Source organism: Mucilaginibacter segetis, from assembly GCF_016522075.1.
Lineage (GTDB): Bacteria > Bacteroidota > Bacteroidia > Sphingobacteriales > Sphingobacteriaceae > Mucilaginibacter > Mucilaginibacter segetis.
In genome coordinates, this window is the sequence record NZ_JAEHFW010000001.1 from 227,754 (window position 1) to 458,439 (window position 230,686).

At 39.3% G+C, this 230,686-nt stretch carries 215 protein-coding genes, 2 tRNA genes and 1 riboswitch (1 of these 218 running past the window's edge); of the genes, 98 read left to right on the top strand and 119 right to left on the bottom strand.

The genetic code is table 11. The features are described from left to right. Positions 1-70 precede the first annotated feature (70 nt). Positions 71-2,608, bottom strand: coding sequence for an ATP-dependent Clp protease ATP-binding subunit (locus I5M19_RS01100; RefSeq protein ID WP_200063179.1), 2,538 nt, complete (start codon positions 2,606-2,608; stop codon positions 71-73). A gap of 440 nt (positions 2,609-3,048) precedes the next feature. Between I5M19_RS01100 and ettA the strand changes: the two genes are divergently transcribed. Continuing rightward, the gene (ettA, locus tag I5M19_RS01105; protein ID WP_200063181.1) at positions 3,049-4,731 is read left to right on the top strand and encodes an energy-dependent translational throttle protein EttA; all 1,683 of its coding nucleotides are present in this window, start codon (positions 3,049-3,051) and stop codon (positions 4,729-4,731) included. Between the two features lie 38 nt (positions 4,732-4,769). Here the strand turns inward: ettA and I5M19_RS01110 are convergent, their stop codons facing one another. The 5 genes from I5M19_RS01110 to I5M19_RS01130 form a co-directional block, all read right to left on the bottom strand. Beyond that, on the bottom strand, positions 4,770-5,630 hold the full coding sequence (locus tag I5M19_RS01110; RefSeq protein WP_200063183.1) for a DUF4349 domain-containing protein: 861 nt from the start codon (positions 5,628-5,630) through the stop codon (positions 4,770-4,772). A gap of 103 nt (positions 5,631-5,733) precedes the next feature. Further along, positions 5,734-6,189 (bottom strand): nuclear transport factor 2 family protein, encoded by a 456-nt coding sequence (locus tag I5M19_RS01115; protein WP_200063184.1) that lies wholly within the window; start codon positions 6,187-6,189, stop codon positions 5,734-5,736. A gap of 123 nt (positions 6,190-6,312) precedes the next feature. Beyond that, a complete protein-coding gene (gene dnaA / locus I5M19_RS01120; RefSeq protein ID WP_200063187.1) occupies positions 6,313-7,737 on the bottom strand; it encodes a chromosomal replication initiator protein DnaA in 1,425 nt (474 codons plus the stop codon). Between the two features lie 318 nt (positions 7,738-8,055). Next, positions 8,056-9,603, bottom strand: coding sequence for an acyl-CoA mutase large subunit family protein (locus tag I5M19_RS01125; RefSeq protein ID WP_200063189.1), 1,548 nt, complete (start codon positions 9,601-9,603; stop codon positions 8,056-8,058). Positions 9,604-9,608: 5 nt separating this feature from the next. Next, positions 9,609-10,139: a DUF7935 family protein gene (locus I5M19_RS01130; protein ID WP_200063191.1), complete on the bottom strand. Its 531-nt coding sequence runs from the start codon at positions 10,137-10,139 to the stop codon at positions 9,609-9,611. A gap of 90 nt (positions 10,140-10,229) precedes the next feature. On the opposite strand from I5M19_RS01130, the gene I5M19_RS01135 reads away from it, so the two are divergent. Further along, complete coding sequence (locus tag I5M19_RS01135; protein WP_200063193.1) at positions 10,230-10,583, top strand: HesB/IscA family protein; 354 nt, start codon at positions 10,230-10,232, stop codon at positions 10,581-10,583. A gap of 46 nt (positions 10,584-10,629) precedes the next feature. On the opposite strand, the gene I5M19_RS01140 is transcribed toward I5M19_RS01135, so the two are convergent. Then, on the bottom strand, positions 10,630-11,361 hold the full coding sequence (locus tag I5M19_RS01140) for a TlpA family protein disulfide reductase (RefSeq protein WP_200063195.1): 732 nt from the start codon (positions 11,359-11,361) through the stop codon (positions 10,630-10,632). Between the two features lie 143 nt (positions 11,362-11,504). On the opposite strand from I5M19_RS01140, the gene I5M19_RS01145 reads away from it, so the two are divergent. Further along, entirely contained in the window at positions 11,505-12,746 is a 1,242-nt protein-coding gene (locus I5M19_RS01145; RefSeq protein ID WP_200063197.1) for an ABC transporter permease, read from the top strand. Between the two features lie 8 nt (positions 12,747-12,754). Here I5M19_RS01145 and I5M19_RS01150 read toward each other — a convergent pair whose 3' ends face one another. The 6 genes from I5M19_RS01150 to I5M19_RS01175 all read right to left on the bottom strand — a co-directional run bounded on the left by I5M19_RS01150 (position 12,755) and on the right by I5M19_RS01175 (position 19,088). After that, on the bottom strand, positions 12,755-13,495 hold the full coding sequence (locus I5M19_RS01150) for a tyrosine-protein phosphatase (RefSeq protein WP_200063199.1): 741 nt from the start codon (positions 13,493-13,495) through the stop codon (positions 12,755-12,757). Position 13,496: 1 nt separating this feature from the next. Continuing rightward, positions 13,497-14,549, bottom strand: a complete 1,053-nt coding sequence (gene rfbB, locus I5M19_RS01155) for a dTDP-glucose 4,6-dehydratase (RefSeq protein WP_200063201.1) — start codon at positions 14,547-14,549, stop codon at positions 13,497-13,499. Beyond that, positions 14,546-15,574, bottom strand: coding sequence for a UDP-glucose 4-epimerase GalE (gene galE, locus I5M19_RS01160; RefSeq protein WP_200063203.1), 1,029 nt, complete (start codon positions 15,572-15,574; stop codon positions 14,546-14,548). Before galE ends, rfbB begins: the two co-directional genes overlap by 4 nt. A 6-nt stretch (positions 15,575-15,580) precedes the next feature. Beyond that, positions 15,581-16,570 carry a UDP-glucuronic acid decarboxylase family protein gene (locus I5M19_RS01165; protein WP_200063206.1) on the bottom strand — a complete coding sequence of 330 codons (990 nt, stop codon included), beginning with the start codon at positions 16,568-16,570 and terminating at the stop codon, positions 15,581-15,583. Between the two features lie 127 nt (positions 16,571-16,697). Next, a complete protein-coding gene (locus I5M19_RS01170) occupies positions 16,698-17,723 on the bottom strand; it encodes a YdcF family protein (RefSeq protein ID WP_200063207.1) in 1,026 nt (341 codons plus the stop codon). A gap of 51 nt (positions 17,724-17,774) precedes the next feature. After that, a complete protein-coding gene (locus I5M19_RS01175; protein ID WP_200063209.1) occupies positions 17,775-19,088 on the bottom strand; it encodes a UDP-glucose dehydrogenase family protein in 1,314 nt (437 codons plus the stop codon). Positions 19,089-19,151: 63 nt separating this feature from the next. Here I5M19_RS01175 and I5M19_RS01180 point away from each other — a divergent pair, with 63 nt between their 5' ends. From I5M19_RS01180 to hemH, 9 genes are all read left to right on the top strand, one after another. Next, positions 19,152-20,378, top strand: a complete 1,227-nt coding sequence (locus I5M19_RS01180; protein WP_200063211.1) for a 3-deoxy-D-manno-octulosonic acid transferase — start codon at positions 19,152-19,154, stop codon at positions 20,376-20,378. Between the two features lie 62 nt (positions 20,379-20,440). Beyond that, complete coding sequence (locus tag I5M19_RS01185) at positions 20,441-21,259, top strand: alpha/beta fold hydrolase (protein ID WP_200063213.1); 819 nt, start codon at positions 20,441-20,443, stop codon at positions 21,257-21,259. Next, a complete protein-coding gene (locus tag I5M19_RS01190; protein WP_200063215.1) occupies positions 21,256-21,879 on the top strand; it encodes a lysophospholipid acyltransferase family protein in 624 nt (207 codons plus the stop codon). The genes I5M19_RS01185 and I5M19_RS01190 overlap by 4 nt, the downstream gene beginning before the upstream one ends. Positions 21,880-21,910: 31 nt before the next feature. Continuing rightward, positions 21,911-22,540: a 1-acyl-sn-glycerol-3-phosphate acyltransferase gene (locus tag I5M19_RS01195; RefSeq protein WP_200063217.1), complete on the top strand. Its 630-nt coding sequence runs from the start codon at positions 21,911-21,913 to the stop codon at positions 22,538-22,540. Between the two features lies 1 nt (position 22,541). Then, positions 22,542-23,636 (top strand): glycosyltransferase, encoded by a 1,095-nt coding sequence (locus tag I5M19_RS01200; protein WP_200063219.1) that lies wholly within the window; start codon positions 22,542-22,544, stop codon positions 23,634-23,636. Further along, positions 23,609-24,259 carry a carotenoid biosynthesis protein gene (locus I5M19_RS01205; protein ID WP_200063221.1) on the top strand — a complete coding sequence of 217 codons (651 nt, stop codon included), beginning with the start codon at positions 23,609-23,611 and terminating at the stop codon, positions 24,257-24,259. The genes I5M19_RS01200 and I5M19_RS01205 overlap by 28 nt, the downstream gene beginning before the upstream one ends. A gap of 40 nt (positions 24,260-24,299) precedes the next feature. Next, entirely contained in the window at positions 24,300-25,151 is an 852-nt protein-coding gene (locus I5M19_RS01210; protein ID WP_200063223.1) for a 4-hydroxy-3-methylbut-2-enyl diphosphate reductase, read from the top strand. Positions 25,152-25,178: 27 nt separating this feature from the next. Next, positions 25,179-25,880, top strand: a complete 702-nt coding sequence (locus I5M19_RS01215) for a fatty acid desaturase (RefSeq protein WP_200063225.1) — start codon at positions 25,179-25,181, stop codon at positions 25,878-25,880. A 76-nt stretch (positions 25,881-25,956) separates the two neighbouring features. Beyond that, a complete protein-coding gene (gene hemH, locus I5M19_RS01220) occupies positions 25,957-26,976 on the top strand; it encodes a ferrochelatase (RefSeq protein ID WP_200063228.1) in 1,020 nt (339 codons plus the stop codon). Here the strand turns inward: hemH and crtD are convergent. The 7 genes from crtD to I5M19_RS01255 all read right to left on the bottom strand — a co-directional run bounded on the left by crtD (position 26,973) and on the right by I5M19_RS01255 (position 32,369). Next, entirely contained in the window at positions 26,973-28,451 is a 1,479-nt protein-coding gene (crtD, locus tag I5M19_RS01225) for a 1-hydroxycarotenoid 3,4-desaturase CrtD (protein WP_200063230.1), read from the bottom strand. The genes hemH and crtD overlap by 4 nt on opposite strands. Positions 28,452-28,536: 85 nt before the next feature. Continuing rightward, positions 28,537-29,091 (bottom strand): type 1 glutamine amidotransferase domain-containing protein, encoded by a 555-nt coding sequence (locus I5M19_RS01230; protein WP_214653008.1) that lies wholly within the window; start codon positions 29,089-29,091, stop codon positions 28,537-28,539. A 108-nt stretch (positions 29,092-29,199) separates the two neighbouring features. Then, positions 29,200-30,078, bottom strand: a complete 879-nt coding sequence (locus tag I5M19_RS01235; protein WP_235985736.1) for a LysR family transcriptional regulator — start codon at positions 30,076-30,078, stop codon at positions 29,200-29,202. Between the two features lie 26 nt (positions 30,079-30,104). Then, entirely contained in the window at positions 30,105-30,344 is a 240-nt protein-coding gene (locus tag I5M19_RS01240; protein WP_214653009.1) for a type II toxin-antitoxin system HicA family toxin, read from the bottom strand. 142 nt (positions 30,345-30,486) lie between these two features. Next, on the bottom strand, positions 30,487-30,693 hold the full coding sequence (locus tag I5M19_RS01245) for a 2-oxoisovalerate dehydrogenase (protein ID WP_200063234.1): 207 nt from the start codon (positions 30,691-30,693) through the stop codon (positions 30,487-30,489). A gap of 80 nt (positions 30,694-30,773) precedes the next feature. Continuing rightward, on the bottom strand, positions 30,774-31,781 hold the full coding sequence (locus I5M19_RS01250; protein ID WP_200063236.1) for an aspartate-semialdehyde dehydrogenase: 1,008 nt from the start codon (positions 31,779-31,781) through the stop codon (positions 30,774-30,776). Between the two features lie 156 nt (positions 31,782-31,937). Beyond that, positions 31,938-32,369: a DUF1801 domain-containing protein gene (locus tag I5M19_RS01255; RefSeq protein WP_200063238.1), complete on the bottom strand. Its 432-nt coding sequence runs from the start codon at positions 32,367-32,369 to the stop codon at positions 31,938-31,940. Positions 32,370-32,575: 206 nt separating this feature from the next. Here I5M19_RS01255 and I5M19_RS01260 point away from each other — a divergent pair, with 206 nt between their 5' ends. The 6 genes from I5M19_RS01260 to I5M19_RS01285 all read left to right on the top strand — a co-directional run bounded on the left by I5M19_RS01260 (position 32,576) and on the right by I5M19_RS01285 (position 36,224). Then, the gene (locus I5M19_RS01260; protein ID WP_200063240.1) at positions 32,576-33,526 is read left to right on the top strand and encodes an NAD-dependent epimerase/dehydratase family protein; all 951 of its coding nucleotides are present in this window, start codon (positions 32,576-32,578) and stop codon (positions 33,524-33,526) included. A gap of 90 nt (positions 33,527-33,616) precedes the next feature. Further along, positions 33,617-34,342, top strand: a complete 726-nt coding sequence (locus tag I5M19_RS01265) for a YebC/PmpR family DNA-binding transcriptional regulator (protein WP_200063242.1) — start codon at positions 33,617-33,619, stop codon at positions 34,340-34,342. Between the two features lie 36 nt (positions 34,343-34,378). Then, positions 34,379-34,597: a DUF2442 domain-containing protein gene (locus I5M19_RS01270; RefSeq protein ID WP_200063244.1), complete on the top strand. Its 219-nt coding sequence runs from the start codon at positions 34,379-34,381 to the stop codon at positions 34,595-34,597. 17 nt (positions 34,598-34,614) lie between these two features. Further along, positions 34,615-35,220: a hypothetical protein gene (locus tag I5M19_RS01275; protein WP_200063246.1), complete on the top strand. Its 606-nt coding sequence runs from the start codon at positions 34,615-34,617 to the stop codon at positions 35,218-35,220. A gap of 37 nt (positions 35,221-35,257) precedes the next feature. Beyond that, the gene (locus I5M19_RS01280) at positions 35,258-35,662 is read left to right on the top strand and encodes a hypothetical protein (protein WP_200063248.1); all 405 of its coding nucleotides are present in this window, start codon (positions 35,258-35,260) and stop codon (positions 35,660-35,662) included. Between the two features lie 52 nt (positions 35,663-35,714). After that, on the top strand, positions 35,715-36,224 hold the full coding sequence (locus tag I5M19_RS01285; protein WP_200063250.1) for a phosphoribosyltransferase family protein: 510 nt from the start codon (positions 35,715-35,717) through the stop codon (positions 36,222-36,224). Between the two features lie 3 nt (positions 36,225-36,227). On the opposite strand, the gene I5M19_RS01290 is transcribed toward I5M19_RS01285, so the two are convergent. The 3 genes from I5M19_RS01290 to I5M19_RS01300 are packed head-to-tail and all read right to left on the bottom strand — an operon-like array spanning position 36,228 to position 38,358. Beyond that, positions 36,228-36,731 carry a shikimate kinase gene (locus tag I5M19_RS01290; protein ID WP_200063252.1) on the bottom strand — a complete coding sequence of 168 codons (504 nt, stop codon included), beginning with the start codon at positions 36,729-36,731 and terminating at the stop codon, positions 36,228-36,230. Further along, positions 36,728-37,879, bottom strand: coding sequence for a BT_3928 family protein (locus I5M19_RS01295; RefSeq protein WP_200063254.1), 1,152 nt, complete (start codon positions 37,877-37,879; stop codon positions 36,728-36,730). The genes I5M19_RS01290 and I5M19_RS01295 overlap by 4 nt, the downstream gene beginning before the upstream one ends. Next, positions 37,876-38,358 (bottom strand): DUF1599 domain-containing protein, encoded by a 483-nt coding sequence (locus I5M19_RS01300; protein WP_214653038.1) that lies wholly within the window; start codon positions 38,356-38,358, stop codon positions 37,876-37,878. Before I5M19_RS01300 ends, I5M19_RS01295 begins: the two co-directional genes overlap by 4 nt. Before the next feature lie 174 nt (positions 38,359-38,532). Between I5M19_RS01300 and folP the strand changes: the two genes are divergently transcribed. Continuing rightward, entirely contained in the window at positions 38,533-39,399 is an 867-nt protein-coding gene (gene folP, locus I5M19_RS01305; protein WP_235985737.1) for a dihydropteroate synthase, read from the top strand. A 10-nt stretch (positions 39,400-39,409) separates the two neighbouring features. Here folP and I5M19_RS01310 read toward each other — a convergent pair whose 3' ends face one another. The 13 genes from I5M19_RS01310 to I5M19_RS01370 form a co-directional block, all read right to left on the bottom strand. Beyond that, a complete protein-coding gene (locus I5M19_RS01310) occupies positions 39,410-39,796 on the bottom strand; it encodes a hypothetical protein (RefSeq protein ID WP_200063258.1) in 387 nt (128 codons plus the stop codon). 70 nt (positions 39,797-39,866) lie between these two features. After that, positions 39,867-40,799: a hypothetical protein gene (locus I5M19_RS01315; RefSeq protein ID WP_200063260.1), complete on the bottom strand. Its 933-nt coding sequence runs from the start codon at positions 40,797-40,799 to the stop codon at positions 39,867-39,869. A gap of 6 nt (positions 40,800-40,805) precedes the next feature. After that, positions 40,806-42,326, bottom strand: a complete 1,521-nt coding sequence (locus I5M19_RS01320; protein WP_200063262.1) for a GH3 auxin-responsive promoter family protein — start codon at positions 42,324-42,326, stop codon at positions 40,806-40,808. A 9-nt stretch (positions 42,327-42,335) separates the two neighbouring features. After that, positions 42,336-43,076, bottom strand: a complete 741-nt coding sequence (gene lptB / locus I5M19_RS01325; RefSeq protein ID WP_200063265.1) for an LPS export ABC transporter ATP-binding protein — start codon at positions 43,074-43,076, stop codon at positions 42,336-42,338. Positions 43,077-43,123: 47 nt separating this feature from the next. After that, a complete protein-coding gene (gene recJ / locus I5M19_RS01330) occupies positions 43,124-44,830 on the bottom strand; it encodes a single-stranded-DNA-specific exonuclease RecJ (protein WP_200063267.1) in 1,707 nt (568 codons plus the stop codon). Positions 44,831-44,906: 76 nt separating this feature from the next. Next, on the bottom strand, positions 44,907-45,803 hold the full coding sequence (porD, locus tag I5M19_RS01335; RefSeq protein WP_200063269.1) for a type IX secretion system protein PorD: 897 nt from the start codon (positions 45,801-45,803) through the stop codon (positions 44,907-44,909). Further along, a complete protein-coding gene (gene coaBC / locus I5M19_RS01340) occupies positions 45,800-47,002 on the bottom strand; it encodes a bifunctional phosphopantothenoylcysteine decarboxylase/phosphopantothenate--cysteine ligase CoaBC (RefSeq protein WP_200063271.1) in 1,203 nt (400 codons plus the stop codon). Before coaBC ends, porD begins: the two co-directional genes overlap by 4 nt. A 95-nt stretch (positions 47,003-47,097) precedes the next feature. Beyond that, positions 47,098-47,436: a DNA-directed RNA polymerase subunit omega gene (locus I5M19_RS01345; protein WP_200063273.1), complete on the bottom strand. Its 339-nt coding sequence runs from the start codon at positions 47,434-47,436 to the stop codon at positions 47,098-47,100. A 19-nt stretch (positions 47,437-47,455) separates the two neighbouring features. Continuing rightward, positions 47,456-48,385: an outer membrane protein assembly factor BamD gene (locus tag I5M19_RS01350; protein ID WP_200063275.1), complete on the bottom strand. Its 930-nt coding sequence runs from the start codon at positions 48,383-48,385 to the stop codon at positions 47,456-47,458. Positions 48,386-48,648: 263 nt separating this feature from the next. Continuing rightward, positions 48,649-49,656 (bottom strand): recombinase RecA, encoded by a 1,008-nt coding sequence (gene recA, locus I5M19_RS01355; RefSeq protein WP_200063277.1) that lies wholly within the window; start codon positions 49,654-49,656, stop codon positions 48,649-48,651. A 117-nt stretch (positions 49,657-49,773) separates the two neighbouring features. Continuing rightward, positions 49,774-50,535 (bottom strand): endonuclease III, encoded by a 762-nt coding sequence (gene nth, locus I5M19_RS01360; RefSeq protein WP_200063279.1) that lies wholly within the window; start codon positions 50,533-50,535, stop codon positions 49,774-49,776. 175 nt (positions 50,536-50,710) lie between these two features. Continuing rightward, complete coding sequence (locus tag I5M19_RS01365) at positions 50,711-50,908, bottom strand: hypothetical protein (protein ID WP_200063281.1); 198 nt, start codon at positions 50,906-50,908, stop codon at positions 50,711-50,713. 156 nt (positions 50,909-51,064) lie between these two features. Then, positions 51,065-51,649, bottom strand: coding sequence for an RNA polymerase sigma factor (locus I5M19_RS01370; RefSeq protein ID WP_200063283.1), 585 nt, complete (start codon positions 51,647-51,649; stop codon positions 51,065-51,067). Between the two features lie 353 nt (positions 51,650-52,002). Between I5M19_RS01370 and uvrA the strand changes: the two genes are divergently transcribed. After that, positions 52,003-54,903 (top strand): excinuclease ABC subunit UvrA, encoded by a 2,901-nt coding sequence (gene uvrA, locus I5M19_RS01375; protein WP_200063285.1) that lies wholly within the window; start codon positions 52,003-52,005, stop codon positions 54,901-54,903. A gap of 574 nt (positions 54,904-55,477) precedes the next feature. Here uvrA and I5M19_RS01380 read toward each other — a convergent pair. The 10 genes from I5M19_RS01380 to miaB all read right to left on the bottom strand — a co-directional run bounded on the left by I5M19_RS01380 (position 55,478) and on the right by miaB (position 66,072). Beyond that, positions 55,478-56,908 carry an L-serine ammonia-lyase gene (locus I5M19_RS01380; protein WP_200063287.1) on the bottom strand — a complete coding sequence of 477 codons (1,431 nt, stop codon included), beginning with the start codon at positions 56,906-56,908 and terminating at the stop codon, positions 55,478-55,480. Between the two features lie 125 nt (positions 56,909-57,033). Beyond that, positions 57,034-57,819, bottom strand: coding sequence for a mechanosensitive ion channel family protein (locus tag I5M19_RS01385; protein ID WP_200063289.1), 786 nt, complete (start codon positions 57,817-57,819; stop codon positions 57,034-57,036). A gap of 340 nt (positions 57,820-58,159) precedes the next feature. Further along, positions 58,160-59,797, bottom strand: coding sequence for a chaperonin GroEL (gene groL / locus I5M19_RS01390; RefSeq protein WP_200063291.1), 1,638 nt, complete (start codon positions 59,795-59,797; stop codon positions 58,160-58,162). Between the two features lie 66 nt (positions 59,798-59,863). Next, positions 59,864-60,157: a co-chaperone GroES gene (locus tag I5M19_RS01395; protein ID WP_200063293.1), complete on the bottom strand. Its 294-nt coding sequence runs from the start codon at positions 60,155-60,157 to the stop codon at positions 59,864-59,866. Positions 60,158-60,396: 239 nt separating this feature from the next. Next, a complete protein-coding gene (gene secG / locus I5M19_RS01400) occupies positions 60,397-60,744 on the bottom strand; it encodes a preprotein translocase subunit SecG (protein ID WP_200063295.1) in 348 nt (115 codons plus the stop codon). 12 nt (positions 60,745-60,756) lie between these two features. Then, positions 60,757-62,388, bottom strand: coding sequence for a hypothetical protein (locus I5M19_RS01405; protein ID WP_200063297.1), 1,632 nt, complete (start codon positions 62,386-62,388; stop codon positions 60,757-60,759). 21 nt (positions 62,389-62,409) lie between these two features. Continuing rightward, positions 62,410-62,952, bottom strand: coding sequence for an LPS assembly lipoprotein LptE (gene lptE / locus I5M19_RS01410; protein ID WP_200063299.1), 543 nt, complete (start codon positions 62,950-62,952; stop codon positions 62,410-62,412). A 5-nt stretch (positions 62,953-62,957) separates the two neighbouring features. Further along, positions 62,958-64,193: a sigma-54 interaction domain-containing protein gene (locus I5M19_RS01415; protein ID WP_200063301.1), complete on the bottom strand. Its 1,236-nt coding sequence runs from the start codon at positions 64,191-64,193 to the stop codon at positions 62,958-62,960. Between the two features lie 118 nt (positions 64,194-64,311). After that, a complete protein-coding gene (locus I5M19_RS18830; RefSeq protein ID WP_394370709.1) occupies positions 64,312-64,569 on the bottom strand; it encodes a four helix bundle protein in 258 nt (85 codons plus the stop codon). Positions 64,570-64,665: 96 nt separating this feature from the next. Further along, positions 64,666-66,072, bottom strand: a complete 1,407-nt coding sequence (gene miaB, locus I5M19_RS01425) for a tRNA (N6-isopentenyl adenosine(37)-C2)-methylthiotransferase MiaB (RefSeq protein ID WP_200063305.1) — start codon at positions 66,070-66,072, stop codon at positions 64,666-64,668. A gap of 116 nt (positions 66,073-66,188) precedes the next feature. Between miaB and I5M19_RS01430 the strand changes: the two genes are divergently transcribed. From I5M19_RS01430 to I5M19_RS01440, 3 genes are all read left to right on the top strand, one after another. Next, a complete protein-coding gene (locus I5M19_RS01430) occupies positions 66,189-68,000 on the top strand; it encodes a hypothetical protein (RefSeq protein WP_200063307.1) in 1,812 nt (603 codons plus the stop codon). Positions 68,001-68,023: 23 nt separating this feature from the next. After that, complete coding sequence (locus I5M19_RS01435; RefSeq protein ID WP_200063309.1) at positions 68,024-69,805, top strand: hypothetical protein; 1,782 nt, start codon at positions 68,024-68,026, stop codon at positions 69,803-69,805. A 107-nt stretch (positions 69,806-69,912) separates the two neighbouring features. After that, a complete protein-coding gene (locus I5M19_RS01440) occupies positions 69,913-73,320 on the top strand; it encodes a methylmalonyl-CoA mutase family protein (protein ID WP_200063311.1) in 3,408 nt (1,135 codons plus the stop codon). A 2-nt stretch (positions 73,321-73,322) separates the two neighbouring features. Here I5M19_RS01440 and I5M19_RS01445 read toward each other — a convergent pair whose 3' ends face one another. Genes I5M19_RS01445 through I5M19_RS01455 form a run of 3 tightly spaced genes read right to left on the bottom strand, consistent with a single transcriptional unit; the run spans position 73,323 to position 75,397 of the window. Further along, positions 73,323-74,024 (bottom strand): SGNH/GDSL hydrolase family protein, encoded by a 702-nt coding sequence (locus I5M19_RS01445; RefSeq protein WP_200063313.1) that lies wholly within the window; start codon positions 74,022-74,024, stop codon positions 73,323-73,325. Beyond that, entirely contained in the window at positions 74,021-74,752 is a 732-nt protein-coding gene (lipB, locus tag I5M19_RS01450) for a lipoyl(octanoyl) transferase LipB (protein WP_200063315.1), read from the bottom strand. Before lipB ends, I5M19_RS01445 begins: the two co-directional genes overlap by 4 nt. Positions 74,753-74,758: 6 nt before the next feature. After that, entirely contained in the window at positions 74,759-75,397 is a 639-nt protein-coding gene (locus tag I5M19_RS01455) for a 4'-phosphopantetheinyl transferase family protein (RefSeq protein WP_200063317.1), read from the bottom strand. 335 nt (positions 75,398-75,732) lie between these two features. Between I5M19_RS01455 and dcd the strand changes: the two genes are divergently transcribed. The 7 genes from dcd (at position 75,733) to I5M19_RS01490 (ending at position 85,020) form a co-directional block, all read left to right on the top strand. Continuing rightward, positions 75,733-76,269, top strand: a complete 537-nt coding sequence (gene dcd / locus I5M19_RS01460) for a dCTP deaminase (protein WP_200063320.1) — start codon at positions 75,733-75,735, stop codon at positions 76,267-76,269. A 59-nt stretch (positions 76,270-76,328) separates the two neighbouring features. Next, positions 76,329-76,610, top strand: a complete 282-nt coding sequence (locus I5M19_RS01465; RefSeq protein ID WP_200063322.1) for an ATP-dependent Clp protease adaptor ClpS — start codon at positions 76,329-76,331, stop codon at positions 76,608-76,610. Between the two features lie 187 nt (positions 76,611-76,797). Then, positions 76,798-77,376 carry an RNA polymerase sigma-70 factor gene (locus I5M19_RS01470; RefSeq protein WP_200063324.1) on the top strand — a complete coding sequence of 193 codons (579 nt, stop codon included), beginning with the start codon at positions 76,798-76,800 and terminating at the stop codon, positions 77,374-77,376. An 82-nt stretch (positions 77,377-77,458) separates the two neighbouring features. Then, positions 77,459-78,502 (top strand): FecR family protein, encoded by a 1,044-nt coding sequence (locus I5M19_RS01475; RefSeq protein WP_200063327.1) that lies wholly within the window; start codon positions 77,459-77,461, stop codon positions 78,500-78,502. 234 nt (positions 78,503-78,736) lie between these two features. After that, the gene (locus I5M19_RS01480) at positions 78,737-82,159 is read left to right on the top strand and encodes a TonB-dependent receptor (protein WP_200063329.1); all 3,423 of its coding nucleotides are present in this window, start codon (positions 78,737-78,739) and stop codon (positions 82,157-82,159) included. A 17-nt stretch (positions 82,160-82,176) separates the two neighbouring features. Then, positions 82,177-83,691 carry a RagB/SusD family nutrient uptake outer membrane protein gene (locus I5M19_RS01485; protein ID WP_200063331.1) on the top strand — a complete coding sequence of 505 codons (1,515 nt, stop codon included), beginning with the start codon at positions 82,177-82,179 and terminating at the stop codon, positions 83,689-83,691. A 90-nt stretch (positions 83,692-83,781) separates the two neighbouring features. Then, positions 83,782-85,020, top strand: coding sequence for a multiheme c-type cytochrome (locus I5M19_RS01490; protein WP_200063333.1), 1,239 nt, complete (start codon positions 83,782-83,784; stop codon positions 85,018-85,020). An 88-nt stretch (positions 85,021-85,108) separates the two neighbouring features. Here the strand turns inward: I5M19_RS01490 and I5M19_RS01495 are convergent. Both I5M19_RS01495 and I5M19_RS01500 read right to left on the bottom strand, forming a co-directional pair. Continuing rightward, positions 85,109-85,183: transfer RNA gene (locus tag I5M19_RS01495), tRNA-Val, on the bottom strand. 161 nt (positions 85,184-85,344) lie between these two features. Continuing rightward, positions 85,345-85,656 (bottom strand): hypothetical protein, encoded by a 312-nt coding sequence (locus I5M19_RS01500; protein ID WP_200063335.1) that lies wholly within the window; start codon positions 85,654-85,656, stop codon positions 85,345-85,347. 415 nt (positions 85,657-86,071) lie between these two features. Here I5M19_RS01500 and I5M19_RS01505 point away from each other — a divergent pair, with 415 nt between their 5' ends. Both I5M19_RS01505 and I5M19_RS01510 read left to right on the top strand, forming a co-directional pair. After that, positions 86,072-86,761: a ferritin-like domain-containing protein gene (locus tag I5M19_RS01505; RefSeq protein ID WP_200063337.1), complete on the top strand. Its 690-nt coding sequence runs from the start codon at positions 86,072-86,074 to the stop codon at positions 86,759-86,761. An 11-nt stretch (positions 86,762-86,772) separates the two neighbouring features. Continuing rightward, entirely contained in the window at positions 86,773-87,618 is an 846-nt protein-coding gene (locus I5M19_RS01510) for a ferritin-like domain-containing protein (RefSeq protein ID WP_200063339.1), read from the top strand. Between the two features lie 79 nt (positions 87,619-87,697). Here I5M19_RS01510 and I5M19_RS01515 read toward each other — a convergent pair whose 3' ends face one another. Further along, positions 87,698-89,107: a DUF6600 domain-containing protein gene (locus I5M19_RS01515; protein WP_200063341.1), complete on the bottom strand. Its 1,410-nt coding sequence runs from the start codon at positions 89,105-89,107 to the stop codon at positions 87,698-87,700. A 186-nt stretch (positions 89,108-89,293) separates the two neighbouring features. Between I5M19_RS01515 and I5M19_RS01520 the strand changes: the two genes are divergently transcribed. Then, a complete protein-coding gene (locus I5M19_RS01520; protein ID WP_200063343.1) occupies positions 89,294-90,256 on the top strand; it encodes an isopenicillin N synthase family dioxygenase in 963 nt (320 codons plus the stop codon). A 40-nt stretch (positions 90,257-90,296) separates the two neighbouring features. On the opposite strand, the gene I5M19_RS01525 is transcribed toward I5M19_RS01520, so the two are convergent. Next, positions 90,297-91,700, bottom strand: coding sequence for an MBL fold metallo-hydrolase (locus I5M19_RS01525; protein WP_200063345.1), 1,404 nt, complete (start codon positions 91,698-91,700; stop codon positions 90,297-90,299). Between the two features lie 130 nt (positions 91,701-91,830). Between I5M19_RS01525 and I5M19_RS01530 the strand changes: the two genes are divergently transcribed. The 3 genes from I5M19_RS01530 to I5M19_RS01540 are packed head-to-tail and all read left to right on the top strand — an operon-like array spanning position 91,831 to position 94,619. Continuing rightward, on the top strand, positions 91,831-92,202 hold the full coding sequence (locus I5M19_RS01530; protein WP_200063347.1) for a BlaI/MecI/CopY family transcriptional regulator: 372 nt from the start codon (positions 91,831-91,833) through the stop codon (positions 92,200-92,202). A 2-nt stretch (positions 92,203-92,204) separates the two neighbouring features. Further along, a complete protein-coding gene (locus tag I5M19_RS01535; protein WP_200063349.1) occupies positions 92,205-94,175 on the top strand; it encodes a M56 family metallopeptidase in 1,971 nt (656 codons plus the stop codon). A 45-nt stretch (positions 94,176-94,220) separates the two neighbouring features. Next, the gene (locus tag I5M19_RS01540) at positions 94,221-94,619 is read left to right on the top strand and encodes a hypothetical protein (RefSeq protein WP_200063351.1); all 399 of its coding nucleotides are present in this window, start codon (positions 94,221-94,223) and stop codon (positions 94,617-94,619) included. Positions 94,620-94,624: 5 nt separating this feature from the next. On the opposite strand, the gene I5M19_RS01545 is transcribed toward I5M19_RS01540, so the two are convergent. The 3 genes from I5M19_RS01545 to I5M19_RS01555 all read right to left on the bottom strand — a co-directional run bounded on the left by I5M19_RS01545 (position 94,625) and on the right by I5M19_RS01555 (position 97,433). Then, positions 94,625-95,302 (bottom strand): PAS domain-containing protein, encoded by a 678-nt coding sequence (locus tag I5M19_RS01545; protein WP_200063353.1) that lies wholly within the window; start codon positions 95,300-95,302, stop codon positions 94,625-94,627. A gap of 39 nt (positions 95,303-95,341) precedes the next feature. Further along, the gene (locus I5M19_RS01550) at positions 95,342-95,497 is read right to left on the bottom strand and encodes a lmo0937 family membrane protein (RefSeq protein WP_200063355.1); all 156 of its coding nucleotides are present in this window, start codon (positions 95,495-95,497) and stop codon (positions 95,342-95,344) included. Between the two features lie 133 nt (positions 95,498-95,630). Then, on the bottom strand, positions 95,631-97,433 hold the full coding sequence (locus tag I5M19_RS01555) for a M61 family metallopeptidase (protein WP_235985738.1): 1,803 nt from the start codon (positions 97,431-97,433) through the stop codon (positions 95,631-95,633). Between the two features lie 305 nt (positions 97,434-97,738). On the opposite strand from I5M19_RS01555, the gene I5M19_RS01560 reads away from it, so the two are divergent. The 5 genes from I5M19_RS01560 to I5M19_RS01580 are packed head-to-tail and all read left to right on the top strand — an operon-like array spanning position 97,739 to position 104,537. Next, positions 97,739-98,818, top strand: coding sequence for an efflux RND transporter periplasmic adaptor subunit (locus tag I5M19_RS01560; protein WP_200063357.1), 1,080 nt, complete (start codon positions 97,739-97,741; stop codon positions 98,816-98,818). A gap of 5 nt (positions 98,819-98,823) precedes the next feature. After that, on the top strand, positions 98,824-101,943 hold the full coding sequence (locus tag I5M19_RS01565; protein ID WP_200063359.1) for an efflux RND transporter permease subunit: 3,120 nt from the start codon (positions 98,824-98,826) through the stop codon (positions 101,941-101,943). A 5-nt stretch (positions 101,944-101,948) separates the two neighbouring features. Further along, a complete protein-coding gene (locus I5M19_RS01570; RefSeq protein ID WP_200063361.1) occupies positions 101,949-103,268 on the top strand; it encodes a TolC family protein in 1,320 nt (439 codons plus the stop codon). A gap of 37 nt (positions 103,269-103,305) precedes the next feature. Next, positions 103,306-103,689, top strand: a complete 384-nt coding sequence (locus I5M19_RS01575; RefSeq protein ID WP_200063363.1) for a response regulator — start codon at positions 103,306-103,308, stop codon at positions 103,687-103,689. After that, positions 103,686-104,537, top strand: coding sequence for an N-acetylglucosamine kinase (locus I5M19_RS01580; RefSeq protein ID WP_200063365.1), 852 nt, complete (start codon positions 103,686-103,688; stop codon positions 104,535-104,537). Before I5M19_RS01575 ends, I5M19_RS01580 begins: the two co-directional genes overlap by 4 nt. Here the strand turns inward: I5M19_RS01580 and lnt are convergent. Together lnt and rsmI are read right to left on the bottom strand one after the other, a co-directional pair. Next, positions 104,534-106,144 carry an apolipoprotein N-acyltransferase gene (lnt, locus tag I5M19_RS01585; protein WP_200063367.1) on the bottom strand — a complete coding sequence of 537 codons (1,611 nt, stop codon included), beginning with the start codon at positions 106,142-106,144 and terminating at the stop codon, positions 104,534-104,536. The two genes, I5M19_RS01580 and lnt, sit on opposite strands and share 4 nt — an antisense overlap. Positions 106,145-106,187: 43 nt before the next feature. Further along, positions 106,188-106,868, bottom strand: a complete 681-nt coding sequence (rsmI, locus tag I5M19_RS01590; RefSeq protein WP_200063369.1) for a 16S rRNA (cytidine(1402)-2'-O)-methyltransferase — start codon at positions 106,866-106,868, stop codon at positions 106,188-106,190. Positions 106,869-106,978: 110 nt separating this feature from the next. Here rsmI and serS point away from each other — a divergent pair, with 110 nt between their 5' ends. Next, positions 106,979-108,250: a serine--tRNA ligase gene (gene serS, locus I5M19_RS01595; RefSeq protein ID WP_200063371.1), complete on the top strand. Its 1,272-nt coding sequence runs from the start codon at positions 106,979-106,981 to the stop codon at positions 108,248-108,250. 11 nt (positions 108,251-108,261) lie between these two features. Here serS and I5M19_RS01600 read toward each other — a convergent pair whose 3' ends face one another. Together I5M19_RS01600 and I5M19_RS01605 are read right to left on the bottom strand one after the other, a co-directional pair. Beyond that, a complete protein-coding gene (locus I5M19_RS01600) occupies positions 108,262-110,079 on the bottom strand; it encodes a serine hydrolase domain-containing protein (RefSeq protein ID WP_200063373.1) in 1,818 nt (605 codons plus the stop codon). Beyond that, positions 110,066-111,697, bottom strand: a complete 1,632-nt coding sequence (locus I5M19_RS01605; RefSeq protein ID WP_200063375.1) for an amidohydrolase — start codon at positions 111,695-111,697, stop codon at positions 110,066-110,068. The genes I5M19_RS01600 and I5M19_RS01605 overlap by 14 nt, the downstream gene beginning before the upstream one ends. 124 nt (positions 111,698-111,821) lie before the next feature. On the opposite strand from I5M19_RS01605, the gene mutL reads away from it, so the two are divergent. The 6 genes from mutL (at position 111,822) to I5M19_RS01635 (ending at position 118,915) form a co-directional block, all read left to right on the top strand. After that, complete coding sequence (gene mutL, locus I5M19_RS01610) at positions 111,822-113,678, top strand: DNA mismatch repair endonuclease MutL (RefSeq protein ID WP_200063377.1); 1,857 nt, start codon at positions 111,822-111,824, stop codon at positions 113,676-113,678. Positions 113,679-113,703: 25 nt separating this feature from the next. Continuing rightward, positions 113,704-114,405 carry a rhomboid family intramembrane serine protease gene (locus tag I5M19_RS01615; protein ID WP_200063379.1) on the top strand — a complete coding sequence of 234 codons (702 nt, stop codon included), beginning with the start codon at positions 113,704-113,706 and terminating at the stop codon, positions 114,403-114,405. A gap of 30 nt (positions 114,406-114,435) precedes the next feature. Next, the gene (locus tag I5M19_RS01620) at positions 114,436-115,317 is read left to right on the top strand and encodes a rhomboid family protein (RefSeq protein WP_200063381.1); all 882 of its coding nucleotides are present in this window, start codon (positions 114,436-114,438) and stop codon (positions 115,315-115,317) included. Further along, a complete protein-coding gene (locus I5M19_RS01625; RefSeq protein ID WP_200063383.1) occupies positions 115,307-116,416 on the top strand; it encodes an endonuclease/exonuclease/phosphatase family protein in 1,110 nt (369 codons plus the stop codon). The genes I5M19_RS01620 and I5M19_RS01625 overlap by 11 nt, the downstream gene beginning before the upstream one ends. Positions 116,417-116,471: 55 nt before the next feature. Continuing rightward, positions 116,472-117,962, top strand: coding sequence for a cysteine--tRNA ligase (gene cysS / locus I5M19_RS01630; protein WP_200063385.1), 1,491 nt, complete (start codon positions 116,472-116,474; stop codon positions 117,960-117,962). Positions 117,963-118,051: 89 nt separating this feature from the next. Then, positions 118,052-118,915 (top strand): hypothetical protein, encoded by an 864-nt coding sequence (locus I5M19_RS01635; protein ID WP_200063387.1) that lies wholly within the window; start codon positions 118,052-118,054, stop codon positions 118,913-118,915. A 6-nt stretch (positions 118,916-118,921) separates the two neighbouring features. On the opposite strand, the gene I5M19_RS01640 is transcribed toward I5M19_RS01635, so the two are convergent. Continuing rightward, positions 118,922-119,887: an AAA family ATPase gene (locus I5M19_RS01640; RefSeq protein ID WP_200063389.1), complete on the bottom strand. Its 966-nt coding sequence runs from the start codon at positions 119,885-119,887 to the stop codon at positions 118,922-118,924. 2 nt (positions 119,888-119,889) lie between these two features. Further along, positions 119,890-121,269 carry a peptidylprolyl isomerase gene (locus I5M19_RS01645; RefSeq protein WP_200063391.1) on the bottom strand — a complete coding sequence of 460 codons (1,380 nt, stop codon included), beginning with the start codon at positions 121,267-121,269 and terminating at the stop codon, positions 119,890-119,892. 156 nt (positions 121,270-121,425) lie between these two features. Here I5M19_RS01645 and I5M19_RS01650 point away from each other — a divergent pair, with 156 nt between their 5' ends. Together I5M19_RS01650 and I5M19_RS01655 are read left to right on the top strand one after the other, a co-directional pair. Further along, entirely contained in the window at positions 121,426-121,929 is a 504-nt protein-coding gene (locus I5M19_RS01650) for a hypothetical protein (RefSeq protein WP_200063393.1), read from the top strand. Position 121,930: 1 nt separating this feature from the next. Continuing rightward, positions 121,931-122,512 carry a non-canonical purine NTP diphosphatase gene (locus I5M19_RS01655; RefSeq protein ID WP_200063395.1) on the top strand — a complete coding sequence of 194 codons (582 nt, stop codon included), beginning with the start codon at positions 121,931-121,933 and terminating at the stop codon, positions 122,510-122,512. 7 nt (positions 122,513-122,519) lie between these two features. On the opposite strand, the gene I5M19_RS01660 is transcribed toward I5M19_RS01655, so the two are convergent. Further along, positions 122,520-124,742: an OstA-like protein gene (locus tag I5M19_RS01660; RefSeq protein WP_200063397.1), complete on the bottom strand. Its 2,223-nt coding sequence runs from the start codon at positions 124,740-124,742 to the stop codon at positions 122,520-122,522. Positions 124,743-124,793: 51 nt separating this feature from the next. On the opposite strand from I5M19_RS01660, the gene tilS reads away from it, so the two are divergent. Beyond that, positions 124,794-126,128, top strand: coding sequence for a tRNA lysidine(34) synthetase TilS (tilS, locus tag I5M19_RS01665; RefSeq protein ID WP_200063399.1), 1,335 nt, complete (start codon positions 124,794-124,796; stop codon positions 126,126-126,128). Continuing rightward, the gene (locus tag I5M19_RS01670; protein WP_200063401.1) at positions 126,125-126,610 is read left to right on the top strand and encodes a hypothetical protein; all 486 of its coding nucleotides are present in this window, start codon (positions 126,125-126,127) and stop codon (positions 126,608-126,610) included. The genes tilS and I5M19_RS01670 overlap by 4 nt, the downstream gene beginning before the upstream one ends. Before the next feature lie 15 nt (positions 126,611-126,625). On the opposite strand, the gene I5M19_RS01675 is transcribed toward I5M19_RS01670, so the two are convergent. From I5M19_RS01675 to upp, 16 genes are all read right to left on the bottom strand, one after another. Then, the gene (locus tag I5M19_RS01675) at positions 126,626-128,239 is read right to left on the bottom strand and encodes a gliding motility protein RemB (RefSeq protein WP_200063403.1); all 1,614 of its coding nucleotides are present in this window, start codon (positions 128,237-128,239) and stop codon (positions 126,626-126,628) included. A 30-nt stretch (positions 128,240-128,269) separates the two neighbouring features. Then, entirely contained in the window at positions 128,270-129,406 is a 1,137-nt protein-coding gene (gene gmd, locus I5M19_RS01680) for a GDP-mannose 4,6-dehydratase (RefSeq protein WP_200063405.1), read from the bottom strand. Positions 129,407-129,495: 89 nt separating this feature from the next. Continuing rightward, positions 129,496-130,059 (bottom strand): DUF3109 family protein, encoded by a 564-nt coding sequence (locus tag I5M19_RS01685; protein ID WP_200063407.1) that lies wholly within the window; start codon positions 130,057-130,059, stop codon positions 129,496-129,498. A gap of 3 nt (positions 130,060-130,062) precedes the next feature. Continuing rightward, entirely contained in the window at positions 130,063-130,839 is a 777-nt protein-coding gene (locus I5M19_RS01690) for a DUF3108 domain-containing protein (RefSeq protein ID WP_200063409.1), read from the bottom strand. 23 nt (positions 130,840-130,862) lie between these two features. After that, positions 130,863-131,378: a DUF2480 family protein gene (locus I5M19_RS01695; protein WP_200063411.1), complete on the bottom strand. Its 516-nt coding sequence runs from the start codon at positions 131,376-131,378 to the stop codon at positions 130,863-130,865. Between the two features lie 70 nt (positions 131,379-131,448). Next, positions 131,449-133,557 carry a peptidylprolyl isomerase gene (locus tag I5M19_RS01700; RefSeq protein ID WP_200063413.1) on the bottom strand — a complete coding sequence of 703 codons (2,109 nt, stop codon included), beginning with the start codon at positions 133,555-133,557 and terminating at the stop codon, positions 131,449-131,451. Positions 133,558-133,652: 95 nt separating this feature from the next. Then, positions 133,653-134,231, bottom strand: a complete 579-nt coding sequence (gene lptC, locus I5M19_RS01705) for an LPS export ABC transporter periplasmic protein LptC (RefSeq protein WP_200063415.1) — start codon at positions 134,229-134,231, stop codon at positions 133,653-133,655. 11 nt (positions 134,232-134,242) lie between these two features. Beyond that, positions 134,243-135,562, bottom strand: a complete 1,320-nt coding sequence (locus tag I5M19_RS01710) for a porin family protein (protein WP_200063417.1) — start codon at positions 135,560-135,562, stop codon at positions 134,243-134,245. Beyond that, complete coding sequence (locus I5M19_RS01715) at positions 135,555-136,298, bottom strand: type III pantothenate kinase (protein WP_200063419.1); 744 nt, start codon at positions 136,296-136,298, stop codon at positions 135,555-135,557. The genes I5M19_RS01710 and I5M19_RS01715 overlap by 8 nt, the downstream gene beginning before the upstream one ends. Continuing rightward, complete coding sequence (gene purQ / locus I5M19_RS01720; protein ID WP_200063421.1) at positions 136,298-136,990, bottom strand: phosphoribosylformylglycinamidine synthase subunit PurQ; 693 nt, start codon at positions 136,988-136,990, stop codon at positions 136,298-136,300. Before purQ ends, I5M19_RS01715 begins: the two co-directional genes overlap by 1 nt. Before the next feature lie 45 nt (positions 136,991-137,035). Beyond that, positions 137,036-138,022: a DUF6427 family protein gene (locus I5M19_RS01725; protein ID WP_200063423.1), complete on the bottom strand. Its 987-nt coding sequence runs from the start codon at positions 138,020-138,022 to the stop codon at positions 137,036-137,038. Between the two features lie 57 nt (positions 138,023-138,079). Further along, on the bottom strand, positions 138,080-139,069 hold the full coding sequence (locus I5M19_RS01730) for a glycosyltransferase family protein (protein WP_200063425.1): 990 nt from the start codon (positions 139,067-139,069) through the stop codon (positions 138,080-138,082). A 186-nt stretch (positions 139,070-139,255) separates the two neighbouring features. Further along, positions 139,256-140,110 (bottom strand): UDP-2,3-diacylglucosamine diphosphatase, encoded by an 855-nt coding sequence (locus tag I5M19_RS01735; RefSeq protein ID WP_200063427.1) that lies wholly within the window; start codon positions 140,108-140,110, stop codon positions 139,256-139,258. Between the two features lie 324 nt (positions 140,111-140,434). Beyond that, positions 140,435-141,130 carry a YjjG family noncanonical pyrimidine nucleotidase gene (locus I5M19_RS01740; RefSeq protein WP_200063429.1) on the bottom strand — a complete coding sequence of 232 codons (696 nt, stop codon included), beginning with the start codon at positions 141,128-141,130 and terminating at the stop codon, positions 140,435-140,437. Positions 141,131-141,175: 45 nt separating this feature from the next. Next, positions 141,176-142,105: a toxin-antitoxin system YwqK family antitoxin gene (locus I5M19_RS01745; RefSeq protein ID WP_200063431.1), complete on the bottom strand. Its 930-nt coding sequence runs from the start codon at positions 142,103-142,105 to the stop codon at positions 141,176-141,178. A gap of 40 nt (positions 142,106-142,145) precedes the next feature. Next, positions 142,146-142,796: a uracil phosphoribosyltransferase gene (gene upp / locus I5M19_RS01750; RefSeq protein ID WP_200063433.1), complete on the bottom strand. Its 651-nt coding sequence runs from the start codon at positions 142,794-142,796 to the stop codon at positions 142,146-142,148. A gap of 236 nt (positions 142,797-143,032) precedes the next feature. Between upp and uvrB the strand changes: the two genes are divergently transcribed. The 3 genes from uvrB to I5M19_RS01765 all read left to right on the top strand — a co-directional run bounded on the left by uvrB (position 143,033) and on the right by I5M19_RS01765 (position 148,333). After that, on the top strand, positions 143,033-145,060 hold the full coding sequence (gene uvrB / locus I5M19_RS01755; protein WP_200063435.1) for an excinuclease ABC subunit UvrB: 2,028 nt from the start codon (positions 143,033-143,035) through the stop codon (positions 145,058-145,060). Between the two features lie 156 nt (positions 145,061-145,216). After that, positions 145,217-145,465 (top strand): DUF4834 family protein, encoded by a 249-nt coding sequence (locus I5M19_RS01760; RefSeq protein ID WP_200063437.1) that lies wholly within the window; start codon positions 145,217-145,219, stop codon positions 145,463-145,465. A gap of 381 nt (positions 145,466-145,846) precedes the next feature. After that, positions 145,847-148,333, top strand: a complete 2,487-nt coding sequence (locus I5M19_RS01765; RefSeq protein ID WP_200063439.1) for a YfhO family protein — start codon at positions 145,847-145,849, stop codon at positions 148,331-148,333. Positions 148,334-148,418: 85 nt separating this feature from the next. Here the strand turns inward: I5M19_RS01765 and I5M19_RS01770 are convergent, their stop codons facing one another. After that, positions 148,419-149,171 (bottom strand): glycosyltransferase family 2 protein, encoded by a 753-nt coding sequence (locus I5M19_RS01770; RefSeq protein WP_200063441.1) that lies wholly within the window; start codon positions 149,169-149,171, stop codon positions 148,419-148,421. After that, positions 149,168-150,445 (bottom strand): glycosyltransferase family 4 protein, encoded by a 1,278-nt coding sequence (locus tag I5M19_RS01775; protein WP_200063443.1) that lies wholly within the window; start codon positions 150,443-150,445, stop codon positions 149,168-149,170. Before I5M19_RS01775 ends, I5M19_RS01770 begins: the two co-directional genes overlap by 4 nt. Positions 150,446-150,560: 115 nt before the next feature. On the opposite strand from I5M19_RS01775, the gene I5M19_RS01780 reads away from it, so the two are divergent. Continuing rightward, positions 150,561-151,091: a serine acetyltransferase gene (locus I5M19_RS01780; protein WP_200063445.1), complete on the top strand. Its 531-nt coding sequence runs from the start codon at positions 150,561-150,563 to the stop codon at positions 151,089-151,091. Continuing rightward, positions 151,091-151,837 carry a class I SAM-dependent methyltransferase gene (locus tag I5M19_RS01785; RefSeq protein WP_200063447.1) on the top strand — a complete coding sequence of 249 codons (747 nt, stop codon included), beginning with the start codon at positions 151,091-151,093 and terminating at the stop codon, positions 151,835-151,837. The genes I5M19_RS01780 and I5M19_RS01785 overlap by 1 nt, the downstream gene beginning before the upstream one ends. Before the next feature lie 53 nt (positions 151,838-151,890). Here I5M19_RS01785 and I5M19_RS01790 read toward each other — a convergent pair whose 3' ends face one another. Next, the gene (locus I5M19_RS01790; RefSeq protein ID WP_200066067.1) at positions 151,891-152,955 is read right to left on the bottom strand and encodes a branched-chain amino acid aminotransferase; all 1,065 of its coding nucleotides are present in this window, start codon (positions 152,953-152,955) and stop codon (positions 151,891-151,893) included. A 132-nt stretch (positions 152,956-153,087) separates the two neighbouring features. After that, positions 153,088-154,041, bottom strand: a complete 954-nt coding sequence (locus I5M19_RS01795; RefSeq protein WP_200063449.1) for a tryptophan 2,3-dioxygenase family protein — start codon at positions 154,039-154,041, stop codon at positions 153,088-153,090. A 111-nt stretch (positions 154,042-154,152) separates the two neighbouring features. Then, positions 154,153-154,217, top strand: a riboswitch (Fluoride riboswitch). Between the two features lie 42 nt (positions 154,218-154,259). Between I5M19_RS01795 and I5M19_RS01800 the strand changes: the two genes are divergently transcribed. Next, the gene (locus I5M19_RS01800) at positions 154,260-155,585 is read left to right on the top strand and encodes a voltage-gated chloride channel family protein (RefSeq protein WP_317193205.1); all 1,326 of its coding nucleotides are present in this window, start codon (positions 154,260-154,262) and stop codon (positions 155,583-155,585) included. A gap of 70 nt (positions 155,586-155,655) precedes the next feature. Continuing rightward, complete coding sequence (locus I5M19_RS01805; RefSeq protein ID WP_200063453.1) at positions 155,656-156,129, top strand: universal stress protein; 474 nt, start codon at positions 155,656-155,658, stop codon at positions 156,127-156,129. Here I5M19_RS01805 and I5M19_RS01810 read toward each other — a convergent pair. From I5M19_RS01810 to I5M19_RS01825, 4 genes are all read right to left on the bottom strand, one after another. Next, positions 156,126-157,418, bottom strand: a complete 1,293-nt coding sequence (locus I5M19_RS01810; protein WP_200063455.1) for an HAD-IB family phosphatase — start codon at positions 157,416-157,418, stop codon at positions 156,126-156,128. The genes I5M19_RS01805 and I5M19_RS01810 overlap by 4 nt on opposite strands. Positions 157,419-157,548: 130 nt before the next feature. Continuing rightward, positions 157,549-158,801 (bottom strand): IS3 family transposase gene (locus I5M19_RS01815; protein ID WP_200063457.1). Its coding sequence is split into 2 segments (ribosomal slippage): positions 157,549-158,459 and positions 158,459-158,801, totalling 1,254 coding nucleotides; the frame shifts between segments, so codons are not numbered across the junction. A gap of 99 nt (positions 158,802-158,900) precedes the next feature. Then, positions 158,901-159,446: a YciE/YciF ferroxidase family protein gene (locus I5M19_RS01820; protein ID WP_200063459.1), complete on the bottom strand. Its 546-nt coding sequence runs from the start codon at positions 159,444-159,446 to the stop codon at positions 158,901-158,903. 151 nt (positions 159,447-159,597) lie between these two features. After that, on the bottom strand, positions 159,598-160,929 hold the full coding sequence (locus I5M19_RS01825; protein ID WP_200063461.1) for an APC family permease: 1,332 nt from the start codon (positions 160,927-160,929) through the stop codon (positions 159,598-159,600). Between the two features lie 229 nt (positions 160,930-161,158). On the opposite strand from I5M19_RS01825, the gene I5M19_RS01830 reads away from it, so the two are divergent. The 5 genes from I5M19_RS01830 to I5M19_RS01850 all read left to right on the top strand — a co-directional run bounded on the left by I5M19_RS01830 (position 161,159) and on the right by I5M19_RS01850 (position 165,721). Further along, positions 161,159-161,824, top strand: a complete 666-nt coding sequence (locus I5M19_RS01830; protein ID WP_200063463.1) for a hypothetical protein — start codon at positions 161,159-161,161, stop codon at positions 161,822-161,824. Positions 161,825-161,969: 145 nt separating this feature from the next. Next, entirely contained in the window at positions 161,970-162,971 is a 1,002-nt protein-coding gene (locus I5M19_RS01835) for an LLM class flavin-dependent oxidoreductase (protein WP_235985740.1), read from the top strand. A 45-nt stretch (positions 162,972-163,016) separates the two neighbouring features. Then, positions 163,017-163,475, top strand: coding sequence for a ferritin-like domain-containing protein (locus tag I5M19_RS01840; protein WP_200063467.1), 459 nt, complete (start codon positions 163,017-163,019; stop codon positions 163,473-163,475). A gap of 144 nt (positions 163,476-163,619) precedes the next feature. Continuing rightward, positions 163,620-164,354: an acyl-CoA desaturase gene (locus I5M19_RS01845; protein ID WP_200063469.1), complete on the top strand. Its 735-nt coding sequence runs from the start codon at positions 163,620-163,622 to the stop codon at positions 164,352-164,354. 110 nt (positions 164,355-164,464) lie between these two features. Further along, on the top strand, positions 164,465-165,721 hold the full coding sequence (locus tag I5M19_RS01850; RefSeq protein WP_200063471.1) for a pyridoxal phosphate-dependent aminotransferase: 1,257 nt from the start codon (positions 164,465-164,467) through the stop codon (positions 165,719-165,721). A gap of 4 nt (positions 165,722-165,725) precedes the next feature. Here the strand turns inward: I5M19_RS01850 and I5M19_RS01855 are convergent, their stop codons facing one another. Further along, complete coding sequence (locus tag I5M19_RS01855) at positions 165,726-166,442, bottom strand: hypothetical protein (RefSeq protein ID WP_200063473.1); 717 nt, start codon at positions 166,440-166,442, stop codon at positions 165,726-165,728. A 54-nt stretch (positions 166,443-166,496) separates the two neighbouring features. Between I5M19_RS01855 and I5M19_RS01860 the strand changes: the two genes are divergently transcribed. Both I5M19_RS01860 and I5M19_RS01865 read left to right on the top strand, forming a co-directional pair. Next, the gene (locus I5M19_RS01860) at positions 166,497-167,210 is read left to right on the top strand and encodes an SAM-dependent methyltransferase (protein ID WP_200063474.1); all 714 of its coding nucleotides are present in this window, start codon (positions 166,497-166,499) and stop codon (positions 167,208-167,210) included. Between the two features lie 6 nt (positions 167,211-167,216). Then, complete coding sequence (locus tag I5M19_RS01865; protein WP_200063476.1) at positions 167,217-168,809, top strand: FAD-dependent monooxygenase; 1,593 nt, start codon at positions 167,217-167,219, stop codon at positions 168,807-168,809. Here the strand turns inward: I5M19_RS01865 and miaE are convergent, their stop codons facing one another. The 4 genes from miaE to I5M19_RS01885 form a co-directional block, all read right to left on the bottom strand. Next, positions 168,810-169,409, bottom strand: a complete 600-nt coding sequence (gene miaE / locus I5M19_RS01870; RefSeq protein ID WP_317193206.1) for a tRNA-(ms[2]io[6]A)-hydroxylase — start codon at positions 169,407-169,409, stop codon at positions 168,810-168,812. Positions 169,410-169,474: 65 nt separating this feature from the next. Then, complete coding sequence (nadD, locus tag I5M19_RS01875) at positions 169,475-170,047, bottom strand: nicotinate (nicotinamide) nucleotide adenylyltransferase (protein ID WP_200063478.1); 573 nt, start codon at positions 170,045-170,047, stop codon at positions 169,475-169,477. Positions 170,048-170,156: 109 nt separating this feature from the next. Beyond that, positions 170,157-170,729, bottom strand: coding sequence for a guanylate kinase (gene gmk / locus I5M19_RS01880; protein WP_200063480.1), 573 nt, complete (start codon positions 170,727-170,729; stop codon positions 170,157-170,159). A gap of 75 nt (positions 170,730-170,804) precedes the next feature. Continuing rightward, on the bottom strand, positions 170,805-171,668 hold the full coding sequence (locus I5M19_RS01885) for a YicC/YloC family endoribonuclease (protein WP_200066069.1): 864 nt from the start codon (positions 171,666-171,668) through the stop codon (positions 170,805-170,807). Between the two features lie 152 nt (positions 171,669-171,820). On the opposite strand from I5M19_RS01885, the gene I5M19_RS01890 reads away from it, so the two are divergent. Further along, entirely contained in the window at positions 171,821-172,540 is a 720-nt protein-coding gene (locus I5M19_RS01890; RefSeq protein WP_200063482.1) for a hypothetical protein, read from the top strand. A 1-nt stretch (position 172,541) separates the two neighbouring features. On the opposite strand, the gene rnc is transcribed toward I5M19_RS01890, so the two are convergent. From rnc to I5M19_RS01905, 3 genes are read right to left on the bottom strand one after another with little or no spacing between them, the layout of a single operon-like run. Further along, positions 172,542-173,267 carry a ribonuclease III gene (gene rnc, locus I5M19_RS01895; RefSeq protein WP_200063484.1) on the bottom strand — a complete coding sequence of 242 codons (726 nt, stop codon included), beginning with the start codon at positions 173,265-173,267 and terminating at the stop codon, positions 172,542-172,544. Positions 173,268-173,276: 9 nt separating this feature from the next. Continuing rightward, positions 173,277-174,530: a beta-ketoacyl-ACP synthase II gene (gene fabF / locus I5M19_RS01900; RefSeq protein ID WP_200063486.1), complete on the bottom strand. Its 1,254-nt coding sequence runs from the start codon at positions 174,528-174,530 to the stop codon at positions 173,277-173,279. An 18-nt stretch (positions 174,531-174,548) separates the two neighbouring features. Next, positions 174,549-174,785, bottom strand: coding sequence for an acyl carrier protein (locus I5M19_RS01905; RefSeq protein ID WP_031266521.1), 237 nt, complete (start codon positions 174,783-174,785; stop codon positions 174,549-174,551). A gap of 146 nt (positions 174,786-174,931) precedes the next feature. On the opposite strand from I5M19_RS01905, the gene I5M19_RS01910 reads away from it, so the two are divergent. Continuing rightward, entirely contained in the window at positions 174,932-175,357 is a 426-nt protein-coding gene (locus I5M19_RS01910; protein WP_235985741.1) for an IPExxxVDY family protein, read from the top strand. Between the two features lie 64 nt (positions 175,358-175,421). Beyond that, positions 175,422-176,858 (top strand): pyruvate kinase, encoded by a 1,437-nt coding sequence (gene pyk / locus I5M19_RS01915; protein WP_200063490.1) that lies wholly within the window; start codon positions 175,422-175,424, stop codon positions 176,856-176,858. Positions 176,859-176,941: 83 nt separating this feature from the next. Here pyk and I5M19_RS01920 read toward each other — a convergent pair whose 3' ends face one another. Beyond that, positions 176,942-177,436: a thioredoxin family protein gene (locus I5M19_RS01920; RefSeq protein WP_200063492.1), complete on the bottom strand. Its 495-nt coding sequence runs from the start codon at positions 177,434-177,436 to the stop codon at positions 176,942-176,944. A gap of 281 nt (positions 177,437-177,717) precedes the next feature. Here I5M19_RS01920 and I5M19_RS01925 point away from each other — a divergent pair, with 281 nt between their 5' ends. Beyond that, positions 177,718-181,032 (top strand): vitamin B12-dependent ribonucleotide reductase, encoded by a 3,315-nt coding sequence (locus I5M19_RS01925; protein WP_200063494.1) that lies wholly within the window; start codon positions 177,718-177,720, stop codon positions 181,030-181,032. Between the two features lie 27 nt (positions 181,033-181,059). On the opposite strand, the gene I5M19_RS01930 is transcribed toward I5M19_RS01925, so the two are convergent. From I5M19_RS01930 to ileS, 3 genes are read right to left on the bottom strand one after another with little or no spacing between them, the layout of a single operon-like run. Further along, complete coding sequence (locus I5M19_RS01930; protein WP_200063496.1) at positions 181,060-181,665, bottom strand: lipoprotein signal peptidase; 606 nt, start codon at positions 181,663-181,665, stop codon at positions 181,060-181,062. After that, on the bottom strand, positions 181,665-182,051 hold the full coding sequence (locus tag I5M19_RS01935; RefSeq protein ID WP_200063498.1) for a TraR/DksA family transcriptional regulator: 387 nt from the start codon (positions 182,049-182,051) through the stop codon (positions 181,665-181,667). The genes I5M19_RS01930 and I5M19_RS01935 overlap by 1 nt, the downstream gene beginning before the upstream one ends. Continuing rightward, positions 182,052-185,435: an isoleucine--tRNA ligase gene (gene ileS / locus I5M19_RS01940; RefSeq protein ID WP_200063500.1), complete on the bottom strand. Its 3,384-nt coding sequence runs from the start codon at positions 185,433-185,435 to the stop codon at positions 182,052-182,054. It abuts the gene before it with no gap. Between the two features lie 73 nt (positions 185,436-185,508). On the opposite strand from ileS, the gene I5M19_RS01945 reads away from it, so the two are divergent. Genes I5M19_RS01945 through recO form a run of 3 tightly spaced genes read left to right on the top strand, consistent with a single transcriptional unit; the run spans position 185,509 to position 186,806 of the window. Further along, positions 185,509-185,709, top strand: coding sequence for a hypothetical protein (locus tag I5M19_RS01945; protein WP_200063502.1), 201 nt, complete (start codon positions 185,509-185,511; stop codon positions 185,707-185,709). Positions 185,710-185,719: 10 nt separating this feature from the next. After that, a complete protein-coding gene (locus I5M19_RS01950; RefSeq protein WP_200063503.1) occupies positions 185,720-186,091 on the top strand; it encodes a diacylglycerol kinase family protein in 372 nt (123 codons plus the stop codon). Further along, positions 186,081-186,806 (top strand): DNA repair protein RecO, encoded by a 726-nt coding sequence (gene recO, locus I5M19_RS01955; RefSeq protein WP_200063505.1) that lies wholly within the window; start codon positions 186,081-186,083, stop codon positions 186,804-186,806. The genes I5M19_RS01950 and recO overlap by 11 nt, the downstream gene beginning before the upstream one ends. Before the next feature lie 38 nt (positions 186,807-186,844). Here the strand turns inward: recO and I5M19_RS01960 are convergent, their stop codons facing one another. From I5M19_RS01960 to I5M19_RS02000, 9 genes are all read right to left on the bottom strand, one after another. Then, positions 186,845-187,087, bottom strand: a complete 243-nt coding sequence (locus tag I5M19_RS01960; RefSeq protein ID WP_200063507.1) for a hypothetical protein — start codon at positions 187,085-187,087, stop codon at positions 186,845-186,847. A 244-nt stretch (positions 187,088-187,331) separates the two neighbouring features. Further along, positions 187,332-188,249 carry a glycosyltransferase gene (locus tag I5M19_RS01965; RefSeq protein WP_200063509.1) on the bottom strand — a complete coding sequence of 306 codons (918 nt, stop codon included), beginning with the start codon at positions 188,247-188,249 and terminating at the stop codon, positions 187,332-187,334. 64 nt (positions 188,250-188,313) lie between these two features. Further along, positions 188,314-189,084: a class I SAM-dependent methyltransferase gene (locus I5M19_RS01970; RefSeq protein ID WP_235985742.1), complete on the bottom strand. Its 771-nt coding sequence runs from the start codon at positions 189,082-189,084 to the stop codon at positions 188,314-188,316. 2 nt (positions 189,085-189,086) lie between these two features. Continuing rightward, the gene (locus I5M19_RS01975; RefSeq protein WP_200063511.1) at positions 189,087-189,734 is read right to left on the bottom strand and encodes a class I SAM-dependent methyltransferase; all 648 of its coding nucleotides are present in this window, start codon (positions 189,732-189,734) and stop codon (positions 189,087-189,089) included. Next, on the bottom strand, positions 189,731-191,062 hold the full coding sequence (locus tag I5M19_RS01980) for a flippase (protein WP_200063513.1): 1,332 nt from the start codon (positions 191,060-191,062) through the stop codon (positions 189,731-189,733). The genes I5M19_RS01975 and I5M19_RS01980 overlap by 4 nt, the downstream gene beginning before the upstream one ends. A 264-nt stretch (positions 191,063-191,326) precedes the next feature. Beyond that, a complete protein-coding gene (typA, locus tag I5M19_RS01985; RefSeq protein ID WP_200063515.1) occupies positions 191,327-193,138 on the bottom strand; it encodes a translational GTPase TypA in 1,812 nt (603 codons plus the stop codon). A gap of 512 nt (positions 193,139-193,650) precedes the next feature. After that, positions 193,651-194,211 (bottom strand): hypothetical protein, encoded by a 561-nt coding sequence (locus I5M19_RS01990; protein WP_200063517.1) that lies wholly within the window; start codon positions 194,209-194,211, stop codon positions 193,651-193,653. Between the two features lie 151 nt (positions 194,212-194,362). After that, the gene (locus I5M19_RS01995) at positions 194,363-194,515 is read right to left on the bottom strand and encodes a hypothetical protein (RefSeq protein WP_200063519.1); all 153 of its coding nucleotides are present in this window, start codon (positions 194,513-194,515) and stop codon (positions 194,363-194,365) included. A 73-nt stretch (positions 194,516-194,588) separates the two neighbouring features. After that, positions 194,589-195,374 (bottom strand): alpha/beta hydrolase, encoded by a 786-nt coding sequence (locus tag I5M19_RS02000; protein WP_235985743.1) that lies wholly within the window; start codon positions 195,372-195,374, stop codon positions 194,589-194,591. 147 nt (positions 195,375-195,521) lie between these two features. Here I5M19_RS02000 and I5M19_RS02005 point away from each other — a divergent pair, with 147 nt between their 5' ends. The 7 genes from I5M19_RS02005 to I5M19_RS02035 all read left to right on the top strand — a co-directional run bounded on the left by I5M19_RS02005 (position 195,522) and on the right by I5M19_RS02035 (position 204,280). Further along, positions 195,522-196,229 (top strand): alpha/beta fold hydrolase, encoded by a 708-nt coding sequence (locus I5M19_RS02005; protein ID WP_200063521.1) that lies wholly within the window; start codon positions 195,522-195,524, stop codon positions 196,227-196,229. A gap of 138 nt (positions 196,230-196,367) precedes the next feature. After that, entirely contained in the window at positions 196,368-197,447 is a 1,080-nt protein-coding gene (locus I5M19_RS02010) for an ATP-grasp domain-containing protein (protein WP_235985744.1), read from the top strand. A 25-nt stretch (positions 197,448-197,472) separates the two neighbouring features. Continuing rightward, the gene (locus tag I5M19_RS02015; RefSeq protein WP_200063523.1) at positions 197,473-198,570 is read left to right on the top strand and encodes a carboxylate-amine ligase; all 1,098 of its coding nucleotides are present in this window, start codon (positions 197,473-197,475) and stop codon (positions 198,568-198,570) included. A gap of 9 nt (positions 198,571-198,579) precedes the next feature. Further along, positions 198,580-199,416 carry a type 1 glutamine amidotransferase gene (locus I5M19_RS02020; RefSeq protein WP_200063525.1) on the top strand — a complete coding sequence of 279 codons (837 nt, stop codon included), beginning with the start codon at positions 198,580-198,582 and terminating at the stop codon, positions 199,414-199,416. A 27-nt stretch (positions 199,417-199,443) separates the two neighbouring features. After that, a complete protein-coding gene (locus I5M19_RS02025; RefSeq protein ID WP_200063527.1) occupies positions 199,444-200,637 on the top strand; it encodes a hypothetical protein in 1,194 nt (397 codons plus the stop codon). A 57-nt stretch (positions 200,638-200,694) separates the two neighbouring features. Next, on the top strand, positions 200,695-200,856 hold the full coding sequence (locus tag I5M19_RS02030) for a FeoB-associated Cys-rich membrane protein (protein ID WP_200063529.1): 162 nt from the start codon (positions 200,695-200,697) through the stop codon (positions 200,854-200,856). A 55-nt stretch (positions 200,857-200,911) separates the two neighbouring features. Further along, complete coding sequence (locus tag I5M19_RS02035; RefSeq protein ID WP_200063531.1) at positions 200,912-204,280, top strand: glycosyltransferase; 3,369 nt, start codon at positions 200,912-200,914, stop codon at positions 204,278-204,280. A gap of 22 nt (positions 204,281-204,302) precedes the next feature. Here I5M19_RS02035 and ispF read toward each other — a convergent pair whose 3' ends face one another. Further along, entirely contained in the window at positions 204,303-204,785 is a 483-nt protein-coding gene (gene ispF / locus I5M19_RS02040; protein ID WP_200063533.1) for a 2-C-methyl-D-erythritol 2,4-cyclodiphosphate synthase, read from the bottom strand. A 2-nt stretch (positions 204,786-204,787) separates the two neighbouring features. Beyond that, complete coding sequence (gene porV / locus I5M19_RS02045) at positions 204,788-205,948, bottom strand: type IX secretion system outer membrane channel protein PorV (RefSeq protein WP_200063535.1); 1,161 nt, start codon at positions 205,946-205,948, stop codon at positions 204,788-204,790. A 217-nt stretch (positions 205,949-206,165) separates the two neighbouring features. On the opposite strand from porV, the gene I5M19_RS02050 reads away from it, so the two are divergent. From I5M19_RS02050 to I5M19_RS02060, 3 genes are all read left to right on the top strand, one after another. Continuing rightward, positions 206,166-207,755, top strand: coding sequence for an SUMF1/EgtB/PvdO family nonheme iron enzyme (locus I5M19_RS02050; RefSeq protein WP_200063537.1), 1,590 nt, complete (start codon positions 206,166-206,168; stop codon positions 207,753-207,755). Between the two features lie 212 nt (positions 207,756-207,967). Then, the gene (locus I5M19_RS02055) at positions 207,968-208,441 is read left to right on the top strand and encodes a ribonuclease H-like YkuK family protein (RefSeq protein ID WP_200063539.1); all 474 of its coding nucleotides are present in this window, start codon (positions 207,968-207,970) and stop codon (positions 208,439-208,441) included. 34 nt (positions 208,442-208,475) lie between these two features. Continuing rightward, positions 208,476-208,943 carry an SRPBCC family protein gene (locus I5M19_RS02060; RefSeq protein WP_200063541.1) on the top strand — a complete coding sequence of 156 codons (468 nt, stop codon included), beginning with the start codon at positions 208,476-208,478 and terminating at the stop codon, positions 208,941-208,943. A 26-nt stretch (positions 208,944-208,969) separates the two neighbouring features. Here the strand turns inward: I5M19_RS02060 and I5M19_RS02065 are convergent, their stop codons facing one another. From I5M19_RS02065 to I5M19_RS02085, 5 genes are all read right to left on the bottom strand, one after another. Then, positions 208,970-211,096 carry a tetratricopeptide repeat protein gene (locus I5M19_RS02065; RefSeq protein ID WP_200063543.1) on the bottom strand — a complete coding sequence of 709 codons (2,127 nt, stop codon included), beginning with the start codon at positions 211,094-211,096 and terminating at the stop codon, positions 208,970-208,972. A 6-nt stretch (positions 211,097-211,102) separates the two neighbouring features. Next, positions 211,103-211,948 carry a hypothetical protein gene (locus I5M19_RS02070; RefSeq protein WP_200063545.1) on the bottom strand — a complete coding sequence of 282 codons (846 nt, stop codon included), beginning with the start codon at positions 211,946-211,948 and terminating at the stop codon, positions 211,103-211,105. A gap of 9 nt (positions 211,949-211,957) precedes the next feature. After that, positions 211,958-213,277, bottom strand: a complete 1,320-nt coding sequence (locus tag I5M19_RS02075) for an acetylxylan esterase (RefSeq protein ID WP_200063547.1) — start codon at positions 213,275-213,277, stop codon at positions 211,958-211,960. A gap of 16 nt (positions 213,278-213,293) precedes the next feature. Further along, entirely contained in the window at positions 213,294-214,496 is a 1,203-nt protein-coding gene (locus I5M19_RS02080; RefSeq protein ID WP_200063549.1) for an acyltransferase family protein, read from the bottom strand. Between the two features lie 123 nt (positions 214,497-214,619). Next, positions 214,620-215,573, bottom strand: coding sequence for a TIGR01212 family radical SAM protein (locus I5M19_RS02085; RefSeq protein ID WP_200063551.1), 954 nt, complete (start codon positions 215,571-215,573; stop codon positions 214,620-214,622). A 95-nt stretch (positions 215,574-215,668) separates the two neighbouring features. On the opposite strand from I5M19_RS02085, the gene I5M19_RS02090 reads away from it, so the two are divergent. From I5M19_RS02090 to I5M19_RS02125, 8 genes are all read left to right on the top strand, one after another. Next, entirely contained in the window at positions 215,669-216,241 is a 573-nt protein-coding gene (locus I5M19_RS02090; protein WP_200063552.1) for a pentapeptide repeat-containing protein, read from the top strand. 192 nt (positions 216,242-216,433) lie between these two features. Further along, a complete protein-coding gene (locus tag I5M19_RS02095; RefSeq protein WP_200063553.1) occupies positions 216,434-216,667 on the top strand; it encodes a hypothetical protein in 234 nt (77 codons plus the stop codon). Positions 216,668-216,772: 105 nt separating this feature from the next. Continuing rightward, positions 216,773-217,456, top strand: a complete 684-nt coding sequence (locus tag I5M19_RS02100) for an SIMPL domain-containing protein (RefSeq protein ID WP_200063554.1) — start codon at positions 216,773-216,775, stop codon at positions 217,454-217,456. Positions 217,457-217,630: 174 nt separating this feature from the next. After that, positions 217,631-218,041, top strand: coding sequence for a hypothetical protein (locus I5M19_RS02105; RefSeq protein WP_200063555.1), 411 nt, complete (start codon positions 217,631-217,633; stop codon positions 218,039-218,041). 42 nt (positions 218,042-218,083) lie between these two features. Continuing rightward, complete coding sequence (locus I5M19_RS02110; protein ID WP_200063556.1) at positions 218,084-218,467, top strand: VOC family protein; 384 nt, start codon at positions 218,084-218,086, stop codon at positions 218,465-218,467. Positions 218,468-218,594: 127 nt separating this feature from the next. Next, positions 218,595-219,725, top strand: coding sequence for an N-acetyl-alpha-D-glucosaminyl L-malate synthase BshA (gene bshA / locus I5M19_RS02115; RefSeq protein ID WP_200063558.1), 1,131 nt, complete (start codon positions 218,595-218,597; stop codon positions 219,723-219,725). A 62-nt stretch (positions 219,726-219,787) separates the two neighbouring features. Further along, a complete protein-coding gene (locus tag I5M19_RS02120) occupies positions 219,788-220,282 on the top strand; it encodes a lipocalin family protein (RefSeq protein ID WP_200063560.1) in 495 nt (164 codons plus the stop codon). Positions 220,283-220,359: 77 nt separating this feature from the next. Further along, on the top strand, positions 220,360-221,358 hold the full coding sequence (locus tag I5M19_RS02125; RefSeq protein ID WP_200063562.1) for an ABC transporter ATP-binding protein: 999 nt from the start codon (positions 220,360-220,362) through the stop codon (positions 221,356-221,358). A 47-nt stretch (positions 221,359-221,405) separates the two neighbouring features. On the opposite strand, the gene I5M19_RS02130 is transcribed toward I5M19_RS02125, so the two are convergent. Then, positions 221,406-222,320, bottom strand: coding sequence for a PfkB family carbohydrate kinase (locus I5M19_RS02130; protein ID WP_200063565.1), 915 nt, complete (start codon positions 222,318-222,320; stop codon positions 221,406-221,408). A gap of 87 nt (positions 222,321-222,407) precedes the next feature. On the opposite strand from I5M19_RS02130, the gene I5M19_RS02135 reads away from it, so the two are divergent. Both I5M19_RS02135 and I5M19_RS18550 read left to right on the top strand, forming a co-directional pair. Beyond that, positions 222,408-222,481, top strand: a tRNA-Asn gene (locus I5M19_RS02135). A gap of 266 nt (positions 222,482-222,747) precedes the next feature. Then, positions 222,748-222,963 (top strand): hypothetical protein, encoded by a 216-nt coding sequence (locus I5M19_RS18550; RefSeq protein WP_214653011.1) that lies wholly within the window; start codon positions 222,748-222,750, stop codon positions 222,961-222,963. Between the two features lie 231 nt (positions 222,964-223,194). Here I5M19_RS18550 and I5M19_RS02145 read toward each other — a convergent pair whose 3' ends face one another. Beyond that, positions 223,195-224,397 (bottom strand): TlpA family protein disulfide reductase, encoded by a 1,203-nt coding sequence (locus I5M19_RS02145; protein WP_200063569.1) that lies wholly within the window; start codon positions 224,395-224,397, stop codon positions 223,195-223,197. 328 nt (positions 224,398-224,725) lie between these two features. Here I5M19_RS02145 and I5M19_RS02150 point away from each other — a divergent pair, with 328 nt between their 5' ends. The 5 genes from I5M19_RS02150 (at position 224,726) to I5M19_RS02170 (ending at position 228,112) form a co-directional block, all read left to right on the top strand. Continuing rightward, entirely contained in the window at positions 224,726-225,211 is a 486-nt protein-coding gene (locus tag I5M19_RS02150) for a hypothetical protein (protein WP_200063572.1), read from the top strand. 222 nt (positions 225,212-225,433) lie between these two features. After that, positions 225,434-225,793 carry a SpoIIAA family protein gene (locus I5M19_RS02155; protein WP_200063574.1) on the top strand — a complete coding sequence of 120 codons (360 nt, stop codon included), beginning with the start codon at positions 225,434-225,436 and terminating at the stop codon, positions 225,791-225,793. 109 nt (positions 225,794-225,902) lie between these two features. Beyond that, positions 225,903-226,799, top strand: a complete 897-nt coding sequence (locus tag I5M19_RS02160; RefSeq protein WP_200063576.1) for a cation diffusion facilitator family transporter — start codon at positions 225,903-225,905, stop codon at positions 226,797-226,799. A 125-nt stretch (positions 226,800-226,924) separates the two neighbouring features. After that, positions 226,925-227,314: a hypothetical protein gene (locus I5M19_RS02165; protein ID WP_200063578.1), complete on the top strand. Its 390-nt coding sequence runs from the start codon at positions 226,925-226,927 to the stop codon at positions 227,312-227,314. A 213-nt stretch (positions 227,315-227,527) separates the two neighbouring features. Beyond that, on the top strand, positions 227,528-228,112 hold the full coding sequence (locus tag I5M19_RS02170) for a TlpA family protein disulfide reductase (RefSeq protein ID WP_200063580.1): 585 nt from the start codon (positions 227,528-227,530) through the stop codon (positions 228,110-228,112). Between the two features lie 4 nt (positions 228,113-228,116). Here the strand turns inward: I5M19_RS02170 and I5M19_RS02175 are convergent, their stop codons facing one another. Together I5M19_RS02175 and I5M19_RS02180 are read right to left on the bottom strand one after the other, a co-directional pair. Then, a complete protein-coding gene (locus tag I5M19_RS02175; protein ID WP_235985745.1) occupies positions 228,117-229,031 on the bottom strand; it encodes a mechanosensitive ion channel family protein in 915 nt (304 codons plus the stop codon). A gap of 42 nt (positions 229,032-229,073) precedes the next feature. Next, positions 229,074-230,686, bottom strand: partial view of an APC family permease gene (locus tag I5M19_RS02180; protein ID WP_200063582.1) — the 3' portion only. The gene runs 124 nt beyond the window's last position; only the last 1,613 of its 1,737 coding nucleotides appear in the window; its start codon lies off the right edge, out of view; its stop codon occupies positions 229,074-229,076.

A 230,686-nucleotide genomic window follows, 5' to 3' on the forward strand; every position in this document is an offset into this window, starting at 1 on the left:
AACCGTTATTAGCACAAAAAAACCCGTTCGCAAAGCAAACGGGTTTTAAATTTATCAATAAAGCTAATGCTTATTTTTGTTCTTCTTCTTCAGGCTTTTTGTTTTCGCCTTTGTTTTTATCCAGGATCTTAATAGCGTCGGCTTCTTTATCGTAATCCACTTCCATGGTATCACCTTCGCTTAATTCGCCTTTCAATATTTCTTCGGCGATCGGGTCTTCCAGATATTTTTGGATGGCACGTTTTAACGGACGGGCACCAAATTGTGAGTCGTAGCCTTTTTCGGCAATAAACTCTTTGGCGGCTAATGTTAATTCAATTTTATAGCCTAAGGTGTTCACCCTGCCAAACAGGAAGCCAAGCTCGATATCAATGATCTTGAATATTTCGTCCTTACCTAAGGAGTTAAATACGATAACATCATCAATACGGTTCAGGAACTCCGGTGCAAAGGCACGTTTTAAAGCGTTCTCTATTACACCACGGGAGTGCGCGTCTGCCTGAGTAGTTTTCGCGGTAGTGCTGAAACCAACTCCCTGCCCGAAATCCTTTAACTGACGTGCACCAATATTGGATGTCATGATGATGATGGTATTCCTGAAATCAACCTTACGGCCCAGTGAATCGGTAAGTTGTCCTTCATCTAACACCTGTAACAGAATGTTGAATACATCAGGGTGTGCTTTTTCTATCTCATCAAGCAATACTACAGCGTAAGGTTTACGGCGAACCTTTTCGGTAAGTTGTCCGCCTTCTTCGTAGCCCACATATCCCGGAGGCGCACCTACCAAACGTGATACCGCGAATTTTTCCATGTATTCGCTCATATCTATCTGTATAAGGGCATCCTCGGTATCAAACATGAAACGGGCAAGCTCTTTTGCCAGCTCTGTTTTACCCACACCGGTAGGCCCCAGGAAAATAAATGAACCTATAGGCTTTTTAGGATCCTTTAAACCCGCACGTGTGCGTTGTATAGCACGGGTAAGTTTTTTAATGGCGTCATCCTGACCTATAATTTTGCTGGCAATGCTTTCATTCATGTTCAGCAACTTCACGCTATCAGCCTGGCCAACACGCTGTACCGGTATACCGGTCATCATGGAAACCACCTCGGCTACGTTATCTTCTGATACGGTGTAGCGTTTTGATTTTGTTTCGGCTTCCCAAACGGTTTTAGCCTGGTCAAGTTCTTCCAGCAGGTGTTTTTCAGTGTCGCGCAATTTGGCAGCTTCCTCATATTTTTGACTGCGTACCACTTTGTTCTTTTCTATTTTTATCTGCTCAATTTTTTGCTCAATATCCAATATTTCCTGCGGAACGTGAATATTGGTTAAATGCACCCTTGATCCTGATTCATCCAGCGCGTCAATTGCCTTATCCGGTAAAAAGCGGTCGGTAATGTACCGGGTAGTTAAAGATACGCAGGCGTTAATAGCCTCCGGGGTATAAGTTACACCGTGGTGCTCTTCGTATTTTTCTTTAATACGGTTAAGTATCTCTACCGTTTCATCAGGTGTTGCAGGTTCAACCATCACCTTCTGGAAACGGCGATCTAAAGCACCATCTTTCTCAATATACTGGCGGTATTCATCCAATGTGGTTGCGCCAATGCATTGTATCTCTCCGCGGGCCAGGGCCGGCTTAAACATATTTGATGCATCAAGCGAGCCCGAAGCGCCGCCTGCACCTACTATAGTATGTATCTCATCAATAAATAAAATTACATCAGGTGATTTTTCCAGTTCGTTCATTACGGCTTTCATGCGCTCTTCAAACTGTCCGCGGTATTTAGTGCCGGCCACTAATGATGCCAGGTCTAAAGTTACAACTCGCTTGTTAAACAGCACACGCGATACCTTACGCTGTACAATACGCAGTGCAAGCCCTTCGGCAATGGCCGATTTACCTACACCCGGTTCACCAATCAAAATAGGGTTGTTCTTTTTACGGCGCGATAATATTTGGGATACCCGCTCAATTTCTTTTTCGCGGCCAACTATCGGATCCAGCCGTCCTTCTTCGGCAGCCTTGGTCAAATCGCGGCCAAAGTTGTCCAGTACCGGAGTTTTCGATTTAATATCTGATACTTTTTTAGGCTGTGTAAAAGAATCTTCTTCCTTAAAGTCGTCATCACCACCTGTAGGTGAGCCCGGCATTTCGTCGGTCACATCATTTTTATGTGATTCTACTTCGCTTTTAAAAATCTCGTAATTCACATTAAACTGCATCAGTATCTGCGATGCTATATTGTCCTCATCGCGGAGTATAGATAACAGCAAATGTTCAGTACCTATTACATCACTCTTGAAAATTTTAGCTTCAAGGTAAGTGATCTTCAGTACTTTCTCTGCCTGTTTGGTTAACGGGATACTGCCTATATGTACATTTGTGCCAATTGTTCCTTTTACAGCATCCTCAACAGCACGGCGTAATTTAGCGGTATCAACGGTTAGCCCTCTTAATAATTTAATTGCCACACCGTCACCATCACGGATGAGGCCCAGCAAAAGATGCTCTGTTCCAATATAATCATGGCCAAGGCGCAACGCCTCTTCCCTGCTGTACTGTATCACATCCTTAACACGTGGCGAAAATTTAGCTTCCATATATACCTTTCTGATTATGATCGTCCTAATCTATAAATTTGTTTTTATCCATCAAGACGAATGTTATTACAATTATCAACAATATTGCCAACTTTTACAGTTTGTTGTAAACAGACATTTTTATGATACTTAATAGCTGAAACCACATATATGTTAGTTTTAGCAAAGCAATAAAAGCTTTATATTATGATAGCGTCTTGTTAAAATAGTTTAATTAAGTACGAATTATAGTATCTTAATATAACAAGCAGGGCAAATAGTCATTACTTATGACAATACGGCATATGCAGCGGCCTGCTCTACTGTATCTATATATACGTGATAACAAACCAAACGATTTGCATTGTAATATACAAGTTATTGTATGAATTTTACATGAAAATTTATTAACCATCAATTCAAGCCCTATATTTGTCGCTCTTATTATAAACTAAGTAAACATGGCTGACGAAAAGATCATATTTTCAATGGCGGGCGTAAGTAAAATTTACCCTCCGCAAAAGCAGGTGCTCAAAAATATTTACCTCTCTTTTTTTTACGGGGCCAAGATCGGTGTTATCGGTTTAAATGGTTCGGGTAAGTCATCCCTGTTGAAAATTATTGCCGGGATAGATAAGACCAATATTGGCGAAGTTGTTTTCTCGCCGGGATATACCGTAGGTTACCTTAGCCAGGAACCGGAACTTGACCCTGAAAAAACCGTAAAGGAAATAGTGGAAGAAGGCGCGGCAGAAACTATTGGCCTTTTAAAGGAATATGAGGAAATAAACGAAAAGTTCGGATTGGAAGAATATTACAGTGATGCCGATAAAATGGATAAGCTGATGGCCCGGCAAGGAGAACTGCAGGATAAGATTGATGCCGTGAATGCATGGGAAATTGATACCAAGCTGGAACGTGCCATGGATGCCCTGCGCTGCCCTGAACCCGAGACCAAAATTTCGGTACTATCCGGAGGGGAGCGCCGCCGTGTGGCCTTGTGCCGCCTGCTTTTACAGGAACCGGATGTATTGCTGCTGGATGAGCCTACCAATCACCTGGATGCCGAATCGATTGACTGGCTGGAACAGCATTTAAAACAGTATAAAGGAACTGTTATAGCGGTAACTCACGACAGGTATTTCCTGGATAATGTTGCCGGCTGGATACTGGAACTTGACCGTGGCGAAGGTATCCCGTGGAAGGGAAATTACTCCTCATGGTTAGATCAAAAGGCTAAACGCCTTGCCCAGGAAGAAAAAACTGAAAGCAAACGCCAGAAAACGCTGGAGCGTGAGCTGGAATGGGTACGTATGGGCGCAAAAGGCAGGCATGCTAAATCAAAGGCACGTTTAAGTAATTATGATAAGCTGGCATCCGAAGAAACACTGGAACGCGAAGCAAAGCTGGAATTGTTTATTCCGCCTGGCCCGCGTTTAGGAAATATTGTGATCGAAGCAAATGGGGTAACCAAATCGTACGGAGATAAGGTGTTATTCGAGGATCTGAACTTCTCGCTGCCACCTGCGGGTATTGTAGGCATCATAGGGCCGAACGGTGCGGGTAAAACCACCTTGTTCCGTTTAATTACCGGGCAGGAAAAAGCAGATGCCGGTACATTCCGTGTTGGAGAAACAGTGGCATTGGGTTATGTTGATCAGATGCACGACGATCTTGATCCCAATAAATCTGTTTGGGAAAATATAACCGACGGGCTGGATAATGTTATGGTAGGTAATCGTCCGCTTAACTCACGCGCGTATGTGTCTAAATTCAACTTTAACGGTGCCGATCAGCAAAAAAAAGTAGGTGTACTTTCGGGCGGGGAGCGTAACCGGGTGCATTTGGCCATTACGTTGAAAAAGGGATCGAACGTATTGCTGCTGGATGAGCCAACCAATGATATTGATGTAAACACGCTGCGCTCACTGGAAGAAGCCTTAGATGATTTTGGCGGCTGCGCGGTGATCATCAGTCACGACCGCTGGTTCCTGGATAGGGTATGTACACACATCCTCGCTTTTGAAGGTAACTCGCAGGTTTACTTTTTTGAAGGCAACTACAGCGATTACGAAGAGAATTATAAAAAGCGTGTGGGCGATACCACACCAAAACGCATCAGGTATAAAAAACTAACTGTGTAAAATAAGATCCCCGGCGTATAGCCGGGGATCTTATTTTATCAGGCCAAATTATTTTTATATTTAATTTTATAGGTTTTGTATAAAAGCCATATCCCGACACCTGCCAAAATAACCACCCATAAATTAATCAGTGTTAAAATAATTTCTGTAAAAATTACCCAGCCATTGCTTATAGCCGTAGTTAAGCGCTGAAAAAACGGTAAGTGATATGCTGATGGATCGTCGTTGGCTATCCGCTCCTTTACAATGGTATTGCTTTGAAAAAAATCAAGGCTGATAATGCTGTATTTAACAGCATAGTTTATTTTTTGATTGTTTATTTGTTCATCTACCATATCGTCCTTTAGCCATAACACCCCTGCCGGGTCTTTAATAGTTATTTTTCCGCTTTTTTGTTGAGCAACCAATTCCTTGCGGTTGTCAAATTTTAGTCTTGCCGAAAGATAATCCAACGTCTTATCTTCAATATCCATCGTTCTGCTGGCTACATACATGCCCATGTGGCTGATTTTGTTCATAAAATCTTCCATTTTTTGAGAGGGTATTTTTATGGTCATATTGGCGGTGGTGTTAAATGCGTATATACGCATAACCGAATCTTCACTTAACTTTATATCATGGGTGTTTAATATATCATTATTCATTTGGTGATGCATCACCATGCCGTTGTAGGCTGCTGTAAGAGCAGCAATGGAATCTCCTGTTTGCTGTACATTATTAACTTTAATATGAATATCTGCTGTTTTAACTAATTTTTCTGTAACATCTGCGATGCTGTCGGCAGTAATAGATGTTTTATTAAAACTATCACTGTTGTTTACTACTTCGTAACCATTTTTTCCTTTGCAGGCCGCAAGTACAACTATGCACGCCATCACAATAAAAGTTTTTGTTTTCATGATTTAAATTGGTTTACTATTTATACCGTGTATCTATAAATAGTAACCTTCATTCGACTTTGATAATCAAAATGTTACAAACGGACAATTATGGGAGGTAGTACTACTCCGGGCAATTGTTAGTTCGGCGGGTATCTACTATGTAAATTATCTTCCAGCCTTCAGTAGTCTTCATCAGTTGAAAAAAGTCTACGCCGCAATGGCTGAATTTGTTATCCAGGTAAAACTTATAGGGTGTCCAAACACTGGCCAGGGGTCCGTCTATCTTAATACTGCCCCAGGTAATGCGTTCGTCCCAAACATCTTTGTGCGGTGTGCCTACCGCATTTATGAAACTATCGGGCTTCTCGTTCTCTAAAAAAGTAGAGCCATCTTTTTTGGTGCCAACGCTCTGAAATACCAATCCGTCTGCAAATGCCGATTTAAGCAATGTGCTGTCACCCTTACGCATGGCATCAAACATGGTATTAATGGTTTGCTTAATGGCGTCGGTATCTGTTTGGCAGAAAGCCGGGAAGGTTAACGCGATAAGAAGGATGGAGAGTAAGGTCTTTCTCATTGTTTAAAAGGCTTGATTTGATGCAATTTAAATAAAAACACCAGTCAATAAAACTGGTCTAATGAAAACTTTATAACAAAAAAACCCCGCATTTATGCGGGGCTTCAATATAGTTTAAGTCGGTTAGGACATTTTTAGCTTCTTTTGGATATCGGCAACATAGCCTTTGAATTTTTTGTCGGTATCAATCAAATCTTCAACGGTTTGGCAGGCGTAAATAACGGTGGAATGATCGCGCCCCCCGAAAAAGTGCCCTATTGATTTTAAGGAACTTTTGGTGTGTGCCTTGGCCAGATACATGGATATTTGGCGGGCCTGTACTATCTCGCGTTTGCGGGTAGGCGATTTTACCATTTCAATAGGTACCTCAAAGTATTCGCAAACCAGGCTTTGGATGTATTCCATTGAAATTTCTTTGGCTGAATTTTTTACAAAATTCTTCAGCATTTGCTTAGCCAGGTTCAGGTCTATCTCTTTACGGTTAAGAGTTGACTGCGCTAGCAGGGATACCATCGCGCCTTCCAGCTCACGTACGTTATTATCAATGTTATGGGCAACGTATTCTACCACATCGTTTGATAGCTCGATACCATCCTGATAGATCTTGTTTTTAAGGATAGCCATTCGCGTTTCCAGGTCAGGTATCTGCAGATCGGCAGATAATCCCCATTTAAAACGTGATAACAAACGCTCTTCTAATCCTGCCAGATCCTTTGGTGCTTTATCCGAAGTGATGATAAGCTGTTTACCCGACTGATGCAGGTGATTAAAGATATGGAAGAAGAAATCCTGTGTTTTTTCTTTACCGGCAAAATTGTGCACATCATCCATTATCAGCACATCAATAGCCTGATAAAAATTCACAAAATCGTTAATATTATTATGCTTTAAGGCATCAACAAATTGTTGGGTGAATTTTTCGCAGGATACATACAGCACCAGTTTATCGGGCAGTGTGCGTTTAATTTCGTTGCCGATGGCTTGTGCCAGGTGGGTTTTACCTAAACCAACGCCACCATATATCATTAAAGGATTGAATGAAGTACCACCCGGTTTGGCAGCAACAGCATAACCTGCCGAACGGGCCAAACGATTACAATCGCCTTCAACAAAGCTTTCGAAGGTGTAATTGCGGTTAAGCTGCGGATCAACATTCAGTTTCTTCAATCCCGGTATAACAAAAGGGTTTTTTATGTCCTTATTTATAGAGATAGGCACAGGCATTGACTGGTGCTTTGATTCTGCACCATTCCCGTTAGAGGGCATGTTGGTAGTATACGGCTTGCTCGAGGATTGTTCCACTACAATGTTATATTCCAACCGGCCTTCGTCGCCTAATTGTTTCTTTATGGTTTTACGTAGCAGGCCTACATAATGTTCTTCCAGCCACTCGTAAAAAAATAAGCTTGGTACTTGTATCGTCAAAACACTACCCTCCATCCTCAATGCTTTTATCGGCTCAAACCAGGTTTTAAAACTTTGGGCCGGTATGTTATCTTTTATGATCTGAAGGCAATTATTCCAAACGTTAGTACAAGTTTTTTCCATATAAGTATAAGTAATATATTGATTTTCAGCCCTCGCGTAAGCAATAATTTAAGCCGAAACGGAACATCGAATATTCTAAAAAAAAGCGGATAAAAAAATAATATTTCAACTTTTTCGGTAAATATTTTTATAAAAATTTAACCTCAATTTTGCTTTAAATTGATGCGAAAAAGTTATATTTCGCATGAGAAACCGCATTTTCTTCATTTAAAGCGTACTACGGCATTTTTAAAAGTTTAAACAACAGTTGCACTATTTTTATCAATTGCGGATATTAAAAAATATGCACTAAATCATTGCATTTTTGATAATAACGCTTTAATATTCCCCGAAAACTTCCCGCAACACATCCGCTATTTCGCCCAGGGTAGCGTAACATTCAACCGCTGTTAAAATGTATGGCATCAGGTTATCATTTCCACGGGCGGCGTTTTCCAGGTTTTCAAGAGCCAGGCTAACCGCCGTGTTATTTCTTTCGTCTCTTAAACGGGAAAGCTTGTCAATTTGTTTCTGCCGAATGGCATCATTAACACGAAAAACATTTGGATTTGTTTCTTCATGCTGGGTAAAGCGGTTAACGCCAACTAATATCCGTTCGCCACTTTCTATCTCGTTTTGGTATTGATATGCCGATGCAGCGATCTCCTGTTGCATGTAGTCCTGCTCTATAGCGGTCACCGATCCGCCCATGGCATCAATCTTATCTATATATAACTGTGCCGCTTTTTCCAGCTCATTGGTAAGAGCCTCTACAAAATAGGAACCCGCCAATGGGTCTACTGTATCGGCCGCGCCGCTTTCAAAGGCTATTATCTGTTGGGTACGTAAAGCAATTTTAGCCGCCGCCTCCGTTGGTAATGATAACGCTTCATCGTAACCATTGGTGTGTAACGATTGCGTACCACCCAAAACCGCCGCCAAGGCCTGATTACTTACCCTCACAATATTGTTCATGGGCTGTTGCGCGGTTAGGGTAGAACCACCTGTTTGTGTGTGGAAGCGTAGTTTTTGTGCACCCGCTTCGGTTGCGCCCAAACTTTTGGTAATGTGTGCCCACATGCGCCTTGCCGCCCTAAACTTAGCTATCTCCTCGAAAAAGTTATTGTGGCAATTAAAGAAGAAAGAGAGTCGTTTGGCGAAAACGTTGATGTGAAGGCCTTTAGCTAATGCTGCCTGCAAATAGGTTTTGCCGTTAGCCAGCGTAAAGGCGAGTTCCTGCACGGCGGTCGACCCTGCTTCGCGAATATGATAGCCGGATATTGATATGGTATTCCATTTCGGCACCTCCTTGCTGCAATATTCAAATATATCTGTTATCAGCCGCATGGAAGGTTTGGGCGGGTATATATAGGTACCCCTTGCGGCATACTCCTTTAATATATCGTTTTGTATGGTGCCCGATATCTGCCTGATGTCCGCACCCTGTTTTTTTGCCAGGGCTATATACATAGCTAACAAGGTGGCGGCGGTGGCGTTAATAGTCATGGAGGTGGTAATATCCTGTAATTGTATCCCGTCAAAAAGTACCTCCATATCCTTTAAAGAATCAATAGCTACACCCACTTTGCCAACTTCGCCTTCGGCCAGGTCATGGTCGGAGTCGTATCCTATTTGCGTGGGCAGGTCAAAAGCAACCGATAAACCTGTTGTACCTTGTTTTAAAAGATAGTGGTAACGCTGATTCGATTCCTCAGCGGTAGAGAAACCGGCATATTGCCGCATGGTCCAGGGTTTGCCCCTGTACATGTTTTTTTGAATGCCTCGCGTAAAAGGGTATTCACCGGGTAGCTCATTCATACCCGAAGATTGCGTATAAACCTCTTTTATCTCGATGCCCGAACTTGTAGTTATCTTTTTTTCGCTCATAGCCCTTAAAATAATTCTTCCAGATCTTTTTTTATCGTAGCTGTTGCCATTTCATACGGATCATCTTCAAGCTTACTTAAATGGTTCAGGATAACCTTCCCCAGATCCAGTCCGTTAGCATCTGCAGGTAAGGTATTCACAGCGCTGTTAACCACGGCAAGGGTGTCGTTTTTTATACGTTTAACGGTTACCCAGGCACGGTCGCTAACATAAATTTGCTGGGTTACATTGTGCTGAAATTCAGTACGAATCTCTGTAATTATTAAGCCATGCAGTTCGGCAGCACTTAATGTATTGCCATTAAGGCGCAATAATAAGTTAGACGGATTTACCCTTTCAATAAATAGAACCAATCTTTCATAGGCCTGAAGGCGCAGAGGAAGGGTTTGGGTTGAAGTTGCTTTTTTTAACTCCAGCAATTGCAGGGTCTGATTCTTATCAAGGTAGGGTTTAGCTAAATAAAACGCGATGTACACAATGCCTATACCGGCAATGGTGATTTTTATTATATCGAAAAGATAGTTGTAAAGTATCATAAATTTAATGTTAGGCAGAGGTCATAAATAAACCGGAAACAACAAAACTCCACATTTTAGCTTATATTTGTATAGTTAAATAAAAATAAGATGAGTGCTATAGTTGAAACTTCGGCTGCTCCTGTAACATTTACTCCGGGGGCCGTAAAAGAAATTTTTAAATTAAAAGACCAGCAGGAGATAGGTGACGATTTTGGTTTGCGTATTGGTGTTGAAGGTGGTGGATGTTCAGGCATGAGTTATGTTTTGGGTTTTGATCAAAAAAAAGACGGCGACCAGGAGTACATCATAGATGGAGTTAAGGTTTTTATGCATAAGGCTCATGGTTTATATCTTGCAGGTATGCAGATAGATTTTCAGGATGGCCTTAACGCACGCGGGTTTACTTTTAATAACCCTAACGCTGCCAGCACTTGCGGTTGTGGTACCTCTTTCTCAGTTTAAATTAATTAAATAATTAATATCGAAAGGCTCCGTTCAGGGGCCTTTTTTATTGTTTGTCCGCAATACATTCGTCAATTGTTTTTTTGATCCAGAACGGTGTATTCATAGCAAAGCCGGATGCATTAAAACGCACAATGCCGGTTTTATCTATTACCACATTAGTAGGATACAGGTGTAATCCGTATATGGCGGCGTACTCCCGTCCATTGGCAACCTGCCGGTAATTGTATGGAATATTTCTAATAAATTCTCTGATTTCTGAACGGCTATCTAAGCCTACCGCTACAAAAACTACATTGGGATTATTAGCATATTCATCAACTAATTTGTTTAATTCAGGAATTTCGCGCCGGCACGGAGGGCAATTTATGAACCAGAAATTGAGGACGATAACTTTACCCAGCATATCCTTTAGTTCAACTCTTTTACTATTCATATCGTAAGCACGAAACGATTCTATTTTTTCGCCATTGGTGAAAAAGCCGCTTTCGTTAGGTGGCGGCATTTTGGTCATTAACCTTTCTTTTTGTTCGGGTGTAAGTGTATAAAGAATATAAGTTGTACTATCGGCCGGATTTTCACGCTTTAGTGAATATTTCCCTGTAGCAACCAAGCTTTGCCAGTCTTTATAACTCAGCCTCGCTCCGCTTGTATCCTTCACAATGGTTTGTTCATTTAAAACAAAACGACGCGTTATCTGGCCGCTCACTCTTTTAATCTGAGCGTAACTACAGGTACAATAAACCAGGATAAATAAGCCCAGCAAATATTTTTTCATGGAGGTGAATTGATAACGTTATTAAAAATGAAGATAGCAGTTATGCGGTATTTTTGCAATAAGCTTTAAAATTTATAATCCACAATATGTAACAAACTATCATATAGTATAGTCATAGTAACAAGTTTTTTTATATTTATAGCATGCCGGTAAAAACTACCTACAAAGAAAATATCTCTATCGCGCTGCAGTCTATTGCAGGTAACAGATTGCGAACTTCGCTTACCGCATTAATTATTGCCATTGGTATAATGGCTCTTGTAGGGATATTAACTGCTATTGAGGGGATACGGCAATATACTAATGATGCTTTTGCAGGCCTGGGCGCTAATTCATTTACTATTCAAAATCGTGGTTCGGGTATAAGTTTCGGCAGGGGCGGTCACCGTAAAATTTATCCGTCAATAAGTTATGCAGAAGCTGAGCGCTTTAAAAAGTTATATAAATTACCAGCGTTAGTGCGTATTGAATTAAGTGTTACCGGTACAGCAGTAGCAAAAAACGGAAGTATAAAAACCAATCCCAATATATACGTTACCGGCTCGGATGAGAACTATCTTTTAACCACCGGCCATAAACTGGCCTATGGACGTAATTTTTCATTATCCGAGGTGGAACATGGCTCAAATGTGGTTATTATAGGTGATGAAATAAAAACCAAACTATTTAAAAATGAAGATCCTATAAATAAATCCATGCTGCTTGGCGGGTATAAGTTTAGAATTATTGGCGTGTTTGCCGCAAAGGGAAATTCCGGATTTGGCGGGGGTGACAGGTTTTGTGTTATACCTGTACAAAAGGCAAGGCAAATGGTATCTTCATCAACCCCATCGTTTGCAACCACTATAATGGTGAGTAACCCGCAGGTGCTGGACGCCAGTATTGGCGAAGCTACATCGCTTTTCAGGAATATACGCGGCCTGCGCTTTGGTCAGCAGGACAATTTTGAGATATCCCGCAGCGATTCCATTCAGCAGGAGCTGTCAGGTCAGCTGGCAGGAATAACCGTAGCGGGTTTTGCTATAGGTATTATTACGCTAATAGGAGCTGCGATCGGCTTAATGAATATTATGCTGGTTTCGGTAACGGAGCGTACGCGCGAAATTGGTTTGCGGAAATCTATAGGAGCAACGCCTGCTGTAATACGTAAGCAATTTTTAATTGAAGCTATTGTTATTTGTCTTATAGGTGGTGTTGCCGGGATAATATTGGGTATGGCTGTTGGTAATTTAATAGCCGTACAAATAAGCGGCACTTTTGTAGTGCCTTGGTTTTGGCTTTCCGCAGCTGTAGCTTTGTGCACACTTATCGGGTTAGGATCGGGATTTTATCCGGCAAAGAAAGCTTCCAGACTTGATCCGGTGGAAGCCTTACGATACGAATAATAAATACGTTAAAGCGATTTGTTTTTAAGCGGATAATTATCTGAAAGTAATTTTTCCAGATGTGGCAGGGCTAAAGCATCTTCAAAGGCAGCCGCATGGCGCGGGTGGTGCATATCACTGGAGATGAAATCTATTAAACCCGCATCAACTAACTCTTCGGCCAGTTTTTTGGTTTGCTTACCATAATATCCCGTTAACGAAATCGTGTTTAATTGTAAATTGCATCCCCAGCCTCGTATCATCCGTAATTTATCAACATCCATATAACCATATCGTTCCGGATGCGCTAAAATAGGTTTGTATCCTGCTTCACGCATTTTTTGTACCATAGGTATTACATTGGGCGGCTGATTAACAAAGGAGAGCTCAAACAGTACAAAATTGTCGCCCATGGTCATCAGGCTCCGCTCTTCAATACGGGTCTCAAAGGTTTCATCAAAATAATGTTCGGCGGCCGCCTCAACGGTAATGGCTATGTTTTGGTTTTTTAATTCCTGTTTAAGGAGAGCAAGAGCATTGCCTATACTCTCCTTGTCGTTACGATAATAATCTACCATAACGTGCGGAGTTGCTATAATTTTGCTGATTCCCAGTTCCATCATTTTTTTTATGAGTACAATGGAGTCTTCGGGCGTTTGGGCCCCGTCATCTATTCCGGGCAGAACATGCGAGTGCATATCTGTACCTATGGGTTCATAGTTCAGGGTTATTATTTTTTTTACTTCTTTTTTCTTAAATAGTCCAAACATTTTAACGGTTATTATACTGCTCGCTGTAATATTCCTGATAATGGCCGGAAGTTACGTCGTTAAGCCAATCCTGGTTTTCCAGATACCAGTCAACTGTTTTTTCAAGGCCTTCTTCAAATGTGATAGAAGGTTCCCATCCTAATTCATTTTTCAGTTTAGTGGCATCAATGGCGTATCGCAGATCATGACCGGCACGATCAGTTACGTAAGTTATCAGCTTTGCAGATTCACCTTCTGCCCGGCCCAGTTTTTTATCTAATATACTACAAAGTAACTTTATCAGGTCTATGTTTTTCCATTCGTTATGTCCGCCAATATTGTAGGTAGAGCCGGGCGCTGCTTTATGGAAAATTACATCGATAGCTCTTGCGTGGTCTTCCACCCAAAGCCAGTCGCGTATGTTTTCGCCTTTACCATATACAGGTACCGGCTTATTTTGTTTAATATTATGGATGGCCAGCGGTATCAGTTTTTCCGGAAAGTGGAACGAGCCGTAATTATTGGAACAATTAGATATTACGGTGTCTAAACCATAGGTGTCATGATAGGCCCTTACAAAATGATCAGACCCGGCTTTTGATGCAGAGTACGGCGAATGAGGGTCATAAGCTGTTTTTTCGGTAAACATATCTGTATCGCCTAAAGTACCGTATACCTCATCGGTTGATACATGATAAAATCTTTTTTCATTATAATTACCTTTCCACAAATTGCGGGCGGCGTTCAGCAAATTTACCGTGCCTACTACATTGGTCATTACAAATTCAACCGGATTGGAGATAGACCTGTCGACATGTGATTCTGCAGCCAAATGAATAATGGCATCGGGCTGTTCAACCTCAAACAGATTAGTAATATAAGGCTGATCAACAATATCGCCTTTTATAAACTGATAATTGGGGTAGTTTTCAATGTCTTTTAAATTAGCCAGATTGCCGGCGTAAGTTAGTTTATCAAGGTTGATGATATGATAATCAGGATAATTTTTAACAAAGCGGCGCACTACGTGAGACCCGATAAAGCCGGCCCCACCTGTAATTATTATTTTTTTCATAAAGGATTTTCTTTAACGGATAGTTCCCAGTTCCATGCAGACTGCATCATTTCTGTGAGTGAACACTCGGTTCTCCAATTTAGTTCTTCATTAGCTTTTTTTGTGTCTGCATATACAGCAGCCACGTCTCCTTCTCTGCGCGGAGCAAGTTTATAATCAATTTTAATTCCGGTAGCTTTTGTAAAAGCATCTACTATATTAAGCACGGAGTATCCTTCGCCGGTACCAATATTATAAACCTGATACCAGCCTTGTGCATCGTTTTGTGTAAGCAGCTTTTCTACAGCTTTTATATGTGCACGTGCCACATCGCATACATGAATATAATCGCGTACGCAGGTACCATCAGGTGTTGGATAATCGCTCCCGAAAATATTAAGAAATTCCCTTTTTCCGAAGGCTGTTTCAGTAATATACGGAATAAGGTGATGTGGCACACCGTGCTGCACCTCGCCAATCAGCGCGCTTTTATGTGCACCAACAGGGTTAAAATAACGTAAAGAAATAGCATTAATGTGCCCTGCCGCAGCCGTATGTTCTAAAATTTCCTCCCCCATTTGTTTAGTGTTGCCATATGGCGAAGCGGCTTTTTGCGTAGGTGTTTTTTCGGTTACAGGCAAATTTTCAGGATTGCCATATACTGTGCATGAGGAAGAAAATACGATGGGTTTTATCTCATATTTTCGCATGCATTTTAACAAGTTAATCTGCGAATAAAGGTTATTCTCGAAATACATTAAAGGCTGCTGAACTGATTCATTAACCTGCAAAAATGCCGCAAAATGTATTACTGCGTCTATACCCGGGTTGGTAGCAAATATGTTCTCTAACTCATCATAATTACACATTTCGGTTTCGAAGAAAGCCGGGCGTTTCCCTGTTATTTTTTCTATCCGGTTTAATACTTCTGATGATGAATTAGATAAATTATCAATAATGATAACTTCATAACCTGCGTTTAATAGCTCTACTACGGTATGTGAACCAATATATCCCATGCCGCCGGTTACTAAAATTTTGCTCATTGGCTATTATTTATTAAAAGATGCAAAATCTTTATGTTCAACTTTTTCAATAACATCTTTTGGTAACGATTTAAAGTACTCGTACGTTATTTTTAAACCTTCCGCACGCGAAACCTTAGGTTCCCAGTTTAGTATTTCCCTTGCTTTTGTAATATCCGGTCTTCTTTGCTTAGGATCATCAACAGGCAGGTCTTTATAAACCATTTTTTGTGAGGTTCCGGTTAATTTAATTATCTCTTCGCCAAACTCTTTAATAGTTATTTCGCTCGGGTTACCAATATTTACCGGGTAAGCATAGTCGCTGAATAATAAACGGTAAATACCTTCAATAAGGTCATCAACATAACAAAAAGACCGTGTTTGTGAACCATCGCCAAAAACGGTCAGATCTTCACCCCTGATAGCCTGACCTATAAATGCGGGTAATACGCGTCCATCGTTAAGACGCATGCGTGGGCCATAAGTATTAAATATACGTACTATACGGGTTTCTAAACCATGAAAAGTATGGTAGGCCATGGTTATGGATTCCTGAAAGCGTTTAGCTTCGTCATATACCCCTCGGGGGCCAACAGTATTTACATTGCCCCAGTATTCTTCGGGCTGTGGATTCACTGACGGATCGCCATAGATCTCTGAAGTTGATGCAATAAGCATGCGTGCATTTTTATGGCGTGCAAGCCCAAGCAGATTATGGGTACCTAATGAGCCTACCTTCAATGTTTGAATCGGGATCTTTAAATAATCTATAGGGCTGGCCGGAGATGCGAAATGTAAAATATAATGTAATTCGCCCGGTATATAAACATATTTAGAAACATCGTGGTGGTAAAACTCAAAGTTTTCCAGTTTAAATAAGTGTTCTATATTTCTCAGATCACCCGTGATCAGGTTATCCATGGCTATTACATGGAAATCTTCGGCAATAAAACGATCGCACAGGTGTGAACCTAAAAAACCTGCTGCTCCGGTGATTAAAATACGTTTTCGGGCCATATTTATTAAAGTGTTGCTATATTTTGGCTAAAGATAATGGATTTTGATTAAAGGGCGTTTTTTTATGAGATAAGTACCGTATACGTTTACAGATATTGTTTATCATGTTGTTTTATTATACGTAATACTAAAGTTTATGTTTGTCAACTTTTTTAAACATAAACAGCATGTACATAATAAATGATATAGCAGACAGCACAAGGCCAGCCTCGCTTATTAGCATTATGCACATTAGCACATACACGCATTCCAGCATTCTTTTAAAAGTAAAGAACCTGTCTTTTAAATGTCCTGACGAATAGTAAAGCGAAAATCCGAATTGTGAATAACAGCGTTCAATATTTCTGAGTGTACGTCTGGCCGATCGTGCTGTAGCTGCGGCTCTTTTGTATAACTCCCAAAATAAAGTCAGCAATAAAATCAGCGGAACTATATAAAACAACTTGTCGAAGATCGTTTTATCATAGAAAAGGTTAAGGTTGAAAATTTTTTGAAAAAAGGGCACCGAATGCCATTGATGTACAGCAGACTGACTAAAAGTTTCCCTTATAAATTTAAACCCCAAAGCAAATGCAGTAAACTGCCCGGTGATCATGGCAATTGAAACCGTGTCATAATGTTTTTGCTCTGCTGATGCGTTGGTGTAAGCCTCCGTCGGAAAATCCATGATCTCTGCCATCCTTGATTTTTCATGGTCAACTAAAGCCTTTTTTTCTGCTGCGCTTACCGGCGCTGTAGTACTAATTATATTAAACTCTTTTAAGTAGGGGAATATCTCTTCCTTATCAAATAAAATAAGGTCACAGTAAAATTTTACCCGCCCGTAATGGAAGTCGGAAGTAATTATATCAATTAATGCTGGGCGGTGCTGTCTTATAATATCTCTTAAGCCTGCTATATCCTGAAACGTATTGGACGAATTAACCGAAATACGCGTGTTTTTTACGGGAATGCCATTATCATTCAGGTATTTTTTTAAATGCTCCGAATGTTTGGTTAATGTAGAATTAAAATGCCCGCCAAATGTTCCGGTGGTTACAATCTCTCTGGTTTTATCAATATTCCATAAAGCTATGGCTGTATCGCAACGGCTTTTAGCAATAAGTGACAGTAAGCCCTTATCATCATTTGTGTTGCCTAATATTACGATCATCTTTAATAAAAGTCAGGTTAAGCACAAATAATAAAAGTTATTCTGATTACATTAATTGCTAATGATCTTTCTGCCTATGCTGTTATAATAAAAGCCCAGATCGATCATTTTTTGCAGATCGTACAGATTGCGGCCATCAAATATTACCTTACTTTTAAGTGCACCACTTAGTCGTTCAAAATCAGGAGTCCTGAACACCGACCACTCTGTAACTATCAGTAGAGCATCAGCATCGGTCACTACATCGTAAGCGTTTTGGCCATAAGTTATTTTATCACCAAGTAAGGCTTTTACATTCTGCATACCTTCCGGGTCAAAAACACTTACGGTTGCTCCTTCTTTAAGTAACTCATCAATAATATATAAAGCAGGTGCTTCGCGTATATCATCGGTTTCCGGTTTAAAGGCCAGACCCCACATGCCGAATTTTTTGCCTTTCAGATCACCGTTATAGTATTTTTTAAGTTTTTGAACCAGTACTTTTTTCTGTATTTCATTAACCTCCATTACAGAGTTTAAGATCTTGAAATCATACTTGTTTTCCTCAGCTGATTTGGCCAGCGCCTGAACATCTTTCGGGAAGCAACTGCCACCATAACCAATACCCGAAAACAGGAAACGATTACCGATGCGGTTATCAGCGCCTATGCCACGGCGTACCATATCAACATCAGCCCCCACCAGCTCACATAAGTTTGCCACCTCGTTCATAAAAGAGATTTTTGTAGCCAGAAAAGAGTTAGCGGCATATTTTGTAAGCTCTGATGAGCGCTCATCCATAAAAATAACCGGGTTACCCTGCCTTACATAAGGCGCATAAAGTTCGCCCATTAACTTGCGTGCTCTTTCATCCGTAGTGCCCACAACCACCCTGTCGGGTTTCATAAAGTCTTCAACAGCCACACCTTCACGTAAAAACTCAGGATTTGATACTACGGCGCACTCTACGGTGGTGTTTTCTTTTATCACAGCAGTAAACTTATCAGCGGTACCTACCGGCACGGTCGATTTTGTTACGATAACTTTATAATCAGTAATTATTTTGGCTATATCCTTTGCAGCACCCAATACATAACTCAGATCTGCTGAACCATCACCTCCCGGAGGGGTTGGTAGTGCTAAGAAAATGATCTGGGCATCAGTAATAGCATCAGCCAGTACATTTGTAAATAATAGTCTTTTTTGATCAATATTACGATGGAAGAGTAGTTCAAGGCCAGGCTCGTATATAGGTAATTTGCCTTCCTGCATCATTTTTACTTTGTTTTCGTTAATGTCAACACAAGTAACCTGATTTCCGGTTTCAGCTAAACAAGTTCCGGTTACTAACCCTACGTATCCTGTTCCAACTACAGCTATCTTCATAAATGTTTTTGTTATTAATGTTATTACTTTTACCCCGACGAAGATAATAATTACAATTTTAAAATGCTGTTATTATATAATATTGGAATTGTTTTATACCGCGTGCTTGTGTTTATGGTTTCCTTTTTTAATAATAAAGCGAAGTTGTGGGTACGGGGAAGGCAAAAACAAACTATAATATATTATGAATCAAGTATATGGTTCCATTTTGCATCATTGGGCGAATTTGAGCAGGGTAGGCCGGTTCTTGAAAAAGTAAAAGCACTTTATCCGGCACAAAAAATTGTGATCACTTTTTTTTCTCCGTCGGGATACGAGGTAAGAAAAAACACCCCCCTTGCTGATGCGGTATATTATTTGCCGGCGGATACCGCCCGTAACGCAAATGATTTTATTAAAAACATAAATCCAGTAATGGCAGTTTTTACCAAATACGAATATTGGTATCATTATTTTAATGAGCTGCATCATCAGCATGTGCCTTTGTATGTTATTTCATCCATATTCAGGCCGGGGCAGATCTTTTTTAAATGGTATGGCGGCCTGAACCGTAAAATGCTGAAGCTGGTAACCTGGTTTTTTGTACAGGATGCAGATTCCAAACATTTATTGCAGGGGCTGGGTATAAGCAACATCAGCCTTAGCGGCGATACCCGGTTTGATCGTGTTTGGGCCAATGCAGCTAACCCTAAAGCTATACCTGTTGTTGAAGAATTTATTGGAAAAAGTAAGCTGTTTATAGCCGGCAGCACCTGGCCGGAGGATGAAAAATTATTGGCCGCGTTAATAGAAAAGCATCCCGACTGGAAATTTATAATTGCGCCGCATGAAACAAGCGAAGAAAAGATAAAGGGTTTGTTGAGCCTTTTACCAACCAACGATACAATAAAATATTCACAACTCACCGAAAAATACCTTCTACAACATCGCGTACTTATCATTGACAATATCGGCCTGCTTTCATCCCTTTATCAATTTGCTGCAATAGCTTATATAGGCGGTGGTTTTGGGGCGGGTATACACAATACATTGGAGGCGGCAGCTTTTGGTATGCCGGTAATATTCGGGCCAAAATATAATAAATTTAAAGAAGCCCGCGATCTGGTTGAACTTAATGCCGGATTCAGTATTAACAATGAAGCAGAATTGTTGAATATCGCCGGTAGATTAATGACTGATGAAGCATTCTGCACGGCTACAGCACATATTGCCAAAAGGTATGTTAATGAGCATATTGGAGCAACGGATGTAATTCTTAAATATATTGCAGATAAACATCCTGCTTTATAAACAGCATAATTATATCTGCTTCTTAAAACATTTTAGGCAGCTATTCCTTAATATTGCCTGCTATGGGTTTTTTAGATCTTCCCGGTTTAGGTAAAGCACATTATCATGAATATGGCAGCGGCAGTAAGCCGATGTTAGCTTTTCATGGCTATGGCATGACGGGCAAACAGTTTCATGTACTGGAAAAATCAGTTTTAACAAAATATCATGTTTACGGATTCGATCACTTTTTCCACGGTGAAAGTAAATTATCCGGCTGGGCCGAAAATAAGATCACAGCAGGCATGCCCAAAACAATGGTAAAAGCCTACGTGGAGGAATGGTTTAAAAAGCATGGCCGACAGCGCTTTTCGGTAATGGGTTATTCTATAGGCGCCAATATCGCATTGTTATTAGTAGAAGAATACGCCGACCTGATAGACGATATTATCCTGATGGCACCCGATGGGCTATCGACATATAAGGGGTTTCACTTTTTACTGCATCAGCCAATAGGGCGTTTTTTCTTCAGGCAGGTAACTAAGAGTAAATGGCTGGCGCCTTCATTGTTAAATAATCTGAAAAAAACAGGGTTTATTGATGCCAGTCTGCATCAGATAGCTTATAACGAAATAGATACTCCCCAAAAACGCCAGGATGTTTATTATACCCTGAACCTCATCCGCTTGTTAAAGCCGGATGCCGTAAAAATAGCCGGTCTTATTAATCAGCACCATATAAATTGTACGTTAATTTTTGGAAAGGATGATAATTTATTCCCCAAAACGGCAGCTGAACCATTTATAAATATGCTCGATGATGCAGACGTACATGAAGTGCCGCTGGGGCATTGGCTGGTAGTAAAACAATTGGATGAGTATTTAGTAAATTTACCCGCATGATACCTGCCCGCAGAGTAAAACTTTTCAGCAACTGGTTTGCCATATACATGCGCTACCGCATGCGCCGGGCGTTTAACCGGCTGGAAGTAATGCCCTTTACCCCTAAACCCGGCCATTCTGTATTGTTGTTGTGCAATCATTTTAGCTGGTGGGATGGTTTATGGGGTAATTATTTAGCCTATTGGCACCTGCACCGCAATTTATATATCATGATGCAGGAAGATCACCTGCAAAAACGTATGTTGCTGAATCTGTTTGGTGGCTTCTCCATTAACCGTAGCTCGCGCGAAATGATAAAATCATTGCAGTATGCAGCCGGCCTGCTTAACAACCCGGAAAATTTGGTGGTAGTTTTTCCACAGGGAGAATTGATATCAAACCATACTACGGAAATAAAAGTAGAAAAGGGCATTGAGCGACTGATAAAGAATATTAAAGGTCCCTGCCAGATCGTTTATAACTGCGCGCTTATCGACTATTTCGAGAGCCTTAAACCATCGGTTTATTTCCATTTGTTTGACTGTGGCGTAGCGGGTGAACTTAGCTTTGATGAGTTGACCGAAAAGATAAATGCTTATCATAAGCAGGCGTTAAATGATCAGGTACATGTGGCCCATTAAATATTAATGATTAACCTGTATATTGCTGGGTATGCTGTATCCTAAAAGGAATTTTTTAATCGTCTGGATATTTAAAACCTATGTAAAATGGTTGGTAAGCAGGCAATTTCATGAGTTTATATTTAACAATGTGCAGGTTGATCCTGACAGATCTGTTTTACTGATAGCCAACCACTTTAGTTTTTGGGACGGACTTATACTGTTTTGCCTTAATCAAAAACTGTTCAAGAAAAAGTTTCATGTTATGGTGCTTCAGGAAACTGCCTATCATATGGGAATATTACGGTACGGAGGAGCTTATTCTGTAACCAAAAACTCGCGTGATATGCTCACCTCCCTTGATTATACCGCGAAACTTTTAAACGATCCGCAAAACCTGGTGTTGATGTTTCCGCAGGGGAAGTTGTACTCAAACTTTGTGAGCCGTATTAATTTTGAAAAGGGTATACTTAAGCCAATGAATAAAGCCGAAGGTAAATTTCAGTTAGTTTTCGCTGCAACCTTTATTCAATATTTTAAACATAAAAAGCCGTCGGTAACCGTTTATTTAAAAAATGAGGATAAAAGCTATGTGAATGAAAATATCGGTGAATTAGAGCGATCCTATCAACAACATTATACCGAATCAAAAGATCTGCAAACCGAAATCGAAATAAAGTAAATTGATCATAGCCCTTTACATAGCATTTTTCTTTTTGATACTGCGTTTTTCGGTAACGGTATTTAATTTTTTATCTAATCCTAAACTGCGTAGGGTAAGCCGGAACTATCAGGATAAGGTATCTGTACTTATTCCGGCACGTAATGAGAGCGACAATATTCTCAGCCTGTTAAATTCTATTATCAGGCAGGATTACACCAATTATGAGGTGATTATTTTAGATGACAACTCTGAAGATAACACTTATGAAATTTGTGCCGCCTTTGCAGCAGATCACCGTCAATTCAAGGTAATCAAGGGCAAATCCTTAGCCGGGGGATGGTTGGGTAAAAATTATGCATGTCATCAGCTGGCTCAACACGCAACGGGCAACTATTATTTGTTTTTAGATGCTGATGAAACCGTGAAGAACGGGCTTATTAACAGCGCGGTGCATCGTATGTATTTGAACAAACTTTGTTTGCTCAGTTTGTTTACTAATCAGCAAATGCACAGCTTTGGCGAAAAACTAACCGTGCCTTTAATGCATTATATTTTACTGAACCTGCTGCCATTACGTTTAGTATTTTTATCTAAAAATGCTGCCTTTGCTGCAGCCAGCGGGCAATTTATGATGTTTGAAGCCAACTGTTACAGGGAGTATCAATGGCACCAATTGGCCAGGGCTAAAGTGGTGGAGGATGTGGAGATCATGAAACTGGTAAAAGCCGCCCGTTTAAATGGTGAGGCCCTGCTTGCTAACGGTATGATCAGCTGCCGTATGTATAAAAGTTACAGCGAAGCGGTTGCAGGATTCGGCAAGAATTTTTTAGCAGCTTTTAATTATAACATTACCGGCTTTTTAATTTATTTAACCTTGCTCGTTGGCGGCCCCATGGTAATAATTATGACCTTGAATTTGAATTTTATATTAATGATGACAGGGCTAATAGCACTTACCCGCATCATGATATCATTTGCTGCCGGGCAAAGTGTAATACAAAATATACTTTTACATCCGTTACAAATGGTGAGCCTGCTTATTATCGGTTTCACCTCAATACAAAAAAAACTCACAAAAACCACCGTATGGAAAGGCAGAAAAGTTCAATCATAAAACCAGCCATAGCTTTTGTTATTATATTGCTGTTTCACATCGTAGGGATAGTAGGACTTTCCAGATCCTCAACTCACGTGCTTTTTTTAAAACTGGTACCCTGGCACATATTGCTCATGTTGCTAATGGTGGTATTAAGCTTCAGAGGTATCGAGGGTAAATTTTTCGGCTTTGCAGCAATTATCTTTTGCCTTGGTTTTGGTGCCGAATGGATAGGCGTACACAAGCACTGGTTATTTGGCAACTACGTTTATGGCCCAACATTAGGCCCTGATCTTTTTAATATTCCCATCATCATCGGGATAAACTGGTTTCTGCTGGTATTTTCGGCAGGTGTAGCCGCTCAAAAAAGTGGACTGGATAACAAATATCTGCGTATTTTATGTGGTGCTGCAGCCCTTGTTATGCTCGACGTGTTGATAGAACCTGTTGCCGTAAAATTAAACTATTGGCAATGGGCAGATAACATGATACCGCCTCTAAACTACCTTTGCTGGTTTTTAGTAAGCGCGGTAATGCTTTTTATTTTTGAGCTGTTCGCTTTTAAAAAACAAAACCGGGTGGCACCCGTATTCTTACTGACCGAATTTGCATTCTTCGGTTTTTTATACCTTACACTGTAAACCTTTTGCCTTTCAGCTTTTTGATGTAAATTTGCAGTAAATGAGTGATTATCAATTACAGGTTACTATTGATCAGGATTCCGGCTTTTGCTTTGGCGTTGTATATGCTATTGACATGGCCGAGGAGATACTGGCAGAAGACGGTTATTTGTATTGCCTGGGCGATATTGTGCATAACGATGAAGAAGTAGAGCGGCTAAAAGCGATGGGCCTGCGCATCATTGATCATTCAGCGTTAAAAGACCTGCGTAATGAAAAGGTGCTGATACGTGCACACGGCGAAGCGCCGGAAACCTATAAAACCGCGCTGGAAAATAATATTACACTTATTGATGCATCATGCCCGGTAGTACTTAAACTGCAAAACCGAATAAAAACGTCGCATGATAGTGCAGAGAAAATATTAATATTCGGCAAGCATGGCCATGCGGAAGTAATAGGTTTACAAGGCCAAACTAATGGAGAAGCTTTAGTTTTTCAGGATATAGCCGAACTTGACAATGCGGAACTTCCGCAAAGTTTTACGCTCTACAGCCAAACCACTAAAAGCATGGATAAGTTTTACGGCATTAAACAGGAGCTGATAAATCGCGGTTACGAGGTTAAGGCAAATGATACCATTTGCAGACAGGTATCAAACCGCGATAAAGATTTGCCTGCTTTTGCCGTTAGGTTTGATAAGGTGGTGTTTGTATCGGGTAAAAAATCATCAAACGGTAAGGTGCTGTACGAGGTATGCAAAAAGCATAACCCGGATACCTACTTCGTATCATCCATAGCCGAATTGGATAAAAGTATGTTTGCACCCGGCGATAAGGTAGGCATTGCGGGGGCAACCTCAACTCCTATGTGGTTGATGCAGCAGGTTAAAACGGAACTGGAAAGCTATTAACAGCACGTTTTTTGCTGTATAAACATCTTGCACAGATCATCATCATACACCGGCTTATTTATTGCCCTGCTCGTTATTGGCAGTTGGGTAACATCTACCTTGCTTTTAATGCAATGGCAGGTAAATTTTGGCAATCCGCTATTGTATTTTTTTGTATTGCTGCAAATGCACCTGTACACCGGGCTTTTTATAACCGCTCATGATGCCATGCATGGTACGGTGGCCCCAAATAAAGTTATTAATAATGGCGTAGGCTACCTTTCCACTTTTTTATACGCGTCGTTCTGGTATCCGCAATTATATACTAAACATCATCTGCATCATAGCCATGTACATACACCGGATGACCCTGACTACCACAACGGCACGTTTTTGAGTTGGTATGTGCGTTTTATACGTAATTATCTTTCTATATGGCAAATTGTGGTAATGGCCGTGCTGTTCAATATTTTCAAGATATGGGTCCCGCAGGCAAATCTGCTGCTGTTTTGGGTGGTGCCATCCTTGCTAAGTACCCTTCAGTTGTTTTATTTCGGTACCTATCTTCCCCACAAAGGAGAGCATGATAATGTGCATCAGTCGCGCAGTTTTCGGCGCAATCACCTGCTGGCTTTTTTAAGCTGTTATTTTTTTGGCTATCACTATGAGCATCACGATGCTCCCTGGTTGCCCTGGTGGCGGCTATGGCAGGCCCCTAAGCCGCCTGAATCTCGCAATAAAGGAATATAGCAGCTATCATTTATTTGTAAATTGTTATCCCCCTGCACAATTGAGGGTAAATTATCTTATTTTTGCAGCCACAATTATGGCAAAAAAAGGAGTTTTACTGGTCAACCTGGGTACCCCCGACAGCCCGTCGACCGCCGATGTTCGTAAGTATCTGGATGAATTTTTAATGGATCCACGCGTTATTGATGTAAACCCGGCATTACGTACCTTTTTGGTTAAAGCCATTATTGTACCATTCAGGGCGCCAAAATCCGCTAAACTTTATAAGGCTATTTGGGACGAAAAAACAGGCTCGCCATTATTGCATTACAGCCTTTTACAGCAACAGTTATTAAAGGAGCGCCTGGGTGATGAATACATGGTGGAATTGGCTATGCGTTACCAGAGCCCGTCTATTGAAGATGCGCTTTCACGTTTAAAAAAGGCGTTGGTGAAGGATATATTGGTGATACCACTGTTTCCGCAATATGCTTCAGCAAGTACCGGATCCGTGCAGGAAAAAGTAATGCGTTTGGTAAAGGAATGGCAAACCATACCGGATATCAGATTCATCAATTCATTCCATGATAATGAGCTGATGATAGAAACTTTTGCCGACAATGCGGCTAAGTATCAGCCCGAAACTTACGATCATATTTTGTTCAGTTTTCATGGTTTACCGCAAAGGCAACTGATGAAGTGCGACCATACCGGCAGCTATTGCTTAAAGGTGAATGATTGCTGCGCTACGTTAAACGATACTAATAAATTCTGTTATTCGGCACAGTCGCACCATACGGCGAGTTTAATTGCCGCTAAAATGGGTCTGCCGAAAGAGAGATATACCGTTTGCTTTCAATCCCGCCTGGGAAATGATCCGTGGGTGCAGCCCTATACCAGCGAAATTGTAGCTCAAATGGCTAAAGAAGGTAAAAAGCGTTTGCTGGTATTTTGCCCTGCTTTCGTGTCCGACTGCCTGGAAACCGTGTTTGAGGTAACCAACGAATACGGCGATGAATTTAAAGCCTTAGGCGGCGAACATGTGCAACTGGTAGAAAGCCTGAACGATTCTCCTAAATGGATAGACGCGCTGGAAAAAATGGTTATAGAGAATTAATTAGCCGTAACCATCTCCGCTACTATTTTTGCCGATAGTAAACACAGCGGAATACCACCACCCGGATGCACGCTGCCCCCGCAAAAGTATAGCCCCTTAATTTTTGATGAAGCATTGGCATGTCTTAAAAATGCCGCGAACTGACTGTTAGAGCTGGTGCCGTAAATAGAGCCCTTGTAGGATGATGTTTTGAATTCGATACTACGCGGGTCAAGCACAGCCTCGGTTGTTATCAACGACCCAACATTCACCCCTAATACTTTTGATAACTTACTAATCACATTTTGCCTCGCCGCCGCTATCTGGCTGTCCCAATCCTGACCGCTATCCGCCGGTACGTTGATCATCACAAACCAGTTCTCACATCCTTCGGGTGCATCCGTAGTATTCAGTTTCGAACTGATATTGACATATACTGTAGGATCATGATAAATGGTTTGCTTTTTCCAGATATGATCAAACTCCAATAAATAATTATCGCTGAAAAATATATTATGCAGATCAAGCTCAGGGAATGGCTTTTTTATGCCCCAGTAAAATATCAGTGCCGAACTGCTGCGTTCCTGGTTAAGCGTTTTTTGAGGGTGCAGTTTAATATGCCCGCTTAATAGCTTTTTATAGGTAAACCAAACATCCATATTAGAGATCACTATATCGCTCCAAATAACTTTATCTTTTACCTTAATACCTTTTACAATTCCTTGTTGTAGTATCACCTCATCTACCTTTGTATGGTAGTAGAATTTTACATCCAGTTCTTCCGCCAGTTTTTCTAATGCAAGGGTGATGCTGTACATGCCACCATCGGGGAAATAAGCGCCGAAATGGTGCTCCAGATGCGGAATAACATTGAGGGTGGCCGGGGCCTGATATGGGTTCGATCCGTTATAGGTAGCATAACGGTCAAAAAACTGTACCACACGACTATCCTTAAAAAACGAACTATTGGCCTTATGCATAGTGCGCATGGCATCTATCCGCGGCAGTTTAAAAACAGAGCGTAAGGTATCCCACCGTAAATAAGTTTGCAGCCGGTGGAGCGAGCGTTCTAAAAAAACATGATTAGTAATGGTGTAAATATCGCGGCTGTGGGCTAAAAACTTAATGACCGATGAAGCAGTGTCGGTAGTTTTCGCTGCAATTTCAGCAGCGAATTTTTGCGTATCAGCATAGGCGGATATTTGGGTGCCATCAGCATAAAAATAACGGCAAAGCACATCCAATTTTTGGTAATTAAAATAAGTTCGCGGATCTTTCCCCGCCAGTTTAAACAGTTCGTCCACGTATTGCGGCATGGTAAAAAGGCTTGGGCCGGTATCAAAGCGGTAGCCATTTACAATAATTTCCGAAAGTTTACCACCCGGATAATCGTTCGTTTCAAACACTTCAACATTATAGCCTTTAACCGCTAATCTGATGGCGCTTGCTATACCGGCTATACCGGCACCAATTATAACCGCTTTTTTTGGATGCATGCCGTAAATATAATGCTTAAACAAAAAAGCGGAACCATAAATAATGATTCCGCTTTTTAATTACTCACTAATATGATATAGGTTATTAAACCGCTTCATGTACGCCTTCGCCTATTTCTTCAATAGTTTTACGGTTAAATGCGTCCAGGTCATCTGGCTTGCGGCTGGTAACTAAACCATTATCAACCACTACTTCCTGGTCAACCCAGTTAGCACCGGCGTTCTTAAGGTCGGTTTGTAATGATGGATATGAAGTTAGCGTACGGCCTTTTATCATACCTGTTTCTATCAGCATCTGCGGGCCATGGCATATTGCCGCCACCGGTTTTCCTTCGTCCAAAAATGCAGATACAAAAGCTACTGCATCTTTATTCTGCCTTAATTTATCAGGATTAAGCACGCCACCGGGTAATACCAGCGCATCATAATCATCCGGACTAACCGCGTCCAGTTGTTTATCTACTTCTACCTCAATACCCCAATCGGTTTTATTCCATGCTTTTATCTTTCCTGTTTTTGGTGATATGATATGCACGGTTGCGCCCGCCGCTGTTAATGCTTCTTTAGGGCTTGTTAATTCTACTTGCTCAAATCCTTCTTCTGTAAGTATTGCTACTTTACGATTACTTAAACTTGCCATAATGATATTTTTTTAATTTTAAATTATTAATTTTAACTATACTAATACTACAGCTCAGTTTAACTATGGTTTTACGAAATTTTAGAAAAAGCGGCAAGCTTTTAAAAATCAGCTTTTTGTGCCGTTGTGTAATTGGGCGTAACTGATAAAATCGGCCGGGAGACCATAATCTTCAGTTCCTTTACGGCGGATAAAATAAAAATCACGGGTTATCTTTAAACCCTCAACGGGTACTTCCACCAGGTCACCTTCTGCCAGTTCCCGGATGATGGACGGACGGGGCATAAAGCCGAGACAATGATCGGCCAGTAAGAAGTTTTTAAGCGCCTCTGTTCCTCCTAAACGAATTTTTATAGAAAGGTCTACAGCTTTTATATTTAAGGCAGATAACGACTTTAACAACGCGTTAAGTGTACCCGAGCCACGTTCGCGCAGGGCAAGCGGCGTTTTAATAAACTGCTTTAAACTAAGCGAGCGTCCGGCCAGCGGGCTTTTTGCAGAGCAAACGGGTATCACCTCGTCGCTCATAAATGGCGTATAGGTAACAGTGGTCAGTTTACTGTCGGCCTCAATAATGCCCAGGTCAACCTCGTGGTTAAGCAATGCATTAAGTATATATTCTGAATTACGGTTCAGCAAACCTACACCCACACTGGCATATTCGCGCTGAAAGCCCGACAAAATGGAAGGCAAAATGTAAAGTGCAATAGTAGTGCTGGCCCCTAAACGCAAATGACCTGCAGCATTAGTTGCATTACTTAATACCGATAGGTCGTACTCTATCTTTCTTTCTATCTCTGTAGCCTGCAGCAGGTATTCATTTAGCTTAATGCCCGCAGCGGTTAACAGGATACTATTCCCCTTTCTTTCAAAAAGAGGCACTTTGTACTGATCTTCCATAGCCTTTATGTGTTTGCTGATGGCGGGCTGTGTTACAAACAGCACTTGCGCAGCCTTGCTGAAGCTAAGGTTGGCGGCAACTTCCATAAAAACTCGGTGGGAGAAGGAGATCATTATAATTTGTTAATCAGTTGCTCTTTACTAATTCCTAAATTAGCTGATGCATCATTCAATATAGAAACAAGTGTACCTAATTTTAAAGGGTTGTGATTAGGGACGGTTAAATGATGCTCGCCTTTTTCAGAAATTAATGTTAAACGGATGTGGCTTCCTTTTTGCCTGCTGATAACATAACCATAACTCGTTAATTCTTTAATTAACGCTGAAGCTGATACGTCTCTTGGAATTTTCATAACTATTATTAGAAGTGTTCAAACCGATTTTGTGAAATTATTTTACGATTTAAACCTTTTCATAGCCCCGTTATGAATTGAGGTTCATTATTGATATTAAAAACAAATATACATTTTTTGTTAAAATATTATAATGTATAGGTTAAACTGTCATTATCTCTTCTTTTACCAAATGCAGGCGGATGATTTTTGGAGATTTTCCATCGTCAAAATGGCACTGAACGGCTTCCCGAATATTGTTGCGCAATTCATCCATATTTTCTCCCTCAGTAAATATTGATTCGCCAATAGCTTTGGCGGTGTATCCCCCCTCTAATGATTCTTCAACCAAGAAAAATAATTCATTCATACTCAAATTTAAGAAATATATTTCACAACAAAGCCCCGCATATTTATAACAGGGCCATGTTGATTTTTTTTGGATTTTAATTACGCCTCTACTGTTTGCCCTATTAAATGGTTAGCCATCAAATATTCGGCAATTTGTACAGCATTGGTTGCCGCGCCTTTGCGCAGATTGTCCGATACTATCCAGCAGTTAAGGGTTTTTTCCTGGCTCTCATCCCGACGGATGCGGCCTACAAAAACCTCATCTTTTTCGTGTGCATCAAGCGGCATAGGGTATTTCAGGTTAGCCACATCATCAACTACTACTATACCCGGTGCTTTGCTTAAAAGCTCAGTTACTTCGGCGATATCAAAATCGTTCTCAAATTCAATGTTTACCGCTTCGGAGTGCCCGCCGATAACAGGGATGCGTACTGCGGTTGCGGTAACACGTATGCTATCATCACCCATTATTTTCCGGGTCTCTTTTATCATTTTCATTTCCTCTTTGGTGTAGCCGTTGTCGGTAAATACATCAATATGAGGTAATACATTCAGGTCAATAGTGTACGGATAAGCCTTAGGCCCGTCAATACCTTTACGTTCGTTAAATAACTGATCAACAGCTTTTACACCCGTACCCGTAACCGATTGATAGGTAGAAACTACCACACGTTTAATTTTATATTTATCATGCAGGGGTTTAAGGGCTACCACCATTTGTATAGTAGAGCAGTTAGGATTGGCAATAATTTTATCCTCAGCGGTAATTACATGGGCGTTTACTTCAGGTACTACCAGTTTTTTGGTAGGATCCATACGCCATGCCGATGAATTATCAACCACGGTAGTCCCAACTTCGGCAAACATAGGTGCCTGCTCCAGCGAAGCGCTGCCACCGGCAGAGAAAAGCGCCAGATCCGGTTTTTGTTTAATCGCATCCTCAACAGAAACTACCTTATATTGCTTACCCTTAAAAGTGATCTCTTTACCAACACTTTTAGCGGAAGCTACGGGAATTAATTCTGTAACGGGGAAGTTGCGTTCTGCAAGAACCTGCAACATTTTAGTGCCTACCAGTCCTGTGGCACCTACTACTGCGACTTTCATTATCTTTTAATTTGTTTTTGGGGTAATAAGCTCTTTAATAAAGAGCATGTTCTGATTTTGTTATGTTGTTTTATTAAGCTGCAAAGATGCGATTTTTTTTAATTGTCTACCAATTTAGTATATAAACTTTGTTTTATCAGCGCGGTGATTTAAGATTTAATTCTCATTGGTAGCCTCAACCCCGTAGCGCATTGCCGCTGAAAGCACATCCATGTTTATATCTTTAAGCCTTTTGAATTTAATGCAATATCCGGTAACGGTTGCCTTGCCAAGTTCTTCGCCATAGGTTTGAGCCAGGTATGCCTTATCCTCTATACCAAGGATATATACAGAAATACCGCTGGTGTTTGCACTCATGCCAATCTGATAAAACTCCCTCGTTTTTCCATCCGCATACTTTATATGGTAAGAACCATATCCTATATCCGGATTGGAAACAATTTTGTTTTCTGTGTTTTTACCATCAAGGAACCATAATTTACTGTCAGCAAATACATGGAGTATAAGCCTGTGCAATTGTTGCATGTCGCTGCGCTTTGATTCAGGTTGATCGTTAATATACTTTCCAATTTGCTCCTGTATATTCATGTTGAATTTGAGGTTGTTTGTTTGGTGTAACTCAAATTACGCTTTATATTTAATCACACCCTAATACAATCTGTAGGCTATCTACATAATTGCTCTTTACTTTTTAGTTCCGTTATTGATATACCTGTACAAATGCGGCACTTGTTTTTTCAAAGTTTAACGTATTTCGCTCAAATTTTTACCTTTGTAGCCAAAGCTGAAACTGCATGAGCGAAAAGATTTTAGTGATAGGCGCCAACGGGCAAATAGGAACCGAATTGGTGAATACTTTGAGAAATATACACGGCGCCGAAAATGTTATAGCATCCGATATTAATAGTCCTACCTACGCCATCAGGAACAGCGGGCCTTTTGAGTTTGCCAACGTTTTGGATAAAGATAATTTGCATCATTTATTTGACAAGCACCGCCCCACGCAGGTTTATTTGCTGGCGGCCATATTATCCGCCGTAGGCGAACAAAAACCAAAGGTTGCCTGGGATCTGAACATGACCGGACTGATACATATACTTGATTTCGCGGTGGAATTTAAAACAGCCAAAGTATTTTGGCCAAGTTCCATAGCGGTTTTCGGGCCGCATTCGCCAAAATTTAATACTCCGCAATATTGCGTTATGGACCCTAACACCGTTTACGGTTTTAGTAAACTGGCCGGGGAGCGCTGGTGCGAGTATTATTATGCTAAACATGGTTTAGATGTACGCAGCATACGCTACCCGGGTTTAATAGGCTGGCGCGCGTCACCGGGTGGTGGTACTACCGACTACGCCGTTCATATTTTTCATGAGGCTATTAAAAATGGTAAATACGAAAGTTTTTTAACGGCTGATACTGCCCTGCCTATGATGTATATGGATGATGCCATAAGGGCAACTATATCATTAATGGACGCCCCGGCCAAAAACCTGAGCATACGCTCCAGTTATAATTTAGCGGGAATAAGTTTTACCCCTGCTCAGCTGGCCGATGAAATAAAAAAACACTTACCTGAATTTGAAATAAGCTATAGCGGCAATGATCCGCGGCAACCAATAGCAGATAGCTGGCCAAAGTCAATAGATGACAGCCAGGCACAGCATGACTGGGGCTGGCAACTGGAATTTGATTTGCCGAAGATGACATTTGATATGCTGGATAACTTAAAGAAGACAATTTAACTGATGCCTGCCCCTAAAGGGAATATGGTTATATTTGACAATTAAACAAAAACCCGCCTTTTAATATTAAGGTTAAGGGAAATTATAAATATGGGAAGAGCATTCGAATTCCGTAAAGAAAGAAAATTTAAGCGCTGGGCTAAAATGGCCGTTCAGTTTACCCGCCTGGGTAAAGAAATTGTAATGGCGGTAAAAGCCGGCGGCCCCGATGTGAGTGCAAACTCGCGCCTGCGTACCGCTGTGCAAAATGCCAAGGCCGTAAATATGCCTAAGGACAGGGTTGAAGCTGCCATAAAACGCGCAACCAGCCGCGATGAAAAAGATTATGAAGAAATAGTTTATGAAGGTTACGCGCCGCACGGCGTGGCGATATTGGTAGAAACTGCTACCGACAACACCAACAGAACAGTTGCCAACGTGCGCAGCTATTTCACTAAATATGGCGGCTCATTAGGTAAAACCGGGTCGCTTGATTTTATTTTTAGCCGTAAATCTGTTTTTACATTTGATCCGGGCGACCGTGACCTGGAAGAACTGGAATTTGACCTGATAGATGCCGGACTGGAAGACCTGTTTGTGGAGGCTGATGAAGAAGGAAACGATGTGGCGGTTTTACATACCGCCTATGAAGATTTTGGCAAGATGCAGAAAACACTGGAGGAAATGGGAATTGAAACCAAGTCGGCCAAGTTGGAGCGTGTAGCACAATCATTTACCGATGTGGATGAAGAACAGGCGGCTGAGGTACTAAAAATTGTTGACCGCTTAGAAGAGGACGACGACGTACAAGCGGTTTACCATAACATGGCGGAATAAATACGTTTTTGAATTTTAACTTTTTTAATTAGCAACATGCCATTATTTTCAACACGTAAAGGGGAGAAAAAAGTTAAGGTAACTTTTGCCAATGGTTTGCTTTTTGTTGAAAGGGAAAATGGTAAACAACAGGCTTTTCCGTTGGAGTGGTTCCCCCAATTAATGAATGCCACAGATGAAGAGCGAGGGGATTGGTCGCAAACGGACAAGGGTATTCATTTTAACGCTTTGGATGTAGATATTCCTATACAATAAGGAATTTATTGATCACAATGACTTTTGATGAGTTTTTTAAGAAGAAGAGGATAGATCTAACAGCTTTGCAAGCTGCAGAACCTGCCCTGTACGCTGAATTTAAAACTCACTACGAGCAAATGGGCGAAAAGAGCTTCGACCATACCAAAAAATACTGGTTTAATAAGTTAAGGTTATCCTACCATTTAGCACCGGAGCAAAAGCCCGAAAAAATGCAACTGGAAAACCAGCTGGCCGAACAAACGGTGGTGGAAACGTTAACCGCACCTGTTGAAGCACCATCGCCTAAGGTTGGCTTTAAGCCCCGCTTTAATGCTGCTGCTGTAAATAAGGCAAAGCAACAGCCTGCAGAAGAAAAGAAAGAGGAGGTACCCCTCAACGAAGCCACAGAGCAGACAGACGCTGAACCTAAACCCAAACCTGCTTTTAAGCCAAGGTTTAATATGAAAATGGCGGTGCCAAAAACAGAGCCTGCCGAAGCGCCAAAGCAAGAAAATCCAACAGAACAACCTGCTGAACTGCCAAAGGAAGAAGTTGCGGAGCAAGAGCAACCGGCTGCTAAACCGGCATACAAACCAAAGTTTAATATGAAAAATATTAAACCTAAACCACCGCAGGAGTAAAATTGATTCGAACTGTAAACTTTATAATTTTAATAACATGAACCCGGAAGAATTAATGAACGATAACACCGGCGGAGATATTAATAAAGGCAAAAAGGAAAGCCCGCTGGTGAGCCTGGAAACCGATCTTAAATTTTTTAATGAATCTATACGTGAGGTCGCTGTTGAAATTATGGCGGAGGGTGTATCCATGCATCCCATATTTATAGCGCATCAGCACGAAATGAAGCTGGGCGAAGTGATACTTGATAAGGATGAACTAAATACAGAATGGAGTGTACACGCGTCAACCATTGAGGAGTTTACTGAACGGGGCATTATTAAAAAGGAACTGAAAGAGCGGTTTTTAAAAACGTATAAAGATCCGCATGAGTATATGTGCGTATTTGTGGTAGTACCCGAAGGTGCTAACTTTGTGTATTACCCTTATGTAAAAGAGTAACATTGTAAAGTTGAAACGTTCCGTTATCTTTACCTTATAAAATCAAATCCGCATGTCTGATAAAAAACTCCTGATATTGAACAGTAAGCAAATACAGCAAAAAATTGATCGTATTGCCTACCAGATTCTGGAAGATAATTTTGATGAGCAGGAGATACTGATTGCCGGGATACTACCCCGGGGTAACCAGGTGGCCGACAGGCTAAAGAAGGTACTGGATAACATCGCGCCTTTTAAAAGCCGGGTATTTACCATTCAGTTAGATAAAGAAAGCACCAGCCTTAAAGCCAAAACCAGTTTTGATGTACAGGAGTGTAGTAATAAGGTAGTGGTTTTGGTTGATGATGTGCTCAACAGCGGCAAAACACTGGCCTATGGTTTTGGTGTTTTTTTGGATGTGCCGCTAAAAAAACTGCGCACCGTGGTACTGGTAGATCGCAACCACAAAAACTTCCCCGTTACTACCGATTATGCAGGTATAGCGTTAAGCACCGTAATAAAAGAGCATGTAGATGTTATTTTGGATGTTGAGAACGAGCAGGATGCTGTTTATTTACGATAGCAATTAATTTCCTATAGCCGCTATCAACCCCTCAACAGACATGTTTATGCCGCTTACCACATGTTTTGCCTGCAGGTAAAACCCTTCGCGTTCGGCTAATTTGTGTTCAATAAAACTAATCAGTTCGTCGCCTTTTTTGCCTTGCAGCACAGGGCGGGGTGTTTTGGCATTTTCTAATCTGCCGGCTAATGCTTTTGGTGATAATTGAATATATAATGTTTCGCCGTTAGCGTTCATCCATTCCATGTTATCAAAAAAGCAGGGTAAGCCCCCACCGGTAGATATTATAGCATTTTCGGGATAAGTGGTTTCTTTCAATATGATTGATTCCAGATCGCGGAAGGCTTCCTCGCCATGTACGGCGAAGTATTCGGCAACGGTCATTCCGGCTTTAGCTTCCAGCACGTGGTCAAGGTCAATAAAATCATACCCCAAACCCGCGGCCAGCTTTTTACCCCAGGAGGTTTTGCCGCAACCCATAAACCCTACTATAAATATATGCCTCATTGCTTGCTGAAATAATCTTTCACCAGTTCATCATAACTGGGTAGGCTATGATAATGCCATTTATTGATCACCACGCCATCCCGCATCAGTATAATGCCCGGGTTTGCCCTAACCATACTTTTAAGTGGTACGCCATCGGCATAAAATAATTCGCTTACCAGTTGGTGTTCTTTAGCAAAGGCCTGTGCTGTTTGCGGCGCTGTGGAGGTTAATAATATGGTACGGGTATTATAGTTTTGGGTAAGGTTAATAGCCACAGCGTTTACCCGGTTAAGTGCTGCTGTATTGGTTTTGTTCAGGTCGTAAGCTACAATTACTAGGCTGTAGAACGGATTGGTAAGCAACTCATTATTATAATCATTACCATTGGCATCCTGAATGCTGAGATCGCGTATTTTAGGTTCAAATCCTTTTTTTATGAGTTTGCTTTCAGGGGTGCCCACAACTTCCCAGTTCGCATCTTTCCATATTCCGGTGCTTAAATATTCCTTATCGCTCATCACTTTGGTTTCGCCGCTTTTTTTGTTTTTTAGGTGATAGGTGATCTCAAACTCATCAGGTTTAGCGCCGGGAGGCGTTTTCATTTCTTCCAAAATATTGGCACCTACTTTATACGGCAGAAAATCAAGCACAGGCAAAAAGTTATAAGTATACAAACCTACTCCAACCGATACAATGGCCGCTCCTATCAGTAATTTATCACCGGTTTTTTGTTTAACCAGGCCATGTATACTTTTGCGGTTAACAAAAAGCACCAGTACCAGCACCAGCAACACCATATCTTTACTGAAAGATTGCCAGGGTGTTAGCGGTATGGCATCGCCAAAGCAGCCGCAGGTTTGCACCACTTTAAAGTAAGCCGAATAAAAGGTAAGGAAACCAAAAAAGATGATGAGCAATAGCAGGCCCCAAACTACGGTTACCGCGCGGGTGCCTACCAGCAGGGCAAAGCCCAGCAGCATTTCTAACGCGCATAATATGATGGACAGGCTTAATGCAAAACCATTTAAGAATGTAATATGGAATACCTCAAAATATTCCTCCAGTTTGTAGGAAAAACCTAAAGGATCGTTAGCTTTTATCAGTCCCGAAAAAATAAAAAGAAGGCCGACAGCAATGCGGCAAAACCATACTAAACCATTTTTCATTTTACACCTAATTTTATCAGCGCGAATACCGCGTAGTTCAGCATGTCCTGGTAGTTGGCCTTAACCCCTTCAGATGCCAGGGTTTGCCCTTTATTGTCCTCAATTTGTTTTACGCGCAAAAGCTTCATCAGTATCAGGTCGGTTAAAGAGCTGATGCGCATATCGCGCCATGCCTCGCCATAGTCATGATTTTTGGCGAACATCAGTTCTTTGGTTTCCGTAACCTTTCCGTCAAATAATTCCTCTACGTGTTTCGGGTCAAGTTCCGCAGGCGTTTCCGGGCCACAGTCCAGCTGCATCATAGCTATAACGCAGTAATTTACAATGCCGATATATTCGCTTGTGATATCTTCGTCAACTTTTGACACTTTTTTTTCTTCCAGAGTACGTATACGCTGTGCTTTGATAAAGATCTGGTCGGTGATCGATTCCGGCCTCAGTACGCGCCAGGCTGTGCCATAGTCGCGGGTCTTCTTCATAAAAAGTCCTTTGCAAATGTTTATTACCGCTTCGTATTCTGCTGCTGTGTTGTTCACTTTTGTTGTAATGTTGGAAAGTTTTAAGGTTGAAATGTTTACATAGGCAGGTAAAAAGAGTTATAAAGTAGCTTAACTTTACAACGTTTTTAACCTTACAACATTACAACTATCAAATTGGCTAAAGATACATTTTTTCAGAAAAAAGCAACCCTGAATGCCGGCGGTAAATTAATTAACCTCAGCACTCCGCAGGTAATGGGTATTATTAATTTAACCCCCGATTCCTTTTACAAGGATAGCCGTAAAACTGAAATTGACCCTATATTGAAGCAGGCGGAGAAAATGCTTGCAGAGGGTGCCGCGTTTTTAGACCTGGGCGCTTACTCATCCCGGCCGGGAGCTGAGGATATAAGTATACAGCAGGAAATGGATAGGCTGCTTCCTGCGGTTGAGGCTGTTGCAAAGGCATTTCCGCAGGCTGTATTATCCATAGATACCTTTAGGGCCGATGTTGCCGCCAGTGCCATAAGTGCAGGTGGACATATCATAAACGATATATCGGGCGGCGAACTGGATAAAGAGATGTTTGCTACTGTGGCAAAATTACAGGTGCCTTATATTTTAATGCACATGCGCGGTACGCCGCAAAATATGGTACAGCAAACCGAATACGACGATGTTTTTGCTGAGGTGTATGCTTACTTCGTACAAAAGATATATCGGCTAAAGCAATTAGGAGTCCACGATATTATTATTGATCCGGGATTTGGTTTCGCCAAAAAACAGGAGCAAAGTTATGCGCTGATGAACCGACTGCAGGAGTTTGAAGCCTTGCAGTTACCGGTATTGGCGGGTGTATCGCGCAAGAGGATGATATATAATTTGTTAGGCACTACTGCCGAAGAAGCCCTGAACGGTACCACCGCACTAAACACCATAGCACTTACAAAAGGCGCAAATATACTACGCGTGCATGATGTAAAGGAAGCTGTGGAAGCCGTTAAAATAATGATGGCTTGTAATCAGGATAAAGATAAATAGGAAATCGCCTTTATCGTATCCTGGTATACTCATAAGTGGGGCCATCAGCTATTGAGGTGCCAATAATGATAGTGCCGGGTTTAAACTGAAATGCATCAGTATAATTGATGTCAGGAAATTTAATGGTGCCGTAATCATAGTCGCTTTGATTAGGAGAAACAGAAATACTATACCTGCCGGAGCTTTCTATCTGGTTATCCTTATATTTTATATAAGTGCTATCTGCCTTAAAAACATACTTATTTCCGTTACCGGCGGAGTAATGCTCATCTATTCCCCAACCACCGCCTATGTGACGCAGTTCCCAGGTACCGAATACAGTAGGGTTAACTTTTTTGTCTTTTTTGCAGGCTGTAAAAGCCAGAATGATGGTAATAAGCAGTAAGGTCTTTTTCATGGTGATGTTGTTTACTGATATTACGCAGCTGGGTTGTTGAACGCAACAGGTTTTATTAAGATTTATTCAGCTATAAATTAAAGGTGAACACTTCTAGTTTTTTATTATAAATCAATATCAAGTAGTTAATACCATTATTTTGTGCAATTCTAAAATCGGGTTGCCCTTCATCCGGTAGTGCTTTTTTGTCAAAGTAATTTTGGCCTAAGTTTATTTGTTCCTGTATTTGATTATTTATGGTGCTTTTGCGTATAATGTATAACTTATTTCGTTGGTAATAAGAGAATGCCATAAAATATTTATCGCTATTAAATGCGATTTCAGCATCCTTTATTTCTTTAATCAATGAAAGGGGGGCATATTTCTTGGTATTTATTTCCTTGTTTTTATTAATATCAAATTCGTAAATATAATCGCCACTATCATAACACAAGCCCTTGTAAGAAGATACGTGTCCATCATCGGCCATTTCAAGGGACAAAGTCGAAATGGGATGACCATGATTGCTCATCAGTTTTATTTTATCGTCTCTGGATGCAAGAATAATCTTATCGCCCATAACATTAAAATCATTGATCATATAGCCATTATTGGCTGATACTTTTTTGACTATCCCTGAACGATTGATAAAATAGAGATCATTTATTAAACTTAAATAATATCCTTCAGTGCGCACTCTGATATTACCCGCAGCTATATGAGATTTAAATTTTTCTTTGAGAAAAGAACTGACTTTTAAGTTTTTAGAGATTAGTCCATTTTTTAAGCATATACCTAAAAAATCACCTTTGTTAGCTACATATAGTGTGTCATTATATATGTCAAAAGTATAAACTGATAATCCTTTTGTCAAAGGGTTTTTATTGATATCTAATTCGAGGATTTTCTTTAAACCACCACTTGAATGTAGTGTAGTATTATGCGACTCACATTTAAATCCTAATGCAATTGATAAGCATGAAATAAAAATCAAAATGTAAATTAAGGCTTTGTATTTCATCATCGGTTTTTATCCAACCACTTCCAGCATTTTTAAAATGCTGTCTATGTATTCGCGGTTATTAGCCAATCGGGGTACTTTGTGTTGCCCCCCTAATTTGCCCTTCTCTTTCATCCAGTTGAAAAAAGTACCCGGCTCAACTTTGCGCACAAGCGGGCGGCGCAGTGCCATGTCTTTAAAACGTTTGGCATCATAGTCGGAGTTGATGCGGCGCAGGGTTTCATCAAGCAGGTCAACAAAACGGTCAAATTCAGCGGGTTTCTTTTCAAACTCTATCAGCCATTCATGTGCCCCGCATTCATCCCCGTTAAAGTAAACAGGTGCGGCAGTATAGTCCCGAATAATAGCGCCGGTTTGCGAACAGGCTTCGGCCAGGGCACGTTCCGCATTATCAATTATCAGTTCTTCGCCAAAGGCATTAATATAATGTTTGGTACGCCCGGTTATTTGTATACGGTAGGGAGCTAAGGAACTAAACCGCACGGTATCACCTATCATATAGCGCCATAAACCGGCATTGGTGCTAATAATAAGCGCGTAATTTTTATGCAGTTCTACCTCATCAAGCGTAAGTGTTTTTGGATTATCCTGATTAAGATTTTCTAAAGGTAAAAACTCGTAGAATATACCATAGTCAAGCATCAGCAACAACTCGCCGGGCTCTTCAAGATCCTGTAAACCAAAAAAACCTTCAGAAGCGTTGTAAGTTTCCAGGTAGTACATGTTATCATCGGGGATCAGCATTTTAAACTGCTCGCGGTAAGGTGTAAAGTTAACCGCCCCATGAAAATAAAGCTCCAGGTTGGGCCATACCTCCAGCAGGTTTTTTTTGCCGGTAATTTCCAATATGCGTTTAAACAGCAGGATATTCCAGGTAGGCACACCGCTTATACTGGTCACATTTACATCCTTGGTGGCATACGCCATCTTTTCTATTTTCTCTTCAAAATTCTCCAGCAGGGCTATGTCCAGATGAGGGGTGCGGTAAAACTCGGCCCAAAGCGGCAGGTTTTTCATGATAACCGCGGATAGATCGCCAAAAAAAGTGTCGGCGTTTAACTGTCCCACCTGATGGCTGCCACCCAGGGTTAAACTTTTACCCGTAAAAATTCGCGCGTTTGGTCGGTTGTTAAAGTAAAGGGTAAGCATATCCTTACCACCCTTAAAGTGGCATTCCTCTAATGATTCCTCACTTACCGGTATAAATTTGCTGCGGTCGTTAGTGGTGCCGGATGATTTAGCGAACCAGCGAATCTCTGACGGCCAAAGTACATTTTGTTCGCCCTTAAGCATACGCTCGATGTAAGGTTTTAGCGTATCGTAATTTTGGATAGGTAAACGCTCCTTAAACTGCCCTAAGTTCTCGATGCTTTTATAATGATGTTTTTTGCCCCACTCTGTGTTTTCGGCTCCGGCAATTAATTGCTCAAACCATTCTTCCTGTACCTCGTTAGGGTATTTCATAAAAAGCTCTATCTGGTGGATACGCTTTTTCATAAACCAGGTAAATACAGAGTTAAATAAGGTCATAACTGGTGTTTATTGTGCAAATGTCTTTCTTTTTAACACAAAGTTGGCACCCAGGTAAACCTTTCGTACCATTTCATTTTCGGCGAGTATTTCCGGTACGCCCGATTCTAATATCTTCCCTTCAAATAATAGGTAAGCCCTGTCTGTAATTGATAAGGTTTCCTGCACATTATGGTCGGTTATTAATATACCAATATTGCGGTGCTTTAGTTTAGCCACCATAGCTTGTATCTCTTCTACGGCAATAGGATCAACCCCGGCAAAAGGCTCATCAAGCAATATAAAATTAGGTTGGGCGGCAAGTGCCCTTGCAATTTCGGTACGCCGGCGTTCACCACCCGATAACAGGTCCCCCCGGTTTTTACGCACTTTATGTAAACTAAATTCATCTATCAGTTCTTCCAGTTTACTGCGTTGTTCATCCCTGCTCATCTGGCCCATTTCCAGCACGGCTTTTATATTATCCTCCACGGAAAGCTTGCGAAAAACCGAAGCTTCCTGCGCCAGGTAACCTATTCCTTTTTGCGCCCTGCGGTACATGGGGTTACCGGTTATATCTTCATCATCCAAAAATATCTTCCCTTCGTTTGGCTTTATCAAACCTACTATCATGTAGAACGAGGTGGTTTTGCCTGCACCGTTTGGCCCTAATAAACCCACTATCTCCCCTTGCGAAACATTGAACGATACATCGTTAACAACGGTACGCTGTTTGTATTTCTTTACTAAATTATCTGCTTTTAAGATCATTTATGTTTATTCAAAAGTTGAAATTGCCTTCAAATTTTTATTCACCTTTAATTTTCACTCAGGTTTATTCCTTTAATGTTTAATTGCACCGTACGTGTTTCGCGCCAAATATTTTCTTCAATAGTATAACAGATATCAAACGGCACGCCGCTTTTAAGGTAAGGCAAATATTCGGCCTGGTTAAACGCGATACAGCTAAATGCCGCCGATCCGGGCTGCATCACACTCATTTTTAGATGACTGCTGCCCACCAGTGCTGCGCTACCACTAACATACACATTTTTTGTAAGGAAAACGGGGGCCATGTTCTCCGGCCCGAAGGGCGCAAACTGTCGTAATATTCTGAAAAACTTCGATTCAATATCTTTTAGTTCAACTTCGGTATCAATAAGTATTTGCTGTATCAATTGCTCCTCGGTAATGCTGGTGCTTACTACCTCCTCAAACCGTTGTGTAAAAGCGTCTACATTTTCGGGAGCCATAGTTAAACCCGCAGCGTATTTATGCCCGCCGAATTGCAACAGCAGATCGCTGCAGCCACACAAAGCCTCGTACAGGTCGTAACCCAGAACGGAGCGTGCCGAACCTGCCACATGCCCGTTAGACCGGGTTAGTACTACTGTTGGCCGGTAATATTTTTCGGTAAGCCGCGACGCCACTATACCAATAACTCCCTTGTGCCAGTTTTGATTAAATACCACGGTCGACTTGCGGTTAATGAGCGCTTCGTCGCGTTCAATCATTCCCAGGGCCTCTTCGGTGATTTGCTGATCATGACCCTTCCGCTCAGTATTCTGCAGGTTAATCAGATCGCCCTTGGCCCTTGCATCATCTTCATGACAGGCTATCAACAACTCTACGGCATTTTTTGCATCATGTATCCGGCCGGCAGCATTAATACGCGGGCCGAGCAAAAATACCACATCAGATATGGTATATTCCCCTTTACGACCGGCAACCTCCATCAGCATTTTTATGCCGATGCAAGGGTCTGTATTTATTTTTTGCAGACCCAGATGTGCTATAACCCGGTTTTCGCCTGTGATGTGTACAATATCGCAGGCTATGCTTACGGCTGCCAGATCAAAATAGTTGCTTACTTCCTCAAACGGAAGATTATTTTTTTCGGTATAAGCATGCACCAGTTTTAAACCAATGCCACATCCGGAAAGTTCTTTGTAAGGATAGCTACAATCGCTGCGTTTGGGGTCAAGTATAGCTACCGCAGCAGGTAATTCATCGCCCGGAAGGTGGTGGTCGCAGATAATAAAATCAACACCCAGGGTATTGGCATAAGCTATTTTATCAACCGATTTTATGCCGCAATCTAAAGCGATGATAAGCGAAAAACCATTGGCCGCGGCATAATCGATACCGGTTGTGGAGATACCGTACCCTTCTTTGTAACGATCGGGTATGTAATACTCCATATTGGCGTGATGTTTCTTAAAAAAACTGTACACCAGGGCTACCGCGGTAGTGCCATCTACATCGTAATCGCCGTAAATAAGTATCTTTTCGTTTCTGGCGATGGCTTCTTCAATTCGAAGAACGGCCTTCTCCATGTCCTGCATTAAAAAGGGATCGTGCAGATGAAGTGCCCGCGGGCGGAAAAAGTACCTTGCATCATCAAAACAGGTAATGCCCCGCTGAACGAGCATTTTTGATAAAACCGGATCAATGTTAAGCTCTGCAGATAATTGTTGTATCAGAACACCATCTGCCGCATCTTTTAACACCCACCGTTTGCTCATTAGTATAATTGGTTAAAACAGTAAAGATAATAATTTAAGGTAAGCTGAGGGAGTACTTTACTCCGATTCCCGTTAATTAATTCCCCTTAAGCAGCTGGTATTTATTCCCGTTTGATGGGTCGGCCTGTAGTAATATATTCATGGCCTGCAGTTTATCACGTGAACTTGCTCCGCTGAAAATAGATACCAGTTCATCATCCTTAGCGGTAAAAAAAGCCAGCGGGAAATAGGAACCCAGTCGTTTTCTGTCCACCTGTGCCAGGGTTGGTAATAAATCGGCAATAACCTTGCGCCCTTTAACGGCGTTTTCAGCCATAATATCTAAACCGTTGCGGTGATAGTCGTAAATAAAACCGCGTAAATTCAGATAGAGTTTATTGTTCAGGTTCTCCGACAGCCAGTACCTGTTAAGGTTGCTGTCAAAAGCTTTCCAGCCTTTAAATGATGAGGTTTGTGCGTTGATGGCCACACTTTGCGCATTCAGAAAATACTGCGAACCGCCGTATCGTGAAAACGAATCGTAATCCATACCCACAATAATATAGGCATAAAAAGCCATAATGGAACTGAGATTTCCCTGAAAATTCTGATCGCTGAAATCAATGGTTTGCCCTTCGTTGTAGGTGAAATCAACGTCCTTATCGTTTATATTAAGCAGGGTGGTAGTATAGGTGGAATTGTAAACCGGCCTTGATGATTGTACCTGTAATTCACCGCTAAAGTTGCTGCTGCCATCCCAGTTGGTGATGTTTAATACAAAATTACAGTCAATTCTCTCCTGGGGTAAAATAGCATCCGAGCTCCATTTACGGCCATTCAAAAAATCTTTCATGGCGGTTTCCAACGTCTGGAAAATGCGTCGGTTGGTAACCTGTACCTTTGGCGCTACCACTTTTACCCGTGCATTCAAATCCTGCGCGTTTGCGGTGCAACAGCTCAGTATTAAAAGTGCAAGGGTTAAATATCGTTTCATTTATTTATTAGTTCGGTAACTTTAAGGCAAATATCGCTGGCTACTTCGGTTTTACTTTTAAGCGTAAAAGCCGTTTTTTTCAGGTCGCGGTCAATAATGGTAACCTTATTGGTATCAGTTTTAAAACCGGCACCGCTATCATTCAGCGAATTTAAAACAATAAGGTCAAGATTTTTATTCTTTAGCTTTTCTATAGCGTGGGCTTCCTCATTATTAGTTTCCAACGCAAATCCAACTAATATTTGTCCGTTGGTTTTTTGTTCACCAAGAGTTTTTAATATATCGGTGGTTTTCTTCAGTTCAATATTTATATCGCCCTGCTGTTTTTTTATTTTTTGCGTGGCTACGTTTGCCGGTGTGTAATCGGCTACGGCAGCGCACATTACACAGGCATCAGCAGCCTTAAAATAAAGCAGGCATTGCTGCAGCATCTGGGCCGCGCTGGTTACATCAATACGTTTTATATTTTGGTATTTACTTACTTGTGCTGTTGGCCCGGCAATAAGCGTAACGTTCGCGCCCATTGCGGCAAATTTATCGGCTATGGCAAAACCCATTTTACCGGAGGAGTGGTTGCCGATAAACCTAACCGGGTCAATAGCCTCATAAGTAGGCCCCGCGGTAACCAGTACAGATTTATCTGCTAACGGAAGTTTTTTTTTAAGCTTCGCCAGTAAAAAGTCAATTATTTCCTGAGGTTCCGCCATGCGGCCTTCGCCATATAAGCCACTTGCAAGTTCGCCGCTGCCCGGTGGGATAAGTATGTTACCAAAGCTTTGCAGTTTATTGATGTTTTGTTGAGTTGCGGAATGTTTCCACATATCCAGATCCATTGCAGGGGCAAAATACACCGGGCACCTGGCAGAGAGGTAAACCGCCATCAGCAGATTATCACATAAGCCGGTGGCCATTTTTGCGATCGTGTTGGCACTGGCAGGGGCAATAATTAAAGCATCGGCCCATAAACCTAATTCCACATGATTATTCCATTCGCCGGTATCGGCTGTAAAATAATCAACATACACAGGTTTTTTGGAGAGGGTAGCTAATGTTAAGGGCGTAATAAAGTTAGTGGCATCAGGCGTCATTACTACCTGCACATCTGCACCGGCCTTAACTAATAACCGTATCAGGGCGGCGGCTTTATAAGCCGCTATACTTCCGCAAATACCTAAAACTATTTTTTTACCCTCGAGCATGGTATTAAAGTATAAAATAAAAAGTCAAAATTCAAAAAAACAGGGATACCCAAACCTTTTGAATTTTGACTTTAAACGCCGTGCAACAAAAAAGCTTATGCTTCTTTTGTTGGATTACGGTAGTAAATTTTATCTTCTAAAAATTCCTGAACCGCCACTAATGTAGGTTTAGGCATTCTTTCGTAGTGTTTAGAAATTTCGATCTGCTCACGATTCTCAAAGATCTCTTCCAGGTTATCATTAGCTGAAGCAAATTCAGAAAGTTTTTGATGCAATTCCTCCTTTACGTTATTTGATATCTGGTTAGCTCTTTTTGACATAATTACCAACGACTCATAAATGTTGTCGGTTTTTTTGTCCAAATCGCGCAAATCGCGTGTTATTGTGCTGTTTGCCGGAGCTGCAGCAGGCTTATTTGTGTTGTTTGCGTTCATATCTTTATTTAATATACTATTAATTTGGTATTTTTTGATTGTTATTGTTTTTTTCAGACGGGGGCTGTGTATGTACAGTATCCTGCGCTGCCAGTTTTTGTGCCAGTTTTGAATCCTGCAAAGCTTGTGCTAACAGCTTTTTAGTTTTTTCAATTCCATCCAAACTATCTTTTTTATAATCTTCCGCATCTTTTATATGCTTGCTTTGCGGATACTTTTCAATAAACTGATCAGCATAACTGATAGTTTGCTCATACCTTTCTTCCTGTTTATCTGCACGGCTTTGATGCGCGTAATCATACTGAGCCTCGATAGTTAGATATTCCAGTTCTTCGGCATACTTGGTGTCCGGATAATCACGTAAAGTATTGCCAAATGAAATTACCGCTGCCTGGTAATCGCCGATGGTAAGGTATAACTTTGAATTTTCAAATGCTTTCTTTTCCAGCTTATCCCGCAGATCCTGTATCAGTTTGCTGGCTTCTGTTACACGGTCGCTTTTGGGGTACAGGTTAATAAATAATTGTAAGGATTCGATCGCCTTGAGGGTATTTTCCTGATCAAGAGAATATATTGGCGAATCCAGATAATAACAATAGGCAGCTATAAAGCGGCATTCTTCGGCCCGGGGGCTCGACGGATAAGTATCAGCAAAGGTTTTAAAATGATACCTTGCCGAAGTATAATCCTTTAGTTTGTAATTTGTATAAGCGTAATAATAATAAAGGTCTTCGTACCCTGCCCGTCCCCGGTACACGGTAACTAAATTTTCAAATAAACCTAAGGCTTTATTGTAATCCTTTTTGTTATAATATTTTATAGCTTCCTGGTATTTTTTAGCGTTATCGTTACTTGCTCTTAATTTTTCGTACTTGCTTTTACAACTGCCAAGCGCAATAACTAATAGTAGCATTACGCCTGTAAAAATAGATCGTTGTTTTTTAAACATTTTGCAAAGATAGGTGAATATTATAAATCAGTCAATTATTTATTTCTCAGCGAATATATAACGGCTACTGTGCTACTTATGTATAAAAAATAACTATTTAACATCTTTTAACAACACGCTGCAATAACAGGGCTATCCTTCAGCTTTTCAGATAAATTCAATGGTTCCATAAAACAAGTACGATACAACAAAGACGGACTTTGTTGTATCGTACAATATAGACATTTTTACTCCTTACGGAAATAAAATGAGGAAGAGATTGGTTACGCCTCGGCTAAGTGTTCGCCTGTAACAGTTCCTTTAATTTTACCCTCCAATTCTTCTGCCATTTCAGGATTATCAAGTATCAATTGTTTTACGGCATCACGTCCCTGTCCTAAACGGGTTTCGCCATAGCTGAACCATGAGCCTGCTTTTTTAATGATATTGTATTCAACTCCCAGATCAATAATTTCACCTGCTTTTGATATACCTTCACCAAACATGATATCAAACTCAGCTATGCGGAATGGAGGTGCAACTTTGTTTTTAACAATTTTAACCTTTACACGATTACCAGACACTTCATCGGTATCTTTAATTTGTGATATGCGGCGCACATCTAAACGTACTGATGCATAAAACTTAAGCGCGTTACCACCTGTAGTGGTTTCAGGGTTGCCAAACATAACACCTATTTTATCGCGCAATTGATTAATAAATATACAGCAGCATCCGGTTTTGCTGATGGTTCCGGTTAGCTTACGTAAAGCCTGCGACATGAGGCGGGCTTGTAAACCCATTTTAGAGTCGCCCATTTCGCCTTCAATTTCAGCCTTTGGTACTAAAGCAGCAACGGAGTCAATAACCAGGATATCAATTGCACCTGAACGGATCAGGTTATCAGCAATTTCAAGTGCCTGTTCTCCATTATCCGGTTGCGATATCAGCAGGTTCTCTACATCAACTCCCAGTTTTTTAGCATAAAATCTGTCGAAAGCGTGCTCTGCATCAATAAATGCAGCAATACCACCTTTTTTCTGACATTCGGCAATGGCATGTATAGCCAGGGTTGTTTTACCTGAAGATTCGGGTCCGTATATTTCAACTACACGGCCCTTTGGTAAACCACCAATACCTAACGCAATATCTAAGCCCAACGAACCGGTTGATATTGACTCTGTGGCTTCCACCACATTGTCGCCCAGTTTCATGATGGTACCTTTTCCGTATGATTTTTCCAGCTTGTCCAATGTAAGCTGTAATGCCTTTAGTTTTTCTGTATTGCTCATCTTAATGTTTTGTGGAACAAATATAAATAATGTTTTATTTAATTGCTAATAATTTTAGTATTTTATTTATTTGATAGTTGGCCTTATTTGTAAACTTACCTATCTGGTAAGCAGTAATCAAATATCTTTATCAACACTTCTTCTGGCCAGTTCTTTACTAATGGTATTTAGCATTTTTTTCTTTTTGGCATCTTTTGTCTTACGGATCTTTAAAGCTTCGGCTTTTTGCAATGCGGTCTCCGTGTTATGTTGCTGATAATATTTACAAAACCAGGTAAGAGGGCAAATTTCGCATTTCGGACTGCGTGCTACGCAAATATAGCGCCCATGCAATATCAGCCAATGGTGTGCCACGCCCAGCGTATTTTGGGGCAGGTATTCTGTTAATTGCTTTTCTACGGCAAGCGGGGTACGTGCCCTTGTGGTTAGGCCTATCCTGTTAGCCACCCTGAATACGTGGGTATCAACAGCAATGGCCGGAGCATCAAACACTACCGAAGCTATTACATTAGCAGTTTTACGGCCCACACCGGGTAGTTTTTGCAGTTCTTCAATTTTTGATGGCACCTCTCCGTTAAAAATATCCATCAGCATTTTACCCATACCTGCAAGATGCTTTGCTTTATTGTTAGGATAACTTACACTGCGTATATAAGGGAATATTTCTTCTGCGTTGGATGCTGCCAATGACGCCACGTCCGGAAAGCGTTCGAACAGGGCCGGGGTTACCTGGTTTATGCGCTTATCGGTGCATTGGGCTGATAGTATTACTGCCACTAATAATTGGAATGGATTATTATAATGCAGCTCCGTAACAGGGTTAGGTTGATTTTTTGAAAAGTACTCTACAAAATGACGGTAACGTTCGGCTTTAAGCATTACAATTCAATTCGGCAACAAGGCCGTTTTTATTTACAATAATCACCATTTGTTGGGAAACGGACAAGAATGTTGACAGAAATAAAGGGAATATTAAAATAGAAAGGTTCATAAATCAAACTTCCGGACATTACATTCGGCCGTTTGATTCATGAACCAGTTAGTTTTGCATCAGCTATCGCAAGCTTTTAGAATAATCAAGGATGTAATGAATGGTTTGCAGTTTGGGTTTCTTTTTAAGAAGATCCAAATCTACACGCAGAGAATGATAAAAAATCATATCATCTGCTTCCAGATTTTCATGTACCTCAGATTGTTTCACTCCCGCTTTGTTAGTGACTGCATTAAAAATTGATGTAAAGGTTTCACCCATAAGCTATTGTTTTGTTTTAATTTATAAAATAAACGACAGATTAATGGGAATATTTTGCCAACATGAAAATTAAATGAAATTTTTTTTCACTTATTATTTTACAGCCAAAAACAGCCTTTGTAACAGCATTAAAAAAGGAATAACAATATAACGATCTTAATTTTTCAGGCTCATTTCTTTATTCTGCATCATTTTACGCAGGTTGTTAAGTGCATAACGCATACGGCCTAAGGCGGTGTTTATACTAACCTCGGTAACATCAGCTATTTCCTTAAAGCTCATATCAGCAAAATGGCGCATTATTAAAACCTCTTTTTGCTCAGACGGCAGTAGCTGTATCAATGTTTTCAGATCTTTATGGGTTTGTTCGCGTACCAGTTTATCTTCCGCGCTTTGGTCGTAGCTTCCTAATACTTCAAAAATATCAAAGTCGTCGCCATTGCTTACCATAGGAGCACGTTTCTCCCTTCTGAAATGGTCTATCACCAGGTTATGGCCAATTCTGGTTACCCAGGGTAAAAACTTTCCTTCCTCATTATATTTTCCTGCTTTTAGGGTGTTTATTACCTTAATAAAGGTATCCTGAAAAATATCCTCGGCTAAAGCTTCATCTTTAACGAGTAAATAAATAGAGGTGTAAATTTTTGATTGGTATCGCCGTATCAATTCTACAAGGCCTGCTTCGTTACCGGCTATATACTGATGGATTAGATCCTGATCACTTTTCAATTGAAAATCCATAGAAAGTTCCTACTTAAACTAAATTAATATTTTTTACGTTATAAAGTAGAGTTGTATTCTATAGCTTTTTCTTTTAGGGTTTAAGAATTATTACTTCCAAATATAATGAACTTGAAAATAAAAACAAATATTTTTTAAGGAGTGGTGTGTCATGGAATCATCATAATTCCTGTAAAGCAAGTTTAAGCATACTATTTTAACATTTAGCTATCTTCCTGTCACATTTCGCAATCTCATTTGCATAAAGCTAAATATTTTAGGATTTTTGCGTTTCTAAAAAACTCCGTAGCTTATAGACTGTTGAATGCTTTAAAAGGTTTAATAGCGGAGCATATCTTTATTAAAAACATTTCATGATCACAGAAGCAGAAAAAGATCCGCAGCATCATATCATCATAAAAGGGGCAAGGGTACACAACCTTAAAAATATGGATGTGGCCATTCCTAAAAACAAACTGGTAGTAGTTACCGGGATGTCGGGCTCGGGTAAATCATCACTTGCGTTTGATACCCTTTATGCCGAAGGTCAGCGCAGGTATGTAGAGAGCCTTTCTGCCTATGCCCGCCAGTTTTTAGGGCGAATGAATAAACCCGACGTGGACTATATTAAAGGTATTGCACCGGCTATTGCTATCGAGCAAAAAGTAATTACCAGCAACCCCCGGTCAACGGTAGGTACTTCCACCGAGATATACGATTATCTTAAACTACTGTTCTCCCGGATCGGCAAAACTATTTCACCTGTATCCGGAGGGGTAGTAAAAAAGGATACCGTTACCGATGTTATCAACTTTATAATGGCTTTACCTGATGATACGCAGGTTACCATACTTTGCCCCTTGCATCCGCATAATAACCGCAGCCTGAAAGAGGAGCTTGCCGTATTAATGCAAAAGGGCTTTGTAAGGGTGGAATATAAAGGTCAGCTATCGCGTATTGAAAGTTTGCTGGAGGATGAAAGTATTGATAATGCCTCTATGCTGCCTGATGCTGAAGCTAAGCCCGCATCCAAGGGGAAAAAGACAAAAGCAAAAGCTGAAACCGCAGTTAGCGAAAGCGATGCTGCGCAGATTGATCCGCAATCGTTACTGAAAATTGTTATTGACCGTATCACAAAGAACGAAGAGGATGAAACACTTAGCCGTTTGGCTGATAGTATACAAACCGCTTTTTTTGAAGGTAAGGGCGATTGTTATGTAAGGTATGACGAAGAAGAACGCTTTTTCTGCGATCGGTTTGAACTGGATGGCATCCGCTTTGAAGAACCCACCCCTAATTTTTTCAGCTTTAATAATCCTTATGGCGCTTGTAAACGCTGCGAGGGTTACGGTAAGATAATAGGTATTGATGAGGACCTGGTTATCCCGGATAAAAGTAAAAGTATTTATGAGGGAGCCATTGCACCCTGGCGCGGTGAGAAAATGCGCGAATGGAACGATACGCTGATAAAAACTTCGCTTAAGTTCGATTTCCCGATACACCGCCAGTACAACCAGCTTACACCCGGGCAACAGCAACTGTTATGGACGGGTAACAGCTATTTCAGAGGGTTGGACGAGTTTTTTAAAGAACTGGAAGAGCAAACCTATAAAATACAATACCGGGTAATGCTGAGCCGTTATCGCGGTAAAACTACCTGCCCCGAGTGTAAAGGGAGCCGTTTACGTAAGGATGCGTCCTACGTTAAAATAGATGGCCACTCTATAACCGATGTTGTGCTGATGCCACTGGATAAAGCCTTTGACTTTTTTAGCAGCCTGCAGTTAAGTCCGACAGATGTTAAGGTGGGTAAACGCCTGTTGCTGGAGATAACTAATCGCCTGAGGTTTTTAAACGATGTGGGGCTTAGCTATTTAACGCTTAACCGTTTATCTAACACCTTGTCGGGCGGCGAGTCGCAGCGTATAAACCTGGCTACTTCCTTGGGCAGTAGCCTGGTGGGCTCGGTATATGTACTGGATGAACCAAGCATAGGCTTGCATCCGCGTGATACGCAACGGCTTATTGGTGTGCTGCGCTCCCTGCGAGATGTAGGTAACACCGTATTGGTAGTGGAGCATGAGGAAGAAATAATGAAAGCTGCCGATCATATTATTGATATTGGCCCGGAAGCGGGTACGCATGGTGGTAATTTAATATTTACAGGTACTTATGAGCAGATAATTACTGATGATGACAGCCTTACCGGTAAATATCTTAGCGGCCGCAAAAGCATCCCTATACCTGCTACCCGCCGCCAGTGGAATGATTTTATTGAAATTAAAGGTGCGCGCGAGAATAACCTTAAGCACGTAAATACCAAATTCCCGTTAGGAGTGCTCACCGTTGTAACGGGCGTTTCAGGTTCGGGTAAAACCAGTTTGGTAAAGAGAATTTTAGCACCTGCATTGCAAAAAACACTGGGTAATTACTCGGGCGATCAAAGCGGTGCATTTGATAGTATTGAGGGCGATTACGCCAAGATTGAACAAGTGGAACTGGTTGACCAAAACCCTATTGGCCGTTCATCCCGCTCTAACCCGGTTACCTATGTAAAAGCCTGGGACGAGATCCGTAATCTGTTTGCCGGTCAGCCTGCAGCCAAAGCACTGGGGCTTAAACCATCAGCTTTTTCTTTTAACGTAGAGGGCGGCCGATGCGATGTTTGCCAGGGCGAAGGCGAGGTGAAAATTGAAATGCAGTTTATGGCCGATATTTACCTTACCTGTGAAGCCTGCGGCGGTAAACGTTTTAAACAACACGTTTTAGATGTACAATACCAGGACAAAAGCGTAGCCGAGGTGTTGGATATGACCATTGATGACGCCCTGGAGTTTTTTGCAAAAGAACCTAAAATAATTGCTAAAATTAAGCCTTTGGTTGATGTTGGTTTGGGTTATGTACACTTAGGGCAATCGTCAAATACGCTATCGGGTGGCGAGGCGCAGCGTATTAAACTGGCTTCGTTTTTAGTTAAGGGGAATAACACCCATAAAACCCTGTTTATTTTTGATGAGCCAACCACTGGTTTGCATTTCGAGGATATTAAGAAGTTGCTTAAATCATTCGATGCCCTGCTCGATCATGGTAATACCATTATTGTTATTGAACATAATATGGATGTGATAAAATGTGCCGACTGGGTAATTGACATTGGCCCTGAAGGCGGCGACCGTGGTGGTAAGGTGGTATTTGAAGGTACGCCCGAACAACTTATAAAAGTTCCGGATAACTACACGGGTAAGTTTTTACAGGACAGGTTTTTAGGAAAATAGTATTATTATTAGGTCATTGGGTTATTGTTTTTTCATGTGATACTTAACGGGTGGGGAAATTTATTAGCCGGGTGTATAAGATATTTCGCTATCGCTCAATATGACAGGAGGAGAAAGTTATAGTGTTGCTTTTTTTACTTTCAATTTTAACCTTTCGCGATATTATTGTCCCGCCAATAGGGGTTTGCATGCGTCTTAAAATTTAATGGTGTACAGGTAAAATGGCTTTTAAAGGTCTTAAAAAATTTGGGTGGATAGGCAATGCTTTTTTTGCCCGACTGAATCTTATACCTTTTATTGCCGCTCTTTTCGTAGCTTTTATATTAAAAATGCGGTTTGCAGCCTTTAAAGGCAGTTTTTAGGAGCATTGTTTACTTTTAAGCAAGCCGTGTGCCAAAACAAAAGAACGATTTTTTGATGTTTAAAGAAAGGATAGTGTATGATGCGTGGGGTGAATGCTGCAAAACCGAAGGAGTATCCGGTGTTATTAGTTAATGTAAATATACGGAAAAATCTTGGCAATTAAAAGCTAGGTCTGCAACAAAGGAAATATTAGACTCTCAACTCTACCCCCTTAGCACTCCGGCAAGCTGATCGGGATATTAATGGCCAGGCCGCCATCGGAAGTTTCTTTGTATTTGGAGTTCATGTCTAATGCGGTTTGCCACATAGTTTTTACTACATTATCTAAGCTTACTTTGGCTTTATCGGGGTTGCTTTGCAAAGCCAATTGCGAAGCGGTTATGGCCTTTATGGCACCCATGGTGTTCCGTTCTATGCATGGCACCTGCACTAAGCCGCCAATAGGGTCGCAGGTCATGCCCAGGTGATGTTCCATAGCAATTTCAGCAGCCATTAACGCCTGCCGCTGACTGCCGCCCAAACATTCCGTTAACGCCGCCGCCGCCATAGCGGATGATACGCCTATTTCGGCCTGGCACCCACCCATAGCTGCCGATATGGTAGCGCCTTTTTTGAATATGCTTCCTATCTCTGATGCGGTTGCCATAAACTGCATGATCCGCTGCTCATTATATCCGTCGCAAAAAACAATAAAATATTGCAATACTGCCGGTATTACGCCCGCGGCGCCGTTGGTAGGGGCCGTAACTACCCTGCCAAATGAGGCGTTCTCCTCGTTTACGGCCAGCGCAAAACAACTCACCCAATCTAATATATTTTTAAAACTTTGGCCGGTTTGCCTTATAGCTTCCACCCACTCCGGGTAGCTGGTGTAGGTAAGGTTGCCAATAAGCTTTTTATTGAGTGCGGAGGCTCGGCGGGCTACATTTAAACCACCCGGTAGCACGCCGGTTGTGTGGCATCCGCGATACATGCACTCCGTCATTACGTTAAAAATGTTTAACATCCCCTGATGGGTTTCCTCTTCGCTGCGCCAGGCCAGTTCATTCTCTATTACCACTTCGGATATCTTGAGCCCCGTTTTACGGCACCAGTGCAACAGATCATTAGCGGTTTCAATAGGGAAAGGCAGATCAACCTCCGGAAGGTGTACCGTTTCGTCATCATCCTGCACCACAAAGCCGCCTCCTATAGAGTAATAAGTTGCCGATATGGCCTTACCATTATCTAAAAATGCCTGAAAAGTTACCGCGTTAGGGTGATAGGGCAGGCTCTCCGTAAAAAGAAAGAGCATATCATCAGCCGGGTTAAAATCTATTTCATGCTCCCCATTTACTTGCAGCTTGTGGCTAACGCTGATGTTTTTTATTTTGGAGTCGATACGATCCACATCAAAAGTGACCGGATCATCGCCGCTAAGACCAAGCAGTATGGCTATATTTGTACCGTGACCCTTGCCTGTTTTAGCCAGTGAGCCGTAAAGCAGCACCTTTACCTGTACAACCAGTTGCAAAGCCTCCCGCCGTTGCAAAAACTGCACAAATTGCTGCGCGGCACGCCAGGGTCCCAGCGTATGCGAACTGGACGGCCCGATGCCTATCTTAAATATATCGAAAACAGAAATTTGCTCGCGCTGCTGCATTTTTTTTAGTTAAGAGGAGCGGGATATTAGAGCCGGAGCGAGATATTAGTGCCCGGTCGGCTATCCATTATATATAAAGTCTCTATCAACAATGAAATTATAAAACCCATATACTACTCCCCAAATCACGTCCCCGGGAGTTTAACACCAGCCAAACGCAGCTCATTTACAATTTTTTCCTGCAAAGCTATTTTAGCCACCAAAAAGTTTGCGGGAGCAACCCATACGTTAACGGCAAACCGTATCCCATCCAGATCGAGGCCTATTATACCTACACGTGTAGCGGGTTCATTTAGTATGTTGGGGGTAACTTTAATGGCGTCCATTATCACCTGTTTCACTTGTTCTACATCTACAACATATCCTAACTTCAGTTCAAAATCAAGGCGGCGTTTGCCCTCACGGGTAACGTTCACTATCACCTCGTTAAACAACTTGCCATTTGGTATTATCACTGTTTTATTATCAGAGGTAAGCAATACGGTGTAAAACATTTGTATGGTTGTTACTTTACCATCCTGCCCCTGTGCAATAATGCTGTCGTCAACTTCAAAGGGTTTTAATAAAAGGATAAGTACCCCGCCTGCAAAATTTTGCAGAGTACCCGACAGGGCAAAGCCTACGGCAACGGTAAATGCGCCTATTATGGTAGTAAAAAAGGTTAATCTTATGCCTACTATGTTTAATACGGTTAGCGTAAGCAGGATGTAGAGCCCGGTAACTGACAGGCTAAGAAAAAAGGGCCTTAATGAGGAATGGACTGCATTTTTGCCTAAGCGTGCTTGTATGCGGGTACGCAACCAACTAATAAGCCATATGCCGATAATGAAAAATAAAACGCCGATGACCAGATACGGTCCGCGGCTGGTGAGCCAAATATAGGCCTGATCGTAGAATTTTTGAAGCTTCATAATATTACAGAAGCCAAAAGTAATATTTATTAGCTATACAATGTTACAAACAACTCAGGTCCTTTAAATAAAACCCACTCTACCAAATGCCTGTGTAAATTTTTCTTTTTGTTTGCAATCTGTTTCATGCGGCGGGTAATTCAAATGTTGTGCCTAACAGCAGTTATTAGTAATACCGTTGCAGTAAATTACGCAGTTACGTATAAAACAGTTTGTAATTAACACTAAATAATAAAGGACAGAACATTCTCAGAGCCGATAAATGCTCAGTAAACACAAAACCCCTGTCTGCAAAAACAGACAGGGGTTTGCTATATTAAACTGTGTGTGAGGCCTGATATTACATCATGCCGCCCATGCCGCCACCCATTGGTGGCATGCCTGCACCGCCTTTGTCCTCTTCAGGCTCATCAGCAAGTACACACTCAGTAGTTAACAGCATTGATGCAATTGATGCCGCATGCTCTAATGCTACACGACCTACCTTAGTCGGATCGATAACACCTGCACTGATCAGGTTCTCATATACATCAGTACGTGCGTTGTAACCAAAGTCTGCAGTACCTTCTTTAACTTTTTGTACTACAATTGAACCTTCGATACCTGCGTTTTCGCAAATCTGACGTAAAGGCTCTTCGATAGCACGACGGATGATCTGGATACCAGTGTTCTCATCCTCGTTAGCACCTTTAAGGTCAGCTAATGCACCAACTGCGCGGATGAAAGCAACACCACCACCGGCAACAATACCTTCTTCAACCGCTGCGCGGGTTGCGTGTAAAGCATCATCAACACGGTCTTTCTTTTCTTTCATTTCCACTTCAGATGCAGCACCGATATAAAGTACAGCAACACCGCCTGATAATTTGGCTAAACGTTCCTGTAATTTTTCTTTATCGTAATCAGATGTTGTAGTTTCTATCTGGCTTCTGATCTCGCTAACTCTGGCTTTTATTAATTCGCCGTCGCCGCTACCGTTTACTACAGTAGTGTTATCTTTATCGATAGAGATCTTTTCGGCCTGACCCAACATGCTAAGATCAGCGCTTTCTAATTTATAACCTCTTTCTTCAGATATAACTGTACCACCTGTAAGGATAGCGATATCCTCTAACATCGCTTTACGACGATCACCAAAGCCAGGAGCTTTAACAGCAGCTACTTTTAGTGAACCACGGATCTTGTTAACCACTAATGTAGCTAATGCTTCTCCGTCAAGGTCTTCAGCAATAATTAATAATGGTTTGCCTGTTTGTACTTGTTTTTCCAATATCGGCAACAATTCTTTCATTGCTGATATTTTTTTATCGTAGATAAGGATGTAAGGGTCTTCCAACTCTACTTCCATTTTATCAGAATTGGTAACAAAGTAAGGAGAAAGGTAACCACGGTCAAACTGCATACCTTCCACAGTTTTAACCTCAGTTTCAGTTCCTTTAGCTTCTTCAACAGTTATAACACCTGAGGTGCCAACTTTTTTCATCGCGTCAGCTATCATCTCGCCAATAATTTCGTCGTTATTAGCTGATATTGATGCTACCTGTTTGATCTTGCTGAAATCGTCGCCAACATCTTGTTTTTGAGATCTCAGGTTTTCAACTACAGCAGATACTGCTTTATCAATACCGCGTTTCAGATCCATTGGGTTAGCACCTGCAGCTACGTTTTTAATACCTGCAGTTACAATTGCCTGGGCTAATACAGTTGCAGTTGTTGTTCCATCACCTGCTATATCAGCAGTTTTTGAAGCAACTTCTTTAACCATCTGGGCACCCATGTTTTCAATAGGATCCTTTAATTCGATCTCTTTTGCTACGGTAACACCATCTTTGGTGATACTTGGAGAACCGAATTTTTTATCGATAATAACGTGACGGCCTTTTGGACCTAATGTTACTTTTACTGCGTTTGCTAAAATATCAACACCGCGCTTAAGAGCGTCGCGTGCTTCCACATTATATTTAACTTGTTTTGACATGTTTTGAATTTTTTAAAGTTTGAATGTTTTAACTATCGGAATGTTTTAATACGATGTGTATTGAAATTACAGTACCGCGTAAATATCAGATTCACGCATTATCAAATACTCTTTACCGTCAATAGCAACTTCGGTACCGGCATATTTGCCATATAATACGGAGTCACCAACCTTAATGGTCATAGGGATAAGGGCACCTGAAATATCAGCATACTTACCCGGGCCAACAGCCTTTATAGTTCCTTTTTGTGGTTTTTCCTGAGCGGTTTCAGGAATATAAATACCGGAAGCGGTTTTAGTTTCAGCAGCGGCGGCTTCAACCACCACTCTGTCTGCAAGAGGCTTAATGTTTAACGACATAGTAATACTATTTTTTTGAATTTATAATTTTTAGTTTTCTGCTTGCAATGCAACATCAATTATGCCAAATGGACAAATTGTATTAATGATGGCATGTTTACTGTTTAATTGTCAGATTTAAGTATTTTACGTTAAAGGCAGGTAAAATCAGGCTTAACCTTTAGTGTCATGATGTCAGTAGAGGTTAAAAAAAAAGGCTTTGAAAAATTTCAAAGCCTTTTTAGAATATCTTTTAGCCGTTATTTTTTTGATGAATCCGCAGCGGGTGCAGCCGGCATAGTTAACGGTGCCGCAGCAGGTGCCGAAGGTTTTGAAGCTTTTTTAATTTGCTCCATTAAAGCAGGATCTCCGGTTTTCTGCGATCCGCCTTTAACAGTTACGTTAATAATCAGTGATAAAACCATTATACCAATGGCTAATACCCAGGTGCCTTTTTCTAAAAAATCGCCTGTTTTTTGCACACCCATTAATTGAGATGAGCTTGAAAAATTGGAGGTTAAACCGCCACCTTTTGGGTTCTGTATCAGCACTATAGCGCCTAAAAGTACGCAAGCGATAATGGTGATGATTATTAAAACTATGTACATTTTATTATTATATTAATTGTTTCTTTTTTCTAATTGTTCAATCTGGGCTGCAAAGTAAAGCTTTTTTTCCGGAAATTTCAACATCAATTTTTTATAGGTAGCTATCGCTTTGTGATACAGCATCTGGTCGGTATAAATACGGGCGAGGGTTTCAGTTACCAGGGCATCCTGGTCTTCGGCGCTTTTTTTAGCTTTGTTCTCATTATCTAATTTATCGGCAGCTAAAGGTTTTATCTGGGGTTCGGTATGTATGAACCTTTCAATAATAATATCCTCTTTTTTATTGTGGTCAAACTCTACCTTTTGCGCATCCGGATCTATCCCTGTAATAGAGGTATGGCTAAATATGTTCTCGTAATATTGTTGCTGTAGCTCGTTGGGGATGCTCTTTTTTTGCTTGTTCAGTTGTATAGAACCGGCCTTTGCATATGGCTGATAAGCGCCTGCATGTTCTTTACGGGTTTTACTAAGCCACCACAAAAAGGTATAAGGCATTTTATCATCATCATACCGGGCAATATCCCGGCTCTCTGTAGTAGGTTGAATGCTGTCTTCGTGTAATGGTTCGGTCAGCTTATGTTCAGGAGCGGCTTCTGCAACAGGCGGAGTGTCCGTTTCACGCAGCTCATTAAGCTTTTTATCAAATAAAAAATAATCGGTAGCGGCTACATTGGCCAGTAATTGCTGGTCGTCGTCGATGTTTAATCCGGAAGTTGTTTGATCTGCGGTTTCTTCAGGTTGATCGTTTTCGTTATTTGCAGATGAAGCGTTATCTATTTCTTCAGCGGAGGTGTTTTTTAACGCTTCAAAGCCAATGTCATCAATGCTTACAATCTCGTCATAAATATCATCTTCGATATCTTGCCTGAAATATTCTTTTTCATCTTCTTTGCGGTTAAAGTCTGGCCGGTATCCGGCATAGGATGATATCGTTTTTTGATCAGCTTCCGCCGCGGGCGTATTTATTTCAATAGCAGTTTCCCGGTTAAAGGCTTCCAGCTCCTGAACGGGAGAAGTCATTTCCGCAGGGCTTTCCGTACCGGTTGTTTTGTCATCGGTAATTTCCGTTGACTGTTCATTATTTAAAGTAACCTCATCTGTATTAAGCTCGTCAGCAGATTCTTCCTCTTCAGGTGTTTCTGTTTCTGAGCCATTAACGTTTCCGGCAGGTTCGGATACAGTGGAAAATGCCTGCTCAGGTAATTCAATAACAGTTTCGTCCGTCAGATTTACGCTTTCAGCAGTTGTAATACCTTCTACAACTGCGGGGGCTTGCTTATCCTCGCTGCTTTGTGTTTCAGTTATTGCCGTATCATCATCCTCATTAACTACACCTATATTAAAGTAGTTTTCCGGCTCATAAGCAACGGAAGTTGTAGTCACTATTTTTTTTGATAATACAGGTCGCAGTCCATCCGGATCATTTACTAACTTATACAGTGCTTTAGGGTTGAATGCAGCTGCAGCTTTTTTTATATTTTCTTTATCGCCGGTACGTGCAAGCAAAGCCTTTAAAATACCACTTTGCGGATGATCGTTGATGAGCCTTTCGATATTTGATGCGTACAAGCTACCTGCCTCAACCGGATTTGCCAGTGAATTAAAAAAAATCTCTTTATGTCTGTTATCTATGTACTGATCCACCTGGTTAAAACTACAAATTGCTTACCAATTAGCAAAAGCTTGGTTAAATATATCGTCTATTAATTGTTTAACAATATCATCAATCAATCCTTGTTCCTGATTATTCAGGTCGCCGGTATACTCCTTATATTTCGAGAATGATTGTTCAAAACTAAGCTTTTTATCGGCAGGAGAAGCATCTTTTACATTATAAGAGTACTTTACATTAACTGTAATGGTAAGCCGGCTTGCCCCCGCAATAGGTGGTGAATTAGGGTTAGTGGCCTGAATAGATACCGGCGCAATACTATAACCTGTAATGGCTCCTGAAAAAGATGCATCGGCATCGCCCCTTACAATAGTTAAATTAGTTTGCGAACGGATACGGTTTTTTAGCGCCTCCGTAAATTGCTGGCTAAGCGTGTTAACCACTAACGGAGCGTTATTCTCAAAATATTGGATATCAATTGTTTTAAGTGCTGGTGGTATAGATTGCCCGTTAAGGGATAACTTATAAGAGCACGAAGAGAATAGCATGAATATGGTGCATAGCATTAGTATGCTCAGGTATATCCGTTTGTTCATTCTGCCTATAAGTTTAATTCTTTTATTTTACGATATAAAGTCCGTTCGGATATGCCCAACTCGCTGGCGGCAAGTTTGCGCTTGCCTTTGTGTTTTTTTAAAGCCTTACGTATCAGGTCTGATTCCTTGTCAACTAATGATAGGGATTCTTCCACTTCCTCAGCTTCATGAGTGATGTTATACCCGTCGGCATTATTGTTATTCTTAACGGCTTGTTGCAGGGTAAATTGTGCATCGTTATTAACAGGCAGTTCAATATCGCGGTATAGCTTGGTAATGGCCTGGGAATGGTTGGAATAGTTTGTACTTACTCCACCGTGTTCAATAATGTCAGCTACCAGTTTTTTTAATTCCACCATGTCGCGTTTCATATCAAACAATACTTTATATAATATGTCGCGTTCGGAGAAATCCTCTTTTCCCTGATTGCCTAAACGCATAGGCAGGTTACGGCTATGGGTGTCATGCGGAATATAGGTAAGCAATGTTTGGGCAGTTATTACCCTGTCGCGTTCTAATACAGCAAGCTGCTCGGCCATGTTCTTTAACTGGCGCACATTGCCCGGCCAGGCATAGTTTATTAAAACCTGCTGTGCCTCTTCATCCAGTTGAATGGGCGGAGTGCGGTATTTATCGGTAAAGTCTGATGTGAATTTTCTGAACAGCAGAAAAATGTCCTCTTTTCTGTCGCGCAGAGGGGGTATCTTGAGCGGAACGGTATTTAAACGATAATAAAGGTCTTCACGGAAACGGCCTTCCCTTACGGCATCGTAAACGTCAACATTGGTTGCGGCAATAACACGTACGTTTGTTTTTTCAACCTTGGATGATCCCACCCTGATGTATTGGCCGCTTTCCAGCACCCTTAATAACCTTGCCTGTGTGCCAAGGGGCATTTCGGCTATTTCATCCAAAAATATAGTACCGCCGTTAACCGTTTCAAAATAACCCTTACGTTCACCAATAGCTCCGGTGTAAGCGCCTTTTTCGTGACCGAATAGTTCCGAGTCAATAGTGCCTTCGGGTATGGCGCCGCAGTTTACCGCAATAAATGGCCCGTGTTTACGCGGGCTCATCTGGTGTATAATGTGCGAAAACACTTCCTTACCGCTACCACTCTCCCCTGTTATTAAAACAGATATATCTGTTGGTGCAACCTGGTTAGCTATATTTATTGCCCGGTTAAGCAAAGGCGAATTGCCGATGATACCGAAGCGTTGTTTTATTTCTTGTATTTCCATAATAATTAGAATCAGGATTTAAGATTCATGATTCAAGACGTTATAGGTGTGTTTAATATCTGCTCCCGGAATACAAAAATCATCTTTTGCACTTCCGTTGTCAGGGCCAAACAATCCTCTAACTTTTTATTATTACCATATTGCCTTCGTTGGCAATAAGCAATTGTGTTTCTAATTCGAACGACGATGTTAACGCCGTTGACAAAAATTCTCCAAAATGTAATTTAGTACGTTTGCCCGATCCTTCTGCAATATTTGAAGGTATTGAACAAACACACCTATTAAGCTGATTTGTCAAACTAAATTTTTCATCAGCAGGGAGGTCTTTTAAAAAATCAAAAATTAAATCCGTGAGATCCATCGACTTTTGCCATATCTTTAAATTTTAAAGTTGTGCATTTTAAAATCTCCTGATTCTTACTTCCTGGCTCCTGATTCTTACTTTCCCGATTCCTGAACTCTTTTTTAACAACTAAATTATCCTTCCTAATAAAGTTGCCGTAGTGCTGCGTTCAACCAATACGTTCACATACTGGCCGGGTTTAAACCTTTCATCAACCGGAAATACCACCATGGCATTTTTATCACTGCGGCCACAATAGTCATTATCTGATTTTTTAGAGAACCCTTCTATTAATACTTTTTCTGTTTTACCAATGTGCTGTTGCAGGCGTATGTATGAATGTGCCTGTTGCTTTGCCACAACTTCTTTTAAACGTCTCCTTTTTACTTCGTCGGGTATATCGTCAGCATAACGTTTTGCCGCTAAGGTGCCGGGTCTTTCGGAGTACATAAACATGTATGCGAAATCGTAATGCACGTAATCCATCATGCTTAGTGTTTCCTGATGTTCTTCTTCTGTTTCGGTGCAAAAACCGGTAATAATATCTGTTGATATAGCACATCCGGGGATAATGTTCCTGATAGCATCTATACGGTTCATGTACCATTCGCGATCGTAAGTACGGTTCATCAACTCCAGCACACGGCTATTGCCTGATTGTATAGGTAGATGAATGTAGTTGCAAATATTGTCGTATCTGGCAATGGTATGTAATACTTCATCAGTAATATCCTTTGGATGTGATGTTGAAAAACGTACACGCAGCTCAGGATTTACCAGCGCCACCATCTCGAGCAAGTTGGCAAAGTTAACCTGTTCGGTATCGTTGCTCCACTTGTAAGAGTCAACATTTTGACCCAATAAAGTTACCTCGCGGTATCCCCGGTTAAATAGGTCGGTACATTCGGCAACAATTGAATAAGCATCGCGGCTGCGTTCGCGGCCACGTGTAAACGGCACTACGCAAAATGAACACATATTGTCGCATCCGCGCATTATGGATACGAAGGCGTTAATACCGTTGCTGTTTAAACGTACCGGGCTGATATCAGCATAGGTTTCCTCGCGTGACAGTAATACGTTAACGGCCCGTTGTCCGTCATCAACCTGGTCTATCAGGTTAGGCAGATCACGATAGGCGTCCGGCCCCACAACAACATCTACCAGTTTTTCTTCTTCCAAAAACTTCGATTTCAGTCGTTCAGCCATGCAACCTAATACGCCTACCACCATCCCCGGATTTTTGAACTTTGCCCCGGCAAACTCTTTCAGTCGGTTACGTACGCGCTGTTCGGCATTCTCACGTATGGAGCAGGTGTTAATGAAAACAACATCAGCATTATTAAAATCCTGTGTAGTTTCAAAGCCTTTTTCAGCCAAAATAGAAGCTACTATTTCACTGTCAGAGAAATTCATGGCACAGCCATAACTTTCAATATACAGCTTACGGCCATTATTTTTACCAATTGGGTTTAACACCAGGGCTTCACCCTGCCTGCTCTCGTCATGCACTTTATCCGGAATAAGCAAATCCATTGTTTTTAAAATTGAACCGCAAAAATACACAAAAAATATAAATAGAATGACAGTTTGTCAGCGGTAACAAAATGAAGATTTAGTTGTTATGGGTATACATACTGCAATAATCATATATGGAAAACAAACCCGTTGAAAATAAGCCAATACGAAAATGGCCTATAATTTTATTAGCTGTTTTATTGGTTTTAAGCGGAGGCGGGTATTACTTTTATAAGCATTACCTGGCGCACGATAAATGGAAACCTTATGTGCAGGCAGAATTAAAGGCTATTGTTTTAAAAGCAACAGATAGCCTCTATCACATAGAGTATTCGGATTTCGACCTTGACCTTGCATCAGGAGATGTGGAATTAAGCGATTTTAAGCTGGTGCCTGATACCAATGTTTACCTGAAAATGGTAGCCAACCAAAGTGCACCCGACAACCTTTTTATTTTAGGGGTAAAAAAACTTACCATTAAAAACCTTGGTGCGCGCAAGGCTTACCAGGATAAAATATTAAATATACACAACATCACCATAGATAAACCAAGTTTAACTATTATTAATAAACGCTATGCTTTTAATGATACGGTAGAAGTAGGGCGACCCAAAACCCTTTATCAGATGGTTAAAGGTACGTTTAAACAACTGAGGGTTGATACAATTTCCCTGAAAGATGTGAGCCTTGATTATATTAATAAAAGCAATAAGGTAGTTAAGAAAACAGCATTGAATCATTTGAATATCAATATATCTGATGTTTTTATTGATTCGCTTTCGGCTAAGGATACCAGCCGCTTTTATTATACGAAAGGGATAGAAGTAAAAATTAAGGATTATGAAATAAAAACCCCCGACAGCTTATATAAGGCGAGATTAAAGCAGATCTATTTTTCCACCTCGCAGCGAAAGATAGTTTTAGATAAGGTTGATTACCTGCCGCGATATAGTAAAACTGATTTTTATCATAAAACAAAGAAACCCGGCGATATATTCACCCTTAATTTTAAGCAGATAGCTATTAATAATATTGATCTGCAAAGATTTTTGCGCGATCAGAAACTGTATGCCAACACTATGGACATAGCAGATGCTGATGTTGAAATATATAGTAACAATGCCTATAAGGGAGTAAAAACGATAAAGACCGGAAATGATCCGCATCAGGCTTTACAGAAACTATCGCTTGATATGAAACTTAACCGTATTAATATAAAAAGTACTGATATTACCTATTTAGAAGCAGATGCCACGTCAGGTTATACCGGAGTAATATCATTTAAAAATACCAGCGGATATCTTTTAAATGTAACTAATGATGAGGCCGCAAAAAAGGCTGACCACTATATGACGGCGCATATCAACACTCATTTTATGAATGTAGCGCCTTTAACCGTGAATTTTAAATTTAACCTGACAGCTAAAAATGGCGCCTTTAACTATAATGGTACTTTAGGCAAGTTTGATGGAAAAATATTAGATAAACTGGTGAAACCCCTGGCTTTGGTGCATGTGGAATCTGCCGATATTGATAAGCTTAATTTTAATGTAGATGCAAATAATTATTATGGTAAAGGGCATCTGGAGTTTTATTACCATAATTTAAAAATACAGTTATTAAAAAAAGAAGAGGGGAAAAAGGCGCTGCAAAAACAGGGGTTTGTATCAACGTTAGCAAATACATTTATAATAGATGATGATAACCCCGATGATAAAGGTAAGCTAAGACCCGGCCCCATTAGCCTTAAACGTGATCCTACCTGGTCGTTTTTTAGTTTTTTATATAAAGGTTTGTTGGATGGGTTAAAACCAAGTGTGGGATATGATGAAAAAACGGAAAGTAAGGTTAAGAATACCGTAAAAAAGGTGAATAAATTTTTTGATAAAATAAATATATTTAAGAGTGATAAGGATAAAAAGGACGATAAAAAAAATAAGCGTTAATAACAGGATAACGAGGGGATATAATGGCAAATAAATATTTAAAACATACCTGGCAAAAAGTACTGTTAGGCATATTTCTGTTTGTTATTATCATTATAATTTTACCCGCCATTATCTTAAATAAATATTGGTCGCCGATACTGGCTGATAAAGTTAAAAGCGCGGTTTTAAAAGGCACGGATAGTTTATACAAGGTGGATTTTTCTACTGCAGAATTACATTTATTACAAGGTAAGATAGTAGTGTACGAAGCAAAATTAATACCCGATACTGCTGTATATAACCGCAAAAAAAAGGAAGGGCAAGCGCCCGGCAGTTTATACGAGGTGCAGGTAAAGCGTATAGTACTAACACATATACATCCGTTTAAACTGTATTTTGGGCATAAACTGGATATTGGCCGTATTGCGTTAACTGCTCCGCAGTTACAGGTTAGTCATTATTCAGATAAAAGCAAGGATTCTACCAAAAAGGATAACCGTACCTTATATCAAAAAATATCAAAAAGTCTCGGGCTTATACATGTAGGCGAAATATATGTAAGCGATGTAAACCTGAAATATAAGAACTACACCGGCGACAAACCGGTAGTATCTGAACTGAAGGAAATGAACCTGAAGGCGACCGATCTGCTGATCGATTCTGCTACCCAAACAGATACTTCCAGATTTTTATATTGTAAGGATGTAACTACCCAATTATATAACTATACAGGTAAAACCGCCAACGGTTTATATACCTATACTTTTAAATCGGCAAAATTATCAACACAAAGCTCACAATTGAATATTGAAGGGTTGGATCTGCAGCCGGTTAAGCCCGCCGCTTTTTTTGAGAAAAGTGATGGTGACCGTTTTACCCTGCACTTAGACTCGGTACAGCTAAGCAATTTTGATTTTATTACTTATAACCGATCTAAGGAGTTTAACGCATCAAATATAACCCTTGGAGGCGGTAGCTTTAATGTTTACAGTAAACCAAGCGGTGTTCCAAAAAAAACGGACAGGTTAGCTACATTCCCGCATGTGGGGATAAAAAAAATAAAATCGGCTTTTAATATTGATACGCTTACGTTAAAACATGTTGATGTGGTGTACAATGAGTATAATAAAAAGTCGAAGAAGGTGGGTGATGTGGTGTTCAATAATACAGATGCAACTTTCCTTAATATCACCAATAATAAGGACACATTAAGCAAGAATAATATTTGTACAGCATCCATCACCAGTTACTTTATGGGTAAAGGTAAACTGGACCTTAATTTTGCTTTTAACTTAACCGACGAGGCTAACAGCTATAGCTACAAAGGGCATTTGGCGCCTATGGACATGCAATACATAAATAAAGCAACCATGCCATTAGCACTGATCAAGATCACATCCGGAAAAATAAAAAGCTTTGACTTTGATATACATGCAACTAAAAAAACCTCAAAAGGTAAAATTAAGCTGCTATATAATGATCTTAAAATAAGCATGCTGAAGGCCGATGAGAACGGCTACAGCAAAAAAGCATTAGCTACATTATTTGCGAATACCTTTGTCCTAAAGCATAATAACCCGGATGATCCGGGGGAAACTCCACGCTCTGCAAATGTGGTGTTCAACCGTCCGTATAACTTTCCGTTTTTTAAAACTTTATGGCAAACCTTACTTAAGGGAATTAAACCTTGTGCCGGTGTAGGTGAAGAAAAAGAGAAACAGGCCATGAAACAAATGGATGAGCATGAAAAGAAAAAGCAGGAACGTGCAATAAAAAAAGCAAAAAAGAAAGCCGAAGAAGCCCGCAAAAAAAGTAAGGGATAGCATACTCTATGATGTAACAACCTGTCAACTGCTGTAAATTATTATGCAAGCATAGCAACTACCTGTTTTATTTTGGTTAATTTTGTGTTTTATCAATTATTGCCTTCATGGAAAGTATTGCTCCATACACCTCTACATATAAAATTCGTTTTGTAACCGCCGCCTCTTTATTTGACGGGCACGATGCCACCATAAACATTATGCGCCGTATTTTACAAAGCACGGGCGCGGAAGTAATACATTTAGGGCATAACCGTTCGGTGGATGAAATAGTGAATTGCGCCATACAGGAAGATGTACAGGGGATAGCTATTACCAGTTACCAGGGCGGGCATGTTGAATATTTTAAATACATGCGCGATCTGCTTAACGAGCGTGGTGCCGGGCATATTAAGATATTTGGCGGCGGCGGCGGGGTGTTTTTGCCTGATGAGATAGCTGAGTTGCATGCTTATGGTATAAGCCGGATTTACTCCCCGGATGACGGCCGGAAGATGGGCTTACAGGGCATGATCAACGACATGATGCAGCAATGCGATTTTCAAACAGTGAGTAAACTCAACGGGCAGCTAAACCAACTCCCCCAAAAAGATATAAAGGCTATTGCCGGGCTGATAACACTTGCCGAAAACAACAGCCTGGATGGGAAAGTAAAATCTGAGGATATTTCTGAGGTAAATAAGCCGTCAACTCAAATTCCAGTTTTAGGTATTACCGGTACCGGTGGTTCAGGGAAATCCTCCTTGGTTGATGAGATTGTACGGCGTTTTTTAAGGGAAACAGATAAAACGCTGGCCATCATATCGGTAGATCCTTCTAAACGGAAAACCGGCGGTGCCTTACTGGGCGATCGTATACGGATGAATGCCATTAACAGTCCGCGGGTTTATATGCGCTCGCTGGCTACCCGGCAGGCTAATTTAGCCTTATCGCAACATGTACAGGAAAGTGTGGACATTTGCAAAGCGGCCGGGTATGACCTGATAATTGTTGAAACTTCCGGTATCGGGCAGTCTGATACGATGATAACCGATTACTGCGATCTGTCGCTTTATGTAATGACCCCTGAGTTTGGAGCAGCTACACAATTAGAGAAAATTGACATGCTGGATTTTGCCGATCTGGTAGCCTTAAATAAGTTTGATAAGCGCGGCGCCTTAGATGCTATACGTGATGTACGCAAGCAGTACAAGCGTAACCACATGTTATTTGATGCTAAGGATGATGAGCTGCCGGTATACGGTACGATGGCGTCGCAGTTTAATGATCCCGGGATGAACGCGCTGTTTGCCGCCGTTATGCAAACTATCAGGAAAAAAACAGGTGTAGATCTGTTTGCAGGGAGTGAACATAAGACAGGCATAAAAAATAACGAAGCTGAGAAAATTTACATCATCCCACCCGACAGGGTGCGTTATTTGGCAGAAATAGCCGAAAGCAGCCAGGCTTATACCGAATGGGTGAATGAGCAGTGTAAAATAGCACAGCAATTGTACAATGTTAAGGGTACTCTTGATCTTTTAAAATCAAACCAGTCTGCTTCTATCAGCGCAGGCACCGTTTCGGGGTTGGAGGATGTTTATACTCACCTCGAAAATCACCTGCATATTGATTGTAAAATGTTGCTTAAGCAATGGCCCGAAACGGTTGAAAAGTATAAAGCCGAAAATTTTATTTATAAGGTAAGGGACAAAGAGATTAAACAGCCGTTATATTATACTTCGTTGTCCCAGTTAAAGGTGCCTAAAATAGCTTTACCTAAATACGAAGCCTGGGGTGATATATTACGATGGCTGCTTACCGAAAATGTACCCGGTGAATTCCCGTACGCGGCTGGTGTATTTCCGCTTAAACGTGAAGGTGAGGATCCTACCCGTATGTTTGCCGGTGAGGGTGGCCCTGAGCGAACCAACAAAAGATTTCATTATGTATCATTAGGCCAGCCCGCACACAGGCTGTCAACCGCCTTTGATTCCGTTACATTGTACGGCGAAGACCCGCACATACGTCCGGATATTTATGGTAAAATAGGTAACTCGGGCGTGAGCATAGCTACGCTGGATGATGCTAAAAAGCTTTATTCCGGGTTTGACCTTTGTCAGTCATCCACTTCGGTATCTATGACCATTAACGGGCCTGCGCCAATGCTATTGGGCTTTTTTATGAATGCGGCTATTGATCAGCAATGCGAAAAATATATAAAGGAGCACAAGCTGGAGCATTTGGCAGAAGCTAAGTTTAAAGAACTTTATGATGATAAAGGACTTGCCAGGCCGCAATACCAAAATAAGGAGGGCGAGAGCCTGCCTGCGGGCAACGACGGCTTAGGTTTGATGCTGCTGGGCTTAACCGGAGATCAGGTATTACCTGCTGATGTTTATGAGAAGATAAAAGCCTATGCCATTGCCACGGTTAGGGGTACGGTACAGGCAGATATTTTAAAGGAAGACCAGGCGCAGAACACCTGTATTTTTTCTACAGAGTTTGCCCTGCGTATGATGGGGGATATTCAACAGTATTTTATCGACCAAAAAGTGCGTAATTTTTATTCGGTATCCATATCAGGTTACCATATAGCGGAGGCGGGCGCTAATCCTATTACCCAATTGGCTTTTACTTTAAGTAACGGGTTTACTTATGTAGAATACTATTTAAGCCGGGGCATGCATATTGATGATTTTGCACCAAATCTGTCGTTTTTCTTTAGTAATGGAATTGATCCTGAATACTCGGTTATCGGCCGTGTAGCGCGGCGTATATGGGCCAAGGCCATTAAAAATAAATACAAGGGGAATGAACGTTCGCAGAAATTAAAATATCATATACAAACCAGCGGCCGGTCATTACATGCGCAGGAGATTGATTTTAACGATATCCGTACTACCTTACAGGCGCTGTATGCCATCTATGATAATTGTAATTCGTTGCACACCAATGCTTATGATGAAGCGATAACCACCCCTACAGAAGAGTCGGTGCGCAGGGCCATGGCAATACAGCTTATTATCAATCGTGAATTAGGTTTGGCTAAAAACGAGAACCCCATACAGGGCGCGTTTATAATAGAGGAACTTACTGACTTGGTTGAACAAGCTGTGCTTACAGAGTTTAAGGCTATAAACGACCGGGGTGGCGTATTAGGGGCAATGGAAACCATGTATCAGCGCAGTAAGATACAGGAGGAATCTCTCTATTATGAAACCTTAAAACATACCGGCGAATATCCTATTATCGGTGTAAATACTTTCCTTAACAAAAAGGGTTCGCCAACACTGATCCCATCAGAGGTAATAAGAGCGACAGAAGAAGAAAAGCAATACCAGATAAAGGCGCTTAGCCTTTTTCAGCAGAGAAATGAGCAGGCAGCGCCCGCTTTGTTAGATGAACTACAGCAAAAGGCCATTGCAGGTGATAATATTTTTGAAAGCCTGATGGAGGCCTGTAAATACTGTTCGTTAGGGCAAATAAGCAATGCGTTATACGAAGTAGGCGGACAGTACCGTCGTAATATGTAAGGTTATTTTAACTGGCTAATTACTACGGGAGCCAGCTCTTTAACCCATAAATTATACATTTCGCCGGAGGGGTGTAAGCCATCTTCTGCTGTTAACGAAGCATCGGCAGCTGCTCGTTTAGATATGGGGGTAATATCTATATAATTAACGTTCGCTCTTTTACTTTCTTCTAAATTAATAGCGTTGAATCGTGCCACTTCATCAGCTATTTGCTGACGATCGCGGCCTTCGGCGAACGGTGTTGCTCCCCAATCAGGAATTGAAAGTACAAAAACGCGTTTGTTTTTGCCATCGGCAAAAGTAATAGCTGTATGAAGTAACTGGATGAATTCTTTACGGTAGATTTCTTCTTTATAACCGCGATATTGATTATTTACACCTATCAACAACGTTACTATATCAAACTTTTTATTATTAACGGTGCTGTTTTGTATCGCGTTTATTAATTCATCAGTTGTCCACCCGGTAACAGCAATAATTTCAGGTTTATTAAAAGAATATCCATCGGTAGTCAGTGTTGAAACTAACTGGTATGGAAATGATTCATTGCCGGGTACAGATTCCCCAATAGTATAAGAATCGCCAAGTGCAAGGTAGGTTAACGGAGCTTTACCGGGCATAGTTTGTTTGTTGTTGTGATGTAATTGCCTGTTGCAGCCGGCAGATAAAACTGTAAAAATTAAAAGTATTAAAATGTTTTTCATTCAACCATCTCCATACCAAACAATACGGAGATGTGATGTTTCAGGTTTTCCTGTACTTCAATAATATTAATTTCGCGGCCCAGTTCCTTTTGCATTGATGTTACAGCCTTATCATCAATACCGCAGGGCACAATATTTTTAAAATAGTCAAGATCGGGATTGATATTAAAGGCTAAACCATGCATAGTTACCCAGCGGCTGCAACGTACGCCCATAGCGCATATTTTACGCGCATTTTCATTGTCGGCATCAAACCACACACCGGTATAACCCGGGTAGCGCCCTGCTGTTAAGCCGTAATCTGCAAGTGTTAATATTACCGCTTCTTCCAGCTTACGGAGATAAAGGTGAATATCGGTAAAAAAATTATCCAGATCGAGTATTGGGTAGCATACAATTTGCCCGGGGCCGTGGTAGGTGATATCTCCTCCACGGTTAATAGGGTAATAGACCGCATTTTTTTCTTTCAAGCCCGCTTCATCAAGCAGTAAATGTTCGGCTTTGCCGCTTTTACCTAAAGTATAAACGTGCGGATGTTCACAAAAAATGAGATAGTTAGGGGTTAAAATCACCTCGGCCTGTTCATCGCCTGCAGGTACCAACGCTTGCCGGTTACGTATTTCGGTTTTTAATTTAACCGTTTGGCTGAATAGGGCCTCCTGTTGTTCCCAGGCAGCTTTATAATCAGTTAATCCCCAATTCTGCAGTATTACCTTTTTATTTTTCATTAAAAATTATTCTTTCACGTAGCCAATCATATAATCATTATACTGCAGGTAGTTTACCTGGTAGTCAATATTTTTTTCTCCTTTAAGTAATCTGGCATCCACATTTCCGTGGCCTTCAAAGTGAAATGGTTTTAAAAATATATTATCGGCAAATGAAACCTCTTTTTGGCCGTTGCATTTATAAATAGCCTCTTTGGCGCACCAACAAACGTATAGCTGCTCAATTTTATTCTTTTCTGAAATAAAAGCCATTTCATCGGGCCGTAAAAACTTGTCGGCAATACGCTCAACTTTTTGTTTTATCTGTTCAATATCAATCCCGACGGGGCCGCTTTTACTGATCATAACAGCGGCATAATCAAACGAGTGACTCAACGAGATATGATAAGGCAGGGTAACCAGGTAAGGTTTGCCATGTGTATCAACCTTGCAATCAATATATTCCTCAGTTTTGAGCATTTTACGTAATAGCACACGCGTGCCCAGCCAATGCAAATACCGCTTACTTTTACTTAGCTGTTTAGTATAAGCTTTTTCGGTATCATCTAATTGTAATTGCTTATATAATTCGTCGGCTTCCTCTTCAATTTTCCACAGGGCGAACTCTGTATCATCATCAATTTGCTGCCGGTATGCTATAGCCATAAGGTAAAATTGCAAAAACCTTAACAGAATTGTATCAAATAAATATAATAATTAAAATTTGTGCGACGGTTGTAACTATTCGGTAATAAGTTACGTCATAATCATCAGCGTATCAACCTTATTATCACATGAAAAGAATATATATAGCCGCTGCCATATTGATAGGTTTTGCCATAACCGAGGGCTGCCGTAAACAACACATTAATGCCGGTGTACCCGTTGAGCAGGTTAATAGCAATAATAAATAACCATATCCGGTATATGTTAATTAATTGTGCAGAACATATTGTTGCTGCTTAAAACAATTAATTATAATTTAGGCGGACACGACCGCTATGATATTATCAGACAAACGTATTCTGGAAGAAATTGAAAAGGGCACCATTATAATTGAGCCGTTTAAACCCGAATGCCTGGGCACAAACTCCTACGATGTGCATTTAGGCAAACATTTAGCTACTTATAAAGACCGTACCCTTGACGCGAAACTGCATAACGAGATAATAGGATTTGAAATACCTAAAGAAGGGTTTGTTTTACAGCCAAATACGCTTTACCTGGGTGTTACTATGGAGTATACCGAAACGCACAGTCACGTCCCTTTTTTGGAGGGTAAATCAAGTACCGGGCGTTTGGGGATTGATATACATGCTACTGCCGGTAAAGGCGATGTTGGCTTTTGCAATACCTGGACACTGGAGATATCATGTACGCAACCTGTGAAGATATACGCAGGGATGCCGATAGGCCAGCTTATTTACTTTGTGGTGGAAGGGGAAATAGAGACCATGTATAATACTAAAAGCAACGCGAAATATAACAACCCAACCACGCGCCCGGTGGAAAGCATGATGTGGAAAAACAAGTTTTAACGCTTAATAAGCTCTGATATATTATTTTAAAGCTTTTTTGAGTAAATTTGCCTGTACATATGCCAACGGAAGTACAGGAACAAACACTCACCTTTGAAGAGCTGATGGCCAGCCTCAAAGAGATGCACCGCCTTATTTTATGGAATGACGATCATAATACTTTTGATCATGTTATCCATTGTATGATAAAATACCTGGATTACTCTGAAAGCCAGGCTGAAAAGATAGCCTGGAAGGTACATAATGAAGGTAAGTGTGCAGTACTGGAAGGCTCTTTTACCGAAATGGAAGTTTACCGCAAAATTTTACAACAGGAAGGGTTAACCGTTAGTGTAGAATAAACCGGATTGTTCAATAATTTTCGTGCTCAATAAAATAGGTTAAACAATTGTATCATAAAAAATACAAAGCACAATTGGCTTTTTAACCCAATTGTGACACTTTGCGGTGTTTTTTTTAATCTTTTTTTTGAGTTTTGTAGATTAATTAATGATATAATAACGTTTCATTAATTGTTAGCTCTTAGGAATGACCGATTTTAAAACTCTTGATGACGGGGAACTGATTAATTTATTGAAAGAGGATAAATTAGGCGCGTTTAAAGAAATCTACAACCGGTATTGGAAGCAGCTATATTCCGAAGCGTACATGCGCTTAAAGAACAAGGAGTCCTCGGAAGAAATAGTGCAGGAGGTTTTTACCTCTTTTTGGTATAAGAGAAAAAATCTGGCTAATATTCACAACGCAGGTAGTTATCTTTCTGCCAGTGTAGTTAATCTGGTAATTGATCAATACAGAAAAGAGATGGTTCGGAGTAAATATCGCGAATCTTTTAAGTTGATCTATACAGAAGCCGATAGCACTACCGAAGAAGCTATCCTGGCTAAAGATCTTCAGCATAGTATTGAATATGAAGTGAGCGTGCTCCCGGATAAATGCCGTTCGGTATTTGAGCTGAGCAGAGTTGAACATAAATCTAATAAGGAAATTGCCGAACAACTGGGGATTTCTGAAAAGACCGTAGAACATCACATCACTAAAGCCTTAAAAAAAATCCGCTTAGGCATTGGCAGCTTCCTGTCAGTAATACCGACAATATTTTTTTAAAAAAAATATTTTTCAGAGCAAGGGTAAGCCCTTAGTTAAACGTCATGTATCTATAAGCCTAATTATATTCTTCATTAATTTCATGAAAGAACCTATATCCGTTGAGTTACTGGAAAAGTATTTGAGTGGTAATTGCACTGCTGCAGAAACTGCATTGGTAAAAAAATGGTATCAATCTTTTGAGCAGGTGCCAGATCCTGTTGATACCTTAAATGCTTCCGAGCAGGAACTTTTAAAGGAAAAAATATACAGCGCTATACTTTCTGAAATTGAGAGTGCTAATAATAAAGAGGAACGTATTTTAGTTACCGGAAAACCAAAAATGCAAACCTGGTACAGGTGGGCAGCGGCAGCAGTTGCATTTATTGCCGTTGCGGGATTATTCTATTTTTCTACATCAAAAACAAGCCATACCGATTCTTTAAAAGGAACAACAGATGTAGTAGCGATCACTAATAACTCTGATCATATTTATAAATCGATACTTCCGGATAGCAGTGCTGTTTGGCTTAGTCCGCATGCCCGGTTAACCTATCCTAAAGTGTTTGGTGAAAAAGCCCGTATGGTATCAATGGCGGGTGAGTGCTTTTTTGAGGTTACCAAAAATCCTGAAAGGCCCTTTATTATTACCAGCCGTTCGATAATAACAAAAGTTTGGGGAACAAGTTTCCTGGTTAGGGATAACGATAAAAGCACCACTGCCGATGTATCAGTAGTTACGGGTAAGGTTTCGGTAAGTATAAAATCAAAGAATAAAGTAGCGGATGATCTTTTAACAGTTAATAAGGATGAGGTAATGTTATACCCAAGTCAAAAGGCTGTTTACCTTAAAGATAAACATGTTTTAAAACCTTTTGAAACAAAAGGTGCTGATGCAGAGCTTAAGATATGGAAACACGTAAACCTGAATTTTGACAATAAGCCATTAAAGGATATTGTACCTGTGCTGAATGCCACTTTTAATGTTCAGATAAAAGTAACCGACGAAAAACTAAATCATTATTTACTGAATGCCGACTTTTCCGGATTAAACCTTCCGGATGTGTTGGAAGCGCTGAGTAAAGCGCTGAATATTGATTATGCAATTAAAAACAACAGTATAGAACTCAACAAACCAATCAATTAATCCAAATAAATATTATGAAGAAAAATAACCAAACTTAAACAGAAGAATACTTCCGGCCGAAAAGGCAAAAAAAAACTTAGAAGTGTTGCGAGCACTCCTAAGTCAAAAATCCAGCCCATACACATCGACACCAATTAAATGGTGAAGGGGCGTTAATTGTCTCATTTTAAAAAAGAAACAAAAACAAATATAATGAAATTTCATTTACGAAAACCCATTCCCTGGTATCAAATCATGAGGATCACATTTATACAGTTATTCCTGTCAGTTATATTAAGTGGTATGGCCTATTCAAGTACATTGAATGCCCAAAACATACTTGATAAAAAGATAAGCATCACGTTAAATAACGCGAGTTTGATAAACGTGCTTAACTATCTGCAAAAAAATGACGGGGTTAAATTCATTTATAGCAATAACGCTATTGATGTTAATCAGCAGGTATCTGTCGACGCAAAAAATCTGTCGCTTAAAAACGTACTTGATCAGGTTTTAAAAAGTAACGGCATTACTTACGAGGTTTTAAAAGACAGAATAATACTCAGCAAAATGACCGAATTAAAGGCTGCTGCTGATGTTAAACTAACCAAACAAAATTCCATAACTTCTGCAGAAGCGATTTCGATACCTATAACCGGAAAGGTTATTGACAAAAATGGTCAGCCTGTTATAGGTGCGAGCATTTTAGAAAAAGGAACTACCAACGGCACCACTACAGATGTTAATGGTAATTTTAAGTTAAATGTAGAAGGTCCCGCCTCCGTTTTAACTATCGCTTATATTGGTTACAACAACCAGGAAGTAACGGTTGGCAATCAAACCGATATAGCTATAACCTTAGTTGAAGATGTAAAAGCACTTAACGAAGTTGTAGTAGTTGGTTACGGTACACAAAGAAAAGCTACCGTAACAGGGGCTATCAGCAGCGTGAAGGCAAGTGATCTGCAAGATCAGCAGGTTACCCGTATTGATGACGCACTTAAAGGCAGAACTGCGGGTGTTAACGTTGTTCAAAGTTCAGGCGCGCCGGGTTCAGCACCGAGTATCCGTATAAGGGGTATTACTTCTATTAACAACAGCGATCCGTTGTATGTGATTGACGGGGTAATAGTTGATAATGGGGGTATTGATAACATCAACCCTAATGATGTTGAGTCAATTGATGTATTGAAGGATGCTTCTGCCGCAATATATGGTTCACGTGCATCAAACGGTGTAATTATCATAACAACCAAAAAAGGCAAGCAAGGGCCGCCTAAAATTTCATACAATGGTTATATAGGTTTTCAGGGACCGGTTAATAAGCCGGAATTGGCAAATGCATCACAATATGCTATGTTGCGTAACGAAGCCGTAACCAATGACGGGGGTACTGCTATTTTCGCAAATCCTGAGTCACTGGGTGTGGGTACAAACTGGCAGGATCAGATTTTCAGCAATAACGCGCTGATACAAAACCACAATTTAAGTATAAACGGAGCAACCGATAAAGCGAACTATTATACTTCATTTGGTTATTTAGATCAGGATGGTATTGTTATGCCTTCTATCTCCAACTACAAAAAATTCACTTTTACAACTAACACCAGTTACAAAGTGAAAAAGTGGTTAACCATTGGTGAAAATTTCACTTACTCTTACACACGTAATAAAAACAGCTTAAATACCAACAGCGTTTTTGGTGGTCCGCTTAGTTCTGCCTTAAATCTTGACCCGCTTACTCCAACAGTAGTAACGGATATCAACGGTCAGCCTAATGCAGGTATTTACACCTCGAATGCTAATAATATTGTAAGAGATGCTCAGGGTAATCCGTACGGGATATCAAACTATGTATCGCAGGAAATAACCAACCCGCTTGCCTATGTAAAAACACAGCAGGGCAATTATGGTTATGCAACTAACCTGCTTGGTAGCGCGTTTATTGAGGTTGAACCGGTTACCGGCTTTAAATTCAGATCGCAAATAAGTGCTAAGCAGGCATACTATGGTAGTAAATCATTTACACCGATATATTACCTGAACTCCAGCACAAGTAATCTTTCTAACACCTCTTTATACCTTGAAAATGACAAGAACCTGTCATGGAACATTGATAATACATTAACTTATACACATTCTTTCGGTAAAAATAATGTAACTGCATTAATAGGTACAAGTGCTCAGAAAGAGAGCGGATCGGGTTTAGGTGGCACGTTCTTAGGTTTACCTGTTAATACATTTAATGAATCATCGCCAAATTATGCATTACCTAATGCAAACAAAATTGCTAACGGATTCGATAATCAACCCTATACACTGGCTTCCTATTTTGGAAGGGTGACGTATGATTACGATCAAAAGTTCCTGTTCACCGGAATTATCCGCAGAGATGGTTCTTCTAAATTCGGTAGCAACAATGTTTACGGAACATTCCCTTCGGCACAGGTAGGGTACGTCATGTCGAGAGAAGGCTGGTTCCCTACACACTCGTTCATCGATTACTTTAAAATTCGTGGTTCATACGGCATAGTTGGTAACGAAATGTCACTTGCACCATTCCAATATACCGCGACTATTGGAAGTGGCCGTAATTACGTGTTCGGAGATGATGGTTTAATAGTTGGTTACAGCCCTAATGCACCGTCGAATCCTAATCTTAGATGGGAAGAAACACGCACGGCAAACATCGGGTTTGATGCAACATTGCTTAATAACCTTACGGTAACTTTTGATATTTATAAGAAAACCACTAAAGGAATGCTGCAGACCGTACAGCTTCCGGCTTATGCAGGTTTCTCTGCTCAACCATCTGCCAATATTGGCGATATGGAAAACAAAGGGGTGGAGTTGAACCTTGGCTATAGCAACAGAATTGGCGAGTTCAATTACAACATCGGTGGTAATATATCATACAACCACAACGAGGTAACTTACCTTGGCGATCAGATCAATTTCTTTAAAGTAGGTAGTGTGCAAAACGCTAACTATGAAATCGGTCGTACCGAAGTAGGGCATCCTGTTGGCGCATTTTATGGCTTTGAAGAATTAGGTGTTTTCCATTCACAGGCAGAGATTGATAACTATAAATCGGCTAATGGCACCGTTATACAACCAAACGCTAAACCAGGCGACTTTAAATGGAACGATACAGATGGTGACGGAAAAATTACCGATGCTGATCGTAAATTCCTGGGTAACCCCTTGCCAACATTTACCTATGGCATCAATTTCAGTGCAAACTACCGCAATTTTGATATCAAATTATTCGGACAAGGCGTTTGGGGTAACAAGATATATCAGGCGTACCGTCGTTTAGATATAGCATCGGCTAACTATCCTATAGCTGCGTTAGATGCCTGGACACCAACAAACACTACTGGTAATTACCCAAGATTAACTGATTCTGATCCAAATAACAACTTTAAAAACCCGTCTAATTTCTACCTGCAAAACGGTGCATATTTCCGTATTAAAACATTGCAGTTAGGCTATACATTGCCGGGTGCGTGGCTTAAAAAAGCAGATGTGCAAAGAGCAAGAGTATTTTTAAGCAGTAATAATTTAGCCACAATAACAGGTTATAAAGGATATGATCCGGAAATAAGCGGCGGTATTGATATGGGGATATATCCTCAGGCCCGCACGTTTATGGTTGGTTTAGATGTTACATTATAATAACAAATACAATTATCATGAAAATTAAATATTATACATATACAGGAGCTGTTTTGTTAGCAATAGGCGTAATGGCATCTTGTAAAAAGTCGTTTTTAGAATTAACCCCGCAGGGTGAGTTCCTTGAATCAAATTACTATGCAAATCCGGCACAGGCTTTAACAGCTTTGGTTGCGGCTTACGATCCGCTGGTTACTGAAACCGGCGGACTTGACGGTACTTATACAGATCCGTTAGGACCATTGAACTCAGCTTCCGATGATTGTTTCGCAGGCGGAGGGGGTTCATCTGACGTGCCGGACTGGCAGGCAATAAACAATTACACCATGACGCCGGCGGTTGGTCCGCAGGCAGGTTTTTGGGCAATCAATTTTCAGGGTGTAAACCGTGCTGATGTATTGCTTGAAAAATTACCCAATGTGCCGGGCTTAAGTGAGGATGTTTTAAAAAGATATACTGCAGAGGCGCATTTTTTACGTGCTCATTATTACTTTGATCTGGTTAGGTTATTTGAAAATGTACCATTAATATTAAATACGCTGCAAATATCAGAAGTGTACCAGCAACCACAAGCTAAACCTGAAGAGGTTTACGCCCAGGTAGAAGCTGATTTAACTGCAGCAATACCCGATTTGCCAGTAACTGTTGCCGCCAGCGAAAATGGCAGGGTTACCCAGGGGGCAGCCAAGGCTTTATTAGGTAAGGTTTATTTGTATGAAAAAAAGTGGGCGTTAGCTGCATCTACATTAGAAGAAGTTAACGGCACACCAGGGGGTACAAGCACTTATGGTTATAAATTGTTAAATAACTTTGGTGATATATTTAGTCCAACTAATAAATTTAACAGCGAATCTATTTTTGAAATAGTACACACCGGTATGCAAAATTATACCTGGAGCAACTGGAACCAATTCAAATCTAACGTGTATGTGCAAATGGTGGGTCCAAGAAGTTTTACAGGACCGATTTACTACGCCGGTGGTTATGGATTTAATCCGATCACACCAAATCTGGTTGCAGCAATGAAGGGTGACCCCCGCTATCCGTATACTATAGCTAATATTGATAGTTTAACAAAGGCCACCGGAACATCATATGACGAGAGCTATCAGGGAACAGGTTATTATATTGAAAAATATGCGCCTAAGGTAAAAAATATTGTTACCACAGGTTTAACTGACTTGAACTGGCCAAATGATTATATTGAAATAAGGCTTGCAGATACTTACCTTATGGAAGCTGAGGCATTGGTACAAGCCGGTACAAACACCGGGCGTGCAGGCGACTTATTAAATGCAGTGAGAGCACGTGTTGGCCTTGCTGCTGAAACGCCGACATTAGATAATATCTATAAAGAGCGAAGGTTAGAACTTGCTACCGAAGGGCATCGCTGGTTTGACCTCGTTAGAACAGGCCAGGCCCCGGCAGCCTTAGCATTTAAAGGTTTCCAGGCAGGTAAAAATGAAATATTGCCAATTCCGTTAACAGAAACATTGAACGGCACCCAGATCAAACAAAATCCGGGATATTAATATTATGTTTTTTGAAAAGCTGCCGGAACACCCCGGCAGCTTTTTTATTTTTAATAATATGGGTAATATTAACTGCTGCGTATTAATTGTATGACATCTAATAAAACACTTGTTTTTGGTTCGCTTTTTTTGCTGCCGCTTATGGTAATACTTTCACAGTGCTATACGGGTACAGTTAAAAAGGAAGATCCGCGGGGCCAAATATTTGCAGGTTCATCAACATGTGTCAATTGCCATAAAGACGTTTATGATTCATATATCCAAACCGCGCATTTTGAAACTTCCCGGGTTGCTGATATCAAAACTATTCATGGCAGCTTCGCCGAAGGGCGCAATGTTTTTAGTTTTGGAAACGGTAATAAGGTAGTTATGCAGAAAGGTGCCAATGGCTTATACCAGGTGGGATATATAAACGGTAAGCAAACACGCAGAGAAAAATTTGATATTACTGTAGGGGGTATTAAAGCAGAAACTTACCTGTATTGGAAGGGTAAGCAATTATTTGAATTGCCTATTTCCTATTTTAACGCCTTACATAGCTGGACAAACAGTCCAGGTTATGATACAGGAAGAGTTGATTTTAACAGACCTATTTTAAGGCGTTGTATGGAGTGCCATAGCTCATACATTAAACCCGTATCACAGGAGGACATTAGTTTAACCAACCGTAAAGTTGAGTTTGATAAGGCTTCGGTAATATTGGGGATAGATTGTGAGCGGTGCCATGGGCCGGCTGCAAATCATGTAAACTATCACACAGAATATCCGGAGGTTAAAAAACCGATGTACATAACTACTTATAACAGCTTAACCCGGGAGCAAAAATTAGACGCATGTGCAGTTTGCCATTCCGGTAATAAGGATGTGTTTGTAAGATCGGCCTTTGTGTTTAAAATGGGCGATACCCTTTCTAAATTTAAGGAACATAATTTTGCCCCGCAAACTACCGATCCTAAAACGCTTGATGTACATGGTAACCAAAATAACTTACTAAGGGCAAGTAAATGCTTTATAAGCAGTAATATGGACTGCAATACCTGCCACAATGTACACAAAAAGGAAAACGGTGATTTAGCTGCATATTCACGGAAATGTATAAGCTGCCATAATACAACTAACCACAATTCATGTAAAATGCTCCCTGAACTGGGCGAGGCCATTAAAACTAATTGCATTGATTGCCACATGCCGGCCAAGCCGTCAAATTTAATACAGGTAGAAGCTACAAGCCATAAATTAAAAATTCCTTACCTGGTGCGCACCCACCGCATTGCCATTTATCCGGCGGAAACAGAAAAGGTAATAAACTTTATAAAAAACAGCCGTTAGTAAGCGTAATATACTAAACTACGTTTATGTAGCAATTTACTACTGTACAAAAAAGCCCTTAGAAATTAATCTAAAGGCTTTATTAATGTGGGAGTTACTGGGTTCGAACCAGTGACCCTCTGCTTGTAAGGCAGATGCTCTGAACCAGCTGAGCTAAACTCCCTTTGTTTTGGGACTGCAAATATAGAATCTATCCGCTATTACTCAAAAAATAATTTTAATTATTTTTAAGTTGTAGATAACCAGTTATTTACATTCTTATTGATTCTCTTTTTATGGAACAAATCGCTTTAATCAGTTTTTTTCGGGCGGTATTAAGGATTTTTACATCGCTATATTATGATTTCGGCGTGGGTCTTCGGGTAATATTTCCATTTCCGGATAATCTATATAATCTGCATACCATTGTATAGCGCCCACCACATCTAAGGCATCTTCGGAGTTTATATTGATGGTTTCAAATGCGTAAAGTTTATTATGGGCATAACCATACAATTGTATTTCCGATTCGTTAGGAGTAAATCGCTCTTCGTCCAGACAAAAAACTCTGATCTTTAGTTCTGTATCTCTTGAATGTATTACGTCTCTGCAAGGATTCTTCGGATCGGTAGCTAATAAATATATATTGTAATCCATCTTACTGTAACATTGGTTTTATAATTAGTTTACAATTACTACTATCATAACTGTTTATTTGTTAATGTGTTTTATTAATTCATTGCTAATATTTGTACACAAGTTGTGCACAAATTTCCACAGTTAAATAATAGTTACACTAAATAAATGATGTCTAAATAATTAATTAAGCCGATTTATAGTTGGGCATGTAAATTGACTTTAAGTTAATACCCTCCTCAAAGGGTGTTTTTCATAGGTAGATGTAGGGCCGTAAGACTGCGAGAGTCTTTCGGCCTTTTTTGTTTTAATTTTCTTACTCCTTTTTGAACTGTCTATTTCCGGAATTATTAAATCCGTTTATACAATGCCATACGTAGGTACTAGTACAAACAAATTTATAATACATCTATAAAGCTAAAATTTAAAAGCAATTATGAAAACAGAAATTAACCCAATTACAGGCGGAGCAAATATGGCCAGAAGGTCCTTTTTGCGATACGCCGGTGCCAGCGCAGCAACTCTTGCGGTACTCGGAGCAACCTCGTGTAAAAAAGACCATAAGGTAATTGTAGACGGATCAATTGATATTGGTTCAGGTGATATCGGTATATTAAATTATGCTTATGCGCTTGAACAATTAGAAGCCGCGTTTTACTTACAGGTGGTTGCAAACCCTTATAATGGTATTACCGCAACAGAAACAGCTTATTTAACAGATATACGAGATCATGAAGTTTTGCATCGTGATTTTTTTAAAGCGGCAATTGGCGGCAGTGCTATACAGGAATTAACTACCGACTTCAGTTCAATTAATTTCAGCGATCGTGCAAGTGTACTTGGTGCGGCTAAATTATTGGAAGATACCGGTGTAACTGCGTATGATGGAGCCGGTTACTTGATACAGGATTCGGGGTATCTTACCATAGCAGGTAAAATCGTATCAGTTGAGGCAAGGCACGCGGCATTAATATCAAACCTTTTAAACTCCGGCAGTTTTGCTGCAAGCGACCAGGTGGATGCTAATGGATTAAACAAAGCGGCAAGTATAGCCGAAGTATTGGCAGGTGCCAATGGCTTCCTTAAAACCAAAGTGTCTGCAGTAAATTACAATTATCAACCATAATTAAAATCGCCATGAACTTATTTAATATAATAAACGAAATAGAACAAGTTGATCCGGAGATACACGAGCGTTTAAGTCCTCGTCGTGACGCGATCAAAAATATTACCAGCTTTGGTTCAAAAGTAGCCCTTGCTGCCATGCCATTTGCTTTGGGTACCATGTTTAAAAAAGCATATGGTCAAACAAATTCATCAGTAGTTGATGTTTTAAACTTTGCTTTAACTTTAGAATACTTAGAAGCGAAATTTTATAACACAGGTTCTGCGGGAGCTTTGATTCCTGCTGCCAATGCATCTTATATTAATGAGATAAAAGATGATGAGAACCAGCACGTTTCTTTTTTAAAGGGAGTGATAACTCAACTGGGAGGAACTCCGGTTGCTGAACCGAATATCGATCTTTCGGGTGGTAATGGTTCAGGCAATGGTCCATTTGCTGCTGCTTTAACAGATTATCCAACATTTTTATTAGCTGCGCAGGCTTTTGAAGATACAGGTGTTCGTGCCTATAAAGGCCAGGCCCCTGCTTTAAAAGGTAATCAGGTGGTATTAACTGCAGCATTATCAATACATGCTGTAGAAGCACGCCACGCCTCTGCCATACGTAAACTTCGCTTTGATTTAGGACAATCAACCACTACAAAACCGTGGATTGTGAGTACTGCATCAAAAGGAAATGATACCGGTAATGCATTGGTGGATGGTAATTATGATGGTGAACAAAATGTTACACAAGGTGGTGTAAATCTTACTACAGCACTTGGCGCTTCAGTAAGTGTTGCAACAGGAGCATTTGATGAGCCATTAACCACAGAGCAGGTTTTATTGTTATTAAAGGGATCTTTCCTGGTTAGCTAATAGCTACTCAAAATATAATTACTAAAACGAAAGCGACCGGAGAACTTCTCCGGTCGCTTTTTTTTTTAAGCATATTAAATTACGGACGTGCGGGACGTGGTTGTGTTTGCTGTTGTGGTTGGGGCTGTTCCCTAACCGGTTCTTGTTTTTGCTGCTGCCTTTGTTGCTCACGCGCCTGCTGCTCCTGTGCGGCTCTTTGCTGATTGGCTTGCTGCTGCCTTTGCTGTTCACGTGCCTGTTGTTCCTGCGCGGCTCTTTGTTGATTGACTTGCTGCTGCCTTTGCTGCTCACGTGCCTGTTGCTCCTGTACAACTCTTTGCTGACTGGCTTGTTGCTGCCTTTGCTGTTCACGTGCCTGTTGTTCCTGCACGGCTTGTTGCTGACTTTGTTGCTCTTGCAGTTGCCTTTGTTGTTCCATGGTTTGTTGCCCCGGGTGGCTCAATTGCTGGCGTTGCTGCTCCCTTGATTGTTGTTGCGAAACATTACTTCTCGCATTTCTAACGTCAGTTCTTTGAACGTTGTCAGCAGGTTGATTAATAAGCGTAGGATTTGCTACGCCAACTTTATTTATTCTTATTACGCGGGTATCCGGGTTGTTGCTTTTAGCGGCATCAGCAAGGCGACTTGCATTTTGGCGATTATACTGCTGCCCGTAGTTTGGATTGCTACTGCCAATACGGTTGTTCGGATTAGTTTGTTTGTACGCATTAGCATCTACTAATCTTGCAGGTCGTGCATCCGGCTGTTTTTTAACGCCCGGCCTGTAAATATTTATGGTATTATTATTTATAGTATTTGAAGCGGCCCTGTTAACATTATTTATTTGATACACCCTTACTGGTCTTTTAACATATCGCTGTATTTCGCTGCGGTTGGGGCCGGCTATAAACCTCCTGTTTCTATACACATACACATTATGAATAACATTGGTATGTCTGTAAATATTTACTACGCGATAATAAGGGATATAATAATTATAAATATCCGGCTCGTTAATATATGCCTGCGGAGCATATACCCAGTAATAATCAGGAAGATCATACCCACCGTTTAAGGCTATGTCAATATCCATATCAGGCGATAACGGAGCCCAGCCATAATAGCCGTTACCACCGCGCCAGGTAACCCATGCCGGCGCCCATTCGTAGCCGGGTATCCATTCCCAGCCATAATAATTATCGTAACGCCATCTGCCATAATGAAAGGTTGCCCAACCCCATGGATAGTCGGATACCCAGGTGTTGCCATATGATGTTAGTACCCAATGTCCATCGGTAGCATATGGTCTGAAATTTTCATCAACGTCAGGCACCCATACATCCCCGTAATCCGGATCATCAATCCAAACGCCGTATGAGTCGAGTTGATCATAAAAGTCCTGCTCTGATATATATTGATCATGGTACTGAGCAACACCTTTATCGGGTATGGAAGTTATCAGCAATAAAGCCAATAAACCTATACCCCATATTTTGTTTAATATTTTCATATTGTTGGTATTTAATTGGTAAGGTATTTTATTTTAATTTATTGACTTACTAATATTTAAAACGTTTAAACAAAAACATTTTTTACTGCTTATAAAAGGTATAAATGCTGTTACACACTATTTTTTGGTGTAAGCTATACCATCTGTATTTTTTTGAATAATTTTGAACTTACTTAAATTAAAACTATGAATACTGTTAATATTCCACGCCTTGACCTTAATACCTATATAAATGGCTCTGAAGAGCAACGGAAAGAATTTTCTGATAATATTGGGAAAGCGTTTAATGAAACCGGATTTGTTACTATAACCAATCATGGCCTTAGCAAGCAACTTATTGATAAGTTATATGAGCAGGTAAAGGCACTTTTTGCCCTGCCCGAAGATGTTAAGCTAAAATATGAGAAAGCAGAACTTGCCGGACAACGTGGGTATACCAGTAAAAATAAAGAAACTGCAAAAGGATTTAAAACCCCTGATTTGAAAGAGTTTTGGCAAATAGGCCAAACGGTAAGTGATGACGCACCTGAAAAGGATGATTATCCGGATAATTTAATAGTTGATGAACTTCCTGAATTTAACACCACTACGCTTGAGGTATATAAGAAACTGGAAGCTGCGGGTAAATACCTGTTGCGTGCCATAGCCGTATATTTAAATCTTCCGGAGAATTATTTTGACGACAAGGTGGAGAATGGTAACTCTATTTTACGTACGCTGCATTATTTCCCTATAGAGAATCCGGACGCTGTTCCTGCTGATGCGGTACGTGCCGGTGCACACGAGGATATAAATTTAATTACCTTGTTAATAGGCGCCAGTGCTGACGGCCTGGAATTATTAACCCGCGAGGGTAACTGGTTCCCGGTAAAAGCACATGGCGAGGATCTGGTAGTTAATGTTGGCGATATGCTGCAACGTTTAACTAATAATAAGCTTAAATCAACTACCCACAGGGTAGTAAACCCGCCGCGCGAAGAAATGAAAAACTCGCGTTTTTCGGTGCCGTTCTTTTTGCACCCAAAATCGGGGATGGATCTGAGCAGCCTGCCATCAACGATTGATGCGGATCATCCTAAGTTATATGCCGATATTACAGCGGGCGAATATCTGGATGAACGCCTGAGGGAAATAGGCTTAAAGAAATAATAAAGATGGCTGCCAACAAATTACGTTGGCAGCCTTTTTTTTATTCCAATACTATCTTTTGATGCTGATAGGGTATTCCAATATCAGCAAATCCTTTTTCTTTCAGTTTTCCGGAAAAGTGCTGTTGAACTTCATATTCCCCATGTACTAAAAAAAGTTTTTTTACTTTTTTAGGATCCTGACATGATAGGAAATGTAAAAGATCATCATAATCGCCGTGCGCACTCATCGATTTTATAGACCGCACCTCTGCGTTCACATGATATTGTTCGCCAAATATGTGTACTTCTTTTTCGCCTCGGGCCAAGCGGCCGCCCAACGAGTTAGGCTCGGCATAGCCAACCATAAGTATGGTAGTTTTTGGATCAGCAATATTATTTTTAATATGATGTTTAACCCTTCCGGCCTCGGCCATACCCGATGATGAAATAATTACACACGGTCTTACGTCGTCGTTTAAGGCTATAGATTCCGCAGTTGATTGGATAAATTTTAATCCTTTAAAACCGAATGGATCTGCATCAACCTTTAAAACGGCTTTAACATCTTTGTTATATACTTCAGGATGATTTTTTACGATCTGGGTAGCCTTATCTGATAGGGGGCTATCAACATAATAAGGCACCTGTGGCAACACACCCCGCAATTCGAGCGCGTTTAATGCATACAATAACTCCTGTGTGCGGCCTACGCTAAAAGCCGGAATAATTACTTTGCCCTTTTTTACTTCGCAGGTTTGCTTTATCACCTCAAGCAGAGCATCTTCTATTGGGCCAACATCTTTATGCAGGGTATCCCCATACGTAGATTCCAATAAAATATAGTCGGCCTGTGAAAACGTTTGCGGACTTTTTAACAGCAGATCGCCGTAACGCCCAACATCTCCGCTAAATGTTATCCGGGTTTCTTTGTTATCTTCTTTAATGGTAAGGTGTACCGCAGCGCTGCCCAAAATATGCCCGGCATCTGTAAACCTGAATTTAACGTCGGGTGTAATGGCGTAATCCTGATGGTAATCTACTATTTTAAAAAGCCGGAGGGCTTCCATAGCATCTTCTTCGGTATATAATGCTTCCAACAGCGGCAGGCCTTTTCTGGCGCGGTGCTTGTTGCTGTATTCCGCATCCTGCGTTTGTATTTTTGCAGAGTCCATCATCAGTATCCTTGCAAGATCCATAGTTGGTGCCGTACAATATATATGGCCGTTAAAACCTTCGGCTACTAAGCGGGGGATAAGCCCGCAATGGTCAATATGCGCGTGTGATAATATTAAATGATCTACCTTTTTAGGATTAAAACCAAAATGCTCATTCATGTCTTCGGTTTGTTCACCCAAACCCTGAAACATGCCGCAATCTAAAAGTATTGTTGTGCCATTATTAAGTTTAATAATGTGTTTGCTTCCGGTAACATTACGTGCTGCACCGTGAAAAGTAATCTCCATGTGTTTAAATATTCATTAGCAACTAATGTAGCTATATAATGTTTGGAAAAAATAAAACTAAGATTTTAGTTGCAAAAATGATTTATATATAATACCTTAGATTGATAAAGTAAACTAACGTACTATGCACATGGAAATTAAAGAGTTAACCCGGGCCGAAGAGCAAATAATGCAAGTGCTTTGGCAATTGAAAAAAGGGTTTGTAAAAGATGTATTAGATATTTTGCCCGAGCCGAAACCTGCATATAATACCGTATCCACTATTATCAGGATATTGGAAACAAAAGGTTTTGTTAGTCATACCGCCTTTGGCAAAAGCCATGAATATCATCCTATAGTGAGTAAAGAACAATACAAAACCTTTGCAGCTGATAAGCTTTTATCGGGCTATTTTGATAATTCCGTGAACAGGATGTTATCCTTTTTTGTGAAAAAGGAAAAAATTGATTTAAAAGAAGCTGACGAAATTATGAGGCTGATTGAGAAACTTAAAGACAAATAATTATGACCTGGTGGCAATATCTATTATTAGTGAATGTATATCTGATCTTATTTTTCGGGTTTTACGCTCTTTTGCTGCGCCGGGAAACGTTTTTTCAGCTCAACAGGATATATCTTGTTGGTGCTGCGTTGTTTTCATTTTTAATACCCGGTATACAGGCCGATTGGGTTAAAGACTTGTTTATAACACAACAGGTAAAACAGACCATTTATAGTAGTTATAGCGCCCCGGTCAATATCACGGCATTTGCACCTATAAAAAATAATTTCCTGACGATTGGTGAACTATTAATTATGTTATACATATGCGGGGTGATATTTTTAGCTGTACGGTTAATGTGGCAGCTGATCTTGTTAAGAAGGGTTATTACTCAGGATCAACAGAAAACGTCATTTTCTTTTTTCAAAAAAATACGGGTGGATGAAGCGGCCACAGGTAAGGATATCATATTGGCACATGAAAAAGTGCATGCGCAACAATGGCACTCAGTTGATGTGCTTATTATAGAAGCCGTAATGATCATTAACTGGTTTAACCCTGTTGTGTATCTGTATCGCTTTGCCATTAAGCATATTCATGAATACATAGCCGACAGGAATGCGCTTAAGGAGGGTACAAGCAAAGCAGAATACGCTTTATTATTATTAAGCCAATCATTTAACTCCCCAACCCATGAATTGGTGACCCCTTTTTTTAATCACAGTCTTTTAAAACAACGAATTATGATGCTTCAAAAAGATAAGTCAGCAAGGGTAAAGCTGTTAAAATATGGTTTAAGTGCTCCACTGTTTTTGTTAATGCTGATACTTTCATCAGCCACAATAAATAACAGCGATGCCATTAAAGCTATCAATAAAAACGCTAACAGGGTTTTTCAAAAGTCGGCGTCGTCTATAATACCTGATGAAAAGCCATCCGTAAAAAGGTACGATTTTACTTTGGAACCGATAGAAAAGAAGGCTGATAAAAAAGCAGCAATTGCAGATACGGTACCCGTTGGGAAAAATATAATATTTACGGCCGTGGAAAAGCAGCCACGTTTTCCCGGAGGAATAAAAGGATTTGAACGATATCTCTCTAAAGCTATAAAATATCCGGCAGATGCAAGGGATAATAATATCCAGGGGCGGGTTATACTTACTTTTGTGATAGAAAAAGATGGTTCACTTAGCGATATTAAAGTTATTCGCGGAATTGGCTACGGCGCTGATGAAGAAGCTGTAAGGGCAATGAAGAATGGCCCCAAATGGATACCTGGCAAACAGAATGGCAAATCTGTAAGAGTACAATATACCGTGCCCGTAAGTTTTGCGCTTACTGATGATACAGTGGGGGATAATAAGCCAGAGACCGCGCAACCGAACAAAGTTTTTACAGCTGTTGAGGTATTACCAAGTTTTCCGGGAGGAGAAGCGGCGTTTTACGATTACCTGCATAAAGCTCTTAAATATCCTGCAAAGGCTCGTGAAAACAAAACAGAAGGCAGAGTGATTGCCACCTTTGTTATTCAAAAAGATGGCTCGATAAGAGATATTAAAATAGTGCGGGGTATAGGAGACGGAGCAGATGAAGAAGCAGTGAGGGTACTTAAAGGAATGCCAAAATGGAACCCTGGTGTTCAAAACGGCAGAGCTGTAGCAGTGCAATATAGTGTGCCGATATCATTTGCACTTAATGATGTTACTCCTGATCCAAATAAAGGCGGGAAAGTTGGGTTTAAATCTGCCGATAGTACATACAGATCAAAAAACTTATTGACAAATTCTGACGGAACCCATCCCTTAATCATAGTTGATGGGAAAGAGCGTACAGGTTTGGATGACTTAAACCCTAAGGATATTAACAGTATATCGGTATTGAAAGACAAAAATGCTATTTTGGAATATGGTGATAAGGCATTCAACGGTGTAATTGTAATAGAAACTAAAAAAGCAAAAGCGGCCAAGGCCAACAAAAAGCTTTTAAATAACTAAATATAGTATCATATCGCTAAATTTATAACGCTATAAGCTGTCGATATGAATTTTAAGATTATATTTCAATTATCTGTTTTCGGGTTGATAATGGCGTTTGGTACAATAGCTTTGATCCCGCAAAATATTGAACCCGTATTTTGGCTGGTAATTTTTGTTTTTTCAGCACTGGTAATTGCCAAGGTATGTACCGCTAAATACTTTTTACACGGATTTGTATTAAGCCTTTTTAATAGTTTGTGGATTAGTTTGATACATGCAGCATTTTATGCTACTTATGCAATTCATCATCCTGATATTATAGCCATTAATCAAAATATGCCGGCATACTTAAGCATACATCCGCGGAAAACGATATTGATAATGGCACCAGTTTTTGGGATTGCATTCGGGATAATACAAGGATTATTCGCTTTAGGGGCAGCTAAAATTATAAAGAAATAACTGATTTATCTTTCCTTTTCAGCCTCTTTACGTTCACGAAGGTTGCGCATAATCTTAGTATACCCTCTATGTTCATGATTGTCATCATATAGGGGAAATACCAGTCCGCTTCCCCAAAAACGGGTGCCATCCTTACGCATGTGGTAACGCTCATCAACGGCTCTGCCATCGTCCAGCGATTCTTTTAATTCGCGCTCGGGCTCACCTGCAGCAATATCTTCCGGAGTAAAAAATACACTGGCGCTTAATCCAATAGCCTCGGTTTCGGTATAGCCCAATACTTTTTCAGCCCCCGAATTCCAGCTATTTATATCTCCATTTTTGTCGGTGGTAACCACGGCATAATCTTCCAGGCTTTCTAATACCTGCTTGAAGAAGTCTTCACTCATCCTAAAATAACTATCGTCGAAAATATCAGTTTTAGTGATGTTTTCATCAATGGTAGCATAATCAATAAGCACTGTGGTGTTTTCAATTCCACAGGCTAATTGTAAAGGCTCTCTGGTTATTTTATAAAAGGTTTCAAATCCATCCGGCAAATTGTTTAAATGTGGTTTTTCCCGTATGGGTTTTAACACCAGCGTGGTAGCGTCAGTATTATCAACAGATGTATTAGCCAGCATGTAAGTATAACCCTTCTCTATCAGGTCGCCAATTAGCTGCGATGTCAATGGAATTTGCATGTTTTTTGGAATAACTGTTCCGGGAAGTCAGTTTAAATACTAAATAGTATCTGGTTTGCGTATTAATCCTATAATAAATGCTATAACGGCAATTACCAATAAAACATGTATAAGACTGCCTACAGCGGTAAAAAATACGCCTATTGCCCAGCCTATAATAAGTATTACTGCAATAATATATAATAATGATCTCATGGGTTGTGGTTTTTAATTTATAATTTAATAGATAGTATAATAATGATAAATCCCACAAAATGTTTCAAAAAAAATAAAGCCACCCCTGAAAACAGGAGTGGCTTTGCCTAAAAATGATAGATGAGAATTAGAATTATAATTTAAGCCATTTTTTTCTCACTGTAAGCTGTTTTTCATCCGGATTAGCCACTTCTTCAATTTTGTAATTAACCCGGTTGTTTTTAAGCAGTGTTACCGGGATATCCATGGTAATACCATCTCTGATCACCGTTACGGTTACTTTATCGCCAATTTTTTTGCCATTGAGTGCGGTATTCATATCAGATACCGGTGCACCGTTAATAGCGGTTATCTCGTCATTAACATTAATGCCGTCTATCCATCCGGCGCCGCCGCGCAGTACGGTAGTAACTAATTTATTATCGCCATTACCGTTACGGGTGTAAATTCCCAGTGTTGGCTCATTCACATTGGCAAAAGCGTTAGTTATTTTATATCCGGCGTATCCTAAATACTTATCATAATCAATATCTGCTAAACCGTTAATATATTTTGCATAAAATTCATCAAGATTCTGACCACTAAATTTCTCAAATGCCTGTTTAAATTCAGCATCAGTATAGCCACGTTTTTTTTGCTTGTAATAGGTGTTATACATATACCGCATCACATCATCAAGTGATTGTTTAGCGTTAGTATTGTTAATGATCTGCAAATCGAGCAGCATGGCAATTACAGCGCCTTTATCATAGTAGGAAATTCCTGTATTGTATGAATTCTCGTTCGGGCGGTATGATTTTATCCAGGCATCAAAACTGGCCTCGGCAAGCGGTTGAATTTTTGCACCGGGCTGATTTTCCACCGTATTGATATCACCTGCCATAGCAGCTAAATAGCTCTCGGGCGTAGCTATTCCGGCATGCCTTAATATCAGGTTTTGATAATATGCAGTAAAACCTTCTGCTATCCACAGGTCGGTTGTATAGTTTTCGTTCTCATAATCAAAAGGGCCTAATACAATGGGACGCAAACGTTTTACATTCCACAGATGAAAATGTTCGTGCGCTACCAAACTTAAAAAGCCATTATACCCACGTTCGCTGGAGTAAGCATCTCTTGACGCGCCCAAAACTGTAGAACTCAGATGCTCCAGTCCACCACCACCACGCTGGCGGTTATGTACTATAAAAGTATAGTGCTTGTTAGGATTCTCACCAAATACGGCAGTTTCGGCCTCTATAATTTTAGGCATATCTTTTTTAAGACGCTCTTTGTCATAGTTGCCGCCGCCACACATGGCAACTTCATATTTTACGCCTGCTGCATCAAAACTAAAAACATCCTGATTGCCTACTTCTATAGGAGAATCGTATAGAATATCATAGTTAGGTGATTGCAATGTAAAGGGATCGCCGTTAACTTTTTCAAGACTGGTTGATACTTTTGACCAGCCTTTATACGGCGTTATATTAATTATGGAAGGCTGATCCAGCATGTTTTTCGGATATAAAAATATACCCGATGTAGAAAGAAACCCTTCGGATACATCAACAAAACTTGTACGTACCGAAACTTCAAAAGCGTAAACCTTATATTTAACCGTTACTGTATTTACGCCACTTGTATTTATTTTCCAGGTATTTTTACTCACCTTAAGAGCATTAATGGCCTTGCCATCGGCAGTTGCTGTTAATGATTCGATGTTTTTTGCAAATTCTCTTATTAGATAAGAGCCTGGTGTCCACACGGGCATTTTAAGTTCCAGATCGGCTTGCTTTAATCCGCTAACGGTCATCTCTACATCAGCATAATGCGCTTGTGCTTCGGGGAAAGTTACTTTGTATGATATTTTAGCAGTACCAGCGGCATGGCCGGGTGTTATTTTCATAAAAAACAATATTAAATAAGCCAGAGCTAATGGTTTAAATTTTTTCATGGCGCCAATTTATGAATTTTTATGTTTTTAATTTATGGCATTAAAATGGAATACGTTGTAAAATGGTTGATACATGTAATGAAAAAATCGCTTAACTGGTTAGTTTTGTCAGTAACAGCAATTTATGTTTGTCTGTTTTTAGCGAGTAATTCGACTAATTAAATAGTCATGTTTTATTTGTGCCATAAATTATTGTTTTGACCGGGTTTTTATATAAAAGCTTTTGCGTAAGACATTTAATACCTGAAATAATAGAGAAATATACCAATAATGATTTTTTTACCCCTTAAGCTATCCGGCCTTATATGAAAACAAGATACATTATATATACGTTGCTGGCTTTACTTATCGCCTTTTTAATTTATAACAAATTTTTTAGCGAGAAAGCGGTTGAAGGCCGTGCTGCTGTTGCCGGTGGAAAAAAAGGACGGGGTAAAAATGGACCTGTTTCAGTTAACGTGATGATTGTTAAAGATACTACTCTTAATAATCACATTGAAATTACCGGAACTATTGACGCTAATGAAAAGGTTGACCTTATCAGTCAGACTGCGGGCAATATTACAGGAATATATTTTACTGAAGGTACAAAAGTTAAAAAGGGGCAGTTATTGGTAAAAGTATATAATCAGGATCTGCAATCCTCCTTACAACAGATACAATCGCAGATAGTGTTGGCGAAAGATATTGAAAACAGAAACAAAATTTTACTTGAAAAGGAAGCGGTAAGCAAGGAGGAGTATCAAACCTCGCTGGCATCATTAAATAGTTTACGGGCACAGGCAGATGTTATAAAAGCACAACTTACGCGAACCGAGGTTAGGGCACCTTTTTCTGGTATTATAGGTTTAAGAAATGTAAGCCCCGGAGGGTATCTGTCGCCTGCAACCTCCATAGCAACACTTGTAAATATCAATCCGGCCAAAGTTACATTTTCAGTACCGGAACGGTATTTACAGCTTATAGGTAAAGGGAGTAAAGTGAATTTTACCGTAGAGAGTTCACGAAAAAACTTTTCAGCAACAGTTTATGCTATAGAACCGGCACTTAATTCAGAATCGAGAACGATAACCGTTCGGGCTAAGGCACCTAATCCCGATGATCTTTTAGTTGCGGGTGCGTTTGCAAAAATTAACCTGACGCTCGATCAGATACCAAAAGCTATTATGGTTCCCACTCAATGTGTTATCCCCGATCTGAAAAGCAGTAAGGTGTATTTATATAAGAATGGGATAGCGACCGAACAGGATGTGAAAACAGATATACGTACCGATACCAAGATTCAGGTTATAGAGGGATTACAACCGGGAGATAGTTTGGTAGTATCAGGGTTGATACAAATAAGACCTGAAGTGCCGTTAAAAATCCTTAAAGTTATAAAATAACAGCTATGAGTTTATCGTCAGTAAGTATAAAGCGACCGGTACTGGCAACGGTAATGTCTGTTGTTATTGTTGTATTTGGAATAATTGGATATAAGTTTTTGGGTGTACGCGACTTTCCGTCAGTAGATCCGCCAATTATATCCGTATCTACAAGCTATTCCGGTGCTAACTCTGATGTTATTGAATCCCAGATAACAGAACCGCTCGAAAAAGCCATCAACGGGGTGGCGGGAATTCGTAATATTTCATCATCCAGTTCGGTTGGTTCCAGTAATATTACGGTTGAATTTGACCTGGATGCCGATCTGGAAACCGCGGCCAATGATATAAGGGATAAGGTGAGCAGGGCTCAGCGCCAGTTACCACAGGATATTAACGCGCCACCGGTTATAAGTAAAGCCGACGCAAGTGCTTCTAATATTCTTATACTTACGGTAAGCAGTGATACCCGTAACATTAATCAGGTAGATGATTATGCTGAGAACGTGCTGCAGGAAGGCTTACAAACCATATCCGGTGTAAGTGCCATTAACGTGCTGGGCCAGCGACAGTATGCAATGCGTATATGGATAGATCCTAATAAGCTTTCAGCTTTAGGGTTAACCGCAACCGATATCGGGGCAGCGCTTAGTCGTGAAAATGTTGAGCTTCCGGCCGGTAAAATTGAAGGAAATAATACGGAGATCACTATACGGGCCATAGGTAAATTAACGTCAGAAAAAGATTTTAATGACCTCATTATAAGGGCTGACAGTAACCGTGTTGTACGGTTAAGAGATATTGGCTATGCGGTGTTAGGTTCCGCTAATGAAGAAACATCGTTAAAGGAATCGGGCATACCCATGGTGGCTTTAGGTGTAGTGCCGCAACCCGGAGCTAATTATGTAGAAATAGCTGATGATTTTTATAAGAGACTTGAACAAATAAAAAAAGATCTGCCGTCGGATATTAAAGTTAAGGTAACACTTGATAATACACGATTCATTAATAATTCCATTACCGAAGTAAAAGAGACATTACTGATATCTTTTGTACTTGTAGTGATTATTATTTATCTGTTTTTCAGAGATTGGCTTATTGCTTTCAGGCCCCTGATAGATATACCTGTTTCATTAATAGGTGCGTTTTTTATCATGTATCTGTTCGGGTTTTCTATCAACATATTAACCTTGTTAGGTATTGTACTGGCTACAGGTTTGGTTGTTGATGACGGTATTGTGGTAACGGAAAACATCTATAAAAAGGTGGAAAGTGGGATGGCTGTGCGTAAAGCTGCTTTTGAAGGCTCCGCTGAAATATTTTTCGCGGTTATTTCAACATCGGTTACACTTGCCGCTGTGTTTTTGCCTATCATATTTTTACAGGGATTTACCGGAAGGCTATTTAGGGAATTTGCGGTGGTTGTGGCAGGTTCGGTATTAATATCAGCATTTGTTTCACTTTCGTTAACACCAATGTTGAATGTAAAGCTTATCCGTAAGAATTCTAAAAAGTCGAGATTTTACGAAAAAACGGAACCCTTCTTTGTGAAAATGACCAATGCTTACACGGAAACGCTGATCACCTTTATGAAGCGTAAGTGGGTTTCATTTGTAATACTGGGAGTTTCATTATTAGTTACAGGTATATTGGTGAAAATAACACCAAGCGAACTCGCTCCGCTTGATGACCGTAGTTTATTACGCTATTCGGTTACCGGATCTGAAGGAGCTACTTATGAATATATGACCCGTTATATGGATAACGTTGCTCAACTGGTGTCAGATTCTGTTCCGGAAGCAAATGTGAACCTTGAAATAGTTTCACCTTCATTTGGTGGCGGGGCATCCAATACAGGTTATGGCCGTATCGGGCTTGTTCCGCCTGACGAACGTAAGCGGAGCCAGCAGGAGATTGCCGACTGGATGAACAAAAAATTAAGTAACATGCCTGATGCAAGGGCAATAGTTGTGCAGGAGCAAACCATTAGTGGTGGTGGAAGCGGGGCACGTAATTCACTGCCCATTCAATTTGTTATTCAAAACCAGAATTTTGATAAAATACGGAAGGTTTTGCCTGAATTTTTCAATGAAGTATCCAAAAGTCCGGTTTTTCAGGGAGCCGATGTTAATTTGAAATTTACTAAACCGGAACTGCGGGTTATTACCGATCGGGACCGTGCCCGTGATCTGGGTGTATCTGTAGAGGATATAGCGCAAACACTGCAATTGTATTATAGCGGCGGCAGGCTCGACTATTTTTTAATAAATGGTAAACAATATGAAGTGATTGCACAGGTGGATAGAGCTAACCGCGATCAGCCGCTTGATCTTAAATCAGTTTACGTGCGCAGTAATAAAGGAACTTTGGTGCAACTGGATAATGTGGTTAAGATTGATGAAAGCGCTACTCCGCCTACAATCTATCACTTTAACCGTTATAAATCAGCAACGGTACAGGCGGGCCTGGCCCCGGGTGAAACCATAGGCGATGGTATTGCCGAAATGCAGCGCATATCAAAGAAATTATTCGATGACACCTTTAGTACAGATCTGAGCGGACCTTCGAGAGATTATGCGGAAGGCTCATCAAATATTTTATTTGCATTTGCATTTGCTTTATTATTAGTATATCTGGTACTTGCCGCGCAGTTTGAAAGCTTTATTGATCCGTTTATTGTGATGTTCACGGTACCGCTGGCCATTTGCGGTGCCTTTTTATCACTATGGTTCTTTAACCAAACGCTTAACATATTTAGTGAAATAGGCATTATTACCCTGGTAGGTTTAGTAACCAAAAATGGTATCCTGATCGTAGAGTTCGCCAATCAGCGTATGGAGCATGGTTTAAATAAATATGACGCTGTTGTAGAGGCGGCCACGTCACGATTACGGCCTATTTTGATGACAAGTTTAGCTGTGGTGTTAGGATCGGTACCTATAGCATTGGCCTTGGGAGCAGGAGCAAAAAGCCGTGTATCATTAGGTATTGTTATCATTGGAGGTATGCTGTTCTCACTGGTGTTAACATTATATGTTATACCAACCATGTATATGATATTTGCTGCCAGGGAACGGCGCGATCCTGACGCTGAAGTTGTTGATACAGATGAAAAAAAGAAACCGGTAATAATTGAACATATTTAGGTAGTATGAAGATCAGAATGATAAAATACTCTTTTTTTTGCTGGTTAGCTTTTTCAGGCATTGCAAAAGCGCAGGATACCACTTATTTATCTTTAAAGGATGCGGTTGCAATCGCCCTTAAAAATAATTACAACATTAAACTATCTCAAAATAATTCGGCCATTGCCAGTAATAATGTTACTCCGGGTAATGCGGGGTTTTTACCAGTAGTAACCGGAAACGTTACATCCAATAATAGTATACAAACTACAAAGCAAACCCGCTCAGACGGTTCGGTAAATAATATTAATAATGCGCGTAACTCCAATTTAAATTATGGTGTAAATTTAAACTGGACCGTGTTTGACGGGTTCAGCATGTTTGCTAATTATGACCTGTTAAAACAACTGGATAATTTAGGTGCCATTCGCTTACAGGATACCATACAGTCTACAATAGCAAATGTTATTAATACTTATTATAACCTTATAGGTCAAAAACAACAAATAAAAGCATTAAAAGGCGCAATAGAGATTTCGAGAACACAACTACGGTATTCCAATGATAAATTTGCAGTAGGGCGTGTATCTAAACTGGATGTTTATAATGCCCAGGTTAACTTAAATGCAGATACTGCTAACCTGATAACCCAATTACAACAATTCAAGACAACTAAAATTCAATTGAACCGCTTATTGGTACGAAATCTTCAAACAGATTTTACAGTAGCTGATACTATTTTAGTGGATGACCAATTAATACTGGGTGATATTATCGCAAAAGCTCAAACCCAAAATCCGGCCATACTTTCCGCGCAAATAAATAAACGTTTGGCCGATATTAACTTAAAGCAAACTCAGGCTACACGTTACCCGCAGATAGCACTTACATCGGGTTATACTTTTAGCCATAACAAAACACCTGCAGGTTTTACATTGCAGCAAAATGCTCATGGATTTAATTACGGAGTGGTAGCATCCATTAATATATTTGATGGTTTTAACCAATGGCGAAGGGAACGTAATGCTAAGCTTCAGATAGAGAATGCCGAAATTGATTACAAACAAACGATGTTAGATATTGAAGCACAGATAAGTAATTTTTACGCGGTTTATTTATCAGGCCTTGATCTCATTAAACTTGAAAGTTCGGATGTTGAACTTGCCCGTAAGAATTTAGAAATATCGTTGGAAAAATATCGGTTAGGCAATATTACACCATTAGAGATAAGAGAAGCGCAAAGAAATTATTTAGATGCGCAATCACGCTTTTCTTCGGCTCAATATCAATCTAAAATGGCGGAAGTTACTTTAAAACAGATAACTAACAGTATAAATATTCAATAAAATATTTTTAATTGGTTTAAAAGATTATTTTTGAACAATGTCTGTTAGCTTTAAGACCTGCCTGCTTATTGATGACAATTATATTGACAATTTTGTTACGCGCAAAATTTTGGAAACCGGGAATTTTGCAGAAAATATAATTGTTCATTCGTCCCCGCACGATGCATTAAATGCATTACGTAAAGGGGAAATATTGCCCGATGTGATATTTCTTGATATCCGCATGCCTTCTATGAGCGGCTTTGAATTTTTAAAAGAATATGAAAAGCTGGATCTAAGTAATAAGGATATCGTAAAAATATTTATGTTGTCATCATCCCTTGATCCGACGGATATGCGTTCTTCGAGCGAAAATAAGTATATCGCTCAGTTTGTTCATAAACCGCTTACTTATAAAGCGCTTCAGGAGCTTTGCCTATGATCTTGGTAGCAGACAGCGGATCCTCTAAAACAGATTGGCTGCTATCGATACCGGATGGTAAACCACTCGAATTTAAATCAGCAGGACTTAATCCATATTTTTTAACTGAAAAGGATATTGTAAGGATACTGAAGGATCAAATACCTGATCTGATTGCACATGCACACCATATTACTGAAATATATTTTTTCGGAGCAGGGTGTTCCAGTCCCGACAGGCATGAAATATTGTCAAACGCGTTAAGCGTTTTGTTTACAAAAGCCTTTATTAGTGTTGACAGCGATCTTTTAGCTTCCGCCTACGCTACCTGTGGCCGCGAAAAAGGTTTCTGCTGCATTTTAGGGACCGGTTCTAATATATCTTTTTTTGACGGGGAAAACATACATGACGGGCAGCACGGCCTGGGATACGTTTTAGGCGATGAAGGATCGGGTACATCATTCGGTAAAACACTGATAACAGACTTTTTATATGGCAATATGCCTGAAGATATTGAGCATTTATTTGATGAAGAATATCATTTAACAAAGGAGATTGTTATAAAAAAGGTATATCAAACCCCCGCAGCAAATGCTTATTTGGCATCATTCACCAAATTTGTTAATAAGATAAGAGCTACCGATTATGCCCGGAATTTATTGAATAAATGTTTTGGCGAATTTGTAGAAACCAATATCAAAACTTATCCGCAACATCATAAGTATAAATGTCATTTTGTAGGTTCGTTAGCTTATATTTTTGCTGATGAACTGAAAACGGTTTGCGAAAAAGAGGGCGTAATTGTTGGAAAGATCATTAAACAGCCCATATACGACCTGTTGGAATTTATCATTAAAAGACCGGCTTAATTCCGTTTTTTTATAAATACGCTTATCGTGATAAATATGATCAGCAGGATTGCTACAATACTTCCCACCTTGGGCAAATAATCGCCATGCTCCACATAAAAGGTAATATCCGAGCTTAAGTTTATATCTTGTTTTATGGCTGTTTTTGTCCACCATTTTGTTCGCTTTACAATATCGCCCCGCTGATTGATAAATGCGGAAATACCTGTATTAGCTGACTGGCACACCCACCTTCTTGTTTCTATAGCCCTCAACTTCGCATAATCTAAATGCTGGTCTTTACCCGAAGTGTTTTCCCACCAGGCATCATTAGTAATAATAGCTATAAACTGCGAGCCGCTTTTAATTGATTTTGCTATCCAGCCTCCAAAGATAGATTCATAACAAATAACGGGTGTTACACCAATGCCGCTTTGTGAATAAAAAACTCCGGGTTTTAGCTGGCCAGCATAAACTCCGGTAGCACCACCTAAATGAGCGAAAACAGGCTTCAAAAAGCTTAGTTCGTCTTTAAAAGGAAGTGCCTCGGGACCGGGAACCAGCCGGGATTTGTGATAGAATTGTACTTTAGGCGAATTTTCAATATTAATTGCACTGCTGTAATTATCAATAAATCCGCCGCCGGATAGGGGACTGGCTGTCTCATTAGTGCGTTTATCATACAGCCGGTATGTTTCTCCACCGGTTAGTACATTGCCATTTTTATACTTATTCAGGAAACGCTTTATCTGCAAATAATAATTACTGGATAAAATATGATCCTCGTCAATATAGTCAGGGATAGCAGTTTCTGGCCAGATAAAAAATTCTGTATTGGTTTGGGCAAGTGAGTCGGATACTTGGGTAAGTATACTGATCTGTTTAGCAGCAGGCGTTTCTTCTTTTTCATAAGGATCAATATTGGGTTGGGCAATTACCACATTTGAGGGGTTTACCTGTTCCTTATAGCTGTAATATCTGTATAACGAAAAGCTCAATGGTAATATAAATATCAGCGTTAAAGCAATTACCAGCCTCGTGCGGATTTTTATGGTTTGCTGCTCCTTTAATCCGGTGTATAGTAAAAATATCAGAATGTTTATCAACCATATCCATATAGTTCCTCCATATATTCCGGTATATTCATACCACTGTATCCATTGATGACTTACCGCAAAGCCATTACCCAGTGTCATCCAGGGGAAATTAAGATCCCAGCTTTGATGTAAATATTCATAACCTATCCATAAGCAAACTAATCCGGCTAAACTGATTCCCCGACCTGTTACTCGCCTTAAGCGGTAATAAAGCCAACAGGCTGTTGCCATTAGTAATGGGCCGAGCGCATAAGGTATTAAACTGATTGGAATGGCTACTATAGGGCCAATAATTTTTAAAGAGTTATAAACCCAATAAACGCATAAAGTGTTCCAGATAAAGAAGCCTAAAAAGGTGATATTAAAAATATTTTTACCCTTTTTTGGCAATGCTGAATTGATGATATTTTCTATCGCTATGAGCATAGGTACAAAACCTATAAACAAAAAGAACGTGGTGTAAGATGTTGGGGGCCAGGCAATCCAAAGCAACAAGCCCGATAGGACAGATAGTAAAATATTTTTTTTCATTAACAATAATTGAATGTATTGCACATATAGGCTTTAAATGAAGTTATGCCGTTGCTCCTGCAACACATATCACAAATTCTCCCTTTACCGGATGTGTTTCAAAGTGTGTTTTTACCTCATCAACCGTTCCGCGTATGGTTTCTTCAAACATCTTGGTAAGTTCACGTGATACAGATATTAGTCTGTTAGCGCCAAAATAATTGGCCATTTCATCAAGTGTCTTTAATAAACGATGTGGTGACTCATAAAGTATAATGGTACGTTCTTCAGCTGCCAATAATTTATACCGGGTTTGGCGTCCTTTTTTCAAGGGCAAAAAACCCTCAAAGCAAAATTTATCCGTAGGGAAACCGGAGTTTACTAAAGCAGGGACAAAGGCAGTAGCACCGGGAAGGCATTCAACCTGGATATCATTTTTTAGAGCTTCGCGCACCAGATAAAACCCCGGATCGGATATGGCGGGGGTACCAGCATCAGATATCAGGGCAATATTTTTACCTTCTAATAAAAATTTTACAATTTCTGTAGAGGATTGATGCTCGTTATGCTGATGATGTGAAAATACTTTCTGGTGAATATCAAAGTGTTTCAGCAAAGGGGCTGATGTACGTGTATCTTCTGCCAGTATCAGATCTGCTTCTTTAAGGATGCGGATAGCTCTGAAGGTCATATCCTCCAGGTTGCCTATGGGTGTTGGTACTAAATACAGTTTGCCTTTATTCATAGTTCATGGGTGATAGACCATAGTACCATCATCTTTGAAAAAGCTCAAAAACTATAGGCTATGGTCTATGGACTATCGACTTATTTATATCTTTGCCAAAAATAATATCAATGCTGCAAGTTAGTTATATCCGCGATAACAGAGAACAGGTTTTACAAGGTTTGGCTGTAAAAAATTTTAAACAGCCCGAATTGGTTGAAGAAGTGGTTGAACTGGATGAAAAACGCCGTCAAACGCAAAACCAGGTAGATAATGTTTCGGCGCAGGCAAATGCAGCAGCCAAACAGATAGGCGAACTGATGCGCAGCGGTAAAAAAGAAGAAGCCGAAGCTGTAAAAGCGAATACCGGAAAGTGGAAAGAGGAAATAAAACAACTGAACGAGCAACTTGCAGCCATTGAGGAAGATCTTTCATCAAAAATTGTTTTGTTGCCAAATTTGCCCCACGCATCTGTACCGAAAGGTATAACTCCCGAAGAGAACGAAGTGGTTTTAGAGAATGGTAATAAGCCTGAATTACCTGCAAACGCGTTACCGCATTGGGAACTTGCAGCCAAATATAACCTGATAGATTTTGAACTGGGCGTTAAAATAACCGGTGCCGGTTTCCCGGTATATAAAGGCAAAGGAGCAAAATTACAACGTGCGTTGATCAGCTTCTTTTTGGATGAGGCTGAAAAAGCCGGATACAGCGAGGTAATGCTGCCATTGATGGTAAATGAAGCATCGGGCTTTGGAACCGGGCAACTGCCCGATAAAGAAGGTCAGATGTATTTTGTAGGCCAGGATAATTTGTATTTGATACCTACCGCCGAAGTGCCTATTACCAATTTATACCGCGATGTTATACTTAAAGGTGACGAACTGCCTGTAAAAAATTGTGGATATACTCCGTGTTTTCGACGGGAGGCCGGTTCATACGGCGCGCATGTACGCGGCTTAAACCGTTTGCACCAATTTGATAAAGTGGAAATTGTACAGGTGGTGCATCCGGATGAATCTTACAATGTATTAGAGCAAATGAGCACTCATGTACAAAGTTTACTTCAAAAATTAGGATTGCCTTACAGGGTATTGCGCCTTTGCGGTGGCGATATGAGTTTCGCATCGGCTTTAACGTATGATATGGAAACCTGGAGCGCGGCACAACAACGGTGGCTGGAAGTTTCATCCGTATCAAACTTTGAAACATTCCAGAGTAACCGCCTCAAACTTCGTTTCCGTAATGCAGAGGGTAAAACACAATTAGCGCATACTTTAAACGGCAGCGCGTTAGCATTGCCACGCATCGTAGCTACTTTATTAGAGAACAATCAAACCGAAACTGGTATAAAAATACCTGAGGCATTAGTGCCTTACACCAGGTTTGATATGATAGATTAATAAAGTATTTGTCAGAGTCCTTTATTTATAGCTTCATAAATTGCGTCCTGTATACGCGGCCTTATGTTCATGGTGCCTAATTTATTACCAACGTTTGGATGCACCCGGTTTGATAAAAAGACATATACTAAGTTATATTTCGGATCAACCCAAACACAGGTGCCGGTGAAGCCTGTATGTCCGTATGTCATAGATGATGCTAATTTTGAAGGGTAATTATGGTCTGCAACAGGGTCCCATCTGTCGAAACCCAAACCACGCCGGCTAACGTCAGACTGTTTAGCGGTAAATAGGTCTACAGTTTCCGGCTTAATATATTGAATACCTCCATAGCTGCCCCGGTTTAACATCATTTGGTATAATATAGCCAGGTCGTTAGTATTAGCAAATAAGCCTGCGTGCCCGGCTACACCGCCCATAAGCGCGGCTGTAGGATCATGTACGTAACCATCAAGAAGAGCATGCCGGTATTCGCGGTCATTCTCTGTAGGGGGAATTTGGCTGGCAGAGAAGCGATAAAGAGGCAAAAATCCTGCATCCTGCATACCCAGAGGATCATAAAAGTGGGTTTTTACGTAATCATTCAAAGGTGTGCTTGTGAGCGTTTCTTCTATTTGCTGCATAAAACACATGCTTAAATCGCTGTAAACATATTTTCCTCTGGTTCTTACAGGGGAATTAAGCATGTCGGGCCACATCACATCCTCAAAGTAATTTTTCCGGAGGTAATAACCATCGTTTACCTTAGTTGGATATGAAGCTGATGAGTCTGCGCTGTGGTCACTTGGTTTTACTTTTTCAAATGTGGCTATATCAGGTATCAACCCTGCCTGGTGTTCTAATATCTCGCGTACGGTAAGGTCCTTTTTATTGGTATTGCGCGCCAGCGCTAAATAAGTACCTGCGGTAGAGTCAAGGTTTAGTTTCTGCAGATCGTACAACTGCATAGCTTCCATAGTAGTAGCCGATATTTTGGTCATGGATGCGAGGTCGAAAATATCAGTTATCCTTTCAGGAATTTCATTACTGTAGGTATGGAAACCATAAGCTTTATTAAATATTACTTTACCATCCCTGGCAACCAGTACCACACAACCCGGTGTAGCATGGTTACTTATGGCTTCGCGTGCTATATCATCAATAGCCAACAAATTTTCCGACTTTATACCTGCATCTTCCGGAACAGTATATTGCAGTCTTATTTTTGTGGTTAAAAAGCCCGCATTCGCCTTATATTTTGTGGAATAGTTTTTTTTTAACCGTTGAGTAATTGGTACACCCCCAAATACTGCCTGAGCACTGTATAAAGCCGCAACAGGTGAAACTCTTGATGACCATATTATGGGAGCATTGATATTATTTAATTTGATAAGCGAAGATCCGTTTCCCCAATAATAAATAATAACGTTTTTGAGCGGCTCATTAGTGGTTATAAAATTTAATATTTGCTGATTATTCAGATCGGCATCCGTAAGTTGAATAATCAACATATTATAGAATCGTGTATCCTGATCTAAATTACCAATTGACTTGGCTCCAAGGTAATTAGTTCCATCCAGGGTATCAATCTGTGTATATTTATTAAGTAAACTATCAAATGCATGGGCATATATATCCGAAAAATGTATGCTTATTGCTTTGAGGTCGTTAAGATTTTGTATTGGTATTAACTGTTTCTCATTATTTAATAAAACGGTGCTTTGTTCAACAGCGGTTTGTTCTTTGAGATAAGCTTTACCGGTTAAAGGAGGGTTTTGAGCACATGCTGAATTGAAAATAATAAAACCTAAAAATAATACGCAAACTAAACTTCTCTTATTTCCTCTCATAAACTTTAACGCCATTTACATATGTTTTTATTACTTTAACATTAGGCAATTCACTTTCTTTTGCTTTCATAATATCTTTATCCAATATTACAAAATCCGCGTATTTGCCCGGTTCAATACTGCCCTTTTCCTTCTCTTCAAAATTTGCCCGGGCAGCCCACATGGTCATTCCCCGCAGGGCTTCTACACGGTTAAGCGCATTTTCGGGCTGAAAACCACCTTCCGGGAAACCTTTCAGATCCTTACGGGCAACCGCAGCATAAAACGTATACATCGGGTTAATGTTTTCTACCGGAAAATCGGTACCTAACGGTATCCATCCATTTTGCTTTAACAATTCTTTATAAGCATATGCTGTTTTCAGACGAGCTGTTCCCAACCGTTTGCCTGCCCAATACATATCAGATGTGGCATGAGTAGGTTGTACGGAAGGTATAATACTGAAATCGCCAAAATAATTAATATCCTCGGGCGAAACGATTTGTGCATGTTCTATCCGCCACCGCTTATCGTTTTTCCCTTTTAATGTTTTAGCGTAGATTTTCAGCATCACCCTGTTAGCGGAATCGCCAATAGCGTGCGTACACATTTGGAAGCCTTTATCAGCAATCATTTTTGCTACCTCTTCAAAGTGTTCTTTACTGCTCAATAAAAAGCCGTTCCAGTTTTTTTGATCAGAATAGGGCTTAAGTAAACACGCCCCGCGTGAACCCAGGGCGCCATCGGCATAAACCTTAAAGGCCCTTACATTTAAACCGGGCGTTTTGTAAGCACCATGGCTAAATAAATAATCATAATTTTCTTTCTTATCGGCCAGCATTACATACATACGCATTTTTAGCGCGCCTTTATGTTGCAACTGTGCAATAGTATTTATTATGGTGTAGGGCAACCCGCAATCATCTACCGTTGTTAAGCCTGCCGCAAAACAGTTTTTTTGTGCATCTAACAAAGCCGATTGTGTTACCTGTTCGGTTGGTTCGGGTATTTTACGGGTTACTATACCCACTGCATTATCAATAAGTACACCCGTAAGTTTACCTTTAATAGTTTCAATAGTCCCGCCAATAATAGTTTGCCCGGGTTTAATGCCGGCTATATCTAATGCGGCCTGATTGGCTATAGCCGCGTGTCCGTCAATACGACTTAATATAACCGGCCTTACCGGGAATAAAGAATCGAGTTTCGCTTTATCAGGAAATTGTTTTTTAGTCCATACGTTTTGATCCCAGCCATTGCCAATTACCCATCCTTCGGTATTATGCCTTGCATATGTATTTACTTTTTCTACAACGTCGTCCCAACTTTTGCTTCCGGTAAGTTTAACTTCCTGTAAGCCCAATCCGTATTCATAAAAGTGCGCGTGGGCATCTATAAAGCCCGGATAAATTGCTTTACCACCGGCATCAATAACTTCATGAGCAAAATATTTTTTTTCTAAATCTTGTGTATTGCCAACAGCAACTATTTTTCCCTGGTTTACAACAAACGCCTGCGCCGTTGAAAAAGCACTATCCACTGTATAAACTACCGCGTTTTTTATTAACAGGTCGGCGTTGTATTCTTTTTGTTTGCATGCCGTAATAAGTACCAATAACAGCGGCCATAATTTCTTCATATATTTTAACAGATGGATGTAATTATATAAACGTAAATATTATATACAAGTATGTAAGGGTAAAGTTATGCCATCATTTATTTAATTTAGCATCGAAAACGAAAATGGAGGGAAATTTTTTTAAATGCCAGATATAATACAGCTTTTACCGGATGCCGTTGCCAACCAAATTGCCGCAGGCGAAGTAGTGCAAAGACCGGCGTCTGCCGTGAAGGAATTAATTGAGAATGCAATAGATGCGGGTGCTGATAAGATACAATTGATACTTAAGGATGCCGGAAAGGCATTGATACAGGTTATTGATAATGGTTGTGGTATGAGTGTGACTGATGCGCGGATGTGTTTTGAGCGGCATGCCACATCGAAAATACGCAAGGCGGATGATCTTTTTGCTATACGCACCATGGGTTTCAGGGGCGAAGCTATGGCCTCAATAGCAGCTATTGCACAGGTGGAGTTAAAAACCCGCCGTTATGAAGATGAATTAGGCACAAATATTTTTATAGAAGGATCGGAGGTTTTGAAGCAGGAACCCTGCCAGGCTATTACAGGTACATCCATAGCCATAAAAAACCTGTTTTATAATACACCGGCACGGCGGAATTTTTTGAAAAGTAACCCCGTTGAGATGCGGCATATTATTGATGAATTTCAACGTGTTGCCTTAGCTAATCCTTTGGTGCATTTCACAATGCATCATGACGGGCAGGAGGTATATCATTTACCTTCGGCGGTATTAAAGCAACGCATTGTTCACTTATTTGGGAATAATTATAATCAGCGGCTGGTACCTGTAGAAGAAGATACCAGTATAATTAAACTACATGGGTTTGTTGGCAAACCTGAATTTGCACGCAAAACCCGTGGAGAGCAATTCTTTTTTGTAAACAATCGCTTTGTAAAGGATGCTTACTTAAATCATGCGGTGCTTACAGCATTTCAGGAATTGTTACAGGATGAGACTTATCCGTTATATGTTCTTTTTATAGATATTGATCCTTCAAAAATTGATATTAATGTACATCCTACCAAAACCGAGATCAAATATCAGGATGAAAAGGCTATCTACGCCATTATACGCTCGGCTGTAAAACGATCATTAGGAAAATACAATATTACACCTACACTTGATTTTGACCAGGAAAACAGTATCGGCCATTTAATAACGCCAAAGCCGTTTGAAGAGATCGTACAACCATCCATAGCCTTTAATCCGGATTTTAATCCTTTTGCTGCAGAACAAAAGCGCGAAAAAAATAGTGATGCTTTTTTTAAAGAGAATAAAGATCATCGTACAGCTATCCCCCGGAATTGGGACACGCTATACGAGATAAGCCGTAAAGATGAAACGGTGCAGCATGAAATGCATCAGCAAAAAAGCATCCCGGTAGCCGAGCAGGAGATAACAAAATCGAGCGAGCGGCAATTTTTCCAGGTGCATAACCGGTTTATTTTATCGCAAATAAAATCGGGATTTATGCTGATCAATCAGCAAGCGGCACATGAGCGAATTTTATACGAACGGTTTTTGCAACAATTGCAAAATCATTCCGGTATAAGTCAGCAAAGTCTTTTTCCGCAATCTGTTACACTAAACAGCAGTGATTTTGAGTTATTGAGAGAGCTTTTGCCTGATATAAAGGCACTCGGATTTGATATCAGGGAATTTGGGCCGAATACCGTAGTTGTTGATGGTATTCCCGCAGATATAAACAATGCAAGTGAACACGAGTTACTTGAACAGCTATTAGAGGGGTTTAAGAAAAACCTTGAAATATTAAAGTTAGATAAACGCGATAATCTTGCACGCTCACTTGCCAGAAATGCTGCCATAAAAACAGGAGCTAAATTATCTATGGAAGAAATGAATCAGCTTATTGATCAGCTTTTTGCCTGCCAGATGCCAAATTTGGCTTTAAACGGAAAGCCTGTAATTACTACCTTTACCCTCACTGAGCTGGCTGAAAGATTTGAAAAATAGCCGGCCTTAAATTTAATATATAAATATGCGATCACCATTTGCCAATATTCCACCAGTAGTAAAAAATCTGCTTATTATAAACGTGCTGTTTTTTGTAGCAACTTATGCTTTAAGAGCACAATTTGATATGGTGGCGAATCTTTCGGCCTTTTATTTCGATTCTCCTTTTTTTAAACCCTGGCAGGTTATTACCTATATGTTCATGCATGCGGGGTTTGAACACATCTTTTTTAATATGTTCGCCTTATTTATGTTCGGCCCAATGGTGGAGTATACCTTAGGATCTAAAAAGTTTTTTAATTATTACTTTATAACAGGAATAGGCGCGTTAGCATTACACATGCTGGTGCAGGCTATTCAGATATATAGCATACTTGGAACTTTTACAGCAACTGGCATGGGTATGATGCCCAATATAAGCCAGGCGGATCTCAATACCTTACAAGGGCTTTATAGTACGCCAATATTGGGGGTATCGGGAGCAGTATTCGGCATTTTAGTTGCATTTGGCATGTTGTTTCCGGATGTGGAAATGATGATCTTGTTCATCCCCGTTCCTATTAAGGCTAAATATGTGGTGTTAGGATATGTGGCCATTGAATTATTTTCCGGGTTTGGCCGTTTTCAGGGCGATTCGGTAGCGCATTTTGCTCATCTCGGCGGAGCCTTGTTTGGGTATTTAATGTTAAAAATATGGGGTGTGCGAAGACCAAATAAATTTTATTAGTAGGAACTTAAGAGTAAGGTATAGTAAATCATGAGTACCATTTGGCAAGAGTTACAATATAAAATGCTGCGATCAGGCAATAAGCTGAATTTGCTTATTGGTATTAATATTATTGTTTTTTTGGCAGTGTATGTACCGGCTGTTATAGAGCAGTTATTATTTAGTGGTTTTGGCAATAGTGTTATCATCGCATTTGCTGACAATTACCTGCAATTACCTGCTTACCTCCCTAAACTACTATACCGTTTTTGGACGCCCTTAACCTATATGTTTATGCATGCCGGTATTTTGCACATTTTGTTCAATATGCTTTGGTTGTATTGGATGGGGCAAATTTTTGAAGAGTATCTTGGTAATAAGCGAACTATAGGGCTTTATTTAATGGGCGGACTGGCAGGTGGCTTTCTGTTCGTGGCATGTTTTAACATACTGCCCGCATTTACCAATTTAAATGCAGCAGCAGTAAGCAGCGTGGTAGGCGCGTCGGCAAGTGTAATGGCGATAATAGTTGCTACAGCAACCCTTTTACCCGACTATACCATATCATTGATATTTATAGGCCCCGTAAAGTTAAAATGGCTGGTGTTGATTTATGTTATTATAGATTTCCTGGGCATCGCAGGAAGTAATCCGGGTGGAGAAATAGCACATTTAGGCGGAGCATTGGTTGGCTTTATTTATATAAAGCAGTTACAAAAAGGAAATGACTGGATAGGGAAGCTGAATAAAATATTTACACGGAAATCAACAATGAAGGTGGTTTCTCATCAGCATTCGCAAAAAAAAGCGCCAGTTTATCCCCGACAAGACGAGGTTGACCGTATTTTAGATAAGATATCAAGCTCGGGATATGACAGCCTGAGCAAGCAAGAAAAGGAAACCCTATTCAGAGCCAGCAATAATGAAAGGTAAAAGAAAGTTAACCTTTATTGATAAGCTATTTTTATGGCTGAATTATTTGCTGTGCCTGGCTTTACTGCTTAGTTATTTATCGCCCTATATCAATCCGGAAAAGTTTTGGGTTATCGCTTTTTTTGGTTTGGCTTATCCACCATTATTATTGGCTAACTTAATTATGCTGGCTTACTGGCTGATAAGAAAAAGCCGTTTAGTGCTTTTGCCTGTAATAACCATATTAGTTGGCTGGAATGTGCTTTGTAATAATATAGGATTGCGTTTTCCGACAGAGACAAGCAATTCAAAAGGTGCGGACCAATTGCGTGTGATGACTTATAATGTACACGATTTTAAACCTTATGGATCAAACAATGATATATCAACCAAGCACGAAATACTGGAAATAATAAGTAAAAGCGCGCCGGATGTTATTGGGATACAAGAGTTTTATACACGCAAACGCGGCCAATATGACATGTTAGATTCCATGAAAAAAATAATGGGGACAAACTTTTACTATTTTGAACCCTTTGATGTAAGTTATGATCAGGCTTCCGGCATGGCTGTTTTTTCCAGGTATCCTATAATTAAATCAGGGTTAGTAAAACTGCCGACAAATGATATTGGTAATCAATGTTTATATATCGACATACAAAAAGGTAACAATAAAATAAGGATATATAGCATGCATTTGCAGTCTATCCGTTTTGAACCCGAGGATTATAAATATTTGGGAGATCTGTCAAAAACCGGGAAAACAAATATGCATGCCACCAAAAGGCTGGGTAGTAAATTAAAAATTGCCTTTATAAAAAGAAGCAGACAGGTTATTGCCATTAAAGCGCATACAAAAACATGCCCTTATCCTTATGTTATTTCGGGTGACTTTAATGATACGCCGGCCTCATTTGCCGTAAATCAGATGGCAAAGGGATTAAAAAATAGTTTTCGCGAAAAAGGTTCAGGTTTGGGACGTACCTATAACGGTGATTTCCCTAATTATCAGATAGATTACATTATGGCAAGTCCTCAATTTGAGGTGGTAAACTATCAGATCGTTAAACGGAGACTGTCTGACCATTACCCGGTTTTTACTGACCTTATATTAAATTAGTTGAACCCAAACAGAATAGAATAAACTGCTGACGGAAAATTGTAAGTTTGCGCACATGGAACAAAAATTATTTGTTTACAACACTTTAACACGCACCAAAGAAGAATTTAAGCCTTTAAATGCCCCGCATGTGGGTATGTATGTTTGCGGCCCAACTGTATATAGTGATGTTCATTTAGGTAATTGCCGGACCTTTATAAGCTTTGATCTTATATTCAGGTATCTGAAATATCTGGGTTATAATGTACGCTACGTACGTAATATTACCGATGCCGGGCATCTGGAGGGAGATGCAGACGAAGGCGAAGATAAAATAACTAAAAAGGCAAAGCTGGCAAAACTGGAGCCCATGGAAATTGTACAGAAATACACGGTTGATTTCCATAATGTAATGCAAATTTTTAACACTTTGCCGCCAAGTATTGAGCCTACGGCAACCGGTCATATTATTGAGCAAATAGAACTTGTGAAAGGTATAATGGAAAAAGGTTATGCCTACGAAGTGGACGGATCGATATATTTTGATGTAGAAAAGTATAACCAAACGCAAGATTACGGAGTATTAAATGGCCGTAAACTGGAAGACATGCTCAACAATACCCGTGATCTGGGCGGGCAGAATGAAAAGCATGGCAAACTTGATTTTGCCTTGTGGATAAAGGCCAAACCCGAGCACTTAATGAAATGGCCTTCGCCGTGGGGACTGGGTTTCCCCGGCTGGCATTTGGAATGTTCTGCTATGAGCAATAAGTATTTAGGGCACCAGTTTGATATTCATGGTGGCGGTATAGATTTAATGCCTACCCATCATACTAATGAAATTGCTCAAAATGTAGCGTGCTGCGGTAAAAATCCGGCTACGTATTGGTTACACACTAATATGCTGACAATTAATGGTCAAAAAATGTCCAAATCATTGGGGAATAGCTTTTTACCGCATGAATTGTTTTTAGGTACACATCCTTTGTTAAAGAAGGGTTATAGCCCTATGACGGTTCGTTTCTTTTTCCTGCAAGCCAGTTACCGCAGCACAGTTGATTTTTCAAACGAGGCTATTGAGGCTGCTGAAATATTTTATAAAAGGCTTGCAGAAGCTGCCAAAAAGTTAACCACGCTTAAACAAAGTTCTGTAGTTCCTGTTGATGAAGAATCAGAAAATATTATAAACGCATTTTGCGATGATTGTTTTGCCGGGATGAATGACAATTTTAATTCGCCGAAGACGTTAGATGCTCTGAATAATTTATCTAAATGGATAAATTCGTACACAGCAAATACCAGAAATTCAGGAGAGATATCAGTAGAGACATTTGAAAGAATGAAGGCAACGTATAATGATTTCTTTTTTGATGTATTAGGATTAAAATTAGAAGATACTGATAATACTGATACTGATAAATTACTTGATCTGATCATTAATTTGCGTAACCAAGCTAAGTTGAATAAGGATTATGCTACATCTGACAGCATAAGAGACGGATTAAAAAAGATCGGTTTTCAATTAAATGATAATAAACAAGGCACAACCGATTGGGTGAAAAGCTAACCACGTGTCATAACAAATAAACATGGGCTGTTTATCTGTTATATCAACTAAAATAATTACTAAATTGCCCGTAAATCTATTGCAATACTATGAAGAAATTAATATTAGCCGCTGTAATTTTATCAGGATTTAGCACCTTAACATTTGCCCAAACCAATACTGTTGAAGTAAGCAAGGTAATAGATGCTGAAAAAGATTTTAATAAATTGGTTGAGCGTAAAGGAATAAAAGACGGATTTTTAGCTGTTGCTGATATAGAAGGAATTGTTTTTAAACCTCAGCCGGTTAAGATCACGGAATTTTATAATAGCATAGATAAGCAACCCGGTCAGTTAAAATGGGAGCCAAAGTTTGCCCGTATCTCCGCAAATGGCGATCTGGCTTTTACAGCCGGCCCTTATGTTTATCAAAACGGAAAATCGGATGACGATAAGGTTTTTGGAGATTATGTATCAATATGGCGTGTTGATGCAGATAATAAATTAAAATTACTTCTTGATCTGGGTATTCAACATCCGGAAGCTGATGCAGAGAGCATAGAGGATTTCAAAGAACCTGATCTGTCAAAGCAAACTGCTCCAAGTAAAGATCCCTTTAACGGTAAAAATGTAATATTGGCTACAGATAAGATGTTTAATCATGCATTAACCATATCTTCACTTGCTGCATATAAGGAGTTTTTAAGTCCGGAAGGCAGATACTATTTCCCTGGTTTTTATCCGATTATTGGTGTAGATAAGACATTGAAATTTTTGGATAATGAGGATGTAAGTATTTCTGCTGAAACTATAAATGCAGGCCGTTCTACGAGTAACGATCTTGCTTATAGTTATGGTAAAGCACGTATTAAAAAAGGCAACATAGTTAACAACTATAATTACGTACGTATCTGGGAAATAGATGCATCACATAAGTGGAATATATTGCTTGAAGTATTTTCTACCGTTGAATAAGGTATATTAAAACAGTTGTTCAATAATATCGCTTGCTGATAATCCTTCGGCTTCGGCATGGTAGCTGCGTACAATACGATGGCTCAAAATGGGCTTAGCCACGGCCTGTACATCTTCAATATCAGGCGAATACTTGCCATTTAAAACCGCATGGCATTTTGCACCTAAAATTAAAAACTGAGATGCACGCGGCCCGGCTCCCCAATTGAGTAAGCGCTTAATAGATGCTGGAGCGAATTCGCTGTCGGGTCGTGTTTTTGATACTAATTTAACGGCATATTCGAACACGTTATCGGCAACAGGGATATTTCTTATTAATTTTTGAAAATAGATGATCTGCTCGGCATTTAGTTGCTTATTTACGTTTACATGTGCAGTACTGGTAGTGTTTTTTACTACCTGCAATTCCTCTTTAAAGGTAGGGTAGGTTAAAGCCACATTAAACATAAACCGATCTAACTGTGCTTCAGGCAAAGGATATGTTCCTTCCTGCTCAATAGGGTTTTGGGTAGCCAATACAAAAAATGGCTGAGCTAGTTTATGTGTTACCCCTGCAGCGGTAACTGCTTTTTCCTGCATAGCCTCTAATAAGGCTGCCTGTGTTTTTGGAGGCGTACGATTTATTTCATCAGCAAGGATGATATTGGAAAAAACAGGGCCCGGTATAAATTTAAAATTACGATCCTCACCCAATATCTCTGCACCAATAATATCAGATGGCATCAGATCAGGAGTGAATTGGATTCGTTTAAAATCAAGATCGAGTACCTGTGCTACAGTTTGCACCAGTAAAGTTTTTGCTAAACCGGGTACGCCAACTAATAAGCAGTGGCCATTACTGAAAATGGATATCATTACAAATTTGATAACCTCTTCCTGGCCAATAATTACTTTTCCAATTTCAGTACGAATTTGCTGATATTTATTTTTTAATTCATCAGCAGCATCAACATCTGAGTGGTGTTGCGTCATAATCAGGGGTTAGTTTGAGCAGTTGTTTCGGGTGTAATCCATCCTTTTAACTGTTCACATGACTGATATTCAGGATCAATTTTTATAAATGTTTCCTTTCTGCGTTTTTCAAACCATTCGCTTACTGTACGGTTAAGCTTATCGTTCGTGGCATCTTCTTTCAACTTAGCGAAATCCTGATCGAGGTTGGCTCTATGAGCGTCTGTTACCGATTTTAAGTAAAGTATTTTATAACTTTTTTTACCCGTTTGCGGATCTGTAAAAAGTTGAGGTTTTGAAATACTACCCACCTTCATCGTATCGGTTATAAGGGCTATCTGCGGATCAAGCTTATCAGTAGGAATATAAGTAGAGCGTGTTTGCACATTTTCGGCATTCAGCATCATACCGCCGTTATATTTTGTTTCTTTATCATCAGAGTAATAAGAGGCGGCACTTGAAAAATCAATTTTCTTATCCTTATTTAATAAAGTATAAACGCTATCGGCAGTAGCTTTAGCACGATCTAAACTTGCCTGGGTAATTGCAGGTATAATTAAAATATGACGCACATGTACCTGTTCGCCCCTTCGCTCAATCACTTGTAAAAAGTGAAAGCCAAAGTCCGATTCAAAAACAGGCGATATTTCACCTGCCTTTAACTTAAAGGCCATTGCTGCAAATTCTTTTACGTAAGTAGTTCTGTCACCAAATCCAAGATCCCCGCCTTCTGGTGCGGATCCGGGATCCTGTGAGTATAATCTGGCGAGAGTTGCAAAATCTTCACCTTTTTTTACCCTTGCCCTTAGATCTTCAGCCTTTTTTTTAGCGAATTCTTTTTCTTCCTTATTTAATTTGGGGTCAAAAACTATTTCACCCACCTCTACTTCTTTATTATAATAGGGTATACTATCTTTTGGAATACTTTCAAAATATTTGCGCACATCCTGCGGAGTAGTATTTACATTTTCGGTTATTTTTTGACGCATGCGCTGTGCAATCAAATTCTCTTTAATATCAGGTCTTATCTCATCTTTGTATTGAATAATGGAGCGACCAAGGAATTCCTCCAACCTGTCCTGTCCGCCTGCTCTTTGAATGTAAGAGCGCATCCGCCGGTCAATATCAGCATCAACTTCTTCATCCTTAACTTGTACGCTATCAATTACAGCTTGTTGAGCCAATAACTTTTGAGTGAGCTGATTTTGTAGTAACTGGCATTTAAAAGCCGGATTAGGTCGTTGGCCGCTGAGCAGATATTGTGCATACTGTAGTTCGATATCTGACTGCAATATAATACCGTTACCCACTACAGCCGCTATTTTATCAATTGTACGTTGCTGGGCTTTTGCTACTGAAATAACTAAAAGAATATTTAAAATGAATACACCAATTTTTTTCATGAATCTTTGTTGAACTAATTTACGGATCATCCTGCTCCGTTTAATATGCAAATTTCGGTAAAAATATTTATAATAACGTATAATTAAGCCGATGCGCTAATATGGTTATAATGCTTGAACAGGATTGATTACTTTTGGTTAAAAAATGTTAAATATATGAAGGTGGAAAACCCAGCTGCATTTGATTTTATAATGCATGAAGAACTTTATTTATTACATCATGATAAAACGAAGCATGGCACCACTCAGGCTGATGCCTTACCTGTAGAAACGCTTGAGCCCGATTTTAATTATATGGGCAACAGGAGCAGCAGCTATCTTATTCTTGTAAATTATAAGGATAGCGAATTTTTACCACTTGAACATAATACCGCGCTTGAAAGTATGCTGAACCGTAAGGATATGCAGTTAAAAGATGTTGCAATAGTGAATATGTTTAACTGCCAACTAACCAACATGCAAATGTTAACAGCTTTTTTTAATCCGCAAAAGCTTATCATTTTTGGAAACGATGCTTTACCGCAGGATATGGAAGCCCCCGAACTTAATAATCCCCAAAAAACAGAGAAACACGCAGTATTATTTACACTTAGTTTTGAGCAAATGATGCAAAGCAACGAGTATAAAAAAGCATTTTGGGAACAAATGAAAATATTTTAAGATGCAGCAACTGGTATTCGCTACAAATAATCGTCATAAGGTTGAGGAAGTTTCAGCTAAAATAAAGGGAGAAATTAAGATACTAACACTCGCAGATATTGGTTGTTATGACGACATTGCTGAGACAGGTTTAACATTTGCAGAAAATGCGTCAATTAAAAGCCACTTTATAAACCGCAATTATAAATTGAACTGCTTTGGTGACGATAGCGGGTTGGAAATTGAAGCGTTAAATAATGAGCCGGGAATTTACTCGGCCAGGTATGCCGGCACCCATGGCGATCATCAGGCTAATATTGAAAAAGTACTTAAGAAATTAGCGGGTAACCCTAATCGAAATGCACGCTTCCGCACAGTTATATCACTGATTTGGCACGAAAAAGAATATTTTTTTGAAGGGGTAATAAAAGGAAATATCCGCACGGAGTGCACAGGTGTAAAAGGTTTTGGATACGACCCGATTTTTGAGCCCGAAGGTTATAACATCACTTTTGCTGAAATGGACCTGGACGAAAAGAACAAAATAAGCCATCGTGCTAAATCTGTTGAAAAATTGATCAGCTTTATAAACACCCAAAGCTAACAATCTCCTAATTGCTGATAACCGTTGAATCGGTTTTAACCTTTAAACGTACAGGTTTAACGTGTAAAGTATCATTAGCGGGTTTTGAAGTGGAATCTAATGGCGCTTTATCCGGTGGTGGTGGTGCAGTAACCGGCGGATCAGATAAAGAACGCTTTTCCGGAGCTTTTTTGTCTTTAATTAAGTTAGGAGCAGAAGGTGATTTGTTGGTGGTGGAATCGGACCCTTTGCGGTTTGTTTTTTTATTATAAGATGGAATTATCGACTCTTTGGAAACCGGTCTCTCCTTAGGTTTCCATATAAATCCCTTTAAGATCCGCTCATCCTCGGTAAACTTATCTAACGGGCCATAACGATGTTCGGGTTTTGTAATGTTGATGATATCAGTCGGACTGTTATTTTTAAAAAAAATACGCATGCGGCTGGTTAATGATCGCTCCATACCGGATATTTTCCCGCTATCACGAGAAAAGTAAATGCTTTCGGCATTACCCGATATATACATACGCGAGAGCTTGTCATCCTTGAAATATCCGCGCATTTTTTTTCCGGCTATCTGGTTAAAATGGGTTGAATCTTCTTTTTCAACGTTTACAATAAAAGCTGAAGGATATAAATCCATAGTATACAACTTTTTATTTTTCATTTTTAAATTAATGGTATCAGCAGATAATTGTGAACCTTGGGTCCAGATAATTGGCTGTATAAAACATCTTAATGTTGAATCGCTGTAACTATAGAACATAGAGTCGGCTTTGGCCTGCAGATCCGATTTAAACAGCTTTGCATGATGGTATGCCCTAATTATCCTGACACGTGCGGTATCACTTAAAACTACATTTTCAGTAAAAAATGCAGGGTCTGTTTCAACTTCAGGTTCAGCTGCTATTTTTTGCGAAACCTTTTTTGTTGTATCAACAGCTGTTTTTTTGGGAGTGAGTTTACCGAATATAAGCGGGTGTAAATAACCGGTTTCGATATTTCTTCCCGGATGTTTTAGACTTAATAACGGAGCTCGTGTTTTTGGTGTTGCTGCCTGTTTTTTTGTTTTTTTTGCGGTGTCCGGTATAGAGGATAATCGCTGCTTCTCCAATAAAAGTTTGTAATTCTTGAACGTTAATATTTGCGTATCTAAGGTGTCAGCAGATATGTATATCGAATCGCGTTTTATTTTTTCAGCAGGGCCGGCGGGGGCATTGCGCAGGGTATCCGGCGCAACTTTTACACTATCACCTACAGGCACAAGCGTGATTTTAGGAATAGTGTTTTTTACCGGTGGCTTAAATGTTTTTACCACCTTACTTTTTACAGGGACAGCTGTTGTATCGGTTTGTGTGGTGTCTTTTTGTTCGGTAACAATAACTACATAAGGATCTCTGGTAACAACAGTTCTTTCTTCATCTTTATAGTAATTAGCCAAATCTCCCCGAAGTGTTATTTTTTGTTCATTATCGTTAAATACAACATGCTTTACCGCCCGCCCAAATCCTTTAATACGATCATAAAATAAACTGTCACCTTTTAATGTTTTTGTTCCTTGTTTATACAGGTTGTTCTTATCAAAAAAGGCTTGTTCTGTTTGTGTGTCATAGGTGCCGTGTTCGGTATATAGGGTGTCTTTTTTGTCTTTAGTGTCGTAAATATTAGTAGGCCCGTAAAAATAAGCTATTCTGCTGCCGCTGTTATATCTTAAAGTATCAGTTTTGATCAAAGCATCGGGGGTTAATAATACTACGTTATACCTGAAATAGGCATCGCGCGAAAAGGCAAAATAATATCCGTTTTTACTGGTAAGTGTATTGTCTTTGTTTATCAGCTTACCACCGCCTGTATAAGTACCTATTCGTGTGGCCGTATTATAGGTAAGGTAATTGGTTGTTAAGGTAGCATCTCTATCAATTAACTTAACATTATCTGTAAGTACCGCAATTTTGGTGTTACCGTTATAATTTAGTTTGTCTGAAAAAATATTAAGGGTATCGCCCTGGGTAATGTTAACATGGCCAAAAGCATCAAAAGCATTATCCTGTAAATAGAAGTAAGCACTATCTGACCGCATTATGGAATAATCCTGCTGAAACACGCCACGATAAACTTTTGTTACATCCTTGCCGTTAATTTTAATAATTTCGGTACTTGATGACTGTATAAGGTTTACAACAGATTTTTTCTGGGCAAATACTGTAACAGTTATTAACGTTAAAATAAAGCTTAAGACGTATTTTATCACAATGGCAAAATTAGTTTTTTGCTGGGGTTATTAAATTAATAATTTTGACGAATGTTTCCGGTTAAACGCTTTGTTGATTTTGTGCAGCAAAATAATTTATTTACGCCCGATAATAAAATACTCGCGGCTGTAAGCGGGGGTATGGATTCTGTTTTGATGGCACATTTATTAAAATTAACTGGTTTTAATTTTGGTATTGCACATTGTAATTTTATGTTACGCGGCGATGATTCGGTAGCCGATCAGGAGTTTACCCGTCAGCTGGCATCACAACTCGGTGTAAGTTTTCATACTGTAAATTTTGACACCGAAAAATATGCCGACGAAAATAAACTATCTATACAAATGGCGGCACGCGTTTTAAGGTATAACTGGTTTAAAACTATTTGTCAATCATTATCTTACCAAGTAATTGCTCTTGCACATCATCAGAACGATACTATTGAAACTATATTGTTAAACCTTACGAGAGGAACAGGTATAGCCGGCATGCACGGCATTCTACCCAAAAATGGTGATTTGGCGCGACCTCTGCTTTTTTTAAACAGAGATGAAATAGTGAAGATCATAAAGAGGGAAAACGTAAGTTATGTTGAGGATGCTTCTAATTCATCAACCAAATATGCCCGCAATAAAATACGCCACAAAGTGGTACCTGTATTAAAAGAGCTCAATCCGGCTTTGGAACGCACCTTTGAAAATAATTTAAAGCATTTCAGGGAATTAGAGCAGTTGCTAACTGAAAAGGTGGAAGATCTTAAAAAGGATATTTTGATTAGCGACGGTGAGGACACAGTAATAAGCTTAGAACAAGTTAAACAATTATCCCCTCAGCGATTGTTGCTGATTAAACTATTACAGCCATACGGCTTTACGGAATCTGTAGTCGACGATCTGATAACTGCCATAGATAAACATGCAGGAAAGGTGTTTAAGAGCGGTGACTTTACCCTGATTATTGACCGTAATCAGTTAATTATTACAAAAAATAAAAAGGCGGGTAAAGCGGATGTTGTAATTAAATTAAATGAGCATGCTGTTAATTACGGTGAATTTAAATTAACCATTTTGCATGACGACAGTCCGATGATTATAAAGGATAATCCACTGGCGGTTGCCATAGATGAAGACAAGATAATTTATCCGATTATCTTACGTAGTTGGGAGAAAGGTGACAGATTTCAGCCTTTAGGTATGAAAACACGCCAAAAAGTAAGTGATTTTTTTATACATCAAAAAGTACCATTGCATAAAAAAGACAACGTACCTGTTTTGGTTAATGCGAATGGCGATATTATGTGGCTGGGCGGGTACCGGCTTGACGAAAGGTACAAAGTAGGTAATAACACTAAAAAAGTTACTATATTCGAACTGATTAAATTATGAGCGATAAACCGGTTTTTACTGAAAAACAATATTTAGGTAGGGAGTGGATACCTATTACCATACGCCTGGTTTTGGCCATGTTTTGTTTTGCTGCATATTTTTTTACAGACGAGCGTGAACGTAATGGTGACCTGCTGGCAGTAGTTGGGTTTGTGATAATCACGATATCTATTATCATGGGATTTTTACTCCATTTCAGAACGAGGGTTATAAATAAGAGTGTTTTACTGGATGGCTTATGGACCACCCGTTTAGTAAAGATTGATTTAAATAGTATTGTAAAGGCGGAAATAGGGACATACAGCCGATACTTATTTAACAACCCGGTATATAACCTGCACACTAAAGGCACTATCCGTTTCTTTACCGCCGGAAATGATGCCATACATCTTACAGACAGGGATGGCCTTCTTTATATTATTGGCTCGCAACATGCCAATGAATTTTTAAGGGCCATAAAAGAAGAGATGAAACATTTATAATCTTTGGCACTCAAGTTAGTGAGTTTTATAACTGGCCAGGTCAGTGTAAAGTTCACGGAACGAGCTTCGTAATCCAAAGGTGATCATGGAAGTCTTGGTATTAAACATATTATTTTTTTCAGTACGATATATCCCACCAAGTTCCAGTCTTAAATTATATTTCGGGTTTATCAGCAATGCAACTTTCCCTTGCAGGTAGATCATATTGGTGGTTAAGCCCTGCCCTGTATAATTTCCGTTTGCATGAACCGGGTCCTGATAGGAGAAGAATATATCTTTACCGTAATTAAGATTATTAACATCTAAGCCATAATGACCGTAATCTACTTCGCCTGAGAAATCAAACTTTTTATAGGAATAGTTCAACAAGCCTACCACTTCTCTAAAATTAGCTCCCCACGGGTGTGCCAGCGGCTCGCTATTAGCCGAATAATTTAGAATGGAAGCTCGCTCAGAATAAGTGTATGGTTTAACATTGTTAGTCTCAATCAAATAGTTTAAGTTCTTTACGGAAAATAAATTCGCGCCTCTTAAACCCAGTTGCCATCCGTATTTATTACGGTAGCTGCCTAAATCAGAAAAAAACTCTTTTGATTGAAACTCATCTAAGGCAAATTGGCCGTAAGCTGTTATCCCGTCAGATAGCTTATACTTTCCGGTAAATCCTATTAAGGCATTATCCGGCGAGCCGTTTGAGGCCTCAACCGGGCGTAAAAATATAACAGGGTTAATGTAATTAAAATCGAAACCATGTTTGTGACCCTGATCATCCGTATCGGCCCATATTACGGAATCAAAAAAACCAAAAGATAAACGATTGCTAACATTCCAATCCAGGTAATGAAATATTCCCCACTTTTTTCTGTCTGTAAACTGATCGCTTGTTGATGCAGGATCTGCAAAATATGCCCACATGGCCATGTATTTTACATTACCTAAATTAGCTGTCAGTTTAAAAAAGGGATAGGGGGAGGCGTAGTCCGAAAGAAGTTCGGAACGATAACCATCGCCTATGAATGTTTTATCACGCCCTGCTGATATATTTAGATATTTAACAGGGGTATATGATACTGTCGTTGTGATGTACGACCAGTTGTAGGCGTCGGCATCATTATCTAAAACGCGCGCATAGGCCTGGCCGGGTACAATACCTACCTGATTAATATAGGTGGATAAGTAGTCGGGAAATTTTGCATTATTTAGATAGCCGGCAATATTAAAATAAAATTTTTTCCCCGCGGTTCCTCCAATTTGTAAACCTAAAGAGTTATAGTGCGTTGTTTTTTTATCTGAAAAATCCCTGCCGATGTTGAAATCAGGTAAAAGGTCTAAATATAAAGTAGAATTGGAACCGTTCGATTCTATCAGATGGGTATTGAAAATTCTGTCAAATGAACCATTTTTGGACTTTATATTGCTATTATTCATTAAAGAATCATAGTGATAACTTAAAAGAGAATCATCTGAAAAAAATGGCTTTATGGAACTATGTATGCGGGTCTTGGTCGAATAAACTTCAGAATTAAGTTTTTGATAAAACTGATAGGAGTATGGTTGATACACAGTTTGCGACCATGCAACACTAATTGTAATCAAAAATAAAACAATACAGGCAGTAATTTTCCTCATATACGATCAATAGTAAACTATTATATCCTCTTATTCAAAATAGTTTAACGTTTTATAACCGCCTTTTTTTAGGTGTTCATCTTTTTTTGCAATATCAAGGTCTGACAGCACCATGTCGGTTACCAGGCTTTGGAGGTCATATTTGGGTTGCCAGCCTAATTTCTGTTTTGCTTTGGACGGATCGCCTATCAGAAGATCTACTTCTGTTGGTCTGAAATATTTAGGATCTACCTTAACTACTGTTTTTCCAAAATGCAGCGACTCTTCGTTTAATCCTAAAAGTGCGATCTTTTGTTTATCAATGTCAATTATAACACCCTTTTCAAATTCATCTTTTCCGCTAAATTCTATCTCTATACCAAGTTCCGAGAAAGACATTTTAATAAACTCCCTTACAGTAGTAGTTACGCCGGTAGCAATAACAAAATCTTCGGCTTGTTCTTGTTGTAACATCAGCCACATGGCAGCAATATAATCTTTGGCGTGGCCCCAGTCACGCTGTGCTGATAAATTGCCCACATACAAGCATGTTTGCAGCCCAAGAGAAATTTTAGCTACTGCGCGTGTTATTTTTCGGGTCACAAAAGTTTCCCCTCTTATCGGACTTTCGTGATTAAATAATATGCCGTTGCAAGCATACATGCCATATGCCTCGCGGTAATTAACAATTATCCAGTAACCATAAAGTTTTGCGACGGCGTATGGTGAACGCGGATAAAATGGTGTTGTTTCGCTCTGTGGAACTTGCTGTACTAAGCCATACAGCTCAGATGTAGAGGCCTGATATATTCTGGTTTTTTTGGTTAATCCTAAAAGTCTGATAGCCTCTAATATTCTTAGTACTCCAACTCCGTCGGCATTAGCAGTGTACTCCGGAGTATCAAAACTTACCTTAACGTGGCTTTGTGCTCCTAAGTTATATATTTCATCAGGTTGAATTTCCTGTACTAATCTGATAAGATTCGTAGAGTCGGTTAGGTCACCGTAATGAAGATGGAGTTTCACTCCTTTTTCATGCGGATCATGGTATAAATGATCTATCCTATCTGTATTAAACGACGAGGATCTTCTTTTAACACCGTGAACCTCATATCCTTTTTTTAACAAAAACTCAGCTAAATATGCGCCATCTTGTCCTGTAATTCCTGTTATTAAAGCTTTTTTCATTAATAAATATTATAGGTAAATATATTATGAGTACAATTATATCTAAATTATTCCGAAAAGAATATATAAGAGTTGATTAGAAGCGCGTTTTAAATTCCGGCTACAGTATCTTCAAGTTCCCGGTACCATTCCTCTCCATATTTTCGGATGAGTGGTCCTTTTAAAAATTCATGTACTTTAACCTTAAGCTCATTACCAAAACTACAGGCCGGACTGCAAATACTCCATCTGTCGTAATTTAATACATCAAATTCAGGGTAGGCGGTTATGCGGATGGGATATAAATGGCAAGAGATAGGTTTTTGCCAGGTAATAGCACCGTTTTCGTAAGCCTTTTCTATTGCGCACTTAGTAATTCCATTCTCCCATGTAACATAAGCACATTCTTTATTAACATCTACACAGGGGGTAGTATAGTCGCCTTCAAAATCGGTAACATGGGTGCCTTCCCGTTCAATGGTAGCAATGCCTTTAGCGGTCATATAAGGTTTAACACTGGGGTATATATCTTCCAGTATTTGCAACTCATTATGGTTTAATGGCGCGCCCGAATCGCCTTCGAGACAACATGCGCCTTTGCATTTGTTTAAATTGCATACAAAATTTTCGTTTACCACATCCTCATGTAATAAAACATTACCTACCTCTATCATCGTTTATTTTTTTATAGGATTTAATGGATATTTAAGTCCCTTTGCTTCTGACAAATCCATAACTAAGCTGCCTACTATTAACTCTACATGTGCTTTAACCGGAATACGATTGTTATCATCAGTTATCCATAAATAAAGTTTGCTGTTTTTTCTGAATATTCGGCCTGGTATAATTGTGGGGTTAAATTTTAAGCAATTAAATGTACCTAATCCGCATTTAACTTTCTCTCTTCCTAAAAAAGTAATTCCAAGCGAGTGAATGCCGTCCTCTAAAAAATAGCGCAATTCCAGTTTATCACCAACTTTAAGGTTAGATACATCAATATTACGGGCAAAATAATATGCAGATAAGAAATCAAATACATTTCCCTCAAACGGGAACTTTCCTTTATCGGCCGTAATAATATTGGTCTTATGGTCAAAGGTTACTTTATCAGTATGACGGTATTTTGATTCATGCCTGTCTTCAGTATAATAATATGGCAATAATGTTTGCTGATCGATATAACTTTCATATCGGTTACGAACTTTAAAGAATACGTCAAACGTGCCCGCAGTTTTTGCGTCAGCAATAATATGTAAAGCGGGATTTCCATTAAATTTTACCGGGCTATTTTCTACTCTGATAGTGGCTTCTGCAGCATTAAAAAAACCATATTTTAATTTGTAAGTTATTTGCTCGCCGGCCTGAAATGCCGTTTTGTCTGTTTTTGTTACTTCCTGGCTAAATGCAGAAAAACAACAATTTAAACAGAACAACAATAGATAATATTTCTTCATTAAAATGTTTTAACCGGATCCTGTTAATCCTTACGTTTATAAATTGGTACGGTAGAACAAGGCTCGCCAAACATTAAGCTTTTAGCGACAGGAGTGAGCTTTTTAGTTAGTTCTACATAGGCCGATACCGGTACAGGTGTATCACCACATCCTTTGATCACAATACGTTGGTCACGATATTGCTCAATATCCATATTGGCAATTTGCTTCAAAAACAATACCGTTTCTAAAACTTCTTCATCGCCAAATACAATCTCAGCTGCAAACGGAGCGAGTTTATTACTCAACAACATATAAGCCCAGGCAGGCACTATTGCATCTGCCGTACAGGTTATGGCGATATTTTTCCCTTTGTATTGCTCCCAGTTGTGTGTTTTAACAAATTCCCTGAAATCTTTTTCGCGTAAAATTAGCCCCTGAAAAAGATTGTCTTTAATATCATATACAAAACGTTCGCCTTTAGGGTAAAAAATTGCAGGGTCTAATGTAACTAATGCACTTTGTGCAACTTTATTTATTATATTTTCCTGTATGTCCATTTTAATAGAAATAAAAAATCCGGCAACAACTATAACGTTATTGCCGGATGCAAAATTACTTTAAATTTCTTTATAAGAACTTAGCGCGGTTATCTTTTACATTCGCCTTATCTTTCAATGCATCAAGAATCTGCCCTTGTGAGCGTTGCATCAGCATTTGGCCTATCTGTTGTTTCTCTCTTACAGCATTGGTTAACTCTGCCGGGTTTATAAAGTTTTCTACTGTAAAAACATATACTCCCTGCTGCCCTTCAATAGGTTTAGATAATTTATTTGGTTGTGAGCCAAATACAGTACCCACCAATTTATATTCAGGACCTGCACCAGGTATAACCGGATTAGCGAACACTATATTTTGAATAGGAACTACCTTACTGCCTGCCTTTTGAGCAACCTGATCAATTGATGATGAATTATTTAATGCAGTTTGGAATTTACCGGCAAGTTGTTTGCCTTTAACCATATTTTTTACCTCAGGTTCAATTTGTTTCTTTACAACTTCAAGCGGTAAAATACCTTCGGGTTTTATCTCTGTTAATTTTGACACTACGTATTTATCACCTACGGTAAATATCTGATCTGATACATCACCTTTTTCAGCTTTAAATGCCCATTTCACTACATCTCGTGCATTGTCTAAGCCGGCAAGCGTGTTAGCTGTTCCATTAATATCATCAGCTTTTTTAATGGTTAAACCTTCTTTTTTTGCCTCGTCAGCAAAATTATCTTTATTGGCCGTACTTAAAAACGATTGCGCCTTGTTATATGCCGCAGTTTGAGTTTTGCTGCTTGCGATTAATGGCTTATCAACAACAGCTACCTTAACTACTTTGGATGATCCCTTTTGTTTTTCTATCTGTAGTATATGTACACCAAATTGAGATGTGAAAACTTTCAGATCGCCAGGTTTACCGTTAAAGGCGGCATCTTCAAATGTAGGTATCATTGCTCCGCGGCCAAACGTTCCCAAGTCTCCACCCTTATCACCGGAAGCCTTGTCAACTGAATAGGTTTTTGCCAGTTCTGCAAATGATTTTCCGCCTTGAATAAGTTTTTTGATGGAATCAGCTTTAGCTATTGCTTTATCTAATCCTCCCTCAGCGGTAGGGTTTAATAAAATATGTCTGGCTGTTACAGAATCCGGACCAATACGTGAATCAATTAATTTGGCAATTTTATAAGAACCATCTGATAAATAAGGACCGTATATAAATCCCTTATCAGCACTAAACATTACAGAGTCAAGCGATGGATCCATCTGGCCTTTGTGTTGATATATAAGCGGTGATTTTGTTTCTGAATTTATCTGTACGAAAAGCGAATCATTAGAAGAAGCTTTAAAATCAGGTATCAGTTTTTCTACCTGAGTTTTAATTGCTGCAGAATCTTCTTTTGAAGGAGCCGCGTTAAAACTTACATAATCAATACTTCTCAGTTCCTGCTCGTTTTTAAATGCTGACTTGTGTTCGTTATAATAAGTCGTATAATCGTCATCAGTTAATTTAATCTGACTATCAGGTACGGATGCATAATCAATATTGGTATATTTAAAGTTAACCAATTTGTTTTTGGCCATATAATCATCTTTAGCATCTAATGAGTTTACATATAAGCCTCCGCTAACTAATGACATATATTTTTGAATCTTTTTACTCTCTAAAACCTGAACTACGAAATCATTCCAGGCAGATAACTGTGCAGGATCAGCACCGGGGCTTTGCAGATAACTTAAAAATTGGTTAAGCTTCGCTTTGTCGAATTCACCTGTTTGAGGATCTGAAAATTGCCTCGCTATTTGTGGATCTGGATTATTGCCGGATATCATGGATTGACTTTCGGCTTCACCAACAACAATACCTAATTTGTTTACCTGTTTATTTAATAATTCTTGAGTCAGTATCTGGTTCCAGGTGGTTTCCTGCAAATAACTGGTGATTTGAGGAGTAATTTCCTGACCCGATTGTTGTCTGAATTGCTGTGTCGCCTGATCCAGTTTTTTACTAAAATCAGTATAAGTAATTGTTTCACCGTTTACTTCGCCAATTTCATTAGCGTTACCCTTTAGAAAAGAACTGCCTGATTTTATTACTTCGCCTGCTATAAACGCTAAAAGTGCTAAACCAATAACTATTGCGAGAATTTTTCCCATTCGCTCCCGCAAATAACCCATTATACCCATATTTCTATATATCTATTTATATTTCTAAAAAAGAGGCGCAAGATACAATTTTTACTAAAATACTATAACATAAAAATTTGTATGCTGCATTTAACTTATTGTGTCAGATCGTCATTCACATGCAAAACTCCGGTTGTGTTTTGGAATTTAGGGTGATGCAGGCCTTCATCACTGGTAAAACTGCTTCCCCGCATTATATCCCCACCAACCCTGGTCATTTCCACAGGTTTGTTGGAGAATATTTGTTTTTTGGTTTGATCCCATATCAGTTCATCAGATTTGTATACGGTGCCTTCAGTATTTGTGGCCACTACATTCTTATGAAATTCAATAAGTTTTTTATTTTCGTACTGAATAGCCGAATCTGCCACTATGTTTCCTTCAATTTTCAGATCGCCGTTGTAAAATATCACTTTTACACCCTTTGGCATTATCATATAAGGGTTCTTTTCCACCTTATAGTTTATCATTAAAGGAGTAGTTAGTTTGGCCTTTACTTTCGCGGAGTCACTATAAATAACTTCAACTCCGGTTGTTCGTTCTATAGGCTTGGTAGCATCGGCGGCGGCTATTTCCTTTACCTTATTTATGTCGTTTTCACACGCAGTAAGAGCAAATAAGCCTATAGTAACGGCAAATCCGTAAGTTTTTAAAAATTTAATTTGACATTGCATCAAAAGTAAATTTAATCGAATTTATATCGCTCGAACCACTTGTCATTTAAGGTGAATGAAACATGCAGATTGACGAAACTTTCTTTTACTAACTGATTGGCTATGGTTCCGCGCTTCCCTATCTCTGCTGAAATGTTGATTTTATAATAACTCCGGTTGTTTGGCCTTAAAGGCAACCCTACGCCAAATGTTGCAGCGTAGCTTTTAATGTCTGTATTGTTTGCATGAATGTAGGTGTCATCCAAAATAACGCCCAATCGGTAGTCGACCCTTGAAAAATATCCGTTAATAGCATTAATATTAGGAGTGAACTGGCCGCCGATATTAAAGGTTTTGCTGTCTCTTAGCCCTTGATTCTCGCCGCCGATAGTCAGGTTTGACCATTTACCCATAGTATAGTCGGCGCCTACTAAGTATTTACCTTCGTCCTGAAATGATATACCAAAATGATTGATTTGTGGTAACTGAATTTTTGTTTTAGCATTTTGCCTGTTAATAATGCTATCAGTAGGTACACCCTCATTGCCACCCGCATCGGTAAAATAACTGCTTACTATATAACTGTTTTGGTTATTAAGTTTAGTATTTGCCGAAGCAGAGTATCCGAAAGTAAGGTGTTTCCTCAAAGAAAAATCTACTGAATATTGGATACCGTAATCATAATTTAATCCACCAACACTGTTGCTTTCTTCTATCCTGGAATTTAAATTGCCGTAAACCGGAATTTCTGTAGACTGCGATTGTTTCAGGTTGCCAAAAATGTATGAAGCGTTAGCTCCTATGGATAGATGAGAGCCTATGCCAAAGCCATATCCCAAATACAGTTTTGATAATCCACCGTCTCCGCTATATATATAATTAACGGCATTCGTATCTGCAGGTAAACCTGTACCAAAACCGGAATTTAACACCTGCCTGTAGCTATACCCCAGTTCACTGTAGGGTAAAAGACCGAAACTTAATGCCGAACGTTTTGAAACCGGAATGCCAAAAGCTATATGATTAAGTCTGAAACTTGTGTTGGTTTGATCTGTCTGCCCAACTTTACTAAGTGTGTTTATTTTGGAGTATAAGCCTACATCAATTGCAGTAAGCGTAATTTTTGAATAGGATGCCGGATTTAAGGGATTTATTATGCTAAAACCGTTAATACTGTTGGTGGCTGTGGCAATACCTCCCATGGCAACATTCTGCGGTAATACAGACGGTATAATGTCTCCTATACCATATTTTGAATATGGAGAACTTGTTGTTGATGTAGACTGCGCACTTACGGTGTAGGTAACTGTCGTCAATAAAAATATTATTGTAGCCTTTATATATCTAATCATTATGCTGTTGTATCGCTGCGTTTAATCCTTTTAGAACCAAATGGGGCTCATTTTTAATATAGGGGGCAAAGATGCTATTTTTCAATAGAGTATCAAAAAAAATACCGTCGCCCCCGCTTAGTATAATATTGTACTGTTCTGCTGCTTTTGTATAACTTTCAATAAAACCTTTCAACTCATATTTTATCCCGTTTTGCACACCTGAAATTATAGCAGATGTGGTATCGTTGCCATATATTGCTGTAAAAGCCGCGTCGGCAATAATAAGTGGTAAAGCATCAGTATAATGGTTTAATGCATTAAAACGCATATTTAAGCCCGGCGATATACTGCCACCTAAATAATTAGCATTACTATCTATATAATCATAAGTGATACAGGTACCACCACTTATTATAATGTTATTTTGTTGCGGATATAGATAATGGGCGCCAATAACAGCAGCAAACCTGTCTGTACCTAAAGTATCAGGTGTTTTATAGTAATTATTCACTCCTGCTGGTATTAGGCTGTTAAAATATATTACAGGGTGTTTTTTTTCCAATTCAATCTGCCAGGATTGTTTTTCCTTTTTTACCGATGAAGTAATAACTTTGGTTATTACATGTTCATATAAAAGATTGTCAATACTTTCCGCAGTTAACTGCTTAGTCTGGTTAATAGTTAACAGATCATCGTTCTCAAAAACTGCCACCTTTGTAAAGGTATTGCCAATATCAATAACCAGGTTTGCCATCAGGCCTTTGCCAGTGCCAATATAGATTCAAAAATGACCAGGCCATCCTGATTGGCCAATAAAGCGTCGGCTGCCCTTTCCGGATGTGGCATAAAGCCAAATACGTTACGGTTTGCATTGCACACTCCGGCTATATTTTCGATCGATCCGTTAGGGTTACACTCACTTGTAATATTACCGGCTTCGTCACAGTATCTGAAAAGAACCTGATCGTTATCGTTAATGGATTTTAAAACATCGGTATCAGCAAAATAATTGCCCTCGCCATGCGCAATTGGTATTTTCAGTACTCGCTGAGCGTCAATTTGCCGTGTAACTAAAGAGTTTGCGGTTTGTGCTTTCAGATAAATATTCCGACAAATAAACTTCCGGTTTTTATTATGTAACAAGGCGCCCGGTAACAGGCCCGCCTCGGTCAATATCTGAAAGCCATTGCATATACCCATTACATTGCCGCCTTTACCTGCAAACTGTATAACCTCCTGCATAATAGGAGAGAACCGGGCGATAGCGCCGGAGCGCAAGTAATCGCCAAAAGAGAAGCCGCCAGGAAGTACAATAAAGTCAGCACCCTGCAGGTCATGGTCTTTATGCCATAACCGAACCACCTGCTGGCCCATTATATTTTCAAGAATGTGGATGATGTCTTCATCACAATTGGAGCCGGGAAATATTACAACGCCGAATTTCATGGTACAAAACTAATATATAAGCCGAAATTTGAACGAATGTAAAAGTTAAAAAGTGTTAAACTGAAAATATATTATGCTGAATAACAATAAAGCATATAATGTTTCATAAAACCATTTAACTCCGGCATTAACAAAGTAATACGAAAAAAACACCGATGCAGGTACAGCACACAGCAAAAAGTGGTTGATCCGAAAATCGGATTTTACATAAAAGGATAAGCCTGTAATTAAAAAGATGATGAAAAGCAACTGAAAGGATTTGCGTATTTGCACATAGCTTTTATAAAAATTTTGCTGAAGCTTAAAAAAGTATAATATCAAAATAAGTATCACGGGTGCCAATACGATGTAGTTGTAGTAATTGATATTGATACGATTCGGGAACTTTGTGCCCAAAGGTTTCCATATATTATAAAAACTGGTCAGCCTGTTATTTAAATAATAGAATACTGCTAAAAAGAAAAATACTGTGGCAAAGCCTAATATTGCCGATATCCATTCCCGCCAGTTTAAAGGTTTAAAAATTACCAGCGCAATCCAAATAGCTAAAAATAAATAGATGAATGGTAAGTAAACGAGTGACCCCAATGCTACTATGATTCCCAGATCGTAGGAAGTTGACTTAGCGTCAGAACTTTTGTAGAAACTGAAAAGTTTGAACAACATCCATATAACGAAGAAATTACTTATTAACGGAGCGCTTAATATAGCAAAGGGAGTAAACAAGCTTGAAATAGTTACATACATTAAAGCGGGTAAAAAGGTTGACCTGCCTAATAAATTGTAGCTGTTTACCAAATGATTGATTAATAACGCTTGCCCAAGAACTACTACGCCGGCCAGTAACATATTTAAGAATGGTGGGAATGAAAGTTCATACGCCGATGGTACTAACAGCCGGGCGAAAGGCTCCACAAATACAAAATTTAAGTTATCCGGTAACTGAAAAATATAACCTATACGCAGTGCAAATAATAATATGACAAGCCATAAAATGTTGAGCGGATTATAAATTTTGAATATATTAACCATAAGGGCTTGCTTGTTGCGACAAAATTAGCAGAAAAACCGTGTATGATGCAACAGAGATTATTGCCATGCGTATTGCTTAACCATGTTGTCAACGATCTGCGCTGTCTCATCCGGGAAATTCACTTGGGCAGGTTTTGGAGCGGCCACCCAATTATTAATACGGGAAACAAACCCATCGTTTATGGTATCAACAACGGTTACCCCAAGTTTTGATGCCGACAAAGCATTGCATTGCTGCTCGTATTGCCCGCGCATGGGTATCATCATTACCTTTTTGCCTAAGAATAAAGCTTCTGCAGGCCCTTCAAATCCTCCGCCGGTTAACAAGCCTTCGCAATTAGCCAAACTGTTATTAAAACCCTCATTGCTGATAGGGAAGACCTGGACATTTCCTTCCTTATAGGTGCTTTTTTGTCTTTTTGAAAAAACGTGCCACTCTGCGTCAGTTGTTTTGCTTAAATGCTTTACCAGGGTTTTATCGCTATAGGCGGGTAAGTAAACACTGTAATGGCCTTTATTTCCGGTTACCGTATTGCGTATATCACTGCGAATAACCGGGGTATGAATAAAATCATCGTACCGTTCAAAATGGAAACCGATATGGTATGTAGTGGGCGAATAATACTTAAACAGCCACTCTGCATAATTCCATTTTGCGGGCCGGGGCGTTTTTTTGGAAACAAATGAACATTGATGGCTTAAAGAAACAGATGGTATGCCCTGTAAACGACAGGCCCAGGCACTTACAGGTTCAAAATCATTAATAATGAGATCATATTGTTTTAGGGGGATGCTATGCATATCCTTCCATAACTGGCGCAGGTTCATTATTTTAAAAGTAGCCCAGTTATCCACTCCGCCATTTTTGCCGAACACAAAGCTAAACCCATGAAATTTATACTTTAATGGTTGCGAAAGACTTACCTCTGCCTCGGTACCGCTTACCAGTAGATCCACTTCGCCATATTGCTGTAATAGCGGTACAATTTCGCGGGCACGGCTTATATGGCCATTTCCTGTACCCTGTATACCAAACAATATTTTCATGCGGTTAGAATTGCGGGCAATTTAGTAAAGAAAATGTTTCGGAGGTTAAATTAATCATCAAATAAGGGCAATCGGATTGATCGAAGACAAAAAGAGATGAACCCGGAACCATTATCATACCAAATTTAATGTATGAGGTTTTCTCGCCTGTTCAGCATTAACAATTTGCGTGGATATTTAAGATATTTAATGCGGCTCCTGCCTGAATCTTTCCAGTAAACTTTTCACATCCAATTTGGCATCCAGATCTTCCGTATCATGAGTGTCGTCATCATCAGTATCATTATTAAAGTCCGCTGCCTGATAGGTAAATATTTTCCAAGCACCGTCATTATATTCCAGCGCGGAAAGGCTTTCAACCCAATCACCCGAATTAAGATACAGTACCGATCCGGTTTGTTCAGTTGATTGCATTTCCCGGATCTCGGCATGGTGTATATGGCCGCATATTACGTAACTATATGCTTTTTCTACAGCCAGGTCGGCCGCGGTCTGCTCAAACTGGTTAATGAATTTAACGGCGTCTTTGAATTTAGCCTTTACCTTTTGCGAAAAGCTCATCTTTGGTCTGCCTAAAGCGGTTAAACACCAGTTGGTAAAGCTATTGATGAGTATTAAGGTGTCGTAACCTATGGCGCCTAATTTGGCCAGCCATTTGGAGTGCTGCATAGTAACATCAAACACATCCCCATGAAATATCCAGGCTTTTTTACCGTCAATATTCAGCACTATTTTGTTAAGCAGTTGAAAAGTGCCCAAATTAAAATCGGCAAACTTACGCAGCATCTCATCATGATTGCCCGTTAAGTAATATACGGGGATGCCTTCTGTAACGAATTTAAGTATGCGGCGCACCACCTTCATGTGCGATTCGGGCCAGTAATTTTTACTGAATTGCCATATATCAATTATATCGCCATTCAGGATGAGCATTTTTGGCCTGATGCTTTTTAAGTATTTAAGGAGTTCCTTAGCATGGCAACCATAGGTACCTAAATGCACATCGGATATAATTACGATATCAACTTCTCTTTTTGCCATTAAACTTTGGGGGCTATTTTTTTGGCCGGTAATTTAAACCGGAAGAAACCTCTGATACCGGGCAGCAAATGGTTATTCGTCGTCTTCGTCTTCATTAACCTTTAGCTCGTAAGGGCTTAAATAAAATACTCCTAAAAGTACCAATAAGCCTATTACAAACAAATAAGTAAATTCAAAATTCATCTTTACTGGGTTTTTACAAATATCAGACTATCAATTTATTTAATTGTTAAGACTATGTTAAATGTAAAAGGTTACTTCAGTGCCGAAATTATTTTTAAATGTGCATAACATCATAAAAACAGCACTTAAAAGGCTAACGGTTTATAGCATTAAAGTTAACTCTTTTAAATGGGTGATCTGTGCAGGTACATCTTCAGGTTTTTCCACATTTAAAGGGTTAAAGTAAATGGCATCCATGCCAAAGGCCAAAGCGCCGCGAACGTCGGCTTCAATGCTGTCACCTATCATCAGGCTTTCGTTTTTTGCAGCTCCTGATGCTTTTAAGGCATATTCAAAGATGGCCTTGTCGGGCTTGTTCACACCTACTACTTCGGATATAATCACCTGATCGAAATACCGGATGATATTGGTGTTGGTAACTTTATATTCGGTAGACTCCTTAAAGCCGTTAGAAATTAAGTGTAACACATATTTAGCTTGCAGATAAGCAAGCGTTTCGTGCGCATGCGGGAAAAGGTTGGTTTTTGTAGGACAGAGCTTTACGTAATCATCCTCAAAGGCAAGCGGCATCCTGTCCGGATGTACACCCAGATCGATGAAGGTTTTTCTAAAGCGGGTTTCACGCAAAGTATCTTTAGTTATTTTCCCTAAATGATAATCGGCCCAAAGCTGATGGTTATTGCGCGTATAGGTTTCAATAAATATGTCCGCAGAGGATAGACCCAGTTCATGTAATTTGTAAGTGCCATAAAGTTCATGGAGGGTTTCTTCAGCATTTTTATCAAAATCCCAAATAGTGTGGTCAAGGTCGAAGAAGATGTGGCGGTAGGTTTTCATAGAACAGTAAAAATTTCATGTACACGTTTAGCAGACTATAAGTATTTAGTTGTTTATTCTGTGTATAAGTTCGTTGCCCGCTTCTGAAAATTTAATTTCAATTGACCCATTTTTCAAATTTATAAAGAAAAAAGCCTTACCCTCTATGACTGTTTTTTGTTTTGTATCGTAAGGTGGGGTCCAAAGGGGTGAGTTATTTAATAAATTTAATATTTCGTTAGTAATAGCGGGATTTAATTTATCACCCGAAAGTGATGGCGAAGTCAGTTTTCCTTCTTTTGTTATAACGCAAGTAACAATAACGCGTGCGGTTGTTTCATTAACATTTTTAAGTAAATTACTTTTTATATATTCTATAAAATTGGGGGGAGGAATAGCACTTTTAAAAGGTTCTTTAATATTCTGTTGTTTTATAATTTTACCATTTTTGTAAAAATCCAAGTGTATTAGCTGGCCTTTATTTCCTAAAACTTGCCATTCTCCTTGTTTCATATCATCAATATAATATCCTTTTATACGCACAACCGTGTCCTCACAGCTATAAGTTTGAGATATGCCATTTAATTTGTCTTCTACATAATTTTCAACTGAAAATTTCCGACCATTAGAACAAAATTGGATCCATTCTCCGTTTCTTTTACCATCAAAAAAATGTCCCACTTCGCTTAAATAAGTAGATGTATCCGTTTTAGGCAGGTTATCAGATTCATGCTCTGGTTTATAATAATAGAATGTGCCATGTTGAATGGAGAGATTTGGGTCTTTGAATTCACCGATAAGTAATCGCCTATTATACATCGTGAATTGATTGATCAACCAAGTGGTATCTGATTTCTTTTGATAAAAAATATACGATTTTGCATTAGACGAATCTGTACTAGCTCCATCACTATCAAGAAATATTTTAAGGGTTTGACCGTAGTTGTTTAAAATTGTGATAAATAATAAGAAAATTAATAGTATAAGTTTTTTCATGAATTTTCGTATTCGGTTTGATTTTGATATTTTCCAATTATTACACCTTCTCACCAAATGCCAGATCGCCCGCATCGCCAAGCCCCGGCACAATATAAGCCTTGCTTGTCATTTCTTCATCAACGGCGCAAACCCATATTTTAGCTTTCGGCAGGTTTGCCTTAATATGGGTAATGCCCTCGGTGCTGGCAATAACAGCTGCAATGTGTAAGTCCGTAATATTATATTGAGCCATCAGTTCTTTACAAACTATAACCAAACTTTGGCCTGTGGCCAGCATGGTGTCGCTAATTATTAATGTTTTGTTATTCAGATCAGGTGTGGAAATATGATCCACCTGTATATTGAATGCTCCGCTTTTTTTAACCTTACGACAGGCAGTAATAAATGCTGATTTCGACTGCTCGAAGAAGTTCATGAAGCCCTGATGAAAGGGCAAACCGGCACGTAATATGGTTGCTAAAACAGGTTGTATAACCGGCAGACTAATGTTTGCTGTACCTAAAGGTGTTTGTATTTCTTTGTTTGTGTATTGCAGGGTTTTACTGATCTCATAAGCAAGAATAGTTCCCAGCTTTTCCTGATTTCTGCGAAAGCGGGCCTTGTCCGACTGGATGTTTACATCCCTTAGCTCGGCCAAATAAAGGTTAGCTATTGAGTTGGTATGATTAAGGATAAATGGCACTGACATGTTAATATGTTTGCAAATTAAATATAGCTTATGTATACTGAAGCCGCAACCTTTGGGCCATAATAGTACACGTAGTTCCGAATTTGGAATTAATATGAACGTAAACCCTGTTGACATAGGGTTGTCATCATCGCTTGCTTACTTTGAAACTTGTATGTGAACATTGCAGGGTCAAAATCGTTACTAACTATTACAGATTAAGCATTAAATAAGTGTTAATCACTATTTTTGTATAAATGGATTTTAAAATAACATCTCAATATAAACCAACCGGCGATCAGCCCGAAGCTATAAGGCAATTAGTAGAAGGGGTAAACAACGGAGATCCTTTCCAAACCCTTTTAGGGGTTACCGGCTCAGGTAAAACGTTTACCATAGCCAATGTAATTGAACAAACGCAGAAACCTACTTTAATACTCAGTCATAATAAAACGCTGGCGGCACAATTATACGGCGAATTCAAACAATTTTTCCCGGAAAATGCTGTAAATTATTTTGTATCTTATTACGACTATTACCAACCCGAGGCTTTTATCCCGTCGTCAAATACTTATATTGAAAAGGATCTGCAGATAAATGATGAGATAGAAAAATTGCGCTTGCGTACTACATCCGCATTAATGAGCGGCAGGAGAGATGTAATAGTGGTATCGTCCATATCCTGCATTTATGGTATGGGTAACCCCGAGGACTTTGCCAACTCTGTTTTCAAATTTGCTGTGGGTACGCGTGTTAGCCGTAATGCCTTTTTGCATCGTTTAGTGGAAATATTATACGCCCGTACAACAGCCGATTTTAAGCGCGGAACTTTTCGTGTAAAAGGGGATACTGTTGATATTTTCCCCGCATATTTAGATTATGCTTACCGTATATCCTTTTTTGGTGATGATATAGAGGAGTTGAGCACTTTTGATATTACCACCGGGAAAACCATTGAAAAAATGACCCACATGGTAGTTTATCCGGCTAACTTGTATGTGGCCCCGCGTGAGCGTTTTCAGCAATCGGTTTGGGCAATACAGGAAGAGTTGGAAATGCGCAAGAAACAGTTTATTGATGATCAGCGGTTTTTGGAAGCAAAACGTCTGGAAGAAAGGGTTAACTATGATCTGGAAATGATACGTGAGCTGGGCTATTGTTCAGGTATAGAGAATTACTCCCGGTTTTTTGACGGGCGGCAGCCGGGTATGCGCCCCTTTTGCCTGCTTGATTATTTTCCGGATGATTACCTGATGGTAATAGATGAAAGCCATGTTACCGTACCACAAATTCGTGCCATGTATGGTGGGGACAGATCACGCAAAATATCGTTGGTTGAATATGGCTTCCGCCTGCCCGCGGCAATGGATAACCGCCCTCTTAATTTTCAGGAATTTGAGCGCCTTGCTCCGCAAACCGTTTATGTAAGTGCTACCCCGGGAGATTTTGAATTGGAAAAGTCAGGAGGGGTGGTGGTTGAGCAGGTGATACGGCCGACCGGATTGCTGGATCCGGTTATTGATATACGCCCGGTAATTAACCAGGTAGACGATTTACTGGATGAAGTAGACAGAACGATAAAAATGGGTGATCGCGTATTGGTAACAACACTTACTAAACGTATGGCCGAAGAGTTGGCGAAATATATGGACAGGCTGGGTATTAAGTGCCGTTATATTCACTCCGAAGTGAAAACACTGCAACGGGTAGAAATTTTAAGAGGATTGCGTTTAGGCGAATTTGATGTGTTAATAGGTATTAATCTACTGCGTGAGGGGTTGGATTTGCCGGAAGTGTCATTGGTTGCCATTTTGGATGCGGATAAGGAAGGTTTTTTACGGTCGGAAAGGTCATTAATACAAACCATAGGGCGGGCTGCAAGAAACGACAGGGGGCGTGTAATTATGTATGCCGATAAGATTACCGATTCTATGCAGATAACTATTGACGAGACAAATCGCCGCAGGGAAAAACAGGTACAGTACAATCTTGACCATGGTATAACGCCACGAACTGTCGGTAAATCCAGAGAAGAAATTATGGAGCAAACTTCGGTTGTGGACTTTAAGGGTGGTGTGCAGCAGGCTTATGTGGAAAATGAAGCAGTTACTTTAGCTGCCGACCCTATAGTGCAGTATATGACCAAAGCTGATTTGAAAAAATCTATAGATAATACAAAAAAGGATATGCTCGCGGCCGCAAAAAATATGGACTTTTTACTGGCAGCTAAACTACGCGATGAGATGTTTGCCCTGGAGAAAATGATCGAAGAAAAATTCAGTTGAATTAAAAATTGACATTCATATTTAAATCCGATATTAATTTAACCACTATTTTTGAGTAAATTACGAATTCTATCAGCGTAGTGTTAGCTGTACTTTAAACTAAAGCAAACATTTTTTACGTTATAATATTATATTTGTAAGCTTAATTTAAACCCAATGATACTTATACGTTTTCTTATCATATCAATTTGTGTATTATATATATTACGCAGTATTGTACGTATATTTTTGCCAATGCTTTTTCAAAGTGTGGTAAATAAGGCGCAGGATCAAAGTCGCCAACAGCAGAATTATCAGCAAAAAAGACCGGATGGACGTGTTAAAGTTGACTATGTACCAGAAGGTAGAAAAAGTAGTGTCCCTGATTCAGAAGGTGAATTTGTGGATTATGAAGAAATAAAATAATATGCTTCCTGAAAACCTGTATAAGCGGCGGCGGAACCATAATAATACGCCGCCAACATTACTGCTTATTATTACCAACAGTATTGTTTTGGGTGTGCTTTTTCAAGCCTTTAGTTCATGTGACAGTATCAATAATTTTTTTTGGATAGCTTTAGGTGTACTTGCCTTATATAATGTTTACACCATTCGTAAAAATCGTGAGGAATACAATAAGTTAAATATTGCTATTTATATAGTTAGTATTTTAATTATGGTAGTCCTTTTTTATTTTTTAAGTAAACAACAGCATAACTGCTAATAAAAATTCTCCTGAAAACTTAAGTTTCTATTCTCATTCAAATTTCTATTTTTGAAGAATAATCATCCCTTTAAATAATTTAGATGAACAACTGGATTAAACGTAATGGCACCCATCTTGCTGTTATTGGAATTTTTTTAGCTATATGCTTTTTCTTCCTTACCCCCGCATTTCAAGGTAAAACCTTAGGCCAAAGCGATGTGATAGGAGCACAATCCACTCAAAAAGAGATAATGGATTACCGTGCAAAGGATACTACCATATTATGGACCAACCAGATATTTGGCGGTATGCCTGCTTTCCAAATATGGGCACCCTATCCTGATAACATAACAACACATATTATAGCTGCTGCAAAAGCCGTGTTTCCAAATCCTGTTGATACGGTTTTAATCCTTTTATTAGGCACCTATTTTTTATTTACGGTATTAAAGTTAAACCCCTGGCTGGCAGCAGCAGGTGCAGTGGCCTTTACCTTCTCATCATACAATATTATTCTTCTGGTTGCAGGGCATTCTAACCAGGCATTTGCTATTGCTTTTTTTGCACCAATACTTGCAAGTATAATTTTAACATTAAGAGGTAATTATATAGGAGGAGGCGCGCTGACCGCCTTTTTCCTGGCGATGGAGATAAGAGCTAACCACGTGCAGATGACATACTATCTGATGCTGGCAATCTTCATTCTGATAGGTATAGAATTATACCATGCTGTAAAAGGTAAACGTACTGCGGCTTTTTTGAAAGCATTGGCTTACATGGCTGGTGCAACATTATTAGCCCTTGCTGTAAATGCGTCTATTTTATGGAGCACCTATGATTATGGAAAAGAAACCATACGCGGGAAATCAAACCTTACACAAACTACTAATGAGCCAAGTAACGGACTTGATAGGGAGTATGCATATCAATGGAGCCAGGGTGTTGGTGAGTGTTTTACCTTTTTAGTGCCGAATGCTTATGGAGGTGGCAGTGGCACAGAAAGACTCGATAAAAATTCAGCTACGGCCAAAGTGTTTCTTTCTAAAGGCACACCCGAAGATCAGGCAGCAAACTATGCTCAGCAAATATCTTCATCTATACCGGGTATGACAACTTATTGGGGTAATAAACCCGGTACCGGCGGGCCATACTATTTTGGGGCAATTATTTGCTTCCTGTTTGTTTTCGGTTTAATAATAGTTAGGAGCCGGTTAAAGTGGTGGCTGTTAGCGACTGTACTTTTAACGATGTTTCTTTCGTTTGGTAAAAATCTGCCATTTCTATCAGATATATTTTTTAATTATTTCCCTCTTTACAATAAGTTCAGAGCTGTTGAATCTATACTTGCTGTAGCAGGTTTATGTTTTCCTATCCTTGCATTTTTGGCAGTACGTGAATTGCTGGAAACAAAAGACAAAAATGTATTGGTGAAAAAATTGATGCTTGCCTTATATATTACAGGCGGCATTGCTTTAATACTGGTTATTTATCCTGAATTATTTTTAAGTTTTCATTCTGCCGATCAGGCTACCGGTATCAATTACCTTACCCAGGTATTTAAAGGTGATAGTACCTTAGCCAATGAAGTAGCAAGTGCGATAGTTAAGGACAGGATATCACTTGAACGCGCTGATGCTATACGCTCACTTATATTCATTTTAGTAACATTTGGCTTATTATGGGCATTTATAAAACAAAAAGTAAATGTAACGGTAATGTCCATCGGGTTATTTGCCATAACACTTATTGATCTGTGGCAGGTAGATAAACGTTATTTAAAAGATGAGATATTTCAGGATAAGGTAGAGGCCAGTCAGGTTGTGGCTCCACGTGAAGTAGATCAGATCATCATGAAAGACCCTGACCCTGATTTCCGGGTGTTTGATGCCAGCGCCGATTTCAGATCTGATACATTTAATCCATTCTTTCATAAATCTATCACCGGTTATTCTGCGGCACGCCTGAAAAGATATGAAGAATTATTTCTGAATCAGTTTACAAAAAGCATAAACCAGGACGTACTGGATATGTTAAACACCAAATACATCATTACTACAGATCAAAAATCCGGGACGGCAAGCATGCATGCTAACTCAACCGCTTGCGGACACGCATGGTTTGTAAATAGTGTAAAATATGTAGATAATGCGGATGAGGAAATGCTTGCCATAAGCAGTTTCGATCCTAAAGACGAAGCAATGGTGGACAAGCAATATAAAAGCTTAGTAGAAGCCAAAACTTTAGGTGCTGATGCTAATGCCACTATTGATCTGGTTAGCTATAACCCCGATCATTTAGTGTATCAAAGCAGTTCTGCAGCTAACAGGGTAGCAATATTCTCCGAGATCTATTATAGCAAAGGGTGGAAAATGCTGATAGATGGCGTAGAACAGCCTTATTACCGTGCAGATTATTTATTGCGTGCGGCTACTATACCATTGGGAAATCACAAAATTGAATTTATTTTTCATCCGGCTTCTTATTACACAGGTGAGACCATTTCACTAATTGGCTCTATCTTGTTGATACTGGCTTTAGCGGGCGCTGTGTTTAACGAAGTAAGAAAGAAAAAGCCTGCAATTAAATAGGCTTGAACTGAACATAAAAAGAGGGGAGTAGATGTTACATCTACTCCCCTCTTTATTTTACTGGCCTATAGTTTAATAAAAAAAATTAATCATTAGTCTTTCTGTTGAGCATCCAATACCAGCCTAAATTTAAAGCAATGATAAAGTGATTAAACATTGTAGGCAATAATCCGTAATGTTTTTTCATGATGGCAAATCGCTCCAGCAGGCTTTTGCGATGTTTTAGTTTCGACATACCTCCAACAAGATATTTAGCCACGAAACCGTCAACCTTAATTATTTTTTTGGCTTTTTTAGCGGCCTTAATTATCCAGTCTATATCGGCACTTAACTGATAGGCAGTGTCATATGGCTCCACTAAAGCCCTTTTTATATATATAGCCTGATGGCTGACACTCATGCCGAGTTTGAAACTTCGCCAGTTAAATTTATCAGGAGCCTTATGCCGCCGCTGTCCAAGACTTTCCCGCTCACGGTTAACCATTTCTGTTTCTCCGTAATAGATATCTGCATCATCGCCGCTTTTAAATACCGTTGAAACTGTGTCAGAAGAATAGAATTCATCTCCTGAATTCATAAATATAATATAATCGCCTGTGGCAAGTTTTAATCCTTTATTCATGGCATCGTAAATACCATTGTCTTTTTCACTTGCAAATTTGCTTATGCCACTTTGGTGTTTTTTGATCATATCTAAAGTGCCGTCGGTGGATAGTCCGTCTATCACGATATATTCAATAGCCGGATAGTTTTGATTAAGTACGGAAAGCAAAGTTCGCTCAATATCCTGAACATTATTGAAAACCACTGTAATTACTGACAAGGTTGGTTTTTTCATGCATCTATTCCCCTTAACATACTGCGATAAAGATCGATGTATTGCCCTGCAACTTTCTCATTGTTAAACTGGCGTAAAACCTTATTCCTGGCAGCTTCTGATAAAGTAGTCTCATTGCCATTTTGTAAAAGATATATGATGCCGTTTGATAAATTCTCTGCCGATTTAAATTCGGCAAGGTATCCGTTTAATTTATGGTCTATCATATCCGGTATTCCGCCTGTATTAAAGGCAACAACCGGTGTGCCGCAGGCCATCGCTTCCATAATGGTATTAGGTAAATTATCCTCTACAGAAGGCAATAAGAAAACATCTGCCATGCTGTATATTTCAGCCAGATCGCTTGTTGAAGTAATTATATTAAGCTGATGTACCGGGAACGGAATAACAGTAGTGTCAAATCTTTTATTCTTTCCAAAAATCACAACTTCCACGCTATAGCTTTCGGGGTGGTTATTCTTCAAATGCGTAAGTGCTTCAACTAAATAACTTAAACCTTTACGCCTGTCGGCAATATTGGCTGCCCCAAATAAAATTATTTTAGCGTTAGGTGTTATTCCCCATTTTTGTCTGGATATTAGCTTACCCTGGGGCGAAAAAATATCGGTATCAATAGGGTTAGGGATGGTTTGAATGCTGGCTCTTTTTAGTAATGAACTTTGCCGGGCGACATTCCCAAGCCAATGGCTGCATGTTACAAAGGATATTTGATCGGTATTTTCGAGCATTTTACTTTTGCGCAACCAGCCGGTATGCGAAAGGTCATTTTCATCAGGGCGACGCAAAAAGTAACAATTACCGCATTCATATTTAAAATGATCACAAATGCCTGCATAATGACAGCCGCCCGTAAAAACCCACATGTCGTGCAGAGTCCAAACTATTGGCTTGTTAAGGTTGATCAGTTTTTTCAGGTTTTTAACGGAGAGAAAACCCGAATTGGTCCAGTGAATATGCAAAATATCCGCTTCCCTTATAACGGCCTCCTCGCTAATATCAGTGCCTGCGTTCGCAGTTGAAAAAGCAAAGCGAACAGACCGGTCGCGCTCATGAAAAGCAATAAAGGGCAGTCGTTCGTAAAAGAAATTAAAATTTGATGCCGTTTTATCCAGGTAGTTTTTTTCTATTGTATATACATGGTCGTTGTTTCTTTTCTTATGCTGCACAACTAATGTGGCATCAATTGATTGCATTTGAAGCGCGTTTAATAATCGCATACAGGCTTCAGCAGCGCCGCCGCCGGCATCAGATGTATTTATTAAGGCTACCTTCATTTTAAGCAGATCATTTATCGGGGCAAGTATAATGATACTAAAATTAAAAATTTTACTTTTGACCACTACATATCTATAAATATGAAGTTTTAACAGTTTAAGAGACGGTAAAAAAATGAACTTTTTCGCCTACATATTCCAGGATTGGAGTGCCAACCGTGGCAATATAAAAGCACAGATAGTTCTGTTTATGTTCAGACTTGTAAATGCGATAAACAAGTACATGTTGTTAAAGATCGTCTTCTTCCCATACCTTATGTTTTATCGTTTTTTTGTAGAGTGGGTGTTAGGAATTGAACTTCCCCGCAAGCTTGTAGCAGGTAAGGGCCTGGTGTTTTATCACGGGCAAGGCCTTGTGGTAAATTACAAAGTAACATTGGGCGATAACTGTGTGCTCAGAAATGGGGTAACAATAGGGCATAAAGAATTTACAGACGGCAGTTTAAGTAACCCTCCGCGTATAGGCAATAATGTAAATATTGGCGCTAACGCCAGTATTATTGGAGATATTACTATTGGAAACAATGTGTTAATAGGTGCAGGCGCTGTTGTTGTAAAAAATATACCTGATAATAGCATCGTTGTTGGTAATCCGGCAAGGATATTACCAGGTAAAGAAAATTTTAAAAATCCGGAAGATATTTAATGGAGAACAATTTAACCGACCGTTCCTTTTGGAAAGCTTTTTGGGAATCAAGGATAGGATTGATATTTAAGCTAAAACCAACCTATATATTTGGAGATATTTTAGGTAAAATAATAGCTGAAAAAAAAGTTAAAACGGCAATAGAATTAGGTGGTTTCCCCGGGTACTATGCTATATATCTTAAGAAATATCAGCATTTAAAAACAACACTGCTTGATTACTTTATACATCATGAACTTGTTGAACAGCTACTTAAGGTAAATGGTCTGCAAAAGGATGATATAAATATTATTGAAGCGGATCTTTTTACCTATAAACCTATTGAACAATATGATATGGTGCTTTCTTTCGGTTTGATAGAGCATTTTAATGACACCAAATTTATTATTGGTGAGCACATTAAATTTTTAAAGCCCGGGGGGACGCTGTTTATTACCCTGCCTAATTTTAAAGCCGTTAATGGCTGGGTGCAACGCCAGTTTGATAAAGATAATTATGATAAGCACAATATTAACAGCATGGATCTTGATCTGCTTAAAAGCAGTTGTGAGCAATTTGGGCTAAGCAATGTTGAAGCTTATTATCACGGAAAATTCTCTGTATGGCTGGAAAATAAAACTGAACAAACCATAACTGCTAAGTTTTTAATGAAAGCTATTTGGCTTACAGGTAAAATAGCCACAAAATTGGTGCCTGTGGAGAGTAAGATGCTGTCTCCTTATATTGTGGTTAAGGCGACTTTATAAATAAAAAAGTCCCCGTATAACATACGAGGACTTTTAATGCAGTTGTTTTTTGCTTATACAATATAGTTCCACCCGTGGGTGTCTTCTTCTGTTCCATATTTGATGGCATTCAGCGTTTTGAATACGAGGTTAGAGAATTCTCTCTTTTCCGGGTCGTTTAAAAAGTATTCTTCTCCTTTGTAGCTTATAGAACCAACAGGAGCGATAGTAGCTGCTGTACCTGCTCCAAAAGCATCGGTAAGTTTGCCATTTTTTGCGCCTTCAATTATCTCAGCTACTGAAACCATTCTTTCTTCAACCGGAATACCCCAATCCTTAGCTAATGCTATCACTGTATCACGCGTAACACCATCTAAAATAGTATCCTTAGCTTCAGCGGTAATTAGTGTGCCGTCTAATAAAAACATAGCGTTGGCCGCGCCCATTTCTTCAATAAAGGCATGCTCTTTGGCATCCGTCCAAATTAACTGATCAAAGCCTTCTTCGGTGGCTTTACGGGCGGGCAACATTGATGAACCATAGTTGCCTGCTGCTTTCGCATAACCCATACCGCCTTCGGCAGCACGAGTGTAATGTGTTTCTATTTTAACCCGTAGTGCTTTTGAAAAATAAGGACCTGTGGGGCCAATCAGTACCATATATTTATAAGTAGAGGATGGAGCTACACCCAAATACGGATCGGTAGCGAACATAAACGGCCTTATGTAAAGCGCATGGTTAGCTTTTCCGGGTATCCAATCGCGGTCAATATCCACCAGAGCAGCAATACTTTGTATAAACATCTCTTCAGGTAATTCCGGCATACATAAACGCTCAGCGGATTTGTTGAAGCGTACAGCGTTCTTGTCGGGGCGGAAAATAGTAACTTTTCCATCGGCATGCTTGTATGCTTTAATGCCTTCAAAAAATGCCTGGCCGTAATGCAAAGATGAGATTGCCGGGCTTAACTCAATTGGCCCGTAAGGTAATATCTCAAAATTTTTCCATTCTCCGTCGGCATAATCAGCCATAAGCATATGGTCTGAAAAGGTTTTACCAAAGGGTAAATTATTAAAGTCCGTTTCGTTTAAACGAGAGTGATTTGTTTTAGTTATTTTTATATCCAGCGTTTCAGTCATGGCCATGTTGTAATTAATTTCAGAAAATGGCAAGTTAAATAAAATCAGATGATTTTTTATTTTTTTAAGTGCTACAGTTATAACAGTGTATTTACAATGTGATTTATATGAAATTTGTTTGTGTGAGATAATTTAACCTTCACTCACCACTTTTTCTACCCACGCTTTACCCCAGTTTTCTAATTCTTCTGCCGACCATAATGATGGGTAAAATATCCTTTTCTGAAAACGGGGAGGGAGGTACTTTTGCCAGTTTGTTCCGCCGGTTGCTTTAATCTCATCGGGTTCGCGGTTAAGATACCGTACTGCCGACTTATAGTGCGATAGAGGCCAGTTTACATTTACATTAACATCTAATTGTCGCAGTTGCTCAATAAGTGCTGTATTGCTTTCTCCTTTATAGGTTAACTGCTGTAAAAGCGAATTAAAATTAGTGTGAGTTACGCTATTGCCCAACTCTATAAATGTTTTGGCATATTTTTTCTCAAATTGTTTAAGTGTCAGCGTTTTCTTGCCTGTAGACAGTTCGGTAGCGCCAAACTTCCAATAAATATGTTCAAACTGGTCTTCAATTGTAGCATTGCGCATAGCCTCACGCTGATCTTTTGCTACAAGGTTAATGAAATCTGTCGCATATATCTCGATCAATCTATATTGCCCGGATTGAAACCCGCTTGCGGGTAATAATGACATGCGAAATTGCAGAAATTGCTCTTTCTCCATGCCATCAACCATGATCTCGAACGATTGAGTTAAAGCTTCAAAATAACGGTTGATACGTTTTAACCTGGCCGTAAAAAAATCGGCAGTTAAGGGCTGTGCCGCAACTATCTGTTTGCACTCATGTAACGAAAGCTTAAAATAAAGTTCCGTTATCTGATGATACATGATGAAGATCTCTTCGTCCGGAAACGGTGTTTTGGGGCTTTGCAGGCTTAAAAGGGTATCTAAATGTATGTAATCCCAATAGGTAAGAAAGTCGGCATGGAGCAAACCATCCAGATAGGATGTCATATCCTGCCCCATGGCTTCATATTTTTCCTGGAGCCGGGCCAGTCTTTCTTCAATTTCGGGTGAAAGGTGCATGCGGCAAATTTAAATAATAAGTAGCAGGAATTAATTTTGGCAGTTAGATAAAAATTAAAAACCAAAACAGGAACCTATTGTAACTATAAAACCTATAATGCATATTTGCAATGTATTAAGGGCGATGGTGTGCCGCCTATTTGAACCGCTGCAAAGCTGATGACGCCTACCCAAATAAGTTATTTATTATTTGTATGTAGGTTATGTTAAAAAATATTTTGTCGAAACAGTTCACACTCTTCAAATATCTTTTTCGTTGGACGCTGATGGTAATTCCGGTAGCCATTGCTGTAGGAAGCATGGTAGCCCTTTTTCTGTGGCTGTTAAAATGGGGTATACACTATCGCTTTAAACACCCCTGGTTGCTGTATTTATTACCGGTTGCGGGTATTTCTATTCATTTACTTTACAAGCTATATGGACAATCTGCCGAGAAGGGAAATAACCTGATCATTGATGAGATCCATCAGCCAGGAGCGGGTGTGCCAAAACGAATGGCTCCCCTGATTTTGATAACTACCGTAATTACTCATATGTTTGGTGGTTCCGCCGGGCGCGAAGGTAGCGCCGTACAGATAGGGGGCAGCTTAGCCAACTTATTTGGCGGATGGTTCAAGTTACAAGAAACCGATAAAAAGGTTATTTTAACTGCGGGTGTAGCCGCAGGATTTGGAGCGGTGTTTGGTACTCCGTTAACAGGTACTATTTTCGCTCTCGAAGTTATCGCCATTGGCCGCATTCAATATAACGCGTTGCTGCCTTGTTTGATAGCCGGCTTAGTTGCCGATGTTACGGTATCTGCCTGGGGAATACATCATACCCAGTATCATATAGATGTGGTTAATACCGGGCAGGATTTTTATGGGCATCACTTGCATACCGGAATTTGGTTGTTGATAAAGGTGATTATATCATCTGCTATTTTTGGTTTAGTAAGTTATGCTTTTGCAAAGGCAGTTCATTTAGTTAAAGATACCTTATTGCAATTATTAAAGATCAGTTGGCTGTTACCCATTTGCGGGGGGCTGATAATTATCGGGTTAACCCTTCTTTTAGGTAAACCGGATTATTTAAGTTTAGGAGTTGATGCAGAATACCCGGGTGCTATTACTATAGTTTCATCTTTCCAGCATGGGGGAGCAGCAGCCTTTAGTTGGTTATGGAAATTAATATATACAGCCATTACTTTAGGGACAGGATTTAAAGGAGGTGAGGTAACACCATTATTTTATATCGGGTCAACTTTGGGTAATTCCTTGGCCGAATTGTTTAACGCACCGGTAAGTCTTTTTGCGGCGCTTGGGTTTATCGCTGTTTTTGCAGGAGCAACTAATACGCCTATGGCGTGTACTATAATGGGGATTGAGTTGTTTGGCGGGGAACATGCCTTATTTTTTGCCGTAGCTTGTTTCACCGCATATTTTTTTAGCGGAGAGAGCGGCATATACGGATCACAGCGCGTTGCAATACCTAAAATTGACGGCATAACGTCGTCAAACGCCAAAAAATATGTAGCTCGCGTATTCTCTAAATATAAACTGTAAATCTTTATTGTTTCTTTGTTAAAACATATTTAAAGTCTATTGTTTATTACTAAACCAACGACTTAAGACAATGCAGATCAACAAAATACTTATCGGAGTAGATGAAAGTAAATTTTCTGAATACGCTGCAGCCTATGGCTTTGACATAGCACGTACCTTTAGTGCACATGTAGGTTTAGTTCACATAATTGAACCCAACGTAGCGCCGATAAATAGCACAGACACGATAACGGGGATGCCAATGCAAACATCAGGCATAGATGATATGGAGATGTTAAATATACAGGAGGATATGTCGGAAAATATAATTGAGCGTACTATAAAAAAATATGCCGGAAATTTACAGGTAACTCATTTTAATGAATATGGTTCAACTGCTGACAGTATAATTAGTTGCAGTAAGGAATTTGGAGCTGATCTTATAATAATAGGTACACACAATCGCTCAGGAATTGATCGTTTATTGATGGGTAGTGTTGCCGAAAGCGTAGTACGTAACTCACATATTCCGGTATTAGTTGTTCCCCTGCTTGCCGATAATTAATACAGTAGCCTGAATTTAATGGTATGCTCAATTGCTTTTAGTTTATTGAGCACCTCGGCATCATAACCGGTATTTACATCGGTAATTACATAGCCGATCTGAGCATTAGTTACTAAAAATTCGCCTACAATATTCATGTTATTGCGTGCAAACAGATCATTTATTTTAGCTAATATTCCCGGTACGTTCTTGTGGATATGAATTAACCTGTGAGAGTTATTGCTTCTGGGAGGTTGCAGATCAGGAAAGTTACAACTCATATGAGTTTTCCCTTCATTCATAAAAGCAATAACCCTTCGGGGGATAAAATCTACGTTTCTGGGGTTGTTTTTCGGGTCATCAAAAATAATAATGCCATTGGAACAGGCGGTTTCGGCTATTTTACGATTATTTATTTTTCCAAAGCAACCTATCACCTTAAGTTTGCCGGCATGTTCTAACTGTTCCGGAGTAGGCTGATTAGCATCATCGCAAAATAATACACCGGCTTCATCCAAGTATTTTTCTTCAATGCACTCCCGGTGCCGTATGTTATAGCCTTCTTTTCGCATTGCTGCTAATGCCTCCTCATTAACATTACCAACTACCAAACATTTTATACGGTTTTTTGGGTACGATATAGCCCGGGGCAGTTTATTTATGTATAAAAACTCATCAAAACTCGGGGTTATATGGTCAGCCTTTTCAGCTACGGATTTGCGTTCGATATTTTCAGTAAAAGCGAAAAATTTTTCGATCAATCCGGATTCTTTTAATTGAAAATCTGAATAGCCATCACCTATTCCAAAGATCTCTCCCTTCAGATCCAGTTCTCTTAATAATTTCACCTTGCCACCTTCCTGAGATAAAGGGTTTGACCGATCATAGCCAATTATATTGCCTTCTTCGTCAAATTCAAATGTGTTAGCGTAAATATTTTCTTTTTTAATATAATATTCGGTAACAACCGGTATAATAAATTCCTTAAATCCGCCCGAAACTATGAGCACCTGATCCTGGTGGTTTTTGAAAAAAATGGTATTACGGGAAAAGGAGGTGGATACTTTTTTCTTTAAATGTGTAATAAGCTGTTTTAAATGGTCGCGGTTGGCACAAAGCAGCCTAACCCTTGCCTGTAAACTTTCTGTAAATGACAGGCGACCTTCCATAGAAGCATTCGTAAGTGCTTCTATTTGTTTATAAATTTCCTCTCTGTCGGGGTGGTTTTTTAAGGAAATACGTGCAAGCTCATCTAAAGCTTCTACCTGTGTAAATGTGCTATCGAAATCTATTATGAAGTGCTGATCCATACGAGGCTATTGCAATGTGGAATTGCAAATGTGCGAAATTTGATTGAAAGCGTGTAAGGATAAGTTTTCACAATAGGAATGGTAGTGTTAAAAACCGCCACTGAGTCGTCCTAAAATAGGTTGACAGAAATTAATGATTTAAAGATAGTCCTTGTTGGTTAATACCTGCAAGGATTTTTTGTTGATGTACCAATTGTGGTGTTTGATAGTTTAGAGCCAAATGCGGCCTTCGACAGTTATAGAGTTCGATAGCGTCGGCGATCATTGCTGCGGCCTGTTGGCTATCTTCCGCTTTAACGACCAGGAACTCATTTTTAATGATACCGTTGATGCGTTCAGCTAAAGCGTTCTGATAGCAATTGTAACCATCGGTCATCGATGGAGTTATATGGTGTTTAGCCAATAACTGTTGATATTGTGCTGAACAATATTGTAAACCTCTGTCCGAGTGATGTATCAATGGCGCACTGATCTGCTCTTGTTTGACGGCCATTTGCATGGCAGCCGCCACGCCATCGGTATGTAAGCTGGGATGCAGATGATACCCTACTATTTTCCGCGAATAAGCATCTGTGACCAGGCTGAGATACGCTGTTTCGGTCTTGGTATCAATATAAGTAATATCACTTACCCACACCTCGTTAGGCCTTGTTGCTGCTTTTCTCCCTTTAAGCAAGTTGGGATATTTATGTAGCCAGTGTTTAGAATTCGTTGTTTTATGATAAGAATGCTTTGGTTTGATCAGCATATGCTCTGAACGCAGGAAATCAAATAAGGCGTCCCTGCCGATCTTTATCCCTTTACTCCTGATCTGCTTGCTTAACCGATAATACAGCTTACGTGTACCGAGCCTTGGTAAATGGATCCGTTCTTTAATGACATCTGCCTTTACCTGTCTAAGTTCCTGTAAACGCTTTTCTATGCGCTGTTGCTTCTGATAATAGCCCTGACGGCTCATCCCAAACAATCTGCAAGCCTTTGACAGGCTTACTATTCCTTTGGCTTTGAGCCTTTGGATTGTTTGGGTAAAGACTTTTTTGGCAAAGCAATGCCATGCTCTTTCTGCAGGATATCGAACATGGTCTTATAGATCAGGTTCCTGTCCTGTTCATCTTTTAAAGCTGCTTCCAACTGCTTGATCCGTTGTTCCGGGGTAAGTTCGCGATCGTTGTCCAAGGTATACTGTTTGGGTAATGTCCAGTCTAAGGTACCATGTTTCCTTAACCAAACCAATACCGTACTCCTGCCTTGGATACCATAATGCTTTTGAGCCTTTTTGTATGTAAGTTCGCCTTTTTCTACTTGCTGGACAACCTGCAACTTAAAAGCAAGGCTGTAATCGCGCTGACTGCGCCTGGGTGATTTGTTCATGCTTTTTTTCATATAAGTCAACTTTGGTGTCAACTTATTTCAGGACGCGACACACAAATACAAAAGGCCGACATTATATGGCCGGCCTTTTATAGTTTATTTAATTTACTATTATTCCTTTTCAGTTTTTGCTGTATCGTTTATTCCACCTTCAGCAATTTGTGTAAGTAAACTATCGGCATCTTTTTCTTCTTGCAAGGTGGCGTCAAGCAAGTCGGCGGCATCATTATAACCCAAGGTTAAGGCTAAAGTTTTTAAAGTGCCGTATGACGCTATTTCGTAGTGTTCAATTTTTTGAGCGGCAGAAATTATACCGGCATCACGGGTAAGGCTTCCTTTTTCTGTTTCGGCAACAATTTCGTCGCCTTCTTTTAACAAGCCGGCCATAGCTTCGCATTTAACGGCTACAGCCTTTTCATTGATGGAAGAAAACGCGTCTTCTAAACGTGTAATATGATTTTCAGTTTCTTCCAGGTGGTTTTGTATCGCTGTCCGCAGTTCATCAGAGGTAGCGGCCTTAGCCATCTTTGGTAAAGCTTTAGCGAGATGCTTTTCTGCCCAATAAATGTCCTTTAATTCATCAATAAATAATTCATTCAATGCTGATTCTTCTACGTTAGTTGTAGTTTCAGTTTTTTTTGTTTTTGTAGTTGCCATGATTGTTAAGTTTTATTTTAATCAATCAACACAACCATTAGCTATATGTTTTGCCTATTTTTATAATTTTTTAATTATAACGAATATATATATTGTGTTTAATGTGTATATATTAAGTTTGGATTTACTTTATAAACCTTGTTTATAATTATCATATAGATTTATTTGCCTTTAAATGCGGCTTTTTCCACGTGATCAGCCGCCACATAGCCTCTGCACTTAATAAGGTGCATAAGGCAAAAATAGCCGCCTGCACGGCCTTTGGCGTTGATGAAAACGCACCGGCAAGCGCTATGAAATAAACACTCACCGGTAATAACAGTAATAAACATAAGCCAGCAACATTAAGCGGTATTTTAAATGGCCGTTTAAGCTTAGGTGCAGTTATTCGGAGTTTAATTAGCGATATATATTCCAAAGAGAGGCCAGCTCCATAAACGGTGACATCAATTATCAGTAATTCCGCAAATGGCCATAATATCATGAAAGATACCACTATTGAGCATAGTATAATAGAAATGTAAGGTGTTTGATATCGGGAATGTAATATATTAAGTCGTTTGGGTAACAAACCATCGTCGGCCATTGCCTTGGGGACGCGCGAAACTGATAGCAACACAGCAGCATAAATTCCCAATGAACTTGCCATACCTCCGGCTGCTATTATAGCTCCCAACCATCTTCCGCCGGTTAAAATTCCTAATGCCGGGAATCCTTCTTCTGAAAATACGTCATAATTTATTCCGGAGCCCATTGCAACCACAACCGCAAAAAAATAAACAAGCATAACTAAAGCAAAGGCTGTAAATGTTGACGTAAGGTACGACCGTACAGGTTTTTCCACTTCTTTGGCATAAGTTGTTATGTTATCCCATCCTAAACAATTCCACATTACAGTATATAAAGCCATACCAAGCGAGGAAAAAGGAACCTGATCAATACTTTGAGGCGGAATGTGAATGGCCCCATTGTGATAAATAGCTATTATAAAAAGTATAATTAAAGGGGATAATACAAGTGCACCTAAAAAGAGGGAGACTTTACCTACAGGCATAATACCTAAAATATTCAATATTGCGGAAAGCCATATGATAACTATGCAAACCGGTATGCGAAACTCAATGATTCCCGGAAAGAAAAAGGATGCGTACGTTACAAATAACACCGGATATATGGCCAGATCTACAAACGTGTATATCCACGTCCACCAACCTTCGTAAAATCCTAAACGGTTACCTAATGCATATTTAACCCATTTATAATAACCTCCGGTAACCGGCATCATGCTGTTCAGCTCTATTACCGTAAATATTGCGGGAATATCCCATAGGATAGGCGTAACTAACAATATTAAAATAGCAGCGTGTTCGCCTGCATATGCCAGCAAAGGCTCTAAGCCATATGGCCCCCCTGAAACGGTGAAAAAAATAAGTGCAACAAGTTGAAATGGCTTTATTTTTTTGGTTATTACTGTTTGTTGCATGCGGCATAAAAATATTTATTTATCTCATTATTAGCTAACCTAAATTTTTATCAGATATGGTATGTAAACGATAATGAATACTGTTAATAAAATATTTTTCACCACGTGTAACGTATAATATAAGATATACGTCAAGGTATAAAATGTTTAAAAAGTATAGGCGCCATACTTAAGACATTGATAAACAATATATTTAATAACAAGGGCACTATGCCCATTTACTTATGAAATGAAAAAGAACATCTTAACCTTAATCGCAATTACGGCTACCTTATTTAGTGCCTGCAAAAAAGACAATTCTAACAATCCGGCCGACGGAAACTCAGCATCGTATCAACCATTTACCAATGGCTCAACATGGTCTTATAGAAACGAAACCAACAGTATACCCGGTTTTCCGGGGCAGGCCGAGGTGGATACTACGATTAACACAATGACCGCTGATACCAAAGTTTTTACCGGCAGAAAATTTCATCTTATTAAATCTGTTACAGGATCAGATATAGTGGAGAATTACTTTGGCTTTGATAACCATGTATATTACAATCATAGTGTAGATGATCTGGTTGACGGCGAATTAGAACTGCCTTATCTAAATGAGGAAACAGCCATAGGCGGAACATGGATAGCTCCTTTACAATTTGAAGATGCGCCTGAATCACAGGCAAAAGGTACAATTGTAGAAAAGGATATTACCAAAGTTATTCTTGGTAAAACGTATAATAATGTAATCCATTCAAAGCTTGAATTGCAATCGAAATTAGACGGTCAATTTGTAACGGTTTTCACTTTCGATTTTTACGTAGCTAAAAGCGTTGGTGTTATAGCCGTTTATTCAAGTTACAATGGTAATCAGCTATCCAAATCAGAGTTGATAAGTTATAATATTAAATAGCAATATTTTTAATATTAAGTTCAACGGCCTGTGGCAATGCTACAGGCCGTTTTCGTTTGTAAGGCTTATGCCATAAAAACATGGTCACTCCTCATGGCAATAACGTATGTCCTATTTTTGAGTAATAATGCAAAATTTGAAAATTATGAAATTAAGTGTGTTAGATCAGTCACCGGTGAGGAAAGGATGTACGGCAGAACAAGCTGTGCAAGAAACTGTAGAGTTAGCTAAATATACAGATGAGTTAGGTTATCATAGGTTTTGGGTATCGGAACATCATAATACAAGCAGTTTAGCCGGATCGACCCCGGAAGTGCTGATAGCACACCTTGCGGGTCAAACTAAACAAATACGTTTAGGATCGGGCGGAGTAATGATGCCAAACCATAGTACGTTAAAAGTGGCCGAGAATTTCAGAATGCTGGAAGCAATATTTCCGGGAAGAATTGATCTTGGTATGGGACGTGCCCCCGGTACTGACAGGCTTACAGCCTCAGTACTTAACCCATCTAATCAGTTTAGTGAGCAAGATTTTCTCGAACAGATGATCGACCTGCAACATTATTTCCATGATACGGCACAACACGGTACCATACAGGCAAAAATAAAAGCTATTCCGCAGGTAAAAACGGTGCCCGAAATGTGGTTGTTAAGTTCAAGTGGCCAAAGTGGATTATTTGCGGCGCATTTTGGAATGGGTTTTTCTTTTGCGCATTTTATTAATCCAATAGGCGGCCCGCAAAGTGTAAAGATGTATCGCGAACGCTTTAAGCCGTCGCAAGATTTAACATCTCCTGAAGCTAATGTTGCTTTGTTTGTTTTTTGCAGTGATGATGAAGAAAAGATATTTCAGCACCAGGCGGTGATGGATCATCGTTTTATTCAGTTTGAAAAAGGTGGTGGATTATCGCCCCTCGGTTACGATGACGTGAAAGATGCCACTTACACCATAACTGAGCAAGAACGTATAAAATACAACAGGCAAAGAGTAATTACAGGCACACCGGACATAATAAAGGACAAACTATCCCGGCTCGCTAATGAATATGATGTAAATGAACTAATTGCTGTAACAATTGCAGAGAACTTTGAAGACAGGTTGAGATCGTATAAATTTTTATCTGATAGTTTTTTAATTAAAAATTAAAGCTGGCAGGGTAGTTGTATAGTTATTGTTATAAAAAACAATACTATGGAAACGATAGAAAAATCAATTGAAGTTTTAAATGACCTTATAGAAATAAATAATGATCGTATAGCCGGTTTTAATAAAGCGGCAAAAGATCTTGGTGAAGGGGACGCAGACTTGAAAGCTGTGTTTGAAAAGTTTGCAAACGACAGTCGTGAAAATGCAAAGGAACTATCTATAGCAATTAACCGGAGCGGGGGAGACGCTGAAACAGGTGTATCTGCAAGCGGTACTTTGCACAGGGCTTGGTTAGATGTAAAAGCTACATTTACCGGTGCAGATAGGAAAAGCATATTAGAAGAATGCGAACGCGGGGAAGATGCTATAAAAAAGGCATATCGTGATGCTTTATCACCAGATAACGGTTTATCTCCTTATTATAGCCAGCTGGTAGTAAAACAGCAGCAAATGATCAACGAAGGACACGATAAAATAAAAATGTTACGGGATAGTCAACTATAGTAATTATAAAAATTCTTATAATGCCACCTTTAAAGAAAGGGTGGCATTTTTTATCTTAAACATGCGGATTAAAAATCTGAAATCAGGTTTTAATCGTATATTTGTAACGATTATAAATAACACTACTACATTAAACAATATTTTGTGATTATACTGATTTTCTTTTTAGCCCACTGGTTTTTATCCCTGTTTTTCCAAACTTTCTTCCTTCATAGATATGCCTCTCATAAGATGTTTACTACTAACAAATTCTATGAGCGCACTTTCTATATCATGACTTATTTTTGTCAGGGTTCATCTTTTTTAAATCCACGAGCATATGCCATTATGCATCGCGAGCATCACGCTTACAGTGATACTGAAAAAGATCCGCATTCACCTCATTTTTTTACGGACGTATTTCAAATGATGTGGCATACTGTACTTAGTTATCGTGACCATATTAAAAGATTAAAAGAACCTGAAGAGCGATTCAAAGGAAATTATCCGGAGTGGAAATTTTTGGATTATGTAGGGTCTTCAATAGTATCAAGGCTCATCTTCGGATGCTTGTATGTAGCTTTTTATGTAGCTTTTGCAACTCATTGGTGGATGTTCTTTTTATTACCTATTCATTTTATGATGGGCCCGATTCATGGTGCAATTGTTAACTGGTGTGGACATAAATACGGTTATGCCAATTTTGATAATAATGATAAGTCAAAAAACACAACTCCTTTCGACTTTTTAATGCTCGGAGAACTGTTTCAAAACAATCATCACAAACGGCCTAATAATGCCAATTTTGGTGCTAAATGGTTTGAGATAGATCCTGTTTATCCGGTAATGAAATTAATGCACTGGGCGAGAATAATACGATTGCGAAAAGCTTATATATAAAACATATCAAATATTAAAAAAGGCGGGGTGTATTTTTTTATACCCCGCCTTTTTACTTTCAGCCATTAACCATTTAACCTATATTTGCCCTTCGTAAATAATTTTTATCCATGAAGGTATCTACACTCGCCCAAAATTTAAGCGGCTCCGAAATTATAAAAATAGCAGGCGAAATAAATGAATTGAAAAAACAAGGTCAAAATATCGCCAATCTTACTATCGGCGATTTTGATTCTAATATTTACCCCATTCCAACAGAACTGAAAGACGGAATAATTGCCGCTTACAATAGTAATCAAACCAATTATCCCCCGGCAGATGGAATGCTTAGTTTACGCAACAGCGTATCTGAATTGTTAAAGAGCAGATACCAACTTAAGTATGCGTCCAATCAGATATTGATATCAGGTGGTTCAAGACCGTTGATATATTCAACTTATTTAGCACTTGTTGACCCCGGAGATAGAGTTGTATTCCCTACTCCATCGTGGAATAATAATCATTATTGCGACTTAACGGGTGCTGAAGCAGTTTTAGTGGAAACACATGCGGAAAATAATTTTATGCCAACGGCAAATGACCTGAAACCTCATATAAAAGGGGCAACATTACTGGCGTTATGTTCTCCCTTAAACCCTACAGGTACCATGTTCGGTGAAAAAGATCTGGAAGAAATTTGCGATTTGGTAATTGAGGAAAATAAAAGCAGGGGAGCAGATGAAAAGCCTCTGTATTTATTATATGATCAGATATATTCACAACTCACTTTTGGTGAACATCAGCATTTTAACCCGGTAAGTCTCCGGTCTGAACTTAAAGATTACACCATTTTTATTGACGGCGGATCAAAATGTTTTGCAGCTACGGGGGTTCGTGTAGGCTGGGGCTTTGGCCCTGCTGAAGTTATAAATAACATGAAAGCCATTGTTGGTCACATGGGGGCTTGGGCTCCAAAAGCTGAACAGGTGGCTATGGCAGATTTTTTAACCAATGACAGTTATGTAGATAATTATCTGACTCATATAAAATCTGCAATACAAGCAAGTTTAAATACACTTTATAAAGGATTTCAACAACTGAAGGCTGAAGGTTTCCCGGTTGATGCTATTGAACCAATGGGCGCTATATACCTTACCATCAAATTAGATTGTACAGGGAAAACTACAGCAGAAGGAAATGTTTTGAATAATTCTGCTGATGTTAATTTTTATCTTATTAAAGAAGCTAAAGTAGCTTTTGTGCCATTTTCTGCTTTTGGTACGGGTGAGGATGTTAACTGGTTCCGGGCCTCTGTTGGGGCATGTACTCATGCAGAAATTGAACAAATGATACCGCGTATTCGTGAGGCACTGGCTAAACTAAAATAACGTATTACGCGGCGGTTAATATATACTTTGCTAAACTCCTTTTTGCCACCGGCAATAAAGTCTGTTCCAGCGGAAAGTTAATATCGCTTTGCACATAATATACCGCCGGATTTGGTAAATGTTTTCTGCGGCGTATCAGATCAAGTTTTATTGACTCCGGCGTTATTGTAATGCTTTGTTCATAAGTATCAATAAATTGTATATTTATTCCGCGAAAATCATCGTCTTTATTTTGAAAAATACTTACCTGATACTCATATATCCAGTTCGTTTTTTCTTTTCCGTTTTTTAAAGAAAAGTAACCTTGATACGGCATTAAAGGAACCACGCCGACCGGATCAATATTTAATCTGCTTTCCACAAAATCGTAAATTTCTTTACCAACATGTATTGAGTTGTTCATTTTACTTATGGCGTATGCAATAATATTTTCTATTTCCTGCATAGAAACATCATCCTGAATAATTTTTTCATAAGTAAGCTTTAGTGCCTCAATATCAGTTTTGGTAAGTCGTTGAGGAAAAGCCTGTTGCAGAACGGCTTTATTATTTTTAAAATCTATTAAATTGTTGTAATGAAATATTAAATCGGCAAGGTTAGGATATAGCTTGTTGCTGTCAAAATGTTTATTTATTTCCTGTAGGTAATCAAGCAAAATATACTTCTTGTGTTCGAAATCTATGGAACCTTCAATAAACCAGTTAATGCCTAACGATTTCATATTTTAAACGTTATTACAATAGCTTAAATTAAATAAAAAAAGCCAAATTGCAATATGCTTTATGGAACACTTTTTTTAATACCGGTGCCTCTAGCGGATGAGTCGGCTTTAAAATCTTATACACCTTTTTTGATAGATACGATAAATAGTATCAAAGAATATATTGTAGAAAATGAAAAAACTGCTCGCCGCTTTTTAAAAGAGGCAGGACTTAAGATGCCCCAAAGCGAACTTATCATACATGATTACGGCAAGCATAAGCGCGATAATGCAGATAAAAATGATTTTTTTAAGGGATTACTTGCAGGTAATGATGTGGGTTTAATGAGCGAAGCCGGATGCCCGGGCATAGCCGATCCGGGGGCTGATATTGTAGCCGAGGCTCACCGCAAAGGCATTAAAGTGGTGCCGCTTGTAGGGCCAAGTTCGATATTACTTGCTTTAATGGCATCGGGCTTTAATGGTCAAAGTTTTACTTTTCATGGTTATATACCTATTGATAAGGCAGACCGGGTAAAAAAGATAAAGGACCTGGAAGCATTGGCAGAAAGAAATAAGCAAACTCAGTTGTTTATAGAGACACCTTTCAGGAACGACAGTTTGTTAGATGATATTTTAAAAACCTGCAAAGCCCAAACAAAATTGTGTATTGCCTGCGAAATAACCGCAAAAACGGAGTTTATAAAAACGATGAACATTGCTGAATGGAAAAAGCAAGTGCCCGATCTGCGGAAGCGGCCTGCTATCTTTTTACTTTTTCATGCTTAAGGAATCATGTTAGCGTTGCCATCAGAAACAAAAGTTTTAATAGTAGGAGCCGGGCCTTCGGGGTTAATGATGGCGGCCCAATTACTGCGCTATGGTATACAACCTTTAATAATTGATGGTAAACAGGGCCCTACTAATCACTCAAAAGCATTGGCTGTGCAGGCCCGGTCTTTAGAGATATACAGACAGATGGGTATAGTTGAAGGTGCATTAACCGATGGCAAACCTGCAGAAGGCGCCGAAGTGAATCTACAAGGTAAGCACACCGCCGATTTGCTGTTAGGCAAAGCAGGAGAGGGGGGAACGAAATATCCTTATATTTTAATGTACCCCCAGAATAAAAATGAGCGTTTACTGCTTGATTTTTTAACGCTAAAGTGCTGTACAGTTTATTGGAACACCACGCTAACGGAAATAAAGCAATTAAAGAATGGTGCCCAGGCACAATTGCAAAATAATGGTAACAATTACCAGGTAAACTGTGAGTGGATTATTGGTGCCGATGGCGCGCATAGTGTTGTTCGAAAGCAGTTGGGGATTGCCTTTGTTGGCGATACCTACCAGCACAAATTTTATCTGGCAGATATTAAATTGGACAAAGGTTTTGATGATAACCTTGTCCATTTGTTTATGGCAAAACGGGGATTTGCCGGATTTTTTTTAATGCCGGAAAATAGCAGTTATCGCATTGTAGGCAACCTGCCTCCGGATATTAGCGAAGAAGAAGTGCAATTAAGTGATGTGATGCCACACTTAAGATCTATTGTCGGGTCGGATTTGGCTATTACCAATGTTAACTGGTTTACGGTTTATAAACTGCATCACCGTATGGCTGAAAAGTTTAACGATCAACGTTGTTTTTTAATTGGCGACGCAGCACACATTCATTCACCTGTGGGCGGGCAAGGGATGAACACCGGATTACAGGATGCTTATAACCTGGCATGGAAACTTGCTGGAGTTATAAATGGTCAGCTGATGCCGGTTGTTTTAAACAGTTATGGAGCAGAACGCATACCTGTGGCTAAAGACCTGTTAAATAGTACAGATAAGGTTTTTAACATTGTAATTTCACAAAGCTGGTTAAGTAATACATTGAAACAATTCGTGTTACCTATAGCCCTTAAATTTTTATGGGGAAAGAAACAATTCAGGAAGAGATTTTTTAAACGGGTGTCGCAGATCGGGATAAATTACAGGGAAAGTAATATCAATTTACATTTAAGTGCCGGTACAGTAATAAAAGCGGGTGACAGGATGCCTTATCTGCCCGTATATGATGAAAAAAAGCAACAATATACTGATATACACACTTGGTGTAGTAAGCCGGGGTTTACGCTTATCACTCTTGGTGATGTAAAAGAAGGATATTTGTTCACCCTGGCTAAATGGATAACCCAAAATTACCCTACGGACTTTAATTTTTTCCATATGCCCCGATCCGAAAAGAATGCGATCGTTTTTGATACTTTTGAGGTACGTGCGGGTGAAAGGAGGGCTATAATAGTGAGGCCCGATATGCATATCGGTTATATAAATGATATAATTGATATTGAGTTAATGAACAATTACCTGCATCAAATAGCAAAATTCGTGTAATTATCCATGAATAGTCTCTCCTTTTCCGTAATTCTGAATTACCTGTGCCTCAAATTTTAAAAATTCATTCCAGCGTTTATCAACATCTACCTCAACCGCATATTTTTTAGCCAGGCGTATAAACATGGCGTAATGGGTTGCTTCACTTATCATAAGTTCATGATAAAAATCAGCCAGGGAGTTATCATTTATATTTTCTGACAATACTTTAAACCGTTCACAGCTGCGCGCTTCTATCATCGCTGAAAACAATAATCTGTCTATTAACTGCATTTCCCTGCCGCCGCCAACTATAATAAATTTCCGTAACTCGTTTACATAATTATCTTTCCGTTCCCGCCCTAATACATACCCACGTTTCAAAATTATTTCATGTACGCGTTTAAAATGATCCATTTCCTCCTGTACCAAAGCAATCATCTCCTGTACCAGATCGGATAAGTTAGGATTTTGTACAATTAGCGTTATAGCATTACTAGCTGCCTTTTGTTCGCAAAAGGCATGGTCGGTTAAAAGCTCTTCAATATTGCTTTCTACCACATTTTTAACCCACAGTGGATCAGTAGGTAACTGTAATTTCAGGATGGTTTTCTCGCTCACGACGTAAAGATACGGCAAAAGCCATTTATTGAAATAACGTTTTTAAGGATATTTAAAAGGATGAATTATCTATAAAGGCTTTTACTTTCTATAAAGTTTAAAACAGAATCGGGTACAAAAAATTGTACGTTCTTTTTTTCTGCTAATGATTTGCGAATGAAAGTTGCCGAAAGTTCCATTAACGGCGTCATGGTAATTGTTACTGATGGATGCGATGCAAATTCGGCATTTTCATACCCCGGCCTTGGATAAACGAATATTTGATAGTCACGTAATATTAGCCGGTAATTTTTCCATTTATGAAGCGTAACCAAATTGTCAGACCCCATGATCAAGGCAAACTCATGTTCCGGATATTTTTCTTTCAAAAATGTTAAGGTATCAATAGTATATGAGGGTTGCGGTAATTTAAGTTCTACATCACTAACTGCAATATTTGTGGCATTATCAGTAGCTAATTTAGCCATCTCCAACCTGTCATAGGTATTGATCAGGTCGCCGTATTTTTTAAGAGGATTTTGAGGCGAAACCACCAGCCACACTTTATCGAGTGCAGTGTGGTTTGCCATATAATTTGCGATTATTAAATGACCGATATGTATCGGGTTAAATGAACCAAATAATAAGCCTATCTTCATTAATGTTCATGGTTAAAATTTAATACTCTTATGAATTGGTAATATTTATTTCCAAAAAACATATATCCGTAAATAACTATGAACAATCAGTTAGCGTTACTTTATTGCACTAATCTGCAATAAAGTCATCAACTAATTTTTCTGCCTGTACACAAGCCGTTTCAAGATCGTAATTTTTAAGGATTATATCAAATTGAGGGGCATACTTTAATTCCTTTTCTGCTTTTGCAAAGCGTTCCTGTAGCTTTTCCGTACTATCTGTGCCCCGGCCCGTCAATCTTTCAATTAAAACTTCAAGCGATGGAGGTTGTACAAATACAGCCAGTGCCTGCCCGTCATACTTACGCTTAAGGTGCATACCACCTTCCACATCAATATCAAAAATTACCGTTTTTCCCTTCTGCCAAATTCTTTCTATTTCGGTACGTAAGGTGCCGTAAAATGTTCCTGAATATACTTCTTCAAATTCTACAAACTGCTTTTTAGCTATCCGGTGTAAAAACTCCTCTTTGCTGATAAAATAGTAATCTTCTCCATCTTTTTCATCGCCCCGGGGCTTTCTTGTTGTGGCAGATATGGAAAACTCAAGCTTAGGCATTTTTTGAAGCAGATGATGCACTATAGTGGTTTTACCGGCACCCGACGGGGCAGAAAATATAATAAGCTTTCCTTCTTTGGTCATGGAGTAATTAAACGATTAAGTATTATTCAATCGGGCGTATGCATTAAAAATTTATAATACCAGCCAGATCAAGAGTTATAAAACATTAAGTAATTGTTCTTTAATTTTTTCGAGCTCTTCCTTCATCCCCACTACCAGTTTTTGCATATTGGCATCATTAGCTTTTGAACCCAGTGTGTTTATTTCACGTCCTATTTCCTGCGATATAAAGCCAAGTTTTTTGCCATTAGCATCAGCATTTTTCAGAGTTTCAATAAAGTAATCACAATGACTTTTTAGTCTTATTTTTTCTTCTGTTATATCTAACTTATCAATATAATAGATCAATTCCTGTTCAAACCGGTTCTTATCAATGTTTTCTTTACCTGCGGCATCTGTCAAAAATTGATTTAAACGTTCCCTGATGACAGGTATGCGTTTAGGCTCTTCTATTTCAACCAGCTCAAGATTTTTCAGGATGATACCAATACGGTATTTAATATCTTGTTCTAAAACATTACCCTCATCGCTTCTAAATCCCTGAAAAGCTGCCATGGCCTGTTGGAATGTTTTTTCAACTATTTGCCATTCTTCATCTGTTGCAACCTCTTCCTCATATTTAACCACTTCAGGTAAGCTTAAGGCTAACTGTAAAAGATTGTTGGAAGGTTCATTTAGCTCTGCGCTTACTGATTTTAATTGCTCGTAATAATGCTTTAATAGGTCGCGGTCTATACCTGCAGCTTTTATAGCAGAACCTTGCTGTTCAATATTAATTGATAAGTTTACTTTACCGCGTTCTATCTGTTTACTGCATTCGTTACGAAGCTGAAATTCTTTCTCGGAAAAAATTTTAGGTAAACGCAGTGATAACTCGAGAAATTTACTGTTCAGAGATTTTAATTCGACGGTATATTTTACTCTGCCGGAATCAAAGCTGGCAATTCCGTATCCTGTCATGGATTTTATCATGTGCAAAGATAATATTTTTAATTATAGCACTTAATGATTAGTATAAACGCTAGCTATTTTAATGAACCGGTGGAAGGTTTAACACTTTTTTACATTTTATAAGATAATCATTCTATAAGTTTGCATACAAAAACGGCATCTTGAAGTATTTTATCATCTATATAATATCCGCATGTTTATTACTTACAAGTAATGTAAACGCACAGTCGCAAGGCCTGGTGAATGGTGTGGTATATAGGAAAATCTCAAATGACAGGTTGGCCCAGGTTATAGTTACCAATTTAAAAACTCATATAGTTACTATAAGTGATGAACACGGTATTTTTGCTATAAAGGGGGGAGCCGGTGATACTTTACTTTTTAGTAAAACAGATTATACATCGGACAGGCAAATAGTAGGCGGTTATAACATGATAGTGTACCTGCAACCGGAAATTAAACTTAGTGAGGTTGTTATAAAAGGCCAAACAAAAAAGCAGGAGTTAAAGAATATATTAGGTGATTATCGCAAACAAGGTACTTTTTATAACGGTAAACCTCCTGTTTTGTCGTTTTTAACCAACCCTTTAACAGGAGTGTATGAACTGTTTGGTAAAACACCGGGTAGAGCGCGAAGATTTGTAGCCTTTGCAAAGAGAGAATTAGAAGCCACAGAAGTAGACAGGCGTTATACCAAGGAGCTGGTAATGAGGGTAACAGCCGCGCCTGATAGTACCGCGCAAAAATTTATGGAATATTACAGGCCATCCTACGAGGATTTAAAAACCTGGGCAGATTATGACCTCATTAAGCATATAAAAAGCAATTTTGATTATTATCAGAAGAATAAGGATAGAATAAAGGCTGACAGTTTATTTTAAACTATATTCCAAGAGCTGCACATGCTTTTTCGGCAGCGAGCTTTTCCGCATTTTTTTTACTGAATTCTTTTCCGGTTCCCATTATTTCGCTATCAACAATTGCTTGTATGGTGAAAAGTTTGGCACTTTCACCTTCTTCGTTGTCTGCCACATCAAAGCTAATGTCTTTTCCGTGACGCTGGCACCATTCTATCAGTTTGCTCTTGAAGTTTGTTTCTGTTTGCTCAAGGGTATGGATATCAATATGCGATTTAATGATATGATTCACCAGGAAATTTTTTGTAAAATCATACCCCTTATCCAGATAAACAGCGCCAATAAGGGCTTCAAAAGCATCTCCTAAGAGTGAGCCCTGCCTGCCGGAAGACATTATCTTACTATCAAACTCAATTAATTTATCAAAACCAAGTTTGCGGCCTAATTGGTTCAGATTTACACGGCTTACAATTTTTGAGCGAAGTTCGGTTAAAAAACCTTCGTCTTCATAAGGGTAGAGCTTAAATAAAACTTCAGCTACAACACTGCCTAACACAGCATCGCCCAAAAACTCTAATCGTTCATTACTGTTTTTTACACCCTTTTTTATGTTTTGAGCAACTGATTTATGCCGAAAGGCCAATCTGTATAAAGATAAATTGCCCGGCACAAAGCCGAGCAAATTCTTTAAAACCTTAACATATTTTCTGTTTGGGGAAATGTAAAGCTTGTAAAAGCGACTAATTGGCATCCAATGAGTTTAATCCTGGTACTTTTTAAATATAACAGAAGCATTATGCCCGCCAAATCCAAAGCCGTTGCTTTGAGCTACATTTACCACACGCTTTTGTGCTTTATTAAATGTAAAGTTGATTTTAGGGTCAAAAGCCGGATCATCAGTAAAATGATTTATTGTAGGTGGTACAATATCATTTTTTAATGCCAGGATAGCAGCAATAGCCTCAACAGCACCTGCAGCACCCAATAAATGGCCTGTCATTGATTTTGTTGAGCTAATATTAATACGGTAAATTTCTTCACCAAAAGCGTCCTGTATGGCCTTTACTTCCTGAGGGTCACCAATAGGGGTTGATGTACCGTGTACGTTCACATAATCAATATCTGACGGTTTTAATCCGGCATCTTCAAGGGCAGCTTTCATTACCAATGCAGCACCTAACCCCTCCGGATGAGGAGCTGTCATATGATAAGCATCGGCACTCATGCCTCCACCTACCATTTCGGCATAAATTTTTGCACCTCTGGCCAAAGCATGCTCAAGCTCTTCTAAGATAATTGTACCTGCACCTTCTCCTGCAACAAAACCATCTCTATCCAGATCAAACGGACGTGATGCCGTTGCCGGATCGTCGTTACGGGTTGATAAGGCATGCATGGCATTAAAACCGCCAATACCTGCCTCGTTAATAATAGCTTCAGAACCGCCACTTATAAACATGTTAGCTTTACCCAGGCGGATATAGTTAAATGCGTCAATAAGGGCATTATTTGAAGATGCACACGCAGATACGGTGGAAAAATTAGGTCCGCGAAGACCATATTTTATGGATATATGTCCGGGAGCTATATCGGCTATCATTTTCGGAATAAAGAACGGGTTAAACCGGGGAGTACCGTCGCCTTTGGCAAATGATACTACCTCATCTAAAAATGTTTTTAATCCTCCAATGCCCGACCCCCAGATAACACCAATGCGGCTGGTATCCAGATTTTCGAAATTAAGACCTGCATCTTTTACGGCTTCTTCTGTAGAGAATAAGGCATATTGTACAAACGGATCGAGTTTACGGGCATCTTTTCTTCCCAAAAACCCGTCCGCGTCAAAATTCTTTACTTCGCAAGCAAATTTAGTTTTGAAGTTTGTTACGTCAAAACTTTTAATTAAGGCAGCGCCGCTTACCCCATTGATTAAGCCATCCCAGTATTCTGCAACGGTGTTACCAATCGGAGTAAGCGCTCCAAGCCCGGTTACTACAACTCTTTTAAACTCCATTTAATAGATTTAGGGAGTTTATTTAACGTTTTTCTCAAGATAAGCAACTGCCTGTCCTACAGTACCAATGGTTTCTGCCTGGTCATCAGGTATTGCAACGTTAAATTCCTTTTCAAACTCCATGATTAACTCTACGGTGTCTAAAGAGTCGGCACCAAGATCGTTGGTGAAGCTAGCTTCAGGCGTTACTTCACTTTCGTCAACACCCAGTTTTTCTACGATAATAGCTTTTACTCTTGAAGCGATATCAGACATAGTCTTAATAGTTTAATGATTAATAAATTTTCAGTGCAAAGAAAAATAAATTCTGTTAAATATCAAATCTAAAAACTTTTACACATTTAAGCGAACAAAATTTTACGCCAAAGGTTTCGATTTGTAATTTTACCGCCGTAAAAGTAATGATTTTGAACAGGAAAAATTTAAAGTTTGAGATTGATTTTGATTTTATACTTGTAGCTATCACCACTTCGCTTAAAGATTATCGGATTTGTTACCTTATTAATAAATTTTTAAACTTTAATTTTGTCCGTGCTGATGATATGGAAGTAGATATCAGCATGCAGGGAGAGTGCTCTTTGTTTTCTTTCTATCAGTTTTGTTGGGAGGCAACAGAAACAGATTTTTATTTTATTGCGAATAAAGGATCAGAGGGCTACCTTGTGCCCGAAATGAAAGAAGCAGATTATTTTTTGCTGATAAAAAATTATATTGATGAAACCGACCTGAGTAACGTAATTTCGGGCATAAATAAGATACCCGATGTTGTCACTGCTATAAAGATTGAACCTAAAAAATTAAAATCACGCGAAAATCTTTTATTTTAGCGGAAATTTTTAAAAGTGTTATTGATACACTATATATTATAAAGCCTGTTTTAAACCTGAAAATATGAATTTTTATTATAATCGTACCAAGATTGTTGCTACTATGGGGCCTGCATCGGCCAAAAAGGATGTGTTATTGGCAATGATTAGGGCTGGTTTAAATGTTTGCCGGCTTAATTTTTCGCACGGTAAGCCTGAAGATCACAAAAAAGTTATTGACATTATCCGGGAAATTAATGAGGAATATAAAACTAATGTTAGTATTCTGGCAGATTTACAAGGCCCTAAAATACGCATAGGTTTGGTTAAGGATGGTGGTATTCATTTAGTAAATGGTACCCAAATTAATATAACCACTCATGAGTGTATAGGTGATGACAATAAAATATACATTACTTATGAAACTTTTCCACAGGATGTACAAGCCAACGAAATAATTTTACTTGATGATGGTAAAATTCAAATGCGTGTTATAGAAACTAACCGTTTGGATACCGTTGTTTGCGAAGTAATACATGGTGGTATTTTAACCTCACGTAAAGGGGTTAATCTTCCAAATACTAAAGTCTCTATACCAAGCTTAACTCCTGAGGATCTTGATAATCTTCAATTTGCCCTTAAATACGATGTTGATTGGATAGGATTATCTTTTGTTCGTACCGGACAGGATATTATTGATCTGAAACATATTATTAACGAAAGCGGAAAAACGGCAAGAGTTATTGCCAAAGTGGAGAAACCGGAAGCCATTGATAATATTGACGAGATAATTGCGGCAACAGATGGCGTAATGATAGCACGTGGCGATCTTGGTGTAGAAATGCCGTTAGAGGAAGTTCCATTATTGCAAAAAATGATAGCACGTAAATGCCGGGATGCGTCAAAACCGGTAATTGTTGCTACGCAGATGTTGGAATCTATGATAACTACTCCACGCCCAACAAGGGCTGAAGTTAACGATGTGGCCAATTCTGTATTGGATGGCGCTGATGCTGTAATGTTGAGCGGCGAAACATCAGTAGGGGAGTTTCCGGTTATTGTTATTGAAACAATGGCTAAAATTGTACGGAATGTTGAAGATCTCGGCTATCCGTATAACCTGTCTAAAACAACAAATCCTGATAAATCAGCACCTGATTATTTAAGCGATAACTTATGCGGATCGGCTGTTTATCTTGCCGAGCATACTGATGCCGTTGGCATAGTTTCCATGACGGTTTCAGGGTACACTGCTTTTGAAATTTCAAGCTATCGTCCTAAGGCTGGTATTTATATATTTACTTCTAACAGGCAATTGCTAAACTCGCTTAGCCTGGTTTGGGGAGTTCGTGCGTTTTATTACGATCACTTAGAAAGTACAGACAAAACTATAAGCGACGTAAATGAAACCCTTAAAACCGAAAATTTAATAAAGGTTGGAGATGTAGTAATTAATACGGCGGCTGTTCCTATTGTTAAACAGGGTAAAACCAATATGTTAAGAGTAAGTGTTATTGAATAACGGATACTTACATCATATTAATTAACAAAAAAAGGTTATTGCAAAAAACAATAACCTTTTTTATTGCATCTGTTTATTGAATATTATTTGCTGGCTGCGTATGTTTTAGGATCAAGCGCCTCGGGAGACCAATTCTTAAAAAATTCTAAAACCTTGCCTTTACTATGTCCTTTACCTTCTTCAAGGTAGGCAGAATTCTGTGTATGAAGTAATTTGCCTTTTCCGTCAAGCACTACAAATACGGGGAAACCAAATCTTTGCGGATAACCCAGTTCAGCTAAAAGTTTTTCATTTTTATTTTCGGCACTATAATTAACGTGCACTACTTCATAATTGGCCGCAAGGTAGCTGCTCAGATCCGGATCTTTTGTTACCAGATCGTTAAAACGAAGGCACCATATGCACCAGTTACCGCCTATTTGAAGCAAAACGTTTTTATGTTCTGCTGAGGCTTTTTTTACAGCTGCTGCAATATCCGCTTTAGCGTCAGCTTCCGGATGATATAACTTAGGAGCTTCCTGTGCATTTGCCGCCAAGCTACATATTAATAAGGACGCCGCTAAAAGTAAGTTTTTCATATGTTTTGTCTTTTGTTTAAATATAGGATATGAAAATATTAAAACCTGTGTTCAATCGTAAAAATATAGTAAATTTTTTATTATTGAATTTGATTTTTTTTAGTTTTCAACAGAGTATTTTACTGTAAAACAAGTAATTAAAAAACTAAATAGATAACTACAGCAGATCATACGGTAAATGTGGAAAACTCTGCGTGGTATTAAATAACGCAGAGTAATAGATTTGATTAAAAACACCCTTGGGTGTTTTTTTTAAGCAATAACTTATAATACATATACTTATGAGCAAGAAAATTTCAAAGGAAGCAATCGTATCTAACGGAAAAGGATTAAAAGTAGAAAGATACTTTAGTAAAGAGGGTGTACTAGTATTTGATTTATTTAAATACGAAAAACGATCGTCCGTTATACGTAACCCATCGGGTGATGCTGTTTTTGAAATGAACGATGTAGAGGTTCCTGCTTCATGGTCGCAGGTTGCTACTGATATATTGGCTCAAAAATATTTCCGTAAAGCTGGGGTCCCGCAGGCTGATGGCTCTACAGGCTCCGAAAAGAGCATAAAAGAAGTAGCCCACCGTATGGGTAAATGCTGGCAGGACTGGGGTATGCGTTACGGATATTTTGCCACAAAAAAAGATGCCGATATTTTTTATGATGAGATAGTTTACACTATTACCGGCCAGTTGGCGGCGCCTAACTCACCGCAATGGTTTAATACCGGGCTGCATAACTCCTATGGCATTACAGGAAAGCCACAGGGGCATTATTATGTTGATCCTGTTACGCAGGTGTTAAGTAAATCCACATCGGCTTACGAGCGTCCGCAACCCCACGCCTGTTTTATACTATCAGTAGATGACGATCTGGTGAATGAAGGGGGAATTATGGATCTATGGGTGCGTGAGGCCCGCATTTTCAAATACGGTTCAGGTGTAGGAACTAATTTTTCAAAAATACGAGGTGAGAATGAAAAGCTTTCAGGTGGCGGGTATTCTTCAGGCCTGATGTCTTTTCTTAAAATTGGTGATCGGGCTGCCGGTGCAATAAAATCAGGCGGCACTACCCGCCGTGCGGCAAAGATGGTGTGCCTTGATCTTGACCATCCCGAAATTGAAGGTTTTGTAAACTGGAAGGTAGAAGAAGAAAAGAAAGTTGCTGCTTTGATAGCCGCAGGTTATTCATCAGATTACGAAGGAGAAGCTTATAGAACCGTATCCGGGCAAAATTCAAATAATTCAGTTCGCATACCAAATAGCTTTTTTAATGCTTTAAAAAATGGTACTCCCTGGGAATTAAAGGGGCGCATGCATGGTAAAACGGTAAAGTCTATATCGTCACAAAAACTTTGGGATGATATAGCTTTTGCAGCATGGGCGTGTGCTGACCCTGGCGTACAGTTTGACAGTACCATTAACGAATGGCATACCTGCCCCGAAGGTGGCAGGATAAATGCATCAAATCCGTGTTCGGAATATATGTTTTTGGATAATACTGCCTGTAATCTGGCATCAATTAACCTTGCTCATTTCTTTGATCCAAAAACACGTGTATTTGATGTTAAAGGCTTTGAACATGCCTGCCGCATATGGACTATTGTTTTAGAAATTTCAGTACTAATGGCGCAATTTCCATCAAAAGAAGTAGCACAATTATCTTACGATTACCGTACCCTTGGTTTGGGATATGCTAATTTAGGCTCAGCTTTGATGGTGAATGGTATTCCGTATAATAGCGAAAAGGCCCGTGCAATTGGTGGGGCAATTACCGCTATCATGACGGGTACGGCTTATGCCACAAGTGCCGAGATGGCACGGGAGTTAGGTGCTTTTAGTCGTTATCAGGATAATAAAGAACATATGATGCGTGTAATGCGAAATCATCGTTACGCGGCATACAATTCTACCGAAAATTATGAGAGACTTGAGATACACCCTCCCGGAATAGATCAAAAATCATGTCCTGACTATTTACTATCAGCAGCCTGTAACGCCTGGGATAAGGCGGTTGAAATGGGTGAGCAATATGGTTACCGTAATGCACAAACAACCGTTATTGCACCAACCGGAACCATTGGTTTGGTAATGGACTGTGATACAACAGGAATTGAGCCTGATTTTGCCTTAGTTAAATTTAAAAAACTCTCGGGAGGAGGATACTTTAAGATCATTAACCAGGCAGTACCGCAAGCTTTAAGAAATTTAGGGTATGAAGAACACGAGGTTACAGCTATTGTTAATTATGCAAAAGGTGCAGCAACATTAAAAGACGCGCCACATATAAACATAGATTCGCTTAAAGCCAAAGGTTTTAATGATAATGAACTGGAAAAACTTGATAGGGGATTGGTTTCGGCATTTGAAATAAGTTTTGCATTTAATATATGGAGTTTGGGCGAAGAATGTCTGAAACGTTTAGGCATAACTGCTGAACAATATAACGCTCCTGAGTTTAATGTATTACGTACGCTTGGCTTTACTAAAAAGCAAATAACCGAAGCTAATGAATACATATGCGGTACCATGACCATTGAGGGTGCCCCATTCTTAAAACCAGAGCATTATCCCATATTTGATTGTGCCAATAAATGCGGCGCAAAGGGAGAGCGTTATATCCATGCCCATGGTCATATTAAAATGATGGCCGCGGCGCAGCCCTTTCTTTCCGGAGCAATTTCAAAAACTATTAATCTGCCAAATGAAGCTAAAGTTGATGAAATAAAAGATTGCTATGAATTGTCCTGGAAATTGGGCTTAAAGGCGAACGCGCTTTACCGCGATGGGTGTAAGTTATCACAACCACTATCTACAAAATCAGATGCTAAAGAAGAAGCAGATGACAAATTAGATAGTGTTGAAGAAGTATTGGGCCAAGCTGCAAATGTTAAACTAAGTGATCTTACATCTGATCAGGTATTAGAAGCGGCTATGGCTATCATGGAAAAATCAAAAGACACTCATTTCATGCGACAGCTATCGCGTGTGGTACAGAAAAAGAGCCTGCCTTATAAACGTCGTGGTTATACACAAAAAGCAAGTATTGACGGCCAAACCGTTTTTGTGCGAACAGGTGAATATGAAGATGGTACCTTAGGGGAAATATTTGTAGATATGCATAAAGAGGGCGCAACCTTCCGTTCATTAATGAACTGTTTTGCTATCGCGGTTTCTGTAGGTTTACAATACGGCGTTCCTTTAGAGGAGTATGTAGAGAAGTTTACCTTTACCCGTTTTGAACCGGCCGGTATGGTGGTTGGGCATGCTAATATCAAAAGTTCTACATCCATTATTGATTATATATTTCGGATGTTAGGATACGAATATCTTGATCGTTCAGATCTGGTACATGTTATTACTGAACAAAAGGGCATAACCGGCAATCCGCAAATGCAGGATGAAGATATTAATACAGATGAAACAAATATTTATCAGCCTGCAGAAAATGTCGATGGCTCCAAAAAGCAAAGTTTATCTTTTGATGTAAGCATGGGTGTGCAAAGCGATGCCCCGAGCTGTAATGTTTGCGGGCATACTACAGTACGTTCGGGAACATGTTATAAATGCCTGAACTGCGGAAACTCAATGGGTTGCAGTTGAGTAAAGCAGAAATGCCGGAGGAATAATTTATTCCTCCAGCATTTCGCTATTAGGATTACTTACTTCCGGAACTTCCTGTTTAAAGTAACGCTTTTGATTAATGAGTATCATAATAACACCTACAGATATAGCAGAATCTGCAAGGTTAAAGATTGGACGGAAGAAAATGAATTCTTCTCCGCCCCATATGGGTATCCATGAAGGAAAATGCCCGGATAACAGTGGAAAATAAAACATATCAACTACTCTGCCGTGAAATAGCGGTGCATAATGATAGATTATACCATAAAAGGTAGAGTCAATTATATTCCCTACAGCGCCGGCCATGATAAGTGCTACCATCATAATTAAGCCACGATGGTATTTATGTTTTATTAAATAGATGAGGCCGTATCCAATACCACAAACGGCCGCTATACGGAAAAGAGTTAACGCAAGTTTGCCAAAGGCACCACCTAACTCCATGCCAAAAGCCATGCCGTTATTTTCGGTATATCGTAACATGCCATGGCTGCCTAAAAAATGAATTTCCTGACCAAGATACATGTGTTTCCTTACCCATAACTTTATGATCTGGTCAAGGAGAATAATAAATGCAGCAATTAAAAAAGGTTTGGTATACGCTGCCTTCATTAATTTTGCTTCAGTTTAGCTTCCATTGTTAATGTAGTGTGCGGAACAATGCGTAAACGTTCTTTTGGTATAAGTTTGCCGGTTTCACGGCAAATACCATAAGTTTTATTTTCAATACGCACTAAAGCAGCTTCTAACTGATCAATAAATTTTTTCTGACGTGCTGCCAATTGGTTAATTTGTTCTTTCTCTAAAGTAGCCGAGCCATCCTCCAGGGTTTTATAAGTACCTGCGGTGTCGTCTGTGCCATTAGCATTAGGAGAACTTAATGATGTGGCTAATGAGTTAAGTTCTTCTTTGGCAATACGTACCTTGTCCAAAATCAACTCTTTAAACTCTTTTAACTCTGCATCAGAATATCTGGTTTTTTCGTTTTCTTGTTTCATTTAACTTTTACTAATAGCTATTAAAATTTTATGTCCATCAATTTCTACACTATCGCCTTCTATTAATTTTGAATCAAGCACCAGGCTGTCAGCCAAAATTTCGGCGCAAATATAGGATAAATTATTTTGCACTGCTTCGTGAATATAAGCATGATCGCTTATAGTTACATTAATCTTATCAGTGACTTCTAATCCTTTCTCTTTACGAAGATTTTGTACACGATTCACTAATTCCCTTGATATTCCCTCCTCTTTTAATTCTGTAGTAATAGTAAGATCTAAGGCAACGGTTAGTCTGCCTAAATTGGCTACCTGCCAACCGGGTACATCCTCGGCAGTTATTTCCACATCAGTTAATTGTATGGAATACTTGCCATCAAGTATAGCAACTACTCCCTCGGTTTCAATTTTGGCTATTTCTTCCTGACCAAAAGCATTAATTATGGCTGCAACATCCTTCATGTCTTTACCCACTTTTGCGCCTAATGCCTTAAAGTTTGGTTTTATCTTCTTTTTAACAATACCGGTTGTATCGGTAATGTATTCAATATCCTTAATATTAGTTTCGGAAAGAATAAGTTCCTTTACTTTTTCAATCTGATCCTTAAAACCCTTATTCAGTATCGGTAATAATATTTTACTCAAAGGCCTGCGTACAGGTATCTCTACTTTTTTACGAAGTGATAATACCAGCGATGAAATATCCTGAGCCAATTGCATTCTTTCTTCCAGCTTCGGATCTACTAAATTTTCATTACATTCCGGGAAATAAGCCAGATGAACAGATTCAAAAGGTTCTTTTCCTGTAATGCTATTCAGGTCGGTATATAATTGTTCTGCAAAGAACGGCGCTATAGGCGACATTAACTTAGCAATGCTTATCAGGCAGGTGTAAAGGGTTTGGTATGCTGATAATTTATCGTCTGAATTCTCGGATCTCCAAAAACGTCTTCTGCTTAAACGTATATACCAGTTACTAAAGTGTGCATCAACAAAATCTTGAATGGCGCGTGCTGCTTTGGTAGGTTCAAAATCAGCATAAAAACCATCAACTTCCTTACTAAGTGTGTTTAAAAGTGATATTATCCAGCGGTCTATCTCTGGTCTTTCTTTTATGGCTATTTCTGCTTCGCTATAGTTGAATTTGTCAATATTAGCATACAATACAAAAAACGAATAAGTATTGTATAGCGTACCAAAGAATTTACGGCGAACCTCGTCCAGACCATCCATGCTGAATTTAAGATTATCCCATGGAGATGCATTGCTGATCATGTACCAGCGGGCTGTATCAGCGCCATATTGTTCTATGGTAGCGAAAGGGTCCACAGCGTTCCCTAAACGCTTTGACATTTTGTTACCATTCTTATCCAGTACCAATCCGTTAGATACCACATTCTTGAATGCTATACCACGGTTGCCTACCTGTTCGTTTATAGCTTTTATCTCATCACTACATTCACTTAGCATAACAGCTATGGCGTGCAGGGTAAAGAACCAGCCACGGGTTTGGTCAACACCTTCAGCAATAAAATCAGCGGGGTAAGAATTTTTAAAATCTTCCTTATTTTCAAAAGGGAAATGCCATTGTGCATAAGGCATGGCGCCGCTATCAAACCAAACATCAATCAGGTCGGGTTCACGCAGCATTTTATTTCCTGTTGACGATACCAATACCACATCATCAACATACGGACGGTGCATATCTTCCAGTACAAATCCTTCGGGCATAAAACCGGCTGCAACCGCTTTAGCTATTTCTTCGTTAAGTTCAGCTATTGAACCTATGCATTTTTCTTCGGCACCGTTTTCTTCGCGCCATATAGGCAATGGCGTTCCCCAGTAACGTGAGCGAGAAAGGTTCCAGTCTACCAGATTTTCCAACCAGTTGCCGAAACGACCGGTACCTGTTGATTCCGGCTTCCAATTAATGGTTTTATTTAATGCTACCAGTTTATCTTTTACGGCAGTTGTACGTACAAACCAGCTATCTAACGGATAGTATAGTATAGGCTCATCTGAACGCCAGGAGTGAGGATAACTGTGCTCGTATTTTTTTACGTCGAATGCTTTATTTTCTTCCTTTAGCATTATCGCTATCTGCACATCAGTTGCCCTGAAATCAGGAGCTGCACGTTCAGCATCACTATAATATTCCTCTTTTACATACTTGCCTGCGAAATCGGTTACTTCATCAACAAAACGGCCCTGTTTGTTTACTAACGGAACCTCCTTACCAAATTCATCCTTTACCATTACCGATGGCACGTTATTTTCTTTACAGGCTCTAAAGTCATCCGCCCCAAAAACCGATGCGGTATGTACTATACCTGTGCCATCGCCCGTAGTAACAAAATCAGCAGGGATAATTCTGAAGGCATTCTTCTCCAAGTCTTCATTAGTTACATAGGGCATTAACTGAAAATAATGGATGCCTAAAAGGTTGGTTCCTTTAAATTCATCGGCTATTTTCCACGGAATTAGTTTATCCCCGCCTTTATAATCATTAAATGACGCGTTCTCGCCATCTGCTTTAAAATATTTACTAACCAGTTCTTTGGCCAATACAACGCAAACAGGTTTGTAGGTATAAGGATTAAACGTATTAACCTTTACATAGGTAATATTTTCACCAACGGCTAAAGCGCAGTTAGAGGGTAAAGTCCAGGGGGTAGTGGTCCAGGCCAGTATGAATACATCGGTATTTACGCCTTCAAATAAGAATTCAGAATCCTTATCGCGTTTTACCTTAAACTGAGCAGTGATGGTGGTATCCTTAACCATTTTGTAAGTGCCGGGCTGATTCAGTTCATGTGAACTTAAGCCGGTACCTGATTTTGGCGAATAAGGTTGTACCGTATATCCCTTATAAAGCATGCCCTTATCATGCAGCTGCTTTAATATCCACCAAAGGGTTTCAATATATTCATTCTTATAAGTGATGTAAGGATCATTCAGATCAACCCAATATCCCATCTTCTCGGTCAGGTCGTTCCAAACATCAGTATAACGCATCACCTCTTTACGGCAGGCATCATTATAATCTTTAACAGATATTTTTTTACCGATATCATCTTTAGTGATTCCGAGAGCTTTTTCAACAGCAAGTTCAATAGGCAGGCCATGAGTATCCCATCCACCTTTACGTTTTACCTGGTAACCTTTAAGTGTTTTATACCTGCAAAAAATATCTTTGATAGAGCGGGCCATCACATGATGAATGCCGGGCATACCATTAGCGCTCGGCGGTCCTTCGTAAAAAGTATACGGGTTATTGGCCGGTCTGCTGCTTATGCTTTTCTCAAATATGCCGTTCTGTTTCCAGAAATCCAGCACGTCTTTACCTGTTTGCGATAGATTTAACTGCTTATATTCCTTATACATCTAAATATTCAACCTCATTTTTTAGAGGTTGCAAAAATACGGAATTAAGAACGAAAAAAATTATATTGGCCCAATGAAAAAAAAACTAAAGCGCTCTATCTTAATTTTTTTGGCTGCAGTTATAGTATTTTCTGCCACGATGGCTATTCCTGAACTCTACAACTCAGAATGGAAAATACTTTTACAAGGTGCGGCTTTCGGGTTAGCTTTTTCTGCTATTTTTATATGGATCAAATTATTTACTCAACATTTAAAAGGAGATAAGCAATCCTGATACTAATTGTATGAAAGAACTAATCAGCGGTTTTGGTTTTGCATTTAAGGGGTTAAAGTACGCCTTTGCTACACAATTGAATTTCAGAATACATACAGCAGCAGGTTTTGTGGCTATTTTGGCAGGAGCTCTACTTCATATTAATAATTCGGAATGGTTGTGGGTAGCATTATGCATTACTATGGTTTTGTTAACTGAATTACTTAATACAGGAGTAGAAACCCTTACCGATCTGGTATCGCCCGGTTACAACAAACTTGCCGGCCATGTGAAAGATATTACAGCTGCAGCAGTACTGATTACTGCAATTTTTGCGTTAATAAGCGGGCTGGTCATTTTTTTACCGAAGATACTATTACTCGTTACCCATCATGCTGCATAAAACGCGGGGCATAGTTTTTAAAACTACTGATTATAGCGAGAGCAGCGTTGTAGTACAAATTTTCACAGAAAAATTTGGCCTGCAATCTTATTTGGTGAATGGCGTAAAAAAGCCGAAAGCTAAAATAAGTCGCAATATGCTTCAGCCCCTGCATTTGGTTGATATGGTGGTGTATCATAAAAATACCGGAAATATCCAACGCATAGCCGAATTGAAGAATTCACCGGTTTTGCAAACCATACCTTATGACATCGTTAAAAGCTGTGTTACTATTTTTTTGAATGAGGTATTATATAAAGCGGTAAAGCAGCAAACTCCTGATGAGAACGTATTTGATTTTATATTTAACGCTATTGAATGGCTGGATAACACTACTGCCGGTTTGGCTAATTTTCATTTGGTTTTTCTGATTCAGCTTACGCGCTATCTTGGTTTTTATCCTCATAGCGTAATTAAAAGTAACGCTGATTATTTTGATATGAAGGATGGCGTGTTCACTAATTATAAGCCGGACAATCTATCCTATCTTTCACCTCCGCATACTGAAAATTTTAAAAATCTGTTGCAGAACGGATTCAATCATCTGCAACAGATTAAACTATCGGCTGAAGAGCGCCGTTATCTGATCAATAAAATATTAGAATATTATGCCATGCATATAGAGGGTTTTGGCAATATCAAATCGCACGTGGTACTGGAGGAAGTACTCGCCTGAAATACTACTCCCTGCCTATGTCCTAATAAATGCGGATCTCATCCCAATACACTTTTTTTAATGAATTCAATACTTGAATCGGGCAGCTCATCACCGCTGATTTGTACAAGGGTGTCGTCATCTTTAATTTCAAGTTCTGCCTGCAAATTATTATCTATATGTACGTGGAGTTTGTTGTGCTCTTTTTTTACAGTACATGAAACATCACGGCCTGAATAGTACATCACAAATGTATAATTTCCGCTTTCGGGATCGTGGGTAACTTCTTTTGGATTAATCATGGTTCAGTTTTTTAAACAATAACATTAAATACACCTGCATGTTTTAAAACAAAAAAGAGAAAACGCTTAGCTTTCTCTTTTTGTGCTTTACTGATCTCATTATTAATCATAAAGAACGATGGGTTTATAACGATAATAATAGTACAAATATAATATCTATAGACTTAGCAGACTAATTTTTAACTTGTTTTAACACTTATAGTTATTAACATTTAAGAGAAATGTTAATACTTAATACTTATTATTAATTTTTATTAAAGTATTTGGCCTTTATTTTTGTAATAAATCGTATTCCCCTTTGCATTAAATTGCCTTTACGGTTTTTAAGGAAATGTTTTATAGCATTATATGCAGCTTCATCTTCCACAACATCTTGCGGAAAGAACTCAACCTTTTGTTTTGCTATTTTTACTTTATAAGTATCCTCAATATTAGAGTGTACCCCGGAACCATCGTGGCCTATATTATGAATTAAAGACTTGGCAGGGTTTAATGTTAATCCATTATTTAAAAATATAGATGCATACCACCTTATTGCCCAGGAATTGTTTTTTCCTGCTTTAAACTCCTGCATCTGTTTCCAGAAATTCATGCTGCCACCCACAGAAAAGCGATGGATCTTTTCTGCATCAAAGCTGGTCATCAATTTATCCACATCCGGTTCAAAATTATCCCATGCCCTTGCCCATGTAGCCCAACCCCAGCTAAATGCTACCCTGAAAAAGAAGGTTTCCGGTAATTTGGGGCTATTCAGATCAAACATATATGCACCCACCTGCATCACCTTTTCCTCATCGGCATACCGGATCAAGGCATCATTAAAATATTGTAAGGTGTAAGGTGAAGAAAGCAGATCATCTTCGAATACGATTACTTTTCCGTATTCCTTAGTTAACTGCGTAACACCGCTTATGATAGAATCGGCTAATCCAAGATTGCTTGTGCGTTTAATTATTTTTATTGATTTAAAGCCCCCGGCTTCTTCAGCTATCTGCCTCACCTCATCTACTTTCGGCTTCTCGATATCAGATTTTGCACCATCGCAAAAAATAAATAACCTCGACTCATCGGCAAGTAAATTCTTTTTTAAATAATTCAATGTACGGCGTGTATGTTCGGGCCGGTTATATACAAATAAGGCTATTGGTGCAGGGTTTTGCAAGGTTGGTGATTTTTATAGTAAATAATTATTAACGAACTTTTAGCTTAAGTCGTTTGCGAAAACATCAGAAAATATCAGCCTGACGGTTACTTTTTTTGCACAATACCGTATAGGCACTCGCCAGTTGCTCGTTTAGCTTATCTGTAAGCTTACTCATACCCGCTTTTACCACGTATTCGGTGACTATGCGGATATCTTTTATAAAGCTTTTTTGTTTTTTTTGATTGATATAGGTATTAAAGCGGGTTACTTCAGGTTCTATTATGGAGGTAAGCTGCTGTTGTATTTCAAACCCTTCCGACTGTAGCAGGTAGCGCAACGAAGTAGGGGTGTACATATTAATATGCCCGTAAGCCAAAAAGTGTTTTATCCGCTTGTCTACGCCGGGTTTATAATCTAACGGAACTTCTATAACCGCGTATTCGCTTACTCGCTTTAGTTCACGCAATAATATACGTTCATGTTCTACATGCTCTAATACATGCGAAAGTATGATAAGATCGAAGCTGTTATCCTCAAAGGGAAGATGATAGCCATCAAACTCCTGAACTGAAACAAGCTGCCCGATATTACGTGATCTGATATGCGCCACGCCACTGTCGGATATTTCTACCGCATGATACTCCGCAGCAAAATTATTGTCTGACAGGTGCTTTAATATGCTTCCATCGCCTGCGCCAACCTCTAATACTTTTTTAAAAGACCTGCCCTTGCACACTTCAATAATATGCTGTGCCTTGTACTTTGCGCCAAGCATACGCCAGGCTTCATCATGCTCTTGGTAGAATTCGTCATACGCGGTTTTAACGTTCCCGCTAACCATATTCGCTGCCATATTTATATTCCCAGGCAATTATCAGCTTTATAAAAAACCGAGGTTGATTTACGATAAAATAATCCCGGTGATATGCCGCTGAATGATAAGTGTTTGAAGCCCTTATTCAGTAAAAAAGTAACCCCTTCACGGTATACCTCCCTTTCGGAATCGTCCAGTACCACTACACCTGTCGGGCTTAATGCCTCTACTGCTTGTTTGCAGCAGTTTACCCTGTCGCGCCCATCCACAATAATGATGTCAAATTTCTCTTCCAGCTTAATGGGCATCTGACAGTAATCTCCGCCACGTATAAGCTCTGTGTATATCATCTCGCTGTTCTCGGGTTTGTTGCCCGATATCTTATCAAACCACGCCTTATCATGCTCTACCGATACTACAACGCCTGCGTATTTGGCATAAAAAAAGGTAGAGTTGCCAGATCCAAATTCAAATACGGTATGCTGCTTACCCAGTCGTTCTTTTATAAAATCAATAAATGAATAGGTAACCCAGGGGATAGGATTCCCATCTTTATCAACAGGGGAGTGGCTGTCAAACGCTTTAAACCAGCCCACATCAGTAAGGTAGCCTTTATTATCGTAAGAAAGCAGTGCACGCAAATGTGCAGGTTTAAACAATACTTTTATAAGTGATGAAAATGTACTCAACGCCTGATTATTTTTTGAAAAAGTGAAATTAAAAATAATGATTTAAACATCATTAATCCTTGTTGCCTTGTTTTTGGAATAAGCACAATAAAAAAGGTTGCTATAAAATAAGCTGCTAATGTTGCATACGCTGCACCCAAAATGCCGTAGGCAGGTAGCAGGAATATATTAAGCACAATATTTACTAATGCGCCTACACCGGTTCTCAGCATTGCCAGCTTGGTGTAACCCTCGGCAATTAAATACTGGCCGCTTGCGCTTCCTAAAAATACAAATATACCGGCCCAAACATGTACGGCCAATACAGTGGAACCTGACCAAAACTCCGGCTTATAGGCTATGTGGTAAATGATGGATGATCCGAAGCTCATTACCAAAGCTACGCTAAGGCTGATGATCACCATCAGATCGTACATGTTTTGCAATCTTGCCTGGTAGCGTACCCCGTCGGTTTTGCGGGCATGGATGATTGCCGGAAATACGGAGGTTACTATGGCTACCGGAATAAAATACCAGCTTTCGCTTAAGCTGGCAACTGTAGAGTAAACCCCCAGATCGCTTGTTTTCAGGTAGATGGGGATCATTACCTGGTCTATCTTCATATATAAGGAAACCAGTATGGCCGAGAATGCCAGCGGCCACGAATGTGTTAGTAACTGCCTTGCTATCTGGCTGTTGTATTTCCAGTTAAGCAAGCTGTTACTTGTTTTTAAATAACATATCACATACCCTGCTGCAATCAAAACAGCATCAAACACCAACGACCATATAAACCATATTAAGGGGAGCTTCAATAATATAAATACCAGCTTAATTAAAGCTGATAAAATATTACCCATCACCTGCACATACATTATATATTTACCCTGCACCTTCGACTGGAAATAGCTATCAATAATATTTATGGATTGTATTACCGATACCAGTGCCACTATTAATACATAGTTTAAGGGTGTATCCAGCTGTTTTTGATGGTTAATAACATTATAGGCAATATATACGAGTGGTAACGTTGCCAAGCCCGCCATTAAGCGCATCCAGAAAGAAGTGCCCAGTATGGTTTCCTTTTTTTCGGGATGATTTAGTAGCTCGCGTGTAGTAAAGCCGTCTAAGCCTAAAGCGGCAGCGGCCATAAAAAAAACCACAATGGCCATAGGGTAGTTCAGTATCCCGAACTTGTCAGGCCCAAGATAATTGGATAATGCAAAGTTGGTGATAAGCACCTTTATGGCCAACCCGCCAACCCGGGCCATCATTAACCAGCCTGTATTTTTAAAATACTTTTCAAAGGCCTGCTGGTCAAATCCGGGAATGCTGGGTATGCGCATAGTTTTTTTTCAGAATCAGGTGCCAAGATACAAGAATCAGGAGAGAAAGAGTTAATAAATCAGGATACAAGAGGTAAGAATCAAGATACAAGAGGCAGGAATCAAGAGCCAAGATGCCTTTACGCCCGGTGTTCTTGTCCGTCCGTTACCTGAGCGGAATTATTGGACAAAGCGGACAAACAGCGAAACAATAAAAAAGGCCGTTAACTAAATAACGGCCCCTGATTTGATTTCTTGATTCTTATATACTATTCATCCCCAAAATTACTGGTTCACAAACTTTTTAGCATTATTACGGCGTTCGTTCTCATTCAGGAATATCTTACGTAAACGGATGCTTTGCGGGGTTACCTCAATGTATTCATCAGCCTGTATATACTCCATTGATTCCTCTAACGAGAATTTAATAGCAGGTGCTATACGCACGTTGGTATCGCTACCTGATGCGCGCATATTGGTTAATTGCTTGCCTTTGGTAAGGTTAATAACCAAATCGTTATCGCGGATGTGCTCACCCAGTACCTGGCCTTCATAAATATCAACACCCGGATCAATAAAGAACCTGCCCCTGTCCTGCAGCTTATCAATAGCGAAGGCAGTTGTTTTACCACTATCCATTGATACCAGTACGCCATTTAAACGTCCGGGGATCTGGCCCTTCCAGGGCTCATATGCCTTAAAACGGTGTGCCATTATAGCCTCGCCACCGGTAGCAGTTAACACGTTGTTACGTAAACCGATGATACCACGTGCAGGGATATCAAATTCCAGGTGCTGTAAATCGCCTTTTGGCTCCATCACCAACAGGTCGCCTTTACGTTGGGTAACCAGTTCAATAACTTTACCGGCAACATCACCCGGTACATCAACTATAAGTGTTTCTACCGGTTCGCATTTAACACCGTCAATCTCTTTAACAATAACCTGTGGTTGCCCTACCTGCAACTCATACCCCTCGCGGCGCATGGTTTCAATAAGTACCGATAAATGCAGAATACCACGACCATACACCAGGTAGGAATCAGGCGATTCGGTTTCAACAACCTTAAGCGCCAGGTTTTTCTCCATCTCTTTGTATAAACGATCACGCAGGTGGCGCGATGTTACAAACTTACCCTCTTTACCAAAAAATGGCGAGGTGTTAATTGTGAAAAGCATGTTCATGGTAGGTTCATCAATATGAATAACCTCCAGTTGCTCCGGGTTTTCAAAATCAGCAATGGTATCGCCAATATCAAAACCATCAATACCTACAACTGCACATATATCGCCGGAGTTTACCTGTGTGGTTTTAACCTTGCCTAAACCTTCAAAAGTATATAGCTCCTTTATGCGTGATTTTACGATCTTGCCGTCGCGTTTTACTAACGATACCGGCATATTCTCTTTTATAGTGCCACGGGCCACACGGCCTATGGCTATACGGCCAACAAATGAAGAGTAATCCAGCGAGGTGATCTGCATTTGCAGGGTACCTTCAGCAATGGGGGCCGGGGGGATGTTCTCTAAAATAGCATCCATCAGCGGGAAGATATCTTCGGTAGGCTGTTTCCAGTCGGTACTCATCCACCCTTGTTTTGATGAACCGTAGATCACCGGGAAATCCAGTTGCTCTTCGGTAGCTTCCAGGTTAAAGAACAGTTCAAATATCTGCTCGTAAACCTCATCGGGGCGGCAATTCTCTTTATCTACCTTGTTTACTACCACAATAGGTTTAAGGCCTAAAGCCAACGCCTTTTGGGTAACAAAACGGGTTTGCGGCATGGCACCTTCAAAGGCATCGCAAAGCAACAACACGCCGTCGGCCATTTTTAAAACACGCTCTACCTCGCCGCCAAAATCGGCGTGACCAGGGGTATCAATAATGTTGATCTTAACATCTTTATACATTACCGAAACGTTTTTGGATACGATGGTGATACCACGTTCGCGTTCCAGGTCGTTATTATCCAATATCAGCTCGCCTGTTTCCTGTCCTTCGCGGAAGATGGCGCAGCTGTGTAATATTTTATCAACCAGTGTAGTTTTACCGTGGTCAACGTGTGCGATGATCGCAATATTTCTGATTTTTTGCATGAAATGCCGCCTTATAAATTTTGCGCAAAGGTACGCTTATTTAACGGGATAAAAAAGATTTTGCTTATGAATGCTGATGTGGCATAATAATTTAACATAAATTAGGCTTGTAAGCCTCACAACCTTGCCTGTGGGATGCCGATAGGCATCGGCATGACCTATACCAAAAAGTCATGCTGAACTTGCTTCAGCACCTCATCATACTTGGCTATTTGCATCTCCCCCTTTGTCCGTCCGCACCTTGCCCGGACATTACGGACAAAAGCTACCTCTCCACCATGTCAATTCGAGGGAAGCGCAGCGACGAGAAATCTTATAGGTTTAGTTTGCGTAGTTTGTCCGTCCGTGCCTTGCCCGGACATTACGAACAAGATACTAGTTTTTACTTGCCTTTTTTAACTGGAGGAGGTGTAGGGTTAGAACCTTGATTACCTTTCCCTCCTTTGGTAGGTGGGGGAGAAGGAACTAATCCTCGCTGCCACTCTTTAGGGACTTGAATTTTCGCCATGTTATTATTTGGTTTTGGTAGATGGTTTTACTGGAGCAGCAGTTGGTGTCTGACTAGTGAATGAGGATGGATGTTTTGGTGCTGGGGTAGGTACTAATCCCTTTTTTTCAAATGATGGTTTGCTGTTTTTATTCATGACATTTGTTGTTATAAAAATTCCGAGTGATAAGATAGCTAAAAAGAAAGTTAAAATCGTAGCAACGTTAATAACATTTAACTTTGAAATTCTTTTATTAACCCTATCTGAATTATAATTATTGTCGTCAATTTCTTTTATTGATTTAGACATATTCCGAGCTGCTAACCAATGCGAAATTAAATTCGCAGTTAATGTAATAGTAAATAAAATCCAACTAAATAATAACGTCCAGGACAATCGGGCTTCTGAAACTTCTCCTACTGCTTTTTCAATGAAAAGCATAGAGAAGCCAAGAGCTCCCGCGCTTAAATACGACAATTGTTTCTCAAACGCATCTTGGCTCTTTTCGTAAATTATTTTTAATTCAAGCTTATATTCTTTTAACCTAATTTTAAATTCTTCATCTTCAGTGTTGTGCTTTGCCATCGTATAAAAATATTCAATCCATCTGACTTTCAGGTAGATTGTTGATAATTTGTTACCCCTCCTCTGTCCGTCCGCAGCTTGCCCGGACATTACGGACAAGCCATATCACTCCACCCCCTGCCTGTGGGATGCCGATATGCCTCAGCATGACCTATACCAAAAAGTCATGCTGAATTTGTTTCAGCACCTCATCAAACTTGGCTATTTGCATCTCCCTCCTTTGTCCGTCCGCAGCTTGCCCGGACATTGCGGACAAAGCTATCTCTCCACCCCTTGCGTGTGGGATGCCGATATGCATCGGCATGACAATAGCCACCAAGTCATGTTGGACTTGTTTCAGCACCTCATTAACTTTGCCTGTGGTATCTGTAAGCCGGTTAATTCCCGAATGCCCATTGCAAAAACATAGGCATGGCTTTGGCCCAGGTATCGGTATTGTGCATGCCGCCTACTATTTCAACATATTGAATATCATCGGGGCGTTGGTAGCCCTTGTTCAGCAGCTCCTTTATCAGGTCAATGGTATCATCAATAGAATCAATTATGCCATTCTTATTGCGGTCGGCGGTTTCGTCTTTAGTGCCGGTTTGCAGCCAAAATTTAAGCGCGGGTTTACCTGCCGAGTTTTTTATGATGCGGTGCATAATACGGTCGGCATCGGTATAGCCTTTGGCAAGACCCTTGCTGCGCCACCAAAAGGAACCCGAGAACGCGCCCACCTTATCAAACAGGTCCGGGTTGTTCCAGGCAATATCCAATGCCGATAATCCGCCTAATGAAAATCCGGCGATAGCCGTCGTCTCAAAATATTCTATCCCGGTATCGGCCTTTATCAGCGGCAGCAATTCGGTAGTAATAAACTGGGTGTATAAGGCAGCTTTGGCGCCACGTTTCTTATAATCGGGCGTGCCTGCCGTACCGTACTCCTGCAAGCGATCGTCGCCGGCGTTAATGGCGGCTACAATTACCGGGGCAATTTTATTGGAGTTATATAAATTATCCAGCGTAGCGGTAAGTTCCAGTTGGCCGGCTTCCTGCCCGTCATTCATTAACAGCAGGTTAAGTGGCCGGGCAATGGTTTCCTCGTCGGGCATGATCAGGGTGCAGGTAACGGTGCGTTTTAACAGTGCCGAGGTTACTATAAGTTGCTTTTGCTTTACCATAATTGCTGTGCTGTGCAGGTACATATCTCTATAAAAAGGTGCAAAAATACGGTATCCTTTTATTTTTTCGGGTAAAACATTATTATTTGGCCCGGTGTTGACTTTTACGTACAAAGCTACTATCTTAACACACTTAAACACAAAAACTTGACACAACAGTATCATCGCTGGTATTCGCCCAACCTGAACATGGATCTGGAAATGCTGGTTTTTGGCGATAGGGGGTACCCCGTAATTCTGTTCCCCACTACTAAGGGCAGGTATTATCAAAATCTGGATTTTGGCCTTATCGAGAGCGCACGCTGGTTTGTTGAGCAGGGGCTGGTAAAAATATACTGCTCCGATACTATTGACGCCCTAAGCTGGTACGATGAGGGTATTCATCCTGCCGACCGCGCCCGCAACTACACCTGGTACGATAAAATGCTGTTGGATGAATTGGTGCCCTGGGCCATGCATGAAACGGGCGTAGGTAAGGTAGCTATGGCCGGTTGCAGTTTTGGCGGTTACCATGCCGCTAACTTCGCTTTTAAGCATCCCGAAAAGGTGGCACACCTGTTTACCATGAGCGGTGCTTTTGATATAAAAAGGTTTACCGGCGATTTTTATAACGATGATATTTTTTATAACAACCCGGTAGATTTTTTGCCGGGCAGCAACCAGCAGGAGCTTTGGCAGATGAACATCATACTGGGTACATCGGAGCATGACATCTGTAAGGATGCCAATATCCGCCTGTCGGACATTTTAAATGAAAAACATATTGATCATTGGTTAGATATCCGCCCCTATGCCAGCCACGACTGGCCCATCTGGCGTGAAATGTTTCCGCATTATTTAAGCACGATCAAATAGACATGAGATGTGATATGAGATATGTTTTAGAGTTTAGAATTTGGAGTTTAGGATTTATAATTTAGCATTTAGAGTTTAGGATTTATAATTTAGGATTTAGCATTTACTTTTTTAGAATTTAGAACTTAACATACCACTATGAAAAAAATAGGCATCTTATTCGGACAGGAGAATACATTTCCGCACGCGTTTGTAGACCGCATCAATCAGAAAGGCGAAAAAAACATCTCTGCCGAATTTGTACGTATCGATAAAATGATGCAGGGCGAGCCTTTGGGCTACTCGGTAATAGTTGACCGTATATCGCAGGATGTACCCTTTTACCGGGCATCATTAAAAAACGCGGCCATCACCGGTACCGCCGTTATTAATAACCCCTTTTGGTGGAGTGCCGACGAAAAATTCTTTAACAACGCCCTTGCCGTAAAGCTGGGTATACCGGTACCTAAAACCGTGCTGTTACCCTCTAAAGATCATCCCGCAAGTACAACCGATCAATCTTTCCGTAACCTGGCCTTTCCGTTAGACTGGGAAGCTATTTTTGATTACGTAGGCTTTCCGGCTTATATGAAACCCTTTGATGGCGGGGGCTGGCGCGATGTGTACAAAATACGCGACCGCGAAGACCTTTGGGATAAATTCGCACAAACCCACCAGTTGGTGATGTTATTACAGGAAGAGATCATTTTTGACGATTATTTCCGCTGTTACTGCATAGGCGGCAAGCATGTGCGCATTATGCAGTATGAGCCACGCAACCCCTTCCATCTGCGCTACGAGCATGGTAAGGCACCTGCTGCCAAAAAGTTGTTAGATAAGGTGCAGGATTACGTAATAAAGCTGAACCAATACTTAGGGTACGATTTTAATACCGTGGAGTTTGCTGTGCGCGATGGCGTACCTTACGCTATTGATTTTTGCAACCCTGCGCCCGATGCCGACGTGAACAGCGTAGGGCAGGATAATTTTGACTGGGTGGTAGAAACCGCTGCCGATTATGCTATAGAGCGTGCAAAGGCCCAAAAAGACGACAGGGATAACCTCACCTGGGGTGAGTATGTAAAAACAGCAGCAGCAGGCAAGCCGTTGATAGCTGCTCCAAAAATTAAGGTAAAAAAGGTAGATGTAAGCCTGGGTACGGTAGATCATGCTATACTGGAAGAGGCCAAACCTAAAAAAGCGAGAACGGCTGCACCTAAAAAGGCAACAAAAAAGTAACTGACCCATAAACCCCTAACCAATTATGAACGAGTTTACCTTAGGTGTTGAAGAAGAATTCATGGTGATAGACCCGGTTACCCGGGAGCTGACATCGCATGAGCAAAAAATAGTAGACGGTGCCCAAAAGATACACGAAGACCAGGTAAAGGCCGAAATGCACCAGGCTGTAGTGGAGGTAGGCACACATATTTGCCGTAACACCGAAGAGGCACGGGCCGAAGTTAGCAAGCTACGCACTACGGTAGCCCAGTTAGCCGGCGATCTGGGTTTGCGCATAGGTGCTGCGGGTACCCATCCTTTTTCGCACTGGCAAACCCAACTGATCACCGATCATCCCAGGTATTTTGAAATTGTAGACGAAATGCAGGAGGCGGCACGTTCCAATCTTATTTTCGGACTACATGTGCATGTAGGCATACAGTCGCGGGACATGGCCATACATATTGCTAACCAGGTACGTTATTTTTTACCGCATGTGTATGCGTTATCAACCAACTCGCCATTTTGGGAAGGGCGTAATACGGGCTTCAAATCATTTCGCACAAAGGTTTTTGATAAGTTTCCGCGTACAGGTATCCCGGATTTTTTCAGCAGTATTGAGGAGTACGACAGCTACGTTAAGCTGCTGGTAAAAACCAATTGCATTGATAATGCCAAAAAAATATGGTGGGATATAAGGGTGCATCCTTTTTTTGAAACCATTGAGTTCAGGATATGTGACTGCCCTATGCTGGTTGATGAGACCATGACCTTTGTAGCGCTTTTTCAGGCACTTTGCGCCAAGTTATATAAACTGCGGCAAAACAACATGAAATTTATTAATTACACCCGTGCACTCATTAATGAAAATAAATGGCGTGCAGCACGCTATGGCATTGATGGCAAGATGATAGATTTTGGTAAAGAGATGGAGGTGAACACCCGTTCGCTGATATTAGAACTGCTTGATTTTGTGGATGACGTGGTGGATGATTTAGGTTGCCGGGATGATTTGCAATATGTACATCAGATACTGGAGAACGGCACAGGTGCCGACAGGCAGTTAGCGGTTTACCAACAAAATAATAACTTTGCCGACGTGGTAGATTACATCACCTCACAAACTTTAAAAGGACTATAAATTACATTAATGATCAATTCAGATAAACCCGGGGTAAAGGTAGCCATCTTAGATCTGTACGATGGATACGCGAATGAGGGGATGCGTGGTTTCCGGGATATTCTGGAACGTTATAAATTAAAACACAATATCGGCTTAACTTACGAAGTGTTTGATGTAAGAGGAAAAGGCCATGTGCCTGATACGCATTTTGATGTGTATATATCAAGCGGGGGGCCCGGCAGCCCGTTAGATAGTGAAGGCAGCTGTTGGGAAAAGGAATACTTTAAGTTGATTAATAAGCTGGAAGATCATAATCACGGAAGCAATCCGCAAAAAAAGCATGTGTTTTTTGTATGTCACTCCTTCCAGCTCATGTGCCGTAAATACGGCTTAGGCGATGTAAACGAAAGGCGATCAACTTCTTTTGGTATTTTACCCACCCATTTAACAGAAGCCGGAAGAGCAGAAGCGATCTTCAACGGATTAGCCGATCCGTTTTACGCGGTAGATTCGCGTAGCTGGCAGGTGGTGAACCCTAATGAGCAGAAGCTTGCCGAATTAAACATGCAGGTACTGGCGCTTGAAAAGTACCGCCCGTATATTGATCTGCCACGCGCATTAATGGCTATACGTTTCAGCGACTACTTTTTCGGCACCCAATTTCACCCGGAGGCTGATCCTGTAGGTATGAAAAACATGCTTTTAAGAGCAGATAAAAAGCAGGACGTTATTACCGAACACGGCGAGGATAAGTATATGGAGATGCTGGAGCGATTAGATGATCCGGATAAGATAACCCTTACGCAAAATACCATTATTCCCAATTTTTTGGATGCCGCGATACTGAAGTATCAGGAAATGTAGGGATGATGTTTGTTAAAACCATTAGTAATGGATGCATCAATAAGAAAAACGTTCAATAAAAATTTCACTGAAGAAAAATACGGTGACCTTATCTTGTCCTTAAACGCAGATTTAAAAAAACCAATTGAATTTCGTGTAGCTGAAACGCCTGTATTTTTAACTGATGACTTTCGTGACAGGCTTATAGAGGCAGGGGATAATATTATACAGGCTATTTTAAAGCCTGACTTTAAATCGCTTACCGAACGTGCCATCCCTGACCAATGGCGCGTAGCAAATGAAAACGACCATCCGCATTTTATAGCACTTGATTTTGGCGTATGCAAAGATACTGACGGGAATATCGTACCGAAACTTATAGAGCTGCAAGGCTTCCCGTCGTTATATGGTTTTCAGGTACATTTAGGCGAGAATTATCGTGAAACGTATAACATACCCGGCAATCAAACCATTTATTTTGATGGGCTTAATAAAAGCAGTTATCTTGATCTTTTAAAAAGAACCATCTTAGGCCCTTATCAGTCCCACGAGGTAGTGTTAATGGATGTGGATGCACCGGATCAAAAAACGGCTGTCGATTTTTATTTAACACAAAACTACCTCGGTGTTCCGGTTTTATCATTAAATGAACTGATACAGGAAGGCGACCGGTTGTATTATTTTGCGGGGAACGAAAAGAAATGCATAAGGCGTATTTATAACCGGTTGATATTTGATGAAATAGCAGGTGATACGGATATATTCAGCAAAGTGGTTGATATCAGGAAACCGCTTGATGTAGAATGGATAACACATCCTAATTGGTTTTACCGCATCAGTAAATTTACCATGCCTTATTTAAAAGGCCCATATATACCAGAGACACGTTTTTTACACCAGGTAACCGAAATTCCTGCTAATCTGGATAAGTTTGTCTTAAAGCCATTGTTTTCATTTGCCGGACAGGGTGTGATAATTGATGTGAATGAAGCTGATATCAGAAATATTAAAGATCCTGAGAACTGGATATTACAGGAAAAGGTAAACTATGAACCGGTGTTACAAGCACCTGACGGGGGTGTTAAAGTAGAGATACGCTTGTTGTATTTATGGCCCGATAGAGATGCACAACCTACATTGGCTATAAACCTTGCACGCCTTAGCAGAGGTAAAATGATAGGTGTAAGATATAACAAAAACTTTGACTGGGTAGGTGGTACAGTAGCGTTTATGCATAAATAATAGGCTTATACTATTTTAATAATCTGTACGTATATATAATTGTATTAATTTTGCACAATGAACATACAAGCAATTATTATAATTTTATTATTTATTGCTGCGGTTTTTTACGTAGGCCGTATAATGTACAAAAGCATTTTCGCTAAAAAAAGCTGTGGGGGTAATTGTAAATGTGGGGTTGATTTTTCGGGCATAACGCCGGAAGAGCAGTCCAGTTAGTCCTTTTTAGTGACGGTATTATTTCTATAGATACATAAAATCATAAAAACTCTTCATGTCAGACAAGCAGGTCTTTCAAGCTGATAATCCCGGCAGGTGGAATCGTTTTAAATGGATAAGCCGCATATTATTGGTGGTGTTTATAGTTGGCGTTATTGCAGCTGTAGTAACTATTACATCAACAGAATACCCTACGCTGCCAAACCTTGACCCGGTTCCTAAAAAGCTGTCGGCCAGTGATCTGGAGAAAATGAAGAAATCCAAAAAATACAAGGATTTCAAAATTGAGAAATCGGTAATAAAGGAATTGGCACGTGCCCGGCACCTTCACCAGTTAAAGCATCCAAACAACGAGAACCGTATTAACGCGGGGTTTTATCGTGCATGGGAGCCACAGGCTTATTATTCTCTTAAAGATCATTTTGCGCGGTTGGATATGGTGGTAACAGAAGGCTTTTCATTCACCCCCAATAAAAATACACTTACCACCCAAATTGATACCGGATTAATTAATCTGAACAAAAAGTACAAAAAGCAAATATTGGTCACCCTCTCCAATTATGTTAATTATGACAATATTCACGGCGGGTATGATACAAAAGATGTTAACCGCATATTTGCAAGCAAAACAAAGCGTACTACTTTTATAAATAACCTGATAGATCAGCTTCAGCATTATAAATTCCAGGGAGTAAATGTTGATCTGGAAGATATTGAACGTAACGGTAAAAACTATATCGCTTTCCAAAATGAACTATATGCAACTTTTCATGCCAAAGGATTATTGGTTACCCAAAATGTAATCCCGGGGGATGATGAGTACGACCTGAAACGCCTTCAGCACGTCAACGACTTTTTATTCGTTATGGCTATTGATCAGCATTATGACGGGAGCAACGCTGGTGACGTAAGTAATCAGCATTGGGTTGAGGAGATTTTAGATAATGTTTGTGAACAGGTACCAAGTGAAAAGGTGATACTTACCGTAATGGCCGGTGGATATGATTGGCCGGAAAATAGTATAGGGCAGCCCATAGGTTATCAGCAGGCTATAAGTACAGCTCATCAAAAAAATGAGAAGATCATATACGATCCACTATCAGCAAACCTGCATTATAATTATCCGGGTACCGATGGCTTTAATCATATTGTATACTTTACCGATGCAGCAACAAACTTCAACGTTATCCGTATGGCCGACGACTGGGCAACAGGTGGAGTTGCACTATGGCGTTTAGGTTTCGAAGACCCGAGGCTTTGGTCATTTTTCCAGGAAAATCTTTCTATTGATTCGCTTCGCAAAACAGGGGTTGATGTAAAAAAACTGACCACCGTTGGTCTTAATAATAAAATTGATTATGCAGGTGATGGGGGTGAGGTTCTAGATCTGATTACTACGCCAAAGGTAGGTAAGATTGATGTTAAGCTTGATACCACTAACTTTGTAATTACCAATCAAAAATATTTAGAGCTGCCCACCAAATACGTGATACGCAGATATGGCTACAAACGCGGAAAAGTAGTACTCACCTTTGATGACGGCCCCGATCCGGATTACACACCGCGAATACTTGATATTTTAAAAAAGGAACATGTACCCGCCGCATTTTTTGTAGTAGGTTCAATGGCGGAGAAAAACATCCCGCTTTTACGCCGTATATATGATGAGGGCTATGAAATAGGCAATCATACTTTTTTTCACCCGGATATTTCTACTATCAGCACAAACCGGGTCAGTCTGGAGTTGAATGCTACCCGCAAGTTAATTGAATCAGTTACGGGGCATAGTACCATACTCTTTCGCCCGCCATTTAACGCGGACGCTGAGCCACAAACCCTGGCGGAGGTAGTACCGGTGGCTGAAAGCCGCAGGCAAAATTATATCACTATAGGGGAGTCGATAGATCCGTGGGATTGGCAGCCCGGTGTTAGTGCCGACAGCATTATTGCACGTACCATTCGCCAAAAGGATAACGGATCAATGATATTACTGCATGATGCAGGTGGCGACACACGTGAAGAAACAGTAAAAGCATTACCTGCCATTATTCATTATTTTAAAAGCCATGGTTACCAGTTCACAACCATTGCCGACATCCTCGACAAGAAAAAAGCAGACCTTATGCCCGTAGCTAAGGATGAGAATAACAGTGCATGGGGTAAAATGTATGATGTATTTGTTGTTGGGTTCTTTTACGGTAACCGGTTTATATTTTACCTTTTTTTGTCGGCTATATTCTTAGCCATGGGCCGTATTTTGCTGATAGGTATATTAGCGTACAGGCAATTTGTTGGAAATAAGAAATCAGCACCAGATATTCCGAAAATTGATCTGCCGGCTGTAAGTATAATAGTGCCTGCCTATAACGAAGATGTCACGGCTTTAAAAACCATCGAGAGTTTGTTGAAAACAGAATATACTGTTTTTGAGATAATTTTTGTAGATGATGGTTCCAAAGACAATACCTATAAAATAATGGAAGCAGCATATGGCGGCCATCCTTTGGTAAGGGTATTGACGAAACCGAATGGGGGAAAGGCGTCTGCTCTAAACTTTGGAATATCGCACGCAAACTATGACTTTGTGGTGTGTATTGATGCTGATACGCAGCTTAAAACAAATGCAATATATCATTTGATGACCTATTTTAACGATGATGAGATTGGTGCGGTAGCGGGAACAGTAAAAGTAGGTAACGAAAATAACATCATTACCCGGTGGCAATCTATAGAGTATATTACGGCTCAAAACATGGACCGCCGTGCATTTGATATTATTAACAGTATAACAGTAGTTCCCGGAGCGATTGGCGCATTTCGTAAATCGGCTATATTTAATGCTGGCGGTTTTACCTATGATACCCTTGCCGAGGATTGCGATTTAACCATGCGTATTTTAAAACAGGGCTATGTGGTTAGAAACTGTGCGGAAGCTGTAGCTTTTACTGAGGCGCCTGAAACAGTTAATATGCTGTTGAAACAACGCTTCCGCTGGAGTTTTGGTGTAATGCAAAGTTTTTGGAAAAACAGAGATGCCTTATTCAATAAAAACTATGGATACTTCGGCATGGTAGGAATGCCAAATATTTTGATCTTTCAAATTATATTGCCGTTGTTTTCTCCCCTTGCAGATCTGATGATGATACTGGGACTTTTTGGAGATAAACCTGAAAAGATATTTTTCTATTATTTAGGATTTGTTTTGATAGATTTTCTGGTTTCTATTCTTGCGTTTTGGATGGAAAAAGAGGACTATAAAAAGCTGGTATACATTATTCCACAGCGGTTTGTATGGAGGCAGCTGATGTATTATATCCTGTTTAAATCAGTGCGTAAGGCATTAAAAGGTGAATTGAGCGGTTGGGGTGTATTAAAACGTACCGGCAATGTTGATGTTAAAAAAGAAGTGCTTGCTGAAGAATAGTAACTTTAATTTATATTACCGTTTAAATTTTCTCAATTAAACAAACCGCGTAGGCAACCACGCCCTCTTCACGGCCAATAAAACCTAATTGTTCATTAGTGGTGGCCTTAATAGATATATCATCCTCGGTGATTCCTGCAGCAAGGGCTATATTTGTTTTCATTGCTGGTATATGCGGATTTATTTTTGGTGCTTCTAAACATACCATTGCATCAATGTTGCCAATTTGCCAATTCTTTTCGGCAAGTAATTTTACTACATGTTGTAATAGTACTAAACTGCTTATTCCTTTCCATCTCTCATCTTTATTAGAGAAATGAAAACCAATATCCCGTAAATTAGCCGCACCCAATAAGGCATCGCAAATAGCATGCAGCAAAACATCGGCATCTGAATGTCCGAATGCTCCTGAAGTATGCTCCAAATCTACACCACCTAAAATAAAGGGATGTTGGTGTTTTAACTGATGTACATCAAAACCGAAACCTACTTTTATTCTACCCATTATTATTTAGAAGCGTTATTAGAGCCACCAAAACTTGTTGATAACGTAAAGCGAAGAGTATTAGCCAACGGGCTGTTTTGCTGACTGGCGGCCAGGTAAGAAAAATCGAACATGTAATTTTTATATTTAAAGCCCAACCCTAAAGTAGCATAATGTCTGCCACCCTTATCAGGGTTTTCATAGAGATATCCGCCTCTTAAAGCAAACATATTGTTATACCAATACTCAACTCCGGGAGAAAATGTAAGCTCCTGTAATCCATTTGCATTGCCAAATGAGGTGAAAATACTTCCCGGTACTGAAAGGTCTTCTCTTCTGTCTACTACTGTATTGCCATTTTCATCCGTAGTAATTACTGGAGCAGGCACTAAAAGTTTGTTAATATCTAAAGTCAGTGTGAGTTTATTTACATCATCCAGATTCCAGGTATTTGCAGCGCCTATCTTCAGGTTTGCAGGTAAAAAATATCTTTGCCCGGAATTGCTATAGCTTATTTTTGAGCCAATGTTAGATATATTTGTACCGAACGAGAATATGGAATTATCGCCATAGGCTTTTGTATAATATAAAGATACGCCCGCTGATAAGGAATTACCCGGTTTTACCTGCTGACCTGAACCTGAAACAAAATCAGCATTGCTGAAATTTGAATATATATATCGTACGGTTAAACCCAGTGAAAGGTTTTCTCCAAACTTTCGTGCAAAGGAACCGTCAACAGAAAATTCGCTTGGGTTATCGGTGCCCTGATAGTTTTGAAACTGATCTACCCGCTGAATAGAACCCAGATTAAAGTAACGCAATGATGCACCAAAAGAGTTCCTGTCATCTAATTTGTGTGCATAGCTTAAATATGACAGGCTTACATCGGGCACCAAATGTCTTAACCAGGGATTATAAGAAATAGAAATATCGTTATTGCTTTCCAAAAAAGTAAGTTTAGCCGGATTCCAGTAATTTGCATTAACATCAGGTGATAATGCTACCCCTGCATCTCCCATAGCCCCTGAACGCGAATCGGGTGTGATGTTAAGAAATGGTACAGCTGTAGCAATTGCATTGGAACTTCCATTTATGCTTGTGTTGGCATTTTGCGCCGCCGCAAATACAGGAGAAATGACTAAAAAATAAGAAAAAAGCTTTTTAGAATAAAAATACTTCATTGGGTGCAATTTAGTCTTAATATTTAAAATAATATATAGAGGTCTACGCTAAAATTTAAGCATTAAAACACCTTAATAATCCAATTTATTGTAACTCAACCAACAAATAATACGTTTAAATTATTTTGTATAGATTTAGGTTTTAATTAACCTTGTCAAATAACAATATTTTTTATCGAAATTTATTAAATTTACCTCCAAATATATTTTGCAAAGTATGAAAGCACTTTTTACTAATACTGCTTTAGTGTTGATGGGTTTAGGCGTATTACTAAGCAGCTGCAGTAAACATGAAGTATCACAAAAAACGGGTTTAGCTTATAACGATAAAAATAATGGTGGTTACTTAAGGTTTAAGCAAACTCATCCAAGTCCCGGCCCTGGTTTAGTACCAATAGAAGGAGGAACATTTGTATTAGGCGGAAGCGCTGACCAGGATGTAACCTATGAATATAATAATGTTCGCCGCAGGGTAACTGTTCCTTCTTTTTATATGGATGAAACAGAGGTTTCAAACCAGGATTGGCTTGATTATCTGCACTGGATAAGCATAACTTTCCCTAATGACGGCGAGCTTTATTATAATGCATTGCCTGATACCTTAGTATGGCGGAATCCTTTGTCTTATAATGAACCTTATGTGCAAAATTACCTTCGTCACCCTGCTTTTCAGGATTACCCTGTTGTAGGGGTTACGTGGGATCAGGCTCAGGATTATTGCGTGTGGCGTACTGATAGAACCAATGAGAACATATTGCGTCAGGGTAATTATCTGGTAAATTGGAAAGATAAAGCAAAAAGTCAAGGTACTCAAGGTAATAGTACTCAAGATGGGCAGCCATTTAATACTGATATGTATTTGAATAATCAAATAAGAGGAAATGGTGTAGATGGTAAGAATATGCCTAAGGATTTAAATCCTAATGCTGACCCCGGGACTGCTAAAGGTGGCGCACGCAGACCTGTACGTATTGAAGATGGAATTTTAAAACAAGGATACAGATTACCTTCTGAGGCTGAGTGGGAATATGCTGCTCTGGCACTTGCAGGTAATACGGAGTTTGAAAACATTAACGATGGTAAAATATATCCATGGAATGGCTTAGGTGTGCGTTCGCCCAATAGAACAACCCGCGGTTTAATTTTAGCTAATTTTAAACGTGGTTTGGGAGATAATGCCGGTGTTGGTGGTGGTTTGAATGATAAAGCAGATATAACAGCCCCTGTAAGATCATATCAACCTAATGATTTTGGATTATATAATATGGCTGGTAATGTTAATGAATGGGTTGCCGATACCTATCGTCAAACTTCATTTGAAGAAGTTAATGATTTTAATCCTTATCGTGGTAATCAGTTTACAAATAAACGTTTAGCTGATCCGGCTAAGGGATTGTACGCAAAAGATAAATACGGCCGTCCTATAAAAGATCCGGCAACATCAAATAAGAAATTACCTTATGCAGAAATGATAGCTCAACGGCAAGGCAACGCCGCTACGGCTAATACAGATGCTAACGATCCTTTGGCTGGTAAGCCTTACAGTGCTGATTACAGGGGCTATAGGGATTCGGTTAATACTAGCTTATATGGCACTACCACCTTAGTTAACGACCGCTCAAAAGTGTATAAAGGAGGATCATGGAACGATATGGCATATTGGCTAAACCCTGCAACGCGCAGATTTATGGATGAGGATCAGTCAAGTGCAGAAGTTGGATTCCGATGTGCCATGACCCTTGTTGGAGCGCCGGAAATTAACCGGGGCGGTAAGCCACATTTCCCGGTGAAAAAGGCTGGAAGATAAATATCCAATTAAAAAAACGACAAATAAGCTGCTTTCAAAAAATGAAAGCGGCTTTTTTTTATTGCAAAAAATCAATTGCTTTTGCTAAGTTGTTAATATTCAGCCAAATGTTAACAAATAAATCATGCCTTGTTAACGTTTATAAAATAATTTATCGCTTATTTTTATAGACCCTAAAAAGGTCATTATAAATTTAACCTAAAACAAATTTTATGACCTGGAGAAAATTTAGCGGAGAAGTTATTCAAACACCTATTATTGAAGAGGTGGAATGTGCCATTGAACGTGAAACTAACCTGGGCAATAAGTTAAAAGTTTGTATTGGTACAGACTCACAGGTGAAAGGGTCAGTTACTGATTTTGCAACGGTAATAGTTTTTATTAGAGAACAGCGTGGTGCATTTATGTTTATTCATCAGGAGCGTACTTCTCAAAAAATGAGCATTAAAGAACGCATGCTTACCGAAGTTCAAAAATCGATAGACATTGCCTATAAATTGTGTGACCTGCTTGACCTTTACGATGTAGAGTTGGAGGTACATGCCGATATTAATACTAACCCGATGTTTAAAAGCAACCAGGCTTTACACGAAGCTATGGGCTATATTTTAAGCATGGGATTTGTATTTAAAGCTAAGCCCGAAGCTTTCGCCAGTTCATGCTGTGCTAATAAAATGGTGCAATGAGCAAACATATGCACGCAAATTCCGTTAGGAAAATGTGAAAACATACAGTCTTAAACTAAAGCAAAATATCCCGGTAACTTTAGACGAAGCATGGGGTTTTTTCTCCTCGCCTTTAAATTTGGCAAAAATAACTCCGCCGGAAATGAAGTTCAAAGTCACTTCAGATTATACGCAGGGTATGAAAATGTATGCCGGTATGATCATTACTTATAAAGTAACTCCTTTATTTGGTATTGAGCTTAATTGGATGACAGAAATAACACATGTAGATGAAGAGAAATATTTTGTTGATGAGCAGCGTTTTGGCCCGTATGCTTTGTGGCATCATCAACATCATTTTAAATCCATTGCCGGTGGAACAGAAATGACAGATATTCTGCATTATGCCATACCTTTTGGTGTTATTGGCCGGCTAAGCAATAAAGTAATTGTGGATAAACAGATAAAAAAGATATTCAACTACCGTGTAAAAGCAATAGAAGAATTGTTTGGAGAAATGTAAAGAGTGTGATCCTGAAACTACCAGTGTTACCTGCAAAATTTCTTCAGATCATCAGCCGCTATTTTTGACCCTAATGCTGCTGCGCTGTTAAGATCAATACAAGCACCGTTTATATCTTGTTTGTTCAACTTTGCCATCCCCCTTTTATGGTAAGCCTCTGCATTTTGCGGATTTAATTTAATAGCTTCCGTAAAATCATTGATAGCGCCGGTAAAATCTTTCAAGTTTATTTTAGCAGATCCTCGCAAAGTATAAATAAGGTCGTTTAACGGCTCCATTTTAAGCGCGTAATTAAAATCGGCGGTCATTTGATCCAGGTTAGGTAATAGGCTTTCAGCCAAAGCACGGTAAGCAAATATCTTAATGTTATCTAAATTAATGAACAAAGCACTATTATAATCATCAACAGCACCTTGGTAATTTTTGAGCGCCATTTTAACATTACCACGTATAAAAAAAGCTTCATCATCATCGTCGTGAATGTGTATGGCCTTATTGATATCTGCCAGAGCACCATCATAATCCTTAAGATCAAGTTTGGCACTGCCTCTGTTTTGGTAAGCATAGGCTGATGCCGTATCTAATTGTAAGGCTGTATTATAATCGGCAATGGCCCCGTTAATATCATCTAAATTTTGCTTTGCTATGCCCCTACCTACCCAAAATATCGCCTTTTTGCCATTTTTACTAATTAATGAATTAGATAAGGAGAGCACGTCTTTATAAAATCCAGCCCTCACCATAGACGTTAAAAGACGCGCCCTTAGTTCATCATCGTCAGCACCAATGTCAATTATTTTCTTAAAATCCTGGAGTGCGCCTTGTCTGTCATCCAACTTCATTCTGGCATTGCCTCTTCTTAATAAAGTCTCCGAATTGCCGGGGTTAAATTCCAAGGCTTTAGAATAATCCTTTTCCGCATTTTTATAGTCGTTTTTACCTGCTGCAATATTGCCGCGTACAACATATGCATAGTCGTTTGTAGAGTTTATATTAATGGATTCATTTATGTCGTTTAAAGCACTAGCGGTATCCTTTAACTCAATTTTTACCCTGGCCCTGGTTACGTACGCATAACTGTTTTTATCATCTAACTCAATAGCTTTATCTGCATCCTCTTCAGCCTCCTCAAAGTTTTTTGAATTTAATTTTAGATCGGCCCGATTTTGGTATGCGTCAGAGCTGTTATCATCCAATTCTATAGCCTTATCAAAATCGGCAATCGCTCCTTCTTCGTCGCCCTGGTTTCTTTTAACAATACCCGATAATACATATAATTCTGCATTCTTAGGATCAAGCTGAATTGCTTTAGCGAAATAATCAAGGGCAGCCTTTTTATCTGAATTATTGCTTAATGCATTAGCCAGGTATTTATAAAGGTTAGGCATCTTCGGATCTAAAACTATTGTCCTTTTATAATCAGCAATAGCCGCCGGATAATTTTTTAGGTTACTATAAGCATTAGCACGATAAAAAACAGCCTCAGCATTTTTAGGATTAAGTGCTAAAGAGCGGGTGTAATCAGCGATAGCTCCTTTATAGTCCGCGATATTGCCTTTTGAATTTGCCCGGTAAAAGATTAAGTCGGAATTATTAGGATCAAGTTTTACTGCCATATCATAATCTGCAATAGCACCATCATAATCTTTAAGATTACTTTTCGCTACACCGCGGTATTCATATAAAGAAGGATCATTAGGGGTGAGTTGTATTGCTTTTGTAAAATCTTCTGCTGCGCCTGCATTATTACCCAAACTGGCTTTCGCATTTGCCCTGTAATGATACATTTCGGCAGTAGGACTCATGGATATAGCCTTATTAAAGTCAGCAATAGCTTCTTCATAATCTTTATTTGCGTTATGTGCATTGCCCCTGTAAAAAAATGCGGATACATTTGACGGATCCAATTCGATGGAACGTGTATAATCTTGTATGGCAGAAGGATATTCCTTTAAGTCGTTATAAGCATTAGCCCTGTAAAAATAAGGTTTAGCATTATTTGGATTGAGTTGTATTGCTTTTGTAAAATCAGCAATTGCAATTTTGTAGTTTTTTTCGCCAGCCTTAGTATTACCACTTTGAATATAGGTTTCTGCTGTTTGGGCAAAGCAGAAAACAGGGACTATTAATAATATGATTAGCAGTTTATACATCAATATCTATCTGAAGGGCTTAATTATAAATGATGCGGAAACATTTCGGCCATCGCCGGTATTACGGCCATTAATAAATGTGCCTGCTGTTAAGAATATAGAGAATTTTTTACTGAAGGTATAACCGTAGCTAAGGGAAGCTTGATTAAAGGCGAAATCCTTGTTATTGGTTTGAATAGGGGAAAAATCTTTAAAATTGCTTGATGAATAAAAACCACCAACGGATACTGAAAGCTGATGTTTGAACTTCCTATCAAGTGTTAAACCAAATGTTCCGCTATACCTGTCCTGAATTGGCCCGCTGCTACCAAAATATTGCCTCACGCCGTTTTCTATATTAAAATAGCTGTTCTTACCAAAAAGATGGCCGCTCCCGGCAAATGCAAGCTTAATTTCGGCGCCGGTTTCTTTATATCCTAAATTTATATCTGAATACAGGGGTACGATGCCTGTTGCTTGTAAAGTAAAGTAATATTTATAGTCAATGTTGGCTAAGTAATATCTAAGCCCAATCTCCATATCAGTAAAACCCTCACTATGGCTTTTATAGCCTGTTTGTTCAAAGTTATTTACTACATAAGGTAGCTGAGCTACGAGTGTAAAGCGTCTGCTGATACCGTACTCGGAATATAATGAATAGCTGAATGAGGTGAACTGCCCGTTAAGCTCAAAAGGAGAATGTACGCGATTTGCATCCCAGCCGCTATTTGAAAAAAAGTAACTTATTGAGGGTGAAAGTAACCACTGTTTAGGGCGCACAGGGAAGCCTCCGGCAAAAACTTCATGCTGTGCTATAATAATAAATAGTATAGTGATTATTAAATGCTTTGATCGGGTTTTAATTGTTTTCATTTTATAGTATTAAAATAATGCAAACGTATCTCGCATCCATCTTCCTTCCAAATCTTTATATACCTGGCTTACCTCGTGTCCCAAATCTTTAAATACCATGATCCTTTTCTTACCTTTAATATTGTTAAAGGTAGCATATTCATTAGCGGGGGGGGCGTAAGGATCTAGCAAACCTATTCCCATTATTGTAGAACAGGTTATATTTGAAGCGAAGTTTTTACCATCATAATAATTAAGGTTACTTATAACCTTATCTAAAGTTAAGCCCGGTTGTGTTTTTATATATTTTTTTATATCATTTATAGGCCAGGTAACCTCTCCGTCTAAATTATTAACATCACATAATATCGGGTTTTGTGCAGAACATAAAGTTACTCTTTTATCTAAGCTTGCAGTAGCGAGCGATAAAAAACCACCCATACTGCCACCGCTTACCAATATTTGGTCATGATCCAATTCTGGTTGCGAAAAGATAAAATCAACGCCGCGAAGGCAATCCATAATTACTCCTCGCATTACATATTTATCTTTATCCTCAATATGATAAAAAATAAATTCATCCCTTCGTGTATCAATTGGACCCCGGCTATTTCCCTGGCCCCTTACATTAAGTGTTATAATAGCCAAATCAGGATCTAAACCCACTATAGGCACTAAATTAACCTGATAGCCGGGCAAACCTAATAAAACAGAAAATTTTTTATTTTTTTTGCTTGTTATCGGCACAGTCATCCATCCTCTGATAGTCATATTACCTAACGACTGCATTTCAATTAAATACACCTTACGGTTATCTGTATTCATCTTAGGCATAGGTGTAACCTTAAAATTTGGTTTTACCTTTGCCAGTTCATCTTTGGCAGTTTGCCAGAATTTATCAAAATCGGCAGGTTTTGAATATTTTGAAACGATTTCCTCCGGACGTATACCAAAAACCTTTCTTAATGTATCATCATATTCAGATACATTGATAAGGAAGTGTACCTTATAAAAGCCAGTTTTTAACTTTGGTAGTTCAAAGTTAAATTTCCCTGAACTGTATTTATTTACCTTAACATGGATAGAATCATAAGCAAGTTGTTTACCATGCTGATAAATATAATAGGATAATCGCCCGATCTGATCAGTCCCGGTAGGATTTTTTACTTCAAATGTATATTTAGCGTGATCATCAAAAATGGCATTCTTGTCAGCAGGTGTTAATACTGTTGATATGTCTTCGTCGTTGTGTTTGTTCGCAACAATATTATTTGCTTTAGCCTGTTCGCCTAAAATCAGGGTAACAATGCCAATACCTAATAATAAAAATTTCTTTAGTCCTTTTACCATATCTATAATCACGAAACTATGACCTGCTCTTTATTAAAAAGTTTGATTTACGAATATAATGGTTTACAGGTTCTTCAATAAGTTTGAAAAGCAATATTGAAACGGCATTTAGTATTAAAAATGCATAAAGTACATTCAAATTATCGTACTGAAAAGGTGAGTTCCAATCCACCCCCCATTTATCATATAAATCAAAAACGTAATCGTTAAGCCAATCAAAACTACTATGTAAAAAATCGTACATGTAACCCAAATGTATCAGGTAAAATATATACGAACTTTTGCCCAGCAACTCGACAAATTTATTGGAAAGTATCTTTTTTAAAATGGTGGTTTCAGTAAGTATGCCGTAAAAAAACAGTGCTATTGATGTGGCAAGCAGGTAATTATTGGTAACAACACCCAACGGATTTTGCAGGCCGGCTATCTCTCCTTTTGGTATAGGAAGGATTGACATTATCCATACGCAAAAGAAAATAAGAAAAAAGCCCAGATAGGTGATCCCTTTACTACCATTAGCTACCAATGGTTGTTTCTTTTTTATTATTAATGCCAGTTGTATACCCACAAAAAACTCGAAACACCTGCCAAAAAAGGTATACAACATCATAAAAGTAAAGTTCCCGAAAAAGCCGTACCAATTAACATTTCGAAAGATAAGTACTAACAAAAAACCAATTAAGGTTATAATAACAGGCTGTATATAAAACTTATTATACTTTTTAGCAACAAAGAATATAATAGGTGCTGAAAAATAGAAACATTCTTCAACAGTTAATGACCACCCCTGCGCAATGCCTGTAAATTTTAGCTGATCAAAAAAACCTCTGATAAAAGTAATGTTCATAAAAAACAAACCCACCGGGCTGCCAAAGCCGGAGGTTACTTTTTGGTCATTGGTAAAATGATAAACAACGAAAGCTCCAAGAGTGAGTAAAAAGTACATGGGGTAAATACGCGCTACCCTGTTTTTAAGATATTGCCTGAACCAGTCGCCGGTAAGTTTAAAATTATCAAAATACCTGAATGCAATTAAAAAACCTGATAATACAAAAAATATGGTAACGCCAATATGGAACTCGTTAAGAAAACGTTGCACACCATGAGGAAAATTTTCATCAAAAGCGTAGGCATAGTGTGATATAAAAACAAGGTAAGCTGCTAATGCACGTACGCCAGTAAGGGCCGGAATATAGTTTTGTAAGGGTTTATTCGCCAAAACAGGATATTATTAACTTTTCTAATATAATTTTTTATCCTTATAAGTGCAAAAGAGCGGCCAACACAATCAATGTGTAATTGATAAAGATTAAGGATAAGTATGCTTTAAAAAAAGGAAGACTTATATGAATCGACTGCCCTGAACAACACCCCGCTCTAAAATTCTTTGATCGATGTAATATTGTATCTCACTTTTTTTTAGGCCCCAGTTTGGTGCAATAAGTAATTCGCGATCACTTAAACCAAATAAGCGTTGAATAACAATATCCGGCCGCACTAAAGGCAGTAATTCGCAAAGGAAATCGGCATAATCATTTATACTGAATAGCTTAAATGGTTCACGTTTATATTTTACGCCCATTACTGAACCTTCTACAATATGCAGGTGATGAAATTTTACAAATTTGATTTGCGGATGTTTATTTATTTCATCAGCATATTTAAGCATCATCTCTTTTGTTTCCCACGGGAATCCAAATATGGTATGAACACAAACATCAAGTTTGGTGTTTTCGGTCAGCTTAAGGGCTTTTAATAATTCCTCATGACTGCAGCCGCGATTTATTTGCGCTAATGTATCATTATAAATACTTTCCATCCCCATTTCCAGATCGACGTCAAAACGATCGGTATAGCTTTCAAGCAGGGCTATTTTTTCTGCGTCGATGCAATCCGGACGTGTACCTACAGAAAGGCCAACTATATCTTCCGTGCCATAGCTGAGTGCTTCATCGTAAAGCATTTTAAGATAATGAGCGGGTGCATAAGTATTAGTATTAGGCTGAAAGTATATAATAAACTTGTCCGCCTTATTCCCGTTACGTGCACGTTCCATGCCTTGCATTACCTGTTCACGAACAGATGGGTTTTTACGGGATACCGATGGCGTAAAAGAATCTACATTACAATAGGTACAACCACCATAGCCCTTGCTGCCATCGCGGTTGGGACATGTAAACCCGCCATCTACAATAACTTTAAATACCCGATGGCCTTTATATTTTTCGCGTAGCCAGGGGCCATAGTTATTATAGCCTTTTTCCCACTGTGTTATTACTGTATCCGTCGCCTGCATGTGCCGCAAAGATACTAATTTTGCATTTCAGCATTAATTTAATTATAACCAGTACTAACATTTAGCATTTTACGCAAGATGCATACATTTGCATAATGCCTGCTATACATATCGAAGATAAAATTTATTCAAAAATTTCTGCTGAGCAAATTAAAGGGAACAATCTCACCTACGAAAATTGCAAGTTTACAGGCTGTGATTTCGCCGGTAATTACTTGGATAGTATTGTGTTTATAGATTGTGTATTCGAAGATTGTAATCTTGCCTTGGCAAGCGTTGCAAATACTGGTTTCCAAAATATCAATTTCACACATTGCAAGTTAAGCGGAGTAAACTTTAGTAAAAGCCGCGATTTTTTATTCGAAATAAATTTTGATCACTGCATATTGGACAACGCTATTTTTTACCGAAAGAAAAACAAAAGCGCTAAGTTCAGCGATTGTTCTATGGTGGAAACAGACCTTACTGAAGCCGATCTGGCAAGTGCGAAATTTGTAAATTGTAATTTACACCGAGCGTTTTTTAATAATACTATATTAAAAGGTGCTGATCTCAGGACATCTTTTAATTTTAATATCGACCCGGATATTAATCATATCAAAAAAGCCTGTTTTTCCTTAAATGGACTTCCGGGCTTATTAAGTAAATATGATATTAAGGTGGAATAAAAAGCACGTATTTCTATCGCTTTAAAATCTTTTGTCATTAGTAGTGAGGTGTTTATAATATTATCGTTAACAGCAAAGTAAACTCAAAATAAGAGCTGGTCATATTTATTAAATCTTTAAATAAATTTATTAATTAATAATTACACATTAGGCACGACTATTGCATTTATCTGATTATCAAAATTAGAATTAATGAGACACCTGTTAGCTGAAATATTTCATCTGTTTATTATTTTTATGATCATAGCGTTTGTTGTGGGGGGTATATTAGCCATAACAGGAACCTTTGATCATTGGGGATCACGTTATATTTTAAAACGCCGCCGCCGCCGTTTATTAAGAAATCAAAATAAAAATAAGCGACCGTATGTATTTAATACCAAAAACCTTTACAATAACAAATTAGAGGGTAAGCCATTAACTTAGTACCAAACACAAAGCACATTTATGAGTTTATACAAACGGTAATGTCGCATATTAAACTAAACATGCGTAACCTTATCTATATATTATATACTTATAAATATCCTTATGAAAAAATTATTCGTTATTGCCGCGTTAATTACCTTATCGTGTGGAGCTTTTGCTCAAAATGTTGATCTGCGTCGTAAAATTGAAGTTACCGGGATAGCTGAAAAAGAAGTTACTCCCGATATAATTGATGTTACCATTTCTTTAAAAGAATATATGAGTGGTAAAACTAAAGTTACCATCAGTCAGTTAGAGCAGCAATTGGAGAAAGCCGTTGATGCCGCCGGAATTGCAAAAGAAGACTTCACAGTAAATGATCTTTCTTCATGGAATTATGCTACAGAAAAAAAGAAAGATCCTGATTTTTTAGCAAGTAAACAATATGGTATCCGTTTTCACGATCTGAATAAATATAATCAGATTTTAAGTAAGCTGGATCCTAAAGGGATACAGTCTACCAATATCAGTAGTTATGATTATTCAAAAATAAATGATCTTAAAAACGAATTGAAATTGAAAGCTTTACTGTCGGCAAAAGAAAAGGCCACCTTTTTGTTAAATGGGATTGGCGAAAAATTAGGACAACCGATTAGTATCATCGAAAATGATAATAGTAGCTTTCCTTCCCCGCGTCCGGTCATGTACATGGCTAAAAGTGCCGATGCAGGTACTCCGGAATCAGATATTGATTTTAGAAAAATAAAATTAAGCTTTACTATCCAGGCCATTTTTGAAATAAAATAGAACTAAAGTAAATTTTTTTAATAGCAGGTTTAGTTATAGGCCTGCTTTTTTTATTTTATCATTTTTGATATAAACTAATTCATTAACAAGTTGATAAATCGGAAAATTGCTACAAACAGGCTTGATAATGTAAAAGTTACATTTTAACTTTACGTTTCCCTAATTCGTTTGAGCATGATCCTTAACCGTTCTAAAAAAGTGCTTTTGGTAGCTCCAAAAGCTTTTCCGGATAAATTATTGGCAGGTTATTCCAACGTGAAACATACACAGGCTATAAACAAGATATTCCCGTCGATACATGAGGTAAAGCCCGATGTGATTTTATTTGATTATGCGCATATGGGTACTTATATGGAGACTGTTTTGCGCAGGCTACAAACTAACTCTTTTTATAAGAACATTAAAATATGCTGTTACAAAAATGCTTCTAATGAGAAAACCGATAGTTTCTTAAAAATATTAGGAGTTAAGTATTTTATTTACAAAGAGGATCTGCAAGACGAGTCAAATAGTAAAACAGGTACAAGTACCATTAATAACGTGTTAGGTAATCCCATCTTAAACCTAATGTCCCAATTTAGCTAACTGATATTTACTGTTGCTGGATAGTAATAAACTAATATACTTATGGAAAAATTAAAAGTCATTCCGGAAGGTTATCAGGCTGTAATGCCTTATCTGATTTTAAAAGATGCCGGGTCATTTATAGATTTCATGAAAGAGGTTTTTGGAGCAGAGTTGAAGATTAAACACATGCGCGACGAAAAATTAATTATGCATGCAGAACTTGATATAAATGGCAGTATAATTATGTTAGCGGATAGTACAGATACCTATAAGCCTCAAAATTCAGGAATGTTCATATACGTAGATGATTGTGACAGTACCTATAAAAAAGCCATCAACAGCGGAGCAAAAAGCATTTTTGAACCAGCTGACCAAAGCTACGGTCGTAGTGGAGGTGTATCTGATCCGGCTGGAAATACCTGGTGGATCACGAGCGCTTCTTAACAGAAAGTTAGCATGTTACTATTCCTTTATAAATCATTTTACACAGGTTTAACACTTTTACGATAAATAGCTGTTAAACTTGCAAACCGAATACATACATTAAGCTTCGGCTAATTTTATTCAATAAATGAAAATCGGAATAGTTTGTTACCCTACCTTTGGTGGTAGCGGGGTTGTTGCTACGGAACTGGGCAAGGCCCTTGCAGATAGAGGACACCAGGTACATTTTGTAACCTATAATCAACCCGCAAGGTTAGATTTTTTTTCGGAAAATCTTTTTTACCATGAAGTATCCGTATCCAAATATCCTTTATTTGACTATCCGCCTTATGAGTTGGCTTTGGCCAGCCGTTTAGTTGATGTGGTACGGTTTGAAAAACTGGACGTATTACATGTTCATTATGCTATCCCACACGCGTCAGCTGCTTTTATGGCCAAACAGATATTGGCTACGTACGGAATATTTATACCCGTGGTTACTACTTTGCATGGTACCGATATTACCCTGGTAGGTAAAGATAGAACTTATAAACCCGTAGTTACATTTTCTATAAATCAGTCTGATGGGGTTACTGCCGTTTCTGAACATCTGAAACAGGACACCTACAACTTTTTTGATATTAAAAAAGACATCCGCGTAATACCAAATTTTATTGACCTGCAACGGTTTAATTTAAAACCAAAAGATCATTTCAAAAAAGCGATAGCTCCAAATGGAGAGAGGGTATTGGTGCATACTTCTAACTTCAGAAAAGTAAAAAGAACAGAAGATGTCATTAAAATTTTTGCCAAAGTAGTAGAAAAGATACCGGCTAAATTACTAATGGTAGGTGATGGAGGTGAGCGTATAGTTTGCGAGCAGCTAAGCAGGGATTTGGGTATTGATGAACATGTACGTTTTTTAGGAAAACAGGATGCCATTGAGGAGATACTTTCAGTCTCCGACTTGTTTTTAATGCCTTCACAGTCCGAAAGTTTTGGTTTGGCTGCTTTAGAGGCTATGGCGTGTAAGGTGCCGGTAATTAGTACTAATGCGGGAGGATTGCCGGAACTTAATATAGAAGGCGTTACCGGTTTTTTAAAAGATATAGGCGATATTGAAGGCATGGCCGAACGATCTGTATATATCCTTGAAGATGAGCAGCGGCTTGAACAATTTAAAGAAAATGCTTTGGCACATGCTAAAAAGTTTGAACTGGCTAATATATTACCGGAGTATGAAAACTATTATAACGAGATTGTTGAGCTCAGTAAATAATATATAACCTTTTGGCAGGATTTATGTTAATACAGCAAATAGTATATTAATATAAATCAACCATGAAAAAAATATTTCAAACATCACTTGCAATTTTAGCCCTTACATTTGTTTTTTCTGCATGCTCTTCAACAAAAAATACGATGTCGTCATCTTCGGCTGCAAAAGTGTCACGCGGTAGTTTCGTGGGCACCTGGACAATTACTAATGTTACCTATGACGGGCTGGTATCAAATGCTGTACAAAATGTATTCGATCAGGCAGCTCCTAATGATTTTATAGGCAGCACCTGGAAATTAACTAATAGTGGTAACGGTATTTACACGCTAACTAACGGCACTTCGCAAACAATATTTTGGTCGGTATATAACGATGGGGGCATGGGCACACAGTTTCAGTTTAAGAAATTATACGAAGGTGATAAAGCAAAGAATGTAGAAGAGGGTTACCGTTTAAACATAAGCAGTATAAATGACAATACTATGGTTTTAAAGTCGCCCGTATCAATAGGCAATAATACAGGGTATGTTGTATATTCATTTACCAAAGCACAGTAAAACAAACATATAATATTAAAATAATAGGCTGTCTCCAAAAGAGGCAGCCTTTGCTGTTTTATGTATATTTAACCCCAATGGAAAATGTTCCTTTTTTGCAAGCGATTTCGATAAGCAAGTTATATACGGGTGATATATCATCCGGAGTTAAAAATATTGATCTTAACATTAAATCCGGCATAATCACGGCCATTATCGGGCAGAGCGGAAGTGGTAAAAGTACTTTATTACGTTTGCTGTATGGGCTGCTATCACCAGACGAAGGTACTGTTCAATTTAACGGGGAGCGCATTTGGGGCCCTGAAGAAAAGCTGATCCCCGGCCATGATGAAATGAAAATGGTTACCCAGCATACAGATGACCTTAATTTATATGCCCGTGTTTGGGATAATGTAGCTGTTATGCTGCCTAATACCAATGTGAAAATTAAAGAGGAGAAAACCGATCTTATTTTAACTCAGCTTAATATGCAACATCTTGCAAAAAAACGGGTGGCAGATTTAAGCGGTGGAGAAAAGCAGCGTGTAGCTATTGCCCGTGCTATTATAACTCAACCTAAGATTTTGTTGCTTGACGAACCCTTTAACCAGGTAGATGCATCTTTTAGAGAGGGCCTACAACATGATATCCGCGAGATAGTTAAGCAAACGGGACTTACAGTAATTATGGTGTCGCATGACCCTGCGGAAGTATTATCTATGGCCGATGAGTTACTTGTTTTGCAGGACGGGGAAATTACAGAAGCAGGTCATCCCAAATTAGTGTATCAAACCCCTAAGCAATTATATACCGCAAGCTTGTTAGCAAATTGCAATATATTAAGTGCTGAAGAAGCGCTGCTTTGCGGAATTACTACCCATAAAGAAACCGTAGTTATTTATCCGGAATGGATACGAATAAACCCTGCCTTAAAAACTAACAATTGGGTTATCAGCCAAATATTATTCAAAGGCTTTTATGAAGACATCATACTTGAGAACAGGGATGTAATATTAAGAATTATAAACTACGAAAATGACAAATATAAAGCAGGTGATGAGGTAGCTTTAGAAATAAAACGCTGGCTGGAGTATTAGAAAAAGCGGTCACCTATTTTAAAACAGATGACCGCTTACCTGATTATTTATATTTCAAACGCTGAAAGACGCACAAATTGCTGAATTCTAGCTGATACTTCTTCTTCTGATAAATTTCTGATCTTTTCTGTACCGAATTTTTCCACACAAAAAGAAGCAAGTGCAGACCCGAAAATTATAGCATTTTTCATGTTATTAAAATTTACAGTGCCAACTTTTGCCATATAGCCTATAAAGCCGCCGGCAAAAGTATCGCCAGCCCCCGTAGGATCAAAAACTTCCGCAAGCGGCAGGGCCGGTGCCGAAAAAATATGATCTTCATGAAATAATAATGCTCCGTGTTCACCTTTTTTTATGATCAGGTATTTAGGCCCCATAGTGAGTATTTTATTAGCAGCTTTTACAAGCGAATACTCGCCCGATAGCTGGCGTGCTTCAGCATCATTGATAGTTAATACATCAACCATTTTTATCGTTTCCAGCAAATCGTCCATCGCAATATCCATCCAAAAGTTCATGGTGTCCATTACAATAAGCTTGGGGCGCTTTTTAAGCCGGTTTATTACGGTTTGCTGAACCTGAGGCGTAAGATTGCCCAACATCAGGTATTCGCAATCCTGATAGCTTTCAGGGATAATAGGATCAAAATCTCCTAATACATTTAATTCTGTCACCAAAGTATCGCGGCTGTTCATGTCGTTATGATACTTGCCACTCCAGAAAAAGGATTTTTCGCCTTTTTTTATTTGTAAGCCTTCGGTATTAATATGGTGTTTATTAAGGTCAGCAATTTCCTCCTGAGGGAAATCATCACCAACAACCGCCACTATTTTTACCTTGTTATAAAAGTAAGAAGCAGCCAAACTCGCGTAAGTTGCGGCCCCTCCAACAATTTTATCTGTTTTACCAAAAGGTGTTTCAATTGCGTCAAACGCCACAGTACCAATAACAACCAAACTCATGTAAAATATTTTTAATTTTTTTTTGTACAAATATTGTGAAATTACATCAGAAATCATACTTTTGCACACTCCAAACCGGAAAATGATTCCTGAGTAGCTCAGCCGGTTAGAGCATCTGACTGTTAATCAGAGGGTCGCTGGTTCGAGCCCAGCCTCAGGAGCGAAAAAGCCTTTCAGCATACGTTGAAAGGCTTTTTGTTTTTAAGCCAGTTTCAAAGAATGCTTTGAACTTATAGGATTAAGACATTTGTTAGTACACTGTTAGTACAGCGGTCAACCGTAACCAACACACGTTATGGTTTATTTAAAATTCGTTCTTAACGACAAACGAACAAAGAAAGACTATATTTATCCTATCGTAATAAGGATTACCTACAATAGAATAATCAACATGTTGCTTAACTCTTTAAAGGGTGAGATAGCTCACATGAACAACCTAAGCAACGAGTTTTATAGAAGCTTCAAAGTTGATACAGTATTGGTTGATGGATTCCACATGCCTTATTACATTGAGTTCATAGAAGCCGATCAAAGCCATATCTGGCTGAAACCTGCAAAGGAAGCGGTTCCTAAGTTTGATAAACGGTTTGAACCATTAAGGACAGCCCAGACTATCAATGGTACTCAAGGTAGTTTGTTTTGACAAGCTACCTTATTTTAAATATATTAGACTATATTATTATGACCAGTAAGCTAACCCAAGCCGATAAAGGAAATTTTAGGATAAGGGTTTACCTTGTAACTTAAAAAGATTTAATTAGAGCTTAGATAGCCGGAGTTATCGTGATTTTAACCGTACAAAATATACATTAATATTTGGCAAACAAAAGAGACTGTTCAGTTGGAAACAGTTTAACAAAATAGCTTCAAGTAATTAAATTAGCTTACCTAGAATTTCAGTAAGTTCTTCGGTATCATCACGAATATCGTCAGATTTATAAATAATTTTGCCTTTTTGATCCACTAAAAAATAAGTAGGAAAATCCAAAACTCCAAAAAGCCTGCTCATGTCTGTTTCTTTGTCGAAGAAATGATACCAGTTCATGCCCTTTTCTTTAATCGTTTGTTTCATCTTTTCTAAACTCTTATCTCTGTTTATACCAATGATCACAAGTTTATTCTTAGGATACTTTTTTCTTAGAGATTTGACAAAAGGAATTTCCTCCATACAAGGAGGGCACCAACTTGCCCAAAAATCAAATAGAACATATTTATCTTTCAGATCACTTAATCTTAATTTCTTTCCGTCAATGGTCGTTAATGTAAAAGCGGGGGCGTAAAAATTTTTCTTTAACGGATCTATCGCTCTTTTATAGGCTTTAATTAACTCCTTTCCTTCAAAACTTTGAGTAATTTCCGGCGGGAAGGTGGTCTGAAGATATTTTAGTTGTTCCTTTAGTAAAGCAGTGTCCGGATTAGAATTTCTTAAGAGGTAAGCTATATTACGTTTAAAATACCAAAATGAATAATAATCATCAGCATGTTTTTTTAAAAAAATAAGCGTATGCTGACTAACCTCTCTTACCAATTGACTGTATATGTTTTTTAATGAATCGTTTGAATTTAAATTTGCTTTATGCTTTTGTAAAAAATTCCACTTTTCGAGGTTCAACTTTCTATTATAGTTAGTCAACTCGCGATATACTTTATTCGTGGTAGTATCATAGGCCGCACTGGCATTTACAAGCCTTTTATTCAGTATTAGTTGTTCAATATTAGGTTCGTAATAAAGGTCCATTTGCGCGGGTTTATCATCTATTAAATAACTATTTGAATAAAGCATTCCTTTTTTATTTACATATATGACATCTAACGTTGCAAACTTGGAAAAATATTTGCCATTAATCATGATGTTACCCGATGAGCTTATGGAATCGCCTAAAAAAACAATTCTTTTCCCGTCATCATACTGATAATTTACCTTCTTTGATATAAGGCTGGTATCTAACTTAATAGTAACCTGAAAGTGTTTCTGCCCAAAAGCTGCCTCGGATAAATATATACAACTCACTAAAATAAAAAGTTGTTTAATCCTTAAAGTCATCATTATTAATTGTAAAAACATAAAATCTCCCATCCATCATCGCCAATGAATTGGAGAAAAAATAATTGTTATTCTAGTGGCTTTGCTACTTTTCAAGTGTTACTGCTTGTAGTGCCATAAACTACAACCATTAGATAATAGGAAAAAAGCAAGTAGCGTATTGTAAGTTAGTTAAGATGTTTCGTTTTAATAAATATTTGAATAAATTATTTTTCAATCTATCATTATTTACCAACACAAAGCTTTTAATTATTTAATTCCAAAGGAAAAGTTTACAATCAGAACATACAGCCGTTGGAATTTATCACTGCGACACTTTTAAACGACGTGCGAATCGTTAGTTAAATGCTATCTTAGATAGATGAAAAACATAATAACTTTCATCATGTTGTTATGCGCTATAAACGCGTACGCACAAACAGCAACAAAAAATCATGGCACCAGATTAGGGGCTAAGCCATATATCCAAAAACAGCAATTAATTTACCTGAACAACGAGGGGAAGCTACTAATACTATTTTCCTGGATAGAATTTGAAATAAAAGATATAGACCCGGAATCAGTAGATATGGATAAAACAAGCTTTATTCTGCAACTGGACAATAAGGATATTTTAGAATTTAAAGCAAATACTGTTTATTCAGTCGCTGTTTCGACTAACGTGGGCGATATCTTAAATATAGCGTCCGATATTACGAAAGAACAGTTAAAGCTTTTAACAGATCACCGCGTTGAAAGTATCCGGGTGGACGTTAACGGAATGGTTAAATTTAATTCAGTTGCGATTACAGAAGAAAATCAAAATGATGTCGCTAAGAATGCCGCTATTGTTTTAAATGAATACTAACTACGGTTTTCAGGCTTATTCCATTAATTCGAATGCGATAAATGGCCATCGCTGTAAAGGTAACCAATGCACCGATGGGCCCCGCAGAAATGCGGGGCTTTTTTTCTAACTGAATGTGAAATTCAACATTTGTTTTTGTCCAGCAATTAAACAATGCATAATATACGCTGTTATATAAATAGTTCAGCTATCGTGAATAGTTGATAAAATATATAATTTGTTATGATTCAGTTAATTAATAATTTACCCGATAATGTAGTTGGGTTTGAGGTAACAGGTGAAGTTACTAAAGAACAGTATGAAGCCACAATAGTGCCCCGTATGGATGAACTGGCTAAACGCCAGGGAGAGATCAACTATTTAATAGTTATAAAAACGGATTTGACTGCTTTTACACCAGGAGTTTGGTTCGATGATTTTAAAATGGCGCTTAAACACTTCAGTAAGTGGGATAAAATCGCTATTGTTTCTGATCAGGACGCTATACAAAAATTAACCAGCATATTTGGATTTGCTTTTCCGGGTGATTCTAAAGATTTTAGTCTAAGTGAATATGATGAAGCCGTTAGCTGGGTTTCCTGATAATGTTCTGCTCTATAATATATTAATAACCCACGATAAAAGGCAATCTCATGATTGCCTTTTCTGTTAAAACCAAAAGCGTTAATTTTAAGTAGTTATCCTTTTCTGCATGCCCGCTTCAAAAACTCCTTTATATACAGCCTTTTTAGCAAATATAGTGATTGCTGGCACTAAGTTAACAGCTGCTTTTATTACCGGCAGTTCAGCAATGGCATCAGAGGGGATACACTCTTTGGTTGATACCAGCAACGAGGTTTTATTACTACTTGGAATGAAAAAAAGTAAGAAACCAGCAGATGTTAAACATCCCTTTGGGTATGGAAGGGAACTTTATTTTTGGGCTTTTATAGTATCCTTATTGTTTTTTGCATTGGGAGGAGGAATGTCTATATATGAGGGTGTCCTGCATATTATGCACCCGGAAGAAATAAAAAGCCCCGTATGGAACTATGCTGTGTTAGGCATCGCGTTTGTTTTCGACGGGTTATCGTTATTAACTGCTTTAAAAGAATTTAACAGGCAACGAGGTGATACGCCATTTTGGGAAGCAGTACGCAAAAGTAAAGATCCGTCAACCTTTGTAGTATTATTTGAGGATGCTGCCGATGTAATTGGCATATTAATTGCCTTCACCGGAATTTTCCTGAGTGCATTGTTGCAAAACCCGTATATTGATGGTGTGGCCTCTATACTAATAGGTATATTGCTTACTATAGTGGCTTTGTTTTTAGTAAGGGAGAGCCGCAGTTTGTTGATGGGTGAAACAGCTCCTATGGAAGAGATAGCGAGTATATTAGCTATTCTAAAAACTGATGAAAATGTTATTGATGTAGCTAGCGAACGATCGATGTATCTTTCACCTGAAGAAGTAATATTGTTTTTAAATATCAAATTTGATCCGGAACTCCAAAGCCGGGATTTGGCAAATGTTATCAACTCTATACACGCAAATATACAAATACAATACTCCCATTATAAACACATCTACATAGAACCTGTTCAGTAAGTTTATTCCTATTTTACCTTAAGTCGTATTGCGATTGTAAAAAACATATTACTTAAGCCATTCGGAACAAGATCCCTTAAACGTTCTGTGATTTGTGTAGTCAATACTGTATAAAAAATAAAAATATGAAAAAGTTACTATTGATGATAACCCTTGTAGCCGGAATGAATTTTTTGGCACAGGCGCAAACAAACAACAACAAAACGCCTCAGCAAAAGGCACAGCACATGACTATGATGCTGCAAAAAAAGTTAGCTTTAACCGCGGAGCAATCTGCTAAGGTCAAAGCCATTATGTTGAATCAGGCGATCCACATGGATAGTTTAAAGAAAAACATGTCTGCAGATAATCGCAAACAGAATCATAAATCCAGAAGGATGATCATGAAAAAAACTAATGCAGCATTAAATGCCGTATTAACCCCCGATCAGCAAAAAAAATACGCAGAATTAAAGGCCAGCAGAAAAGGGCATGGTAGAGCAAGAAAAGAGACTACCTCTCCGGCCTTAGGATAATTTTAAGATTAATTAATATGAGCAGATAGTGAAGAACTATCTGCTTTTTTATTGAAGTAATTTCTGCATCTGTTTAAAATAATGGCATTCAAACGGTTAATGAGTATACAATTCGGAAACTTGCTTATTTACGTCAGCTATTCAGCCGGTATAACTTCGCTCCAATAGATCGTTTTAAACTTATAGCTTTGTAGTTGCTAATTATCAGTTAAGATGTATAAAAAGATTTTTTCAAAAGGAAACCTGATCAATCTTCTTCTGGTCGTTATATTTCTGGTGATATTCTTTAATCCATCTGCTAAGGCGTTGTTAATAAGAGGCTTAATGCAGGTGGGGTTATTTCAACCTGATCTCGAAAGTCCATCACCTGACGTATTATCACAAAACATACCCGATATGATATTTGAGGATGTCAACGGAAATGTCATTCACTTGGGCGACGAAAAGAACAAGGTGATATTTGTAAATTTTTGGGCTACATGGTGTCCGCCGTGTATTGCCGAAATGCCTTCGATAAATACCCTGCACAACAAGCTAAAATCCAATAAGAATATTCTTTTTTTGATGGTTGATGTTGATCATCATTTAAATAAGTCAGTAGAATTTATGAAAAACCATAATTATCCACTCCCGGTATATCAAACTGATAGTAACATGCCGCCAAATATTTTCGGTGGCACAATACCAACTACGCTTATTATTGACAAAGGGGGTAAAATAATTTATCAACACAATGGCGCGGCTGATTATGACAGCCAAAAAATGGTGGATTATTTAGATCTCTTATCTAAGCAATAAATGATCAGGAATTTGTGGTGTTTACGGTCATTTCGCTAAGGGTTGCGCCACCTTTTATTCCAAAATCCAAAGTACGTATTGGGAAAGGTATAACAATGTCATTTTCATCGTAAGCTTTTTTAATGCTGATTATGGCTTCACTGCCTACGTTTAAAAAAGCAGCCTGTTCAGCGGTGCTAACCCATATACGTAATAAAAAGTTAATGGAACTATCGCCAAATTCCTGATAAAACAATGTGATCTCTTCGTCTTCGCATATGCCCGGTAGCCCTTTTACCGCGGCCAAAGTAACTTTCCTCACTTTTTCCAGATCGTCGCCGTATGATACGCCTATGCTCATGTCTATGCGTCGTTTACCTAATAGTGAATAATTTTCTATCGGGTTTTGAAAAACATCTTTATTTGGAATTATAACCATTTGACCCTGAAAGGTTCGCAAAACAGTGTCTCGCAGATTAATATCCTCTACTTTGCCCATATAATCGTTTATTTTAACAATATCTCCAATATGCAAAGGGCGGCGGAAAGAAATAAATATACCGGATATAAAATTAGCTGCTATATCCTGAAAAGCGAATGCAAGTGCCAAGCCTATAATTCCGGCACCGGCTAAAATAGTAGTAACCGCTTTATCGAGTTTTAGTACTGTAAGTGCGGTAAATATGGTTATACCGATAAAGGTTAAATAAACTATGGAAACGAACAGATTGTTCAGGCTGGTGTTTTGTGAAAATCTCTTTATTAATTTGGCAGCTAAGTTCCTTATCCAGCGGGCTATAAAAAAACCAACAGCCAATATCACTGCCGCTAAAATAATATTTGGCAGCAGTTTAATTAGTTCATGCAGCCATGATGTTAATTTTTGGGAAATCAGGTTGTAAGCATCAGTAATGTTCATATTTTTCAAATCGATCTGCATTTAGTATAATGAAGTTTATTTATTAGCACAGGCTACAGGTTATCAAATAATTAACCGTACACCGTGCAGGTCGGCAAGGCGGTGTGAAAACTTATTGCTGGGCGAACTTATGAACATGAAGTTGGTGGGAATTTCCCATTCTTTACTTAATTTGCTGATAAGCTTTGGGCCAAAAGTGCCGGTTATTTGTATAAATTCAATATCAATTTCGGGATATGCTCTGTCAAGAACTTCAAAATCACGCATAAACGATGGATCTATCTTCTGTTCCTCTTTTAATACGGTTACAATTCTTAGTTTGTTAGTTATCTCATTCTCCTGCACATATATCATTACTTTATTAAGTACAGATATGTCATCGCCTTTAGTAAAATAAACAAACTTTTGCTCAGATAGTTTACGAAGATACTTTCTTAAAAATAAGCGGCTGATTACTGCGAGTCGTTTAATAGAATCGAAAAAGCTGGTAGTTGCCTTTAATAAGTACTGTAGAATTTGTTTTCTGTCAAGCAGAATAAAAATGATAAGTATCGACGGTATAAAATATTGCAAAAATACGATCAGGTATTCGGGATGTGTTTTAATATTGAGATAAACGGCAATTAATACAAAAAATATAGCTAACCCTACAATAAAAGGCGAAGCACGCTCGGGACGCGGCAGGCGAGCGCGTTTTATTTTCAGCAAGAAGTTGCCAAAACCAAAGTAAACCATTACCATTAAAAATGATATAGTATAAACACCTGCAAGCGGGCCTAATTCACCATTTGTTATAAATAATACAGAAAGGCATAGTAAAAAGAACATTATAAAAATGCGTGGCGAAGTACCTCGTTTATTCTCTTTTAGAAGCGTTTGAGGAAGTATGCGGTCGAGGGTCATACGTTTTATCAATCCCCCCACACCCACATATGAGGTCAAAACCGCACCGCTTAATACTAAAACTGCATCAATTGATATAACGGTGGCAAGCCATTGCCCGCCGGTATTATAACCGAGGTGGGATAATAGTGCTTCGTTATGCTGTACTGCGTCCGATAGAGGCAGAACCAAAACTGCTGTTAGCGCCATTAGCGGGTTTATCACCGATACTGCAACCCACATATTACGGAGTGTTTTAGGAAACACGCCCGGCGCTTGCTCTTCTACAAAATTTGCGGAACTTTCAAAGCCTGAAATTCCCAGCATTGCAGTACTGAAGCCAAGAAATAACGCTCTTACGATACCACCACTTACGGGAGTATGAAAATTCTGGGAAGCAACCGATAACCCGTTTTGTGATACGTACCAAAAACCACTTGCAATTAATACTACCATTGCGGTTAGGTGAGTTATAAATATTACGGTAGCTACTACCGCCGATTCGGATATTCCGGCAATAACGAGCATTAAAAATATGCTTAATAAAATAATGGTAGCCGTAAAAACATTGATAAAGCTTACCAGGCTGTGCAAATACTGCATAGCTTCACTTGCAGAGATTACAGCCGTTACCATATAAGAAAGAATAGTAAGGCAGGCAGCAATCGAAGCATTGCTTTTACTTGTTGTATTTAATAATACATTATATGCACCGCCATTTAAAGGCAGCGCGCCAACTACTTCGCCATATATTTTGCGAAATAAAAACAATACAGCCGCTACTATTAGTAAAG

What these genes read in the sequence shown, in the direction of transcription:
- I5M19_RS01100 (WP_200063179.1), bottom strand. Translation starts at nt 2,608, where the DNA reads ATGGAAGCTAAATTTTCGCCACGTGTTAAGGATGTGATACAGTACAGC.
- ettA (WP_200063181.1), top strand. Translation starts at nt 3,049, where the DNA reads ATGGCTGACGAAAAGATCATATTTTCAATGGCGGGCGTAAGTAAAATT.
- I5M19_RS01110 (WP_200063183.1), bottom strand. Translation starts at nt 5,630, where the DNA reads ATGAAAACAAAAACTTTTATTGTGATGGCGTGCATAGTTGTACTTGCG.
- I5M19_RS01115 (WP_200063184.1), bottom strand. Translation starts at nt 6,189, where the DNA reads ATGAGAAAGACCTTACTCTCCATCCTTCTTATCGCGTTAACCTTCCCG.
- dnaA (WP_200063187.1), bottom strand. Translation starts at nt 7,737, where the DNA reads ATGGAAAAAACTTGTACTAACGTTTGGAATAATTGCCTTCAGATCATA.
- I5M19_RS01125 (WP_200063189.1), bottom strand. Translation starts at nt 9,603, where the DNA reads ATGAGCGAAAAAAAGATAACTACAAGTTCGGGCATCGAGATAAAAGAG.
- I5M19_RS01130 (WP_200063191.1), bottom strand. Translation starts at nt 10,139, where the DNA reads ATGATACTTTACAACTATCTTTTCGATATAATAAAAATCACCATTGCC.
- I5M19_RS01135 (WP_200063193.1), top strand. Translation starts at nt 10,230, where the DNA reads ATGAGTGCTATAGTTGAAACTTCGGCTGCTCCTGTAACATTTACTCCG.
- I5M19_RS01140 (WP_200063195.1), bottom strand. Translation starts at nt 11,361, where the DNA reads ATGAAAAAATATTTGCTGGGCTTATTTATCCTGGTTTATTGTACCTGT.
- I5M19_RS01145 (WP_200063197.1), top strand. Translation starts at nt 11,505, where the DNA reads ATGCCGGTAAAAACTACCTACAAAGAAAATATCTCTATCGCGCTGCAG.
- I5M19_RS01150 (WP_200063199.1), bottom strand. Translation starts at nt 13,495, where the DNA reads ATGTTTGGACTATTTAAGAAAAAAGAAGTAAAAAAAATAATAACCCTG.
- rfbB (WP_200063201.1), bottom strand. Translation starts at nt 14,549, where the DNA reads ATGAAAAAAATAATAATTACAGGTGGGGCCGGCTTTATCGGGTCTCAC.
- galE (WP_200063203.1), bottom strand. Translation starts at nt 15,574, where the DNA reads ATGAGCAAAATTTTAGTAACCGGCGGCATGGGATATATTGGTTCACAT.
- I5M19_RS01165 (WP_200063206.1), bottom strand. Translation starts at nt 16,570, where the DNA reads ATGGCCCGAAAACGTATTTTAATCACCGGAGCAGCAGGTTTTTTAGGT.
- I5M19_RS01170 (WP_200063207.1), bottom strand. Translation starts at nt 17,723, where the DNA reads ATGATCGTAATATTAGGCAACACAAATGATGATAAGGGCTTACTGTCA.
- I5M19_RS01175 (WP_200063209.1), bottom strand. Translation starts at nt 19,088, where the DNA reads ATGAAGATAGCTGTAGTTGGAACAGGATACGTAGGGTTAGTAACCGGA.
- I5M19_RS01180 (WP_200063211.1), top strand. Translation starts at nt 19,152, where the DNA reads ATGCTGTTATTATATAATATTGGAATTGTTTTATACCGCGTGCTTGTG.
- I5M19_RS01185 (WP_200063213.1), top strand. Translation starts at nt 20,441, where the DNA reads ATGGGTTTTTTAGATCTTCCCGGTTTAGGTAAAGCACATTATCATGAA.
- I5M19_RS01190 (WP_200063215.1), top strand. Translation starts at nt 21,256, where the DNA reads ATGATACCTGCCCGCAGAGTAAAACTTTTCAGCAACTGGTTTGCCATA.
- I5M19_RS01195 (WP_200063217.1), top strand. Translation starts at nt 21,911, where the DNA reads ATGCTGTATCCTAAAAGGAATTTTTTAATCGTCTGGATATTTAAAACC.
- I5M19_RS01205 (WP_200063221.1), top strand. Translation starts at nt 23,609, where the DNA reads ATGGAAAGGCAGAAAAGTTCAATCATAAAACCAGCCATAGCTTTTGTT.
- I5M19_RS01210 (WP_200063223.1), top strand. Translation starts at nt 24,300, where the DNA reads ATGAGTGATTATCAATTACAGGTTACTATTGATCAGGATTCCGGCTTT.
- hemH (WP_200063228.1), top strand. Translation starts at nt 25,957, where the DNA reads ATGGCAAAAAAAGGAGTTTTACTGGTCAACCTGGGTACCCCCGACAGC.
- crtD (WP_200063230.1), bottom strand. Translation starts at nt 28,451, where the DNA reads ATGCATCCAAAAAAAGCGGTTATAATTGGTGCCGGTATAGCCGGTATA.
- I5M19_RS01230 (WP_214653008.1), bottom strand. Translation starts at nt 29,091, where the DNA reads ATGGCAAGTTTAAGTAATCGTAAAGTAGCAATACTTACAGAAGAAGGA.
- I5M19_RS01235 (WP_235985736.1), bottom strand. Translation starts at nt 30,078, where the DNA reads ATGGAAGTTGCCGCCAACCTTAGCTTCAGCAAGGCTGCGCAAGTGCTG.
- I5M19_RS01240 (WP_214653009.1), bottom strand. Translation starts at nt 30,344, where the DNA reads ATGAAAATTCCAAGAGACGTATCAGCTTCAGCGTTAATTAAAGAATTA.
- I5M19_RS01245 (WP_200063234.1), bottom strand. Translation starts at nt 30,693, where the DNA reads ATGAATGAATTATTTTTCTTGGTTGAAGAATCATTAGAGGGGGGATAC.
- I5M19_RS01250 (WP_200063236.1), bottom strand. Translation starts at nt 31,781, where the DNA reads ATGAAAGTCGCAGTAGTAGGTGCCACAGGACTGGTAGGCACTAAAATG.
- I5M19_RS01255 (WP_200063238.1), bottom strand. Translation starts at nt 32,369, where the DNA reads ATGAATATACAGGAGCAAATTGGAAAGTATATTAACGATCAACCTGAA.
- I5M19_RS01260 (WP_200063240.1), top strand. Translation starts at nt 32,576, where the DNA reads ATGAGCGAAAAGATTTTAGTGATAGGCGCCAACGGGCAAATAGGAACC.
- I5M19_RS01265 (WP_200063242.1), top strand. Translation starts at nt 33,617, where the DNA reads ATGGGAAGAGCATTCGAATTCCGTAAAGAAAGAAAATTTAAGCGCTGG.
- I5M19_RS01270 (WP_200063244.1), top strand. Translation starts at nt 34,379, where the DNA reads ATGCCATTATTTTCAACACGTAAAGGGGAGAAAAAAGTTAAGGTAACT.
- I5M19_RS01275 (WP_200063246.1), top strand. Translation starts at nt 34,615, where the DNA reads ATGACTTTTGATGAGTTTTTTAAGAAGAAGAGGATAGATCTAACAGCT.
- I5M19_RS01280 (WP_200063248.1), top strand. Translation starts at nt 35,258, where the DNA reads ATGAACCCGGAAGAATTAATGAACGATAACACCGGCGGAGATATTAAT.
- I5M19_RS01285 (WP_200063250.1), top strand. Translation starts at nt 35,715, where the DNA reads ATGTCTGATAAAAAACTCCTGATATTGAACAGTAAGCAAATACAGCAA.
- I5M19_RS01290 (WP_200063252.1), bottom strand. Translation starts at nt 36,731, where the DNA reads ATGAGGCATATATTTATAGTAGGGTTTATGGGTTGCGGCAAAACCTCC.
- I5M19_RS01295 (WP_200063254.1), bottom strand. Translation starts at nt 37,879, where the DNA reads ATGAAAAATGGTTTAGTATGGTTTTGCCGCATTGCTGTCGGCCTTCTT.
- I5M19_RS01300 (WP_214653038.1), bottom strand. Translation starts at nt 38,358, where the DNA reads ATGAAGAAGACCCGCGACTATGGCACAGCCTGGCGCGTACTGAGGCCG.
- I5M19_RS01310 (WP_200063258.1), bottom strand. Translation starts at nt 39,796, where the DNA reads ATGAAAAAGACCTTACTGCTTATTACCATCATTCTGGCTTTTACAGCC.
- I5M19_RS01315 (WP_200063260.1), bottom strand. Translation starts at nt 40,799, where the DNA reads ATGATGAAATACAAAGCCTTAATTTACATTTTGATTTTTATTTCATGC.
- I5M19_RS01320 (WP_200063262.1), bottom strand. Translation starts at nt 42,326, where the DNA reads ATGACCTTATTTAACTCTGTATTTACCTGGTTTATGAAAAAGCGTATC.
- lptB (WP_200063265.1), bottom strand. Translation starts at nt 43,076, where the DNA reads ATGATCTTAAAAGCAGATAATTTAGTAAAGAAATACAAACAGCGTACC.
- recJ (WP_200063267.1), bottom strand. Translation starts at nt 44,830, where the DNA reads ATGAGCAAACGGTGGGTGTTAAAAGATGCGGCAGATGGTGTTCTGATA.
- porD (WP_200063269.1), bottom strand. Translation starts at nt 45,803, where the DNA reads ATGAAACGATATTTAACCCTTGCACTTTTAATACTGAGCTGTTGCACC.
- coaBC (WP_200063271.1), bottom strand. Translation starts at nt 47,002, where the DNA reads ATGCTCGAGGGTAAAAAAATAGTTTTAGGTATTTGCGGAAGTATAGCG.
- I5M19_RS01345 (WP_200063273.1), bottom strand. Translation starts at nt 47,436, where the DNA reads ATGAACGCAAACAACACAAATAAGCCTGCTGCAGCTCCGGCAAACAGC.
- I5M19_RS01350 (WP_200063275.1), bottom strand. Translation starts at nt 48,385, where the DNA reads ATGTTTAAAAAACAACGATCTATTTTTACAGGCGTAATGCTACTATTA.
- recA (WP_200063277.1), bottom strand. Translation starts at nt 49,656, where the DNA reads ATGAGCAATACAGAAAAACTAAAGGCATTACAGCTTACATTGGACAAG.
- nth (WP_200063279.1), bottom strand. Translation starts at nt 50,535, where the DNA reads ATGCTTAAAGCCGAACGTTACCGTCATTTTGTAGAGTACTTTTCAAAA.
- I5M19_RS01365 (WP_200063281.1), bottom strand. Translation starts at nt 50,908, where the DNA reads ATGGGTGAAACCTTTACATCAATTTTTAATGCAGTCACTAACAAAGCG.
- I5M19_RS01370 (WP_200063283.1), bottom strand. Translation starts at nt 51,649, where the DNA reads ATGGATTTTCAATTGAAAAGTGATCAGGATCTAATCCATCAGTATATA.
- uvrA (WP_200063285.1), top strand. Translation starts at nt 52,003, where the DNA reads ATGATCACAGAAGCAGAAAAAGATCCGCAGCATCATATCATCATAAAA.
- I5M19_RS01380 (WP_200063287.1), bottom strand. Translation starts at nt 56,908, where the DNA reads ATGCAGCAGCGCGAGCAAATTTCTGTTTTCGATATATTTAAGATAGGC.
- I5M19_RS01385 (WP_200063289.1), bottom strand. Translation starts at nt 57,819, where the DNA reads ATGAAGCTTCAAAAATTCTACGATCAGGCCTATATTTGGCTCACCAGC.
- groL (WP_200063291.1), bottom strand. Translation starts at nt 59,797, where the DNA reads ATGTCAAAACAAGTTAAATATAATGTGGAAGCACGCGACGCTCTTAAG.
- I5M19_RS01395 (WP_200063293.1), bottom strand. Translation starts at nt 60,157, where the DNA reads ATGTCGTTAAACATTAAGCCTCTTGCAGACAGAGTGGTGGTTGAAGCC.
- secG (WP_200063295.1), bottom strand. Translation starts at nt 60,744, where the DNA reads ATGTACATAGTTTTAATAATCATCACCATTATCGCTTGCGTACTTTTA.
- lptE (WP_200063299.1), bottom strand. Translation starts at nt 62,952, where the DNA reads ATGAACAAACGGATATACCTGAGCATACTAATGCTATGCACCATATTC.
- I5M19_RS01415 (WP_200063301.1), bottom strand. Translation starts at nt 64,193, where the DNA reads ATGGAAATACAAGAAATAAAACAACGCTTCGGTATCATCGGCAATTCG.
- miaB (WP_200063305.1), bottom strand. Translation starts at nt 66,072, where the DNA reads ATGGATTTGCTTATTCCGGATAAAGTGCATGACGAGAGCAGGCAGGGT.
- I5M19_RS01430 (WP_200063307.1), top strand. Translation starts at nt 66,189, where the DNA reads ATGGAAAACAAACCCGTTGAAAATAAGCCAATACGAAAATGGCCTATA.
- I5M19_RS01435 (WP_200063309.1), top strand. Translation starts at nt 68,024, where the DNA reads ATGGCAAATAAATATTTAAAACATACCTGGCAAAAAGTACTGTTAGGC.
- I5M19_RS01440 (WP_200063311.1), top strand. Translation starts at nt 69,913, where the DNA reads ATGGAAAGTATTGCTCCATACACCTCTACATATAAAATTCGTTTTGTA.
- I5M19_RS01445 (WP_200063313.1), bottom strand. Translation starts at nt 74,024, where the DNA reads ATGAAAAACATTTTAATACTTTTAATTTTTACAGTTTTATCTGCCGGC.
- lipB (WP_200063315.1), bottom strand. Translation starts at nt 74,752, where the DNA reads ATGAAAAATAAAAAGGTAATACTGCAGAATTGGGGATTAACTGATTAT.
- I5M19_RS01455 (WP_200063317.1), bottom strand. Translation starts at nt 75,397, where the DNA reads ATGGCTATAGCATACCGGCAGCAAATTGATGATGATACAGAGTTCGCC.
- dcd (WP_200063320.1), top strand. Translation starts at nt 75,733, where the DNA reads ATGATATTATCAGACAAACGTATTCTGGAAGAAATTGAAAAGGGCACC.
- I5M19_RS01465 (WP_200063322.1), top strand. Translation starts at nt 76,329, where the DNA reads ATGCCAACGGAAGTACAGGAACAAACACTCACCTTTGAAGAGCTGATG.
- I5M19_RS01470 (WP_200063324.1), top strand. Translation starts at nt 76,798, where the DNA reads ATGACCGATTTTAAAACTCTTGATGACGGGGAACTGATTAATTTATTG.
- I5M19_RS01475 (WP_200063327.1), top strand. Translation starts at nt 77,459, where the DNA reads ATGAAAGAACCTATATCCGTTGAGTTACTGGAAAAGTATTTGAGTGGT.
- I5M19_RS01480 (WP_200063329.1), top strand. Translation starts at nt 78,737, where the DNA reads ATGAGGATCACATTTATACAGTTATTCCTGTCAGTTATATTAAGTGGT.
- I5M19_RS01485 (WP_200063331.1), top strand. Translation starts at nt 82,177, where the DNA reads ATGAAAATTAAATATTATACATATACAGGAGCTGTTTTGTTAGCAATA.
- I5M19_RS01490 (WP_200063333.1), top strand. Translation starts at nt 83,782, where the DNA reads ATGACATCTAATAAAACACTTGTTTTTGGTTCGCTTTTTTTGCTGCCG.
- I5M19_RS01500 (WP_200063335.1), bottom strand. Translation starts at nt 85,656, where the DNA reads ATGGATTACAATATATATTTATTAGCTACCGATCCGAAGAATCCTTGC.
- I5M19_RS01505 (WP_200063337.1), top strand. Translation starts at nt 86,072, where the DNA reads ATGAAAACAGAAATTAACCCAATTACAGGCGGAGCAAATATGGCCAGA.
- I5M19_RS01510 (WP_200063339.1), top strand. Translation starts at nt 86,773, where the DNA reads ATGAACTTATTTAATATAATAAACGAAATAGAACAAGTTGATCCGGAG.
- I5M19_RS01515 (WP_200063341.1), bottom strand. Translation starts at nt 89,107, where the DNA reads ATGAAAATATTAAACAAAATATGGGGTATAGGTTTATTGGCTTTATTG.
- I5M19_RS01520 (WP_200063343.1), top strand. Translation starts at nt 89,294, where the DNA reads ATGAATACTGTTAATATTCCACGCCTTGACCTTAATACCTATATAAAT.
- I5M19_RS01525 (WP_200063345.1), bottom strand. Translation starts at nt 91,700, where the DNA reads ATGGAGATTACTTTTCACGGTGCAGCACGTAATGTTACCGGAAGCAAA.
- I5M19_RS01530 (WP_200063347.1), top strand. Translation starts at nt 91,831, where the DNA reads ATGGAAATTAAAGAGTTAACCCGGGCCGAAGAGCAAATAATGCAAGTG.
- I5M19_RS01535 (WP_200063349.1), top strand. Translation starts at nt 92,205, where the DNA reads ATGACCTGGTGGCAATATCTATTATTAGTGAATGTATATCTGATCTTA.
- I5M19_RS01540 (WP_200063351.1), top strand. Translation starts at nt 94,221, where the DNA reads ATGAATTTTAAGATTATATTTCAATTATCTGTTTTCGGGTTGATAATG.
- I5M19_RS01545 (WP_200063353.1), bottom strand. Translation starts at nt 95,302, where the DNA reads ATGCAAATTCCATTGACATCGCAGCTAATTGGCGACCTGATAGAGAAG.
- I5M19_RS01550 (WP_200063355.1), bottom strand. Translation starts at nt 95,497, where the DNA reads ATGAGATCATTATTATATATTATTGCAGTAATACTTATTATAGGCTGG.
- I5M19_RS01555 (WP_235985738.1), bottom strand. Translation starts at nt 97,433, where the DNA reads ATGAAAAAATTTAAACCATTAGCTCTGGCTTATTTAATATTGTTTTTT.
- I5M19_RS01560 (WP_200063357.1), top strand. Translation starts at nt 97,739, where the DNA reads ATGAAAACAAGATACATTATATATACGTTGCTGGCTTTACTTATCGCC.
- I5M19_RS01565 (WP_200063359.1), top strand. Translation starts at nt 98,824, where the DNA reads ATGAGTTTATCGTCAGTAAGTATAAAGCGACCGGTACTGGCAACGGTA.
- I5M19_RS01570 (WP_200063361.1), top strand. Translation starts at nt 101,949, where the DNA reads ATGAAGATCAGAATGATAAAATACTCTTTTTTTTGCTGGTTAGCTTTT.
- I5M19_RS01575 (WP_200063363.1), top strand. Translation starts at nt 103,306, where the DNA reads ATGTCTGTTAGCTTTAAGACCTGCCTGCTTATTGATGACAATTATATT.
- I5M19_RS01580 (WP_200063365.1), top strand. Translation starts at nt 103,686, where the DNA reads ATGATCTTGGTAGCAGACAGCGGATCCTCTAAAACAGATTGGCTGCTA.
- lnt (WP_200063367.1), bottom strand. Translation starts at nt 106,144, where the DNA reads ATGAAAAAAAATATTTTACTATCTGTCCTATCGGGCTTGTTGCTTTGG.
- rsmI (WP_200063369.1), bottom strand. Translation starts at nt 106,868, where the DNA reads ATGAATAAAGGCAAACTGTATTTAGTACCAACACCCATAGGCAACCTG.
- serS (WP_200063371.1), top strand. Translation starts at nt 106,979, where the DNA reads ATGCTGCAAGTTAGTTATATCCGCGATAACAGAGAACAGGTTTTACAA.
- I5M19_RS01600 (WP_200063373.1), bottom strand. Translation starts at nt 110,079, where the DNA reads ATGAGAGGAAATAAGAGAAGTTTAGTTTGCGTATTATTTTTAGGTTTT.
- I5M19_RS01605 (WP_200063375.1), bottom strand. Translation starts at nt 111,697, where the DNA reads ATGAAGAAATTATGGCCGCTGTTATTGGTACTTATTACGGCATGCAAA.
- mutL (WP_200063377.1), top strand. Translation starts at nt 111,822, where the DNA reads ATGCCAGATATAATACAGCTTTTACCGGATGCCGTTGCCAACCAAATT.
- I5M19_RS01615 (WP_200063379.1), top strand. Translation starts at nt 113,704, where the DNA reads ATGCGATCACCATTTGCCAATATTCCACCAGTAGTAAAAAATCTGCTT.
- I5M19_RS01620 (WP_200063381.1), top strand. Translation starts at nt 114,436, where the DNA reads ATGAGTACCATTTGGCAAGAGTTACAATATAAAATGCTGCGATCAGGC.
- I5M19_RS01625 (WP_200063383.1), top strand. Translation starts at nt 115,307, where the DNA reads ATGAAAGGTAAAAGAAAGTTAACCTTTATTGATAAGCTATTTTTATGG.
- cysS (WP_200063385.1), top strand. Translation starts at nt 116,472, where the DNA reads ATGGAACAAAAATTATTTGTTTACAACACTTTAACACGCACCAAAGAA.
- I5M19_RS01635 (WP_200063387.1), top strand. Translation starts at nt 118,052, where the DNA reads ATGAAGAAATTAATATTAGCCGCTGTAATTTTATCAGGATTTAGCACC.
- I5M19_RS01640 (WP_200063389.1), bottom strand. Translation starts at nt 119,887, where the DNA reads ATGACGCAACACCACTCAGATGTTGATGCTGCTGATGAATTAAAAAAT.
- I5M19_RS01645 (WP_200063391.1), bottom strand. Translation starts at nt 121,269, where the DNA reads ATGAAAAAAATTGGTGTATTCATTTTAAATATTCTTTTAGTTATTTCA.
- I5M19_RS01650 (WP_200063393.1), top strand. Translation starts at nt 121,426, where the DNA reads ATGAAGGTGGAAAACCCAGCTGCATTTGATTTTATAATGCATGAAGAA.
- I5M19_RS01655 (WP_200063395.1), top strand. Translation starts at nt 121,931, where the DNA reads ATGCAGCAACTGGTATTCGCTACAAATAATCGTCATAAGGTTGAGGAA.
- tilS (WP_200063399.1), top strand. Translation starts at nt 124,794, where the DNA reads ATGTTTCCGGTTAAACGCTTTGTTGATTTTGTGCAGCAAAATAATTTA.
- I5M19_RS01670 (WP_200063401.1), top strand. Translation starts at nt 126,125, where the DNA reads ATGAGCGATAAACCGGTTTTTACTGAAAAACAATATTTAGGTAGGGAG.
- I5M19_RS01675 (WP_200063403.1), bottom strand. Translation starts at nt 128,239, where the DNA reads ATGAGGAAAATTACTGCCTGTATTGTTTTATTTTTGATTACAATTAGT.
- gmd (WP_200063405.1), bottom strand. Translation starts at nt 129,406, where the DNA reads ATGAAAAAAGCTTTAATAACAGGAATTACAGGACAAGATGGCGCATAT.
- I5M19_RS01685 (WP_200063407.1), bottom strand. Translation starts at nt 130,059, where the DNA reads ATGATAGAGGTAGGTAATGTTTTATTACATGAGGATGTGGTAAACGAA.
- I5M19_RS01690 (WP_200063409.1), bottom strand. Translation starts at nt 130,839, where the DNA reads ATGAAGAAATATTATCTATTGTTGTTCTGTTTAAATTGTTGTTTTTCT.
- I5M19_RS01695 (WP_200063411.1), bottom strand. Translation starts at nt 131,378, where the DNA reads ATGGACATACAGGAAAATATAATAAATAAAGTTGCACAAAGTGCATTA.
- I5M19_RS01700 (WP_200063413.1), bottom strand. Translation starts at nt 133,557, where the DNA reads ATGGGTATAATGGGTTATTTGCGGGAGCGAATGGGAAAAATTCTCGCA.
- lptC (WP_200063415.1), bottom strand. Translation starts at nt 134,231, where the DNA reads ATGCAATGTCAAATTAAATTTTTAAAAACTTACGGATTTGCCGTTACT.
- I5M19_RS01710 (WP_200063417.1), bottom strand. Translation starts at nt 135,562, where the DNA reads ATGATTAGATATATAAAGGCTACAATAATATTTTTATTGACGACAGTT.
- I5M19_RS01715 (WP_200063419.1), bottom strand. Translation starts at nt 136,298, where the DNA reads ATGGCAAACCTGGTTATTGATATTGGCAATACCTTTACAAAGGTGGCA.
- purQ (WP_200063421.1), bottom strand. Translation starts at nt 136,990, where the DNA reads ATGAAATTCGGCGTTGTAATATTTCCCGGCTCCAATTGTGATGAAGAC.
- I5M19_RS01725 (WP_200063423.1), bottom strand. Translation starts at nt 138,022, where the DNA reads ATGGTTAATATATTCAAAATTTATAATCCGCTCAACATTTTATGGCTT.
- I5M19_RS01730 (WP_200063425.1), bottom strand. Translation starts at nt 139,069, where the DNA reads ATGAAAATATTGTTTGGTATACAGGGTACAGGAAATGGCCATATAAGC.
- I5M19_RS01735 (WP_200063427.1), bottom strand. Translation starts at nt 140,110, where the DNA reads ATGGCAAAAAGAGAAGTTGATATCGTAATTATATCCGATGTGCATTTA.
- I5M19_RS01740 (WP_200063429.1), bottom strand. Translation starts at nt 141,130, where the DNA reads ATGAAAACCTACCGCCACATCTTCTTCGACCTTGACCACACTATTTGG.
- I5M19_RS01745 (WP_200063431.1), bottom strand. Translation starts at nt 142,105, where the DNA reads ATGAAAAAACTTATACTATTAATTTTCTTATTATTTATCACAATTTTA.
- upp (WP_200063433.1), bottom strand. Translation starts at nt 142,796, where the DNA reads ATGTCAGTGCCATTTATCCTTAATCATACCAACTCAATAGCTAACCTT.
- uvrB (WP_200063435.1), top strand. Translation starts at nt 143,033, where the DNA reads ATGGATTTTAAAATAACATCTCAATATAAACCAACCGGCGATCAGCCC.
- I5M19_RS01760 (WP_200063437.1), top strand. Translation starts at nt 145,217, where the DNA reads ATGATACTTATACGTTTTCTTATCATATCAATTTGTGTATTATATATA.
- I5M19_RS01765 (WP_200063439.1), top strand. Translation starts at nt 145,847, where the DNA reads ATGAACAACTGGATTAAACGTAATGGCACCCATCTTGCTGTTATTGGA.
- I5M19_RS01770 (WP_200063441.1), bottom strand. Translation starts at nt 149,171, where the DNA reads ATGAAAAAACCAACCTTGTCAGTAATTACAGTGGTTTTCAATAATGTT.
- I5M19_RS01775 (WP_200063443.1), bottom strand. Translation starts at nt 150,445, where the DNA reads ATGAAGGTAGCCTTAATAAATACATCTGATGCCGGCGGCGGCGCTGCT.
- I5M19_RS01780 (WP_200063445.1), top strand. Translation starts at nt 150,561, where the DNA reads ATGAACTTTTTCGCCTACATATTCCAGGATTGGAGTGCCAACCGTGGC.
- I5M19_RS01785 (WP_200063447.1), top strand. Translation starts at nt 151,091, where the DNA reads ATGGAGAACAATTTAACCGACCGTTCCTTTTGGAAAGCTTTTTGGGAA.
- I5M19_RS01790 (WP_200066067.1), bottom strand. Translation starts at nt 152,955, where the DNA reads ATGACTGAAACGCTGGATATAAAAATAACTAAAACAAATCACTCTCGT.
- I5M19_RS01795 (WP_200063449.1), bottom strand. Translation starts at nt 154,041, where the DNA reads ATGCACCTTTCACCCGAAATTGAAGAAAGACTGGCCCGGCTCCAGGAA.
- I5M19_RS01805 (WP_200063453.1), top strand. Translation starts at nt 155,656, where the DNA reads ATGCAGATCAACAAAATACTTATCGGAGTAGATGAAAGTAAATTTTCT.
- I5M19_RS01810 (WP_200063455.1), bottom strand. Translation starts at nt 157,418, where the DNA reads ATGGATCAGCACTTCATAATAGATTTCGATAGCACATTTACACAGGTA.
- I5M19_RS01820 (WP_200063459.1), bottom strand. Translation starts at nt 159,446, where the DNA reads ATGGCAACTACAAAAACAAAAAAAACTGAAACTACAACTAACGTAGAA.
- I5M19_RS01825 (WP_200063461.1), bottom strand. Translation starts at nt 160,929, where the DNA reads ATGCAACAAACAGTAATAACCAAAAAAATAAAGCCATTTCAACTTGTT.
- I5M19_RS01830 (WP_200063463.1), top strand. Translation starts at nt 161,159, where the DNA reads ATGAAAAAGAACATCTTAACCTTAATCGCAATTACGGCTACCTTATTT.
- I5M19_RS01835 (WP_235985740.1), top strand. Translation starts at nt 161,970, where the DNA reads ATGAAATTAAGTGTGTTAGATCAGTCACCGGTGAGGAAAGGATGTACG.
- I5M19_RS01840 (WP_200063467.1), top strand. Translation starts at nt 163,017, where the DNA reads ATGGAAACGATAGAAAAATCAATTGAAGTTTTAAATGACCTTATAGAA.
- I5M19_RS01850 (WP_200063471.1), top strand. Translation starts at nt 164,465, where the DNA reads ATGAAGGTATCTACACTCGCCCAAAATTTAAGCGGCTCCGAAATTATA.
- I5M19_RS01855 (WP_200063473.1), bottom strand. Translation starts at nt 166,442, where the DNA reads ATGAAATCGTTAGGCATTAACTGGTTTATTGAAGGTTCCATAGATTTC.
- I5M19_RS01860 (WP_200063474.1), top strand. Translation starts at nt 166,497, where the DNA reads ATGCTTTATGGAACACTTTTTTTAATACCGGTGCCTCTAGCGGATGAG.
- I5M19_RS01865 (WP_200063476.1), top strand. Translation starts at nt 167,217, where the DNA reads ATGTTAGCGTTGCCATCAGAAACAAAAGTTTTAATAGTAGGAGCCGGG.
- nadD (WP_200063478.1), bottom strand. Translation starts at nt 170,047, where the DNA reads ATGAAGATAGGCTTATTATTTGGTTCATTTAACCCGATACATATCGGT.
- gmk (WP_200063480.1), bottom strand. Translation starts at nt 170,729, where the DNA reads ATGACCAAAGAAGGAAAGCTTATTATATTTTCTGCCCCGTCGGGTGCC.
- I5M19_RS01885 (WP_200066069.1), bottom strand. Translation starts at nt 171,668, where the DNA reads ATGACAGGATACGGAATTGCCAGCTTTGATTCCGGCAGAGTAAAATAT.
- rnc (WP_200063484.1), bottom strand. Translation starts at nt 173,267, where the DNA reads ATGCCAATTAGTCGCTTTTACAAGCTTTACATTTCCCCAAACAGAAAA.
- fabF (WP_200063486.1), bottom strand. Translation starts at nt 174,530, where the DNA reads ATGGAGTTTAAAAGAGTTGTAGTAACCGGGCTTGGAGCGCTTACTCCG.
- I5M19_RS01905 (WP_031266521.1), bottom strand. Translation starts at nt 174,785, where the DNA reads ATGTCTGATATCGCTTCAAGAGTAAAAGCTATTATCGTAGAAAAACTG.
- I5M19_RS01910 (WP_235985741.1), top strand. Translation starts at nt 174,932, where the DNA reads ATGATTTTGAACAGGAAAAATTTAAAGTTTGAGATTGATTTTGATTTT.
- pyk (WP_200063490.1), top strand. Translation starts at nt 175,422, where the DNA reads ATGAATTTTTATTATAATCGTACCAAGATTGTTGCTACTATGGGGCCT.
- I5M19_RS01920 (WP_200063492.1), bottom strand. Translation starts at nt 177,436, where the DNA reads ATGAAAAACTTACTTTTAGCGGCGTCCTTATTAATATGTAGCTTGGCG.
- I5M19_RS01925 (WP_200063494.1), top strand. Translation starts at nt 177,718, where the DNA reads ATGAGCAAGAAAATTTCAAAGGAAGCAATCGTATCTAACGGAAAAGGA.
- I5M19_RS01930 (WP_200063496.1), bottom strand. Translation starts at nt 181,665, where the DNA reads ATGAAGGCAGCGTATACCAAACCTTTTTTAATTGCTGCATTTATTATT.
- I5M19_RS01935 (WP_200063498.1), bottom strand. Translation starts at nt 182,051, where the DNA reads ATGAAACAAGAAAACGAAAAAACCAGATATTCTGATGCAGAGTTAAAA.
- ileS (WP_200063500.1), bottom strand. Translation starts at nt 185,435, where the DNA reads ATGTATAAGGAATATAAGCAGTTAAATCTATCGCAAACAGGTAAAGAC.
- I5M19_RS01945 (WP_200063502.1), top strand. Translation starts at nt 185,509, where the DNA reads ATGAAAAAAAAACTAAAGCGCTCTATCTTAATTTTTTTGGCTGCAGTT.
- I5M19_RS01950 (WP_200063503.1), top strand. Translation starts at nt 185,720, where the DNA reads ATGAAAGAACTAATCAGCGGTTTTGGTTTTGCATTTAAGGGGTTAAAG.
- recO (WP_200063505.1), top strand. Translation starts at nt 186,081, where the DNA reads ATGCTGCATAAAACGCGGGGCATAGTTTTTAAAACTACTGATTATAGC.
- I5M19_RS01960 (WP_200063507.1), bottom strand. Translation starts at nt 187,087, where the DNA reads ATGATTAATCCAAAAGAAGTTACCCACGATCCCGAAAGCGGAAATTAT.
- I5M19_RS01970 (WP_235985742.1), bottom strand. Translation starts at nt 189,084, where the DNA reads ATGGCAGCGAATATGGTTAGCGGGAACGTTAAAACCGCGTATGACGAA.
- I5M19_RS01980 (WP_200063513.1), bottom strand. Translation starts at nt 191,062, where the DNA reads ATGCGCATACCCAGCATTCCCGGATTTGACCAGCAGGCCTTTGAAAAG.
- typA (WP_200063515.1), bottom strand. Translation starts at nt 193,138, where the DNA reads ATGCAAAAAATCAGAAATATTGCGATCATCGCACACGTTGACCACGGT.
- I5M19_RS01990 (WP_200063517.1), bottom strand. Translation starts at nt 194,211, where the DNA reads ATGGCAAAGCACAACACTGAAGATGAAGAATTTAAAATTAGGTTAAAA.
- I5M19_RS01995 (WP_200063519.1), bottom strand. Translation starts at nt 194,515, where the DNA reads ATGCCGATGCATATCGGCATCCCACACGCAAGGGGTGGAGAGATAGCT.
- I5M19_RS02000 (WP_235985743.1), bottom strand. Translation starts at nt 195,374, where the DNA reads ATGGTAAAGCAAAAGCAACTTATAGTAACCTCGGCACTGTTAAAACGC.
- I5M19_RS02010 (WP_235985744.1), top strand. Translation starts at nt 196,368, where the DNA reads ATGAAAAAAATAGGCATCTTATTCGGACAGGAGAATACATTTCCGCAC.
- I5M19_RS02015 (WP_200063523.1), top strand. Translation starts at nt 197,473, where the DNA reads ATGAACGAGTTTACCTTAGGTGTTGAAGAAGAATTCATGGTGATAGAC.
- I5M19_RS02020 (WP_200063525.1), top strand. Translation starts at nt 198,580, where the DNA reads ATGATCAATTCAGATAAACCCGGGGTAAAGGTAGCCATCTTAGATCTG.
- I5M19_RS02025 (WP_200063527.1), top strand. Translation starts at nt 199,444, where the DNA reads ATGGATGCATCAATAAGAAAAACGTTCAATAAAAATTTCACTGAAGAA.
- I5M19_RS02030 (WP_200063529.1), top strand. Translation starts at nt 200,695, where the DNA reads ATGAACATACAAGCAATTATTATAATTTTATTATTTATTGCTGCGGTT.
- I5M19_RS02035 (WP_200063531.1), top strand. Translation starts at nt 200,912, where the DNA reads ATGTCAGACAAGCAGGTCTTTCAAGCTGATAATCCCGGCAGGTGGAAT.
- ispF (WP_200063533.1), bottom strand. Translation starts at nt 204,785, where the DNA reads ATGGGTAGAATAAAAGTAGGTTTCGGTTTTGATGTACATCAGTTAAAA.
- porV (WP_200063535.1), bottom strand. Translation starts at nt 205,948, where the DNA reads ATGAAGTATTTTTATTCTAAAAAGCTTTTTTCTTATTTTTTAGTCATT.
- I5M19_RS02050 (WP_200063537.1), top strand. Translation starts at nt 206,166, where the DNA reads ATGAAAGCACTTTTTACTAATACTGCTTTAGTGTTGATGGGTTTAGGC.
- I5M19_RS02055 (WP_200063539.1), top strand. Translation starts at nt 207,968, where the DNA reads ATGACCTGGAGAAAATTTAGCGGAGAAGTTATTCAAACACCTATTATT.
- I5M19_RS02065 (WP_200063543.1), bottom strand. Translation starts at nt 211,096, where the DNA reads ATGTATAAACTGCTAATCATATTATTAATAGTCCCTGTTTTCTGCTTT.
- I5M19_RS02070 (WP_200063545.1), bottom strand. Translation starts at nt 211,948, where the DNA reads ATGAAAACAATTAAAACCCGATCAAAGCATTTAATAATCACTATACTA.
- I5M19_RS02075 (WP_200063547.1), bottom strand. Translation starts at nt 213,277, where the DNA reads ATGGTAAAAGGACTAAAGAAATTTTTATTATTAGGTATTGGCATTGTT.
- I5M19_RS02085 (WP_200063551.1), bottom strand. Translation starts at nt 215,573, where the DNA reads ATGCAGGCGACGGATACAGTAATAACACAGTGGGAAAAAGGCTATAAT.
- I5M19_RS02090 (WP_200063552.1), top strand. Translation starts at nt 215,669, where the DNA reads ATGCCTGCTATACATATCGAAGATAAAATTTATTCAAAAATTTCTGCT.
- I5M19_RS02095 (WP_200063553.1), top strand. Translation starts at nt 216,434, where the DNA reads ATGAGACACCTGTTAGCTGAAATATTTCATCTGTTTATTATTTTTATG.
- I5M19_RS02100 (WP_200063554.1), top strand. Translation starts at nt 216,773, where the DNA reads ATGAAAAAATTATTCGTTATTGCCGCGTTAATTACCTTATCGTGTGGA.
- I5M19_RS02105 (WP_200063555.1), top strand. Translation starts at nt 217,631, where the DNA reads ATGATCCTTAACCGTTCTAAAAAAGTGCTTTTGGTAGCTCCAAAAGCT.
- I5M19_RS02110 (WP_200063556.1), top strand. Translation starts at nt 218,084, where the DNA reads ATGGAAAAATTAAAAGTCATTCCGGAAGGTTATCAGGCTGTAATGCCT.
- bshA (WP_200063558.1), top strand. Translation starts at nt 218,595, where the DNA reads ATGAAAATCGGAATAGTTTGTTACCCTACCTTTGGTGGTAGCGGGGTT.
- I5M19_RS02120 (WP_200063560.1), top strand. Translation starts at nt 219,788, where the DNA reads ATGAAAAAAATATTTCAAACATCACTTGCAATTTTAGCCCTTACATTT.
- I5M19_RS02125 (WP_200063562.1), top strand. Translation starts at nt 220,360, where the DNA reads ATGGAAAATGTTCCTTTTTTGCAAGCGATTTCGATAAGCAAGTTATAT.
- I5M19_RS02130 (WP_200063565.1), bottom strand. Translation starts at nt 222,320, where the DNA reads ATGAGTTTGGTTGTTATTGGTACTGTGGCGTTTGACGCAATTGAAACA.
- I5M19_RS18550 (WP_214653011.1), top strand. Translation starts at nt 222,748, where the DNA reads ATGAACAACCTAAGCAACGAGTTTTATAGAAGCTTCAAAGTTGATACA.
- I5M19_RS02145 (WP_200063569.1), bottom strand. Translation starts at nt 224,397, where the DNA reads ATGGGAGATTTTATGTTTTTACAATTAATAATGATGACTTTAAGGATT.
- I5M19_RS02150 (WP_200063572.1), top strand. Translation starts at nt 224,726, where the DNA reads ATGAAAAACATAATAACTTTCATCATGTTGTTATGCGCTATAAACGCG.
- I5M19_RS02155 (WP_200063574.1), top strand. Translation starts at nt 225,434, where the DNA reads ATGATTCAGTTAATTAATAATTTACCCGATAATGTAGTTGGGTTTGAG.
- I5M19_RS02160 (WP_200063576.1), top strand. Translation starts at nt 225,903, where the DNA reads ATGCCCGCTTCAAAAACTCCTTTATATACAGCCTTTTTAGCAAATATA.
- I5M19_RS02165 (WP_200063578.1), top strand. Translation starts at nt 226,925, where the DNA reads ATGAAAAAGTTACTATTGATGATAACCCTTGTAGCCGGAATGAATTTT.
- I5M19_RS02170 (WP_200063580.1), top strand. Translation starts at nt 227,528, where the DNA reads ATGTATAAAAAGATTTTTTCAAAAGGAAACCTGATCAATCTTCTTCTG.
- I5M19_RS02175 (WP_235985745.1), bottom strand. Translation starts at nt 229,031, where the DNA reads ATGCAGATCGATTTGAAAAATATGAACATTACTGATGCTTACAACCTG.